We start from the raw sequence: 173,026 nt of genomic DNA, 5'->3' as shown, positions 1-173,026 counted from the left end.
GAAATAGGCCGATTAGACTGAGTCCGGCTAGTATAACTCCGCTGATTTCAAAGGAGTAAGATTTTGCTGTTTGTTTCTTCTTACGTGTCGTTTTTTTTGCACGAGACGTTTTTTTCTTTGTTTGATTTGTCAAATTTCCCACCCTATCCTCTTTCATATTCTAGAATTATAGCACAGAACGAGAAGATAATCTTCCAACTTTAGTACGAAATACGAAAATATGTTCTTATTTTTATGCTAAAATGATGCGTTTGGGACAAACTCCAGACGAGATAAAAAATCGCCCTACCCACTTTTGGGTAGGGCGAAAATTTTGCTTCATACAAACGCTTGTCGCCGATTTATCTAGGTTATGCCCCAATCGCATCTGTAAAAAGCATTATAGATGTGGCGTTTTTTTTATTCATCAGCTTCCCACCGCGAATCTCGGACATATTATTCCCGACTGCCAGAAATGCGCCAGGGTCGATATCGTCTAAAATAGAGATTAATTTAGGTTCCTCAAAGCGAGAGATAATAACGAAAACTACTTTTTTTATGTCACCAGAATATCCACCAGTAGCATCGATGTAAGTAACCCCTTTACCCAGCTGATCGATGATTTCCGCACCAATTTTTTCATAATGATGGCTTATAATAAAAGCACTTTTCGATTCATCTAGACCGCTAATAACAATATCGATAACTTTATAAGCTAAAAAATATGTGATCAAGGAATACATAGCCCGATCCCAGTTAAAAACAAGACCAGCGACCAAGAAAATAACGATATTGATGGCCATAATAATTTGCCCTGTTGAAAATGGTGATTTTCCATTAATAATAATCGAGACAATTTCTGTGCCGTCAAGCGCCCCACCATTCCGAATCACGATACCGACTCCTAAACCTAACGTTACACCGCCAAATACAGTTGCGAGCAACAGGTCATCTGTCACTGGTTCTAAATCGTGTAAAATGAGTGTTACTACAGACATTACAGCGATTCCATATAGCGTGAAGAGTGCGAAGCTCTTTCCAATTTTACGATAGCCAATAATGAAGAAAGGGAGATTTAAGACGAAAATAAGGACTCCAAGTGGTGCTGGTGTTAACTGTGAAATAATGATGGATACCCCTACGATACCTCCATCTAGAATGCGATTGTTTACTAGGAATAATTCTAGCCCGACTCCCATCAGGATAGCGCCTAGCGTTATGAATAGTATTTTATAAATAAGCCATTTTGTTTTATTGCGCTTTTTAACGAATACATCTTGTACAATTGTTTTTTCCAAAGTTGTTTCTCCTGATTGCAATACGAACCACTCCCATACGTTAATGTTCTCTTTTTTCACTAATATAAATTATATCATACAATGTTAACCGATTACATAATTATTTCATATTTTGAACTATTTTCATGGCAAATTACCGTGTTTCCTCTTGCATCCATAGCCCTAAATATAGTATCATAGACAATGCGCAAACTAGGAAATACACTTTTCCAATAAAATTTGATTAAGGGTGGTTAGAACATGAGCAGCTATCAAGTGTTGTTATATTACAAATACACAACGATTGATAATCCTGAACAATTCGCAGCCGAACATCTCGCTATGTGCAAGGAAATCGGTCTTAAGGGACGGATTTTAGTGGCAGAGGAAGGTATTAATGGCACGGTTTCAGGAACAATAGAGGAAACAGAAAAATATATCGAGGCGATGCATGCAGATACCCGCTTCGCTGATATGGTATTCAAAATTGATGCGGCAGACAAACATGCATTCAAAAAAATGCACGTACGTCCACGCCCAGAAATTGTTTCCCTTTCACTAGAAAATGATGTAAATCCTTTAGAGATTACAGGAAATTATATGGAGCCTAAAGAATTTCGTGAGGCTTTAAAAGATGAAAATACAGTGATTCTAGATGCTAGAAATGACTATGAATTTGATCTCGGTCATTTTCGTGGTGCGGTTCGTCCAGATATTGAAACATTCCGTGATTTGCCTGCTTGGGTGGAAGAAAATCGAGATATGTTTGAAGATAAAAAAGTCGTTACGTATTGTACGGGCGGTATTCGTTGCGAGAAGTTCTCTGGTTGGTTAAAGACAGCTGGTTTTGAAGACGTTTCTCAATTGCATGGTGGTATTGCGACATACGGTAAGGATGAAACGGTAAAAGGTGATCTTTGGGATGGCATGATGTATGTTTTTGATGAGCGTATTGCTGTTCCCATTAACCGTGTGGATCATACGATTGTTGGGAAGGATTACTTCGATGGGACGCCTTGTGAACGTTATATTAATTGTGCGAACCCATATTGTAACAAACAAATTCTCGCTTCTGTGGAGAATGAAGAGAAATATTTACGCAGCTGTTCTCACGAATGCCGGACACATCCTGCGAACTTATATGTAAAAAAACATGCGCTTAGTCCAGAAGATTTGGACGCGCGTTTAGCTGTACTTGAAACAGCAATGACTTCAAAATAATAGGAAAAGGAGCTGTCACCGAGTGGTCACAGCTCCTTTTTATGTGCGGTTGGCCAGATGGTCAATATTGATATGTCTAGTAACAGCAAAATCGCGTAGATTATCTTCGATGATTACTGACTTTCGTGCTAATTCAGGGATGGATTTTGCATTAAGTAGCGTCATGATGCCTTTTAGCTCATTTTTCCAATCGAGTAGTAGTTGGATGGTCTGGTCTGTATTTGTTTTTTTCAGTTGGTGGAGTACAATGCCTGCAATGCCAACCGATTTTGCGCCAAGCGCCAGACATTTTAAAATATCTAGAGGTGTTTTAATGCCACCAGATGCTAGTATTTCCGAAGCGTTATTTTGGCAATCAAGTAAAGATTCAACTGTTGATAAGCCCCAATCTTCTAAAAATTGATATGCTTCGTCTTGTCTTCGGTTTGTTTCGATTTTTGCAAAATTGGTACCGCCTTTTCCACCAATATCGATAGTTTGTGCCCCAATATTTTGTAATTGTTCCAGCAATTCTCGGCTCATTCCGAAACCGACCTCTTTCACAATGACTGGGAATTCTTCGATGGCAATAAGTTTTTCGATAGCCGTTAGCCAGTTGGAAAAATCACGGTCTCCCTCTTTCATAATAATTTCCTGAGCCACATTGATATGTATTTGTAAAGCGTTTGCACCAATCATATCTACGGCTCTTCGGGCATTATCCACCGAATTGTCCGCACTCAAATTCGCAAAGATAGGTCCATCAGGGTTTTCTGCTCGAACGATCTGGTATGAACCAATAAGGTTTGTATCACGTAATGCCGCTGATTGTGATCCGACAGCCATTGCAAGGCCTGTCTCGCGTGCAATAATGGCCAATTGCTGATTGATGAGTTTTGTTTTCGCGCTACCGCCAGTCATTGCATTAATGTAGAAAGGTGCGTCAAATGTTTGTCCCGCGAAATTAGTTTGTAGCGAAACCTCTTTTTTGTGAAAATTAGGCAATCCTTGCGGCATAAACCGAACATGCTGAAATGCCGTCTGGTTTGCATCAAATTGACCGTAAGCCAGTGTAACATGTTCGTCTTTACGTCGTGACCGTTGTTGCTCATCCATTTTTATATCCTCCTTCATCAAAAAGACACCTAAAAATCAGGCGTCCTTTGACAAATCTAGTCTTTTGTTAAAAGAAAAATAAGTTGCCAGCTCGTCTGGTGTTGGTTCATATACGCTTTCATCGACAAGTAATATCAGCCCATGAAATGTTTGAATGTCATCGTCGCACTCCTCGCAATACTGCGTCTCATCTTCTGACCAAGTCGCCAATAATACATTTTTTTTTTCACGGCACTATTCGGATAATTCTCCATTAATTCTGTTGCTAAAACTTGATATTGTGACATCGCATCGCTTTTTTCTGTATACGCAAATGACAATTCAATATCTTTTTTCCAGTCCTCAAAAAACCACCAAGGCTCATACTCGCCCTTCGTCACAATAACTTGAAATTTCGCCATCTTCCAACACCTTACTTTCATTCACTTCATATATGTAAAGCTATTATAGCATAGGGCATCAGAATCTCACTGTAACTTGCTTTGCCTATTGTTTTTTTTGAAAAATTTATCGAAAAAAGGTACACTGAGAGTATTAATAAAAAAGGATAGGTGATTAGACTTATGGCTCTTAAAACCGTTATTATGCGTGTAACTGGAATGGTACAAGGCGTTGGTTTTCGTTATACTACAAAGCATTTGGCCTACAAAATGAACATCAGTGGCATAGTTAAAAATTTACAAGATGGTTCCGTTGAAATTCAAGCAATTGCAGAAGAAGCTGATTTAGAAAAATTTATCGAAGCCGTCAAAAAAGGCCCTTCTCCTTCAGCTCGAATTGGCGAAGTGTATATTTATAAAGATGCTCCTGTTGAGGAACGCAAGACATTTGATATTGAATATTGATTAATATCTGCTTTTCAGATATAGTTAAGGCTGTACTTAATTTCAGTTGGAAGGAGTGACTGCGTGTGTTTGAAACTTTCATTCAAATGGCTTTTGGACCGGAGTATATTTCGTTATACGTTACCTTTTTCATGACGATGGCCGTGCTTAGATATTGGCCAGTTTTAGCTATGGTAAAGCCCACGATGATTTTGCATATGAAGCACCTGTGCATCACGCCACTTCCTGTTATTCCTTGGAAACCCGCAGAGGTGTATCGAGCTAATTTCATTATTGTATGGCTTGTCCAAGCAATCACCCGTTTTTCAAATACAGACGATGCGTATTCGCTGTCTTTTTCCTAGTAATTGATTGGATACGAACTTACTTTTAGGAGGAAATAAGACATTGGAAAAGAAAAATATATTATTACTCATTATGATTGCGACGCTATTCTTTGCGCTAGCAGGCTGTAGCATGGATCCTTCCCAAAATACGGATGGATTCTTCTATGTATACCTTATTAAGCCATTTACCACGGTTATTGAATGGATTGCTACGATATTCGGTGGAAATTATGGCATCGCGATTATCGTTACAACGCTAGCTATTCGCGCTTTTATCATGCCACTTAACTTACGAACTGCAAAAGCACAGATGGGCATGCAGTCTAAAATGGCTATTGCAAAACCAGAAATTGATGAGATTCAAGCGCGGCTAAAACGAGCAACATCTAAAGAGGAACAGCAAAAAATTCAGCAAGAAATGACGGCTATCTATTCCAAATACAACATTAATCCGTTACAAATGGGTTGCTTGCCGCTTCTGATTCAGATGCCTATTTTGATGGCGTTTTATTATGCTATTCGTGGTTCATCTGATATTGCGCATCATGAGTTTCTTTGGTTTAGCTTAGGTAGTCCAGATATGATGATGGCGGTGGTTGCCGGTGCTGTTTATCTATTACAATATTTTGTATCCTTAATCGGTTATACTCCTGAGCAAAAAAAACAGATGAGGGTTATGGGGCTTATCTCACCAATCATGATTCTCTTCGTCTCCTTCTCTGCACCAGCAGCCCTGGGGCTCTATTGGGCGGTTGGCGGATTATTCTTAGCGGGTCAGACACTCTTAACAAAAAAAACTGTACATGAAAAAACATCCAGAAGTTGAAATGATGGAAAAAGAGGAAAGAGCGATTGAGCAAATAGAGAATGAACAAAATAAAAAATAACAGAAAAAGAAAAGGACGTTACCTAATGCATCTTGTGATTATTAGGCAACGTCCTTTTCTATTCATCTTTTTTGGGTTCATCTTTTTGTTCGATTAGTGGCAGAGAGATTGTGATTGTTGTACTAACGCTATCCTCACTTTCCGCCTGGATCGTACCTAGATAGCCACTGACGAGTTCTTTAGCAATTGCAAGGCCGAGTCCATTTCCGCCAACTTCACGACTGCGCGCTTTATCGACACGATAGAAACGGTTGAAAATCTTGTCAATCTCATCTGGAGAAATTCCAACACCGTAATCTTTTATGGACACTTTAATTTGATTCGCCTCTTTATAAATGTGCATATCTACTTGCTTACCATCTCCAGAATATTTCACAGCATTATCTGCAATGATAATTAAAATCTGCTCTAAATGATTATGTTGAATCATTGCGTGGAGATTCTTATTATCCTCTGTCAATGTAAATGCGAAGTCTTCATGCATGACTTCGAAATTGCGTCTTACCTGCTCTAAAACATCATTCACACAAACAAGTTGAAGTTCTTTTGTCTGTGAAATCTGCTCAGCTCTCGATAAATCTAGCATTTCTTGCACTAATTTTTTCATGCGTTCTAATTCTGTTAGCGAGGCATTGAGTGATTCATCTAGGACATCTGGATCACTTTTGCCCCAACGGTTTAGTAGCTTTAGGTGTCCTTCCATAATCTGTACTGGTGTTCTTAGCTCATGAGAAGCATCTTCCACGAACTGTTTCTGTTGTTCAAAACTACGTTCGATTTGCGTCATCATATCATTGAAAACGAGCGTTAATTCACCGATTTCATCCTTTGTGATAACAGTAGGCTCGATTCGTTTTTGGAAACCATTGTTTCGAATATCGTTCATTGTTTTGGCCATTTTTGTTAGTGGATTTAAAAAGTTCTGGGCTAGTAAGTAGCCAAGCATACCGCTAATGAACAAAGCTACAGCACCGAGTAAGAACATCGTTGCCAGTAATTTACCCATCATACTGTTGTAAGATGTCATTGGATTTACAACTTGAATATAACCGATTATTGTCGCATTATCCTCGCTGCTCGTAATTGGCATCTCATACATGACCATTTGTTGACCTTGCACGGTGGGCTTAGATATCGTACCAGTTGGTTGTTTCACCAAATAGCTACTATAATCATATTTTGCATACGCATTATCGTTATATCGCCCAGCTGTGTATTGTTCAATCAGTTTCCCATCTTTATCGTAAAACACCAGAACTTGATCTTCTAGGCGTGATCGTAGCTCTAAATTTTGAGTTACAACAGGTCCGATATTTGTGTTCGTAATATCACTAGCTGAATTAGTCAAACCAGCGTTGCTAATCGCAACTGAGGCTGCTAATGCTGCTGATTTCACTGTTGAGTCTTTTTCATCTAAAAGCATGCTACCAATACCTTGATAAATGGCAAAAGAAAAGAGAAAAAACGTTAAAAAGATAGCCGCACTTGCTCCGAAAGTCCACTTAAATTTCAGAGAGCGACTTTTTAAAGAAAATGTGTTTGGTGTTGTCATGTACGCATCACATATCCCGTGCCGCGCACTGTCTGGATGTAGCTTTCATCGTCATCCTTATTATCGATTTTATTGCGTAAATAGCGTACATACACGTCTACAACGTTTGTCTCTACCTCTGTTTCATAACCCCATACTTTGTTTAAAAGTACTTCACGCGTCAATACGATATTGATATTTTCCATTAAGGTTAGCAATAATTCGTATTCACGTTTGGTTAAATCGATAATATCTTCCCCACGCTTCACGATGCGACTTTCTTTCTCAACAACGATATCACGGTATTCTAGCGTTGTTTGTTTTGTTTCGTTTTCGCTCGTTTCAATGCGACGAAGCAGGGCACGAAGACGCGCCAATAATTCTTCAATCGCGAACGGTTTTACGATATAATCATCAGCACCATGATCAAGGCCAGAAACACGATCAATAACAGAATCACGAGCAGTAATCATAATAATCGGTGTTTCTTTGACTTGGCGAACGCGCCGACATACTTCTACACCATTTAGTTGCGGCAACATTAAATCAAGTAGGATTGCATCCCATTCTTCGGTAATCGCAAGTTCAAGTCCTGCACGCCCATCGTTAGCTACCGCTGTTTCATATCCTTCATGTTGCAGTTCCAGTTCTATAAAGCGAGCTAAATTTTTTTCGTCTTCTACAATAAGTATTCTATTCATCAACTATCCCCACCTTCAAAAACCAGATATCTTCCTATTACTATTGTAACTAAAATTACGGCAAAAACAACTAATAACAGTCTATATAGGGAATTTATATATGTAAATTCATAAAAGGATGCATTTTCACATCATTTTGTTATGTTAAACCAAAAAGAACGATGGGTTATCTTCAGCTATGAAGACAAACTATCGTTCTTTTTGGTGCTAGATTTGACTGACACCCAAAAATCAAGCGTTTAGCTCTGATTTTCGAGTCCAACCAGCCGTTTAAGCACTTTTATTCATCAATTTCTGGCCATTCCGTATGGTACGTTCCGGCTTTGTCAACGCGTTCGTACGTATGTGCACCGAAGTAGTCGCGTTGGGCTTGGATTAAGTTTGCTGATAGTACTTCTGAACGATAGCTATCGTAATAACTAATCGCTGCAGTGAAGGTTGGTACTGGAATTCCCGCTTTTACAGATTCAGCAACAACTTCACGCAATGCATCTTGGTAGTTATGTGCGATATCTTTGAAATATGGATCTAACAATAAATTATTTAAGTTCTTATCGTTATTATACGCATCTGTGATTTTTTGTAGGAAACGAGCGCGAATAATACAACCAGCGCGGAAGATTTTAGCGATTTCGCCATATTGTAAATCCCATTCATATTCATCTGATGCTGCTTTCATTTGTGCAAAACCTTGTGCGTAGGATGCGATTTTACTGAAATATAGCGCACGGCGTACAGATTCTACAAAAGCTTTTTTTGTCACCGTTGAAAGAGTAATTGTTTGGACCACTTAAAACAGTGCTTGCATGAACGCGCTCGTCTTTCAATGCTGAAATGTAGCGTGCAAATACGGATTCTGTGATAAGAGAAAGCGGTACACCTAAGTCTAGTGCACTTTGACTTGTCCACTTACCTGTCCCTTTTTGCCCTGCTTTGTCAAGAATCACATCAACAATTGGCTTCCCTGTTTCAGGATCTTTTGTTTTCACAATATTTTTTGTGATTTGAATTAAGTAGCTGTCAAGTTCGCCATCATTCCATTCTGTGAATACATCAGCGAGCTCATCATTTGTCAAGCCACCAATTTGTTTAAGAATTGTGTAGGCCTCTGCAATCAATTGCATATCTCCATATTCAATCCCGTTATGCACCATTTTTACATAGTGTCCAGCACCATCAGGGCCGATATAAGTTACACAAGGCTCGCCATCCGCTACAGCTGCAATCTCTTGCAAAATTGGAGCGACTAAATCATAGGCTTTGCGTTGACCCCCAGGCATGATTGAAGGGCCTTTTAACGCGCCTTCTTCCCCACCAGAAACACCAGTTCCGATAAAATTAAAACCTTCTTCGCTAAGTGTTTTGTTGCGGCGAATTGTATCTTTAAAGAACGTATTTCCACCATCAATCAAAATATCACCTTCGCTCAGGAAAGGTTTGACTGCATCAATCATCATATCAGTCGCTGCACCTGCTTGTACCATTAAAAGAATACGACGAGGTACCTCAATGGAGTTAACAAACTCCTCTAAATTATACGTAGGAACCAATTTTTTGTCACTATGTGCTTCTGCGACTGTTTTCGTTTTCTCGCTAGAGCGATTAAAAATCGATACACTATAACCGCGACTTTCAATATTTAAGGCCAAGTTGCGACCCATTACGCCCATTCCGATAACGCCAATTTCTTGTTTTGCCATTTTTCACATTCGTCCCTTCTCATTCGAGTCATTCGTTATAATGAATGCTGCCATTTTCTCAACACTAATAACTATATCAAAACTTTGGTGCTACGGCAACGAAACAAACCCGAATTTAGCGAATTTATTGTTAGTTTGCCGTAATTTTTATAATTTCCAGAATAAGTTTGGTAAGCTTATCAAGTTCTGTACTGGCGATTCGCTCACTAGTCGTGTGTGGGTTTTCAAAACCAGCTGAAAGGACAATGAAGGGAATCCCACGATCATTAAAGACATTGGCGTCCGTTCCTCCCTCCAGTTTAAGCCTTTTTGGTGTGATTTCAAGGGCTTGCATAGCTTTGGAAGCGATTTTGTAGACATGGTTTTTTTCGGTAAGGCTGAAATAGTGATAGCTCATATGCGTCACATCTTGCACATCGGCCTTATATGTAACGCCAGTTTCAATGAATATTTGTTTGATCTGATCGACATATAGCAAACAGTTTTTAAGTGGGGAATCCGCGGAAAATTCAGAGAGAATCGTTACTTTCTCATTTCCATTCTCTAAGATTTCACCACCAAAATGATAAACTTGCCATGCTATTCCATCTCTAAATGCCAAGTTTTTGTGGATTTTTTTCATTGCATCACGTGCAATTTGAATGGCTGATTTTTCATGCGGCATTGCGACTTCAATCCAAAAATCAAGTTGCAAATGGGTTTTACTCGTATGAATTATGCCACCGACCGATCCAGGAGCGTCGAGGCAGTAGCCGAATGTGGCATCGACAAGGTCGAGATCGAATAATTTAGCACCAATTAAACCCTCTTCTTCTTTGGTAGTGAAAATAAATTCCACTTGACCATGTGGTTCAGCATTTTTTGAGAGATATTTAGCAACTGCTAGCATAGCGGCAACCCCAGCTTTGTCATCAGCTCCTAAAAGAGCGCGGTTTGCTGTTTCGATATAGCCGTTTGTAATAATTACTTCTGGTGGGTCGACTGATGTAGCTGTATCTAAGTGAGCTGAGAAGGCAATGACCGGAGTTTGTTCTAATTCTTGGTTTGTTGCTGGTATTGTTGCAACGAGACCAGCTTGCTGCTTACTAGTTTTCACTTCTATGCCGATTTTTTTGAAAAAGGTTTGGATATGTGCCATGATTTCCTGTTCTTGGCCGGATTTTGACGGAATCGCAACCAACTCTAGAAAAAGTTCTTGTACATGAGCTTGAGTCATGCTATTCACCTCCGTCTGTTTCCTTGAAAAATATTAGCTAAATCCTACTAATTTCACTTGAAATTCTAACATAAAGTAAGTATGATAAAGGTAACGTGATTTTATTTGGAAGGAGTCATCTTATTTTATGTCTAACAAAAAAGTTGCTAAAGTTATCGTTATTCTGATGCTTATTGCGATTGTAGCGTCTTCTGTTTTAACTGGGGTTTTGATGTTCCTATAATGTATGATTGAATATGCGTTTAGAAACCACATTTATATGTGGTTTTTTTTGTACGGTCACTGAAGTCTAGCTAAGTTATGTTAAGATACTGAGATTTTTTCAGATTAACTGTTAGTGCTTATATTGAAGATTCTAATTCAGCGAAGAACTCCAACAAAAAAGAGCGATAGCGTATTTAAACGTACCACTCAAGACATCTAGGGAGTTTAGGGGTATGGATCTAGATGTATTATTTTTATACCCGCTGGACATTTTGTTAAACCTTGGGTATTTTAGTTTGTTTTCCCCTATTCTCCCCTATTTATTTTCAGTAGATTGGTGTATTGTCTTTCGTGATGGCTTCAATATTTTCTTTCACTTTGCTAAGGAATCTACCGGCTACTAGGCCATCCAAAATGCGATGATCGATTGATAAACAGAGGTTTACCATGTTACGAATCGCAATCATATCATCAATGACAACTGGACGCTTGACGATGGATTCTACTTGCAAAATTGCAGCTTGTGGATGATTAATAATTCCCATGGATTGTACGGAACCAAACGATCCAGTACTATTGACGGTAAACGTTCCACCTGACATGTCATCTTGTGTCAGTTTTCCAGTGCGCGCTTTTGCTGCTAGTTCAGTGATTTCGCGAGCTATCCCTTTAATTGATTTCTCATCAGCGTTTTTGATGACTGGCACAAAAAGGTGATTATCAGTTGCAACGGCGATTGAAATATTGATATCTGCGCGTTCAATGATTGTATCACCAGCCCATGTACTGTTTAAAATTGGATATTCTTTCAAGGCCTGCGCGACCGCTTTCACGAAAAATGCAAAATAAGTCAACGAGAAGCCTTCTTCGGCTTTAAATTTATTTTTAAGTGCATCTCGATGGCGTACTAAACCTGTGGCATCTGCTTCTACCATCATCCAAGCATGAGGTATCTCGTGTTTGCTCGATACCATATGTTTAGCAATCGCTTTTCTGATACCATCTACTGGAATTTCACGGTCACCATTTCTACTTGTTGGTATTGGCGCAACAGATTGCTGTTTAGAGGCAATTTTTGGCTCTTCTGGAAGTGATTTAGGCGCGACTGGTGCACCATTTTCTACATAAGCAAGAACGTCTTTTCGTGTAATTCGCCCATCTCTTCCTGTACCACTAACATTGCTTAAATCAATACCATGCTCTGCGGCTAATGTTAACACAGCTGGTGAAAATCGACCTGTCGCTGGGCTTTTTTTTAGTAGTAGCTTTTTTCGGTTCACTTGGAGCTGATTCTGATTTGGTTGTTTCAACTGTTGCTGTAGCTTCCTGGGGCTCTGCATCGCCTGCTTCTGTCTCTAAAATACAAATAACGGCGCCAACATCAAGCGTCTCATCTTCTTGCGCAATCAATTCTTTAATTGTTCCAGTAAAGGATGACGGGATTTCGGCAGTCACTTTATCGGTCAGTACCTCTGCTAAGGCATCATATTTATTGACGTGATCTCCAGGGGCGACTAACCATTGACTAATCGTACCCTCTGTTACGCTTTCACCAAGCTGTGGCATTGTAATTTGTTCAAGTGCCATGTTTTTCACTCCTTTAAAATTCCGCTAAATCACGCATCGCTTTTTCTACTTTATCAGGGTTAATCATGAAATATTTCTCCATCGTTGGAGCAAAAGGCATTGCAGGTGTGTCTGGCCCAGCTAAGCGCTTGATTGGTGCATCTAAATCAAATAAACAGTGCTCTGCAATCGTTGCTGCGACTTCACCGATAATGCTTCCTTCTTTATTATCTTCTGTAACGAGGAGGACTTTCCCGGTTTTCTTGGCTGCTTCGATAATCGCCTCTTTATCTAAAGGATAAATTGTTCTTAAATCTAAAATTTCAGCTTCAATGCCATCGCTTGCCAATTTTTCAGCGGCTTGTTGGGCAAAGTGAACGGCTAATCCGTAAGTGATAACCGTCAAATCATCACCTTCGCGAACTATACTTGCTTTTCCAATCGGCACAGTGTAATCTGTCTCAGGTACCTCCCCTTTAATAAGCCGGTAAGCGCGTTTGTGCTCTAAAAATAAAACGGGGTCATTATCGCGAATTGCCGCTTTTAAAAGTCCTTTTGCATCATAAGGGCTTGATGGCATCACAATTTTTAGACCGGGTTGTCCTGAGAAAACTTTCTCGATTGACTGCGAGTGGTAAAGGGCACCATGTACGCCACCACCATAAGGCGCACGAAAAACAATCGGGCAACTCCAATCATTATTGGAACGATAGCGAATGCGTGATGCTTCGGAAATAATTTGATTTACAGCAGGCATAATAAAATCAGCGAATTGCATTTCTGCAACTGGACGCATACCGTACATCGCTGCACCAATTCCGACACCAGCAATTGCGGATTCAGCTAATGGTGTATCTAAAACGCGGTTTTCGCCAAATTGGTCATAAAGTCCAGCAGTAGCTTTAAATACACCGCCCTTTTTTCCAACATCTTCTCCTAAAATAAATACATTCTCATCGCGCTCCATCTCTTCACGAAGCGCAGCCGTAATGGCATCAATATATGAAATGACAGGCATTTTTATTCCTCCTAATTCGAAAGGGTCAATTGTTGCCCTAACGTAAATAAACCTCTTATTGTTCTTCGTAAACGTGTAGTAGTGCGGATTCGGGGTCTGCATAACTTGCAGCTTCTGCATAGTCCGTAGCTTCATTGACTTGTGCCATTACTTCTTTTTCGAAAACCTCTTTTTTCGCATCATCTAGCAATCCGAGCTCTTCTAATTCTTTCATGTAGATAAGGAGTGGATCGCGTTCTTTCGCTTTGTTTACTTCTTCTAGTGTCCGATAACTTCTGTCATCATCGTCTGAGGAATGAGGTGTAAAGCGGTATGTCATCGTTTCAATCAATGTGGGCCCTTCTCCTCGCCGCGCGCGATCGGCAGCTTCCTTGAATGCTAAATAAACCTCTGTCATATTTGTACCATCAACACGAACCCCAGGAATTCCATAACCAAGTGCGCGATCAGAAAGTTTTTCAGCTGCATATTGTTTCTCTACCGGAACAGAAATTGCGTATTGGTTATTATGAATCACGAAAACAACGGGTAATTTATGGACACTTGCAAAGTTGATACCTTCGTGAAAATCACCTTGGTTGGAAGATCCTTCACCAGTTGATGTGTAAGCTATGATTGGGTCTTTTTTCATTTTAGCTGCGAGTCCGATTCCTGCTGCATGCGGAAATTGTGTTGTTACTGGCGAACTTTGTGTTACGATTCGATTCGATTTTTGACCAAAGTGGGCGGGCATTTGACGTCCTCCAGAGTTTGGGTCTTCTGCTTTTGCAAAGGCGCTGAGCATGATATCGCGCGCCGTCATGCCAAATGAAAGGACAACAGCCAAGTCGCGATAATAAGGCAAACAATAATCTTTCTCTAAATCAAATGCAAAAGCAGCACCAATTTGAGCGATTTCTTGTCCTTGTCCGGATATTGTGAACGGTATTTTCCCGGAGCGATTGAGGAGCCATAAACGCTCATCAATCCGTCTAGTTAACAGTAATTTTTTGTACATTTCTAATAAGGTTTCATCTGATAACCCTGTTTCTCTTAATCCCATTTTCAAATTTCCTCCTTATTTGTTATCCATGAATTGCCAAGCCATCCACTGCTAGCGAGGCCTCTCCAAATGCTTCTGCAAGTGTTGGATGCGGATGAATCGTACTGCCAATTTCAAATGGTGTCGCATCTAATACGTGTGCTAGCGCGGCTTCGGAAATCATATCTGTAACATGTGGTCCAATCATGAAAACACCTAGTAAGTCGTTTGTTTTCTTATCCGCTACTACTTTGATAAACCCTTCTGACTCACCGTATACAAGCGCTTTTCCAATGCCTCGGAAGAAGAATTTCCCGGTCTTTACTTCAAAACCTTGTTCTTTTGCTTGCTCTTCTGTAATACCAACGCTTGCAATTTCTGGTGATGTATACGTACAGCGGGGCACATGGTTGTAATTAATTGCTGGCTGCGGATGGCCACTAATATCTTCGGCTGCAATAATTCCTTCTTCCATCGCGACATGAGCTAGTTGCATACCGCCAATACAATCTCCAACCGCATAAATATGACTTTCTTTCGTTTGGAAATTACTCGCGACTTGGATAACTCCGTTTTTGATAATGATATCCGTGTTCTCTAAGCCAATATTATTGATGTTTGCATCTCTGCCTACAGAAACAAATATTTTAGAAGCTGTGAAAGTTTGCTCCTTTCCTTTGACAAGCGCGGTTATTTCTAAGCCATCTGCTGTTTTTTTGTACGTATCTGCTTGGACCTCAGCACTCGTTATGATATTTATCTTTTTCTTTTTGTATAGTCGGTGTAATTCTTTTGAGATATCTTTATCTTCGGTTGGTAAAATGCGATCATTATATTCGATAACAGTAACTTCTACACCAAAATCATGTAGCATCGAAGCCCATTCCATTCCTATAACGCCACCACCAACGATGATAATAGATTCTGGTAGTGAATCTAATTGCAAAGCTCCATCAGAGGACAGCACGAACTCTTCATCAAATGCTAAGCCTTTAAGCGCTCGGGGTTTCGATCCAGTCGCGATAATCAAGTTTTTCGGGATAAGCATCTCATTTTCACTGCCATCTGCAAATTCTACAGAAATCGTTCCTGCGGTCGGCGAAAAAATGGATGGTCCAAGAATGGTACCCTTGCCTTCAAATAAATCAATCTTGCCTTTTTTGAAAAGCTGCTGAATGCCGCTTTCCAATTGGTCAACGATACTTTGCTTACGTTCTTGTGCTTTTATAAAGCTAAAAGTTGGTTCAGGAGTTTCAATGCCAAATTCCGCTGCTTTTCTTACTGTTTGCAATACTTCAGCTGAACGTAGTAGCGCTTTACTTGGGATGCAACCACGATGCAAACAAGTGCCGCCAAGCTTATCTTGTTCGACAACGGCTACAGTTAATCCTTTTTGCGCGGCACGAATCGCGGCAACATAACCACCCGTTCCACCTCCCAATACTACTACATCATACTCTTTTGCCATTTCTATTCCTCCCCTTGGTAAATTTTCGCTTTTTCTATTCCTTGTAAAATTCGCTGTGCCCCTTTGTTAAGGGCGGCCATTTCGTCCTCACCAGGCTCCGTCATAATCGGTGCTATCCAGTGAACATATTGGCTAATTTCTTTGATAAACTGGCTACTTCTTGCTAAACCACCAGTTAACACAATTGCAGCTATCTGGCCTTTTAGAACTGCAGCATGCGAACCAATTTCTTTTGCTACTTGATAGGCCATCGCTTTAAATAATTCTAGTGCTTCTTTGTCACCATCTTGTATTTGCCGCTCGATGTCACGCAAATCATTTGTTCCTTTATACGAAACGAGACCACCACGACCGACAATTTCGTTATGTAAGCTTGCTTTTGTGGTTTCTCCCGAAAATGCCCAATCAAGAAAACTCGCCATGGGGAGTGAACCAGATCGTTCGGGACTCATTGGACCGTCACCATCTAGCGCATTGTTGACATCGATAACACGTCCCATTTGATGAGAACCTACTGAGATGCCACCACCTAGATGTGCCACGATAAAGTTCGATTCTTCATACGGTTTGTTGAGCTTATTCGCGACATTTCGAGCCACTGCTTTATGATTCAACGCATGAAAAATACTTTGCCGCTCGATATGGGCGTTTCCGGAAATTCGTGCGACAGGCTCTAATTCATCGACAACAACTGGATCTACGATATACGCAGCAATTCCATAGTCATCCGCGATTTTGCGAGCTAGCAACCCACCTAAATTCGAAGCGTGCTGACCAGAGATACCAATCTCTAAGTCCCGCTCCATTGCTTCATTCACATTATATGTTCCACCAGCCATTGGTCGTAAAAGTCCACCACGGCCAACAACTGCTGCTAGTTCTGTAATATCTATTTTTGCAATTGTTTCTTTGATCAGTGTATAGCGAAACTCAAATTGTGCCATCACACTTTCAAATTGCGCAATCGTCTCCCTTGGATGTGATATTTCTTCTGCTAAAATCGCTGTTTCATCTCGAAATAAAGCGACCTTTGTCGATGTTGAGCCTGGATTAATTGCCAAAACCAGAAATGCCATGTTTTTACCCCCATGTGAATCATGATATCCTTCTCTGAACCATTGTAACACGGGCTTATCACAAACTTAAAAAGCTTTGCACCCCAATGCTTGAAATCGTTTTATTCAAAGTTTTGTATCATTTTCCGATCATTCCAACAGTTAGCATTAATGAAGCAAGTTTGTTATCAGCTGAATCGCTTCTAGATGCTATTATAATGGGGACTTTTACGCCAGCGATAATACCGCCAACTCTAGCCTCTGCAAAGTAAACGAGCGATTTATACAAAATATTTCCCGCTTCAATTGATGGTACAATTAAAATATCTGCATCTCCAGCCACATCACCAACGATGTTTTTGTGTAACGCAGCTGTTTTGGAAATAGCATTGTCAAACGCAAGCGGTCCTTCAACGGATGCACCACTATCAGGAAATGCTTTGAAATAAGCTGCAACTTGAGCTGCTTGCACAGAAGATTGCATTTTAGGGTTTTCTTTTTCCACAGCGCTCAATATTGCGACTTTTGGTTTTTCGATGCCAAGTTTGCGTGCTACTTCAATGGCATTATGTGTAATTTGAATTTGTTCTTTTTCGGTTGGAGCAATGTTCATCGCCACATCAGAAACGATTAATGGTTTGCCATACGCGGGAATTTCAAATACAGAAACGTGTGATAATAAGTCTTTCTCTCGCAACTGATATTCGCGCTTCAATACCGTTTTTAAAATAAGGGCTGTTGGCAAGTTTCCCTTCATGAGCACATCGGCTTCTTTATTTACTACAGCCTCAGCCGCTTTCTCAGCGGCTTCTTGCTCGGTTTTTGTCGCGATAATCCGAATGTTCGGCGACTGCAAGGGGATGAATTCCGCGCGGCCAAATAATAAAAAATCAGCAATACCGAGTTCTAGTGCTTGTTCTACTACGTCTAAAATAACCGAATCATCGGCACCAGCAATTGCAATGGTAACCTTTTCCTTAGGTTTTGCCGGATTGAATATAGATTTTTTTGTCATAAAAAGCCTCCTAATTTGCGATTTTTTACAGAAAAAAACCTACATCTCAAATTAGTAGTTGTTTTTATGACCAGGTAATAAAAACGCTACCTCATCATTGTAAGCAAATTTCTTTTGAGATGCAAGCTATTTCATTCATTTTTTAGATTATGCCTGCTTTTGCGATTTGATTTTCATCGCTTGTGTCAGCATTTCATTGGCATGTTGTTTTGTCACATCGGTTACTTCAATGCCAGCAATCATGCGACTAATTTCCTCGATTTTTTCATCACCAGAAAGCGGTGTAACGGATGTGACTGTTCGTTTTCCAGTTGTTGCTTTGGAAATGTAGAAATGGTTATCAGCCATCGCAGCAACTTGCGGTAAGTGAGAAATACAAAGTACTTGTGAACCAATCGCCACAGCATATATTTTCTCGGCAATTGCTTGGGCCACACGTCCACTAACTCCCGTATCAACCTCATCGAAAATAATCGAAGTAATGCCTTGATGGCGTGAAAAAATGGTTTTAAGTGCCAGCATCATACGCGAAAGTTCCCCACCAGATGCCACTTTGGAGAGGGCTTTTAGCGGTTCGCCTGGGTTGGTACTCATATAAAATGCGACTTTGTCAACACCATTTTCTGTGAATTCACTTGTTTGTGTTGTGAAATTGACTTGGAAAATCGCCTTTTCCATATACAGTTGGTTTAGTTCATTTTTGATTTGTTTTCCTAGTCGGATGGCTGCTTTTTGACGAATCGCGGTTAATTTGGAAGCAAGTACGCTCAGTCTATCTTTCGCACTTTCCAAATCTTGCTCAAGTTGGTCTAAATGAGTTTCTTGATCTGATAACTCCAGGATTTCCTGATCAATTTCCTCATTGTACTGAATAATTGCTTCAACAGTCTTGCCATATTTACGTTTTAGTTGGCTTAATTCATTAAGTCGCGTTTCGATTGTATCTAATTCATCTGGCTGGAATTCTAAATTATCTAACTCTTGCCTAATTTGCATTGCGCTTTCTTCAAGTAAATAAAAACTAGATGCTACGGATTCACTAAGCGATTTGTATTCTGATAAAATATCACTTGCCGTTGCCACATATCGCATTGCTTCTGAGATGAATTCTAGGCCACGCTCTTCACCTTGAAGCGCCGCATAAGCACTCTGCAGATTCTCGTTAATCTTCTCGAAATTTGCAAGGACATGCTTCTGTTCCATCAAGCCCTCTTCTTCGCCTAAACGCAGATTAGCACTTGTGATTTCATCTTGTTGAAAACGAAGCATATCGAGTCGCTGCGCTAGCTCTTGTTCATTTTTAGTCCAGTTCTGCCATTTTGATTTCATTTCTGTATAAGCAATGTATTCCGTTTGATAACGCACCAAAGTTGGCTCAATATCCTTCCAAGCAAATCGATCCAGCAACTGTAAATGAAACTCATCATTCATTAATTCCTGATGCTCGTGTTGGCTGTGGATATCAATAAGTCGCGAACCAATTTCACGTAAAACGACAGTTGTCGCAAGTTTCCCGTTAATTCGGCACGTATTTTTACCACTTTGAAAAAGAATACGTTCTAGAACAACCATGCCGTCACTTGCGTCAATACCATTATGTTCAAGCGCTTCAAGACAGCCTTTATTTTGTGAATTAACCGTAAATAGACCTTGAATTTCCAGCTTATCTTCTCCGTGTCTAATAAAATCAACGGAACCTCTGCCACCAACAAGAAGACCGAGCGCATCAATTATAATCGATTTCCCCGCGCCGGTCTCCCCAGTTAGAACAGTCATACCTTCTTGAAAAGATAGATTTAAAGATTCGATGATAGCAAAATTTCTAATTGTTAGTTCTTGTAACAAATCTGTTCACCTCAATTTAGAGCATCTCGATCAAGCGCTCTGATAATACTTTCGCGTCGGATTCACTTCGGCAAATAATCAAACAGGTATCATCTCCACACAAAGAGCCAACTTTTTCTTCCCAGTTCAAATTATCAATTAATGCTCCGATAGCATTGGCATTGCCCGGCATTACTTTTAAAATAAGCATGAACTGCACGGTTTCAACACTAATAAAAGCATCTACAAGTGATCGTTTCAACTTCTGATGTGGATTGAAGCGATTATCGGCAGGGAGGCTGTACTTATAATTGCCAGTTTGTGTCGGGACCTTCACAAGATGTAACTCTTTAATATCGCGGGAAATAGTGGCTTGGGTGACTTTGACATCTCTTTTTAGTAATAACTCAACAAGATCTTCTTGTGTCTCAATTTCATTTGACGTTACGAGTTCTCTAATAATAATATGACGATGACCTTTATTCATTAATCTCTCACCTCACGAACTTTTTTCTCTCTTACATCTTAGCCCAAAACGAGCGTAAAGTCACGGATTTAACTTGAAAAATGTTTCTAAAAACTCGTATGCATGTGAAAAAGGCCAAATAAGGGGATAAAAATACATAAAAGTGGCTTAAAATATAAAAACCGAGCTATCTTAAAAAGACAACTCGGCATGTATAATTATTCTAGTTCCGTATGTGCTTTTGTCACGATATCCGCCAAATCAGTCGCAGATAAATGATTTTTCGCCTTGTTATCCCATTTTAGATGCGCGATAAACTCGATGTTTCCTTCGCCACCAGTAATTGGAGAAAAATCTACCGCTAGCAAAGAATAACCTTCTGCTAACGCAAAATTCGTGATTTTCTTCAATACTTCCAAATGTATTTTCGGGTCACGGATAATCCCTTTTTTACCAACTTGTTCTTTACCCGCTTCAAATTGTGGTTTTATCAAGGTCATCACTTCACCGTCACTGACTAACACTGTTTTCAAGACGGGTAAAATTAACTGTAACGAAATGAATGAAACGTCAATTGTTGCGAAATCCGCTAAACCTTGCTCAAAATCAGCTGGGGTTACATATCTAAAATTCGTGCGTTCCATCACGGTAACACGAGCATCGTTGCGCAATTTCCAAGCGAGCTGGTTATAACCGACATCGAGTGCGTAGGAATGTTTAGCACCGTTCTGTAATGCACAATCCGTAAATCCGCCTGTTGAAGAGCCGATATCGAGTAGCAATTTATCTGCCACATCTAAATCAAATACTTCTAGCGCCTTCTCAAGCTTCAAGCCACCACGACTCACATATGGCATCACTTTTCCCTTCACTTGAAATACCGATTTTACAGGGAATTTCTCACCAGGTTTATCCACGCGTTCTTCTTTTAAATAGACCAAACCAGCCATCACAGACCGCTTCGCTTTTTCGCGTGTTTCAAATAAACCTTGCTCTACTAATAATACATCTACACGTTCTTTTTTTATCGCCATCTCTACGCCCTTATCTGTTTTTCTGGTAATATTTTTTGAATCGTATTTAAAATGCCAAGTGCTGAAATTCCATGCTCTGCCAAAATCATTTCCACGGAGCCATGACTAATAAAAGTATCCGGAAGCCCGATTCTACGAATAACTGCTTGATCATAGCCATGTTCCTCTGCAAACTCAAGCACCGCTGTACCAAAACCGCCTTTTAAAAGTGACTCCTCAACAGTAATAATTGGAATTTCTCGTTTCATCAAATCATGGAGCATCGCCTTGTCTAGTGGTTTAATGAAGCGTGCATTGATAACACCTGCTTGAATGCCTTGTCGCTTTAACTCCATTACTGCTTCGACAGCCATCGGAATGGTGGTTCCAAACGTGACAATCGCTACATCAACAGGGGTGCTAAGCATTTCCCACGAACCAATTGGCACAGCTTTCATCTCGGTATCAATGTTAACACCAAGCCCATTTCCACGAGGGTAACGAATTGCAATTGGTCCAGCATCGTAATCATATGCCGTCTTTACAAGATGTCTCGCCTCATTCTCATCTTTTGGCATCATAATTGTCATGTTTGGAATGCCACGCAAGAAGCCAATATCAAAAATTCCTTGATGCGTCTCACCATCAGCACCAACTAAACCGGCACGGTCAATGCCAATTATTACATTCAGTTCTTGTCGACAAATATCATGAACGACTTGATCATAAGCGCGTTGTAAAAACGTCGAATAAATGGCTAAAAAAGGTTTCATGTGAAGTGCAGCAAGTCCAGCTGCCATTGTTGTTGCATGTTGCTCAGCAATCCCAACATCAAAAAAACGGTCTGGAAAAGCTGTAGCGAATTTTTCTAATTTTGAGCCAACAGGCATCGCTGGCGTTATAGCGACCACACGTTCATCTGTTTGTGCAAGTTCCAAGACTGCCTCGCTAATCACAGCGCTCCAAGCAGGAGGCCCGCCAACAGGTTTGATGAAATCGCCTGTCTCAATTTTGTAAGGGCCAGTTCCATGCCAATTGCCAATACGATCAGATTCCGCAGGCTGATACCCTTTTCCTTTCGTCGTTACAACATGCATCAAAACAGGACCTTTCACTTTTTTAGCGAATTCCATATTTGTAATCAAATCATTGTAATCGTGTCCATTAACGGGGCCGAGATACGTATAGCCCATTTCTTCAAAAAAACGTACCTTGAACGAGTAGATATTTAATACTATCTTTAATACGCTCTGCAGCACCAGCAATCTTATCACCAGCTGTTGGGATTTTTTTTCATTGCGGCTTCAATATCTTTTTTAGCTCGTTTAAATTTGCCAGATGTGCGTAACTTTCCTAAAACATTATGCATCGCTCCAACATTAGGTGCAATCGACATATTGTTATCATTTAAAACCACTATTACGTTCTTTCTCATATCACCAATATGATTTAAAGCTTCAAGTGCCATACCGCCAGTTAATGCTCCATCGCCAATTATTGGCAAAACATGGTATTTTTCTTTACGAATATCTCGTGCAATCGCCATTCCAGCAGCTGCAGATAACGAAGTAGAACTATGACCAGTCTCCCAAACATCATGTTCTGATTCTTTACGCTTTGGAAAGCCATCTAATCCGTCATGCTGCCGTAATGTATCGAATCTATTTGCTCTACCAGTTAAAATCTTGTGTACGTAGGTTTGGTGCCCGACATCCCATAAAAACTTATCTTCTGGGCTATTAAAACAATGGTGTAGTGCTATTGTAAGCTCCACAACGCCAAGGTTCGGTCCAATATGTCCACCCGTTTTGGAAGTCGATTGAATTAGGAATTCGCGAATATCGGCACTGAGCGCTTCCATCTGCGCCACGTCCAGGTCTTTTACGAACGCAGGATTCTTAATTTCCAATAAATCCAAACAAAACAACTCACTTTCTAGGATTTCTCCATCAATATCAGTTGGCCCACGCATGCTCGCGCTACCATAAATGTTGCCATTGGTCTCATTATAAACCAGTTTCGCGGATTTTACTATAGAAATGAAAAAAAAGCACACCTTAGAAAAGGGCGCACTCTCTCAAAAACATATACAAATCTTTATTATTAAAAATCACGAACAGCTATTAAATCCGTTAAACCAAGTAATAAACTAGCATCGATGTTCATTGTATGGAGCGCTTTTTTTGCTGAATTTGTATGTTCAGCTAAGGCTTGTTTGGCCCCTTCCAGTGATAGTAATGCAGGATACGTACTTTTTTTGTAAATCAGCATCCGCCCCCGTTTTTTTGCCCATTTTTTCAGCATCACCAATGACATCTAGAATATCGTCGCAGATTTGAAAAGCGATGCCGATATGATGCGCAAATTTTTCCAATGCTAGTCGGTCGGCATCAGAAGCCTCTGCAATAATTGCCCCGCTAAGTACGGAAGCACTGAGAAGCGCCCCCGTTTTTCGCCGATGAATAGACTCTAAATCAGCGAGCGATAACGTTTGGTTTTCCCCGAGAATATCTGCTTGTTGTCCACCTACCATGCCACTTGCACCAGCACTTTTGGCAAAAAGTTGTATAAGATTTACTCTCACAGGCGTGGATAATTTTGTGTCACTCACAATCAGTTCAAAAGCTTTTGTAAGTAGCGCATCCCCAGCCAAAATAGCAGTAGCCTCGCCATAAACCTTGTGATTGGTCAGTTTACCACGTCTGAAATCATCATTATCCATCGCAGGCAAATCATCATGAATCAGACTATATGTATGAATCATTTCCATCGCTGCTGCCGTTCGGTATCCCAACTTCGGCTCGCAATCAAAAGCAATAAGTGTTGCTAAAACTAATAACGGACGAATTCGCTTGCCACCGGCTTCTAAAGAATACATCATGGACTGTTCCAACTTTTGATCAGATTCAGTTGCAATAATGGCTTGTTTCATACAATTTTCGATTTCTTGCTTATAATGTTGCATAAATTGATCAAATGTCATTATTTTTTACCTTCTTCTACCTGAAATGGTTCTTCCTCATCTGCTTCTGTGACTACTTTTGCTAGCTTATCTTCTGCTGCGGCCAATTTTTCTTGGCATAATTTAGTCAATTCAATACCGCGTTGATACATATCTAGTGAATCCTCTAAGGAAACATTACCTTCTTCTAACATTTGGACGATGCTCTCTAACTCTTTCATCGCGTCTTCGTAACTAATTTTTTTTCGTTGCCATGCTCATGTGCCCCCCTTTTCTGTTATTTTTGCCCGAATTTTCCCGTCTGCCATTGTGATTCCAATTTCATCACCAATAGTTACACTTGCACTCGATGCTAAAATTTCATCATCTTTGTAAACTACACTATAACCACGTTTTAGTAAACCGAGCGGGCTCAAAAGCTCCAATGCCTCAACTTTTTGCAAAAAATCGCGTCTCTTCATGATGATAAGTTGCTTCATCTGCTGTGTCAAATCTTTACTCACATTCGCTAAAAACTGCTGCTGTTGCATTATTTCGCGATCTAGGCCAGTGTGCGTTAAGCGAAAGGTCAACTGTTCGAAAGCATGCTGATTCAAAATAAGATGCTGTTTTAAACCACGTTCTAAACGCTCGATAAAATAATCCGTACGTTCTTGATATTGCTCGATTTGTCGCTTCGGTCCATGCATTAATAAGCGCTCTTGTTGACGTAAAATATTCTGCTTAGAAACATCGACCCGTTGTTTCATTGCTTGAATCAAACGGAAGCGACGCTCTGCAAGGCGTTCTAGTAAATCACGGTAATCTGGAACTGCTAATTCTGCTGCGGCTGTTGGGGTAGCAGCTCGAACATCTGCCACGTAATCTGTCAACGTTGTATCTGTCTCATGGCCAACAGCAGAAATAATAGGGATATCCGAATCGGCCACCGCACGAACGACTATTTCCTCATTAAATGCCCATAAATCCTCGATAGAACCACCACCACGCCCAATAATCAGTACATCAATATCGTTGCGAAAATTGGCACGTTCAATATTGCGAACGATATTTGGCGCTGCTGTATCTCCTTGAACAATTGTAGGAAATAGTAAGATCTCCGTTGATGGCATGCGACGCTTTATTGTTGTAATCATATCTCGAATTGCCGCTCCCGTTTTTGAAGTTACAATCCCGACTTTGGCAGGAAAAGAAGGAAGCGCCCGTTTGCGATTTTGCGCAAAAAGCCCTTCCAATTCTAGCTGTTTCTTTAACTGCTCCAATTTGATATAAAGACTACCAATCCCATCCGGTTCCATCCACTCTGCGTAAAGTTGATAGCGCCCGCCTTTACTGAACACACTGACACGCCCCGTAAGTAGAATCTGCATCCCATCTTCTGGTTTGAAACCTAGTTTTGCTGCTGATTTTTGGAACATAACGCAACGTAGCTCTGCGCCTTCATCTTTCAGCGTAAAATACATATGGCCGCTGATTGGCTGCTTAAAATTCGAAATTTCTCCTTTTACATAGATGTTCTTTAAGTAAGGATCTACTTCAAATTTCTTCTCAATATATTTTGTTAATGCCTCAACACTGAGGTATTTATCTTGTTCCATTGTACACACACCTTATCTTAAAAGAAAAATTATGCAGCAAAGCGACAAATACTTGTTGATGGATTGCTTTAAGTCTATGGATTACAATCTTAAGAAAAGCATCCTCTTTTTTATCTAGGGTAAAAGTACTTGTCGTCTAGCTACTTCATATCGTTCTATTTTGTTTGGAGTTGTGTGTCCCAAATACGCTTGGCTGCTTTTAGTGTATTAGCAAGTAGCATGGTGATTGTCATCGGACCAACGCCTCCTGGGACAGGTGTTATAAAGCCTGCTGTATCTTTTACATCGTCAAAATCGACATCGCCACATAGTTTATTGTTTTCATCGCGATCCATACCAACGTCAATAACTACCGCACCTGGTTTGATAGCATCTTTCTTAATGAATTTGGCTAGACCTGTTGCTACCACTAGAATATCCGCAGTGCGCGCAACTGCTGGTAAGTCTTTTGTGCGACTATGTGCGATAGTTACTGTTGCATTTTCTTGCAATAAGAGTTGAGCTACTGGTTTTCCAACAATGTTGCTACGACCGATAACCACTGCTTGTTTACCTTCAATAGAAACACCAGTCGATTTAATTAACTCGATAATACCTGCTGGTGTGCATGGAACAAAGGCCTCTTTACCAACATAGAGATTCCCAACGTTTATTGGGTGGAAGCCATCAACATCTTTTTCTGGAATAATCGTATCTATCACTTTATCCTCCGAAATATGTTTTGGTAATGGTAATTGCACTAAAATACCATGGATTGCTACATCATTATTTAGATTTTCTACAGTTTCTAGTAATTTTGCTTCTGAAATATCTTCTGGTAGTTCAATTAAAACAGACTTCATGCCGGCTTCTTCTGTGCGCTTTTGTTTATTCCTTACATATGTACGGCTAGCCTGATTATCACCTACAAGCACAACCGCAAGTCCTGGTTGTAAATTTTGCTTTGCAAGTTCGGCTACCTCACTTGTTACATTTTCTTGAATCTTTTTCGCCAGTTGTTTACCATCAATAATTTGTCCCATCAAAAAAGCCCCCTTAAAATTTATCTGAAACCTGTTTCGGGAGATATGAAACCTTCCGAAACAGGAAACATCACTCATTCGGTCGAAATTTTTGTGAATTAAACATGACACTGTACAAGATTAATTATTCTATCACATCGTCTTTTGCGATATTAGCTAATACGCCGTTTATAAACTTACTTGATTTTTCATCGCTGAAAATTTTGGCGATTTCAAGTGACTCGTTCAAGCTTACTCGGTCTGGAATATCTTCACAATATACCATTTCGAATACGCTCACTCGCAGAATAGCAAGGTCCACTTTGTTTAATCGATCCATACTCCAATTATCCAAGTTTTCGGCAATTAATTCGTCAATTGCTGTCTTATTGGCAACGACGCCCTCCACTAATTTATCAACATAGGCATCGCTTTGGTTTTCCATCACGTTGGCTATCGCTTGATCCAAATGCATCTCATTGAGCTCCATTTGAAACAATATTTGAAGAGCCTTCTCTCGCGCTTCTCGTCTTTTCATTAAAAGCTCTACTCCTTAGTTTCCGTGTTACCACGTTTTAAATTTCTAATTCATCAAATGACAGTGTTTCTTGTCGCTCAAATTGAACGCCGACAATGTGGATGTTCACTTCGGTGACTTCGAGGCCTGTCATGTTCAGAATGGTTTCGCGGATGCTATCTTGAATGTTCTGTGCTAAAAGAGGAATTGTTGCTCCAAATTGTATATAGCAGTAAACATCAATGATAATCCCCTCTTCAGTAAGATCGATTTTAACACCTTTGCTATGGTTTACTGCACCACCAAGTCTTTCACGCATTTCATTTGTGAAGGAACCTTGCATACCTGCCACATTTTCAACCTCAGCTGCTGCCAGCCCTGCAATTACGCCAATAACTTCTGGTGCGATTTCGATTTTACCAAGTGTTTCCTCGTTTTTTATTTTTTCGTTAGTGCCATGATTATCTCTCCTCACGATAGATTCATTACATCATACTTTTCAAGGAATTTTGTATTGAAGTCTCCTGATTGGAAAACTTCGTGATCTAAAACGCGTAAATGGAATGGAATTGTTGTTGGAATCCCTTCTACAGCAAATTCGCCTAGTGCGCGTTTCATTGTAGCAATTGCTTCATCACGCGTTTCACCGTAACAAATTACTTTTGCCACCATGGAATCGTAATATGGGGGGATTTTATAGTTTGGATAGGCTGCTGAATCAATACGAACGCCATTTCCACCTGGTGGGAGGTAAAACTTAATTTCTCCTGGCGCTGGCATGAAATTCTTTTCTGGATTTTCGGCATTGATACGGCATTCAATAGCCCAACCTGTTAATTTAACGTCCTCTTGCTTGATTGTCAAATGTTCTCCTGAAGCCACTAGAATTTGTTGTTTAACAATATCAATTCCTGTAATCCATTCGGTTACGGGATGCTCCACTTGAACGCGCGTATTCATTTCCATGAAATAAAACGTTTTTTTCGTGTGGAACATAAATAAATTCGATGGTTCCAGCACCAGAATATTTCACGGCTTTCGCAGCTTTTACGGCTGCTTTCCCCATTTTTTGACGCATTTTCTCGTCTAGAGCTGGGGACGGTGCTTCTTCAATCAACTTTTGTAGGCGTCTTTGAATGGAGCAATCGCGTTCTCCTAAGTGGATTGCATTACCATAATTATCAGCCATTATTTGAATCTCAACATGGCGGAAATCTTGAATAAATTTCTCGATGTACACGCCAGAATCACCGAATGCTGCCTCAGCTTCTTGTTGTGTGATTTGCAGGCCAGAAACAAGCTTTTCTTCATCTTCTGCTATACGAATTCCTTTACCACCACCACCAGCTGTTGCTTTAATGATGACCGGGTAACCGATTTTTTTTAGCTAACTTTTTGGCCTCTTCAACATCTTTAATAATTCCTGTAGAACCTGGAACAACGGGTACTCCGGCTTTTTTCATCGTTTCGCGGGCAACATCTTTCGTTCCCATTTGAGAAATGGCATCCGCGCTTGGTCCGATGAAAATGATATTGCAATCTTGACAAAGCTCAGCAAAATCTGCATTCTCTGCTAGGAAACCGTATCCTGGATGAATCGCATCACAATTCGTTAGAACAGCAACGCTAATTATATTGGACATGTTGAGATAACTTTCTTTTGAAGGTGCAGGTCCGACGCAATACGCTTCGTCTGCCAGTTGAATATGTAAACTCTCAGCGTCTGCTTCTGAATAGATGGCAACCGTTTCAATGTTCATCTCTTTTGCGGCGCGGATGATACGAACAGCGATTTCCCCGCGATTCGCTATCAATATTTTTTTTATCATGATTATTACCCCTTATTTCTTTCTAACTTTAAATAGTGGCTGACCGAATTCAACTAGTTCTCCATTAGAAGCAAGAATTTCAACAATTTCGCCAGTCACGTCTGCATCAACATCATTTAGTAACTTCATCGCTTCAATGATTGCGACAACTGTTTTTTCATGAACCATCGCGCCAACCTCCACAAATGCAGGGCTTTCTGGGTTTGGAGAACTATAAAATGTTCCGACCATTGGTGAAGTAATAACATGCAAGTCTTCTGTTGATGTGGTTGGTGTTGCGGTAACTTCTGTTGTTTCTAATTGAGGCGCTGGAAGAACAGCTTGTACTGTTGGTGCTGAAACGACTGGAGATGTTACATGCTCGCCTCCCTTTTTCATCTTTATTTTTCCTTTTTCTGTTTCGTATTCGAATTCAGTCAGTGAAGACTCATCTACTAATTTCACAAGTTGTTTCATCTCGCTAATTGATAACATTATTTATAACACTCCTCAATATTAATCTATACATGATATATAAGTTCAAATGCATTCGTCACGCATCCTAATTATTGTACCATACTTTTCATAGAAACTCGTAGTTTAACGCCGTTTTTTTGCAAAAAAATAGCCCAGAGCTGACTGGACTATCTTGTTCAATATTATTGGGCACGCGAAACGTATGATCCGCCTTCAGTTGTATTGACAACGAGTGTATCGTCCACATTGACGAAGAGTGGAACGTTGACAACAAGACCAGTTTCTAGTGTTGCAGGCTTAGATCCACCGGAAGATGTGTCACCTCTGATTCCTGGATCTGTAGCAACAACTTTTAACTCAACTGTATTTGGTAAATCAACACCTAATGTTTCTCCTTGATACATAATGATTTGAACTTCCATATTTTCACGCAAAAATTTCAATTCGTATTCGATTTGTTTTTCTGGAAGCTCAATTTGATCGTATGTTTCTGTATTCATGAAAACGTGTTGGTCACCACTTGCATATAAATATTGCATTTTGTTGTTGTCAATTTGCGCCTTGGCTACTTTTTCACCACCACGGAACGTTTTTTTTTTTCTTGAATAGCGCCAGTACGTAAGTTACGCAATTTTGAACGAACGAACGCAGCACCTTTTCCTGGCTTTACATGTTGGAAATCTAGCACGCGCCAGATACCATTATCTACTTCGATTGTTAAACCTGTTTTAAAATCATTTACTGAAATCATCTTTGTATCCTCCTACTTCAAAGTTGGGTTCATCCTTACTTATTTAACCACAAAACGAGTCATTATACAATTCTATAAAATAATTAGTTCCTTTGAAGAATGTGTTAAAACTTCATTTCCCGTTTCGGTAATTAAAATATCATCTTCAATCCTTACGCCACCAATGCCTGGAAGATAAATACCTGGTTCATCAGTTACAACATTCCCTGGCACGAGAATATTAGGGCTTTTCATCGAAAGATTAGGACCTTCATGGATTTCCAAACCAATACCGTGCCCTAGCGAATGCCCAAATGCGTCACCATAACCTTTAGACGCAATGTAATCACGAGCAATTGCATCTGCATCAATGCCTGTCATTCCTGGTTTTAGCGAGTCAATGACTTTAAGTTGTGCTTCTAATGTCACAGCGTAAATTTCTTTTAACTGAGCACTAGGTTCTCCAATTGCAATCGTCCGCGTCATATCAGAGCAATAACCGTTATAGTAACAACCATAATCCATCGTTACAAAGTCGCCTACTTCAATAATTTTGTCCGATGCAACACCATGTGGTAAGGCAGAACGGAGCCCTGAAGCTACAATCGTATCAAAAGAGGAACCAGACGCCCCATTTCTGCGCATGAAAAATTCTAGTTCATTGGATACTTCTAATTCTGTTAAACCTGGCTTTATAAAAGTCAAAATGTGCGTAAATGCAGCATCTGCAATTTCACAAGCCGCTCTAATTGCAGAAAGCTCAGACGCTGTCTTCACTTTGCGCATATCTTCAAGAAGATCGCTAAATGGTTCTAATTTTGCTGAGAAAAAGCTTTGCATCAACTTGTGCTCGGCTACTGTCACATATGTTTCCTCAAAATAAAGCGTTTGAAGACCTAATTCAGCAATGATGCCTTGAACTTCTTCAAAAAATTGGCCCTTTATTTTGACGTATTTCAAAGCCAGTTGCTTGTTTTGCCGCTTGCTCTGTGTAACGGAAATCCGTGATGAAAAAAGCATTGTTTGGCGTGATAAGCGCGATGCCAGTCGTTCCAGTGAAGTCCGCTACATAGCGACGGTTGTAGTAGCTCGTCACTAACACAGCTTCCATCTTCCTATCTGTTAATGTTGCTTGAATTTTTGCTAATTTAGTCATTCCACGATTCCTCCTATATCTTTCGTTATGTAATGTTTATTTTCGCTCGAATACAGCTATTCTAACACAAATGATGCGAAATAACTTTTTTTATGCGTTATAACTATACGAAATCATCAAATTAGCGTAGAATAACAGTTGTATACTAAATAAGGCTGGTGAAAGATTTTGAGTGAACAGACAAAAGGAATATATGGCGGTCAAGCCGTAGTTGAGGGCGTAATGTTTGGAGGCCATAGAGAGACTGTTACTGCTATCCGAAGAAAAGATGGCACGATTGAATACTTCTATTTAACAAAGAACCCTCCCGGTTGGGTGCAGACACTAAAACGAATTCCTTTTATTCGAGGCATTGTTGCTTTAATTGAATCAAGTGCAATCGGTTCTAAACACTTAACTTTTGCGACAGATCGCTACGATGAGGATCCGCTTGACGAACAGGAGAATCAAAAAATCGAGAAAAAGGAATCGAAACTTGCAATGTGGCTTGGCGTTGCAGTTGTTGGTGTTCTTTCCTTCATCTTCGCAAAATTTGTTATGACACTTATTCCTGTTTTTATCGCAAACCTATTTCGCCCTGTCGTATCTGGGGATATGGGGCAAATTATGCTAGAAACATTATTTAAATTGATACTTTTGCTTGGATATATCTTTACTGTTTCGCAAACCCCAATTATCAAGCGCGTATTCCAATATCATGGCGCAGAGCACAAAGTTATCAATTGTTACGAAGCAGATTTAGAGCTTACTGTCGCTAATGTTCAAAGCAGATCACGGCTCCACTATCGTTGTGGCTCTAGTTTTATACTGTTCACCGTGATTGTTGGTATGTTTATTTATATGCTCGTACCTACAGATCCGCTTTGGGTTCGCGTTGTTAACCGGATTTTACTCATTCCAGTTGTACTAGGTGTAGCATTTGAAGTTTTACAATTAACGAATAAATGCCGAAATATCCCAATTTTGAAATATCTTGGCGTTCCTGGTCTTTGGCTACAACTTTTAACGACTAAAGAGCCGCAAGATGATCAAGTAGAAGTAGCTATCGCATCATTTAATGAATTGCATCGGGTAGAACAGGATAAAAACGAAGAAGCACTACCCGAAAATCTAGAATTACTAGAATGAGGTGAAAAATATGCGTAAATTCCCTATTTGGTTTTATATTTTAGCTATTTTTGCCGTGATTGGCATTTTTTTCGTAGGTTTCAAAAGTATCATTAGTAGTCTCGTTGTCTCCATCATCCTGGTCCTCCTCATTTGGCTACTCTTTCGTTTTTTGGGAAACCGTCCAAAAAAAGGCGACAAATACCAAAGCGCGGTTAAACAATCGCAGAAATTACGTGCTCAAAAGCGACCACAAACAAAAAAAACGAAAAACTTCCTTGAAAGTCATTGATGGAAAGAAAAAATAAGTTATAATGGTAAGTGGAGATAAAGAAAAGAAAGGGGTATATCAGCTTGAATATTGACTGGAGTTGGGTTTTAGCAATTGCTATTTTGCTCGTATTGCTAGGCTATGAAGTGTATCAATATATAATGCGTAAGAAAGCGTTAACCATTTTAACAGAGGAAGAATTCAAAAAAGACTTCCGGAAAGCACAATTAATCGACGTTCGTGAGCCGAAAGAATTCGATGCTGGACACATTTTAGGAGCAAGAAACATTCCGATGTCCCAAATGAAAGCTCGTAAAGCAGAGATTCGTCAAGATTTGCCCGTTTACTTGTATTGCCAAGGCGCACAGCGAAGTAACCGTGCTGCAATAATGCTTTACAAAGCAGGATACAACAACGTATTCCAGCTAAAAGGCGGTTACAAAAGATGGACAGGCAAAACCAAATCAAAATAAGAATAAGCCACTGAGCTCAGATATCGCTTAGTGGTTTTTTCTAAGGAGGCGCTTTTACTATGTCAAAAAAAATACAAACACCTAAGATACCGGTACATTTGGAAACACTGGACTCAAATTGGTTGTCTGAAGAAGTGTATCTTCGTGAAGTTTTAATAGAAGATCGTGAATTCAATTTTGATCCAATGGAGCGAATTGTTCTCGATCAAGTGATTTTGCGAAACGTGAACTTTGTGACGCTAGAATTCCCTAATATTGAGCTAACAGATGTTATTTTTGAGAAATGTAATCTGTCAAATGTTATCTTTAATTCGGCTATTATCCACCGTTGTCAGTTCATCGACTGTAAGCTTACCGGCGCTGATTTCTCGGATTCACTCATACATAATACCCTTTTTCAAGATTGCGTGATGACGATGAGTTCGCTCGGTTTCTCGAAATTCAAGCATGTAGAATGGCGCGACTGTTCGCTTTTAAATACAGATTTTTATGAGAGTGAACTGAAACACTCCGAAATCATCAATTGTAAGTTGAATGAGGCTAACTTTTCGAATGTTCTGATGGAAAGCATTGATCTTAGCGTAAACCATTTTGATGGTATAACAGTTTCGCTGGATAAATTACGAGGTTGCCGCGTAACTTCTGAACAAGCGCTTAGTTTCGCCAGAGCTCTCGGCGTTGTCATCACTGAGGATGAATAGAAAGCCGTGTTTCCCAATCTTCAGCGGGAAACACGGCTTTTTTCATGTTGTTACTTCATCTTCTATCTTCTCTTGATAACGTAAAACGGGCTTTCTTGCTGCTTGTGTTTCGTCTAAACGCTTGACATATGTGTTGTAAGGCGCTTCTTGTACAATTTCAGGGTTATCTTCCGCCTCTTTTGCGATTTTAAGCATAACATCGATAAATCCGTCTAATGTCTCTTTTGACTCGGTTTCTGTCGGCTCAATCATGATTGCTTCCTCCACAATTAATGGGAAATATACAGTTGGTGGATGGAAGTTGTGATCCAATAGACGTTTAGCGATATCTAATGTACGAACACCTAGCTGTTTTTGACGTTTTCCAGAAAGGACAAATTCATGTTTACAAACTTGATTAAACGGCAAATCATAGGCTTCTTCTAAGCGACGCATCATGTAATTCGCATTTAATACCGCATATTCCGTCACTTTTTTCAGACCATCTGGCCCCATCGTACGAATATACGTATAAGCACGAACATTGATACCGAAGTTTCCATAATAAGGTTTTACACGACCGATAGACTGTGGATAGTTATAATCAAATGTATATTTATTCTCTTTTTTCGTTAAAACCGGTGTTGGTAAAAACGGAATCAAGTCCTTCTTAACGCCGATTGGTCCAGAACCAGGCCCTCCACCGCCATGAGGACCAGTGAATGTTTTGTGCAAATTCAAATGCACAGCATCAAAGCCCATATCACCAGGACGAACTTTCGCCATGATAGCATTCAAGTTGGCGCCGTCATAATACAATTTTCCACCCGCTTTATGCACGATATCCGCCATTTCAACAATATCTGCTTCAAAAAGCCCTAGTGTGTTTGGATTTGTTAACATAAGAGCCGCTGTATCATCACCAACAACACTTTTTAGGTCATCGATGTCTACAAGTCCTTTTTCATTGGATTTAACTGTAATGATATCAAAACCAGCCACAGAAGCCGACGCAGGATTGGTACCATGCGCAGAGTCAGGAATGATTACCTTCGTCCGGTGGTGATCACCATTTGCTTCATGAAAAGCGCGAATTAACATTAATGCTGTCCACTCACCATGGGCACCAGCTGCAGGCTGTAATGTCACTTCATCCATGCCGGTGATTTCTACTAAGCTTTCTTGAAGATCGTATAACAGTTCCATAGCGCCCTGCACTGATTCTTCTGGTTGATAGGGGTGAATATTAGCGAAACCGGGGAAACGCGCAACTTTTTCGTTAGTTTTCGGATTATATTTCATTGTACAAGAACCAAGCGGATAAAAGCCGGAATCCACGCCGAAATTATGGTTGGATAATGTTGTATAGTGACGCATTAATTCCAATTCGCTTAATTCTGGTAAAGCTGGGGGCGTTTCACGGACATAAGTGGCACCAAATAAACTCTCTAAATCGATTTCCGGCACATCTCGTTCTGGCAAACTATATCCAACTCGCCCTGGAACGGATCTTTCAAATACTAATGGCATTGTTTCGCTGTTATTCATTTTGCCCCCTCCAAACTTGTGACAAGCGTCTCGATTTCTTCTTTTGTACGCATTTCAGTCACTGCAACAAGCATGTGATTGGCGTACTTCTCTTCGTAGTTTCCTAAATCATATCCGCCGATAATCCCCTGATCCAGCAAACCTAGGTTCACTTCTTTAATAGGTTTCGACAACTTGACGACAAATTCATTGAAGAAAGCATCGCCAGAAACAACATTGAAGCCTTTTTCTTGGAATGTTTTCTTCGCGAAATGAGATTTATCAATGTTTTGTTTTGCCATTTCTGTGAGACCTTGTTTCCCGAGTGCACTCATTGCAACTGATGAAGCAAGCGCGTTTAGAGCCTGATTGGAGCAGATGTTAGATGTTGCTTTATCACGCCGAATATGTTGCTCCCGCGCCTGTAGTGTCAGCACATAGCCACGTTTTCCATTTTCATCTACAGTCTCTCCAACAAGACGTCCCGGAACTTTACGAGTCAATTTCGATGTAACTGCAAAATAACCACAGTGCGGACCTCCGAATGCCTCAGAAATTCCGAATACTTGTGTGTCACCAACGACGATATCGGCACCAAACTGTCCCGGTGGCGTTAAAGCTCCTAAAGCAAGCGGGTTGCTGGAAACAACAAAAAGCGCTTTATTATCATGTGCTAACGGTGCGATTTCTTGTAGCACCTCTACTTGACCGTAAAAGTTTGGATACTGAACAATAACCGCTGCCACCGTATCATCTATTTGTGACTCTAAAGCAGTTAAGTCTGTTACGCCATTCTTTTCATCAATTTCTACGACATCAATATGCTGCCCTTTTGCATATGTTTTAACAACATTTCGCGATTCTGGATGGACTGCTTTTGAGATCAAGATTTTTTTTGCGTTTTGTGTGGGCACTTGCAAGCATAGCTGCTTCGGCAAGAGAGGTTCCACCGTCATACATGGAAGAGTTCGCTAAATCCATACCAGTAATTTCGGCAATCATCGTTTGAAATTCAAAGATGGCTTGTAATTCCCCTTGCGAAATCTCTGGTTGATAAGGCGTGTAAGCAGTGTAAAATTCCGATCGAGAAATCACACTATCCACTACGGTTGGAATGTAATGATTATAAACGCCAGCTCCTAAAAAGGAGGCATATTCCACCGAATCCGCATTTTTTCCAGCTAATTTAGCCAGCTCTTTCAAAAGTGCTGGCTCTGATTTTGCCGGCTTCAAGTTATACTCACGGTTGAAACGAATCGACTCAGGTATATCTGTAAAAAGTTCATCAATAGAAGAAACGCCGATAGTATCCAACATATCCTTCTCGTCTTGCTCAGTCATTGGTAAAAAACGATGTTTGGCCATAATTTTATATCCTCCTCATTATTTCACACGTTTATAAAATGGGGTTTGAACAACTTTTGCTTTGAGTTTCTTATTACGAACTTCGACTTCAACCTCCGTATCAAGCGCCGTAAAAGCAATATCAATAAGTGCCAGCCCTAAATTCTTTCCAAGCGTTGGAGATTGAGTCCCGCTTGTTACAACTCCAATCTCCTGATTCCCAGCAAAAACTTTATAGTCATGTCTTGGTATCCCGCGATCAATTAACTCAATACCAACAGATTTACGTGTTAATCCAGCTTCTTTTTGCTCTATTAAAGCTTGTTTCCCAATAAAATCAGGCTCTTTTTGCAATTTTACCGCAAAACCAACACCTGCCTCAAGCGGAGAAATATCTTTTGTCAACTCCTGACCATATAGAGCTAAATTTGCTTCAAATCGCAAAGTATCTCGTGCACCAAGTCCGATTGGCAAGACATCTTTTTCTAAAATTGCCTCCCAAACACGTGGTGTATCAGCAGCTTTCGTATAGATTTCAAAACCATCTTCACCAGTGTAACCAGATCTTGAAATAAGCGCTGGAACGCCTGCAATTTCGACATTATCAACAAAGCCGAAGAATGTAAGAGAAGTTAAATTAGCCTCTGTCAGCGTTGCTAGAATATCTTGCGCGTTAGGTCCCTGTAAAGCTAATTGTCCATACTCTGCCGATACATTGGACACAGTAACCCCATCCGGAGCATGCTCTGCCAGCCATTCAAAGTCCTTCTGCGTATTTGATGCATTTACCACAAGAAGATAATCTTCATCAGCTCTCATATAAACAACCAAATCATCGACTACGCCACCTGATTCATAACACATAATATTATATTGCGCTTTCCCAATTTTTAATTTTGAAATATCGTTGGATAGTATATTCTGCAAAAATGCCAGGCTTTCTGGCCCATGTACCGCAACTTCCCCCATATGAGACACATCAAACAGCCCAGCATTTGTTCTTACAGCTTCATGCTCGGCTTTTATTCCTGAAAATTGCACAGGTAAATCCCATCCACCAAAATCAATTGTTTTTGCACCATACTTTTCATATAAAGGAAAAATAGGCGTTTTCTTTAAATCTGTCATGTGAATCCTCCTCTTTTTTTGCATACTAAAAGGACTTACTCGTTAAAATAAGTCTCTGTCGTACTCCAAAATTAAGGAATATGCCTCCAGAGTTGCGTCCCATAAACATCCTTTTGCCTGAGAGTTTCACATTCATATGCTTTCCCCGTCGGCGCCGCAAAATTTGCAGTCTCTCTGTCTATTTTCATCCGCTCTTTTATGTATTAGTTGCCTTTTCTATATGTTACCACGAGAACCTATCGTTCGGCAAATAATTAAATTTAAGAAGCTGAGTTTATTTTTTTTTAGTTTATCGTTCGGAATGAAAGGGCTTTATCGATAATCCATGTTTATATTATACGTATGTGAATAAATAAACAAACAAGAAGTTACAAAATATTTTTTTACCCCTAACTCCAAAGTTTATATACTTCTTTTTACTTATGAGATACTTTTTTTACGTCATTTTCCCACTTAAAAATCACAAAGTCATTTTTGCTTATGGAGAGGAATTTTATGAAGTCACGGCGAATACATTTAGCATAGACAAAAATAAGGAGTTTACGATATGATTCAGAATTTAGCCAACACTCTCTTAAACCAAGCAATCCTTCTCACAGCAAGCGATATACATCTCATACCAACTGAAAACCGTTACCGTATTCTTATGCGCATCAACGGGAGCCTGCAGTTCTTTACATTAATGTCCCTTGATAATGGAGAACGACTTTTAGCTCATCTAAAATATCGCGGATTTATGGATATAAGCGAAACAAGAAGGCCTCAAAGCGGCTCTTTTCAAACTACAATTCATGGATGCAAAATATCTGTCCGACTCGCCACTATTTCAAACTTCCGTTTTATCGAAAGCATGGTGATTCGTGTATTTCCAGAACAAGAAATACAGCCGTTTCAAAAAAGCAGCGTTTTCCGACAAATAACGAAACATATTCTGAAACTCGCAAAAAGCCAATCAGGCCTGTTACTGTTCTCAGGAGCAACAGGCAGCGGAAAAACATCAAGCATGTATAGCTTAGCCCATTCGCTAAATCTAAAATACCCTTTACAAATTATCACTATCGAAGACCCAGTTGAGCAACTTATGCCAACTTTTTTACAAGTACAAATAAATGAGAAGGCTGGCCTAGATTATGCAGATATTATCCGCGCTACACTTCGGCATGATCCAGATATTTTAATTGTTGGCGAGATTAGGGATACACACACAGCTAAGATGGTTATCCGAAGTGCATTAACAGGGCATCTTGTTCTCAGCACAGTCCATGCAGACAGCCCTTATGGTGTTCTATCACGTTTGCTTGAGCTTGGTGTAGATAAAGAAGAATTACGGCAATGTCTCATTGGTATTTCTTACCAACGATTGAAACATCTCTATTGTCTATTTTGCAATCAAAAATGCTATCCGCTGTGTAACCATCTGGTGCACAAAAGAACAGCGCTTTATGAATTTATAGAAAAACAGCAAATTAGTAAGTTCCTCACGACTACTATAGAGGCAGACATACCAAACAATATAGGTGAGCAATTTAAGAAAGGAGTCTGTTATGGCTTTTTCCCTTCGTAATAACTGGCGCGCTGATGGTGAGTTTCTCATACGTCTTGCTGATTTGTTAAGTAAAGGGTTCACCATGGAAGAAGCAATCTCTTTTCTCTCAATTACAGCGCCAAAAGATGCCCTCAGAAATGAAAAAATAATTGAAGTACTATCGTCAGGTGCTCCTTTTAGCGAAGCACTATCACAAGCTAATTTCCCAAGCTTTGTTTGTACCCAGCTACACTATGCAAGTAAGCATGGTTACTTTAGCGAAACCGTCCAAGAAACAGGTGACCACTTGATACGAAAAGCGGAACAACAAAAGGCATTACGTAAGGTTTTCCAATACCCTCTCATTCTTTTTATGACTGTAATTGTCGTATTTTTTCTCTTACGAATTTTCCTACTTCCTAAATTTGACACGCTATTTAGCCAATTAAAACATGGTGAAAATCAAACAACCAATTTCACCTATTTTATTTTAGAAAAATTACCGCTTATTTTTCTTGCATTTCTAGGATTTGTATTCATCATATGCACTTTTTTTCTAACAAAACAAAGAAAAAAGAATTCCTATGAGCGCGCGCAACTCTACTGTGCTTTGCCAGTTTTAAAAAAATTCATGCGCCTGCATTATTCTCAATTATTTGCCCGTGAATGTGGTTATTTATTAAAAAGCGGCCTATCTATCAATGATATGGTTCAAGTGTTTGCACTCCCCGATTCTCCTAGCTTGTTCAAACATATCAGTGAATTTGTTGAAAAAGCATTTTCTGATGGAACATTATTCACTAAATCGCTCGCTACCTTCACTATTTTCGAACCTGAGATGATTTATATTGTCCAACATGGTGAGAAAAACGGCCAATTAGCTGAAGAGCTCTTATTTTACTACAAGCTTTGTCATCAAAAGTCTGAAGAAAAAATAGAAAAAATATTTAGTTTTATACAACCTGCCGTTTTTATGATAATTGGCATACTTATTGTATCCATCTATTTATCCATTCTTTTTCCGATGTTCTCGATGGTGAACTCCATCTGAATAATAAAAATTAGGAGTGATTTCAATGTTAAAGAATTTCAATTGGAAAGACGAATCTGGGTTTACGTTGGTAGAAATGTTAATAGTCCTACTAGTAGTTAGTGTACTACTTCTACTGACCATACCTAATATTGTGAAACAAAGTAAATCTATCAACGACAAAGGATGCGACGCTTTTATAACTATGGTTCAAGGACAAGCTCAGGCATACCAACTAGAAAACAACAAAGTCCCTTCTCTACAAGATCTCTTGGCTGGTGGATACCTTAAAGGAGAACAAAAGAAATGTCCTAATGGAAAAGATGTGCAGATTGATAGTAGCGGAAAGGTGACAGAAGTTCGTTGAAGCAGAATGGATTTACTTTAATGGAAATGCTTCTGGTCCTCACTATCAGTTTTATTATTTTAAGTATCAGTATTTTTCCAGCAGGCAATCTAATGACTCACCTGTTAGAAAAACAAAGCTTGGATCAACTTAAGATAGATATAATGTATTTACAAGGAGAATCCATAACAAAAAATCAAAAAACTATGCTTCTATTGAATGGGAACAGTAATTCCTATTCAGGAAAATCAGATACATTAACACTAGAAAGGACCTTTACGCCGACACTTCGTTTCCAAGGGAAAAATAACCAAATATTCCGATTTTATCCACCCTTTGGGAATATCAGTAAGTTCAAAACAATTATTATCGAAGGACAGAATAAAAAATATGCGCTTATCTTTCAAATTGGAAAAGGGAGGTTTCGCATTGATGAGATCTAATGGCTTTTCTATGCTAGAATCACTTTTCGCTATCAGCCTACTTTCGCTGCTTGTCCTGTCATTACTACCAATGATGATGCAAATTAAGCAAAATTTACATTGGCAAAATCAAAAGACAATAGCACACCAACTACTATCAGAAGAAAGTTCATTTCATTTAAACAATAACTTTTCGTCAACCTACGATACCACAATTAAAAACCAAGAGTATCGAATCTCTTATAATCAGGAGGTGAAGCAACTTTGCGCTGTGTATGCTAAAGAAAACATTTGTTATGATATCAAATAAACAGGGATTCACCTTGCTAGAATCCCTGTTTTCTCTACTAATCGTTATTATTATAGCTTCTTTTATCCCACTTCTCTTCCAAAACTACGCATCTGTATTAAAAGTAATAGATATTGATAAAAATTATGAATGGCAACTTTTCATAAATCACACACGAAAAGAACTAAATACTGGCACACAAATAACCGTAACAGATCATAAAATTACTTTCTTTTCTCAATCTAAGTTAGTGACCTACGAAAACTATAGGAATTTAACACGTCGCTCTATTAATAATAAAGGCCATGAACCGATTTTAACAAATGTAAAACAAGACAGATGGTCTAAGAGATCTAATGAGGAGCTTTTGTACGAAGTCAAATTTGAAGATGGAACCGAACTATCTGCTCGTTTTCATATTCATTCAGAGAGGATTAAATAGCATGTACCAAAATGGATTTACCTATATTTTATGTCTTTATGTTACTTTAATTGGTATCATCACAATAGTTGGAGCTACTAACATCTATGTCTCCAAACTACAAATGGAAAAACAATTACAAAATCATTATCTGGCCACCACTCTAACTAACCTATCTATATCAAATAATATTTCTCGAATCAAGGCCGAACAAAAAACATTTACAGAAAAGCACAATAGCGCTGTTTTATGGTATAATTGGGCAGGTAGTACAGAAGATGATATTAGATATGAAACCTTCATCGAATTGAGTAATGGCTACACGCTTAAGCAAAATGTTTTTTGGGATATTAAATTACAAAAATTCGCATTCTACTAAATTAAATAACTTAAGGAGGACTTGTATGAATCAAATTGTGCTAACAGGATTTATGGGAGCTGGGAAATCGACAGTTGGGAAAATACTTGCTCAGGAATTAGTATTGCCACTCATTGATATCGATACAGAGATAGAAGTCAAACATCAAACATCAATTACAGAAATTTTTGCGAATTTGGGTGAATCTGTATTCCGAAACATAGAACATCAAATGCTGGTCAGCGCTTTGTCACGAGATGCAATTATATCAACTGGAGGAGGTATTATTTTATCCAAGGATAATCGAATACAGCTAGGAACTGCGAATTTTGTTGTCTACTTAAAAACAAGTCCCTCTACTTTTCTTAACCGATTAAAAGGAGATACAACGCGCCCACTCATTCAAGAAAAAAGCAAAGAAGAAATCACCGCTTTATTTGAGTCCCGAACAGAACTATATGAAGAAGTAGCTGACTTGATTTTAGAAACAGATAATTTAACACCTGTGGAGGTTGCAAAAATAATAAAACAAGATTTTCAAAAAAGAAGGGAGTAATTATGACACAACCAGTTCTAGAAATAAATCATTTAGTGAAGCAAATTGGTGCCAAACAGATTATTAAAGATATCTCTTTCTCTGTAAATGAAGGAGAAATATTTGGACTTCTCGGACCTAATGGTGCTGGGAAAACAACCATTATACGAAGCATTGTTAAACTTATTAATAAAACTAGCGGGAATATAAAGATTCTAGGAAAGGATATCGATGCTGACTATACAGATGCCATTCAACAAGTCGGGGCTATCGTTGAAAATCCAGAGTTTTACCCTTACATGACGGGTTTACAGAACTTAAAAGCATTCGCCTCTATGTCACGCAGTAAAATCTCCAATGACCGTATCAATGAGATTATACAACTTGTCCATTTGGAAAAGGCAATTAATAACAAAGTCAAAACATATTCTTTAGGAATGCGTCAAAGATTGGGTGTTGCTCAAGCACTTATTCATGAGCCAAAGCTACTAATTTTTGATGAGCCTACAAATGGTCTGGATCCAGAAGGTATGAAGGAATTTCGTCTACAAATGAAAGCATTAGCTAGTCAAGGTGTTAGTGTTCTGGTATCTTCACATCTGTTAACAGAGATGGAGCAATTATGTGATCGCTTTGCAATTATAGAACGTGGAGAATTAACCCATATTGCGGACATGCAACAAGAAAATATTGCCGAAGCTGAGCAATTGAAAACTTTCCATATGCATCTTGAGCCGCTTGAACTATCTAAAGAACTACTCACTAAGTGGAATATTGACTACATAGTTGCCGATAACGGAACATCACATTTCTTTATAAAAAGTAGTCCTTCGAATATTCCGTTGCTTGTGAAGAAATTAGTGAGTGAGGAAATTTCTATATTTACAATAGAGGTGCATACTAAGACATTGGAAGAGCGTTTCTTAGAACTCACAAAAAACAATGGAGGTAGTATGGAATGATGTCATTAATAGCAAATGAAACAAAGAAAATAGCACTACGATTTAGTACATGGCTATACCCACTTATTATTGTGGCCATCGTCATTGCTTTGTCCGCAAGTTATAAATCTTTTGTCCCAGATCTTGATAATGTTCAATTAATGCTTTCTATAAATAGCATCAGCATGTTTTTAGTTGCCCTATTTTCTATAGTATTAGCTAGCGCTGTTGTATCGTCAGAATTTAGTTATGGCACAATTAAGTTGCTATTGATTCGTCCCTATCAACGTTGGCAAATCTTGCTTTCCAAATATATTGTTGTTCTTATGTATGCCATTATTTTGACTCTGTTTACTGTTATAATGTCCTATATTATTGGTGGTATTCTTACTTCTTTTGGCAGTCTAACCCAAGATATCAGTATATCTAATCCAACTTTTTCAGAAAATGGAGATGTTACTAATGTTGGACAAACTGCTATTGATGCGTTAGGTTCGAGACTAGGTTACTTTACTATTCAGCTTATTTTCTCCTCATCCATTGCTTTTATGATTTCATCACTATTGAGAAGCCAAGCATTGGCTGTAGGAATTGGTCTGTTTCTTCTCTTTGTTAACAGTATTGCGGGGGGAATTATGCTTATGTTAGTAGAGCAATTCCAATGGTTTAAATATATTTTCTTGGCACCGTTGTATTATGTGAGCATGTATGCCGACGGGTTGGGAATGGATGTCAAAGGTCTTTCACCAGGACTGGCTATCTTTGTCTTAGCTGTATATTATGCTATTTTTATGGCTCTCTCTTTCCTCTTTTTCCAGAAACGCGATGTATCAGTTTAATTCGATATAATATAAAAAGCCGGGCAAACTATCGCTGTGTGCGGCCCCAAAAAGTTAGGTTTTGGTCTAACTTTTTTGAGGGGGCACATCGATGAGATAGTTCTTTCCTGGCTTTTTAATACATTTTATCACGATGTGGTATTAAATAGAATATGTTCTTTGTTTCTAAATCAATTATTTGATCGAATAAGTATCCGTATAAACAATATCTTCCATTTGGTGATGTCATAATAGGTTCATTATTGGTTAATTCTAGTATTGTCTCTGTTTTTTTATCTTTAGGATCTATCTTTACTAACTTAAACTCGCTACCATGATCTTTCAACTTCTTACTTTCATAGGGTTCAAAAGTAAGAAATGTTTCCTTCTCAACATTCAAATCGTAAAATGGAAAGAAAGTACCTAGCTCATCATATACTCTCGGAGCTTTGTATTTGTAGTAGGATTCAAAGCCGACCGTTCTAAAGTTATATATCATCGTCTTATCCTCTTTACTTGGTTCCATAGTTAGCAATGTGTTTGTAGAAACAGCAAATTGGTATACATCAGCTACTACAAGGCTCTTCACTGCTTTATCTCGCATATCTTCTAAATAAAGATCACCTCTGTCCTTTTGCGGAGACGATTTTTGGTTGAATACAAATAAATTATCGCTATACCAAGAAACAAATGGTGAACTTGTGTTTAGCTTTGTTATATTACCAGTTGGAATATCCCATCGAAATACTTGATAGTTCCAATTTGTATCAAATGTCGTAAGGAACATTTTATCTTGATCATCACGGTTCCAAGAAAATTCTATATTTTGAGGTTGCACTTCCTTTGTACTAAGAAGCGCACCAGACATCGAAATAACGTCTAATGCAGCTTTGTCTTTATTTTTTGCAGAATAGATAAGAAAGCGATCGCGATTAGGACTAATAATCACTTCTGAAATAACATGTGTTGTTTCATAAATCTGATGACGCTTTTCAGTAAAAACATTTAGCCGATCAAAAGTTACTTTACCCTCTTTTTTCAGCTGTATAAGGATGTTCTCATCATCAATCCAACCAACAACACGTTGAAATTCCAGAGGTTGAATATTCAGCGTCTTCACCTTGCTAGAAGCAGTATTTTTTTTCTTTGCTGACAGGTACCTCCTCATGTTGACAACCGTAGGAAATAAATAAAAGGCCTAGGATAGTAATGATGAAACTTATGCGAATTTTATACATCTTCCCTCTGCCTCCTCATGCTAATAAGATATTACTATTTTACCCTGACAACAAGAAAGTGAAACAAACTTCCAAAATAACAAAAAGAAAGCTAGAGAGACCATAAGCGTTATGTTGACGCCAATGATACAACCTAGCTAACATAAAACTATTCAGAGGGCAAAGCTAACCATGCTGCGCCTAAGACACCCGCATCATTTCCTAGTGTCGCGATTGAAATGGATGTTGATTCTCGAACAGCTGGGAAAACCATACCTTCAAAATAGTTTTGAATCGGTTTTAAAAGTGCATCGCCTGCAGCTGAAACACCACCACCGATAATGATTTTTTCAGGATTGAGCATATTACCAATGTGGCTACATGCCAAGCCTAGGTAGAAGCAAATATAATCAATCACTTGTTTTGCTAGCTTATCCCCCTCTGCGGCAAGGTCAAAAATCAATTTAGAGGTAACATCCTCTGTTCCTTCTTGAATAAAATCTTTTAGCTTTGACTCAGCTTCAAAAGATTTAGCTAAGTCTTTTGCTACGCGCACGATTCCTGTAGCAGAGGCAATTGTTTCTAAGCACCCCTTTTTCCCACAGGTGCAGTCATAGGCTTGTTTACTAGTGTCTACAGTAATATGACCAATTTCACCAGCCGCTCCTTTTGCACCGTGAAGGATTTTTCCTTCTGCAAATATCCCACCACCAACACCGGTTCCTAATGTTACAAAAAACACATTTGCTGAACCCTCTCCGGCGCCTTGCCACCTTTCTCCCACAGCTGCGATATTAGCATCGTTATCTAAATGAATATCAAGGCCGGTGATACTTTTAAGATTCTCCGCTACATTTTGCTCCTTCGCCCAATTGAGATTGTATGCACCTTTTACAGTCCCTGTTTCGTAGTTGATAGTTCCAGGTGTGCCCATTCCAATACCATAGAAAATGTCATTATCCAATTTTAAATCCGTTAATTTTTGGTTGATACTATCACCGATATTTCGAACTATGTGAGAACCCTCATCTGAAATATCCGTTTTGACAGACCACTTTTCCTCAATTTTCCCATCGGTTGTTAAAATTGCGATTTTTGCAGTTGTGCCACCAAGGTCAACGCCAATTAATTTCTTTTCCATTTTCACATGTCTCCTAATCTACTACTTTATTTTTTGCCTTCTCTTTATCTAATTCTACTTTAAGAATGGACCTTGCGCAGGCATAGACTTCACGATCAAGCAATTTATGTTTAAACAGTTCGGTCAGCTCGTATTCCATCATTTCGATATCCCATTGACGCTTGCCAAGATATACGATAATACCATATTTCTTCAGCAACTGAGCCACATCATAGACTGTTTTCATAATAATACCTCTTATCTTATTTGAATTTTGCTTTCTAAATATTTTTTTATACTGGGCGTATGTTTCTGTATTTTGCTGTTCGACTGCTATAGTGGCTTCTCTTAACGCTGCTTCAATATCCCCTTGCATTTCATAGCTACGAGCTAGTAAGAAGTGCGCATGCGGATTAAAGTTTTCTTGTGCAATGGCTTCTCTTGCAAAATTTGCTGCCTCTTGATTGTTCTCTTCAATCGTAGCAATGACTGCTAAATTTGTAAAAGTAAGGCCGTCTGCGCTACCAGAAACTTGAAGTTGCTGCAAGATTTTTTGTGCGGTTTCATAATCTTCATTTTGAATAAAAGCGCCTGCTACAGCATTCGCGTTTTGCGGATCATAAGGATGTTTCCCTTTGTCAAAGCCAAACCACAGGAAAAAAGCAGTGAGCAAAATAGCGGAAGCTCCGTAAAGAATTCGGCGCCAGTGGAAGTATTGATGAGGCATGGATAAAGCTCCTGCAACTAGGAATCCACCTACTAAACCACCAATATGACCTGCTAAATCGATACCTTGTGAGAACAAATCGACAACTAAATTGACGACAACTAGTCCTGCAATGCTTATTCCTAATGATTTTGCATAAATATGAGGTTTCAAAACGACTAAATATAGCAAAGCTCCAAAAATACCAAAGATTGCTGTACTTGCACCGGTAGCTACATTGATGTTGAAAACAAAGCTCGCCACGACCCCTGTAATTCCTGATAAGAAGTAAATCAAGGCATAGCGCCATTTGCCATAAAGCTTTTCTGCCATTGGACCTATGATATAGAGAACCACAGAGTTCATCAGCAAATGCAATAACCCGATATGGATAAACATAGGTGTGATAAAGCGCCACCATTCTCCTGCATATATGAGCGGATTAAATTTGGCTCCCCACCTGACGAGGTTGAATGTATTGCTGCTCGTGCCTCCTGTAAACGTCATAATTAAAAAGACGGCAATTTGAATCGCTAGTAAAATATAGGTTACATATGGCTTTTCTTTGCGTGCTTGTACTTGTTCGTCACTTACTTTTGTAGTGATATAATTAATAACTACACTACGTTCATTTGTGATACTACTTTCGTCTAATTCGGTAGGAACTTCGAAAGTATTGGCTGGTATACCTAGCTCTGTTTCCATTTGTTTTAGCTGGTCTGTAGCATTCTCTGAATCGATTAAAATGTTGTTCAGACTTATTTTCTCATTTTCTGATTGAAGTGGTTGATCGAACCATTCTGAAATGTTTCCAACTGGTTTGAAGGGGGTGATGTAAATATTGATTAATGGTAGTTTCAATCGTCCCATTTGTTTGCGCAAATCTTCGCAAACGCGCATTACGTGCTCAATGTCTCGCTCGACAACACTTGACCAACTGAGTTCTTTCATTTGAATTCGAATAACCGGTCGTTTCTTTTGGGTTGGATTATCTAGCCATAATTCCTGTTTTTTCTCATGGAGGTGGATGAGTCTGTATCCTTCCTCAATGAGAAAATAGCTAGTTAAGCGCCAAAAAATATACTGTTCTTGGAGGCTCAAAAAAATTCCCTGCTTTCTTTTAATATCCTGTTTATAAGTACTACTATACGCAAAAAAGCGAACATTGTAAATCAATCCCCGCCGATTTTCTGCTATTATTTCATATTATTTTCAATCACTAATTTTTGAACTGGTACATCGTGGGATTCTGGTATCAAATTAAGGGTTATTTGATTGGAGTAGCAGAGCGAAATTGTATTTCCTTGGTAGTCCGCTAAGTATCTGTCATAAAAACCAGCGCCAAATCCAATTCGGTAGCCATCTTCACGGAATAAGACACCTGGAACGACTAACAAATCAATCGTTGTTTTTGGTGCAATGATGGCGTGTTCTGTGGGTTCATATAACCCTAGCGCTTTCTTACAAAGCTCATCACCATCTTTATAAATCCGAAATTGCATATCTTTCGTTTTGTTATTTGTTTCTGGTATGGATACTGTTTTTCCATCTTGCCATGCACGTTCGATAATTGCTTGTGTTGCTATTTCTGGAAATCTAGCAATTGTAATGCCGATATTTTTTGCATTTTTCCATGTCTCTTCTTGAAATAATTGCTCTGCGATTGATTGTGAGCGCTGTTCGTATGTAATTTTATCCATTTCACTTAGTTCTTCTAGTATATGCTTGCGCAACATTTCTTTGGTTGCCATCCATTCTCCCCCTCTACGTATGTTTTGCTAATAAAAAAAGCAACAGGTGGAAATCCTGCTGCTTACTTAGTTTCGCGGTGTAAAGTAACACGGCGCAATCTTGGACAATATTTTTTTAATTCAATACGTTCCGGATTTTCACGTTTGTTTTTAGTAGTGATATAATTGCGATCGCCACACTCAGTGCATTCTAAAGTAATATTAACACGCATTCTATTTCCCTCCAAACTCTAATCAAACTGAATTATTTATCAGACCTGTATTATAATATCATTTTTAAGGGCTTTAGGCAAGGATTCCTAAGCTTTTCTTTTTATTTTGTTTACAATATTGATTTTTGACTATGTTTTTGGCTGAATTTATGCTATAAATAGAAGTAGAGTTTAGGGAAAAGAGGTGTTATTAACACAATGACTGTTCTAATCATAATTCTTCTTGCCTGTGCTGTCGTCCTATTCTTGCTTTCATTTATGCAAAAAGGAAATAGTAAACAGATAGAAAATGAGATGGAAGAAATCGCGTCTCAATTAATGCAAGAGAACTTCGAATTAAAAAAAAAACGTGTGTCTACTCTAGAAAATACATTAAAAATCGATGCTGACACGGTCACTCCTGTTCGCACATCAAGCAAAAAACTGCGTGACTTAAGAAAAAAACAAATTATTACTTTGTACACTTCTGGCGTCACAATAGAAGAAATTGTTACACAATCGGAACTTTCAGAAGAACAAGTAAATGAAATAATTGCTGAATATGTCGCTCATTAAATTTTAGATACTATATAGGGAGGAAATAAGAAAATGAAACAATCACTTCGCATGCTGGCGTTAGGATTCTTGATTTCAGCAGTGCTCTTACTTGTCTTCGATACATTCTTCTCGTCAAGCGCACAAGCAGAGAAATCAGCGGAACCAAAAACTACTACTACTGCTAAAACAGATGACAGCGAGAATTACAAGAAAAAATACGAAGACCTACTTGCATCTCAAGAATTAGCCAAATCACAAGCAGCTGAGGCACAAAAAGCAGTAGCAGCTAAGAAAAAAGCGGAACAAGAAAAAGCAAAACAAGTGAAGAAATTTACGCTTGTTATCAAAAAAGGAGATCCGTCTTCTAAAGCAGGAAATGAATTGCAATTCGCCGGTATCATTAAGTCTGGTGCTGAATTCGATAAATTCCTTCGTTCAAACAACTACGAAAAATATGTTCGTGATGGAAGCTACGCAGTAGACAGTAACATGACGGCAGATCAAATTGCAAAAATTATTACACATAAAAACTGATAACCACTGGAAAACAGGAAGGCTAATTTAGAGCTTTCCTGTTTTTTATTGTCTACAACACTGCCAATGTGCTATAATAAGACAGAATTCCCATTATGAAAGGATGATGAATTATGGATATTGTAAAAATTTTCGAACACTAACAACAATCACATTTTGGGAGCGTTTGATTTGATTTAATGCTCCCCTATTTATAAAGGAGCGAAAATATTGATTATTAATAATTATGGATTCACAGATTTTTTTTGAGGCGCAAACGATGCAGGAAGGACTTATTCCGGCACGTGTAACGGCTGTTTTTAAAGATTTTTTTAAAGTTGTATCAGATGACGGCGAGCATTTGGCCAAATTAAAATATGTTGCTTTTATGGGCGCAATGAACACGGAGCTTCCAGCTGTTGGTGACTTTGTGGCACTGGAAAGCCACCCGCAAGACACATCCCTCATTCATGGCGTAATGAATCGGAAGACAGTGTTCAAGCGAGCTGATCCGGGCGGTGGTGAACAATTGGTTGCAGCGAATTTTGATTATGTTTTTATCGTAAGTTCACTGAATCATGACTTTAACATCAATCGTTTAGAACGTTATTTAACAATTGCTTGGGATAGCGGTGCAAAACCTGTCGTGATCTTAACCAAAGCTGACCTCAGCGAAAATGTAGCACAAGTAGTGACAGAAATCGAGTTGATTGCTTACGGCGTACCGATTTTCGCAGTTGATAATCTATCAAGAAGCGGTTTTGATGAGATAGAAAGTTTTTTGAAACCTGGCGAAACGATTGTGTTACTAGGTTCGTCTGGTGTTGGTAAGTCTTCTTTTATCAATTCCCTCTCTGGGAAGTCACTAATGAAGACAAGCGGAATTCGAGAAGATGATTCAAAAGGGAAGCATACGACGACACATCGGGAATTGCATTTATTGCAGTCTGGACTACTGGTGATTGATACGCCAGGAATGCGTGAACTCGGGATTGGTCAAGCGAGCGATGGTCTTGGCGAAACTTTTCAGGATATTGAGCTACTGGCTCATGATTGCAAATTCCGCAACTGTCAGCACGGTAGCGAGCCCGGGTGCGCTGTACGAGACGCTTTAACGAATGGTAGCCTATCGGAAGTCCATTATGCTAACTGGATTAAATTAAAGCGAGAATTGGCTTATTTCGAGCGTAAAAATAACCCTGCTTTGCAACGCGCAGAGAAACAGAAATGGAAAGCTGTTCATAAAGCGTTGGAGACGCAGTACAAATCTAATTTAAAAGCGAGAAAAAAAATAGTAATAAGTCCTGCTGGAAACAGCGGGATTTTTTATTACATAAGAAACCACCTACCAGTAGTGGCAGATGGTTTCTTTTAATTATTTTTTGTCATTATTGTAAGGTTTCTTGTAGCCTTCTTTACGAGGTGCACGATTTGGTTGTTCTGTACTTCCTTCTTTTTTCTCAATCAAGGCTTTGCGAGATACGTTTACGCGACCGTGATCGTCAATTTCTGTAACTTTGACTTTCACAATATCACCCATTTTTAGAATGTCTTCTACTTTACCAACGCGTTCGTGTGCTAGTTCAGAAATGTGAATCAAGCCATCTTTGCCTTTGAATAATTCTACAAAAGCTCCAAATTTCTCAATTCTACGCACTTTACCATCATAGATTTCACCAACCTGTACTTCGCGAACGATCTCTTCAATCATTGCTTTGGCCTTTTCAATCATCGCGTCATCTTGAGATGCAATGAAAACTGTACCGTCTTGCTCGATATCAATTTTAACATCTGTTTCCTCGATGATTTGATTGATTTGTTTACCGCCAGGCCCGATAACATCTTTGATTTTGTCAGGTTTAATCGTGATTGTAACGATTTTAGGAGCATACTCTGACAAGGTTTCGCGAGGCGTGTTAATTGTTGCTTCGAGATGTTCTAGAATATGCAGGCGACCCGCTTTTGCTTGTGTTAAAGCTTCTTCTAAAATTTGACGGCTCAAGCCCTCGATTTTAATATCCATTTGGAGTGCAGTAATTCCATCACGTGTTCCAGCTACTTTGAAATCCATATCACCGAAATGATCTTCCATTCCTTGGATATCAGAAAGAATCGTATAATCATCACCAAGTTTTACAAGTCCCATCGCAATACCAGCAACAGGCGCTTTAATTGGCACACCTGCATCCATCATTGCAAGTGTTGAACCACAGATACTTGCTTGTGAGCTGGATCCATTCGATTCAAGTACTTCTGAGACTAGACGAATCGTATATGGGAAATCCTCTTCACTCGGAATAACTTGTTGTAATGCACGCTCACCTAATGCGCCGTGACCGATTTCACGACGACCTGGCGCGCGACGGGGTCCTGTTTCCCCAACACTAAATTGTGGGAAATTATAATGATGCATAAAGCGCTTGGAATCTTCTAGGCCAAGCCCATCAATGATTTGGTGTTCGCGAAGTGGTGCCAATGTACATACACTAAGCGCTTGCGTTTGACCACGTGTAAACAAACCTGAACCATGGACACGCGGTAAAATACCGACTTCCGATGATAACGGTCGGATTTCATCTACTTTACGACCATCTGGACGGATTTTATCTTGTGATATTAGACGACGCATTTCATTTTTCTCAAGCATCTCTAAAATATGTTTTACTTCTGGTAAAATTTTTTGCGGCGTCCTCTAGTTCTTTTGCTTCGTATTCAGCGATGACTGCTTCTTTTAGTATATTGATATTTTCTTCGCGTGCTAATTTTTCTTCGGTTTTAATCGCTGTTTTCATATCTGCTTCTGCACGAGCAGTTACCTCAGCTACAAGTTCTGCATTTGGTACGAATAGTTCGATTTCCATTTTCGCTTTGCCAACTGCTGCAACAATTTCTTCTTGGAATGCGATTAAGCGTTTTATTTCTTCATGACCAAACATGATTGCCTCTAACATTGCTTCCTCAGGTACTTCTTTTGCGCCTGCTTCTACCATATTAATAGCTTCTTTTGTTCCCGCAACCGTCAAGCTAATATCACTTAGCTCGTGTTGCTCAATACTCGGATTGATGATATATTCGCCGTTCACACGACCAACATCAACACCTGCAATCGGCCCTTCAAAAGGAATATCCGAAATACAAAGAGAAATCGATGAACCGAGCATCGCAGCCATTTCTGGAGAGCAATCTTGATCCACACTAAGCACAGTAGATGTAATTTGAACATCATTACGATACCCTTCAGCAAAAAGTGGACGAATCGGGCGGTCAATTAGACGAGCTGTCAATGTCGCACGGTCACTTGGGCGTCCTTCACGCTTTAAGAATCCACCAGGGACTTTACCTACTGCATACATTTTCTCTTCGTAGTTAACAGTTAGCGGGAAAAAGTCACCTGGTCTAGGCTTTCTTGAACCAACTGCTGCTGTTAAAACGACTGTATCGCCGTAACGGATTAACGCGGCTCCATTTGCTTGCTTTGCCATTTGACCAACTTCGATTGCTAGTTCCTTTCCTGCCCATGTGGATTTAAATACTTGTTTTTCAGTCATATTTTGATCTCCTTTTTATAGGAGCGTCCACTATCAAATCGAAACTTTACCATGCATTATTTCTTCACGCACGCCTGATTACAGACACGCATAAATCCAAAAACCTGCCTGCAAGTCAAGAAAACACTCGGTTACGCCATTGAAATCTGTGCTTCGATGCTCGGATTGCCCCTATGTATGGGTACGTAACGGCATTCTACTTCGTCTGGCATCTGAGCACTTCTTAGCTTGCTGTGTTTAGTATCTATGAACAGAATCTAGTTTTTCATTATGTACAGATGGCACGTTTTTGGATTCATGCGATAAAGTTTCTTCTACTTTCTTGGATAGTGGGCACTTCTTATTTATTTTTTTCAAAAAAAAAACGGGACAAAAATATCCCGTTTTCCTTGTTTTATCGACGTAAACCTAAACGTCCGATAAGTTCGCGGTAACGTGCAACATCTTTCTTACGTAGGTAAGTTAAAAGGTTACGACGGTGACCGACCATTTTCATCAAACCACGATAAGAATGGTGATCTTTCTTGTGCTCGCGAACGTGTTCATTCAAACTGTTGATTTCTGCAGTAAGAACAGCGATTTGAACTTCTGGTGAACCAGTGTCCGTATCATGTACACGATATTCAGCGATAATTTCATTTTTACGCTCTTGTGTCAATGCCATTTCTTACACACCTCCTTCTTTTCTAATCCCCACATACTGAGCCAAGCGTTGGTGACTCGCAAAAAGCCAAGTAAGGGTTCTTTTTCGTACAGAGTTAAAGATACACTATTTTGGGGCAAAAAGCAAGTGATAGCCTGACTTTTTATGCAAAATAGGCTCTTGTATCAGCTTCATCTTGCTTTAACTGCTCAATCAGTCCTTCAACGCCATTAAATTTTAATTCTGGTCGGAAATAATGGAACCATTCAATTTCTATTTCCTCTCCGTATATTTCTTGGTGGAAATCTAAAATATAGACTTCTATTGACATCGCTTGGTCATCCTTGAATGTAATATTATAGCCAATACTCGCCATTCCTAAATATGTTTGTCCAGATACCTTAAACTTGACGGCATAGACACCTAATTTAGGGATGAGAAAGCCTTCATCTACCGCAATGTTTGCAGTTGGGAAGCCGATTGTACGCCCTCGTTTATCACCGTGTATCACCGTTCCAGTAAGCGTATACGGGTAGCCTAGCAATTGATTTGCTTCATCTAATTTACCTTCTGAGATATATTTTCGAATATTTGTAGAGCTCACCTTATCATGTAAATCTTCTAATTTTTGAACAACTGTTACATCAAATTGGCCGTTCGCATAGTCGCTAAGTTCTTTCATTTTGCCAGCACCTTGACGACCATAAGAGTAATCGAAGCCAGCAACGACATGCTTTGCGTTCAAGCCAATCAAATAATTCGTTACAAAATCTTCTGGGCTCAAATTCGAAAATGCTGTTGTGAAACGAACAATGTATAAAATATCGACGCCTAAATCAGCCATTTTGCGTTTCTTTTCTTCAAGAGGTGTTAAATATTTAACCTGCTTTCGCATTTGGCTAAGTACAACGGATGGATGCGGATCGAATGTTAGTACTGCTGTTTTTATACCACGCTTTACAGCTTCTTTTTGAGCTGTGGCGATGACTTGTTGGTGTCCTCGGTGTAGCCCATCAAAGAACCCAAGCGCTATGACTTTCGGATCACGATTGATGTTTTCTGGCGGATGATGTAAAAAATATGTTTCCATGAAATCCCCTTCTCTCTGCACTATACTTTGCTACACGAATTCATCGGTAAGGTACAGTGCACAATCAATGCGGCGACGAGAAGCTAATTTTGAGATTTGTTCAAATAGTAGCTTGCCATTTGCCTTTTTTTAGTTTAACTTGCCCTCACGTAATTCAATCACTTTTTCTGGTTTCCAAAAATCGCGACGTTCTGGATGTTTAACATAGATTGCGGTCAGCTTATTTTTGTAAAGTAAGGCTACACGCCCCTTATTGCGTTCTTTGATGAATTGTTCCGGTAATACAACACCATTTAGCACTTTCTCATGAATTAGCTCAGAGATATGTTGCTGTGGCATATCAGATAAGCCGTCCTCTATAGGATACAAGAAGCTTGCCTCTTCTTCTTTTGCTCGCAACACTTCGATTTCATCTAAGGTAAAGCATTGTTCTTCCTTAAAAATACCACTTTGTGTCCTTTTTAATTCTGACATATGTGCCGGATAGCCCAGTTTCTCACCAATCATCACAGCCAATGTTCGAATATAAGTACCCTTTCCACATTTGATGCGTATGTTAAACGTATTATGCTCTGGACTTATTGAAACAAAAGGCTTCAGGAGCTCTATTGTATAAATATTCACCGTGCGTTTCGGACGTTCTACATCTATTCCTGCTCTTGCATATTCATACAATTTACGCCCATTTACTTTGACAGCAGAGTACATTGGTGGGATTTGCTCGATTTCTCCAACGAATGATTTTGCTACTTTTTCAATATCAATTGGTAAAATGGTTTCAGTGATTTCTTTCTCAGCAACTACTTCTCCGCTCGCATCCTCTGTTGTTGTTGCAGTGCCAATTGTAACAGTTGCTTCATAGGTTTTACCTTCATCAGTAATGTATTCGGCGAGCTTTGTAGCGCGCCCAATGCAGATTGGAAGAACTCCTTCGACATCTGGATCAAGCGTACCTGTATGACCGACTTTTTTTCGTTTGGAGAATTTTGCGTAGCTTGAACACGCAGTCATGGCTGGTCATTCCTTTTTCTTTCCATAAGGGGATAATTCCGTCCATTCTGTCAAATCACTCCTTTCCTACACAAAGAAGGATAGACGTCCGCAAAAACCGGCACCTACCCTTTCCCTGTTTCTTATTCGTTATCGTTTAGACCGCGTAATAAGTCATCGATATGGTTTCCGTAAGCCACAGAATGATCGATTTCAAAAAATAGTTCTGGGACTTTGCGCAAACGAATGCGAGTTCCTATTTCGGAGCGAATAAACCCGTGCGCTTTTTCGAGGGCTGCTAAGGCATCTTTTTGGCCTTTTTCTTCGCCTAGAACAGAGACGAACACAGTTGCTTGTTGCAAATCACCTGTTACGTCAACGCCTGTTACAGTAATAAAACCGATGCGAGGATCTCTTAATTTGCGGTTAAGGATATCGCCCAGCTCTTTTTTCATTTGCTCTGCTACACGATTAGCTCTAAGATTCATATTTTCACCTCATTTTACAAACTTTCCATTGTTGTTTTGCCTCGTTCCCATTCTGGAAATGAGTCGAGGAATGCTAGAACGGTACCTGCGACTTTCTCGGCTTGATTACAGGACTCGGAAACCACAGCAAATCCAATGAGGGATCGCTGCCATTTGTCTTGGAATCCAATTTCAGCAATGGAAATATTAAATTTTTGGCCAGCGCGTGTTAGAATACGCTTGATAATGGCTCGCTTTTCTTTTAATGTTTGTGGCGTTTGCAAAAACCACTCGGACTCGATGTAACGAATCATTTACGTTCAATTTCCTCCATGATGTATGCTTCAATTACATCATCTTCTTTAATATCGTTAAATTTATCGATAGTAATACCGCACTCGAAACCTTTGGCTACTTCTTTTGCGTCATCTTTAAAGCGTTTTAGCGTACCAATTTCGCCTTCAAACACAACGATACCGTCACGAATAACACGAACGCCACTATCGCGTGTGATTTTACCATCAGTAACGTAACAACCCGCGATTGTTCCGACTTTCGATACGTTAATTGTTTGACGTACTTGGGCTTGACCGATAATTTTTTCTTGGAATTCTGGATCAAGCATCCCTTTCATCGCAGCTTCGATTTCGTCGATTGCTTTGTAAATAACGCGATGTAAACGGATATCAACGCCTTCATTTTCAGCACCTTCACGCGCTTGTGTCGTTGGGCGAACGTTGAAACCGATGACAATGGCGTTTGATGCAGAGGCTAGTGTAATATCAGATTCATTAATAGCACCAACGGATGTATGGATAATTTTCACGTTAACGCCTTCTACATCGATTTTGCGTAGAGATGCCGCTAATGCTTCGACTGAGCCTTGTACGTCGGCTTTGATGATAACGTTAACTTCTTTCATTTCGCCAGCTTTCATGTGCTCAAATAGGTTTTCAAGACTCACACGGTTTGTTGCAGAACGTTGCGCAACAACAGCGCGGCTTGCACGGGCTTCACCAACACTACGAGCTGTTTTCTCATCTTCAAAGACTACAAAACGGTCGCCAGCTTGTGGCACATCGCTAAGCCCAGTGATTTCAACTGGTGTACTCGGTCCTACTTTTTTTACGCGACGTCCGATATCATTGACCATTGCACGAACACGTCCGAAAGTATTACCGACAACGATTGGATCCCCAACGTTTAGTGTACCGTCTTGAACTAGTAGAGTTGCGACAGAGCCACGACCTTTGTCTAGTTCTGCTTCGATAACACTACCGATAGCAAGACGATCTGGATTTGCTTTCAATTCTTCCACTTCGGAAACGAGTAGAATCATTTCAAGCAACGTATCTAAACCTTCCCCAAATTTTGCCGAGATTGGTACAAAAATCGTGTCACCACCCCACGCTTCAGGGACTAATTCGTATTCGGTTAGTTCTTGCATCACGCGATCTGCATTGGCCTGTGGCTTATCAATTTTGTTGACAGCAACAATGATTGGGACTTCCGCTGCTTTCGCATGGTTAATCGCTTCAATTGTTTGTGGCATAACACCATCATCCGCTGCGACAACGAGGATGGTGATATCAGTAATTTTAGCACCACGAGCACGCATTGTTGTAAAAGCTGCGTGACCAGGCGTATCTAGGAAGGTGATTTTTTTGTTGTGGACTTCTAGTTGATAGGCACCAATGTGTTGCGTGATTCCACCGGCTTCACCAAGAGTTACTTTCGTGTTGCGCAGGGAATCAAGTAGCGTTGTTTTACCATGGTCAACGTGACCCATAATTGTTACAACAGCTGGACGCTCGACTTCGTTACCTTTATCTTCTTCGGCTGCTTCTTCAAAATAAACATCTAAATCTGTGATATCGATTTTGATTTCTTCTTCTGCTTCTACGCCATACTCGCTACACACTAGTTCAATGGCATCTTTATCTAGGCTTTGATTAATTGTTGCTACAACACCTAGCAAGAAGAGCTTTTTGATAATTTCGGATGGCTCACGGTATAGTTTACGTGCTAATTCACCAACTGTAAGTGATTCTGAGAAAATGATTTTTTCTGGAAGCTCTTTTGGTTTCGGTGGTGTTGGTGGTACAGTACTGTGATTACGTTTTCCTTTATACTTGGTGTTGTTTTTGCGACCACGATTTTGATTGTTGCGATTGCCACCTTGGTTACGGTTTCCACCACCTTGTGCGTTCCCCCCTGGTCGGTTTTGCCCGCCACTGTTGTTTGGGCGATTTTGACCACCAGTTGTTTTATTGCCACTTGTAGCTGGTTTTGCTGTACCCTGTGATGTTGATTTATTTGTATTTGTTGGTTTGGATTGATTCGATTTATCATTCATATTTGGCTTATTAGACCCCTTACTTTGACCTGCTTCGTTTGATTCTTTTTGTTGGCTGCTTGGCGCGGCAGATTCTTTGTTCGGTCCAAGCAATGTTTTGTCGAGTTGTCGTAATGCATTTTCGTTAATGGTAGACATGTGATTAGCAACTTCAACGCCTAATCCTTGCAATGTCTCGATGACTTTTTTACTAGGTATTTGGTGTTCTTTTGCGTATTCATATACACGAACTTTACTCATGTGACACACCTCCGTTAAGATTTCACCCGAGTAGTTCCGTTAGTTTTGCCGCAAATCCTTTATCCATTACCGCGATAATGGCTCTTGCATCTTTGCCGATCGCACCGCCTAGTTGCTCACGGGTACCGGCTTTCACAAGCGGGACATCGTAATACTGGCATTTGTTACGGATTGTTTTCTCGGTTTTTTCTGATATATCTTCTGAAATGATGACGAGCCGTGCTTTTTGACGTCTCACTTCTTTTAAAACTAATTCTTCGCCAGTAACGAGTTTGCGAGCGCTATAAGCTATTCCAAGCAAGGAATAGGCTTTGTTATAATCCATGACTTGCTCCTTCGATTGTTTTTACGTAATCGATGAGTTGATCGTAAAAACCTTCTTGTTCTGGCATCTTCATTTGATGAAAAATACTGTTTTTCTTTTTAGCTTTTTCTGCAACCTTGCTATCTATTAAAATATAAAAGCCACGACCAGGCGCTTTTCCACTGGGGTCTATCGTAAGTACACCATCTTTGGAGTACGCAATACGTAAAAGTTCGCCTTTTGGTCTGCGTTCACCGGTTACAATACATTTTCTTAAGGGAATTTTTTTTATTACGCATCAGCTGGTCACTCCTCTATTCTTCATCGTCAGCTATTTCGTTAGCCATATCAATATCAACGCGTTCAATAATAGGTCCATCAGGGCGCGGATAAATACCGGCTTCTGTAGCGACAGTTTCGCTCTTAATATCAATTTTCCACCCAGTTAGCTTAGCAGCTAGACGAGCATTTTGGCCACGTTTACCGATAGCTAGGGAAAGCTGATAATCCGGCACGACAACGGTTGTTGCTTGCTCTTCTTCATTGACAATGACATCCAATACTTTAGATGGGCTTAATGCGTTTGCCACAAACGTAAACGGATCGGCAGACCATTCTACGATATCAATTTTTTCACCTTTTAGCTCGTTGACAATAGCTTGAACGCGGGCGCCCTTTGGACCTACGCAAGAACCAACTGGATCAACTTCTGGATTTTCTGTGTAGACAGAGATTTTAGAGCGATCTCCGGCTTCACGAGCAACGGATTTAATTTCTACGATACCTTCATAGATTTCTGGAACTTCCATTTCAAATAGTCGTTTTAGAAGACCTGGATGCGTGCGAGAAACATAAATTTGCGGACCTTTAGTCGTTTTCTCAACTTTTGTCAAGTATACTTTGATGCGGTCATGGGCGCGATATGTCTCATTTGGCATTTGCTCATTTTGAGATAGAATCGCTTCGATTTTACCTAAGTTTACATAGATAAAACGAGAATCTTGGCGCTCTACAATACCAGTCATAATATCATCTTCACGATCGATAAATTCGTCGTAAATGATACCTCGCTCTGCTTCACGAACACGTTGCGTCACAACTTGTTTTGCTGTTTGTGCTGCAATTCGGCCGAAATCTTTTGGCGTTACTTCTAACTCTACAATATCACCAACTTTGAAAGCTGCGTTAATTTTGTGAGCTTCTTCCACTGAAATTTCTAGGCGAGAATCAAATACTTGATCAACTACATCTTTGCGCGCTAACACGTGCATTGTGCCCTTATCTAAGTTTAAATCTACTCGTACATTTTGTGCTTGGTTGAAGTTTCGTTTGTATGCAGACACGAGTGCTGCCTCAATCGCTTCAATAATCACATCACGTGAAATTCCTTTATCATGTTCTAACACATGAAGAGCATCTAATAGTTCTGAGCTCATTCTTTTTTCAGCTCCTTTAATTTATCGCTTTTAAAATTTAATTGCTAATCTTGCTTTGGCTACTTTGTCTTTCGGAATTTCACAGACAATTTTACGTGTCTTGTCCAAAATTTCAACAGTTAGCGTGATGCCATCATATTTTGTAAGTGTTCCTTCCCACATTTTACGGTCTGCAATCGGTTCGTAGCTTGTAATGTAAACCCACTTACCGACAGCAGCTTCAAAATCTTTTTTCCTTTTTTTAGTGGTCGTTCTGCGCCTGGTGATGATACTTCCAGAAAGTAGTTTTGTGTGATTGGGTCATTTTTGTCCAAGATTTCACTTAGTCTCTCGCTAACCAAGGCGCATTCGTCAATATCAATGCCGTCCTCTTTATCTAAAAATACCCTCAAATACCAGTGCTTTCCTTCTTTTTCAAACGCTAAATCGACCAGTTCCAGTTGAAGCTCCGTTGCAATTGGCAACACGATTTCTTCAACTTGTTCAAGAACTTTACTCATTTTAGCCTCCTTTAGTATATCTGACAAAGCTAGTATTGCCAGTTGTTTACGACAATCTAACCATGCAAAGTTGCAAAAGGAAAGAGTGGGCATCGGCCCACTCTTGGTTGAGTTATCGTAATTTCATTATTAACTATAACACAAACATACACTCTTCGCAAACATTAGGCCCTTCACTGCCTGATATAGAGCCGATGTTTTTAGAATAAAGAAAGCTGATTTTGGTCGGGTAATCCATCTAGACAACCTTGATCATCCATATATTGAATGATTGTCTTCGATACTTTTCCGCGCTGCTGTAAGTCTTCTTTTGACAAGAATTCACCGTCTTCGCGTGCTGCAACAATAGATTTGGCAACGTTTGTACCTAAGCTGGGAATTGCATTGAATGGTGGAATTAGCTGATCCCCTTCAATAATAAATTCGTCAGCGCTTGACTTATATAAATCTACTTTTTGGAAGGAGAAGCCACGTGCAAGCATTTCATTGGCAATCTCAAGAACCGTTAACAAGCTCTTCTCTTTCATAGATGCTTCCAATCCTTTGGCGTTAATTTCCTGCATTTTTGCTTTCGTTGCTTCTTTCCCATTCACCATCGCTGTGAGATCAAAATCATCGGCGCGAACTGTAAAATAGGTGGCGTAAAAGAACAATGGGTGATGAACTTTGAAATAAGCAATCCGAACAGCCATGAGAACATATGCTGCAGCATGGGCTTTCGGGAACATGTATTTAATTTTTTTACACGAATCAATGTACCAATTTGGCACCTTATTCTCAATCATCGCAGCTTCCATTTCTTCACTAAGACCCTTCCCTTTACGCACTGACTCCATGATTTGGAAGGCAAGCGAGCTGTCAAGACCTTGGTAGATCAAGAAAACCATGATATCATCACGACAACCGATAACCTCAGCAAGTGAGCAAATATCGTTCTTTATGAGCTCCTCAGCATTTCCAAGCCATACATCTGTTCCATGGGAAAGTCCGGAAATTTGAACAAGTTCTGAGAATGTCGTTGGTTTAGTTTGTTCAAGCATTTGACGAACAAAACGTGTTCCGAATTCAGGAATGCCAAGTGTCCCTGTTTTGGAGTCGATATCTGCTGGTTTTACGCCAAGCGATTCCGTTGAACCAAATAGTTTCATCACTTCCTTGTCATCAGTCGGAATTGTTTTCGGGTCGATACCGCTTAGATCTTGAAGCATCCGAATTGCGGTTGGATCATCGTGTCCGAGTATGTCAAGTTTTAGAACATTATCATGAATCGAGTGGAAGTCAAAATGGGTTGTTTTCCACTCCGAGTCCGTCGCATCAGCCGGGAATTGGATTGGTGAGAAGTCATAGACATCCATATAATCTGGGATAACAATAATCCCCCCAGGATGCTGGCCAGTTGTTCTTTTTACGCCAGTACAACCTTGTACAAGACGATCAACCTCAGCCCCTCGGATTGTCATATTCATATCTCGCTCGTAATTTCGAACATAACCAAACGCCGTCTTCTCGGCAACCGTACCAATTGTTCCGGCACGATACACATAATCCTCACCGAAAAGCTCCTTCGTATAAGCGTGCGCAACCGGCTGGTATTCACCAGAAAAGTTCAAATCGATATCGGGTACTTTATCTCCTTTAAAGCCCAGGAAGGTTTCAAATGGGATATCTTGCCCTTCTTTTGTGAGCGCTGTGCCACATTCTGGACAATCTTTGTCTGGCAAATCAAATCCAGAACCAACAGAGCCATCATCAAAAAACTCGGACTGTTTGCAGTTGGGACAAATATAATGCGGTGGCAATGGATTTACTTCCGTAATTTCTGTCATGGTCGCGACTAAGGAAGAGCCAACAGAACCACGTGAACCTACGAGATATCCTTCGTTAAGCGATTTTTTCACAAGTTTATGCGAGATTAAATAAATAACTGCAAAACCGTGACCAATGATGCTTTTCAACTCTTTTTCAAGACGCGCCTCGACAATTTCAGGTAATGTTTCGCCATAGATGCTACGTGCCATCGTATAGCTCATATTGCGAACCTCATCTTCTGCCCCTTCAATTTTCGGTGTATAGAGATCGTCTTTGATTGGTTTTAAGTCATCCATCCAATCTGCTATAAGATTGGAGTTCGTGACAACAATTTCTTTTGCTTTTTCTTCCCCTAAAAAGGCAAATTCAGCAAGCATTTCATCCGTGGAGCGGAAATGAACATCTGGAAGTGTTGCACGATTAAGCGGGTTTGCCCCGCCTTGAGAATGAATCAAGATTTTACGATAGATTTTGTCATTTGGATTCAAATAGTGGACGTTCCCTGTTGCGACAACAGGCTTACCAATTTGTTCACCGACTTTTACCAAGTTACTAATAATTTCTTCGAGGGCTTTCTCATCACGGACTAATTCTCGTTCGATCAATGGTGCATAAACTGGTTTGGGCTGCACCTCAATGAAATCGTAAAAAGCCGCCACTCGTTCTGCATCCTCCATTCCTTTTTGCATCATTGCTTCAAAAATTTCACCTTGATTACAGGCTGAACCAACGATAAGCCCCTCTCTCAGTTTATTGAGCTCCGATCTTGGAATTCTAGGAATACGGAAAAAATAATTAATCTGTGACATCGATACGAGCTTGAATAAATTTTTCAGTCCGACATCGGTTTTGGCATAAATGGTCGCGTGAAATGGGCGAGCCCGCTTATATGCATCCCCTTCCCCCATGTAATTGTTAAACTGGTCATGGAAATCGATATCGCGCATTTCTTTCGCGTCTTTGATTAGCTTCCAGCCGAGATAAGCGGTTGCCTCTGCATCAAAAATAGCACGGTGATGTTGTTCTAAAATAATGTTGAATTTCTTCGTCAGCGTATTCAAACGGTGGTTTTTAAAATGGGGATAGAGAAAACGGGCTAGTTCTAGCGTATCGATAACCGAGTTCTCTGCTTTTTCAATGCCTACTTTCGTGTAAGCTGTATTGATGAATCCCATATCAAATGAAGCATTGTGCGCAATTAGAATCGCATCGCCAGACCAATCTTTGAAGTTCTGTAACACGACTTCAATTGGATCCGAGCCTTTAACCATGTCATCCGTAATCCCCGTCAAATTGATTGTTGTAGCTGATAATGGGTGACCTGGATCAATAAACGCTTCAAATTTATCGATAATTTCACCGTCTTTCATTTTGACACCGGCAAGCTCGATGATTGTGTCGTAAACTGCGGACAAACCGGTTGTCTCAACGTCAAATACGACATAGGTAGCATCTTTTAATCCAGTGTGACGCTCATTGTAAGCAATTGGTACACCGTCATCAATCAGGTTGGCCTCAATACCATACAAAATTTTGACACCATTTTTCTTCCCCGCCCCGTATGCTTCTGGAAACGATTGAGCCACGGCATGATCTGTAATCGCAATTGCCTTGTGCCCCCAGTCAGCAGCCTGCTTCACGAGATCCGCGACAGAGGACGTTGCATCCATTTGACTCATCGGTGTATGCAGATGTAGCTCTACGCGTTTCTCCTCCGCTGTATCCAAACGCTTCACACCAGCAATCTCATTTACATCTTGTGCCATCATAATCAAGTCACGAACGAACGTATCCATTTGAACGCTACCACGAACGCGGACCCACATTCCCTTTTTCATGTTCTGGAACATTGCAGCATCCTCATTATCTCGTGAAAACATTTTAATAATGATTGAGCTCGTATAATCAGTAATTTTAAATTGTAATAAACTACGGCCACTGCGCAACTCACGAATTTCTGTTGCAAACACATAACCTTCTACTGTAATCCGACGTTCTTCGTCATAAATATCGCCAAGCGCCTTGCGCTCCTCATCATCCTTGATTTTATATCCGATTTGGAATGGTCCAGACGGCGCAGCTCCACCTCCGCCATCGCCATTCGCTTGCTGCTCTGCCCTTTTTTGCATGACCTGTACAGCTTCTAATGCTTTTGCCTGATCCTCTTTCTCTTTGGCTTCTACAAAAGCTTTATAATGCTCCGTTTCCGATTGATCTAACAAATTCGTGCGCAACATCATCGTTGGGAAGCCTTTTTCACGTAAGCTCTCCGCAATTGCTGGTTGGAAACGCTGGGCAATCGTTGTTTGTTCCATCTCGTTATGTACCCGAACTTCCATCAAGTTTGGTGCTGTAAATGTAGGTTTTTGCTCAATCAACAGCTGGCCAATCATTGGTGATTGCTTTGCAAATGGCGTAATCGTATCATTCCAATAATCTTCCACCAAGCGCTCTGTCACCGTCTCATCCCGCACGTGAATCCGCATTGTTGTTTGTGCGATCTGTTGAAACGCCTGATTCATTCCCACACGCATCATTTGAAATAGTTCAAACGGCAAAATTTGTGCGACTTCCAGATGGAACTCCCAAACCTTGTTAGCTTTATCTACAACCAGTTTCTCGATTTTCCCACCTTGCGTAAAATCTTGAAATACGGCATCATTTCCTAATCCAATTTGCTGCAACAAAATTTGGAATCGTTCTTGTTTTTCTGCATCTGTAATAGACATCTCAACAACTCCCTTTCGTAACTTAACAAAAAAACGTCTTCCCAGTTTGAAATACAACACCTGACTGTATTTCACTCGTAAGACGGCTTCGTTTTCAACTCATTTTGCACGAAACAAATAGCTCTACACAAAATCAGGTGAATACGAACGCTTGTCGTCGATTCACCCAATTCATTTACTAAATACTATGCATTCTCGCCTAACAAAATCGGTAATGTGTTCATAAGTTCCTCTTTGCGAACTTCAATCATTTCACCTGTTTTACGGATCTTCACTTCAACAATGCCTTCTGCTGCCTTTTTACCAACAGTTACACGCATTGGTAGCCCAATCAAATCAGCATCAGCAAATTTTACACCAGCACGTTCTGGGCGGTCATCTAGCAAAACAGAATAACCCATTTCTTGTAAAGAAGCGTAAAGCTCTTCGGCAAAGGAAACTTGTTCTTCGCTCTTCATATTAACAGGTATTAAGTGCAAATCAAGCGGACTAATACTGCGGTCCCAAACGAGGCCAGAATCATCTGCTTGTTGTTCAGCAATTGCCGAAAGCAACCTCGAAACCCCAATGCCATAACAGCCCATAATAAACGGGTTGCTCCGACCGTTCTCATCCAAGAAAGTTGCATCCATCGCTTCACTGTATTTCGTTCCTAGTTTAAAGATATGACCAACTTCAATGCCTTCAGCAAATTTAATCACGCCATGTCCATCTGGAGACAAATCTCCTTCTTGAATCAATCGCAAATCAAAATACGTATGCACGTTAAAATCACGTTTTGGCTGTGCGTTAATCATATGATAGCCTTCTTCATTCGCACCAATCGCTGCATTTACTATATCTTGTACATCATTATCCGCAAAAATACGGACATGTGCCGGTACACCGATTGGGCCTAGCGAACCAAATCCGGAACCGAGTAATTCTACAGCTTGATCATTTGTTGCTAATTCAACCGTTGTAGCTGATAAAGCATTTTTGATTTTGATATCGTTCACTTCATGATCTCCGCGTACGAGCACCATAATTATTTCTTCTTCATCCAACATGTAAAGCATCGATTTCACTGTTTTTTCAACAGGAATATCTAAAAATGATACAATATCCGCAATTGTTTTTTGACCAGGTGTTTCAACTTTTTCGAGTTCACCTGCCTCTTCATGCGATTTCTTTTCCATATACATCACTGGAGCCATTTCAACGTTCGCTGCATAATCAGAAGCATCACTATAAGCAATCGTATCCTCGCCAATATCTGAAAGTACGATAAACTCTTTCGTCTCATTGCCACCGATGGAGCCTGAATCTGCAATAACTGCACGAAAATCTAATCCACAACGCGTGAAAATATTCGAATACGCTTGGTACATTTTATCATACGTTGCATCCAAACTTTCTTCCGTAGCATGGAAAGAGTATGCATCTTTCATAATAAACTCACGACCACGTAATAAGCCAAAGCGTGGGCGTAATTCATCACGAAACTTCGTCTGAATTTGATACATTGTCAATGGTAAGCGTTTATAAGACTTCACCTCATCACGTAAAAGCGACGTAATCACTTCTTCGTGTGTTGGGCCAAGCGCGAAATCACGTGAATTGCGATCCTTCAAACGCATCAATTCCGAGCCATAATCTTCCCAACGACCTGATTCCTGCCAAAGTTCTGCTGGTTGCAATGCTGGTAGTAATAATTCCACTGCATCGATTCGATTTAATTCTTCACGAATAATAGTTTCAATTTTTTGTAGTGTTAATTTGGCGAGTGGTAAATAACTGTAAATCCCGCTAGCCGTTTGTCGGATAAATCCTGCACGCAGTAACAATTGATGATTTTTTACCTCCGCATCAGCAGGCACTTCTTTCAATGTTGGAATAAAACTTAATGTTTGACGCATGTTAACACCCCTATTTTTTTTATCTTAAAAACCACATGAGCAATACGCTCTTTAATCTCCCTGTTTATCTTAGAAAAATGCTCGCTGAATATCATTCCAAGTTACGAGCAACATAAGCACCATCAATAATGCAAAACCAATGAAATGTACCATGCCTTCTTTTTTCGGGTCTAGTGGCTTCCCACGAACTAACTCGTATAAGAAGAACAGTAATCGTCCGCCGTCAAGCGCTGGCAACGGAAGTAAATTCACGATTCCTAAGTTGATGCTCAGAACAGCTGTCCAATTAAGTAATGTCAAGAAACCGTAGCTCACTACCTCTTGCGTAGACGTATAAATGCCAACCGGTCCATTCAACATGTTCAGCGAGAAGTCGCCGGTTACCATCTGTCCAAGCACATGGCCAATTTGCGTTATCCAGAACCAAGTCTGTGTGAAGCCATACGTGATTTTTGTCCAGAAAGAATCAGACCCTGGTTGTGCGACACCAATCTTGCCGACACTTGTACCATCTTGGGTTTTCTCGGCTTTTGGTGTGACCTCGATATCCTGTGTTTTACCGTCACGATCGACTTTGAAATCAAGTTCTTTGTTAGGGCTTTTTTCAACTGTAGAAAAAATATCTTGCCACGAATCCATTGCCTTACCATTAATTGAAATAACTTCGTCGCCCTGCTTCAAACCAGCCTCTTGTGCCGCACCGTTATCCATAACTTGTCCAATTTCAGGCTCATTCGAAGGAACGCTTCCTGAAACAAAAGCAAGAATTGTAAAGATTATAATAGCTAAAATAAAGTTGAATAACGGTCCTGCAAAAATAGTCATCGCACGTTTACCAAGGGATTTCGATTGAAAAACACGGTCATATGGCGCAATAATTGTCTCTATTTTGCCATCAATAACAACAGCATCACTTGCCACCTGATAACGAACAATTCTCTCTTCATCGTATTCTTCATAACCTTCAATAAAAAGCTCTTTTTCAAGATCACTTCCAGAAACCTCGAGCGGCTGCACATCTTGATATTGATCCTTTCCATTGATAATAATCTTTGTTACCATCTCATCGTCATTTAAAATCAAGCCAACACGATAGCCTGGTTTCAGTTCGACTACCTCTCCGTCCTCACCAGCCATTCGAACATAACCACCGATGGGAAGAAGTCTTAATGTGTACTGTGTTTCTTTTTTGCGGTAAGCAAATATTTTTGGACCAAAACCGATTGAAAAATCACGAACTAGAATACCAGATCTTTTGGCAAATAAGAAATGGCCGAGTTCATGAAAGAACACGATTAGACCAAAAACAAATATAAACGCAATAATAGTTGTCATTGTTTCACCTCTATAATAGTGTCTTCACGTATGCACGTGTTTCCTGATCTACTTGGAAAATTGTTTCCAAATCAGGATCTTGTATTACCTTATGGCGGTTCATTGCGTTTTCAACGAGCGCCTCAATATCTTGAAAAGCAACTTGACCATTTAAAAAGCCGGCAACAGCAATTTCATTCGCCGCATTTAAAACAGAAGGCATTGTTCCACCTATTTTACCAGCAGTATATGCTAATTTCAACGCTGGGAAACGATGTAAGTCCATTTTATCAAAATGAAGCGTGCCAAATTCCGTAATATCAAACGGTTTGTTGAATGAGATACTTGCACGTTCCGGGTATGTCAATGCATATTGAATTGGGACACGCATGTCCGGCAATCCGAGTTGTGCAATATGACTACCATCTTTAAATGCTACCATGGAATGAATGACACTTTCTCGGTGAATGACGACATCAATTTTATCGTAGTCTAAATCAAACAACCAGTGCGCCTCGATAACTTCTAGCCCCTTATTAAACATCGTCGCAGAATCAATTGTAATTTTATTCCCCATCGACCAGTTTGGATGCGCTAAAGCTTCTGCAACTGTCACATCCTTTAACTGATCTCGCGTTTTATCACGAAAACTTCCGCCAGAAGCTGTCACAATCAATTTATCAATATTTGCCGGATTTTCTCCCTGTAGACATTGAAAAATTGCAGAGTGCTCACTATCAACGGGAACTAAACGCACGCCTTTTTCTTTCGCTGCACGCATCACCAAATGTCCCGCTGTTACTAGCGTTTCTTTGTTAGCAATCGCAATCTCTTTCCCGGCTTCAATCGCATCTAATGTTGGCTGTAAACCAACACTTCCCATCACCGCATTAATCAATATATCGCCATGACTATATGTCGCAACTTCTTGCAATCCTATCGCGCCATAATATACCTTAATCTCAGGAAATTCCACCTTTAATTTATCATAATCTCGGCGATGTTCTACTGATACAATTTCTGGTTGAAACTCATTAATAACAGCCCTTCCTAGTTTCATATTGCGCCCAAACGAGAGCGCTACAACTTGGAATAATTCTGGATGTTCCCTAACAATCGCAAGTGTCTGGCTTCCAACCGAACCTGTTGCGCCTAATAAATTAATTTTTCTCATCAGTACACCTCTATTTTATAAAATTTGAAGTATATGTAGTAGTGGCAAAAGAAGCGGTAACACAAATAATAAATTGTCAAATCGATCTAGTATTCCGCCATGACCTGGTAATAACTTTCCAGAATCTTTCACACCGTAATAACGTTTAAGAGCCGATTCTACTAAATCTCCAAGTTGACCGAAAATAGATAGCACTATAATTAAGCCAGCAATAACAACTGGATTTCCACCTAACCCCATGTATAAATAGTACCCACCGGCAATCAACACTGCAAAAACAATACCACCAACAAAGCCTTCCACCGTCTTATTCGGACTTACATTTGGTGCCAATTTATGTTTCCCAATCGAGCGACCTACAAAATATGCCATCGTATCTGTCATCCATACAATCAACAGAGCAAAAATAACATACTCCAATCCAGCATTCCGCGTCTCCGCAAGATAGTGAAAACCAAGCCCCGTATAAAACGCTGCTAAAACGCCAATCCCGACTTGATCAAAATGATAACGATTCTTTGAAAATACTGTGTAGGATAACAATAATGCCATGCAGACAAATATGATTTCCATCTGGGTAATGCTATATTCCTCAAGCCAATCGATGAACCACGTCGGTGCCGCAATAATGAGTGTTAAAACGAGCGTGATAATCCCGTTCACCGAAAATAAATGTTGCTTTGTCATCACTAAAATTTCATATAAAGCAATTGCTGCCAACAGCATACTAAGTAGTTCAAATGGCAATTTCCCATAAATTACAAACGGCAGGAACACCGCTAAAGCTACGATTGCTGTAATAATTCTTGTTTTCACAATATATCCTCCCTATAAACCACCGAAGCGTCTCGAACGATTCTGATACTCCACAACCGCCTGCTTAAAATCGTCTTCCCTAAAATCTGGCCAATGCGTCTCCGTAAAATAAAACTCGCTATACGCAAGTTGCCATAACATAAAATTACTGAGTCTAAGCTCGCCGCTTGTTCGAATTAATAAATCTGGATCTGATAAGCCAGCACTCATCAAATGCTTTTCCAGACATTCCTCTGTCAAATCATTTGCAGTAAGTCCTGCATCCAATAACTCGCGCATCGCTGCTTGGGTTGCCGTCACAATCTCAGCTCGTGCTCCATAATTTAACGCAAAGTTCAAAACAAGGCCAGTATTCCCCTTCGTTGCCTCAATTGCTCTCTCTACTGCATCCAATGTGTGTTGTGGCAATTCTTCTTTATAACCCATCACATTGACACGAACATTTTCTTCCATTAGCTCTGGAATAAACGTATCAAAAAATTCACCCGGCAGCTTCATTAGAAAGTCCACTTCATCATTCGGTCGCTTCCAATTCTCCGTAGAAAAAGCGTACAATGTTAGTACATCGACACCAAGCGAATTCGCATAGCGCGTCATCCGCTTAACAACTTGCATTCCTTCGCGGTGCCCAGCAACTCGAGGCAAAAAACGTTTCTTCGCCCATCTTCCATTTCCATCCATAATAATTGCAACATGACTCGGCAAAGGAAGTTCTGCTGAAATTTCACTATTTATCTCATTCTCATCTTGACGAAATATTTTCTTAAACATGTTCTTTCCTCCAATAGAATTACCAAGAGTCGGCACGTCTATACTTATAATAACAAAAATAACAGCAATTATGTACTATAAACTTGCTCAAAATAAATAAGAAATCGATGAGAGAAGCTCTGATATGGTATTTTCAATCACTATTCTTACTAAGAAATAACCGCTTCATGCATATTGATAAGGCTAGTTAAGTGCCCTTGATATGCGTGAAGCGGTTGAAAATCATCGCTTACCAAAACTTAGAAAGCTTCAAAACGTACTGCATGTATAATCATACACTGCAGTTAAGCATCTCCAGATTTTTCATCAAGAGACAAGCATTCAAAATTTGCGAGCCTGCCACAAAAACAAGTGCTGGTTTTTATTATATTCCCTGCTAATTTTTTTATGGCATAGTGGGCTCTTTTCAGCTGTTCAGACTTCCATTATTTCTTCTTCTTTACTCTTCGCAATCTCATCAAGTTTCTTAATGCTTGCGTCAGTCAGTTTTTGCACGTCTTCTGTGAAATTACGTAAATCGTCTTCCGTAATGTCGCCAGCTTTCTCTAATTTCTTCAAATCATCATTCGCATCACGGCGCACGTTACGAATCGCAACTTTTGCATCCTCTGCTTCTTTTTTCACTTCTTTTACTAACTCTTTACGGCGTTCTTCCGTTAGTTGTGGAATCGCGATACGAATAACTTCACCGTCGTTATTTGGCATAATTCCAAGATCACCTTTTAAAATTGCTTTCTCGATATCGCCCAGTGCTGTTTTATCATATGGTGAAATCATCAATAAGCGTGCTTCTGGAACGCTTACGGCTGCTAATTGGTTGATTGGTGTTGGCGCACCGTAATAATCAACCGAAATGCGGTCAAGCAGGGATGCGTTGGCACGGCCTGCGCGGATTGATCCTAGTTGGTGTTGTAATGCCTGCTCTGATTTAGCCATTTTCTCTTTTGCTTGTGCTAATACTTCTTTACTCATCGTTATTTCCTCCCTCTTACTATTGTCCCTATTTTTTCGCCTAAAATAACACGTTTGATATTGTTATCTGTCTCTTCAAACGAGAAGACGATTAATGGAATATCATTATCCATACTTAGTGATGAGGCCGTTGTATCCATGACCTGTAAATCATCTTTAATCACATCTAGATACGATAATTCATCATATTTAACTGCGCTGTCATCCAATTTTGGATCAGCACTATAAACACCATCGACATTGTTTTTCGCCATCAAAATGACCTCAGCCTCGATTTCAGCTGCGCGCAATGCCGCTGTTGTATCCGTTGAGAAATAAGGGTTCCCAGTTCCCGCTGCAAAAATAACAACGCGCCCTTTTTCCAGATGCCGAATCGCTTTACGTCTAATATACGGTTCAGCAATCTGCCGCATATCAATGGAAGTTTGAACACGTGTAGCAACACCAACGTTCTCCAGTGAATCTTGTAAGGATAAAGAGTTCATGACCGTTGCAAGCATGCCCATGTAATCTGCTGCTGCGCGATCCATCCCCATCTCGCTTCCTAGCTTACCGCGCCAGATATTACCGCCACCGACGACAATAGCGACTTCCACGCCAAGTTCTACGACTTCTTTCACTTGTTGCGAGATGGAGTTTACGACGCGAGGGTTAATCCCAAATCCTTCCGTTCCTGCTAAAGCTTCACCACTAAGTTTCAATACTACTCGTTTATATTCTGGGGTATCCATATTGACCTCCATCTACTTTCTATTTGGCTCATTCCTAACACTCGGAATAATTCCATCATATTCTATAATACTAAAAAAACGCCTCAAGCAAAAGCATTTTCATACAAATTTCAAAAATAATCTTTTCATGCTACTAATTATTGTTAACTTATCGTATAATGAAAAACAGAAATAAGGGGGAGAAATTGAATGAACACAATCAAAATTTGGCAAACCTTGAGGACTTCTTTATTTTATACCCGTTTTAACTCATGGTACTACATAAAATTTGTATTTGTTTTACAAGCAATGATTCTTTTACTAGCTTTTCCATTTTTAGCTTTATTTTTCAGCTTTATGACGACATCGCTTGGCTATGATAGCATAACGGATCAGAATATTTTAGAATTTTTGCGAAATCCACTTGGTTTGCTATTTGCAATTATTTTTGGGTTACTGGCTCTGTTTTTTATTTACCTTGAATTATCTGTTTTGATACTTATAACCTATTATCACCAGCAACAAATCCCATTCACCATCCAAATGATTCTTCGCAAAATCATGCAACAATCCAAATATTTGCTATCTTATCAATTCGTCTTTTTTCTATTATATTTCGCATTGATTGTTCCGATTGCGGGAATGGGGCTACATTCTGAATTAACAGACGGAATTTATATTCCAAACTTTATTGTAAACGAACTACTAAAGTCTACTTCTGGCAGTATTTTATACTTTAGTTTTATTGCTATCGTGATTTACATTAATATCCGATTAGTTTTTTCGCTGGAGATTTTTTTTGACAAGAAAATGCACAATTTTTCAAGCGATGAAGCGGAGTTGGTCAATTACTCGCTGGCAAACATGGCGTATTGTAGCCATTTTCATAATTATGTCACTTGTCGCAGCTGGTCTGCTTTTTATCGCTTTTATGATTTTTCTCCTACCGACTATTTTAGCAGAACAGTTGTGGTCACCGGCAGCACCGGTTGTAGCTGGAATATCGCTGACGCTGAGCCAGATATTCTTTATTGTCGCCTTCACGATTACCCCTATTTACGTTGCGCATGCTGTTAATTTTATGTTTTTAACGCGTGAAAATAAAGTCATATCACACAAACAGATGCAAGTCGTGAAAAAGAAGCATCGCAAGTCCTTTTATGTCATTATTACCGCTTCAGTCCTTGCTCTGATAACGGTTAATGGTTTCTATTTGACCGAAATAACATATAGCGATAACACGCAAATCATCGCCCATCGCGGATTGAAAAGCGCCGGCGTTGAGAATTCACTTGAATCGCTTCATGGCGCTGCAAAGATTGGTGTAGACTTTGTTGAAATGGACGTACTTGAAACGAAAGACCATCAGTTTGTTGTGTTTCATGATACCAATCTAAGGAGAATGGCAGGCATAAATCGGAATATACGTGATATGACGTTAGCCGAGTTAGAGAAAGTAACAATTCGACAAGACGGCTTTACATCAACAATTCCATCACTAGAAACCTATATTGAACACGCAAAAAAATGGAATATAAATCTAAATATCGAAATTAAAACACACGGCGGTGAGTCCAAAGATTTCCTTGCTAATTTTGAAGAGATAGTGCAAAAACATGGTGTAGAACGCGATTATATTTACCAGTCGTTGAATCGAAATATTGTAGAAACAATTAAAGAACGTTATCCAACCATGCGTGTTGGTTTTATTGTACCACTTAACTTTGGAAACTTGGTGAATGTCAACGCAGATTTCATTGTTATTGAAGAATTTTCATTTAGCGCTAGCATACAGAGGCAAGCTCGTGAGCGCAATATGGATTTGCTGGTATGGACAATTACAACCCCTGAAGCTGCCCGAAAATACATGCTCGCAGACGTTGATGGGATTATTACAGAAATACCTGAGGAAGCTATGAAGGTGCAAGAGGATTTGAGAAATGATCAAGCAGTTAGCACAAAGTTAGCAGATGCAATTGATTTGTTGACTAGTAATTAGAAAGGAAGCAAGGCGTGGTAGATATATCATGCTTTGCTTTCTTTTCGATTTAAAATATATTAAAGAACCAATTCCGTGCGAGAATAGCGGTCAATTAAATTACTTAAAATAGAAACCGCCGATTGATACTGATTATATGCAAACTTTGATCCGAGTTTGACTTACTGTATACAACAAATTGTGCTTTCAATTTATATGTGAAGAGAAAGAAATGACACCACAAGATTCACATAAAAATAATAGCTGGCTTCTGAAAAACAGAAAAACCGCTATTCTCAACGAATAACGATTTTTCTAAAATCATATAAAGCCACCTAAAATGGTCTTATTTTTTCACTTGATTCATAACTTCTTCAACAAAGTTATCTTCTTTTTTCTCTAAACCTTCGCCGACTTCAAAGCGAACGAATGATTTGATTGTAGCACCTTTTTCTTTAACGAATTGACCTACAGTTACGTCTGGATTTTTAACAAACGGTTGATCTTCTAGGCTAATTTCGCTAAGATATTTTGTTAGGCGACCTTCGACCATTTTCTCAACGATATTGGCTGGTTTGCCTTCGTTAAGTGCTTGTTCTGTAAGGATTTTTCTTTCGTGCGCAATTTCGTCTTGGGAAACATCATTACGTGAAATGTATTTAGGGTTAATTGCAGCAACGTGCATTGCAACATCTTTTGCGACTGCGTCATCAGAAGTTCCTTCAAGAACAACTAATACCCCGATACGTCCACCCATGTGAATGTATTCGCCAAATGCATGATCTGCAACTTTTTCTTTAATTTCAAAACGACGAAGAGAGATTCTTTCACCGATTTTTTGGATTGCTTCGTTGATATAGTCTTGTAAAGTTTGGCCGTTTGGCATTTCTGTTTTCAACGCTTCATCCAAGTTGTCTGGACGAACAATTAGTAATTGGTTAGAAATGTCTTTTACTAACTGAATGAATTGATCGTTTTTAGCAACGAAATCTGTTTCCGCATTAATTTCAAGCACTGCAACGTGTTTATCATTACTAACAACACTTGTCATACCTTCTGTGGCGATACGATCTGATTTTTTTAGCAGCTTTTGCGATACCTTTTTCACGTAGGTAGTCAATTGCTAAATCCATATCTCCATCTACTTCTACTAATGCTTTCTTACAGTCCATCATACCTGCACCAGTTTTTTTCACGTAGTTCTTTTACCATTTGAGCTGTAACGTTAGCCATTTACAATTCCTCCTAATATAAAAATCTTTGAAAAAAGGTGATAAGAGATTGCCACTTATCACCTTGTTGGTTTTAGATCAGTTCTTATGCTTCTGTAGTTGGTTCTTCAGCTACTGGAGCTGGAGCCGCTGCAACTGCTTCTTCAACAACTGGCGCTTTTACTTCTTCTACAGGAACTTCTTGCTCTTCACCTTGGTTTACTTCGATGATAGCATCAGCCATTCTAGCAGTTAAAAGTTTAACCGCACGGATAGCATCGTCATTTGCAGGAATTACGTAATCAATTTCATCTGGATCACAGTTTGTATCAACAATACCGATAATCGGAATATTTAATTTACGAGCTTCTGCAACAGCAATACGTTCTTTACGAGGGTCAACGATGAACAAAGCATCAGGAAGACCTTTCATATCTTTAATACCGCCTAGGAATCTTTCAAGTTTTTCTTGCTCTTTTTTAAGAAGAACAACTTCTTTTTTAGGAAGGACTTCAAAAGTACCGTCTTCTTCCATTTTTTCGATTTTCTTAAGATGTTTAATACGTTTTTGGATTGTTTCAAAGTTTGTCAATGTTCCACCTAACCAACGATGGTTAACAAAATATTGACCTGAACGAATCGCTTCATCACGAACGGAATCTTGCGCTTGTTTTTTAGTTCCTACAAAAAGGATTGTTCCACCGTCAGCAGATACTTCTTTCATAAAATTGAAAGCTTCGTCTACTTTCTTAACAGTTTTTTGCAAATCGATAATGTAGATACCGTTTCTTTCTGTGAAGATGTATTTCTTCATTTTTGGGTTCCAGCGACGTGTTTGGTGGCCGAAATGTACCCCAGCTTCTAGCAATTGTTTCATTGAAATAACAGGCATGTTATTCCCTCCTATGGTTTTATTTTTGCGGATTTCTCCGCCCTCCACATGAATCAACCAACCAAAGACTTGAAATCAAGCACCCTTTGGACTGTCCTCATGTGTGTGTGATGTTTTAACACCGTTTACTATAATAGCACACAATACCGCCTATGACAAGTGTTTTGCTCTGTTTTTGAGATTATGGTTTATTCATGCGTGTGGCCTGAAAATGGCGTGTAAACATTATTATATTGAAGATGCATCATCATACCATTGGTGGCATGATCCAAGTTATGACAATGATCCATCCAAATACCAGGATTATCTGCTTTAAAAGCCACTTCGTACGTTTCTCCTGGTTTCACATTTAGCGTATCTGTCCACCAGGGGCTACCTGTTGTTGCCGCACCATTTCGCGTCAATACCAACATTTTATGCCCGTGTAAATGCATTGGATGGTGACTGTAACTACGATTTACAAAAGTTGTCTTCACTAAATCTCCCTCATTTACCATTAACATCGGTGTGTTTGGATATAACTCCCCGTTAATCGTCCACAAATGATGCACCATTCCATCAAAAAAAGCCAATTTGCTATCAAAAACCATCGTAAATAATCGGTCAAAGCCATCTGATGCATCCAGTGTTGTCGCTTTTTTCTCTCCGTATTTCTCCGGCTTGAAAACATTGTCTGGAATTTCTGTCGATGCTTTTGTGTTCTCCCCCGTAGACTGAAACACCCAACCACCAGTCGCATCTTTTGCATCAAATAAACAGACAGCATGATTTGGCATTGTGAACGTAATATCCATCCGACCACCAGCTGGAATTTGTAGATAGGTTTCTTTTAAATCTGTAGGCTTGTGAATCAAGTTCCCATCTATCGCTGCAATTTGAAATGTTGTACCGTTCAAAATTAGTTTTTGTGGCTTATTATGCGCATTTCCAAGACGTATTCGTACATTTGTACCCGGCTTGATATTTTTAGGCACCTTTCCATTCGCCGGAAGTAAGGCGCCAGATGAATCCACATATTTCGGTGCAACAAATCCTACAATTTCAAGCTCTTCTTTCACTTGCTTTTTCGGTTCTACAATAAATGAGCCAAATAAACCATGCCCTACTTGCTCCGATGATTGATTGTGTGAATGATACCAAAATGTTCCTGCAGTATCCGCCGTAAAGCGATACGTATAACTTTCGCCTACTGCTACTACTTTTTGTGAAATATCCGGCACACCATCCTCAGCATTGGGAACGTCATATCCGTGCCAATGAATTGTTATACCATCCTCGATATTTTTATTAGTCAGTGTTACTTCCACCACGTCTCCTTGCGTTACCCGAATCGCTGGCCCTGTCAGCTGACCATTAAAAAGCCACAGTTCCTTCTCTGAGCCATCAGGAACGCTCATGTTTTTTTTTTGCGGCAGTAAAATCGTATTGTTTCGTAACAGCCGTCGCATCAGGTCCCGTCAAAGTCGTTACATCAACAGACGGCTTTACACTAGTCACTTTTCCACCACCCCAATTCCCCTGCATCGCGTGTCCCTCATCCTGCATGGCCTTCGCATTCCACAACAATGAAATGAAAATAAAGCCCAAAATCATAAGCACACTCCCTATAACAATCCAGTGCCTATAAAAACGTCTGCCAAACCATTTATCCCAAGCATACAGTAGAATGAAAACGAGAATAGGTAGTCCAAAACATTCAAAATATGTCCATCCATCCGGGAAAGCAGGTATTTGGAATGTAATCATATAAACAGCAAACCATGACACAAAAACCGCATATCGTTTTACCAGTTGTCCCCATACACTCCGATCCCTAACAGTCACCAATAAAATAAACGGCGAAACCACCATCGGCGCTAACATTCCAAAAATCTGTCGTATAAATTCCCACCCGATGCTCCAAGTAGCTACCAACGCTAATCCAAGCCACGCGAGCAGAAAGAAAATATTCAGTAACGTGAGCCACCGCCTGCCTCTAAAAAAGAAAAAACTGACCATAATACTGCCATGCCAATCAGTAACAATACAGAGCTTCCAAAAAACATCATATACATAGCTATGTAATCCCCTTCTTCTATTATAGTGTTACTCCAAAATAAGTATACTATAAAATGCACAATCTTTCTTAGTAAACTCTAACTGAATTTTGATGAGTCGCTAAGAGCCAGGCTAAGGGAATCACCCCTTCTTAATTAAACTATATCCAATTTACTGCTACCCCCTTTTTAGTCATGTCTTTTTTACTATTTTAAAAATCAAGTGAATATATTCACAATAAATACTAGACAAAGAGTTTGTGAAGTGTTACACTTACTTTGTAAATAAGAAATCCAAGAAGATAACGGCGAGTCGACCGCCGCAATTTTTTTGAAATAACAGGGACGAAAAATGTCGCTAGAGGTCGTTTTTTGTCCCGATACTAATTGGAGGGTTCACAAATGGCAATGAAAGAAAAAGCTGTTAATGAAGAATTAGAGGTTCAAAAAGTAATTAATACACTTGCAAGCAATGGACAAAGCGCACTTAAAGCTTTTGCCGATTTTGACCAAGAAAAAATAGATTATATCGTCCATGCGATGGCGCTAGCTGGTCTTGATCAACATATGTCTCTTGCTAAAATGGCGATTGAAGAAACTGGTCGCGGAATCTACGAAGATAAATGTATTAAAAACATTTTCGCAACAGAATATATTTGGAATAGTATTAAAAATGATAAAACAGTTGGCATTATTAATGAAGACAAACAAACTGGTGTCGTTGAAATCGCTGAACCAGTTGGTGTCATTGCTGGTGTAACTCCTGTTACGAATCCAACATCTACTACACTTTTCAAAGCTATCATTGCAATCAAAACGCGCAACCCAATCATTTTCGCATTCCACCCAAGCGCTCAAAGATGTTCTTCTGAAGCCGCTCGTGTAGTGTACGAAGCAGCCGTTGCAGCAGGTGCTCCAAAACATTGCATCCAGTGGGTTGAAAAGCCTTCACTAGAGGCTACAAAACAATTGATGAACCATAAAGATGTGGCGCTCGTTCTTGCTACTGGTGGTGCTGCCATGGTTAAATCCGCGTATTCTACTGGTAAACCAGCACTTGGCGTTGGTCCTGGTAATGTTCCAGCTTATATCGACAAAACAGCGAAAATCAAACGTGCAGTCAACGATTTGATTTTATCTAAAACTTTTGACCATGGTATGATTTGTGCATCTGAACAAGCCGTAATCGTTGACAAAGAAGTCGCAAAAGCTGTAAAAGACGAAATGGAAGCGAACAAATGTTACTTCGTCAAAGGTGCTGAATTCAAAAAACTTGAAAGCTATGTTATCAATCCTGAGACACATGCGTTAAATCCAAACGTTGTAGGAAAATCTCCTGCTTGGATTGCGAACGAAGCTGGATTTAAAGTTCCAGAAGATACTAAAATGCTCGTAGCTGAGATTAAAGGTGTGGGCGATGCTTACCCACTGTCTCACGAAAAATTAAGCCCTGTTCTTGCTTTTATTGAAGCAAAAGACCAAGCAGAAGCTTTCAATCGTTGTGAAGAAATGCTTGTATACGGCGGTTTAGGTCACTCCGCAGTTATCCACTCTACAGATCGTGATGCGCAACTAGCATTCGGGTTACGAATGAAAGCTTGCCGTATCATTGTGAACGCACCATCTGCTCAAGGTGGAATCGGCGACCTTTACAACGGCTTCATCCCTTCCCTAACACTAGGTTGTGGATCTTATGGTAAAAACTCTGTATCACAAAACGTTAGCGCAACGAATCTTTTAAATGTGAAACGTGTCGCAGAACGGAGAAATAACATGCAATGGTTCAAACTTCCACCAAAAGTATTCTTTGAAAAATATTCGACTCAATATTTACAAAAAATGCCGAATATCGAACGCGTATTTATTGTAACAGACCCAGGAATGGTTCAATTCAAATATGTTGATGTTGTTATCGAACATTTGAAAAAACGTGGGAATGATGTTTCATATCAAGTTTTTGCAGATGTAGAGCCAGATCCGTCTGACGTAACCGTCTATAAAGGTGCTGAATTAATGAAAGACTTTAAACCAGATTGCATTATCGCGCTTGGTGGTGGTTCCGCAATGGATGCCGCTAAAGGTATGTGGTTATTTTATGAACACCCAGAGGCTTCATTTTTCGGTTTGAAACAAAAATTCTTGGATATCCGCAAACGTACATTTAAATATCCTAAACTAGGTGAAAAAGCACAATTTGTTGCCATCCCTACTACATCTGGTACAGGTTCTGAGGTTACTCCATTTGCAGTCATTACAGATAAAGAAAACAATATTAAATATCCATTAGCAGATTATGAATTGACACCAGACGTAGCAATTGTTGATGCTCAATATGTTATGACAGTCCCAGCTCACATCACAGCTGACACAGGTATGGACGTATTAACACATGCTATCGAGTCTTACGTATCGGTAATGGCAAGCGACTATACACGCGGCTTGTCTATGCGTGCTATCGAAATGGTCTTCGAATCATTACGTGCTTCTGTTCTTGATGCAGACGAAGATGCTCGTGAAAAAAATGCATAATGCTTCTGCAATGGCAGGTATGGCTTTTGCTAATGCTTTCCTAGGAATTAACCATAGTTTAGCACATAAAATTGGACCTGAATTCCATATCCCACATGGTCGTGCTAACGCTATACTTATGCCACATGTTATTCGGTATAATGCAACAAAGCCTAGAAAACATGCATTGTTCCCAAGATACGAATCATATCGTGCTGACCAAGATTACGCACAAATTGCTCGTGTCCTAGGATTGCCAGCTTCTACAACCGAAGAAGGCGTGATATCACTTGTTAATGCGATTATCAGCTTGGGCAAAGATTGTGGTATTGAAATGAGTCTGAAAGGTCAAAACGTTGATAAGAAATCATTTGATATGGTAGTTGATACACTAGCAGACCGCGCCTTCATGGATCAATGTACGACAGCGAATCCAGTTCAACCGCTTGTTTCCGAGTTGAAAGACATCTATCTGAACGCCTATAAAGGGGTTTAAGTTATAAATAGTTGCAAAGAACAGCCCTGCCCTCGGGGTTGGTTCTTTTTCTTTTCAAAATTAGTTTACATAATAATATTATTGTTAATATCTATTTACGAAAGCCATTCATTGCGAAAATGAACCATTTAAACTATAATGTTAACTTATCACATAGTAGAGGATGCGATAGACATGGAAGAAAACGTTTTTGAAGCAATCGCCAAGAAATATGATAGTACAGAGCGAATCGAGCTCGCCAATATCATTTCTCATAAAGTCAGAGAAGAGTTAGTCCAAGCGAAAGACAAGACCTTGATCGACTATGGAAGCGGTACAGGCCTGATTGGTTTGCAAATTGCAAGTTCTGTTAAAACTGCTCTATTTGTAGACTCCTCCAAAAATATGGTCGAAATAATAAACAATAAAATAGCGGCAAATAAGTTACAAAATACCCTAACATTCGTTGCTGATTTCACCAAGGAAACGCTCGATATAAAAGCAGATATAATACTTGTATCTCTCGTTCTTTTACACATTCCTGATACCAAAAATATTTTAGAAAAATTTTATGAAACGCTCCATACAGACGGTAAACTGATTATCATTGATTTCGATAAAAACCCTAACGTCTATCATCCAAAAGTTCACAGCGGTTTTGCTACAGATGAATTAGAGGAGTTACTAACCAGCGTAGGATTTAAATCAACTTCTATCCAACCATTTCACCATGGCGAGAAAATATTTATGAAACAGGATGCAACGCTTTTTATCGCTGTTAGTAAGAAATAAAATTTGTATATTAGTAGATTTCTACATTTATTTACACTATACTAGCTCTATCACCTTGCGTGAAAAACGTTTTAGGAGGAAATAATATGCCCAATACGATACCTTATCTACAGTTCAACGGGAATGCAAGAGAAGCATTAGATTTTTATGGTGAAGCTTTCGGAGCTACTCCCAAAATGGTGCAAACATATAGCGAAATGGGAGATTCTCGCGGCGACGAAGCATTGGCTAACCGCCTTGTGCATGCACGCTTAGAAAAAGATGGTGTCGAGTTGCTTTACTTCTCTGATTCTTATGTTGATGAAGCTTTAGTAGCAGGTAACATACTTTCTGTTGCCTATTTATTTGATGATGAAACTTCACTAAGGAACACCTATGAGCTATTGAAAAATGGTGGACAGGTTTCTATCGAACTTCAAGAAATGCCATGGGGTGGTCTTTACGCAAAGGTAACTGATAAGCTTGGCATTGAATGGCAACTTAACTGGCAAAAAAATTAATTTGAACCAACATAAAACCACTGAATGACAAATTCTCTATTTTATATAGAAAATTGCCATTCAGTGGTTTTTCCTTCTAGTCCATGCCCTACCTTAATCAAAAAATGATTTCTTGAAAATCACTTTAAATGTTGTCATAGACTCATTTGAAACTAAAACCTCGCCACCAAGTTTCTTTATAATTTCTTTACTCAAAAATAACCCCATTCCAGTCGACTTCCCAAACTCTCTCGTCCTACCAGTATAGCCCCGTTCAAAAATTCTCGGTAAATCGCTACTCGAAATTGGGTTCCCAGTATTTTTAATTTCAACCCCAGCAACCGTTTCAGTTTCAAAGGTCGTAATAAAGATACATTTACCCTCCCCAGCATATTTCAACGCATTTGATATAATTTGCTCTATCACGAAAGAGGCCCAAAGTTTATCCGTTAAAATGGTTCCCATATCTGCAAATTTCAAATCCACTACTAATTTCTGACTTATAAATAAATTAGCATACTGTTTCAAAAGCTTTTCAATCAGCATCCTCAGCTCTACTTTTTCCAAATGAAGATCCTCATAAAAGCTTGTATATTTCGTATAAAAAAGCATTTGATTAATTTTACTCTCTATTTGCACTACCTGCTGTTTTTGCTTGCTGTCAACTGAAAGAGCTAGGACAGTCAAAGGAGTCTTAATATCATGAACCCAACTCGTCATAAAATCTATAAATTGCTGATTATTAAGCTCTTGACTCAATATTTTTTCTCGATACATTATTTGTTCGTCCTCGAGTCGGCCCTTAAATCGTTCTGCTTGCATGCTTACTGGTACATCACCTTTTTCGCGAAAAAAGCGGTACACTAAATATGCACCAAAGAGTATCATTGGAAGAACCATGGCATATAAAAAATCTAGACTGAATGCTGTTCCTAACAAAAGCCAAATTACGCCTATTTCTATTGTGATGCACAACATAAAAACAGTGATGAGTCCAAGCTGTTTCCGCATGAAATTCATAACCTATAACCCATGCCACGCACTGATTCAATATATAGCTCCCCTGTTAAATCTCCTAGTTTTTTTTCGTAGACGACTCACGTTTTGCGTCAGTGTATTTTCACTAATAAATGCAGCATTTTCCCACAAAACTTCCATAAGTTGGTCACGCGAATGAATTTTTTCTGGTGCCTGCATGAAAGTTCTTAAAAGTAATCCCTCGTTCTTAGTCAGGGCTTCCATCTTTTCATTGCATGTGACGGCCCAATTATCTATGTCTAGAGTAACATTTTTGTATACAAGATTAGTTTGTCCATTATAGTCGTAACTTCTTCTTAGTAAAGCTTGGACATTCGACACTAGAACATCAAGGTTAAATGGCTTCTCTATAAATAAGTCCCCGCCCACTGTAACGCTCGTAATCTTACTCATTGGCTCATTTTGCGAACTCAGAAACAAAATTGGTATCTTCGAAAATTTCCTAATCTCTTGAGCCCAGTAAAATCCATCGTATGCCGGCAATTTAATATCTAAAATGATTAAATCAGGTATATTCTCCTTCACTTGGCTCGCAATTGCTGTATAGTCATCATATGTAATTGCTTCATATTGCCATGTTTCAAGCTTCTCTGCTATTTTTTCAGCAATTGCTGTTTCGTCTTCCACAATGCCTACCTTAAATTTCTTCATTATTTCAAATCCTTCAATTCTTTTTTTTCATTATACCATGGGAGGTGACAAATTTGTCATATAAAAGTCATCTCTTTTGGTTTCTTCATTGGATTGGAAGAGCTATGATTAATCTATAAATAACTAATAAAGGAGCTAAACAATGATTACAGTACAGAATTTACAAAAATCCTACAATAGTCAACTTATTTTACGCAATTTGTCCTTTCAAGTTAAAACAGGGGAATTCATTGCTATTATGGGTCCAAGTGGTTCAGGTAAAACCACCTTACTTAATACGATGTCTACATTGGATACGTTTAATGCAGGGAAAGTCTTAATTGATGGATCCGATATTACCGTCATGAAGCAAGCAGAACGCCGACTTTTACGGCGGGACAAAATTGCTTTTATTTTCCAACATTATAATCTACTGGATACATTTACAGTAAAAGAAAATATTTACCTTCCCTTCACATTAGCTGGTAAAGTAACACCTGAGTTAGATGAGCGTTTCCAAAAACTGGCGGAGAAATTAAAAATTGCACCATTAATCGATAAATTTCCCGCTGAGCTTTCCGGCGGTGAAAAACAACGCATAGCAGCTACACGAGCTTTCTTGGGAAACCCAAAAGTTCTTTTCGCAGATGAACCTACTGGCGCACTTGACACAAGAAGTGCCACTGCAATGTTGGAAATTCTTGCGGAGCTCAACCAGGTAATGGGAACCACCTTACTGATGGTGACACATGACGGGCGCGCAGCAAGCTTTGCTAATCGGGTCATCTTTATGGTAGATGGCGTCATTGTCAATGAGTTCTATCGCGGTGATAAACAACAAAGTGATTTTTTTGATGAAATTGCAGAAGTGTCACATCGTTTAGGTGCGATAGAAAGCGCAGGTATCTCATGAACTTGTTGAAGCTAGCTTGGAAAAGTATCTTGAGAAAACCTATAAACCACTCTATCTATGCGATTTCCCTGCTAATAACCGCATTTATTAGCAACACATACTGGTCAATTCAGACAAATAAATCAGTAAATGAGGTAATCCAAAGCAAGGAATCGTTCGCAGCAGCTCTAACAATTGGTGGAATTATCGTCTTCATTTTCTTAATTATACTAGTCCTCTACACCAATCGCTTTTATATTACTGTGCGTCAAAATGAACTAGGAACGTACCTTCTATTCGGAGAAAGCAATTTTTCACTGCTTAAATTGCTTTTTACAGAACAATTACTCTTTGTTTTCACTGCCGGAGTGGTCGGAAATTTATTGGGAACACTTTTTTCCAAACTTTTCGGAACTATCCTTGTCCGGATGATGGGGTACGAGAATCAAGTAGCCATTAACGTATCATGGGAGCCAGTTTTAGTCAGTTTCGCATTGCTTATTATCGCTGCTGTTTTCGTTACGCTATTTAACATTCGTCGCTTCTCTAAAATATCGTTAGTCTCTCTTTTCACCGGTAACTCTGACGTACCAAAAATACGAAAAGGCAATGCTTTTTTAGCATTTTTAGGTATATTTTTAATTATTGGCTCTCTCCTATACTCAACTCAGACATCTTTGGATTCCACCATCCTGATTTTATTTGTTTCATTTACACTTGGTGTTATTCTCTTCATAAACCAGACTCTGACATGGTATATCAACTACAAAACAAGGCATAGGAGGTATTTTATCAAAACAGATATGATTTCGACTGCTTCTTTACGTAGTAAGTTACCTAGAAACACGTTCCAACTGACAATGATTACGCTTTTATCTAGCGTGACATTATTTTTTGTAACCTTTTCTTTGCTTAACTTGGAAACGCAAAAAGTAGTTCCTCGGACTCATTTGCCAGATGATTTCCTGTATAGTTATGTAGATCAGGTAACTGAAAACAAAATACATCAAACTTTTAAAGGGGAGATAAAGAGCCATAAGCAGTTTGAAGCAATCGCAATAACAGCTAAATCTCCAATTAAATCAGCCTTCACTAATTCCTTGCAATTCGGAAATGACGGTTATATTATGAGTTTATCTGCATACAACAAATTGCGTCAGTTTCGTGGCGAGAAAAAATTAGCTACTTCGCTTCAAGATAATGAAGCTCTGTCATTCTCTAGAGGTTCTGACACAGTAGATTTAGATGTCCAGTTTCAGTTTCAAATTGGTACAACACCAAAAACATTGCACGTTATTAAGCGATTAGATGCGACTATGATTGGTTGGCGAAGTGACATCGTACAAATTGATGGAGAGAAACCTCCCACATTTGTTGTAAGTGATGTTTATTATTCGAATGCAAAGTCTTATGGTAACATTCAGAAATTCTCAACCTTTCTATTAAAAGAACCGACAAAACAAATTGGCACATGTAAAAACTGCTGTTTCACACTTACCAGAGAACACATATTACTCGGCATATGTTATTCCATATACTATTAATGTAGAAAGCGGGGCCCTGCTTCTTTTCGTATCCACATTCTTTGCTATTATTTCATTTATGGCTTTGGGAGCAACAATTTACTTCAAGCAACTACAAGAAGCATACGCTGATAAGCCGCGTTTTAAACTATTGAAAGAACTAGGAGCAGATGAAAAAATACTCCATAAAAACATTCGAAAACAACTAGCTATTCTTTTTATAGCACCTAGTCTATTAGGTACAGCAGAAGCTTTTGCACTAACTGTTCCGATAATAAATGAAGTTGATTCTATCAATGCATTTAGCTTCGTTTCTAGTCTAATCGGTGTCTTCCTACTCATCTATCTTTTATTTTACCTTAGTAGTGTTGCAATATACAGACGTATTACATCTTGATGAAATAGAAAAGTTTGGAGTATTGTTGGGGCTGTTCGAAATGAAATGAGTTACAGCCCCAATATACATGAGAGTAAAACGAACATGTAATCCTTCCCAGGCTGTTCGAAATGAAATGAGCTACAGCCCCAATATACATGAGAGTAAAACGAACATGTAATCCTTCTCAGTGCTTCAAAACCCATGGTTAGCAAACCAATATCACCATCAGCTCATGAACAGGGGAATTTTGGATACAGATACGTTACGGTTTTACTACAAAAGAATAGCCTCACTTAACTAAACATCCTTAGCCACCACACAGTCGAATATACTTAACTCTTTGATCCCATCCCCAAATACGGGCGTTTTCTATCTATTTATGTAAGCAAGATTAACGTTTTATCCAAAAACAGGGTTCGTAATCTCTTGCTTATTTTTATGTTAAATGAGTTGGACTTTCCCTCCCAAGTTTATCTATTTTCTGTATGGTACGGGCAAGTAACCACATGATCGTCAATCATCCCAATTGCTTGCAAATAGGAATAAATAATGACAGGCCCGACGAAAATAAATCCACGCTTCTTCAAATCTTTACTAATCTGTTCTGATAATGCATTTTTAGTCGGCATTTGTGACATATCTGTCCAATGATTAATAATCGGTTTGCCGTCTGCATATCCCCAAATATAATTGGCAAAAGAGCCAAATTCTTCCTGCACTTTCAAAAAAGCAATGGCATTCTTACGTACTCCTCCAATTTTAAGCTTGTTCTTAACGATTGCAGCTGTTTCACGTATATGTTCCAACTCTTTATCTGTCATCATTGCACATTTATCAGGATCAAATTTATGAAATGCATCTTTATAAGCTGCTCGTTTATTCAAAATAAGACGCCACGAAAGACCAGCCTGTGCGCCTTCCAAATTAAGCATTTCAAACAAGTAATGCTCATCACGACTTGGCACACCCCATTCATTATCATGATAGGCCTGCTCTACAGCATCGTTCATTGCCCATCCACATCTTTCTAGTTGCATCCTAATCCCTCTCCCTATCGCTTATTTAAACAACGCACGGACTTGCATTACTTCTTCATGCGTCAAGGTGACCTGTAATGTCTTCATATTAGCTCGAACTTGTTCAGGACTTTTAGCTCCTGGAATTACAACGTCCACTCCATTGATAGTAATCGTTGTTGCCAAGACAATATTCGCGATAGAAGTACTATGCTGATTTGCCAAATTTTGAAGGCTATCAACTTTCGCAGTGATGTCAATATATGTCTGTCCTTGGAAATGCGGTCGCTCTTTTCGAAAATCTTGTGGCGGATTGCTTGCGGCGAACTTCCCCGTCAATAAACCACTGGCAAGCGGCGTGTATGGTATAAAAGATATTCCTTGTTCTACACAATAAGGGATCATATCTTCTTCTAATCCAGGATAAACAAGTGAATATTTATCCTGTACAACGTCCACATAGCCATCTTTATTAGCTAATTTTAAAGCATCCATACTAAAATTAGACAAACCTATCGCGCGAATTTTCCCTGCTTCTTTCAAACGCTGTAAAGCACCTACCGCCTCATCTGGTGGCGTAACGCCATCTGGAAAATGGATATAAAACAAGTCAATATAATCCGTTTCGAGGCGCTTCAACGCTTTATCTACTGATTCGGTTAAAAAAGTTGGTGCATTATCTAATGTAACGTTACTACCAGTCACAACATGAGCGGCTTTCGTTGCCAGAACAACATCAGAACGACGACCAGTCTCTGCCAAAACTTCGCCAATAAGCTCTTCTGAACGCCCTAAACCATACATAAACGCACTATCAAAGAAATCGACGCCTTCCGCTAACGCCACGCGTAACGTTTCACGACTCACATCTTCATCAATATTTTGAAACAAATTATGCGCACCAATCGTATTAGCACCAAATCCAATGGGCGCGACCTGAAGCCCTGTTTTCCCTATCTCTACATGCTTTTCCATCTTATTGATAACCTCCTGATTCTCCATACACTTCATGATAACATAAAAAACATCGAACGCACGTTCTGGTTCGATGTTTTTTCCATTTAATTTATTTCTTGAGTTTCCCACGTAAAACCATTGGTAAAATGCCACCATGACGATAATAATCAATCTCGACATCCGAGTCAAAGCGAACGAGTACCTCAAATGTTTTGTGCGATCCGTCCTCAGCAACCGCTGTCACTGTTACGTAATCTAGTGGGGAAACTGTCTCATCAATCGCCACACTAATTGTTTCTCGACCAGTCAGACCAAGTGAATCTGCACTTTCACCAGCTTTAAATTGCAACGGTAATACACCCATCATCGCGAGGTTGGAGCGATGAATCCGCTCATAGCTTTTGGCAATAACTGTTTTAATGCCGAGTAGATTGGTTCCTTTTGCAGCCCAGTCACGAGAAGAACCCATACCGTAATCATCACCTGTTAAAACAACGAGCCCCGTTCCTGACTCTTGATATTTCATCGATGCATCGTAAATTGGCATCACTTCCTCTGTTGGCCAGTAAGTTGTATATCCGCCTTCTGTTCCTGGCGCAACTTGATTTCTAATCCGAATGTTAGCAAACGTTCCACGCATCATCACATCATGATGACCACGACGTGAACCGTACGAATTAAAATCGCGAATAGCTACACCGTGAGCTTGTAAATACTTCCCAGCCGGCGTATCTTTTCCAATTGCCCCAGCAGGAGAAATATGGTCCGTTGTGACAGAATCCCCGAATTTGCCGATTACCCGAAGACCATGAAGCGCCTCAACTGTGCCTGCTTCTGGTGATAAATTCTCAAAAAATGGAGGGTTGGCAATATATGTCGAATCAGCATCCCAATCATAAAGTGCCTGTTCCGATGTCGCAATAGCGTTCCACTCCTCATTTTGGCTGAAGACATGGGCATATTCTTCGCGGAACAATTCTGGCGTCACCGTTCTTTCCACGAGTGCCTTCACCTCTTCTTGCGCCGGCCAAATATCGCTTAAGAATACATTTTGGCCATGTTCCCCTTTTCCAATTGGTTCATGCAACATATCGATATTCGTCGTCCCAGCGAGCGCATAAGCAACGACAAGTGGCGGCGAAGCCAAGAAGTTTGCTTTAACTAACGCGTGAATTCGACCTTCAAAATTACGATTCCCACTAAGCACAGCAGAAACAAGCAAGTCATTGTCTACAATCGCCTCTTCAATCTCATCTTTTAGTGGTCCTGAGTTACCGATACACGTCGTACAACCATAACCGACAAGGTCAAATCCCAACTTCTCAAGATATGGCAAAAGTCCTGCATCTTCCAAATACCCCGTCACGACTTTTGAACCCGGTGCAAGTGATGTTTTCACAAATTTTGGCACTTCAAGACCTAGCTCTACCGCTTTTTTTGCGAGAAGGCCAGCGCTCAGCATCACGTAAGGATTCGACGTATTCGTACAACTCGTGATCGCTGCAATTGCAACAGAGCCAGTTTTCATTGTCGATTGATCACCATTTCCAAATGTCACTTTTGCTTCTTTATGCAAGTCTTTTTTCGATAATCCAAAACCTTGATTACCATTTGGTGCGCTAATCGATGCTTGGAAGCTTTCTTTCATTTTTGATAGTGGAATCAAATCTTGTGGACGCTTCGGACCTGCCAAGTTAGGCTCAATCAAGCTTAAATCTAGTTCTACAACTGACGTATAGTCTGGCTCCACGTTTTCTGGCGTGAAAAATAACTCATTATTTTGCAAATATTTCTTCACAAGTGCAACCTGCTTCTCCTCACGTCCAGTTAATCGCAAGTACGTCAATGACTCCTCATCCACTGGGAAAAAGCCACATGTTGCGCCATATTCTGGTGCCATATTCGCAATTGTTGCGCGATCGGCAAGTGGTAATGTCGCAACGCCTTGACCAAAGAACTCGACAAATTTACCTACCACTTTCTTTTCGCGAAGTACTTGCGTTACTTTTAAAGCTAAATCGGTTGCTGTTGCACCATTTGGTAAAGCATTGATTAATTTAACACCGATAACTTCTGGGATTGGAAAGTAGGAAGGCTGACCGAGCATTCCTGCCTCTGCTTCAATTCCACCAACACCCCAGCCAAGTACACCGATTCCATTAATCATCGTTGTATGCGAGTCTGTTCCGACTAAGCTGTCTGGAAACGCTGTATACTCATTTTCAGCGACTTGATTTGCGATTACAACGCTTGCCAAATACTCCAAATTCACCTGATGAACAATCCCTGTTGCAGGAGGTACCGCACGATAATTATCGAACGATTTCTGCGCCCAGTTTAAAAATTGGTAACGCTCCATATTACGCTCAAACTCAAGCTTCATGTTGACTTCTAGCGCTTCTGGATTCGCATAACTATCAACTTGTACTGAGTGATCGACAACAAGATCAACGGGTATTTCTGGATTAATGTCTTCTGGGTTCCCGCCTAAATCTGCCATCGCTTTGCGTAGAGAAGCCAAGTCCACAACTGCTGGCACTCCTGTGAAATCTTGCAAAATAACACGTGCCGGTTTGAAAGGAACTTCCCCATCATTTTTCTTCGTTGCATCCCAATGTGCTAAATCTTCAATATGCTTATCCGTGATGATGCGTCCATCCGCTTGACGCAATACTGATTCAAGTAGTACACGGATTGAGTAAGGCAGTTTTTTTTATAGATGTTTGACCATCCGCCTCAAGCGTTTTTAATTGATAATAATGATACGTGTCGTCGCCAATTTGAAACGACTGCTTTGCTTTTTCATTCCAATTTTTCATCATTTTTCCTCCCACTTGTGTTCCCTTTCACTCTCGTTGCATTCTTTCACCCCTCTATTGTACGAAAAAAAGCGTGATAAGTAAACTAAGTTAAATCGATGTTTTTCGATAAGTAAAAATTATTGATGGTTTCACGAAAAAAGCCGAACATTTTCGTCCGACTCAGAATCTAGAAAAACTGCCTTATATTTTTTTCGAAAAAATCTCGGCGTGTTGATAACTGCTTATTTTGAAGCTAGATCTTTCTGCCACGCCTTTTTAAACTGGTCACGATAGAACAAAATATCCTTTACATAAATATCACTATGATTATATTTGAAAATCGCCTGTTTTTCCTTGCCATCTTTGGCGCCATTATCCGCTAAGAAATTCGCTGTCGAGAAAACCGCATCCTCCAAATCCCATGGATCCGCCTTGCCATCATGATTTGCGTCCACACCATAACCGCCGTATACTTTAATCACACTCGGATCAACGAGATCACCGTCCGTAAAATTTCCAACACCGCCCGTAGCTGGACAACCATCCGCTCCCCATCCTACAAACGTACACGGCATAAATTGCATCGGACCAATCGCACCTACATTTGAAATCATTGGTTCCACCGTCGAAAATTTGGTTTCCACGCGATGCACAGCGGCAAGTAAAAACCAGTCAATTCCGTATTCCTTTCCAGCTGCTTGATAAATCGAAACAAATTGTTCCGGAATGTCTTGCGTGTAAGGTTTGGGCTTTTCGCCTGCACGGAATTGCATCAAAACGACGAGCGCCAAGCCTAACACGAACAAAGTTAAAATCGCCAAAAACATGCTGCGTCTCTGTCTGTTTTTACGTAACTGCGCCTTTGTCGGCTTTTTCTTGACCAATTTATCTTGCCAAAATCAAAATTTGACCGCTATGAAGAGCACGAACAAATTCATCAATCTGAGCATCATCTAAGTCAAAATCATTCAGCAAACGTTTCACCGATTTATCGCTTGTATTCGAAAACCATTTCGCAAAAGGACCAGCTGCATAAAGAGCACCATATTTCGGATTATATACTTGCGGGATCATCAAACCGCCACTGAGAGACTGCAAAACCCCAGAAATAACACCAAATGCCTCTTTATTCACAGGATGCTCTTCTTCTACATTGGTAGTTTCAATAATTTCTTTTACTTCATCTTCTTGGTCAGACTTAGCTAAGACAGAGATTTTCTCTTTTTTATAGCCTCTAACTTCAAGTTCTGTAATTTTATCTACCGCTTCTTTTTCATTTCCTGCAATAAAAACTTCCCAATTATCCATAAAACTCGCGTCCCTTCTACCTAGTAATCAACTCACTGTTAAAATCTCTTTTATCTCTTCTGTTGTTAAACGATGTAGCATCTGCTCTCCAGGCTGGATTAATGCATCCATCAACGCCTGTTTTTTCTTCTGTAGATTGTAGATTTTCTCCTCAATTGTGCCTTTTGTAATCATCCTAATGACCTGCACGACATTCTTTTGTCCAATTCGATGTGCTCGACTCGCCGCCTGTTCTTCACTGCGGGATTCCACCATAAATCATACAATATAACCGTATCTGCACCAGTCAAATTCAGCCCAGTTCCGCCAGCCTTCAGCGAAATAAAGAACAAATCTGCTTCCCCTGCATTAAAATCATTCACAAGGTCCATACGACTCTTTGAAGGCGTACCACCATCCATGTAAAAATACCGGTAGCCAGCTTCTTCCGCCTGAGCTTTCATTATTTGTAACATTGATGTGAATTGAGAAAAAATCAAAATTCGCTTGCCACTTTCACGTGCTGTCTGTATTGTATCAAACAATTGTGCCAGCTTACCAGAACCACCATCATAATTTTCAACAAAAAGCGCTGGATCACAACAAATTTGGCGTAATCGCGTCAAGCCTGCTAACAGTTTAATACGATCTTCCTGCTCATTTCCATCATTAGCCGCCAACTCTTGCTGTATTTTCTCCAAATAAGCTAGATAAATCGTCTTTTGCTGTTCCGTCAGTTCTGAATACAAATTCGTCTCAATTTTATCTGGCAATTCTTTCACAACATCGCGCTTCAAACGGCGCATCAAAAATGGTCTAATCATCTGTGCAACACGCTCATGCGGCAATTCTTTAAATTTGCGAAGCGATGGAAAAAAGCCTGGCATAATCGTCTGGAACATCGTCCACAACTCATCAATGCTATTTTCTAAAGGCGTTCCACTAAGCGCGAAAACATTCGTCGCCTTGAGCGCTCGCACAGCTTGTGAAGCCTTCGTATTATAGTTTTTAATCGCCTGTGCCTCATCCAAAATAATTGTTTGAAACCGCGTCGTTAAAAATTCTTGTTCATCTTGGCGCAAGGATGGATACGATATTAAATACACATTCCCTGGTGTAATATTCTGGATAACCTCCAACCGCATTTGTGATGTACCATGAATGACAGTTACAGGGATTTCAGGAGCGAATTTCTCAAACTCACTTGACCAGTTATACAAGAGAGAAGCAGGTGTAACAATTAAAACAGGCCTCATATCTGCATTTTCCTCGAATGTAGAAGCGATATACGTTATAGCCTGTAATGTCTTTCCAAGCCCCATATCATCGGCTAAAACCCCTCCTAAATGGTATTTACCAAGCGATTTCATCCATTCAAAACCAGTCACCTGATAATCGCGAAGCTCCGCATTCAAACTCATCGGTAGCGGATAAGACATGTCCTCTTGGTTCACAATTTCATGCAATAAATCGCGGAAAGTCCGACTGAATTTATTATGCTCATTCTGCGCACTGCCCATCGCCTCATAGATTTGCATACCGCGATAAAGTGGCACTGCCATTTGTTTTCCGACTTCTTTTTTGCGAACATCTAAAATATCGAATATTGCTTCCATTTGCTGATAGCTCTCATCCTCAAGCGACAAGAAACGCCCGTTATTTAAACGGTGATATTTCCGTTTTTCTCGTAACGATTGTAACACTTCCTGGATTTCACTATCATCAATCCCTTGAAAATCAAAGGCTACCGACAAATAATCATTATCATGCGCCACATCAATGGTCGTTGTGGGCTTCACATGCTCTTCCACCATCTCTTCCAAGCCATCTTCTAAATAAATAGCCACATCCGCTGCCAAACTCGGAACAACCCGATAATAAAACTCATAAAGGCTGGCCTCATCTGAATTAACAACCATTTGAGTTTCTGAAAAATGAACAGGTGCTGCCTCAATCCGATGCATAATTTTCGCTTCTGTTTCCATATCTCGGATCATAATACGCCCATCTGGATCCACACTTTCTGTCAGCGCAAACGGGTCAAAAACTTGTGAGCCATAATGATATTCTAGTTTTAACACATGTTCGCTGCTTTTTTGTGAAATCCACATCTTTGAAACGAGTGGTTGCTGGATAACCCGATCCTCAATTGATGGATCAATTTGCACATGTCCACTTTTTTGCAGCGATGGTAACACGTAGGACATAACTTCACTCAACTGCGATTCTGAAAACTGTACCACTTCATTTTCCGTCACATTATGAAAATGAATAAGCGGTGTCAATTGCTCCCAAACTGCATCACTCGGCCGGTAAAATACACCATTCAAAAACAGTAACTGATAGCTCTCCAAATAACTTGCCTGTTGCAATTCCTCCATCACTAGTTGGTACATATCTCCATTATCATTTTTGCGAAATACGAAGGAAAACGGTAGTGTCCCCTTTTTAAACTGCAAGCCACTATATTTAATATCATCATGAATACAAATCGTATTTTGTCCCATCAAATCAGCTAACATGCTCTCCGCTAGACTCGGCGGAATGATAAGCACCTTTTCTTCCGCATAGGACTTGTTCCAATAAAAACTATCCGTATCATACATTTTCGCGATTTCATTAATTTTCATCAATTCATTGAAAATAGCGATATCACGCTCGTCAAAATAATGTTCATTCGGATCAAAACTAAAGTTTTTCGTGAAAAAATAACTCGTATGTTGCTTTATTGCTTGCAAAAAGTCACCAATATTTTTCACGACATACGTACGATCTTGCCCGACTTTCAAATCGAGTGTTAATATATTTTTATCACGATTTTCCTGCATTCGCAAAATATATTCTACTTTTAGGAAGACTTTTGCTGCGATGTCATACGTGTCGAATTGCCGATCCATGTTCTCTTGAAATAATGAAAGTAGTGTTGTAGCTTCCTGCGCCAAAATTCGTTGCTTGAAATTAGCTTTCTCGATTTTAGTCTGACGTGCTTCATGCTCCAGCTCGACCGCATAAATATGTGCACAAATGCTATTTTCTTGGTAATAAATGCAGTCACATTGGTAGTTCCCATTAGCCACATGTTTCACTTCATAGGAAACCCGCTCATCGACTACAACAGAACGAGAAGTATTTGCGTACATCGTTTTCTCTTCAAAAACCGTAATCGCCCCTTCTTCCAGCAACTCACGTCCTCTTTTTTTTATCGACACAGGAATCATTGTGTTTTTTGGATCTGTTAACAATTCACTCAACTCCTGACATTTTGGGTCATATGATAATAATCATGACCAGATAAAACCAAATCATACTCTGATTCGTAGCCTAATTTTTTATACAAATTTAGTGCGCCTTCATTCGCCTTTTCCACATTTAATGCGATAATTTCGCAATTTTTTGCAACTGCCAATTCTTTAAACACATGCAGTAATTCTTTCCCAATACCTTGACCACGGTATGCCGAATCAACCACAAGGGAATCGAGATAGTATTCGCCCATCCACGTTTCTTGCTCTGTAAACAATGGCATTTTTTTTGACAATACCGAACATGTCTTGAATACCATCCCATTCATCGTCCATATTTTCTGCATGTTCCCCTTGATAGCTCACAAGAAGTCCCGCAACTTGGCCATCAATTTCTTTCACCATTACATTTTCCATACTGAATCGATAATCTGGCCGCAAGAAGCTCGCTTCAATCATTTCCAGCATCATTTCTTTACTGACGCCTTCCAAAAACGGCAATTCCATATCCTCCAAAATTATATAAATAAGTGGCGCAACTTGTACTGCATCCTCCGCTTTCGCTTGTCGTATCATAGCAATTCCTCCATTCATCTAAACAGGAAATTTTTTCGAACAGTTCATTATACCATAGAGCCCTGTGAGCCGCACCTCCATTTCAAATATTTATAACCCTTGCACGAAAAATTTCGTCGTACTTCCATGGTTTGTAGCCGTTACCTCTAAACGCGAGGAGATTCGCTCTTTTAGTTCTGGTACATGCGAAATAATTCCGACTAACCGCCCAGATTCCTGTGTTTCAAGCAAGCACTCCACCGCCACTTCCAGTGATTCAGGATCAAGCGTACCGAACCCCTCATCAATAAACATCGTCTCAAGCGATATACCACCCGACATCTCCTGCACAACTTCGGCTAAAGCCAGCGCCAAAGCAAGCGATGTTTTGAAGCTCTCCCCACCAGATAACGTTTTGACATGTCGCTCCAAGCCTGTGTATTCGTCATAAACCTCAAGCTCCAAACCACTTTGCACGTTTCCTTTAGACTTTTCCTTTTTGCGGTTCAGTTGAAACCTGCCATTCGTCATTTTTTTTTAAACGCCCATTCGCCCGAAGTAAAATCGTATCGAGGAAGGTCGCTAAAACAAACCGCTCAAACGTTAAGCGTCGATTATTTTTCCCGCGTGCCATATCTGCTAAATACCCAATATCTGCATACCCTTTCTCCGCCTCACTTGTTTCATTCAAATACTTCATAAACTGCTCCGACAAATCGGAAAGCTTACGTACCGTCTCCTTTTGCCTCATATATTGCTCTGCCTTTTCATGATACGACCGCTTAGCCTCAACATCTAATTGCCGTAAGGCTATCAAATCAGGCTGTTCCGATTCGTTAAGTTTACCCTCCATCTCTTTCAAACGTTCTGACACAAAATGGTACTGTTGCTCGTAGTCACGAACAAATCGCTCCTTTTCCGCCAAAATTTCTTCACTTAAAATAGCTCGTTGATAGGATACATAGTCCACAAAACCGTTCGCCACCATAATATCTTTAAATATCGTGCGTTGTGCCGCCAATGCACTATCCGCTTTTAAAACAGCTTTTTCCGCTGCTTCACGCGCTGAAACTGCTTTAAGGTGGCCTTCTTTTGATTCATTGTACACCGACTCCACGCTTTCTTTTCTAAGCTCAAAGGCACTAATTTGCTCCGTCAAATTTTTTTTGTTGCTCATAAAAAACCGCTAAATTGCGAAATTCCTCTGGTACGCCCTCTAAAAGAAGCGAATATGTCGTTTGAGTAGTATCCACGGCTTGACGAACTTTTTCATACGCTTGTTGTGTTTTTTATTTTTTTGTGCTACCACCTCGCTCGTCTCCTGCTTATTCAAGGCAACTTGCTCTTCCAACTTATTTTCTTCTGTCAAAAATGCTTCTAACCGTGCTTGCTCCTGCTCTATTTTCGCCAGTTCCTTAGCACATACGTCTTGCTGTTCCTTCAAAGCTTGGAAAGGTTCCTCCGATACGTATTCGATTTGCTCGATTTGCCATTTTTTCTGCTCGATTTTTGTAGCTATTTCTTTTGCTACGTCATTTTTCTCAAGCTGATCTTTTCTCGTTGCTTCGACTTCTGCTTTTACTACACCTGATGTTTCTATTGCCAAATGAGGGTGCTCTAGTGAACCACAAACCGGGCATGCATCGCCTTCTACAAGTTTTAATGCCAACGACGCGACCTGCTCCTGTTGCCATTTTTCATCCAGCGCCACATATCTAGCCTCAGCTCCTTAAACTGCCTTTCCGCGATGCTAAAATGCCTTTCGAGTATCACTAATTCTGTTTGCCATGCTTGTTTTTGTTCCCATTTCTTTATTTCAGTTGCAATTTGGGCTTCTTTTTGACTTATTTCCATCATGAGCTGCTTGGCTTCTACCTGTCTTAGCTTCGATTCTTGAACAAACCGACTCCTATCAGTCAATTTTTCTGACTGCTCTAAAAGCGTATGCTCTTTTTTGATCAGTCGCTCCAATATATGTGTTAACCTCTGATGATCCTCACTCTTTTGCGTTAATTCCTGCTGTAAAGCCAAAGCCCTTGTCACCTTTACTTCCATCGATTGGAGCAATTCTTGTTTTTTTATCCATGCCATATATTCTTGCTCCATCTCTTTCAATTTCTCTATCTCCAAAACAGCATTCTCTAGTGCCTCTTCCTTATTTTCCAAAGCCCCCAGCACTTGTTTTTCTTCCAAACGCAGCTCGTCCAATTGTTGCTTCAATTGCAAACATAATGCGTCCTGATCCATAATTGCCCCAGCTTTGCGTGCTAAATTTATGGCTTGCTGATCTTGATCACATTTCTCCGCTAACTTATCTAATTCTATTTTTTCTACCCGTAATTTCGTCAATTGCTCCCATTCCGCTATTTTTTCCTCTGCCAATGTCACATTCTTAGCTGTAATTTCTGCTTTTTGTTTGGCAAACTCCACCTGTTCCTGTAGCCCATTCATCATCTCCTGCTCCAAGTTCAGCCGTTCTCCAAACATCAACTCAATATCATGTGCTGTTTTCCCAGCCAGCGCCTCCTCGTCAAAAGCCTCCTGCGTAATCCCAGCTACCTTTGCGCGCAATAACCGGACCTGCTGCTCTTGCTCCTTCTGCTGATTCCATAGCTGGTTTTCAATAAGCTGATAAAAATGCGTATGCGCCAATCGTTGCAAAATTGCTTCCTTCTCCCTACTTTCCGCTACAAGTAGCTCACGAAATTCCCCCTGTGGAATCATTAAAATTTGACGAAATTGATCGACATTCAACTGAATAACTTCTTCCATTTTTGCACCAACATCACGAACCGAGCTTGCAAGCAACCTCTCTTCGCTCCCGTCCAGTTCATAGAGCTCCGCCTTTGCAGTAACTGTTGTCATCCCTTCTCCACGCTTTTTGGGCACATCTTGTTGCGGTATGCGACGAACCAAATAACGCACATCTCGAAGCAAGAACTCAAGCGATACTTCCGTCAAATCCTCTGCACTTGCATAATGACTCCTTAGCGAGAAACCTTCCCGCTCATTCGTATTTGCCCTCCCAAAAATCGCAAAGCTAATCGCATCAAAAATTGTTGACTTCCCAGCTCCTGTTTTCCCAGAAATCACAAAAATTCGCTCCTGTCCAAGTTCTGTAAAATCAATCGTTTCCGATTTAGCATATGCACCAAACGCCTGCATCGTCAATTTCAAAGGTCTCATTGTTCCATGGCTCCCTTCACACGATTCATCGCTTCACGCATTAATGCCACTTGCCGTTCCGATATTGCCTTCCCGCTCACATATTCAAAAAATTGTCCAAATAGCTCCAAATCATCTTTTTTAACAACATCTTCAAATCGCTCAAATTGTCCCTCTGTCAGTTTCTCCTGCATCCGCTCCAAATGCAACACATTCGGATAAAACGCTCGCAATTGCCCGATAGGATCAATCAGCGCACCTTCATCCAACAAGTTAATTTGCAAAAAATCCTCGTTTCCAGGAACAACTGAACTCACCAAATCTGCCAAATAACCCTCAATAATACGTAAATCATGTAGCGGCTCCAAAAGATGTTCGCGAACTTCCACAAGCTTTTTACCATTCATTCTCACAATCCTAACGCTCTTCTTGTCCTTTGCTTCCGAAAACGAGTATTTCAAAGGGGAACCAGCATAAAAAATAGACGGATGATGAATCGCATGAGGATGATGCAAATGCCCCAATGCCACATAATCAAAGCCATCAAAACAATTTGTGGACACACGATCCACATTTCCAATCGCTAATTGTCGCTCTGAATCACTTGGAATTCCTCCTGCAACAAACGCATGCCCAACTAGAATTTGTGCCTTATCTGAGTCCCACTCTGTCCTAATTTTTGCCGTTACCGCTTGCATTGCATCTTCAAACGACCTTACTGACTTGTCTTCCAAAGCAGCTCGGACTTGTGCCGGCTCATGATATGGCACCAACCAAACCTGTGCCCCGTTCCACTCTATCGGAGAGAAAATCGCATCAATTGTTCCTTGAATATGTAGTCCATTTTTTTCATACCAAGCCGAGCCAAAATTCACCCGCTCTGCACTATCATGGTTCCCACTAATCGCAAAAACCGCCTTACCAAACGTCACATTCAGTTCCAGTAGCGCATCATTTAAAAGTGTCACCGCATCCGCCGGCGGTACCGAACGATCATACAAATCACCCGCAATTATAATTCCATCCACCTGCTCCTCCTTTGCAATCTGTGCTATCTGCTTCAAAATATATTGCTGCTCTACAAGCATCGAAACCCCATTAACAACCTTCCCTAAATGCCAATCCGCTGTATGTAAAAATTTCATCCTAACACCCCATTATTCATTTTTGCTGTTATCCTCAGTATACTATATTTTCATAGCAACGCATAAGCACTAGACGTTTCCCAAACTTTTCAGTATACTAAAAACAAGACTAAAAAAGAAAAAAATAGGAGTGAAACAACTTGTTCTACACGTTTGCGAGAAATTTCGTTCAGGTGATTATGACAATCATCGGTGGGCGTTTCCAAGTACAAAATAAAGAGAAAATTCCAGAAGCACCATTCGTCGTCGTTTCCACACACACATCTTGGATGGAAATTCTCTACCTTGGATTTGCCATTAAGCCGCTTCAAATTCACTACATGGCAAAACAAGAACTATTTAAGACTAAACTACTAAATTGGCTGATGCGCCATCTCAATGCTTTTCCAGTCAATCGTGAAAATCCAGGTCCAAGCGCAATCAAACTACCTATCCGCATCCTAAAAGACGGAAAAGTAGTTGGTATTTTCCCGAGTGGTACTAGAAAATCAGCAGGCCTCCATTTAAAACGAGGTGCCGTAACAGTCGCATTAAAAGGAAAAGTCCCAATCCTCCCCGCCGTGTACGATGGTCCAAAAACAGTTGGAGAACTTTTCAAGCGTAAAAAAGTTATTATTCGATTCGGGGATCCCATTACGTTTAATGACAAAGATATTGATCAAAAAGAACTACTAGAACTGAAATCCGAAGAGGTATTAATGGCATTTGAAAAATTGCAAACAGAAATAAATGGAACAAAAGCAAAATAAAAAAAATCTTGATTTCCAATCAGTACACTTCTGATTATAGGAAATCAAGATTTTTTTATGTTCAGCCCGTAATATCATTCACGATATTGGAACCTGCCAAACCAATTTTTTCAAATAATCTGACAATCCATCTGAAGCCTTTTGTATCGCTGCATCTGCTTTTTCTGCCGCCTTTGTATCGCCAGGATTCGCTTTAATAGCCGTGGCTTTCTCTGCAAATGCGTCACTTAATTCTTGAATCGATGCTTTAAAATCATCTGTACGTTTTCCTAAATCAGGAATTTTTACATTAGCTAATGTTTCAGACACTTTTTCTGCAGAGGCGCTCGCTTTCTTTGCTAACTCATCTAATGCTTCCCCTTTTGATGGTGCATCAATTGTAATATCCGTCATATAAGCATCGTAAGCTACGTCTTTTTCATTCACTTTAGCCACTAAATCCGTGTAAAAATCCATCGCCTGTGTGTGCAGTTTTTCTTTTACCGTTGTTACTTTTGATTTCACATTCTCTTTAACAGCATTCGCTTTATCCTTCATTTCATCACTTGTGTTTCCGCAAGCCGCTAGACTAGGTACTAGTATTGCCACAAAAAAAAAACTAACTAACAACTTCTTCAAATGAAAGCTCTCCTTCAACATGTTCGTTCTCTGTATTAGATTATTTACAAATCTAAATGTACAAAAAGCGTTGCAAACATGTAATGATTACAACGCCTTTTATTTACTTCATCTCTTAAGCTGCCGTATCGTTCATAATGCTAGATGGTGCTAAATCAACATCTTTTAGTGCTTTACCTAGAGTATCTGAAGCTTTTTGCATCGCTTCATCTGCTGATTTCGTATCAATTGGAGAAGACTTCAAACCTTTAGCTTCTGCTGCATATGCATCACTTAAATCTTTGACAGCTGATTTAAAGACACCTGTCGCTGTACCTAAATTTGGGACCTTTACATCAGCTAATACTTGCGATACTTTATCTGCTGAAGCACTTGCTGCTGTGGCAAGCGTTGTAAGCTCTGCCCCTGTTGGTGGTGTATCACTGCCAATTGCCGCTTGGTACGCATCATAATCTGCGTCATTGTCGTTAATTTTTGCAACTAAATCCATGTAGAAACTCATTGCATCTGCAGTAACATCTTTTTTCTCTGTTGCTTTTTCTTCTTTTGCATCATTGCCACAAGCCGCTAAGCTAAAAACAAGTACAAGTGAAAATAAAGCTACTAACCATTTTTTCAAACAAAAAACCTCCTCTTTCTGCATGTTGTCCTGTTTAGACAACCCACTCATTATATCGATGTTCTTGTCATAATTCAACCGTTTTCATAGAGGAAATCCTCCCAATTTTTCAAATCATGTTTCTTCCGTTTGTGCTAATTTTGCCACAACATTCTTATATTGAAAATACATCGCAATGCGCCATGGAACAATCATCGCAAATGCTAAAATCCAGAACATACCTGATAGCTCACCAACATCAACTGAACCGCTAATCCAATACTTAATTCCAAGTCTAATCAATAATAAACTGAGCAGAATGACCGGAAACGATTTTGTCCGTCTAATAAAGACATATTGGTGCCTAATCTCAAAACGCGTCGTCCAAATTAAAATTAGCGAAAAGGCTAATCCCATTAAAACTGCTTCTAAAATTCCTGCTGGTGAAACTCTGAAATATGGAATGACAAACATTAGTGCCCCAGTACTCATCATAATTGGCGGAATAATGATTTTCTTGACAGTCGCTGGCTCTTTTGACGCTTTCATCCGAATCAGGATAACACCAACACCAAAAATAAGCGTAATAATAATTGATAAAATAAATGACACGTTACTTCCTCCTAATCGGCATATTTACTTGCCCCATTATAAACTTTTTTAGAAGAAAAACAACCTTTACGCCCTATTAACCAAGCTCCTCTAAATCCATTCCGCTGTTTTGTAATTGATACATCGAATGATACACACCGCCATGTTCTAGTAATTCTTCGTGTGTTCCTCGCTCAATAATACTCCCTTTTCGAAGCACCAGAATGAGGTCAGCGTCTTTTATTGTAGAAAGTCGATGCGCAATCGCAATCGTCGTCCGACCCTGTCGCATATTTCGCAGTCCTGTTTGAATCAAACTTTCTGTTTCCGTATCAATATTTGCCGTCGCCTCATCCAAAACAAGAATTTGTGGATTTGTCACGACCGTTCTTGCAAAAGAGATTAACTGCCTCTGCCCACTAGAAAATGAAGCCCCACGCTCAATCACCTTATGATCATATTTATCAGCCAGTGTGTTAATAAACCGGTCCGCTTGTACAAACTGCGCAGCCTCCAGAATTTCTCGATCTGTTATTAGCTTATTATGCAAACGAATATTATCCTTGATAGTACCATAAAACATAAAACTATCCTGTAAAACTAACCCAGTTTTGGCACGCAATTCCTCCATTGGATAGCGTTTAATCGATTTCCCGTCAATCAGAATTTCCCCTTGATTAAACTCATAAAAGCGCATCATCAAATTGATAATAGAGCTTTTTCCGCTTCCTGTGTGACCGACAAGCGCAACTGTTTGTCCAGATTCCGCTGTGAAGCTAATATCCTTCAAAACATCTTTTTTCCCATCGTAAGAAAACGTGACATTTTTAAACTCAATCTTTGCTTTTGAAATGAGCAGATCATCCTCATCATCTTGCTCTGGCGCCAAATCTGTGCCATCCATAATCCGGAATACACGTGAAGCTGCTGTAATCGCCTCTTGGTACATTGCCAAACGCTCCATAATATTGTAAATTGCCTCTAAAAACCGATCAAAGTACGTAATAAAAGCGTAAATCGTCCCAATTGCAACCGGACTAGAAAAGGATTGAATCCCAAAGAAACTAAGAATCAGTACAACCGCTAGTGAATAAATCAAATCAATCGCTGGTCCAAGAAGCAACGCGTTAAATTTAATATTTTTCATACCTACATCGTAATAATCTTTATTAATCTCTTCAAATTCGCCAATCAAACGCTTTTCTTGATTAAACTGTTGCACAATGGACATACCGGAAATCGATTCTGCAATTTTTGCATTTAACTGACTCAATTTTTCTCGACGTGCCCGATAAAATTGAGAACTATATTTGCGATAGATGATAATTATTAACAATGTCAACGGAAAAACGAGCAAACTATATGCGGCCAATTTTGCATCCATAATAAACATCGCTGTATAAATCCCCACAAGCATGAAGACACTCTGAATTGCTGTTCCGAGTACGTTAATAAACATATCTTTAATTGCTTCCGTATCATTGGTCACACGTGAAACAAGGCTACCTGCGGGTGTCTGGTCAAAATAACGCATCCCCATATTTTGTAATTTACTAAAAATATCAATCCTAATACGTTGTACAATTCGCAATGCAATTTTTTGAAATAGAACCAATTGAAAATACCAAACCACAGATCTACCAATTGCTAAGCCCATGTAACCCGATGCCAAAAATAGAATCGGCCCAGCCACAAAATGAAGCGGCGTCAAGTAATTATCTAGAAATAGTTTAATTAAGATTGGCAAAAACACATCTGCCAGTGTAACTAGCAACACTAGGAAAATCGTTAAAATAAGTGCTGGAACATGATACTTCGTGTAGCTAAATAAGCGTTTTAGTACTGCACGATGCTCTTGGCCACTCATCGTTAACATTTCTTCGTTATTCGGCTCCATTCGTATCACCCCCGCCCTCAATTAGCTCTTCCAATTGCTGATTCCGGAACATTTCCGCATACCAACCATCTAAGGCAACAAGCTCAGCGTGCGTCCCACGCTCCACAATTCGTCCTTTATCAATTACGATAATAAGGTTCGCATGTTCCACCGAACTAAGCCGATGTGCGCTAATAATCGTCGTCTTATCCGTACGGTTACTTTTAAGATTCTGCAAAATTTTCTCCTCTGTTTTTGCATCCACAGCTGATAGCGCATCATCTAAAATCAACAATTCAGGATTCATAATCAATGCCCTAGCAATCGCCAGCCTTTGCTTCTGCCCACCAGAAAGCGATACACCACGCTCACCTACGACCGTATCATACCCATCCGTGAACTCTGTAATATCCTCATGCACTGAAACCATTTCTGCAACCTGCTCCACATCCGCCTGCGATAACTCTGGATTTCCAAAGCGAATATTTTCCCGAACAGTCGTCGAAAATAGGAACTGATCCTGTGGCACATATCCAATCGCATTGCGCAGTCCACGCACCGTATAATTTTGAATCGGCTTGCCATTAAATAAGATCGACCCCTTGTAGTCATCATATTCCCGCATCAACAATTTTAAAAGTGTCGTCTTCCCAGAACCTGTTCGCCCAACGATTCCGAGCGTCCCACCCGATTTCAATTGAAAAACGATATCTTGTAGAACAGGCGCTTTCTCATCCGGATACGTAAATACCTCCAATGCAAAATCAATGTCTCCACGTGGCAAAACATTGATAGCTCCAAAATCATCCTTCACGTCCTCAGGCTCACTCAATAACTTATTCAGTCGATCATAGGAAGCATTTCCCCGTTGAATCACATTAAACAAAAACCCAAACGCCAACATCGGCCAAATCAGCAAGAATAAATAGTTCACAAACGCAATTACCTGACCAATCGTAAGCGTTCCTTCCATCACAAATTTTGCCCCAAAAGCAAGTGAAAGTATAAACGAAACACTAACAATGATTGAAATCATCGGATCAAACATCGCATCAAGTTTTGCGACCTTTACGTTGACACCAACAACTTCTTCTGTTTGACGCCTAAAATCCTCGATATCCTCCTGCTCCTGGCCAAATGTTTTCGTAACCTTAATTCCTGACAAACTCTCCTGCGTCTTATCATTCAGCTTCGAAAACTCCGCCTGCGCACTATGAAATCGATCATGCAATTTCCGACCAAGCACCGAGCTTCCCCACACCATCAGTGGCATTGGCAACAGCGCAATCAAAGTTAAACGCCAATCAATTGTAATCGCCATCGTCGCGATAACGGTACTCCCTGTTAAAATCGAATCACACAACGTCAACACACCAAAACCAGCTACTTGCTGAATTGCTGAAATATCATTCGTCGCATGCGCCATCAAATCCCCCGTCCGGTAGCGCTGAAAAAAGAACGGCGACATTTTAGATAAATGCTCAAATAGCCGTAGCCTTAATTGTCGCTGTAGCCTATTATCAGATCCAAAAATCAACATCCGCCAAAAATAGCGGCCAACATAGGCCACGACAGCCGCGCCGAGCAAAATTCCCATCCACATATACAAATGATTCTTCGTCAGCGAATCCTTGCTAACCGCATCCACCGTCAATCCAAGTATTTTAGGCGGTACCAGTTGGAGCAACGTTATCATAAAAAGTAGTGAAACCCCAATAATATACGACTTTCGTTGCTCTTTAAAAAACCATCCCAACTCCTTATAAATTTTCATTCCTAACCCCTCTTCATTAAACAATATATTTTCCTATTTTTGGACATAAAAAAATAACGGACATATCTTACTTTGTCCATTACTGTGTTTGGAAATATATATCGAATTTATTACATAAAAATGCACATAATAGCCCTTTAAATAGCTTATGCCACTTTCTCGATATAACGGACGCCGAATTTAGGCTATCTCCTACAATAATGGTTAAATTACCGAATCCAATTATCTTTTTCATCGTCCTTACCTCCTTCTCAAATTTGTTTACAGGAACTAGTGTAACCGATTTCTTCTAAAGATTCAAGTATATTTATAATTTTTTTTATTTAACAGACAGAAAGCCCATTATTCAGGGCCCTCTGTCAAATAAGTATATGCATACTGCGCGTAAAGTTCTGCACCATAAGCAAGTGCTTCCTCATCTACATTGAACCTGCCATGATGATGCGCCCATTCCGTATCTTTTTCAGAGTTACCAGCTCCAACAAGCGCAAAACAACCCGGAGCTTCTTGTAAGTAATAACTAAAATCCTCTCCCGCCATTGTTGGCCGATCCGAGTATAATATCCCATCGCCAAAACTATTAGTAATCACATTTCGTGCCAATGCAGCACTTGCTTCCTCATTGATAACAGCATGCGTCCCATAACGGTAGTCCACTTTTACGGTTGCACCATAAGTAGCTGCAACCTGTTCTGCATAACGCCGAATTGCGCGCTCCATTTTTTCACGAACTCGTGGATGGAACGATCGAACTGTCCCTTCCAAAATCGCATTTTCCGCAATCACGTTGTAACGCGTCCCAGCCTCCATCCGTCCAATCGTAAAAACAGCAGGTTCAAGCGGATCAGTTTCCCGTGATACAATCGCTTGCACTCCCATCACAAAAGCTGAAGCAACAAGAGCTGCATCAATACACGCATCAGGCATTGCTCCATGACCACCACGCCCCGTAAATTTAACCACAACAACATCTGCAGACGCAAAAACAGGTCCCGTATTACAAGAAATAGTATGCGTCGACATTTGCGACCAAATATGAATCCCAAATACATTATCCACGCCTTGCATCGCCCCCTGCTGGATCATCACTTCTGCGCCTTCGGTAATCTCCTCAGCAGGCTGGAAAATAAAACGCACCGTACCAGCCAACTCATCCTTAACCGCAACAAGTGCCTCCGCTGCGCTAAGTAGCATTGCTGTATGCGCATCGTGACCACACGCATGCATCTTCCCCTCACTTTTTGATTTATAAGGCAAATCCGAATTCAATTCGGCAACAGGTAATGCATCCATGTCAGCCCGAAGCGCCACCACCTTCCCATTTAACTCACCAATAAGATCTGCCACAACCCCAGTTGGCTCCATGCGTCGATACGGAATCCCCATCCGCTCCAACTCTTCAATAACTCGATTTGTTGTCTCGACCTCCTGCCATGACAACTCCGGATTCCTATGTAAGCCTCTTCGAAATGCAATCATCTTCCCTTCATTTTGCTTAACCACAAGTTTTATCTTTTCATTCATTATCAATGCCCCCATTCGATATATCTCATTTTACCATTCTCGGTCTATCATTACTCTAAAAAAGCTCGAAATATTCTGCAAATAAACTAAAAATGCCTCTCAAAATAACACATTCATCATTATTTCGAAGTATTTGTATTTTTTTGCAACTTTTGTATATATAATTGCAAAAGAGAATCTGAAACAAATTTTGACGCCAGCTTTCGCTGACACCAATCACAATGAAAAAGACTCATCGACTTACAACTATTTTTCTATCATAATACAGACAGAGAAATAAGTTGAAGGTCGATGAGTTTTTGGAGCTATCCAAAATTTCTCAGGATAAATTGAACCATCATACTTTCAAAATGTGTATAAAAATTTTTTTCGGAGTAGTTATCTAGGTTTCAAGGTGTAACTAATTCCATTAATTGAAACCTTTATAGAATCCGGCCATGCTTTCTGATCCCACTTAGCATCATCCCCTTGTTTTTTTATTTGGTCTGCGGCTAATTTATAGAATTTAGTTTGATTTTTATTGTACCATGGATCATCATGAGGGTTTGGCGAAAATTGATAGACATGATTCCCAGGGTTAAAAGTCATACCGCGATTCTTGCTCCAAGATGTTTCCGCCCATTTATAGCTGACCCCATTTATCTCTACCTTACCACTAATACCAGCTGCTTCCGCTACGACTGCACCTAGATTTTTATCGAAACTTATATGTCCTGAATTCACCAAATTTACACCAATAATAACAGAGGAAAGTACACAACCTAAAACAATAGAAAGACTACCAATTCTTTTCTTCATATGCATAAAATCTCCTACTTTCTCTTATTTTTTATTAGGAATACTATTCCTAATATTTTAAGAGCATAGCATATGATTGTTACATTTATGTGGCAGTAATTTGGAATACGAAAATTCTATTACGAGAAACGTAGCGCTTAGCCGAACTCAAACTTACCAGGCTCCTAATCCACTTTTGCAATTAATTCTCGATTTAGCAGTTCAAGAAAAAGTTGACTATAATCTTTAATCAACATCAAAAAACACGCTCCTACCATGTGTTAATATCACACAATAATAGAACGTGTTGTAATGTTGAAAATGCATCCAAAAATAAATGCAGGGAAAGGTTAATCAAAAGAGGCAAAATCGTGAGTGAGACGTTTTCACCGCGTTAGCAGAAATGTGAGCTCGAACTCGCCACACAGGAATGGGCGTAACAGAATCTCCAGCTAATTCAAACTAGCTAACTTATTTTTTCTTCTTCGTTTTACTTTCTTTTTCTTGTTGTTTCCCCATTGCATTCATCATTTGGTTAATTTTCTTCTGTGACGGTTTCATTCCCATTTGGGCCATCATCATTTGTAACATTTGCTCATTAATTGGTGGATTTTTCTTCAGATACGTCATCATGTATCTTCTTGCAATGAAAAATCCTAACGCTAGACCTGCAACTAAGCAAAGTATACCGATAAGTATATACCACAACATATTCTCTTTCTCCTCCTCGAAACAATATACCCCTCTTATTGTACTTGATTTATCAGGTCAAAACAATAGTTTTTGATATCCTACAGCAATAAAAGTTCGCTATCATTAAAAAATCACAACTGCCTCATTATACCATCAACACCGCGTTTATACAACATATTATCATAAAAAGGGGCGTAAAATGATTAAGCTAAAGCCTACATCATTTCACGCCCCACGCACATTGCTTATAAAGACTTCACAGTTTGAACAACATTCTCCACAGTGAAACCATAATTTTTAATAATCGTATCACCAGGTGCCGAAGCCCCAAACTTATCAATTCCGATTGCTTTGCCATCTAATCCAACGTAGCGCTCCCACCCAAGTGTCGAGCCCATTTCGATAGACACACGTTTGCGGACAGCATTTGGTAGCACACTCTCCTTATATTCCGCTGATTGTTGCTCAAACAAATCAAATGATGGAATACTAACCACTGACGCATCAATACCATCTTTTGCAAGTTCTGTTTGCGCTTGTACAGCTAAATTAACTTCGGAACCTGTTGCTAAAAGAATCACATCTGCAACCTCTTTCTTCGCTGGCGATAATACATAGGCGCCTTTAGCCACGCCTTCTTCCGCTAATTTATCGGAATTTGGTAATGTTGGCAGGTTTTGGCGCGTTAGGACAAGTGCAGTTGGTCGATTGGTTGACCGAATAGCGATTTTCCATGCTGCAACCACCTCGTTACCATCAGCTGGGCGCAATAATGTAAGACCAGGCATCGCCCGAAGCGAAGCAATTTGCTCTACAGGCTCATGTGTTGGACCATCTTCCCCAACTGCAATACTATCATGTGTCAATACATAATTAACTGGTAAGTGCTGAATAGCGGATAGACGAATTGCTGCCCGTAAATAATCAGAGAACACAAAGAATGTTCCGCCGTATACTTTAAGTCCGGAATGCAATGCCATTCCATTTAAAGCCGCACCCATCGCAAACTCACGAACACCAAACCAAATATTACGTTCAGCAGGTGTAGTTTTTGTGAATTCACCATCTGTTGCAATATTTGTATTATTAGAACCTGCTAAATCAGCAGATCCGCCAAATAGTTGTGGCAATTTCGCAGCTAAGGCATTAATAACCTCACCACTTGACGCGCGACTAGCAAGCGATTTATCCTCACCATATACAGGCAAATCTTTATCCCAACCTTCTGGGAGCTCTTCTTTTAAACTAAGCTCCAATTGAGCCGCAAGTTCAGGGAATTTTTCTTTATAAGCAACAAACATCTCGTTCCACGCTTGCTCCTCTTGTGCACCACGCTTTGCAATTGTTTCCTTAAAACGATCATAGACTTCACTAGGAACAAAGAAATCTTCTTCATAATCCCATCCATACGCCGCTTTTGCAGCTTTGATTCCATCGGCACCAAGCGGAGCACCATGCACTTTGCTAGTTCCTTCATTTGGAGCGCCAAAGCCAATAACTGTTTTCACTTCAATCATCGTTGGCTGCGACGTATTTTGTTTTGCTTTTTCAATTGCTGCTAGAATTTCAGTCGTATCGTTGCCATCTTTAACAAGTAAATGCTCCCAACCATATGACTCAAAGCGTTGTTTTACACTTTCAGAAAATGATTTATCTAAATCTCCATCCAATGAAATATCATTAGAATCATATAAAAGTACCAAACGACCAAGCTGTTGATGTCCAGCAAGTGAAGCCGCTTCTGATGCCACACCTTCCATTAAGTCTCCATCACCACATAACGCATATGTATAGTGATCCACAACTGGGAATCCATCTTTATTATACATCGCTTCTAGGTGTCTTTCAGCCATCGCCATACCAACAGCCATCGCAATTCCTTGACCAAGAGGCCCAGTCGTAGCATCTACACCATCTGTATGATGTACCTCAGGGTGACCAGGTGTTTTACTATCCCATTGCCGAAATTGTTTTAAATCCTCTAAACTTAATTTATAACCACTAAGGTGCAGTAAGCTGTAAAGTAGCATTGAACCATGTCCTGCCGAAAGCACAAAGCGATCACGGTTAAACCAATGCGAATTCGCTGGATTTGCTTTTAGTATTTTTGACCATAAAGCATACGCCATTGGAGCTGCTCCCATTGGTAATCCTGGGTGACCAGAGTTGGCTTTCTGAATTGCGTCGATCGATAATGTTCGAATAGTATTAATTGCTAATTGATCCGTGTTATCAAACAAATGAAACATCCTCTCTTGTTTTAGTTACTACTATACATCATAAGCTTTTCTCAAATATTTCTCAACTAAAATACACTTAAATGTTCGATAATGTATTTAAATGATTATTAATGTTCGATTAAAAATAAACAAAAGGAGAGATGTACCTATCTCCCCCATTTTCTTCATAGTTTTTTTCTCTCATCACGTATACGTTTTATTTTATCAGGCGTAACATCGTCGCCATTTGGATCAATAAAAGTAGTATGTTCAATCGTACTGCGCACTTGATTCCGGAACGATTTAATATATTCTTGACGCAAAACTTCTTGTTCTAATTTCTCATCCACGGTTATTGTGCCTGCTTTTTTCTTATGTGATAATTCATTAATACGGTCTATTTTAGCCTTTTCTAACATTATTCTCCTCCATTTATATTATTCCGATAATCCAGTCTCTCCATTTTGAGATAAATCCGATGTACATTGTGAACATTTCTTGGCTTTCTCTGGGATAGCCGACAAACAATAAGGGCATTCTTTCGTAGCAGGTTTCTTTGGTTCCAGTGGTATGTACTTGGTCACCATCTTAATAATTAGAAACACCGAGAAAGCAATAATAAAAAAACTAATAATATTATTGATAAATAACCCATAATTAATGGTTGGGGCTCCTGCTGCTTGCGCGGCTTTTAAAGTGTCATAATGCACTCCATTTAAACTGACAAACAAGTTAGCAAAATCAACATTCCCAATTAGCAAGCCTAGTGGAGGCATAATAATATCATTCACAAGCGAGTTAACAATACTTGTAAATGCAGCACCAATGACAATCCCAATTGCCATGCCTAATGCATTACCTTTCGAAATAAATACTTTAAAATCTTTCAACATCGAAAAACCTCTTTCATTCTTAATCAACGCCTATTCTACAATAAAACAAGAGATTTTTAAAGTATTGTGCCCTATTATTCATTCGCTAACTGAATAGAACGATCTATATTCTCAGTACCTTTTTTTATTGGAATCGTAATTGTCTCACCAGCAATCAGCTTCCCATTTATAATTTGATTCTCTTTCTCTACCCACGATACAAAATCCTGCTTACTCATCTTGTAGTCACCAGCATACTCCTCTGCTAGACTCCAAATAGAATCCCCGCTTGCAACGCTCACCTCATTGTATTCTGAACTTGCTTGATTCACTGTCACTACCATTAACACTAATCCCAAAATAAAACATGTAATAATAAATATAATTGCAATGTAATATCGATCCCAAATAGTTTTCAAAGTCATCTTTATCCCTCCCAAAGAATATATGTTCGCTTTTTTATTATTATAGAACACTCGTTCTGATGTGTCAATAAAAAAACGAACAATTGTTTGCATATCCAAAAAATCTTTGATATACTGGGTTTAATAAAGAAGTAATGAAAGAGTGAACGGGGTGAAACAAATGAAACTATCAAAACGACAACAAGATATTTATGACTTCATTAAGTCTGAAGTAAAAGATAAGGGATATCCACCTTCCGTGCGTGAAATCGGTGAAGCAGTTGGTTTAGCCTCTAGCTCTACAGTCCATGGACACCTAGCACGACTCGAAGGAAAAGGACTCATTCGCAGAGACCCTACAAAACCTAGAGCTATCGAAATCCTATCGTTAGAAGACGAGATGGTAGCTCCAAACGTTATCAATATTCCTATTATCGGTAAAGTAACTGCGGGTGTACCTATTACAGCCGTTGAGAATATCGATGAATATTTTCCTTTACCTGAATATATGGCTAATGGCGAAACAGAAATTTTCATGTTAGAAATTGATGGCGAGAGTATGATTAACGCTGGTATTTTGAACGGCGACAAAGTGATTGTAAGACAACAAAATTCCGCTAATAACGGAGATATCGTTGTAGCAATGACAGATGACAATGAAGCTACTTGTAAAAGATTTTTTAGAGAAGCTAGCCATTTCCGTCTGCAACCAGAAAACGATGCTTTAGAGCCTATTCGCCTAAGAAATGTTTCTATTTTAGGCAAAGTTATCGGCCTGTATCGTGATATTCGTTAGCCATAGAAGTAACAGAAACAAGGATTTCAAAAATAAAATAAGCAGGGATCTTGTATATGCCATCTTCATAAATGGCTCTATACAAGATTCCTGCTTTTCTATATCTTACAGAATTTTAGTCTCTTTATTGGAGTAGAAATATTTAGTATATTTCCATGTACTGATCTCGTTCCCATTGGTGAACTGCGGTTCTAAACATGTCGCATTCGATTGTTTTCGCTTCTACGAAATGCTCCAAAATATGCTCACCCAAACCATCGACAATAATATCATCATTTGTAAGTTCTCTCAGTGCAAGCGCTAAGCTCTCCGGAAGATCGTAAATACCATGTGCATGGCGCTCCTCTTCATTCATGCCATAAATATTGCGATCCACTGGTTTTGGTGGCGTTAGCTCATTCTTGATACCATCTAGTCCGGCGCGAAGTAGCACAGCCATTGCTAAGTATGGGTTTGCCGCTGGATCAACGCTGCGTAGTTCTAACCGTGTACTCAAACCACGCGAGCTCGGAACTCGAACAAGTGGGCTACGGTTTTTACCAGACCAAGCAATGTAGCACGGCGCTTCGTATCCAGGGACTAGGCGCTTATAAGAATTCACAGTCGGATTTGTTACCGCTGTATAACCTTTTGCATGTTTTATCATACCAGCTAAGAAGTGATATGCCGTCTGACTCAGTTGCTCCTCTCCATCTGCATCAAAGAACGCATTCCCGTCTTTATTAAATAGCGACATATTGAAATGCATTCCCGACCCATTAACACCAAATAACGGTTTTGGCATAAACGTAGCATGTAAGCCATGTTTACGAGCAATTGTTTTTACGACTAATTTGAATGTTTGGATATTATCACACGCTGTGACTGCATCCTCGTATTTGAAATCAATTTCATGCTGACCAGGTGCTACTTCATGATGACTGGCTTCAATTTCAAAGCCCATCTCTTCCAACTCTAAAACAATATCACGACGACAATTTTCGCCTAAATCAGTTGGTGCTAAATCAAAATAGCCTGCATTATCGTTTAGTTCTAGTGTAGGCTTTCCTTTTTCATCTAATTTGAAAAGGAAAAATTCGGGTTCTGGTCCTAAGTTAAAATCTGTAAATCCTAAGTCATGCATTTCAGCTAATACACGTTTTAAGTTAGCACGAGGATCCCCCGCAAAAATTGTTCCATCTGGATTGTAAATATCGCAAATCAATCTCGCAACTTTCCCTTTTTCAGCTGTCCAAGGAAAGACAACCCACGTATCAAGATCCGGAAATAAATACATATCAGACTCTTCAATACGCACAAAACCTTCAATGGAGGAGCCATCAAACATCATTTTATTATCCAAAGCTTTGGCTAGCTGGCTTACCGGAATTTCCACGTTCTTAATGATTCCTAGGATATCCGTGAATTGCAAGCGGATGAATTTCACATTTTGTTCGTCTGCGAAGCGAAAAATATCTTCTTTAGTATACGATGTCATAATTAAATCCTCCCAATAATTGATATTATATAAACTTTTTAAAAGTAAATATCTTGTTCAAAACCTTGGCAATTGTTGCTTTCCGGAAGCATCTTGTTTCACGAACCTACCAGCTTGTTGCATTTCTTTTCGTAAAATTTTGCGTACGTCTTCATCTGTAAGTGGAGTCTTCTGCTCATCCTGTTTCATTTGGTACATTTTTTTAATTCCCGCAATATTCAGACCGTCGTTCAAATAGTCTTTAATCTCAAGTAATACATCGATGTCTTGTAGTGAATACAGCCGATGATTCCCTTGATTCCTCGCAGGATGAATCAAACCTTGATCCTCATAATAACGAATTTGTCGCGCAGTAAGATCTGTTAGTTTCATGACAGGACCTATCGGGAAAAGAGGCATCGATCTTCTAATTTCTTTTTCACTCACGACAATTTACCCCTTCCAAAACGCTTTATTTTTCATATGTTAGTTGCATTATAATGTATGGTATATCTTTTGTCAAATATATGTCATATAATCTAACATTTTCAAAAACCTTATATATCAACGACTTTGAGCTAAATTCAAAAAAACAGCAAAAATATTTTCGCTGTTTTTTGAATTTATTCACATCTCGATGTTATTTCTGATAGCATTAAAAGATTCTGATCTATAAGGCGCTTTATCGCTACTAGAACCGCTATTCTTATATGTTCGTAAGTGAGCCCTCCTTGCACATACAGTTGGTAAGGCTCCCTAATAGGACCATCCGCTGTCAACTCGAGGCTCGCACCTTGAATAAAAGTTCCAGCTGCCATGATAACGTCATTTTCATATCCTGGCATATATGCCCCTTCTGGAACAACATGTGCATTAATTGGAGAGGCCGCCTGAATTGCCTGCGCAAAGGCAACCATTCTTTCCTTATCATGAAATGAAACACTTTGAATCAAGTCAGTCCGAGGCGCATTCCAAGCGGGGTCAGTTTCGATTTGAAAAGCATCCAGTATACCCGCAGTAAAGCGCGCTCCTTTTACTGCCTGGGAGACAACATGCGGAGCCAAGAAAAAACCTTGATACATTTCCAGCAAACTATACAAGGAAGCTCCCGCCTCTGCACCAATCCCTGGAGTGGTTAACCGATAAGCGCATAACTCCACCAATTCAGCCTTCCCAGCGATGTATCCACCCGTTTTAGCCAAGCCACCGCCTGGATTTTTTATCAATGAACCCGCAATTAAATCCGCACCTACTTCAATTGGCTCTAAAATCTCCACGAACTCTCCATAACAATTATCGACAAAAATAAGAATGTCTGACTTTATTTCACGAATAAAGGCAATCATCTCTTTTATTTTCGCAATCGAAAATGAAGGGCGGTCTGCATAACCTCGAGAACGTTGAATCCCAATCATTTTTGTCGCAGGTGTTATTTTAGCACGTATCAATTCAAAATCAACGGAACCATCTGTTTTTAATGGTACCTTGTCATAACCAATCTGAAACTCTTTAAGCGAGCCTTTTCCGGAGCCACGAATACCAACAATCTCTTCCAGTGTGTCATATGGTGCTCCAGTAATGTATAACAAATCATCTCCTGGTCGTAACACACCAAACAAAGCTGTTGAAATGGCATGCGTGCCTGAAATAATTTGAGGGCGAACAAGCGCCGCCTCTGCTTTAAATACGTCTGCATAGACCCGCTCTAGCGTGTCGCGGCCATCATCATCATACCCGTAACCTGTCGATGGGGTGAAATGGAAATCACTCACTCGATTTTTCTGAAAAGCTTGCATAACCTTCCATTGGTTTTCTTCCGCAATATTTTCTGTTTCCTGTTGCAAAGAACGCAACTCGTCCTCCACAACATTGGCTAATTTGCGTAATTCTGCTGGTATTTGCTCAAAAAATGCTGTCATCTTATTTTTCCTTTCGTGCTTGATAGCCTTTTAATTGATAGCTTTCTGCTTTTTCATCAAATATTTCCTCAATGACGACCGTTTCCCGCTTATATTTATGTAACATTCTTCCGTCACTCGCTGGGATACTAGCCACATAAGGTTGCCACAGTTGCTTAATTTCCCACAACATTTTCTCCATCAAAAAGTACTGCGAATATTCTTCCAAAGCACTCACTTCGACATAATTCGGCTGTGTGGGTATAAAATAAGGTAACTGCTGATCTTTTTTATTATATACTGTCAAAATTGGAATATGCTGCATATCCAATTCCTCCAACAATTTCAAAACCGTTTTTTCATGCTGCACATAATCCGGATTAGAGCTGTCAACCACATGCAAAAGAACATCCACATTCGCCGTTTCCTCAAGCGTCGAACGAAATGCTGCGATAACCGTTGTAGGTAAGTCTTGTATGAAACCAACTGTATCTGTCAAAAGAGCTGTATATCCTTCTGAAAAAACCAACTTTCTCGTTGTCGGATCAAGCGTCGCAAACAACTGGTTCTCTTCTAGCGTCTTAGCATCACTCAACCGATTAAAAAGGGTCGATTTTCCTGCATTCGTATAGCCAATCAAACCGAATCTAAAAATAGCTTGATCATTCCGCCTTGCCGTCATCCGTTCACGATGCTTCACTACTGTATCCAACTGTTCCTTAATATCCACCATCTTCTGCCTGATATGACGCCGATCCATCTCTAGTTTCGTTTCTCCCGGCCCACGTGTTCCAATGCCTCCACCAAGGCGTGACAACGAAGCCCCTTGTCCACTTAACCTTGGTAACAAATATTGGTATTGCGCAAACGCTACCTGTAATTTCCCTTCTCGAGTTTTTGCACGCATTGCAAAAATGTCTAAAATTAATTGCGTCCGATCAAGTATCCGCGCATCGACAATTTTAGAAATATTCCGAACCTGTGTCGCACTTAACTCACTATTAAACAACACTATGTCGACTTCCATTTCTGCGACAAAAGCTGCAATCTCTTCTATTTTCCCAGACCCAACAAAAGTAGCTGGATGCACCCGTTCTCGTTTTTGAGTTACTTCTCCGACAACTTCTGCTTGCGCTGTTTTCGCTAAACTACCCAATTCTAACATGGAGTAGTAAAAATGTTCCTCTGTCTGTTTCGGTAATTCACAGCCAACTAAGATCGCTCTTTCTACCATCATCTGCACTCCCATCGTTTCTCCAAAGTCAATCGTAGCATAAATAGCGCTACAAAGAAAGTTGGTAAGCCACGAAAAAACCGAATGCTTGCACCGCGTATTTGGCACAAAACATTCGGCTTTCGCTTTTAAAACACAAGTTACCTATTCATCATCCGATTTCAAAGCCACATTCTTTTGTGGAGAAAACGTAGAAATCGCATGTTTAAATACAAGTTGTTGCTTACCATCTACATCTAACAAAACCGTGAAGTTATCAAAACTAATAACCCGGCCACGTAGCTGGAATCCATTTGTTAAAAAGACAGTTGCCAAAATTTTCTCTTTCCTCAATTGATTTAAATAATGATCCTGTAACCCTTGCCCACCTTGTTTCATATCGAATCGCTCCTATTCTCTATCTTTTTCAGTTATCTTCATTCTATACGAAATGTACAAAAACTACAAATGACATTCCAAAAAGAAGAATGTTTTTCTCTGCTAATTTCAAATACCCTTTTTATAAGGAATTAAAACACACGATTCGCCTTTAGAAACTGCTTAATCTCATGCACGATTTTATTCTCTAGCCCCGCTTCGTCCGCATTATACCATTGGACATCTAAACGATTGCGAAACCAGGTCAATTGTCGCTTAGCAAAACGCCTAGAATTGCGCTTAAGTAGTTCTACAGACTCATCTAATGACATATCTCCATCAAAATATGTAAACAGCTCTTTGTAACCAATCCCTCGAGCTGCCGGTACATCACGCACACCCGAATCGTAAAAAGTACGCGCTTCCTCCAATAAGCCTTGTTTTATCATGATGTCCACCCGCAAATTTATTCGTTCGTAAAGTTCCGCGCGTTCCCTATCCAAGCCAATTAGCAGTGGATTAAATTCACTTGCTTGTTGCTCTTGATTTTGCAACTCAGAAAATTTTTTGCCCGACAAATGGTTTACTTCTAATGCTCGGATAATGCGTCGCGGGTTGTTTGCATGTAATTTCATAGCACTCTCGGGATCTACTTTGCGAAGTTCCTCCAACAGTGACTCTCCTGACTCCCCAGCTAAAGAATCACGATAAGCTTCGTCACTAGCTACTTCTGAAAAAGCATAATTGTAGAGAACCGACTGTATATAAAGCCCCGTCCCACCAACAATAAACGGTAACTTTCCCGCTTTCCAGATTTGGCGTATTAATCTATGTGTTTCATTTTTAAATTCAGACGCATCATACGGCTCGGCAGGCTCACGAATATCGATCAAATAATGCGGAATACCAGCCATTTCCTCATTCGTCACTTTTGCCGTGCCAATATCGAGCCCCCGATAAACTTGCATGGAATCGCCGCTGATAATCTCGCCCTTAAATTTTTGCGCCACGTCAATGCCGAGCGCTGTTTTCCCTACCGCAGTAGGGCCAACAATCACAATTACGGGAATTTTGCTCAAAAAAATCTCCCCTTCCATATCTCCATTGTACCATCAAACTGTCTCAGCGGTCACTATTTAGGAACATCAACTGCATAACCAAGCGATGTTTTTTCATTCCCTTTAGCGAATAACTTCTTTTGATGTGTAACCAGCAAAAAGTTCACCTAATGAAGTGGCTTCGTATTCTCGGAATTTTAGTAGTATATCAAAAATCTCTTCTTCTGTACAAATGAGCGTTCGCTTCTTGTAATGGATAATTAGAAACTCATTAATCGCCCTGTAAAAACTCATATGATTTGTAAGAGCATCCTTGAAACTCGTTCGCATATCAAACCTGTCCTCACCCATATTTTTGGCATTAGGAGCGATACTACTTTCGTTCATTAGAGCTTGCTTCAAGAGCGCAATTGTTTCATGCCGATGCGCTTCCATGTAACTAGGATCATGTCTCCTTAATTGGTATTCATCAGAATTCACATAATAGGTGCTGATCCAATAATTCACAACTTCCTCTGCATGTTCATTTATAAACGTCACAACAGTTGGCATGTAAACATCTCCTTCAATAAGCATCGACTTTTGGTTGCAATGCTATGTATAATAAATTACTTCATCATTTTACTACTTTTTAAACAGCTTTCCTATATAAACAGTCATTTTAGATTCAAACATAACAAAAAACCTCCTGAAAACTACCTCAAGAGGTTCAGCTTAATAAAATTAATGCCAATCTGCTGGTTCACGTGCATCGTCAATTTGTGTTTGTAATTCCTTAACCAATTGCTCTTTTGTCTGGGCATCCCACTGGAATAGATAATCCATATCTGCTATGACTTCATCTTTCCACTCTAGCAAGTACGGCATATCAAATAATAAATACCCCGTGCGACGTAACAAGAAATCAACCGGATGAATAACCGCTTCATGATAAATAGCATAATGAAGTTGCGCATACAAACTATTCGGTAATGCTAGCATTCCTTTCTCCTTATGTTCCTGCGCGTAAGTAAACACCAAATCAATATTGGAACCGTAACGTTTTGCTAACTCTCGGCCTTCTTCTAATGACCAGCCAAACCGATTATTCCCTTCTTTAGCTTTCTTCTCAATGAAAGCATCAATATTTTTCGAGCCGCCAACATCCCCACCCGAAATTGGTAAATGATGCGTCTGCACAGATTTGAATTTTTTTTTCAGTTTCTTTCGAGAGTGCTTTGGAAACTTCATCTAATAACTTCTCAGCCATTTTGCGGTAACCTGTCAATTTCCCACCAGCCATTGTAATCAAGCCACTTTCAGAGAACCACACTTCGTCCTTACGTGAAATTTCAGATGGGTCCTTCCCTTCTTCATAAATTAACGGACGCACACCAGCCCAGCTTGACTCAATATCATTTTCACTAATATGAACATCTGGAAACATATAATTAATCGCCTTAATTACATATTTATGATCCTCTTCATTCGCTTTTGGATTGATAACCATTTCATCATACACCGTATCTGTAGTACCAACATATACCTTTTTGTCACGAGGAATCGCAAAAACCATACGACCATCAGGGGTATCAAAATAAACTGCTTGTTCCATCGGGAATTTCTTTTTATCGATGACAAGATGAATACCTTTCGTTAGGCGAAGATGTTTATTATTCACTGTATAATCCATTTTGCGCACCTTATCAACCCAAGGGCCTGCTGCATTAATCACTCGATGCCCTTTAATATCAAAGACTTTACCTGTAATACAATCACGTGCTACAACACCGCTAACCTGCTTTTTCGCATCATATAAAAAACTCTCAGCTTGCGTATAGTTAATCACCTTTGCACCAAGCTCTACCGCTTTTTTCATAACCTCAATCGTTAAACGTGCGTCATCCGTGCGGTATTCCACATAGTAACCAGAACCTTTCAAACCTTCTTTCTTCACAAAGGGATTTTTAGCGAGTGTTTCTTTGGCTGATAAAATTTTACGACGTTCATCTTTTTTCACTCCTGCTAAATAATCGTAAAGGCGAATTCCAAATGAAGCGCTCAATTTTCCCATGTTACCACCTTTATGAAAAGGTAACATCATCCATTCTGGCGTTGTCACATGTGGTCCGTTTTCATACACAATTGCACGTTCTTTTCCTAAGTCAGCAACCTCTTTTATCTCAAATTGCTGCAAATAACGCAAGCCACCATGGACAAGTTTTGTCGACCTACTTGAAGTTCCAGCAGCAAAGTCTTGCATTTCTATTAGTGCTACACTCATGCCACGTGAAACGGCGTCTAGCGCAATTCCCGCACCCGTAATTCCGCCTCCTACAATAACTAAATCAAATGCTTCCTCCGCCATCTTCGTTTGAATTGTTTCTCTGTCAAAAGCTGAAAATAATTGTACCATCTTTTTTCCCCCTCTAGGACCTGATTGAAGTCTATCTATCACCATCTATTTTCCACTTTTCAGCAGATTTAAAACGCTACAAAAAAAAAGAGAGACTACAAAACAAGCGATTGCGCTCGCTATTTGTAGTCTCTCCATATCTCAGACAATGATTAATATTAACTTGTCTCCAATTATAGTACAGTCGTTCCTAAAATGTAAAGCTATTTGTTTCGCTTTCCTCTCAATTCTACAGCCTTTTCTGGAAAATCAGTCATAAAACCTCGAACATTTTCATCAAAAAGTGTCTCCATCTGACTAACCTTATTCGCAGTCCAACAACGCGTAGCAACATTTCCAAGTACTTCTTGATTACGAATAGAGTACGGTGGATTAATGCTATCTAACTGCAAGCTAGCAAACTGTGCTAATGCATCTTCTACATCCAGCTTCGTAATTGCAGAAAGCTTAATTGTGGCATCCAGCTCTCGTAAGCGCGTTAACGTTTCTAAATTAAATGAACAAAATAAAAAAGTAAGCCGCCCTGCTCTTTTCCTACAAAGTTCTAGCACTTTCTCTTCAATTCCCGCGTAATCATATGTATCCGTCTTCAACTCAACGTTTAAAATTAATGGATAACGCCCCAGCACAACCAAGACCTCTTCTAAAGTAGGTACTTTCGTTTTCTTAAACAATGCCCGAAATCGCTTTTTATAACCTTGATGCGCATCCAATTTTTGTAGCTCTCGTAGCGTAAAATCCTTTACTAATCCGGAGCCATTCGTTGTTCGATTTACCGTTTCATCATGAATCACAACTGGAACGCCATCTTTCGTTAACTGTACATCAAGCTCAATACCATCTGCACCAGCTTTAACCGCAGCAAGAAAAGCTGGTATCGTATTCTCAGGATGTGTTCCCTTACTACCTCTATGGGCAAATATTTCCGTCAAATTTCTTACCTCATTTCTGTGACATATTGTTCTTTTTATTATACATAAATAAGACCATTGTCTCAAATTTATTAAATTCCTGTTTTTTTGTCGCCTATCGAATTACAGCACCAAGAACATGTGTTATGATAGGTCAAGTAGAGAATGAGTGGATATAAGCAACATCGTTTCAGTAGCAACCTTTTATTCCTACTACTTATTATGAGCAATTAAAATTAGGAAACTTTCTTTCCTTATGTATTTGCGGTTAGGAGAGATTATATGGAGAGATCCGCTCGATATAAAAGAAAATATGTACCTAGTATCGATGGACTTCGAGCACTGGCAGTTATCGCTGTCATTGCCTATCACCTCAGTTTCGGATGGGCTTCTGGTGGTTTTTTAGGAGTTGACATCTTTTTTGTTTTATCAGGCTATTTAATCACCAACATTTTACTATCACAATGGGAAAAAAATGAACGTATTGATTTGAAACAATTTTGGATAGGTCGTTTCAGGCGCCTTATCCCGGCTGTATACTTAATGATTGTTATTGTCGTTGTATTTGCTGTTATTTTTAATCGACCACTTCTTGCAACATTACGAGGGGATGCTACCGCCTCCTTCCTTTACTTGAGCAACTGGTGGTTCATTTTTCACAACGTATCTTATTTTGATTCATTCGGAACAGCATCTCCCATCAAAAATTTATGGTCTTTAGCTATTGAAGAGCAGTTCTATATTATTTGGCCCGTCTTTTTTATACGGCGCTTTAAAGTTCATCAAAAAACCAACGATTATTTTACGTATCATCGTGATTGCAGCGATTCTTTCCGCTATTTTAATGGCAGTTCTCTATTCCCCAGATGGTGATCCAAGTCGTGTTTATTACGGAACAGATACACGAGCTTTTGGTTTACTGCTTGGTGGAGCACTTGCTTTCGTATGGCCATTCACACGCTTGTCACCACACATACCAACATCTGCAAAAGTCGCTGTTAATTTTGCAGGAACAGCTAGTGTTGCCATCTTTTTGTTTTGTATCGCAACAGTAAACGAATACGATTCCTTTTTGTACCGTGGAGGCATGTTTTTAATCGCCATTAATGCAGTTGTCATGATTGCAACAATTGCTCACCCCGCCTCTTATCTAAGTAAATTATTTAGTTTTAAACCATTGCGATGGGTTGGCACTCGTTCCTACGGTATTTATTTGTGGCACTATCCGATTATTACCCTTACAACACCTATTACCGAGGTTGGGACTCCAAACATAGTACGTGCGGCACTTCAAGTAGTAGCAACATTGATTATTGCAGAACTATCTTACCGCTTTGTAGAAACACCAATTCGCAAAAAGGGCTTTATCGCGTATATCAAATCCTTCCATTTTAAAGGATTACTGCATTGGCGAGGCTATCCTGTTGGCAAATGGGCCTTCATTAGTAGTCTCATTCTCATCCTCGGATTCTTCGCACTTGGTATGAGCAATTTAATCACTGTAAAAACGAACGCAGAAGGCACACAGAAAACTCATGTAAAAACAGTTACCGAGGTAAAAACACCACAAAAAGAAACGCCCACACCTCCAGCTACACCTAAAAAACCATCGACACAAACACAAAAAAAGAATGCTGCAAAAGCACCTGTCACACCTGATCAAATCAAATATGAACAAACATTGGCGATTGGTGACTCACTTATGATTGATATTCAACCCGTCCTGGAAGAATCGGTTCCAAATATCGCGATTGATGGTTTGGTGGGACGCCAAATGGCTGATGCACTAAACACCGCTACTCAGTATCAGAAATATAATGCCAAAGGAAGCGCAGTGATTCTGGAACTTGGTACAAATGGTCCTTTTGCTCTCAAAAAAATGGAGGAACTCGTGCAGATGTTCGATCAAGCAAGCATCTACCTTGTAAACACCCGCGTACCACGCCAATGGGAATCCGAGGTCAATGAATCGATTGAAAAAATCGATGCCGAATACGATAATGTTACTCGCGTTGACTGGTACAGCCTTGCTATCGATCATCCGGAGTACTTCGGTCGCGATGGTGTTCATCTAACAAAAAAAAGGTGTATCTGCCTATGTTGGTTTATTGACGAATAAAATGGTACATTGATAAATCCATCGAATCCTTTATTCACAGCGGATTCGATGGATTCTTTACTTATTTATAGAAAAACAAGGCGTTCTTGCTCATTAAACAGCACCTTTATCTCATTAGCTTGAAACAATGCATCTTGCTCTTGATAGAATAAATACAACATCAATACTCTGTCGAAAGCAAGACTAACAGCAATGCTCTTCGGCCGAACCAACGTTTCACGGTGATGCTTACCTGTTAAATCAATATAGAAACTTCGACCATAATCAAAATCGGTTTCAAGATTGATTGAATCTGGTTTTTGTTCATTTTCTAGACTATATAAATGCCTCGGTATATGTAATTTTGATAAAATCGCTAAAGCTCGTTCCACAGTGGCAACATCTGGACTAATGTCATATTTTGTATTACGCAAATACTCGTGAATTTTCCATATGTATTTTTGCCGGTAATGGCGACGCATTGTCCATAAATAAAATATTCTTGCACCTTCACGCTCATCGGTATAACTCGCTAAATGTTCTCTTTCCACAACGTTTTCGTACTTACTACGCACATAAAAATAATGCCACTGCTCCCTCTCGCGTTCTAATCGGTAGTAATCCTCTCCTCATCGCGCTCATGAAACGTCTCAATGCTATTACCCTTCACGATAATTTGCTTTCCACGTTGCCTCAACAATCGACAAATACGTTCTAACTCCATATATAATATTCCTTTCTAACACCATTACTCCTCTATTTTTAAATACCCGTAATCAATTAAATTCTTAATTGATGCAATAATCCATAGCTCTTTTTCAACATGTACACGCCCTTTTAAGTATTTACCAAATTTATAATCAATCGCATCATTAAATTTGCGTAATTTCATGTCCATTTCATTTTGATGCATAAATGACATGTTATCCATCATTATCTTCCTTTCCACAAACTGCTTGATATATGCAAGTGTTTCCGCTTTCAAATTGCTATTAAAAAAGGCCACATCAAAGGGACCTTCATCATCGTGCATATATATACAATTTAACACATTCTCACTTGCGTGTAAATGATTTTACAAGCTATTCTCCAAAAACATGAGGCCATTCTTTCTTTTTATCCAAGAAGTTTTTAGCTAGTTCTTTAGCACCTTCTAAACTATGACTAGCAGCCCAGCCGCATTGCACTTCGTTACAAGCCGGAACCTCGTTAGCATCTAACACATCCACCAATGTTTTTTCTAAAATAGCAAGTACGTCTTCATAGTCATCATGATTGATAACCGACAAATAAAAGCCAGTCTGACAACCCATCGGACTAATATCTACAATTTTATCCGAATGATTTCGCGACAGTTCTGCCATTAAGTGCTCCAACGAGTGAAGTGCCGGCATTTCCATATGCTCCTTGTTCGGTTGCATAAAGCGAATATCATATTTATAAATTTCATCACCATGCTCCCCCTTTTTTTGCCCGGCAAGACGCACGTAAGGCGCCTTCACTAAGGTATGATCCAAGTTAAAACTCTCTACATTCATTTTTTCAGTCACTATAATCCATCCCTTCTAAAAAATCCCTAGGCTAGCGCTTCAATCTTGCCTACCTAGGAATCTATATAATAAATTATTCTACCGCACCTTCAGTAATCGGTGCAAGTGCGAGCCAAGTTTCTACTGGTACACCTTCCAACTGCTCATCCATGATGAAAGAACCATTGGAATAACGATCGGTTACACGTAAATTAGAAACATTCAGGTCAACCACAACGTCTTTATTTGTCGCGACATGAATAATATCACTATCATTAGCTAAATCTAAACTAATAAAACGGTGCGGGCTATTTTTCAGCTCACGTAGCATTAATAAGCCTCTTTTTGCTCTAGAAATTGGTTCAAACTCAGCTAATCTCATTCGTTTAGCCGAACCTCGCTGTGTTAACAAGACAAGGTCACGTTTCTCGCTAGGGGCAATGACGTTAGCTCCAGCAATAAAGTCCCCGTCTTTTAGGTTCATTGCTTTCACACCGGCTGTCCTAGCGCCAGATAATGGCACTTCACTAATAGAATAGCGTAAACCATACCCATTATAACTCGCCAAAAATACATCTTCATTCCCAATAACCGTTTCTACCGAAATCAAACTGTCATCGCCTTTCAAATTCATCGCCATCAATGTTTTCGAGTAGCGCTGTGGCTTGTAGTTCAGTACCGCGGACGCTTTTATCATCCCATGCTTCGTTACGAACAAGAAATAATCGGTTTCCAGGAATTCTTTCATCGCAATTGCTGCAACTACTTCTTCATCCCCAGACGTATCTGAAACGAGATGGCTAACATGCTCGCCCAAGCTCTTCCATTTGATATCCGGCAACTCATGCACTGGACGATAAATATAATTTCCCTTATTCGTGAAAAGTAATAGCGAATCCATTGTATTCATCGTCTGAATAAAGATAGCATGATCTGTTTCTTTCATCGATAAATCTTCTCCATTAGAAGCGGTATAAGAACGCATTGCCGTACGTTTTACATAGCCTTCTTTCGTCACCGAAACAACAACATCTTCGCTTGCCACTAGAACCTCAGTATCAATTTTTATCTCAGAAATTTCGTTTTCAACAACAGTCAATCGCGGTGTTTTATATTTTTTCTTAATCTCGTTCAATTCTGCTTTTAAGCATGCGATTAAGTTTTTTTCGTCGCCTAGAATCGCTTCTAGAGCTGAAATTTGTTTTGCTAGCTCTTCTGCTTCTTGCTGCAATTGCGTAATATCTGTATTCGTTAAACGATATAGCTGCAAAGAAACGATTGCCTCTGCCTGCTTCTCACTAAAATCATAGGTAGTTTGCAAATTCAATTTGGCATCACGTTTATCTTTAGAAGCACGAATCATTTGAATCACTTCATCCAAAATTGATAAGGCCTTCATTAAGCCATCAATAATGTGTTGGCGGGCCTTGGCACGTCTAATATCGAATTCCGAGCGTTTCGTAATAACCTCTTTTTGATGAGCAATATACGCATCCAACATCGAAATAATCCCCATTAATTGCGGGCGCTTATTAAATATCGCAACCATATTAAAATTATAGGAAATTTGCAAATCTGTATTTTTGAAAAGGTAATTCAGCACACCATCTGCATTCGCATCTTTCTTCAACTCAATCACAATACGGAGTCCTGAGCGATCTGTTTCATCACGCACTTCTGAAATACCCTCAATCTTCTTATCAATTCGTAAATCATCCATCCGTTTTACAAGATTTGCTTTGTTAATTTCATACGGAATCTCGGTAATTACAATTTGCTGACGCCCACCACGCATATCCTCAATTGCCGTCTTTGAGCGCACAACCACGCGCCCTTTTCCGGTTTCATACGCTTTACGAATCCCATCAATGCCTTGAATAATACCACCTGTTGGAAAATCTGGACCTTTTATCAATTTCATAATATCCATCGTCGTGCAATCGGGCTTATCGAGACGCTTGATAACCCCTTCGATTACTTCTGTCAAATTATGAGGAGGAATATCGGTCGCGTAACCAGCTGAAATCCCTGTCGAACCATTGACTAATAAATTCGGAAAACGGCTAGGTAAAACAGTCGGCTCGCTTGCCGTATCATCAAAGTTTGATACAAAATCAACAGTTTCCTTATCCAAATCACGCAATAACTCCGATGAAATTTTGGAAATTCGAGCTTCTGTATAACGCATCGCAGCCGGTGGATCACCATCGACACTACCATTATTTCCATGCATCTCAATCAAGGTATTCCGAACTTTCCAATCTTGGCTCATCCGTACCATCGCTTCATACACAGACGAATCACCATGTGGATGGTAGTTACCAATTACATTTCCGACTGTCTTCGCAGACTTACGGAATCCTTTTTCGGCGGTATTACCTTCCACATGCATCGCAAATAAAATCCGACGCTGCACAGGCTTCAAACCATCGCGCGCATCTGGTAATGCACGTTCCTGAATAATATACTTACTATAGCGACCAAACCGATCCCCTAAAACTTCTTCCAAGGCTAAGTCTTGAATTTTTTCATCTGGAGTACTCACTCGCCTGCCTCCTCAATAATCATGTTTTCATTCTCTAAAATGCTTTGATCTTCTTCTAGCGAGAATTCCACGTTTTTTTCAATCCAATGCCGTCTTGGTTCTACTTTATCCCCCATTAATGTCGCCACACGTCGTTCAGCCCGAGCGATATCATCAATCCGTACGCGAATCAGCGTTCGCGAATCAGGATTCATTGTCGTATCCCACAATTGATCAGCATTCATCTCACCTAAACCTTTGTAACGCTGGATAATGTAGCCTTTGCCAATTTTTTTTGATGGCTAAATCAAGCTCCTCATCTGTCCACGCGTAAGCCATCACTTCTTTTTTTCCAACACCCTTACTTACTTTATAGAGCGGTGGTAATGCAATATATACTTTGCCGGCTTCCACTAGCGGGCGCATGTAGCGGTAAAAAAAATGTTAGGAGCAATACTTGAATATGCGCGCCATCCGTATCTGCATCAGTCATAATCACGACCTTATCATAATTACAATCTTCCACTTCAAAATCAGCACCAACACCAGCGCCAACTGTATGGATTATCGTACTAATCTCTTCATTTTTCATAATATCCACTAATTTTGCTTTTTCGGTATTTATAACTTTACCTCGCAATGGCAATATAGCTTGAAAGCGGCGATCACGACCTTGCTTAGCTGAGCCACCCGCCGAGTCTCCTTCGACAAGGTATAACTCATTTTTTTGCGGGTTACGCGATTGTGCCGGTGTTAATTTACCAGAAAGTGATGTTTCTGAGCGCTTGCGTTTTTTTTTCCATTCCGAGTCTCTTCACGCGCTTTTCGAGCTGCCTCACGTGCTTCACGCGCCTTCACAGCCTTCTTAACGAGCAAAGCGCTCACTTCTGGATTTTCCGCCAAATAATAGCCTAGATGCTCTGCTACAACAGCATCAACTGCAGGTCTAGCTTCTTGCGTTCCGAGTTTTTCTTTCGTTTGTCCTTCAAATTGCAACAAATTCTCTGGAATCCGAACAGAAAGCACCGCTGAGAGCCCTTCACGGATATCGCTGCCCTCTAAATTCTTCTCTTTTTCCTTTAAAATGCCGACGCGACGAGCATATTCATTGAACACACGCGTCATCGCGGCCTTCATTCCAGCCTCATGTGCACCAGCCCCACGCGTACGTACATTATTAACAAAGCTCAAAATATTCTCTGCATACCCGTCATTGAATTGAAAAGCCGTCGCAATTTCAATCGTATTGTTATCTCCTTCAAAAGATACAACAGGGTGTAGCACATCTTTACCTTCATTAATATATTCCACAAAATTCTTCACACCATCTTCAAAATGGAATTTCTCTTCCATTCCGACACGCTCATCTATAAGCTCAATCTCCATCCCCTTCAATAGGAATGCTGATTCACGCAGACGTTCCGATAATGTCTCATAATTATAAGAAGTCACTGGGAAAATCGCTTTATCTGGTTTAAAACGTATCGTTGTCCCTCTTTTATTCGTTTTACCCAGCTTACGCAGTGTTCCGACTGGCTTTCCACCATTTACAAAATCCATTTCATACGTAAAACCATCACGGTAAATAGTTACTTTGAGCGATTCTGACAAGGCATTCACGACCGAAGATCCTACACCGTGCAAGCCTCCGCTCGTTTTATAACCACCCTGACCAAATTTACCACCAGCATGAAGCACCGTTAAAATAACTTCGACAGTCGGCTTTCCTGTTTTATGCATTCCCACAGGCATACCACGTCCCTCATCTGAAACGCTAACACTATCATCTGCGTGTAAAACAACTTTTATTTTATGACCATATCCAGCCAATGCTTCATCCACGGAATTATCCACGATTTCATAGACTAAGTGATGCAATCCGCGCGTATCTGTCGAACCGATATACATCGCTGGGCGTTTACGTACTGCCTCAAGTCCTTCTAGCACCTGAATCGAATCATCATTATACTCATTTTTTGAACGACTCATTTTATTTTTCTCCTTCCAATTTTGCTTATATACCTTGCTGTTTACCCATTTTAATCTGTTATCCAAACATATGTTGGCAACAACTACTTTAACAGAATAGCACTTAACATCCAAATAATAAACCCATCTCACCTTTCTTGCGACTAAGGAACTAAGTATTTCTAGGCTACATGTGATTTCTTTTATGAAATCCACGCGGGTTTATAGTCAATTAGGATTGATTGGTTAAGCAACTTTATGTAATTTTTTGCAAGCCAAAAGCCCCTTTTAATAGAGGCTTTCTTTACAAGCTATTTGTATAGTCTAACACTATCCTTTGTTAGAAAGCAAATACTCAACCATAATACAACGATCCATAATAACTGTATGGCCTCTTTCTTTCAAGAAATCATAAACATCTTCGCTTGATATACCAGATTGGGTCCAAAAGACATCAGCATCAATTTTGTCGAACGCCTTGGCTAACTCGGGTAGGTATTCGGATCTTCGGAAAATGTCCACGATATCAATATGGCCTTCAATTTCAGCTAGGCTTGCCATGGCTTTCTCGCCAAGTACTTCATCTACATGAGGGTTTACAGGAATAATCGTGTAGCCTTCTTGCTGCATCCGTTCTGATATCTGATAGGATGTACGCTCTGGATTATCGCTAAGTCCAACCACTGCAATCCGCTTTGCTCGCTTTAAAATCTGATGGATATCGCTTCTTTCAGGATTCAAAATTGCCATCTAAATCCCCTCCTATACGTCCATCATATCGGATTAGAGGCCGAAATAGCAAGCGATAACGGTGAATTATTTTTCTATCTATCCGCTTTTTCTCGAAACAAGAAAAACTGCTCTAAAAACATAGCAAAAACACTTCCAACAATAAGTCCGTTATTTAGAACAGCGATGACTGCTGCTGGCAATCCTTTTGTAGCAGAAGGAGACAAGAACATCACACCCACACCAACCATCATTGATATTCCAATAACAAGATAAGCATTTTCCTCTCCAACTGTGATTTTTTTTTAGTTCCTTCAAAGCCATAACTACCATATTAGAAAAAATTACAAATGTAACAGCGTAGCCAACCGGCGCCGGCAATGCGCTCATAATATTCATAACTGGTGGGAATAAGGTAATTCCAATGACAAGCAAGCAACCTAGCAAAAATGGTTTAATTGATTTCTGCCCTGTTTGTGTAACAAATCCAGCTGCTCCTGAAATTGGAACGGGGCCAATTGCTGAAAAACCGCCACCTAATAACTGATTAACACCTGATATCAAGCCACCACGTTTATATTTTTTAGGATCGCTTGGTCTATTCCCAGCTACAATCCCCTCCATTAAACGCACTGATGCAACTAAATTTGTAATTAATAACAAGGTAATAAAAATAGCAGTTGTAATCACACCAGAATCAAACGTTGGCATTCCAAATACAAAAAGCTCCGGCAAGCTGAACCAAGAATGCGCCTCTCCAATGCTTGGTGCTTTTCCAGCTATTAAAAACAACCCCCAACCAAGAATTAAGCTGAAAATCACCGAATACTGACGAAGCCACATCATTTTCGAACGCCCAAAAGCATAGGCTGCGATAACAACAATCATACTTAGCAACGCCATCCAAGGATCCATTAGCAGATGGTCTGCTGAAATTCCAAACATCCCTTGTATAAAAGAACCACTCAGTTGTAGCACGAGTAACATCAAATAGACAAATGTCACAGTTGGTGTAAATAATTTGGCCAAAACCCCAATAAACCCAGTTACAGCCAAAATAATAAAGAATGCACCGCTTACGAGCAATCCACCTGATAGAGCTTGCAAGGCATCAATATTTGACGTGTATAAAACCCCAATAAATCCGGCATAAATCGTGAACACACTCCACCATAAACCCGCTGGTCCTTCATGAATTGGCAAGCGATGTCCAAGCAAACCCTGTAACAAACCCGCAGCCCCCAAAACAAAGATCGTTCGTTGCATAAAACCTGCCGTCTCTACTGGACTTAATTGATACAAATCGGCAATTGCAATCGGTGCAACAATACCGGCGGCTATCATGAAAATCATCCATTGCAAGCCTGCAATACCCATTTTCATATACAAAACCACTCCTTTTTGTGTTATTTTCTAATTATTCAAACCAAAAATAAAAGCTACCCAATTTTTTATTTTACGCCAGTTTATCAAAAAAGTCCATGAAATAAATAAGCAATTACGGTATTCCGTGTTCCTTTTTTGTGCTATAATGACGAAAGATACCTAGTTCGAAATAAAGGAGTTTCTCAACTAATGGAAATGATCATTTTAATTTGTCTCATCGCCTATATTCTTGGCTCGATTCCATCAGGCTTATGGATCGGAAAAATTTTCTATAAAAAAGATATACGCAATTTTGGAAGCGGTAATTTAGGTGCAACGAATTCTTTTCGCGTTCTCGGTGTTAAGCCCGGCATCATTGTGACATTGATGGATATTTTAAAAGGGACTGTCGCTACACTATTACCATTCTTTTTCCAACTAGATATCAATCATCATTTTTGGTTATTAACAGGGGTTTTCGCAATTATCGGTCACAGCTTTCCTCTTTTCGCAAAATTCAAAGGTGGGAAGGCCGTCGCAACATCAGCAGGAGTCGTGCTAGCCTATGCACCTTGGTTGTTTTTAGCGGCGTTGGTTATCTTTGTCCTATCTCTAAAAATCAGCAAGTATGTCTCTCTTAGCTCGATGATAGCTGCTGGAAGTGCCCTAATTATCTCGCTCTTCTTCCAAGACTGGATTCTAGTTGGTATTATAGCTGCCATCGCCATTTTCATTATTTACCGCCATATACCCAATATAAAACGCATCAAAAAAGGCGAAGAACCAAAAATAAGCTGGATGTAATATAAAAAGTAGAAGTTGGGCGCACCAACTTCTACTTTTTATATTATCCAATTGTAATCGTATATTCACTTGAGAAATCAGCACCAATATCCAATGCTTCTATTCCTCGTTTATCTTTTAATTCCACAGACTCGCCTGCTGCATCCGCAATACCAAACCATGGCTCGATACATAAGAATGGTGTACCAGGCTTAGGGGTCCAAATGCCAACATATTTAAAACCTGGGAATGCAACCTTCACAAAATGGCGATTTTTCCGTGAACGAATTGTCACCTCATTTTTCGTCAATCCCTCAAAAATCAATGCATCATTTCCAAACAACTCATAGTTCAGCGCTACTTTTTTTCCGTCCACAATTTTCTTCTTCTCTCCTGATAAATACGGACCTGCAAGCGTCAAGGTTTCCAGTTTCTCCTCTGCGCCGAATTCCAGATAATAATCCTCAAACACCTCACCTGGTACAAATGGCACATTAAAAGCCGGATGCGCGCCGATTGAGAAATACATCGTCTTATCATCCAAATTTTCTACATGATAGCCAACATGGATTGTCCCGCCCTCAATACGATAAGAAATCTCTAAAGCGAATTGGAATGGATAAATCGCAAGTGAATCCGCATCCGACTCAAGACGTAATGTAATCGACTGCTCTTCTTGTTGCGTAACATGAAATAAACGATCACGTGCAAATCCATGCTGCCCTAAACGAAACGGCTTGCCATCAACTAAATACGTATCCTCCACTAACCGGCCTACTGTTGGAAAAAGCACAGGGGAATGTCTCGCCCAAAAAGCACCATCTGCATGCCATAAGAAGTCTTTTTGTGAGTTCTTATCAAATATTCTTGTTAATTCCGCACCGTCTTCTTTTAACTCTACTAATATTGCATCATTTTCTAATCTTAACATCATTCATCACCATTCAAATGAAACCGCTCTATTTGGTCCCATCTGCCCTCTTTTTTTAATGCTGTTCTTTGTATATCTCCAAATAAATCATAATGAGGATAGACCCCGTGGCGCCTATCAATCCATTCCGGTTTAAGCCCGTATGCCGCCCCCCATGCCTCGAGTTTTACTAAATCTGCACAAGCAACCTTTGTTACTGTTTTTGAATCAGGAAAGCGCTCATCTAACCAATAATGTGTCAAAAAGGCTATTTCGCCACTATCCGCTCTTTTTTTCCACGCTTCAAGCTCTGCACGCTTCACTCCAAAAGCCATTATTCCCACCTACCATTACAATTTCATTGCTTTTAAATAAGCCTCATGCCATGAAGGAAAAGCTCGTCTTGTACTCACTGGCTTAAAATCAGATTTGCGCACAGCAATATGTTCTGTTTCACCTGAAATATGTATTTCCTCGCTGCCTTCTTGCCTAATTTCATAGCCATACACGATTCGAAAACCATCATAAGAGTTAATCCACGTCTTCACTACCGCTTTTTGCCCATATTTCATTGCCTGTTTATACGAAATATGCACGTCCAGAACAGGTGAGATGTAACCTTCTTGCTCCATGTCAAAATAGCGCAGTCCAATGCTTTCCAGAAAATCTGTGCGACCAATCTCCATCCAAACCAAATAATTCGCATGATAGACGATACCCATCTGATCCGTTTCTGCATATCTGACAACAATTGTCGACTCATGATACTTCATACAATTCCCTCCTCACTTCACAATACTCATTCTACCACGACAAAAAAACTTCCACAATTATAATAATCGCGGAAGTTTTTCGAATGTATTACTTTAATCAATGATTTTTTAATTTTTCCAATTCTACTAAGAATTTATCATTTAAGACACGAATAAACGTACCTTTCATACCTAGAGAACGAGAATCGATAACGCCTGCACTTTCTAATTTACGAAGCGCATTAACGATAACAGAACGTGTAATCCCCACGCGATCAGCAATTTTAGATGCAACAAGAAGTCCTTCTTTACCATTTAATTCATCAAAGATATGCTCAATTGCTTCTAATTCACTATAAGAAAGTGAGCTAATTGCCATTTGAACAACCGCACGACTACGAGCTTCTTCTTCAATTTCTTCTGCTTTTTCGTGTAAAATTTCCATACCAACAACTGTTCCTCCATACTCAGCAAGCAACAAGTCGTCATCTGTGAAATCATTCTCCAAACGAGAAAGAATCAATGTGCCAAGGCGTTCTCCACCACCAACAATAGGAACAATCGTTGTTAAGCCTTTTACGAAGAGATCACTGTTCTCAATTGGAAAAGCAGTATATTGACTAGAAACTTCTAAGTTAGAAGAAGTTTCATTCACATTGAAAAGACTGTTCGTGTATTCTTCTGGAAATTGGCGCTCTACTAGCATTTGCTTCATACGTGCATTTTCAATTGGCAAAACTTCGGAATAACCAAGAAGCTTCCCTTTACGGCTTACGACATACGTATTAGCTTCAATTACCTCGGCTAATGTATCCGCCATTTCTTTGAAGTTAACCGTTTTACCTGCTGCATTTTGTAGCATTGCATTAATTTTTCGTGTTTTTGCTAATAAGTTCATTATTAGTCCTCCTAAAATTTTTATAAGATAAATTGCGTTAAATCTTTATCCATCATAATAGTAGCTAATTTGTCGTTCACATAACTTTCCGTTACCGTGACAGTTTCTAGTGTAATCTCTGGCGCTTCAAAAAGCAAGTCCTCTAGTAGTTTTTCTAGAATAGTATGCAGCCGTCTAGCACCGATATTATCTGTTTCCTGATTGACATGAAAGGCGATTTCAGCCAACCTCTCCACAGCTTCCTTTGTAAAAATAAGTTCAATATCTTCTGTTTTCAGTAATGCTTTATATTGCTTAATTAGCGCATTATCTGGTTCCGTTAAAATTTTTACGAAATCCTCTTGGGATAATTTATCTAATTCAATCCTGATTGGAAAGCGTCCCTGTAATTCTGGTATTAAATCAGACGGCTTCGACATGTGGAATGCTCCTGCAGCAATAAAGAGGATATACTCCGTGTTCACCGTACCATATTTGGTCGTGATTTGCGAGCCCTCTACAATCGGCAAAATATCTCGTTGCACACCTTCACGTGACACTTGTGCATTGCCACCACCTTGGCCACCGCTTGCAATCTTATCTATTTCATCGATGAAAATAATACCCATTTGCTCTGCACGTAGGATGGCTTCTGAGGACACTTCCTCTTGATCAATCAGCTTGGATGCTTCATCCTCAAAAATAATTTTACGTGCTTCTTTTACAGTCACTTTGCGTTTTTTCATTTTTGATGGGAACAGACCTGAAAAAGCGTCCTGTATACCACTCATTTGATCCATTCCAGTCCCCCGGAACATATCTGCCATAGGGTTTTGTTGCTCCTTCACCTCAACAGTCACATAATCATTATCAAGGTCGCCGCTTTTTAGCTTCCATTCGATTTGACTACGTTTAGAGCGCACAGTTTCGTCCTCAGGCTCCACCTCTTCTTCTTGCTGCTGATTCCCACCACCAAAAAGCATCTCTAACGGATTCTGTGATGACTGTTTTTGTTTTTTCTTAGACGGAGCAAGCAACTTTACCAATCGTTTCTCCGCATTTTCTTCCGCTTTCACACGAACAAGTTGCATCTTTTCCTCTTTCACGAGTCGAACGGAAACCTCCACAAGATCACGAACCATCGACTCTACATCACGTCCAACATATCCAACTTCCGTGAATTTCGTTGCTTCGACTTTGGAAAATGGTGCACGAACGATTTTAGCAATACGACGCGCAATTTCTGTTTTTCCGACACCAGTTGGACCAATCATCAGAATATTTTTAGGAATGACTTCATCTCGTATCTCATCTGACATCAGCGAGCGGCGATAACGATTTCTAAGCGCAACAGCGACCGATTTCTTCGCACCTGTTTGCCCAATAATATATTGATCTAGCTTCTCTACAATCTGGCGCGGCGTTAAATTAATAGTTGACAAATCTAGCCCCTCCTCACACTTGTTCTACAATAATATTATCATTCGTAAATACACAAATTTCAGATGCAATATCTAGCGCGTTTTTCGCAATTTCCTTTGCTTCCAGTCGCTCACCATCGAAACGCTTCATAGCTCGCCCAGCAGCCAATGCGTAATTTCCACCAGAACCGATAGCAAGAATTCCGTCGTCAGGCTCAATAACTTCACCCGTTCCCGAAACCAATAACAGCTTCTCATCGTTCATGACAATTAACATCGCCTCTAGTTTGCGCAAAACATTATCACTACGCCACTGCTTCGCTAATTCAACTGCAGCTCGCTCTAAATTGCCATTATATTCATTTAGCTTCCCTTCAAACTTTTCAAAAAGCGTAAAAGCATCTGCAACAGAACCAGCAAACCCAGCAACCACTCTATCATGAAAAAGGCGTCTTACCTTCTTAGCCGTATGCTTCATCACTACAGAATTTCCTAATGTTACTTGTCCGTCCCCAGCCATAGCAGATTTGCCATTGTGACGAATTGCAAAAATCGTTGTCAATTTCGATACGCCTCCATTTCTTAAAAATTAAGCTCTTGGATGATGCTTCATATACGTTTCCTTCAAATGCTCCTTCGTAATATGTGTATAAATCTGCGTTGAGGAAAGACTAGCATGTCCCAACAATTCTTGTACTGTTCGCATATCAGCACCGTTGTTTAACAAGTCCGTCGCAAATGTATGGCGTAACATATGAGGATGAATCTTTCTTGTAAGAGAAGCTTTCTCGATTACTTTGCTCAAACAATAACGAATACCCCTCGCTGTCAACGGATCGCCGTAATGATTAATTAGTAGCGCTTGGTGTTCTTTCGCATGATGTTCCATTAATATATCACGCCCACCTTTTGTATAATCATTCACAGCGTCTAACGCAAAAGCCCCAAACGGAACATACCGCTCCTTATTCCCTTTTCCTCGTATCAAAATAGTTTGATAGGTTTGATCGATGTCAGGCAATAAAATCCCAGCACACTCACTCACCCGAATTCCAGTAGCGTATAACAATTCAAGCAAAGCACGATCTCGCAAAATCAATGGATTATTATTCGCGTAAACGACATCAAATAGCGCCTCCATTTCTTTAGAATAAAAAAATTTCGGCAATCGCAACTGTTTCTTCGCATGCGAAACAAACGCAAACGGATTATCAGTCATCCCTTTCTCTCTTACTAAAAAAGCATAGAAACTGCGCAAACTTGAAATTTTTCGAGCTACTGTTGAACGGGCAAATTCCAGCTTGCGTAAGTATGTGAGATATAATCTGACCTCCGTGTATGTTACATCTGTAAAATGATTAATGGCTTCTTCTACCATAAATGAACGAAAGTCGCGAATATCATGAAGATAATTAATATTAGTATGTTCTGAATAATTGCGCTCAGCACTTAAATAATTGCTAAAATCCTGCTCCCAATTTCGCCCAGTCACCACATTTATACACCTCTCAAACAAGTCCATCGTATCACACATGGTATGATGTTGCAATAATTTTATACATTTTTCGCAACCTTTCGAATTGAACCGAGAAAGTGTAAATTAAAGGATGAAACTAGTTCTAATGCGATAAAAAAAATAATACTTTTTTTTATTTTGTTTATATTCTATCAGAAATATTTTCCTTTTATATTTTAAAGCAAGACAATACGGCTCCGTTTCACCAAAGCCGTACCGCTTCATTTTTTTATAGTTTTGGAATTACTTCCTTCACAGCTTCAATTGCTCGATTCGCATGTTGCTCATTTCGTTCTTGTTTATTTCGAATTCTTGTTGGCAAGTCTGGGAATAATCCAAAGTTCACATTCATCGGTTGGAACGTTTTTGTATTCGTGTTCGTAATGTAATATGCCATACTCCCAATCGCCGTTTCAGGGGGAAACACTACTAACTCCTCTCCTAAAACGAGGCGCGCTGCATTAATCCCTGCAGCCAAACCGCTAGCCGCTGACTCAACATACCCCTCTACACCTGTCATTTGCCCAGCAAAAAATAGTTCCGGACGAGCTTTTAATTGATAGGTTGGTAACAAAACTTTTGGTGAGTTAATGAAAGTATTGCGATGCATCACGCCATAGCGAACGATTTCTGCATTTTCTAAACCTGGAATCATTTGAAATACACGTTTTTGATCGCCCCATTTCAGGTGTGTTTGGAAGCCTACCATGTTGTATAGCGTTCCCGCCGCATCGTCTTGACGCAACTGCAATACGGCATATGGGCGCTTACCAGTCTTTGGATCTTCTAATCCAACTGGCTTCATCGGACCGAATAACATTGTTTTAATGCCACGCTTTGCCATGACTTCAATTGGCATACAACCCTCAAAGAAAATTTCTTTTTCGAACTCTTTTAATTCGGCCGTTTCCGCGGTTACCAATGCTTCATGGAATGCATTAAACTCTTCTTCTGTCATCGGGCAGTTTAAATAAGCAGCTTCTCCTTTGTCGTATCTAGATTTCAAGTACACTTTATCCATATCAATACTATCTTGTTCAATAATTGGAGCAGCAGCATCATAAAAATATAAATACTCTTCGCCTGTAAGCTCTTTAATTTTACCAGCTAATGCTTCACTTGTAAGTGGCCCAGTTGCAATAATTGTTGGGCCATCAGGTATCTCTGTTATTTCTTCATGGTACACTGTTACATTCGGATGCTCTTTCACTTTTTCTGTCACGTAATTTGAGAATTCATGGCGGTCAACAGCAAGAGCTCCACCAGCTGGTACAGATGCTTGATCTGCTGCTTCGATAATAATCGAGTCAAGCAATCGCATCTCCTCTTTAATAACACCAACTGCATTCGTCATCGTGTTCGCACGTAGTGAATTACTACAAACCAGCTCTGCAAATTTATCTGTATGATGTGCTGGTGTTTGCTTTACAGGACGCATTTCGTATAAATCTACTTTAATACCACGTTTTGCAAGTTGCCAAGCCGCTTCACTTCCTGCTAAACCAGCACCAATTACATTTACTTTCTTATCCATTTTCATCCTCCAATTCAGAACAATAGCAACGCGCGATTAATCGCTTGTTGCTATTGTGTCTAGCTATTTTATAACTCATTCTATTGTTGTGGTTGTTCTTTATAATCACAGTTCGTACATTGAATCTGCACGCCTTTTTTAAGTTTCTTCTCAACAAGTGCCTTTTCATTACATTTCGGACACGGCCGTGCAATTGGTTTATCCCAAGAAACATAATCGCATGCGGGATACCGATCGCAACCATAGAAAATCCGTTTCTTTTTACTCTTACGTTCAATTACCTGACCTTCATTACATTTTGGACAAGTCACACCAATTTCTTTAACAATGGGCTTTGTATTGCGGCAATCTGGGAAGCGACTACAAGCCAAAAATTTGCCGTACTTACCCATTTTGAAAACCATTGGCGCCCCGCACAGGTCACAGTCGATTCCTGCTGGCTCATCTTTAATTTCAATTTTTTCCATCTCTTTATCCGCACGTTCCACGTTCTTCTCAAAACCTTGATAAAACTGGTCGATAACTTTTACCCATTGTATTGCTCCATGCTCGACTTCATCCAATTCTGCTTCCATGTTAGCCGTAAACTGGACATCTAGTATTTCAGGGAAGTAATCTCGAATCAATTCATGCACAATCTCACCTAACTCTGTTGGGACGAAGCGTTTATTGTCCAACGATACGTAATTACGACGCTGAATTGTATCAAGTGTAGGCGAATAAGTTGATGGCCTTCCTATCCCTACCTCTTCCAACGTTTTTACCAACCTTGCCTCTGTAAAACGTGGCGGTGGCTGCGTGAAATGTTGGCGTTGCTCGAGCGATTGGGACTCTACTTTATCCCCCTTTTTCAGGTCGGGCAAGATATTTTCTTTCTCCTCTTTATTGTCATCGTTACTTTCCACATATACTTTCATAAATCCAGCAAATTTTATTTTCGAACCATTCGCTCGAAACATCACACTATTATTATCTAAATCAACGCGCATCGTATCCAAAACTGCTGGAGCCATTTGACTCGCTATAAAACGTTCCCAAATTAAACGATATAGGCGTAATTGATCACGACTCAGATACTCTTTCACATCTTGTGGTGAACGCATAGCGCTTGTTGGCCGGATAGCTTCATGCGCATCTTGGGACGCTTTAGCTTTCTTATCATTCCTCTTTTGGATTCGCCCAAATTCTTTACCGTATGTTTCTGTAATGAATGTAGATGCCTCTTGAATAGCTGTATCTGAAATACGTGTAGAGTCTGTACGCATATACGTAATCAAACCGACCGTTCCTTGACGTCCTAGAGCAATCCCTTCATAAAGCTGTTGTGCTAACATCATTGTTTTACGTGTGCGGAAGTTAAGTTTGCGTGCCGCTTCCTGTTGTAACGAAGATGTTGTGAATGGGGCTGCCGGGTTTCGTAGTCGTTCTTTCTTTACTACATCTATGACTTCGAACTGTTTGCCTTTAATTGTAGACATGACTTCTTTCACATCATCCACTGTGGATAGTTTCTTTTTCTTCCCATTTATACCATAAAAATTAGCTTGAAACTCTTTTTTACCTTTTTTGAAATTGCCATCAATTGTCCAATATTCTTCTGGCACAAAGGCTTTAATTTCGTTCTCACGATCGATAACAAGTTTAAGCGCAACGGATTGAACACGACCAGCACTCAAACCTTTTTTCACTTTCTTCCATAGAATCGGGCTAATATTGTATCCTACTAATCGATCTAAAATGCGACGCGCTTGTTGTGCATCTACTAAATCCATATCAATCTTACGCGGATGTTTAAATGATTCTTTCACAGCATCTTTCGTGATTTCATTGAAAACAACCCGTAAATCATCTGTTTGGTCTAAACCAAGGCTTGTCGCAAGGTGCCAAGCGATTGCTTCACCCTCGCGATCCGGATCGGCTGCAAGATAGACTTTTTTCGCTTTTTTTGCAGCTTGCTTTAATTCTTTTAAAATAGGTCCCTTACCACGAATCGTGATGTAGCGCGGTTCAAAATTATTTTCCGTATCTACTCCCATTTGGCTCTTTGGTAAATCCCGAAGATGTCCCATGGAGGCTTTTACTTTATATTTCTTGCCAAGGTACTTTTCAATTGTCTTCGCTTTTGCGGGTGATTCTACTATTACTAAATAATCAGCCATTGTTCATTCCTCCCTAATTTGGGATACGCATTTAAGACGGCGGAGCGCGCCAGAGTATTTTTCTGACAATCAGCTTCCGATTTTAAATAGTCTCCAACTCTAATTACATAACGAAACTTGTAATCAGTAGTAAATGTTATCCTTAGTTGTGCTATTTGTCAATTCATTTTATTCCAATTACTTTTTTGCACATGTGGAATAACGATGATTCTCTAGCCAACTTATATCAAATACACGAGAAATGCAAGTCTAATCACTTAAAATGTAGAATTTTATCCTAATTAGCACAATTCTTCCATTATATCAGAAGCTTCCATTACTAACTTTGCTCCTTCTTGAATCAATTTATTCGTCCCAGCAGAACTAGGCTGAAAAACACTTCCAGGAACTGCAAATACTTCTCGGTTTTGATTCAAGGTAGCATCTGCTGTGATAAGAGAGCCACTTCTTTTTTCTGCTTGTACAATTAATGTCCCCAAAGATAAACCGCTAATAATTCGATTTCGTTCTGGAAAATGCCATTTGCGTGCCGTAATATGTGGAGCATACTCGCTCAATACAAGGTCATTCCTTACTATTTTTTCAAATAACAGCTTATTTTCAAGAGGGTAGAATTGTAAAAAGCCACTACCAATTACCGCAATTGTTCTTCCTCCAACGCGCAAAGCTTCACGGTGTGACTCAGCATCAATCCCCACTGCTAATCCGCTAACAATTGTCAACGATTCTTGACACAGTGGCGCAACAAGTTGATTAATTATCTGCTTCCCATAATCCGTCATCTTTCGTGTTCCTACAATGGCTAACTTTTCTGACGCTAGCAAAGATGTGTCACCTTTAGCGAACAAAAGTAGTGGTGGATCATATATTTCTTGTAGCAATTCAGGGTAGAGCAAGTCTTCAATAGAGACTAGCTGAATTTTATAATGCTCCAGCTCTACTAATACGTCTGATAAGCAGAATTCAAAAAATTCCCGTTTAAACCGCTCGCTTTGTTGCGCAGGCAACGCTAAATATTCTGCTATTTCCACTGCTTCCATTCTTTTCAATTGTTCTTTAGGAAGCTCTCGCCATAACTTGCCTAATTGTTTAACAGACACCACTGAACAATATTTCATCTGCAGTAACCAATTTTTCATGCTCTGTCCTCTCCTTTGCGTTTCTCCTATCTTATTCCTCCTTTGCGTTTTTGTAAATTGTGTTAACAATGGAAAAAAGCAGTTTCAAACAGCAAAATCATCTCTCCTTATTTGAAAAGATAATCTTAGCTATTCCACTGCTTTTTCAACTACCCTTTATGGGCTAAAAAAATATTTTTCACTGGTGCAAAAGTTAAACGATGAATAGGACAAACTCCTTGCTTAGCAAGCCCTTCTAAGTGCACTTTCGTTCCGTACCCCATATTATTTACAAAACCGTAACCAGGAAATTCTGAATCAAACGCCACCATCATTCTATCGCGTGTGACTTTGGCAATGATTGAGGCCGCTGCAATTGATACGCTTTTACTATCTCCTTTTATTAAGGAAAGCTCGTGTTTACAATGATTTAAAGGCATCGCATCTATCAAACAAAAATCAGGTACCAGCCCTAGCGAATCAATCGCATCAACCATCGCTAACTTTGTCGCTTCGTAAATATTCACCGCATCAATAATTTCATGAGACTTAACACCTATTCCAATAGCTAATGCCTTAGCCAAAATATCCTCAAATAATTGCTCACGTTTCGCCTCGTTCAACTGTTTGGAATCATTGACCCCAATAACATCAAAATCAGCTGGTAAAATGACTGCAGCAGCGACCACTGGTCCAGCGAGTGGACCACGACCAACTTCATCAACCCCAGCTATTACCTTAAACCCCTTAGCTCTCGCTTCTTTTTCATAGTACTTCATGTCCTCCAGCTGCGTCAGTAGTGCCTCTTTTTTCATCTGTTCCCGCCTGAACGAAGAAACTAATTTCGCTACCCCTTTTCGCTCATCCAAAAGGCAGGATTGAAAAAATGGATCTGACTCGGATGTCACTGATTTCAATCGTTCTTTAATTATCGCTATTTTCTCGGCCATTCGCATCGTCCTCCGCTATCAAATCACTTGGAAAATCAAAGGAAACACGCCCCATTTTCTCTTGTCGCATCTCTCTAACTAATAGTTCAGCTGCCCGCGAATAATCCGGGTCACGATATCGATCAAAAATACCTCGACGCTCAGCAATCATTGCAAGTACTTCTGTTGTTTCCTCTGGTAAAACCTCGATTTGTAGCCAATTATGTAGCTTTTCTGGATAATTCTCTTCTAAAAACCGCAAACCAAATCCAGCAACTTCCTCCATATGCAACAAATCATCTTTAATTGCACCTGTCAAAGCCAGCTTATAGCCCACACGCTGATCTTCAAATTTTGGCCATAAAATCCCAGGCGTATCGAGTAATTCCAACGTTTTTCCGACTTTAATCCATTGCTGCGCTTTCGTTACACCAGGTTTATTTCCTGTTTTTGCGATATTTTTCTTTACTAGGCGATTAATCAACGTCGATTTTCCGACATTTGGAATACCTAAAATCATCGCTCGAATCGCTCTTGGTTTCATGCCACGGCTACGCTGACGTTCAAATTTTTCCGCCATCAAAGCCTCAGCAGCTCGCTCGATTTTATGCATTCCTTTACCTTCTTGCGCATTCACTGCAACTGCTGGCAACCCACGCTCAGCAAAATGATCAATCCATTCCTGTGTCACTTTCTCATCAGCCGTATCTGCTTTATTCAATATGATTACGCGCTTCTTCTGGTGAATAATCTCTTCTAGCATTGGGTTAGACGAAGAATAAGGAATTCTTGCATCCACCAGTTCAAAAATTACATCCACTAATTTCAATTTCTCTGTTACTTCACGACGGGCCTTTGCCATATGACCCGGAAACCATTGTATTGTCATAATAAACTCCTTTTTATCGTATAAACTTCGCATGCTCCAGCGGCCAATAGCAGATTGGGGTAGTCCCAAGTATTTTCGACTCAGGAATTGGCCCCATAATACGGCTATCCTTACTAGCACGCCGGTTGTCCCCCAAAACAAATACTGTTCCTTTTGGCACAACACCACCAGGAAGCACGCCTTCTGTACTAAAATCATCCGTCAATAAAGCATTGCCCAATTGCTTCTTATACTCGTCTAGGTAGGGCTCTTCCTGCTTTTCCCCGTTGATAAATAACTCGTCATTCTTATACGTTATCTTATCTCCTGGCACTCCAATAACTCGCTTCACATATTCACGGTCATCCTCTTTAAAAATAACTACATCAAAGCGATTCACATTCCCGAAGCGGTTAATAATGACACGGTCGCCATCATGCAACGTTGGCATCATTGACGAACCATCAACCATCACAGGCACAAAAAAGTAAAAACGGATTAGTACCGTTAAAAATACACCTAATACAATCGCCCAAGTCCAGCTCCATACTAATTTTAAAGTCTTTTCACTCAAATTGCCATCTCCCCTAAACCACTTGCTAGACTTATCATTTTCTTAATTCTCGTAGTTCTAAGTATACACTAAACAAATAAAAAAAAGCTTGCACATACTGCACAAACTTTTTTCAAAAAACTGATATAAATCCGTATTCCTTATTTTTGTAACGATTTTCCAAATGAAATGACTTTTCCTAACACTTTATCTTCGTCAATAAAGCCGATATAGCGACTATCCTTACTTATTGGACGATTATCACCCAGCACGAATAATTTACCTTCTGGTACCTTTGTCGCTCCACCACACGCTGGAATAGTTCCTAACGAGAAGTTTGGATTACCTTGTGCACCATCATTTAGTGTTGTTAAATAACCATTCGTCAAATCTTTCTTTGCCTCATCTAAATAAGGTTCGTCGTATTTTTTTACCATTGATATACAGTTGATCTTCTTTATATTCTACTGTGTCTCCTGGCAAACCAATCACACGCTTAATATATTCTGTGTCCTTCTCATCAGGAGCTGGAAAAACGATGATATCAAATCGATCAGGCCCCGTTACTTTATTAATAAATAAGTGCTCTCCATCATGCAACGTTGGGTACATAGAATCTCCAAAAACTGTAACTGGTGAAATCACAAAATAGCGAAGTGCCATAGAAAGAATTACAGCCACAAGGATTACTTGAACCCATCCCCATATTGCCTTACCTTTGCCACGACCAGTTTTTTTTAGTCTCATTAGTCTCACTATCCATATCCTCTAGTTCCTCTCTACAATTACTACTAAACACAAGTTAAAGTATAGCATGAAACACTTTAAAAAAAAACAGCAAAATATACCGTGCTCGAGTAATTCTAATCTATTTCTAATATACTAACTCTATCTTACCTACTGTTTACCCAATTCCTAAAAAGAAAAACGCTAAAATCCACAATCTGGACTTAGCGTTTTCAACTCCATCAAGCTGATGTTTTAATTGGTATAATAGAACCATCTTCTAATTGTAGCTGCGGCTCAGCGTCACCGGTAACCGCTTCTTTCGTAATGATACATTTCTTGATATCATCACGAGAAGGAATCTCAAACATAACTTCCAGCATAATATGCTCAATAATTGAGCGAAGTCCGCGTGCTCCAGTCTTACGAGCAATCGCTTCTTTGGAAATCTCAGATAAAGCTTCGTCTGTAAACTCAAGCTCTACATCGTCAAGTTCCAGCATTTTTTGATACTGCTTCACAAGAGCGTTTTTTGGCTGTGTTAAAATCGAGATTAGAGTCTCTTCATCCAATTGCTCAAGCGTTGCAATAACAGGTAAGCGACCAATAAATTCAGGAATAAGACCGAATTTCAATAAATCTTCAGGCACAACTTTGGAAAGATACGTTTCATTCTCTTTCAACTGCTCATTCTCTGTGCCAAAACCGATAACCTTTTCACCAAGGCGATTCTTAACAATTTGCTCCACGCCATCAAAAGCACCACCAACGATGAACAGAATATTCCCTGTATCAATTTGAATGAATTCCTGATGTGGGTGCTTACGTCCGCCTTGTGGGGGAACACTTGCAACCGTTCCTTCTAAAATTTTTAGTAATGCTTGTTGTACACCTTCACCAGAAACATCACGCGTAATGGATGGATTCTCTGATTTGCGTGCTACTTTATCGATTTCATCAATGTAAATAATACCTTTTTCAGCGCGTTCTACATCAAAATCAGCCGCTTGTATCAATTTTAACAGAATATTCTCGACATCTTCGCCGACATACCCTGCCTCTGTCAAACTCGTAGCATCTGCAATTGCAAACGGTACATTCAGAAGTCTAGCAAGTGTCTGTGCTAGCAATGTTTTACCACTACCAGTTGGGCCGATGAGACAAATATTACTTTTAGATAACTCTACTGCATCATCTGATTTTTCGTTAGAGTTAATACGCTTATAGTGATTATACACCGCAACTGCCAATGCTTTTTTGGCACGATCTTGACCGATGACGTAATCGCTTAAAATGCGGCGAATCTCTTGAGGTTTCGGCACATCGCCAAAGTCTACAAATTCAGACACATTTAATTCTTCTTCAATTATTTCGTTACATAATTCGATGCACTCGTCACAAATATACACGCCCGGTCCTGCAACTAATTTGCGAACTTGGTCTTGTGTTTTGCCACAAAAAGAGCATTTCAACGTTCCTTTTTCGTCATTAAATTTGAACAAGGTTTTCACCCCTTCTAATTAAGTGTTTTCATAAGCTCTATGTCTTATAAAACAAGCCTATGTCCGTTTATCATATCACTAGTTTGTGAGAAATGCTATTAAGAAACATTGAGCGGATTGCATACTTGCCATGTTTTCGTGTATGTTGTGGAGCTAATCAGCACAATTCGCTTCGTAAGAGTCTATTGAGGGTTACATGCTCTCTTCGTTCTCATGCATATTGCGACTCTATCTCAGCACAATTCGCTTCGTAAGAGTCGCAACAAAACAAAGGGCACAAGTCGAAACTCATGCCCCTTCTCAAACATACTAGCGAATTGTCTTGTTTCTTAAAATTACTCCGCTGCTTCCACTTCTTTTGCATTTTCTACTAAAAGATCAATCGCTTTACGGATTTTAAGGTCAGATTTCAATTCGTTCATATCGCCTAATGCTGCACGAACTGCTTCTACTTCCATGCTGTATTTGTCAGCAAGCGTTTTTACTTCTTCCTCAATGTCTGCCTCTGCTGGCGTAATGCCTTCAGCTTCAGCAATAGCTTCAAGAACAAGATTTGTTTTTACGCGTTTTTCAGCGTCTGTTTCCATTTGTGCATGCATCGCTTCTTCTGTTTGACCAGTGAATTGATAGTAAAGCTCAGGAGTTAGGCCTTGTGCTTGTAAATCTTGCGCAAAATGGTTCATCATGTGATCTGCTTCATGATGAATCATTGCGTGCGGAATTTCCACTTCTGCATTTTCTACAGCTTTTGCAATTGCATCATTTTGTTTCGCTTGTTTTACGCTCTCTTCTTTTGCTTCCTGTAGGCGTTTTGTTACTTTTTCTTTTAATTCAACGAGTGTTTCCACTTCTTCGTCAATGTCTTTTGCAAGCTCATCATCAAGTTCTGGAACTTCTTTTGTTTTTACTTCATGCACTTTGATTTTAAATACAACGTCTTGACCAGCAAGGTCTTCTGCATGATATTCTTCTGGGAACGTTAATTCGATATCTTTTTCTTCACCAGCTTTTAAGCCTACTACCTGCTCCTCAAACCCAGGGATGAATGATCCTGAACCCAGCTCTAATGAGTGATTGTCTGCTTGTCCACCTTCAAAAGCAACACCATCTTTAAATCCTTCAAAATCAAGAACAACTGTATCGCCATCTTCAGCAGGTGCATCTTCACGAACAACTAATTCCGCTTGACGTTCTTGCATGCTCTTAAGTTCAGCATCCACTTCTTCGTCTGTTAATTTCGCGTCTCGTGCTTCGACTTCGACACCTTTATAGTCGCCTAATTTCACTTCAGGTTTCACAGTTACTTCTGCTGTCAATACCCAAGCTGCATCTTTTTCCATAGATTCTACATTGATTTGCGGGTTGTCTACTGGATCAATTCCAGATTCTTCGACAGCTGCTGCATAAATCTCTGGCAACATGATATCTAGAGCATCTTGATACAATGCTTCTTCTCCAAAACGTTGATTGAAAATTTGACGCGGCACTTTTCCTTTACGAAAGCCTGGTACATTTAGATTTTTACGAACTTTCTGGAATGCTTTATCCATCCCTACTTTAATTTGATCTTGGTTGATTTCGAAAGTTAATGTACCAACATTACCTTCTTTTTTTTCCCACTTTACTGACATGGTATTCCCTCCATACATCTATTTACTGGTTATTAGTCTTGATTCCTCAATACTTATTTCAGTCACACTCACCATAATAACATAAAACTTATCTACTTGAAAACTACTATCCACTAGTTAAAGCAGATAATTTTGCTGTGCTTGCTCTATTTTCTCAATAAATTTGATTGCTTCTATTAGCTCTTGCTGATTTATATCAGGGTTATCACGCCAAAATTCGCCGTACATCTGTGACAACCACTTGCTATACGCTTCGCTCCAAAGCTCGGTATCAGTAATCGGAAATTGAAACGGGTACATGAGAAAAAGGTGTTGTTGCACAATCGCTTGTAGCTGTTCTAAAAGGCTTGGGTTGGAATGCTCCCAACGACATACTAACTTTTCGATTAGTTCTTTAATAAAAGCTCCATCACCCAGAAGCGAGGTGTCACTCGGATTTACCTGCTCTTCCATTCCGACCTTCTTCACTAAAAAACTCTTATCCACTTTTTTTTCCTGCAGTAGTTCAAAAACCATTGATTTTACGTACGGTGAGGTTGTAGCATCTTTTAAAAATAAAGCGAAAGACTCTACGTAAGGTTCAACATCATGAAAACGAGCCTGTTGAAGAAATTCCAATTGCTCCGATGTCCCCCACTCAAAAAAAAATTCGTAATACTTCGTCTCGGCTTGATTTTTTTGGGAAACGGAATAACATTACTTTCTTCTTGCATTCCATTTGTTTCAAAATCATTCAATTGTGCCTCTTTTTCTAGATGCTGTTTCACCAAACTAAAGTACGTGTCCATTTCGTTTACAGCTAAATAAGTAGCCGACAGTTCTCCTAGTATAGACTTATTACAGCCATCCATCATTAAGAAAGCCTGCCCCACCTCTTTTGCTTCTTCAAAAGCTTGTTTAGCATTGTAAAATTTAATAAGTGCATAGACTACTTCTTCATTGCACGGTTGCTCCACATATGCCTGTTCTAAAAATTTCTGTACTGTGTATTCCTCATCTTCACTCAGAATCCGGATGCCATTCTTTAGAAACTGCCTTACAATAGTAGGGAAAATAATATCTGACTCTTTCATAACATAAAAACCCCTCACGGAATAAGTCCATTTTTATAATGCATAACGCTTTAATCTATTTAAACATTCCTTTTCGCGTCTTCATTTGACTCTATTTTACACGATTTTTTGTCTAGTTGAAATTCTTTTTTTTGTTTTATTTTTTTGGACACAAAAAAAAAAACGTGACAACTCGTCACGCCCAGATATCGACAAACATTCGTATGCTTCGTGCTGGTACTTACTTTCGCCTAAAAGCTAATCATTTATTGCACGTTGGAATTCTGTGGGACACCATGTAAGTAGCTTTCCTACAGTCTGAGCGTAACAAATTGTGACGATTTGACGGGGACTATTTGAAAAAATCTTCTTGCTTACAGCGTAAAATCTCTGCTAGAACTGCCGCTTTCTCCGCCGTTAATCGAACCATTCCCTTCTCGAGATTAGAGTATCCAGAACTGTACTTATAGCCAAGCTTCCTTGAAATAAACGCTTGCGAAATACCTAGAGATTCTCTTCTCTTTCTTACTTTCGCCCAATTGATTTTCTTGTCTGCAATTGCTTTCATATGAATCGCTCCATTCTACTCAATTTGTGTTTATAAAATAATAATATCAACTCTAATGGTTTATGTCAAACTCATATAATTCATTTTGTGTAACAAAATAGCTGTATTGTGTAAGTTATGATATAATAACTTCTAAAAGGAGTGATTAAGATGCCAAAGTTAAACCATCGATTAACCATTTTAAGAGAGCAAAAAGGCTGGTCAAAAGCAGAGACCGCAAGGCGGCTCGGTCTAAATGCAACATCAACATACGGTAATTGGGAATACGGCATTCGCGAGCCTGACATTGACATGTTGCGCCATATTTCTATGCTATTTGATGTTTCTGTTGATTATCTTGTTGGTCAAAAAGATGATTCTGATTACAAGCCGAGTGAAATTGAAAAGCATCCAGATATCGCAAAAAAGCTCGAACAAATTAGACAACACCTTCGTTTTGAAGACAGCATAGAACTAGATGGTAAGCTTCTGAATCCCGAAGTTATTAAATTTATTAATGATACGATTTTATTTCTGTTGAAGCAGTCGAAAACCCTCAACAAAGCGTTTCAGCAAAATCATTAATCTTCGTTTTTTCTATATATATTAAGTTTCAATCTATTCATTTTGTGGAATGAAGGTAGGAGACTATAATATAAATAAAGGGAGGCGATCCATTTGTCTCATTGGTATTTCAAAAAAAATGACAAGACAATTGGTCCATTAACAGATTATGAACTTAGAACACTTTACAAAAGAAAGGAAATAACTGCCGAGACAAAGATGCGTCAAGAAAAAGACGGAGCATGGTTGTTATTAAAAGATACACCTGTCTTTCGAACTATTCACGATGCAACAAAAGAACCTAAACAAGCGACAAATCAAAACCACCATTCGTACAAAAAAACAGGCGCACAGCATTTAGGTTTAGGTGACATTTTTGCTGATGTTTTTAAAAAGCATCCAAAATCGGACAGTGAGAAAGTCTTTATTGCAGGAACCACTTATACGACACCGAACGAAGCAGATATAGCATCTTCATGGACGAGACCATTTCTATTTTCTCGTGTGTTTTTCGCACTAGCTATTACTTATTTACTTTTATTTGCTTGTACTTACATCTTTTCAAACTCGAATACGATTCCTGGTCTAATGGTAATCGGATCGTTCACAATGCCCTTTTCAGTGCTCGTTCTATTTTTCGAAATCAATGCTCCGCGGAATATTAGTTTTTTTGATGTACTGAAAATGTTCTTTATTGGTGGGGTTGCAGCGCTTGTTGCTACGCTTATCTTGTATGATTTGATTCCAGTTGGCAAACTTAACTATTTTAACGCCTTCTTAGTTGGAATCATTGAAGAAACTGGAAAAATGCTCATTGTCGCCCTCTTCATCGTAGCATTAAAACCGAAATACATTTTAAATGGCTTGCTAATCGGGGCAGCTGTAGGAGCTGGCTTTGCCGCTTTTGAATCGCTTGGCTATGCGTTTAACTACAGTATTGAAGCCGCAGCCGTTTTCAAAAACCTCCAATTTGCAGGTGATACAATGTTAAATATTATCTTCTCTCGTGGATGGCAGTCAGTTGGTGGTCATGTCGTTTGGGCCGCTATTTCTGGAGCAGCATTAATGATTGCAAAAGGAGCCAATCCAAAACTTCAAATGCGCCATATATTCACCGGTTCATTTCTTAGCCTATTCATCATTCCAATTGGTCTACATTTCATTTGGGATTGCCCTTGGAACCCGCTGCCACAAATCGCTTTCAAGCAAATTTTACTTATCGTGGTGGCTTGGGTTGTTATCTTCTCACTTATCAACAAAGGTTTACGTCAAATTTCAGAAAAAAAACTTACAAAAGCATAAATTCGCGACCTGTTCTATCTTTTTTGATAGAATGGGTTTTTTTGTACGCTAAAATAGTGTACAATGAATGGAATATAATTTGACTTAAAAAGGAGATTATTATATGCGTACAACTTTAAAGAACTGCCAACGCATTGTGATAAAAGTCGGAACTAGTACGCTCATGTACCCGAATGGAAATGTAAATTTACGAACTATTGAAAAATTAGCTATGGTTCTCAGCGACCTGTGTAATGAAGGGAAAGAAGTTGTGCTCGTTTCTTCTGGCGCCATCGGTGTTGGCTGTCACAAACTACAACTGGCAACCCGCCCTACTACGATTCCTGAACAACAAGCGATTGCAGCGGTTGGTCAAAGCGAATTGATGCATATTTATAGTAAATTTTTTGGAGAGTACGGCCATACAGTTGGTCAAGTTTTGCTGACCCGCGATGTCATTGATTATCCTGTCAGTCGCAAAAATGTTATTAATACGTTCAACAAGCTGTTAGAAAATGAGATTGTCCCGATTGTCAATGAGAATGATACGGTTGCAATTGAAGAAATCGAACATCTCACAAAATTTGGCGACAATGATCGTTTGTCTGCAATTGTTGCTGAAGTTATCCAAGCTGATTTGTTGATTATGTTGTCTGACATCGATGGTTTTTATGATAGTAATCCTAATGAAAACCCAGATTCTACAATGTTCACAGAAGTGAATCAAATCACACCGGAATTGTTGGCTTTAGCTGGTGGAAAAGGCTCTGAGTTTGGAACTGGTGGCATGTTAACTAAGCTCAATGCCGCCGAAAGAATTTTGAAAAATGGCGGGAAAATGGTACTAACAAACGGGAATAATCCTAGCACTATTTTTGATATTATGAATGGCGACTTGATTGGAACATTGTTTGCCACGAAAAATCTCGTGAAGGAGGAAAATACACGATGAGTGAACTAACTTTAAAAGGGCAACAAGCAAAAGCAGCAGCATTGGTCTTGTCACAAGCAAAAGCGAAAGTAAAAAACGAGGCTCTTCAGGCGCTATCTGTTTCTCTAATCGCTAACACAACGATGATTTTAGAAGCCAATGAGAAAGATTTAGCTACTGCTGCTGAGAACGGTATTCGTGATGCAATGCTCGATCGATTGCGCTTGACACCTGAACGAATTGTAGATATTGCAGAAGGCGTGAAACAAGTAGCGACTCTTGCTGACCCGATTGGTGAAGTGACACATATGTGGAAGAACGAAGCTGAGTTGACAATCGGAAAGCAACGTGTCCCACTGGGGGTCATCGGTATTATTTATGAATCTCGTCCAAACGTCACAGTGGATGCTGCTGTTCTTTGCTTTAAAACAGGTAATGCGACGATTCTCCGCGGGGGAAGTGAGGCCTTTCATTCAAACCTTGCCCTTGTGCGCGTGATTCGCGATTCCTTAGCAAGTTCTGGCTTCCCTGCAGATGCTGTACAGATTGTAGAAGATACGTCACGAGAGACAGCACAACAGTTGATGAAACTAAATGCTTATCTCGATGTGCTCATTCCGCGTGGGAGCGCCCGTTTAATCCAAACTGTCCTGGAAAAAGCCACCGTCCCTGTAATCGAAACGGGAACAGGTAATTGTCATGTATACATTGATAGTGAAGCGCGACAGGACATGGCTACAAAGATCATCGTAAACGCAAAAGCAAGTCGTCCATCTGTTTGCAACGCTGCTGAAACGCTACTCATCCACGAAGCTGTAGCTCACGAATTTTTACCATCAATTATTGCCCAACTGCGTGCAGAGAATGTCGAAATTCGTGGCGATGAGCTTGTTGCTTCCATCGTTTCTGATGTAATTCTAGCGACTGAACTAGATTGGGAAACAGAATATGCCGATTATATTTTAGCGATTAAGGTCGTTTCTGGCACAGATGCTGCGATTGCTCACATTAACAAATACGGCACCAAGCATTCCGAAGCTATTGTTACGGATAACTATTTCACGAGTCAAAAATTCTTACAGCAGGTCGATGCTGCTGCTGTATATGTCAACGCCTCCACTCGCTTCACCGATGGCTTTGAATTCGGCTTCGGTGCAGAAATAGGTATTAGCACCCAAAAATTACATGCTCGCGGTCCGATGGGATTAAACGAGTTGACATCTACAAAATATATTATTTACGGAGAAGGCCAAATCCGGGAATAGGAAAAACAGCGAATCAACACGCGATACCAGTTGATTTGCTGTTTTCTATTATCTAAACATATTTTCTATACCAAAAAGCAACATCTTCAAAAACTTGCTCTTTATTAATCTCATTCGTTAATTCATGCCGCGCATCCTCATAAATTTTTAACGTTACATCTTCCACATCAGCTTTTTCAAATTTCACTGCTAGTTTAGGTACATCTTTTCCAAGGTGACCTACCGGATCTTTACTTCCTGAAATAAGTAGTAGTGGTAGATTTTTTGGCGTTTTCGAGATAGTGACTGGATTTTGTGATTGTTCTATGCCTAAAAGTAAACTATGATAAAACCCGAGAGAGCCAACGACTTGCCCACCGAACGGGTCTTCCATATATGCTTCGTGCACTGCTTTATCTCTGGAAAGCCAGCTAAATGGATGTTTTTCTGCAATGAACTCCCGATTAAAACCATAAAACGATAATTTATGCAGAATTTTGCTACGTTTAGTTTCATTTTTTTTTTGCGCGAAGCTTAGCGTAAAACAGTCCGGATTTCAACAGGGGATCTGGTTGCAAGCCGCTACCTGCTAAAACCGCTGCATCTACTTTGTACTGTGTGATAAGAACACGCGTGACAAAGCTTCCCATACTATGGCCAAAAAGGAGATGCGGCAAATTGGGGTATCGTGCTTTGATGAATGTTGCGACTGTCTCTTCGTCCGACACCATCGCTTCGAAGCCATCTGGAAAAGGCAAATGACCAAGCTTAGAGGAATCTTCTGCACTCTTACCGAAGCCGCGATGATCATCTGCTACCACTATGAACCCTTGCTTATTTAAATACGTCGCAAATTGGCTGTATCTCGCACCATGTTCTGCCATTCCATGAATAATTTGAACAATACCAGCTGGTGCGGTCACTTGCTCCCAAATATGTACGTGCAGCGCTAATTGGTCGTGTGTTTCTATTTTTACCTCTGTATGCATTGTATCCCTCCTATTATCACATAATTCCATTATACATGAGACTTTATCTAATTCCTAAATATGCTACCTATTTCGCTTAATTTTTAACACTCTTAAACTTGCTCACATAATCACAATATGGTAAAATAAAAACACGAAGGAGATGTTGACATGACAAAAGAAATCGCGCATTTACAAATGTTTGATTATGTTTTGAAGAAATATGCTAACAAGGAGCTTTTTGCTAATACACGCATGGTCGTGGAGATGGACGGAAAGCTTTGGACCGGTGATTTTCTAATTTTAGATGATTGTCATATTCTTGAGATTGACTGGGAAGATAATGGTTATACGCAAATTGAGCTGACTCGCGAATCCATTAATAGTACGTTTGATGAAGCTATTAAAGTTTCAAATGTGAATGTCAGTCAGAATCGGATTGACGCCAAAATTGCGTCATTGAAGCAGCCTGAAATATTGTATCAAGAGATTAATCACTTTATTAATACGGTTGAGAATACAAACACCAATCTAAAACCACTCCTATATAATGCATATTGTCTTGATATACGTGTAAAATTGCCTTTCTTAGATATTTCAAATAAAGATATGCTTTTGGTATCATTAACAACATAATAAGTACGAGCGGTGGTTTTTTATTGCTACTGCTTTTTTATTACAATTTTGTCACTTCAAGAACCTATTTTGTCATCTGAATCGATGGTTTGGAGTTATTTCGATTGGTAAGCTTATTCTAGGATAGGAGTGATTCCATTGATGAAATGGTGTAGATTTTTTCTAGTTTTGTATGTTATGTATATTTTTTTTGTTTTGGATGGCTATTATTTTTTAGTACTGAATATTTCATTAGCCTACATCCCTTTTGAATTAGCAGCTTTGGTTTATCAAAAAGAAAGGAAACCGTATGTTTTTTGGCCAATTGCATTCGTATGGTTGCTATTCTTCCCAAATTCCCCGTATTTGTTAACGGATTTTTTTCACTTAGAGAATTTGCACATTAACGCAGCAGAGGTTGGCGTATTTTCTAATAACCCCTATATTTGGGAGCGATTCACCGTGATGACAGTAGGCGTTTGTTTTGGTTTGTATACGGGGTTTGTCTCGTTAAAATGGATGTTGGACGAGTGGTTGATTCGTTTTAAAACGACCAATAATGTGTTTTATTGGGCTACATTTGTGTGTATTTCCGTATTATCTGGGTACGCGATTTACTTGGGACGCTTTGCACGACTGCATTCTGTTCATCTGTTCACCGATCCGCTTCATTCCATACAGCAGATGCTAGCTGTGTTTTCATATCAGATGGTATATTTTATTGCTTGTTTCATGGTAATTCAGACACTTGTCTATCTTATATTTTTAAAATTCCCTGACAAAAAAGATTAGCGAAGTGACTTCGCTAATCTTTTTAATTAATCATCGGGTGTGGATTTGCACCACACAAACTCTTATTTAAAGCTTATCTTGTTTAAATGTACTTTATTAATGTTGCTTTGCTTCGAAGTTCTTTGCAACTAAATGCGTCTACCTATTCCGCCACCGATAATGTTGTTTTGAATAACGATATTAATGATAGCACAAACTTGGTAATAATGCAAGGTTTAAATGATGATTTCTCAAAAAATGAGGCGAAGCAATGCCATCATCACCACACCAAGAATCACGGTCCAAAGCAAACTTCGTGTGAGAAGTGAAATGATTAGAGTACCTATAACCGCGAGTAGTTCTAGCCAGTGAACTTGAAATCCTTGGACACTATTTGATATGAAACTTTCGATAACTAGTGCACTGAAAATACATAGTGGGATGTAGCTTAACCATTTGAGAACTGGCTCAGAAATCCGCATATTCCGCATAACGAGGAATGGTAGCATTCTAGGAATTGCTGTTACGAGGCAACAACCTATCAGTATGAGAATAAATCCATAACTAATGCTCAACGGTCAGTCACCACCCCAATAGTAGCAACAATTAGCGTTGATAAAACAACAGCAACATTTGTGGAAACAAAAAAAAGATAAGCCTATCATAAAAATAATCATATACAAAATTAAGAATAAAATATGACGTAGCTTTGATTTTGGTACGCTTTGCAATTGAAATACAAAGAGTGCGACGAACATCGCTGTGAGTGCAAAATCAAGACCAAATACAGTTGGGTTTGGTATCATTTTACCAATGAGACCACCTAATGCGCAGGAGGAAATCCAAACTAGGTAAGCTGTTATGTTTAAGCCATTCATCCAGGATGCATAAATGGGCTCTTTTTTCGCAAGTTTCATCGCAGCAACGCCAAAAGATTCATCTGTAATGAGGAGGCTAATTCCGATATTTTTGAGCATGGAATCTTTCTGAAAATGTGGTGCCAACGTCGCACCTAATAAAAAATGGCGAAAGTTAACGATAAAAGTGGTAACAATAATCGCTAGCGTCGTGCTGTTCGTTAAAAGCATCGCACAGATAATGAACTGTGCTGCTCCTGCATATATAAAGATGGCTAGCAGTGTAACCTCTAGCACACTTAAATCGGCTGCCACACCAGCAACACCCGCTGCAATACCAATGCTTATGTATCCTAGTAATGTTGGAATACAATCTTTTACGCCTTGTCTAAAGGTAATATTCCTCACTTGTTCTGACATGTGTTTCCCCCCTTTTCTTCTTCAATTATCATCCTATCAAAATTTAGTACCTATGGCTAGATACTCTTGACATTTTAGTAATCTCGTTTTATACTTTCAAAAAATGACTTTGAAGTCAAATTATGACTCAGTGTTTAAAGGTGGCCTCTAAATGAATTGGAAGGAAAAACAAAAGTACGACCGAGAACAACTTGTTCTGGCGCAGGCTGAAAGCATGTTGGTTCAAAATGTGGATAGTCAACTAAATATGGATGAACTCGCGCTTGCTGTGGGTATTTCGAAGGGAACACTTTATAATCATTTTACGAATAAAGATGCGATTATCGCGCGGATCATGGAAAGGAATGCACAATATTTTTTGCAGATGATGCGGGAAACGATGATTAATGTGGATGATAGCATGATGAAATTGAAAACATTGATTCGCAAGATTATTCAAAATCCCTATTTCACCTTTGTTTTACAGAATAAACCTAATATGACCGAAACAACAGAACTTGTAAAAATTTTTTGAGCAGATAACGGAGGAGCTCGGTGTTCTATTTACGCATTTACAGGAGCAGGAATTACTCCATGCTGTTTACCCTACCCCTTTTTTAGTTGCGTATTTTATTCATTTATTTGATCCTGCTATCATTGCTCATTTATTGAAAGAAGGCGTCCTAGAAGATCAAATCGTTACTTTAACCGAGCGATTTTTCTTCCAAGGAGTCCAAAAGGAGATGTAACGAATGAACGCTTTTATAACAAATGCAAATTATCATTTTATTTTAAAACAAGCTACAAATGCTTTCTACGGTGCACAAAATACAAACGATGAAGGTGTTAAGAATGCACTACGTTTTTCGTGTATCGATAAGGCTCAGGCGATTTTTGAAGAACTGGAGGTGGAGCAGGGACAACTGATCGGTAAAATATTCCATATTCATTCAGAGGAAGAACTCGAAGCTTTTGGTGCGAAATTACAAGAATTCCTGATTCCCTTCCCTCTTGTGACTGATGCTACAATTAAAAAACTGTTTCCGAAAGTGAAAAAAACTGAAGCTCCCTACCCTGTCTGATGAAGAAATAAAACAACTTGTGTTTCTTGGATGGAACGACACTAGCGCTCAGAAAAAATTTATTATCGCTAAACATGATGGAAAATTAACTGGCATTCAAGGCAATTTCACCCCTACTTCTAAAAAAGGAATCTGTGCATTTTGCCATCAAAATGAGCGTGTAGGCTTGTTTAAAGCAGATATTAAAACAAAAGGAAGCACAGATAATTTTCGCGCGATTGGCCAGTATATTTGTGCAGATAGCCTCACTTGTAGTAGTAATGTTCAGAGCACGAACCGCCTAGACGCTTTTATTCATGAATTGAAATCTTGATTTTCGGGTATATTAATAGGTGTAAATCAATATACAAGGAGGTATAGAATATGACCGTCCAACCAAATATGCTGTTTGTCAATTTGGCAGTTAAGGATTTAGATAAGTCTATCGAATTCTTTACGGCACTTGGATTCAAGTTCAACCCGCAATTCGCCAATGAAGATGCTACATGTATGATTATTAATGAGGGTGCATTTCTGATGTTACTAACCGAGAAATTTTTCCAAGGTTTTACTAAGAAAAAAAATTGCTAATCCACATACAACAACAGAAGCAATCACCTCAATTTCAGTCAATAGCCGCGAAGAAGTGGACCAATTCGTAAAAAAAGCGCTCGCTGCAGGTGGAACTGAGTCGAATGAGTTTATGGATGAAGGGTTTATGTATAGTTGGAGCTTCCAAGACCTAGACGGACATTTGTGGGAAGTGTTTTATATGGCTCCAAGCAACGATTAATAGTTGAACAAAAAGATAGCGCCTGAGCATAATCCGGCGCTATCTTCTTCGTACCTATTCCTTTGCATAATCGCTATAACCCTGCAGAATAAACGGCATGATTATATCGTGAAATGTCTTTAGTTCGTTTAAATAATAGTTAATTTCTTGATTAGTAACTTCCATGGCACCTTCTTGTTTTCGTTTCATTAAAAAGGCCTCCATTGCCGCCTCAAAGGAATCACGATTTCGCAACGCATCTTCCTTCTTGAGCCCATTTTGCGCTTCGGCTTTCCCAAGATTATAGTAGTCTAGTTGAGAATAACCACCACCGCTAATGGCCCTTAAGCCGTTCGAGACAGTTCTGACAATGGCAGTCCGATATAGTTGTATAAATTCCGGGTGCTCTTGCAAAACTTGATCGTTCATGTCTGTGCTGTAATAATTATCAAACCAAAATTCGGCAAAACGAAAAATTTCCTTCGAAAAAAGCCTTGTAATCTCATTAGATATCAATTTTTCTTGCATTTATAGTCCACCTTCTGGTTATAAGACATACTATAATTGTACGTTTAATTTTAATCAGATGCAACATTTTTTGTAATATATATTATTAAAATAAGTCTATTATGTGAACTGATAAACTTTCCGCAATTGTACTACTTACCAATGTATGCTTCTAAAAAAATATTTATGCATATTTTTTAATTTAGGTATTGGCAAACGAAAAAAATCATGATACAATAAGTCTTGTGTTTACGGAGGAATACCCAAGTTTGGCTGAAGGGATCGGTCTTGAAAACCGACAGGCGGGTAAGACCGCGCGGGGGTTCGAATCCCTCTTCCTCCTTCAATGAAAAAGATTCGAGTCTCATTGACTCGAATCTTTTTTTTGTCTACATAGTTCGACTGATGGAAACAAATTGCACCTGTATGACTTCTGCTAAAGCTTGCGGATTCAACCCGACTTGAAACCCTCTTTTACCAGCTGATATTAGAATTCTTTCTTGTGATTCAGCTACATCCGCGATAAAAGTAGGAAATTGTTTCTTCATACCGATTGGCGAGCAACCACCGCGTATGTAACCTGTGACGCTTTCTAAATCCTTTATTGGTAGCATTTCCATTTTTTTTATTTTGGCTTACCTTGGCTAATAACTTCAAATCAAGTTCTTGATTTCCTGGAATACATGCCACGACAACACCAGTTTTGTCTCCTTTTGTCACGAGGGTTTTATAGATTATTTCCGGTGGTAAACCTAAATCTATCGCCACTGTAACTGCATCAATATGTTTATCTTGGAATGGAATTTGATAGAGTTTATATTTTATTTTCCGCTGATCTAAGATTCTGCCAACGTTTGTTTTTTGTATTCCCATCTCTTAATTCCTCCATAAAAAATCGATATCATTCTGACTAGGATAAAACCGAGGTTGAGACATAACCCAGACAAATCGGCTCTCAAGCGCTCGCATTGTTGGGACTGTTCGAAATGAAATGAGTTACAGTCCCAATATGCATGCGAGCAAAGCGAGCATGTAATCCTTCCCGACTGTTCGAAATGAAATGAGCTAGAGCCCCAATATGCCTATGAGCATCGCGAATAGGCGACCCTTTTTACGGTTCTCCTACGCTGACGCTTCGCATAACTTCTTACATGGTCGGGGATAAGACTCCCTCCCTGTTTTCAGTCATCATGTACAGTCGTACACTCCGCTTTGTTGTGGTTCTTTGAAGCAAAGCGAATTAGAACCTCAATATGCAAAGGAATGGAATGAGTTTACCATCCTCATTTCCCCTTGAATAACAAACGCTTTCGCTCGATTTGTATGAAGCAAAATTTTCGTCCTACCCAAGAAGTGGTAGAGCGATTTTTATCTCGCCTAGAGTTTTATCCCAAACTCCATTCGCCAAACTCCATTCGCCAAACTCTGATGCATTTACTAATTGTACGCGTTCTCGATACTGCGAACTAAACTGCGCACCCAATTCTAGCTCTAAGTTCACCACTTCGGCAAGCGATGCACCATTTTTCTGCGTCGCGCTTTTTGAAACATAGCGTTCCATAACTAATACCTCCAATAAAAACTCAAATCAACTTAGCAATAAAAGCATTCGTCCCTAAATAAACGCTACCAAAAATAATCATCAACGCAATAGACCAGCCATCTGTCGTAAAATAAAGCACCGCCAATACCACAAATGTCAAAAACTGCACGATAACAGCTAGCTTCATTTTAAATAAACTCGTAGCATCCACCGTCTCTTCTCGCAGAAACGCTTTCGTTTTCTTTAGAAAAATGACATCGTCAATCTTTGCTGGTTTCCCTTTCACACAAAAATAAGCCACCATACTTAAATAATATCCAAATATTAATGTAAAGAAGGCAATAATCGCCCATAAAATCATGTCCATTTACCTCATTCTCCTATCCCTTTTAATGCCTATTCCAAACAAACTGCAACCTGGCCATCCATCACTAATACGATGCATTTACCGTCCTCATTCAATTCAAACACCGGATAGTAATAAGATGTCAACAACTTATTCCAAAAACTTTGATTCTGCTTTTTCTCATACGTAACAGTTGGCTCACTACCATAAAACAAATACGATATATCCGTCAAACTTTCATTATGGCACTTTGATAACACCGCTTCCCGTTTAGCTTTTGGAATTGCACCAGACACAAGCCAACCGTTCTGCTTTTCAAATGGAATCTTCTCTTTTTTAAAGAAGTCATCTAAATCTTCTGTTACAATAACTTGTACCAATTCCTCATCATGAATAGCGTCAATTTCAACACGGGCCCGTGATGCTTTCACAATCGATGGATCTGATAATAATTGCCCCGTTACCTGATTAAATTGAGACGACGGTGGTAATTTAAAATCTGAAAGTAATTCCTCTGGTATTTCTAGCATCGGCGCTTCTTCAATCTCATCAATGAGCGGTACTCGTTCCCCTGCCATGCGCTTCCTCAAAACAGCATTAAAATCCTCTGCAACCGCATCATTTTGCGCACAAACTAACGCTACACGCTGATCATCCATTAAAAATAACGCAACGGCATCATCTTGCAAATAAAACGCTAGATTCCACTCATGCTTCTTTTTCAACTGCACTTTATCCAGTTTCGGCTGGCATTCCTTCATCAAAAACACTGTCATATATTCCACGCCTTTATTCACATAAAAACCTTCTATCAAAAAGGTAGCATCACGTAAACTAGGAAAGGGAACGAAAATTTGGTGCCCATAAACATGATATAACGTTCCTCTTTCCTTAAGCACAGCCTCCAAATGCTTATCAAAATCCATAATAATCGTTGCTACATCATTTCCACAAATAGCTAATAAATCCTCAGGTCCGTCTTCACTATACGCCCAATCAAACGTAACTTCATACACCGACTTCGCATTCGGAATTAAATCAAACTCCAACTCATCTGTCATCTTAACAATGCCTTCAATTTTCCCCATATGTCTCTCCTTTTAAATGTTCTTACTCCCCATCATACCGAGTTTTCCAAATATGTTCAATAGTAAAAAAAGTTTTCCATCATACAGGTAGGGTAGACATTAATTGTATGAATAATTAAGACGAAGGAGGACAAAACAAATGTCAAAAATCAAAGCAAGTACAGCACTCGTGAACACATTAAAAAATTGGGATATTAATCATGTCTATGGAATTCCAGGTGATTCGATTGATACGGTTGTCGATGCGCTCCGTGCCGAACAAGAAACCATCCAGTTCATCCACGTTCGGCACGAAGAAGTTGCCACGCTTGCTGCTTCCTCATACAGCAAACTCACTGGAAAAATCGGGGTTGCCCTGTCTATTGGCGGTCCTGGAGCGATTCACATGCTAAACGGTATGTATGATGCCAAAATGGATAGCGTACCAATGCTCGTTCTAGGCGGCCAAGTCCCAACCAGCGTCGCCAATACAAAATATTTCCAAGAAGTCGATTTGCCGACCTTATTTGCCGATGTCGCCGTTTATAACAAACTCATCGAAGACGCCGAAACCTTGCCTGATCTTGTAGATGAGGCCATTCGCACCGCCTACGAGAAAAAAGGAGTTGCTGTGCTAACAATTCCAAACAATATCCCACTGATGGAAATTAAAAATACCGTGAAACCAAAACAAAAAGTTTTCCATCAAACGAATCCGGAAATCGCAACGGAAACCATTGCTCGCGCAGCCCAACTTATTAATGATGCCAAGAATCCAATTATCTTAGCAGGTGTTGGCACAAAACACGCCAAAGAGACCCTCATCCAATTTTCCGAGCATACAAAAATGCCTGTCATTATCTCACTCCCAGCAAAAGGAATCATGCCTGATGTGCATCCGAACTTCCTTGGCAACCTTGGTAAAATCGGTACGAAGCCCGCATATGAGGCTATGCAAGAAGCAGATTTACTGCTCATGATTGGTAATGATTATCCCTATACCGATTATTTACCACAACATGACGTCACCTGCATCCAAATCGATATTGATGCAGCTAAAATTGGGCATCGTTTCCCGGCCACAGTTGGCATTATCGGCGACGCGAAAGAAGCATTAACCGCTCTAATCGAAACAACAGATTACATAGCGAAGCGCGAGTTTCTCGAAGCATCTCAGGAAAACATGGCAAACTGGTGGAAATGGCTTCGCGAAGATCAAGCAAAAACAAGCACACCGATTGCACCAGAAGCCGTTATGGCCAATATCCAAAAAATTGCCGAAAAAGATGCGATATTTTCCATCGACGTGGGTACCTCAACTGTCTGGAGCACGCGTTATTTACAATTAGATCATCATAACGATTTTCTTATCTCCGCTTGGCTTGGCACGATGGGATGCGCGCTTCCGGGCGCCATTGCTGCAAAACAAGCCTTTCCAAATCGCCAAGTTATTGCACTTGCAGGGGACGGCGGTTTTTCGATGGTCATGCAAGATTTCGTTACTGCTGTACATTACAAACTGCCAATGATTATCGTTGTGCTGAACAATAAAGAATTATCCTTCATCAAATACGAACAACAATCTGCCGGCGAATTAAATTATGCGATTGATCTCCCCGATATCAACTACGCCGAGTTCGCTAAAAGCTGCGGTGGTCTTGGCTTCCGGGTAGAGGACTTCTCCGAGCTTGATATTGCTTTTGAAGCCGCTCGAAAAGCTGACCGTCCCGTCATCATCGACGTAGTAGTAGACAAAAATGCTGCGCCCCTTCCCGGAAAAATCGTGATGGATGAAGCGCTTGGCTACACAAAATTCGAAATCAGATCTGTCTTAGAAGATCATCGTTTTAGCAAAATGCCACCATTAAAAACAATTATTCGCCGATTCTTCTAACAACAATGACCGCCTACTCTGCATCACGATTAGGCGGTCATTCTAAAAATGGGCACCCGTTCTCTTCAATAAACGACACTAATTCCGCGCCAACAACGGTCACTGTATTTCGCCATGGATGCCCCAACCATGCTAAACTCATATCCATATTCAAAAAGAAATAATAATCCCCATCCGGCAAAAACGGCACACACCATTCTCCAAATTCCCCGCGCGAATACTCGGAATCCACAAGAAACCGGTAAGATACATGATACCAGTCAAGCGCGTACATCTCCTCCCCGAAAAACCGCAAAAACAAGTCTTTCGTCCAATTCTCACCGTCCAAATAAGCCTGTGTAAGTCCATCATTTTCCTCAAAGGTTAGCATCTTTCGAATCTTATATTCTTTAAAAACAACCGCTTTATCTCGAGGCTTAATCGCTTTTGCAAAAATCGAAGGGGATGGTTTAAACTTATATCTCGCGTGGAATTTGTCATCCACCGCACGATAGTGCTCTATCTCATACCATCGCATCATCCAAATACATACGTCACAACAACGCTTGCCCCAATCAAAATCACCGCGCTAGCAAAAAGACTTCCAAAAATATAATGTTTCGCCTTCAAATTGGAAACCGAAATCGCTAAGAAGCACATGCCAAGAACGACTTGAATCCAAACCGGGAATGCCAGCCCAGTCTCCATTTGCACCATATAAAAGATAATGTTAAGTAAAATAACTAAATAAACCATAGCAACCAGACCAACGATTACTTTGCCAACACTCATCTTAATCTCCTCCTCACATAAAAAGACCTTTTACCTCACAGTATACAGGAGGCAAAAGGTTTTTCCAATCTATTATTTGGTTAGTGGTCCCCAGTTATTGGCTGTAAATGCTCGAACAGTAATTTTTGTGTTTGCATCAAGCACTGCTCCTGCTTCGTATTTCGTAGCTACATTTGACATAGCACCATTGGCACCCATTGGATCGCTACCATCTGTTGTGTAATAAATATCTGTCCCCTCGTTCGGGTTTTCTAACACGACTCCGCCATCACTTGCCACGACTTTCACAGCTTGCAATGTGTGCGCCATGCCGTATTTTGCCCACATCTCCAGCGAATATCGTACACGATCGGTCATTTGGTTTTGTACTTTGACTTGCACGTTTAACCAGTCCTTATACATCGTGCTTCTCGCACCCATATAGGCCGCATCCAATTTATACGCAGCATCGATTTCCTGCTGATTACTTGCAATCAATTTTTTCACGTTTGCAACTGATAAAGGCGCTCCGTCTGCACCAGCGAAATCACCGCTCGCTGGACCAATTTGTGCTAAAACTTGATCTTTTACAAGCGTTTTAAATTCTAGATTCCCAGCCGTTGCTGTTTGGCCATCTCCAGAGAAACTACCAAAGAAATCACCTGCGCCACGTCTTGAAATCGAATCAATCCACTTGAAGCGATACGTGCCACCGCCACCAGCAAGCGCTGAATAACTCGTTCCAGTACCACCGTTATTGTAAAAAGCGCCGTCTGTATCATTGATATTGAATGTCATCTTCACACCATTTCCATTCAAAATATCATTGGAAACAACCGCATCGACTTCACGCTCCGTGTCCACAAACATGAATAGAATGTGCATCTTAATCATGTCTTCCACATCGACATAGTTCTTGAATTCTTGGAAGTTTTTCGCTGCGGCAACTGCTTTTACTTTTGTCAAAATAGCTGTATCACCATCCCCTGCTTCAACAATTCCTGGCACAAAATAGCCATCTTGAAAACGGATTTTAGTATAATCGTCATCATTTCCACCAAAATATTCTTCAAACATATTCTGGCCAAAGGCTTCACGCATCGTTTTCACACCCATGTATTTTCCGTTATAGAAATAATGTACGTAGCGCGCGTGTAGAGAAATTTTGTTCATTTGTTGTGCCAGTGTATTCGTTACTTTTTCATCGTAGCGATTATAGCCTAAGTTGTAAATATCATTTTGTGGACCATCTTGTCCTTCTTTTAGCTCTAGCTTACTAAATTTGTTTACGACTGGAAAAGCTTCAGCAGGTGTTGCTTCAAAGAAATTGTATTTTGCCTTTTTCGAACCATAGTCGCGGTGAAACTTAGCCGCTACACCTGAATTAAGTTGACTAGCACTGACTTGTCCGAATTTTTTCGCACCTGCATAGCTGAAATAGTTTGTACCGCCTTTATTCATATGTGTATCTAAATACTCAAACGTCCCTGGTACATACGTTGTCGGATTCAAATCCGTAGCGTTACCTGTTTCTGATACAATCGGGAAATCATCGATAGCTTCTGCATACTCATCACTTGTGATTGTATTCTTAAATTGCCATTGGTAACCTGATGTGACTTCATTTTTGTAGTTGTCGCGCAGAACGTAGGTACTTGAAATAACGCCACTATTTCCATTTGCATCATACGCATATACTTTAACAACAGTTGTTTTGCCAATCGTAATGGGTCCAGTATATATCGTTCCTTTTGTCGCGCTTGGATCTGTAATACCGTCCACTGTATATTTAATCGTTGTTCCTTCCTTCGATGACAAAGTTAAGTCAAAACCGGTGTCATAAACGCCG

Annotated in this window: 151 protein-coding genes, 1 tRNA gene, 28 pseudogenes and 1 riboswitch (1 of these 181 only partly in view); of the genes and pseudogenes, 44 read left to right on the top strand and 136 right to left on the bottom strand. The window is 39.7% G+C overall.

Annotated features, from left to right (window positions below; translation table 11 throughout):
* Nucleotides 1-379: 379 nt before the first annotated feature.
* Nucleotides 380-1,277: pseudogene (locus PROCOU_RS03465) on the bottom strand (YitT family protein).
* A 240-nt stretch (nt 1,278-1,517) separates the two neighbouring features.
* Between PROCOU_RS03465 and trhO the strand changes: the two are divergent.
* Nucleotides 1,518-2,477: an oxygen-dependent tRNA uridine(34) hydroxylase TrhO gene (gene trhO, locus PROCOU_RS03460; RefSeq protein ID WP_036069629.1), complete on the top strand. Its 960-nt coding sequence runs from the start codon at nt 1,518-1,520 to the stop codon at nt 2,475-2,477.
* Between the two features lie 39 nt (nt 2,478-2,516).
* Here trhO and fni read toward each other — a convergent pair whose 3' ends face one another.
* Genes fni through PROCOU_RS03450 form a run of 3 tightly spaced genes read right to left on the bottom strand, consistent with a single transcriptional unit; the run spans nt 2,517 to nt 3,973 of the window.
* Nucleotides 2,517-3,572: a type 2 isopentenyl-diphosphate Delta-isomerase gene (fni, locus tag PROCOU_RS03455; protein ID WP_036069628.1), complete on the bottom strand. Its 1,056-nt coding sequence runs from the start codon at nt 3,570-3,572 to the stop codon at nt 2,517-2,519.
* 36 nt (nt 3,573-3,608) lie between these two features.
* Nucleotides 3,609-3,782: a DUF1033 family protein gene (locus tag PROCOU_RS18770; protein WP_279625163.1), complete on the bottom strand. Its 174-nt coding sequence runs from the start codon at nt 3,780-3,782 to the stop codon at nt 3,609-3,611.
* Complete coding sequence (locus PROCOU_RS03450) at nt 3,707-3,973, bottom strand: DUF1033 family protein (protein WP_279625162.1); 267 nt, start codon at nt 3,971-3,973, stop codon at nt 3,707-3,709. The genes PROCOU_RS18770 and PROCOU_RS03450 overlap by 76 nt, the downstream gene beginning before the upstream one ends.
* Before the next feature lie 162 nt (nt 3,974-4,135).
* Between PROCOU_RS03450 and PROCOU_RS03445 the strand changes: the two genes are divergently transcribed.
* The 3 genes and pseudogenes from PROCOU_RS03445 (at nt 4,136) to yidC (ending at nt 5,630) form a co-directional block, all read left to right on the top strand.
* Nucleotides 4,136-4,417, top strand: a complete 282-nt coding sequence (locus PROCOU_RS03445; RefSeq protein ID WP_036069626.1) for an acylphosphatase — start codon at nt 4,136-4,138, stop codon at nt 4,415-4,417.
* Between the two features lie 65 nt (nt 4,418-4,482).
* Nucleotides 4,483-4,761, top strand: a complete 279-nt coding sequence (locus tag PROCOU_RS03440; RefSeq protein ID WP_036069625.1) for a hypothetical protein — start codon at nt 4,483-4,485, stop codon at nt 4,759-4,761.
* Nucleotides 4,762-4,804: 43 nt separating this feature from the next.
* Nucleotides 4,805-5,630: pseudogene (gene yidC, locus PROCOU_RS03435) on the top strand (membrane protein insertase YidC).
* A 58-nt stretch (nt 5,631-5,688) separates the two neighbouring features.
* Here the strand turns inward: yidC and PROCOU_RS03430 are convergent.
* The 4 genes and pseudogenes from PROCOU_RS03430 to PROCOU_RS03415 all read right to left on the bottom strand — a co-directional run bounded on the left by PROCOU_RS03430 (nt 5,689) and on the right by PROCOU_RS03415 (nt 10,778).
* Nucleotides 5,689-7,182: a HAMP domain-containing sensor histidine kinase gene (locus PROCOU_RS03430; protein WP_036069624.1), complete on the bottom strand. Its 1,494-nt coding sequence runs from the start codon at nt 7,180-7,182 to the stop codon at nt 5,689-5,691.
* Nucleotides 7,179-7,862 carry a response regulator transcription factor gene (locus PROCOU_RS03425; RefSeq protein WP_036069623.1) on the bottom strand — a complete coding sequence of 228 codons (684 nt, stop codon included), beginning with the start codon at nt 7,860-7,862 and terminating at the stop codon, nt 7,179-7,181. The genes PROCOU_RS03430 and PROCOU_RS03425 overlap by 4 nt, the downstream gene beginning before the upstream one ends.
* Nucleotides 7,863-8,142: 280 nt before the next feature.
* Nucleotides 8,143-9,562 (bottom strand): annotated as a pseudogene (gene gndA, locus PROCOU_RS03420) (NADP-dependent phosphogluconate dehydrogenase).
* A 130-nt stretch (nt 9,563-9,692) separates the two neighbouring features.
* Nucleotides 9,693-10,778, bottom strand: a complete 1,086-nt coding sequence (locus tag PROCOU_RS03415) for a M20/M25/M40 family metallo-hydrolase (RefSeq protein WP_036069621.1) — start codon at nt 10,776-10,778, stop codon at nt 9,693-9,695.
* A gap of 127 nt (nt 10,779-10,905) precedes the next feature.
* Here PROCOU_RS03415 and prli42 point away from each other — a divergent pair, with 127 nt between their 5' ends.
* Entirely contained in the window at nt 10,906-11,001 is a 96-nt protein-coding gene (gene prli42 / locus PROCOU_RS17405) for a stressosome-associated protein Prli42 (RefSeq protein WP_133620245.1), read from the top strand.
* Nucleotides 11,002-11,308: 307 nt separating this feature from the next.
* On the opposite strand, the pseudogene PROCOU_RS03410 reads toward prli42, so the two are convergent.
* From PROCOU_RS03410 to PROCOU_RS03315, 20 genes and pseudogenes are all read right to left on the bottom strand, one after another.
* A pseudogene (locus tag PROCOU_RS03410) lies at nt 11,309-12,569 on the bottom strand (dihydrolipoamide acetyltransferase family protein).
* 13 nt (nt 12,570-12,582) lie between these two features.
* Entirely contained in the window at nt 12,583-13,566 is a 984-nt protein-coding gene (locus tag PROCOU_RS03405) for an alpha-ketoacid dehydrogenase subunit beta (RefSeq protein WP_036069619.1), read from the bottom strand.
* Nucleotides 13,567-13,621: 55 nt separating this feature from the next.
* Entirely contained in the window at nt 13,622-14,608 is a 987-nt protein-coding gene (locus PROCOU_RS03400; RefSeq protein WP_036069617.1) for a thiamine pyrophosphate-dependent dehydrogenase E1 component subunit alpha, read from the bottom strand.
* 22 nt (nt 14,609-14,630) lie between these two features.
* Nucleotides 14,631-16,055 carry a dihydrolipoyl dehydrogenase gene (gene lpdA, locus PROCOU_RS03395; protein ID WP_036069616.1) on the bottom strand — a complete coding sequence of 475 codons (1,425 nt, stop codon included), beginning with the start codon at nt 16,053-16,055 and terminating at the stop codon, nt 14,631-14,633.
* Between the two features lie 2 nt (nt 16,056-16,057).
* Nucleotides 16,058-17,131 (bottom strand): butyrate kinase, encoded by a 1,074-nt coding sequence (buk, locus tag PROCOU_RS03390; RefSeq protein ID WP_036069615.1) that lies wholly within the window; start codon nt 17,129-17,131, stop codon nt 16,058-16,060.
* A gap of 118 nt (nt 17,132-17,249) precedes the next feature.
* Nucleotides 17,250-18,125, bottom strand: coding sequence for a phosphate acyltransferase (locus tag PROCOU_RS03385; protein WP_036069614.1), 876 nt, complete (start codon nt 18,123-18,125; stop codon nt 17,250-17,252).
* 147 nt (nt 18,126-18,272) lie between these two features.
* Nucleotides 18,273-19,970 (bottom strand): DNA repair protein RecN, encoded by a 1,698-nt coding sequence (gene recN, locus PROCOU_RS03380; RefSeq protein WP_036069613.1) that lies wholly within the window; start codon nt 19,968-19,970, stop codon nt 18,273-18,275.
* Nucleotides 19,971-19,986: 16 nt separating this feature from the next.
* On the bottom strand, nt 19,987-20,436 hold the full coding sequence (ahrC, locus tag PROCOU_RS03375; RefSeq protein ID WP_036069612.1) for a transcriptional regulator AhrC/ArgR: 450 nt from the start codon (nt 20,434-20,436) through the stop codon (nt 19,987-19,989).
* Nucleotides 20,437-20,633: 197 nt separating this feature from the next.
* On the bottom strand, nt 20,634-21,449 hold the full coding sequence (locus PROCOU_RS03370) for a TlyA family RNA methyltransferase (protein WP_036069610.1): 816 nt from the start codon (nt 21,447-21,449) through the stop codon (nt 20,634-20,636).
* Nucleotides 21,450-21,451: 2 nt separating this feature from the next.
* Nucleotides 21,452-23,346: pseudogene (dxs, locus tag PROCOU_RS03365) on the bottom strand (1-deoxy-D-xylulose-5-phosphate synthase).
* Nucleotides 23,347-23,531: 185 nt separating this feature from the next.
* A pseudogene (locus PROCOU_RS03360) lies at nt 23,532-24,411 on the bottom strand (polyprenyl synthetase family protein).
* Nucleotides 24,411-24,611, bottom strand: a complete 201-nt coding sequence (xseB, locus tag PROCOU_RS03355; protein WP_036069608.1) for an exodeoxyribonuclease VII small subunit — start codon at nt 24,609-24,611, stop codon at nt 24,411-24,413. Before xseB ends, PROCOU_RS03360 begins: the two are co-directional and overlap by 1 nt.
* A gap of 36 nt (nt 24,612-24,647) precedes the next feature.
* A complete protein-coding gene (gene xseA, locus PROCOU_RS03350) occupies nt 24,648-25,988 on the bottom strand; it encodes an exodeoxyribonuclease VII large subunit (protein ID WP_036069606.1) in 1,341 nt (446 codons plus the stop codon).
* Nucleotides 25,989-26,143: 155 nt separating this feature from the next.
* Complete coding sequence (gene folD, locus PROCOU_RS03345; protein WP_036069605.1) at nt 26,144-27,010, bottom strand: bifunctional methylenetetrahydrofolate dehydrogenase/methenyltetrahydrofolate cyclohydrolase FolD; 867 nt, start codon at nt 27,008-27,010, stop codon at nt 26,144-26,146.
* A 124-nt stretch (nt 27,011-27,134) separates the two neighbouring features.
* The gene (gene nusB, locus PROCOU_RS03340; RefSeq protein ID WP_036069604.1) at nt 27,135-27,527 is read right to left on the bottom strand and encodes a transcription antitermination factor NusB; all 393 of its coding nucleotides are present in this window, start codon (nt 27,525-27,527) and stop codon (nt 27,135-27,137) included.
* Between the two features lie 37 nt (nt 27,528-27,564).
* Nucleotides 27,565-27,981: an Asp23/Gls24 family envelope stress response protein gene (locus PROCOU_RS03335; RefSeq protein WP_051994165.1), complete on the bottom strand. Its 417-nt coding sequence runs from the start codon at nt 27,979-27,981 to the stop codon at nt 27,565-27,567.
* A pseudogene (gene accC / locus PROCOU_RS03330) lies at nt 27,978-29,335 on the bottom strand (acetyl-CoA carboxylase biotin carboxylase subunit). Before accC ends, PROCOU_RS03335 begins: the two are co-directional and overlap by 4 nt.
* Nucleotides 29,336-29,347: 12 nt before the next feature.
* Entirely contained in the window at nt 29,348-29,809 is a 462-nt protein-coding gene (gene accB, locus PROCOU_RS03325) for an acetyl-CoA carboxylase biotin carboxyl carrier protein (protein WP_036069602.1), read from the bottom strand.
* A gap of 164 nt (nt 29,810-29,973) precedes the next feature.
* Nucleotides 29,974-30,542, bottom strand: a pseudogene (gene efp / locus PROCOU_RS03320) (elongation factor P).
* 72 nt (nt 30,543-30,614) lie between these two features.
* A pseudogene (locus PROCOU_RS03315) lies at nt 30,615-31,677 on the bottom strand (M24 family metallopeptidase).
* Between the two features lie 222 nt (nt 31,678-31,899).
* On the opposite strand from PROCOU_RS03315, the gene PROCOU_RS03310 reads away from it, so the two are divergent.
* The 3 genes from PROCOU_RS03310 (at nt 31,900) to PROCOU_RS03295 (ending at nt 34,229) form a co-directional block, all read left to right on the top strand.
* Entirely contained in the window at nt 31,900-32,805 is a 906-nt protein-coding gene (locus PROCOU_RS03310) for a DUF1385 domain-containing protein (protein ID WP_077913311.1), read from the top strand.
* Between the two features lie 339 nt (nt 32,806-33,144).
* A complete protein-coding gene (locus tag PROCOU_RS03300; protein WP_036069664.1) occupies nt 33,145-33,528 on the top strand; it encodes a rhodanese-like domain-containing protein in 384 nt (127 codons plus the stop codon).
* 59 nt (nt 33,529-33,587) lie between these two features.
* On the top strand, nt 33,588-34,229 hold the full coding sequence (locus PROCOU_RS03295) for a pentapeptide repeat-containing protein (protein ID WP_036069600.1): 642 nt from the start codon (nt 33,588-33,590) through the stop codon (nt 34,227-34,229).
* A gap of 42 nt (nt 34,230-34,271) precedes the next feature.
* Here PROCOU_RS03295 and gcvPB read toward each other — a convergent pair whose 3' ends face one another.
* From gcvPB to gcvT, 3 genes and pseudogenes are all read right to left on the bottom strand, one after another.
* On the bottom strand, nt 34,272-35,756 hold the full coding sequence (gcvPB, locus tag PROCOU_RS03290; protein ID WP_036069599.1) for an aminomethyl-transferring glycine dehydrogenase subunit GcvPB: 1,485 nt from the start codon (nt 35,754-35,756) through the stop codon (nt 34,272-34,274).
* Nucleotides 35,753-37,052: pseudogene (gcvPA, locus tag PROCOU_RS03285) on the bottom strand (aminomethyl-transferring glycine dehydrogenase subunit GcvPA). Before gcvPA ends, gcvPB begins: the two are co-directional and overlap by 4 nt.
* Nucleotides 37,053-37,118: 66 nt before the next feature.
* Nucleotides 37,119-38,207: a glycine cleavage system aminomethyltransferase GcvT gene (gcvT, locus tag PROCOU_RS03280; RefSeq protein ID WP_036069598.1), complete on the bottom strand. Its 1,089-nt coding sequence runs from the start codon at nt 38,205-38,207 to the stop codon at nt 37,119-37,121.
* A 95-nt stretch (nt 38,208-38,302) separates the two neighbouring features.
* Nucleotides 38,303-38,395, bottom strand: a riboswitch (glycine riboswitch).
* 359 nt (nt 38,396-38,754) lie between these two features.
* Between gcvT and comGA the strand changes: the two genes are divergently transcribed.
* Genes comGA through PROCOU_RS03230 form a run of 10 tightly spaced genes read left to right on the top strand, consistent with a single transcriptional unit; the run spans nt 38,755 to nt 44,913 of the window.
* Nucleotides 38,755-39,771, top strand: a complete 1,017-nt coding sequence (comGA, locus tag PROCOU_RS03275; RefSeq protein WP_036069596.1) for a competence type IV pilus ATPase ComGA — start codon at nt 38,755-38,757, stop codon at nt 39,769-39,771.
* Nucleotides 39,752-40,783, top strand: a complete 1,032-nt coding sequence (comGB, locus tag PROCOU_RS03270) for a competence type IV pilus assembly protein ComGB (RefSeq protein WP_036069594.1) — start codon at nt 39,752-39,754, stop codon at nt 40,781-40,783. Before comGA ends, comGB begins: the two co-directional genes overlap by 20 nt.
* Before the next feature lie 25 nt (nt 40,784-40,808).
* Nucleotides 40,809-41,129 carry a competence type IV pilus major pilin ComGC gene (comGC, locus tag PROCOU_RS03265; protein WP_036069593.1) on the top strand — a complete coding sequence of 107 codons (321 nt, stop codon included), beginning with the start codon at nt 40,809-40,811 and terminating at the stop codon, nt 41,127-41,129.
* The gene (comGD, locus tag PROCOU_RS03260) at nt 41,126-41,551 is read left to right on the top strand and encodes a competence type IV pilus minor pilin ComGD (protein ID WP_036069592.1); all 426 of its coding nucleotides are present in this window, start codon (nt 41,126-41,128) and stop codon (nt 41,549-41,551) included. Before comGC ends, comGD begins: the two co-directional genes overlap by 4 nt.
* Nucleotides 41,541-41,840 (top strand): competence type IV pilus minor pilin ComGE, encoded by a 300-nt coding sequence (gene comGE / locus PROCOU_RS17685; RefSeq protein WP_036069591.1) that lies wholly within the window; start codon nt 41,541-41,543, stop codon nt 41,838-41,840. Before comGD ends, comGE begins: the two co-directional genes overlap by 11 nt.
* Nucleotides 41,827-42,261, top strand: a complete 435-nt coding sequence (comGF, locus tag PROCOU_RS03250; RefSeq protein WP_159101181.1) for a competence type IV pilus minor pilin ComGF — start codon at nt 41,827-41,829, stop codon at nt 42,259-42,261. The genes comGE and comGF overlap by 14 nt, the downstream gene beginning before the upstream one ends.
* A gap of 1 nt (nt 42,262) precedes the next feature.
* Complete coding sequence (locus tag PROCOU_RS03245; RefSeq protein ID WP_036069590.1) at nt 42,263-42,619, top strand: hypothetical protein; 357 nt, start codon at nt 42,263-42,265, stop codon at nt 42,617-42,619.
* A 25-nt stretch (nt 42,620-42,644) separates the two neighbouring features.
* Nucleotides 42,645-43,154: a shikimate kinase gene (locus tag PROCOU_RS03240; protein ID WP_133620222.1), complete on the top strand. Its 510-nt coding sequence runs from the start codon at nt 42,645-42,647 to the stop codon at nt 43,152-43,154.
* A 2-nt stretch (nt 43,155-43,156) separates the two neighbouring features.
* Nucleotides 43,157-44,095 (top strand): ABC transporter ATP-binding protein, encoded by a 939-nt coding sequence (locus PROCOU_RS03235; protein WP_036069589.1) that lies wholly within the window; start codon nt 43,157-43,159, stop codon nt 44,093-44,095.
* The gene (locus PROCOU_RS03230) at nt 44,092-44,913 is read left to right on the top strand and encodes an ABC transporter permease subunit (RefSeq protein WP_036069588.1); all 822 of its coding nucleotides are present in this window, start codon (nt 44,092-44,094) and stop codon (nt 44,911-44,913) included. The genes PROCOU_RS03235 and PROCOU_RS03230 overlap by 4 nt, the downstream gene beginning before the upstream one ends.
* 115 nt (nt 44,914-45,028) lie before the next feature.
* Here the strand turns inward: PROCOU_RS03230 and PROCOU_RS03225 are convergent, their stop codons facing one another.
* The 6 genes and pseudogenes from PROCOU_RS03225 to rpmG all read right to left on the bottom strand — a co-directional run bounded on the left by PROCOU_RS03225 (nt 45,029) and on the right by rpmG (nt 49,898).
* Nucleotides 45,029-46,060: a YqgU-like beta propeller domain-containing protein gene (locus PROCOU_RS03225; protein WP_149023613.1), complete on the bottom strand. Its 1,032-nt coding sequence runs from the start codon at nt 46,058-46,060 to the stop codon at nt 45,029-45,031.
* A gap of 218 nt (nt 46,061-46,278) precedes the next feature.
* Nucleotides 46,279-47,250 carry an ROK family glucokinase gene (locus PROCOU_RS03220; protein ID WP_036069587.1) on the bottom strand — a complete coding sequence of 324 codons (972 nt, stop codon included), beginning with the start codon at nt 47,248-47,250 and terminating at the stop codon, nt 46,279-46,281.
* A gap of 13 nt (nt 47,251-47,263) precedes the next feature.
* Nucleotides 47,264-47,476: a YqgQ family protein gene (locus PROCOU_RS17970; protein WP_133620218.1), complete on the bottom strand. Its 213-nt coding sequence runs from the start codon at nt 47,474-47,476 to the stop codon at nt 47,264-47,266.
* Between the two features lie 21 nt (nt 47,477-47,497).
* A pseudogene (locus PROCOU_RS19460) lies at nt 47,498-49,036 on the bottom strand (rhomboid family intramembrane serine protease); the annotation flags it as partial.
* Nucleotides 49,037-49,131: 95 nt separating this feature from the next.
* Nucleotides 49,132-49,686 (bottom strand): 5-formyltetrahydrofolate cyclo-ligase, encoded by a 555-nt coding sequence (locus tag PROCOU_RS03210; protein WP_036069585.1) that lies wholly within the window; start codon nt 49,684-49,686, stop codon nt 49,132-49,134.
* Between the two features lie 62 nt (nt 49,687-49,748).
* Nucleotides 49,749-49,898: a 50S ribosomal protein L33 gene (rpmG, locus tag PROCOU_RS03205; protein WP_003719608.1), complete on the bottom strand. Its 150-nt coding sequence runs from the start codon at nt 49,896-49,898 to the stop codon at nt 49,749-49,751.
* A gap of 198 nt (nt 49,899-50,096) precedes the next feature.
* Here rpmG and PROCOU_RS03200 point away from each other — a divergent pair, with 198 nt between their 5' ends.
* The 3 genes and pseudogenes from PROCOU_RS03200 to rsgA all read left to right on the top strand — a co-directional run.
* Nucleotides 50,097-50,453, top strand: coding sequence for a hypothetical protein (locus PROCOU_RS03200; RefSeq protein WP_036069583.1), 357 nt, complete (start codon nt 50,097-50,099; stop codon nt 50,451-50,453).
* Between the two features lie 33 nt (nt 50,454-50,486).
* On the top strand, nt 50,487-50,969 hold the full coding sequence (locus PROCOU_RS03195; RefSeq protein ID WP_036069582.1) for an MltG/YceG/YrrL family protein: 483 nt from the start codon (nt 50,487-50,489) through the stop codon (nt 50,967-50,969).
* 210 nt (nt 50,970-51,179) lie between these two features.
* Nucleotides 51,180-52,227: pseudogene (gene rsgA, locus PROCOU_RS03190) on the top strand (ribosome small subunit-dependent GTPase A); the annotation flags it as partial.
* Nucleotides 52,228-52,323: 96 nt separating this feature from the next.
* Here rsgA and pnp read toward each other — a convergent pair.
* The 19 genes and pseudogenes from pnp to pyrH form a co-directional block, all read right to left on the bottom strand.
* Nucleotides 52,324-54,496, bottom strand: a pseudogene (gene pnp, locus PROCOU_RS03185) (polyribonucleotide nucleotidyltransferase).
* A gap of 394 nt (nt 54,497-54,890) precedes the next feature.
* Entirely contained in the window at nt 54,891-55,160 is a 270-nt protein-coding gene (rpsO, locus tag PROCOU_RS03180) for a 30S ribosomal protein S15 (RefSeq protein WP_036062005.1), read from the bottom strand.
* A gap of 142 nt (nt 55,161-55,302) precedes the next feature.
* The gene (locus tag PROCOU_RS03175) at nt 55,303-56,229 is read right to left on the bottom strand and encodes a bifunctional riboflavin kinase/FAD synthetase (RefSeq protein ID WP_036069581.1); all 927 of its coding nucleotides are present in this window, start codon (nt 56,227-56,229) and stop codon (nt 55,303-55,305) included.
* 129 nt (nt 56,230-56,358) lie between these two features.
* Nucleotides 56,359-57,286: pseudogene (truB, locus tag PROCOU_RS03170) on the bottom strand (tRNA pseudouridine(55) synthase TruB).
* 76 nt (nt 57,287-57,362) lie between these two features.
* Complete coding sequence (rbfA, locus tag PROCOU_RS03165) at nt 57,363-57,707, bottom strand: 30S ribosome-binding factor RbfA (RefSeq protein WP_036069580.1); 345 nt, start codon at nt 57,705-57,707, stop codon at nt 57,363-57,365.
* A 14-nt stretch (nt 57,708-57,721) separates the two neighbouring features.
* Complete coding sequence (locus PROCOU_RS03160) at nt 57,722-58,000, bottom strand: DUF503 domain-containing protein (RefSeq protein ID WP_036069579.1); 279 nt, start codon at nt 57,998-58,000, stop codon at nt 57,722-57,724.
* Nucleotides 57,997-60,282 (bottom strand): translation initiation factor IF-2, encoded by a 2,286-nt coding sequence (gene infB / locus PROCOU_RS03155; RefSeq protein WP_036069578.1) that lies wholly within the window; start codon nt 60,280-60,282, stop codon nt 57,997-57,999. Before infB ends, PROCOU_RS03160 begins: the two co-directional genes overlap by 4 nt.
* 22 nt (nt 60,283-60,304) lie before the next feature.
* Complete coding sequence (locus tag PROCOU_RS03150) at nt 60,305-60,607, bottom strand: YlxQ family RNA-binding protein (protein ID WP_036069577.1); 303 nt, start codon at nt 60,605-60,607, stop codon at nt 60,305-60,307.
* Complete coding sequence (gene rnpM, locus PROCOU_RS17020) at nt 60,597-60,878, bottom strand: RNase P modulator RnpM (protein WP_077913308.1); 282 nt, start codon at nt 60,876-60,878, stop codon at nt 60,597-60,599. Before rnpM ends, PROCOU_RS03150 begins: the two co-directional genes overlap by 11 nt.
* 22 nt (nt 60,879-60,900) lie before the next feature.
* Nucleotides 60,901-62,022 (bottom strand): transcription termination factor NusA, encoded by a 1,122-nt coding sequence (gene nusA, locus PROCOU_RS03145; protein WP_036069576.1) that lies wholly within the window; start codon nt 62,020-62,022, stop codon nt 60,901-60,903.
* Between the two features lie 30 nt (nt 62,023-62,052).
* Nucleotides 62,053-62,522 (bottom strand): annotated as a pseudogene (gene rimP, locus PROCOU_RS03140) (ribosome maturation factor RimP).
* Between the two features lie 200 nt (nt 62,523-62,722).
* Complete coding sequence (locus PROCOU_RS03135; RefSeq protein ID WP_036069575.1) at nt 62,723-67,060, bottom strand: PolC-type DNA polymerase III; 4,338 nt, start codon at nt 67,058-67,060, stop codon at nt 62,723-62,725.
* Nucleotides 67,061-67,245: 185 nt separating this feature from the next.
* A complete protein-coding gene (locus PROCOU_RS03130) occupies nt 67,246-68,958 on the bottom strand; it encodes a proline--tRNA ligase (RefSeq protein WP_036069573.1) in 1,713 nt (570 codons plus the stop codon).
* A gap of 69 nt (nt 68,959-69,027) precedes the next feature.
* Nucleotides 69,028-70,293: an RIP metalloprotease RseP gene (rseP, locus tag PROCOU_RS03125; protein WP_036069572.1), complete on the bottom strand. Its 1,266-nt coding sequence runs from the start codon at nt 70,291-70,293 to the stop codon at nt 69,028-69,030.
* A gap of 10 nt (nt 70,294-70,303) precedes the next feature.
* Complete coding sequence (locus PROCOU_RS03120) at nt 70,304-71,446, bottom strand: 1-deoxy-D-xylulose-5-phosphate reductoisomerase (protein WP_036069571.1); 1,143 nt, start codon at nt 71,444-71,446, stop codon at nt 70,304-70,306.
* A 15-nt stretch (nt 71,447-71,461) separates the two neighbouring features.
* Complete coding sequence (locus tag PROCOU_RS03115) at nt 71,462-72,262, bottom strand: phosphatidate cytidylyltransferase (protein WP_036069570.1); 801 nt, start codon at nt 72,260-72,262, stop codon at nt 71,462-71,464.
* Nucleotides 72,263-72,274: 12 nt separating this feature from the next.
* Nucleotides 72,275-73,033, bottom strand: a complete 759-nt coding sequence (locus tag PROCOU_RS03110) for an isoprenyl transferase (RefSeq protein ID WP_036069569.1) — start codon at nt 73,031-73,033, stop codon at nt 72,275-72,277.
* A 414-nt stretch (nt 73,034-73,447) separates the two neighbouring features.
* Nucleotides 73,448-74,005 (bottom strand): ribosome recycling factor, encoded by a 558-nt coding sequence (frr, locus tag PROCOU_RS03105; RefSeq protein ID WP_036069568.1) that lies wholly within the window; start codon nt 74,003-74,005, stop codon nt 73,448-73,450.
* Between the two features lie 2 nt (nt 74,006-74,007).
* On the bottom strand, nt 74,008-74,736 hold the full coding sequence (pyrH, locus tag PROCOU_RS03100) for a UMP kinase (protein ID WP_036069567.1): 729 nt from the start codon (nt 74,734-74,736) through the stop codon (nt 74,008-74,010).
* Between the two features lie 189 nt (nt 74,737-74,925).
* On the opposite strand from pyrH, the pseudogene PROCOU_RS18765 reads away from it, so the two are divergent.
* Nucleotides 74,926-75,504 (top strand): annotated as a pseudogene (locus tag PROCOU_RS18765) (glycerophosphoryl diester phosphodiesterase membrane domain-containing protein); the annotation flags it as partial.
* A gap of 40 nt (nt 75,505-75,544) precedes the next feature.
* Nucleotides 75,545-76,714, top strand: coding sequence for a glycerophosphodiester phosphodiesterase family protein (locus PROCOU_RS03090; protein WP_077913307.1), 1,170 nt, complete (start codon nt 75,545-75,547; stop codon nt 76,712-76,714).
* A 325-nt stretch (nt 76,715-77,039) separates the two neighbouring features.
* Here the strand turns inward: PROCOU_RS03090 and tsf are convergent.
* The 5 genes and pseudogenes from tsf to PROCOU_RS17680 form a co-directional block, all read right to left on the bottom strand.
* Nucleotides 77,040-77,926: pseudogene (gene tsf, locus PROCOU_RS03085) on the bottom strand (translation elongation factor Ts).
* Nucleotides 77,927-78,010: 84 nt separating this feature from the next.
* Nucleotides 78,011-78,796 (bottom strand): 30S ribosomal protein S2, encoded by a 786-nt coding sequence (gene rpsB, locus PROCOU_RS03080; RefSeq protein WP_036069564.1) that lies wholly within the window; start codon nt 78,794-78,796, stop codon nt 78,011-78,013.
* 188 nt (nt 78,797-78,984) lie between these two features.
* On the bottom strand, nt 78,985-80,193 hold the full coding sequence (locus tag PROCOU_RS03075; protein ID WP_051994157.1) for a multicopper oxidase family protein: 1,209 nt from the start codon (nt 80,191-80,193) through the stop codon (nt 78,985-78,987).
* Nucleotides 80,180-80,389, bottom strand: a complete 210-nt coding sequence (locus PROCOU_RS17400) for a hypothetical protein (protein WP_149023612.1) — start codon at nt 80,387-80,389, stop codon at nt 80,180-80,182. Before PROCOU_RS17400 ends, PROCOU_RS03075 begins: the two co-directional genes overlap by 14 nt.
* A 220-nt stretch (nt 80,390-80,609) precedes the next feature.
* Nucleotides 80,610-80,762, bottom strand: a complete 153-nt coding sequence (locus PROCOU_RS17680; protein ID WP_159101178.1) for a hypothetical protein — start codon at nt 80,760-80,762, stop codon at nt 80,610-80,612.
* Between the two features lie 472 nt (nt 80,763-81,234).
* On the opposite strand from PROCOU_RS17680, the pseudogene adhE reads away from it, so the two are divergent.
* The 3 genes and pseudogenes from adhE (at nt 81,235) to PROCOU_RS03060 (ending at nt 85,107) form a co-directional block, all read left to right on the top strand.
* Nucleotides 81,235-83,836, top strand: a pseudogene (gene adhE, locus PROCOU_RS03070) (bifunctional acetaldehyde-CoA/alcohol dehydrogenase).
* A 174-nt stretch (nt 83,837-84,010) separates the two neighbouring features.
* Nucleotides 84,011-84,607 carry a class I SAM-dependent DNA methyltransferase gene (locus tag PROCOU_RS03065; protein ID WP_036069562.1) on the top strand — a complete coding sequence of 199 codons (597 nt, stop codon included), beginning with the start codon at nt 84,011-84,013 and terminating at the stop codon, nt 84,605-84,607.
* A gap of 86 nt (nt 84,608-84,693) precedes the next feature.
* Nucleotides 84,694-85,107, top strand: coding sequence for a VOC family protein (locus PROCOU_RS03060; RefSeq protein WP_036069561.1), 414 nt, complete (start codon nt 84,694-84,696; stop codon nt 85,105-85,107).
* 93 nt (nt 85,108-85,200) lie between these two features.
* Here PROCOU_RS03060 and PROCOU_RS03055 read toward each other — a convergent pair whose 3' ends face one another.
* A complete protein-coding gene (locus PROCOU_RS03055) occupies nt 85,201-86,106 on the bottom strand; it encodes a sensor histidine kinase (RefSeq protein ID WP_036069559.1) in 906 nt (301 codons plus the stop codon).
* A 27-nt stretch (nt 86,107-86,133) separates the two neighbouring features.
* Nucleotides 86,134-86,775, bottom strand: coding sequence for a response regulator transcription factor (locus PROCOU_RS03050; protein ID WP_036069557.1), 642 nt, complete (start codon nt 86,773-86,775; stop codon nt 86,134-86,136).
* A 142-nt stretch (nt 86,776-86,917) separates the two neighbouring features.
* Here PROCOU_RS03050 and PROCOU_RS03045 point away from each other — a divergent pair, with 142 nt between their 5' ends.
* Together PROCOU_RS03045 and PROCOU_RS03040 are read left to right on the top strand one after the other, a co-directional pair.
* Nucleotides 86,918-87,667 (top strand): ABC transporter ATP-binding protein, encoded by a 750-nt coding sequence (locus PROCOU_RS03045; RefSeq protein ID WP_036069556.1) that lies wholly within the window; start codon nt 86,918-86,920, stop codon nt 87,665-87,667.
* A 29-nt stretch (nt 87,668-87,696) separates the two neighbouring features.
* The gene (locus tag PROCOU_RS03040) at nt 87,697-89,190 is read left to right on the top strand and encodes an FtsX-like permease family protein (protein WP_159101177.1); all 1,494 of its coding nucleotides are present in this window, start codon (nt 87,697-87,699) and stop codon (nt 89,188-89,190) included.
* 828 nt (nt 89,191-90,018) lie between these two features.
* Here PROCOU_RS03040 and PROCOU_RS03030 read toward each other — a convergent pair.
* From PROCOU_RS03030 to PROCOU_RS02990, 13 genes and pseudogenes are all read right to left on the bottom strand, one after another.
* Nucleotides 90,019-90,585 carry a DNA-3-methyladenine glycosylase I gene (locus PROCOU_RS03030; RefSeq protein WP_036069552.1) on the bottom strand — a complete coding sequence of 189 codons (567 nt, stop codon included), beginning with the start codon at nt 90,583-90,585 and terminating at the stop codon, nt 90,019-90,021.
* Between the two features lie 21 nt (nt 90,586-90,606).
* Complete coding sequence (locus tag PROCOU_RS03025; RefSeq protein ID WP_036069658.1) at nt 90,607-91,539, bottom strand: aldo/keto reductase; 933 nt, start codon at nt 91,537-91,539, stop codon at nt 90,607-90,609.
* A 91-nt stretch (nt 91,540-91,630) separates the two neighbouring features.
* A pseudogene (gene acnA, locus PROCOU_RS03020) lies at nt 91,631-94,340 on the bottom strand (aconitate hydratase AcnA).
* A gap of 224 nt (nt 94,341-94,564) precedes the next feature.
* On the bottom strand, nt 94,565-95,149 hold the full coding sequence (locus PROCOU_RS03015; protein ID WP_051994153.1) for a lytic transglycosylase domain-containing protein: 585 nt from the start codon (nt 95,147-95,149) through the stop codon (nt 94,565-94,567).
* Nucleotides 95,150-95,207: 58 nt separating this feature from the next.
* Nucleotides 95,208-95,630 carry a general stress protein gene (locus PROCOU_RS03010; RefSeq protein ID WP_036069548.1) on the bottom strand — a complete coding sequence of 141 codons (423 nt, stop codon included), beginning with the start codon at nt 95,628-95,630 and terminating at the stop codon, nt 95,208-95,210.
* Nucleotides 95,631-95,657: 27 nt separating this feature from the next.
* A pseudogene (locus PROCOU_RS03005) lies at nt 95,658-98,827 on the bottom strand (DEAD/DEAH box helicase).
* A 29-nt stretch (nt 98,828-98,856) separates the two neighbouring features.
* Nucleotides 98,857-99,105: a GNAT family N-acetyltransferase gene (locus PROCOU_RS17015; protein WP_159101176.1), complete on the bottom strand. Its 249-nt coding sequence runs from the start codon at nt 99,103-99,105 to the stop codon at nt 98,857-98,859.
* Nucleotides 99,071-99,427, bottom strand: coding sequence for a hypothetical protein (locus PROCOU_RS17675; RefSeq protein ID WP_051994149.1), 357 nt, complete (start codon nt 99,425-99,427; stop codon nt 99,071-99,073). The genes PROCOU_RS17015 and PROCOU_RS17675 overlap by 35 nt, the downstream gene beginning before the upstream one ends.
* A gap of 90 nt (nt 99,428-99,517) precedes the next feature.
* Nucleotides 99,518-99,895: pseudogene (locus PROCOU_RS16340) on the bottom strand (SbcC/MukB-like Walker B domain-containing protein); the annotation flags it as partial.
* On the bottom strand, nt 99,891-100,583 hold the full coding sequence (locus PROCOU_RS19455) for a hypothetical protein (RefSeq protein ID WP_051994147.1): 693 nt from the start codon (nt 100,581-100,583) through the stop codon (nt 99,891-99,893). The pseudogene PROCOU_RS16340 and the gene PROCOU_RS19455, both read right to left, overlap by 5 nt.
* Before the next feature lie 39 nt (nt 100,584-100,622).
* Nucleotides 100,623-101,075 carry a hypothetical protein gene (locus PROCOU_RS16330; protein ID WP_051994146.1) on the bottom strand — a complete coding sequence of 151 codons (453 nt, stop codon included), beginning with the start codon at nt 101,073-101,075 and terminating at the stop codon, nt 100,623-100,625.
* Nucleotides 101,066-102,592, bottom strand: a complete 1,527-nt coding sequence (locus PROCOU_RS16325) for an AAA family ATPase (RefSeq protein ID WP_051994145.1) — start codon at nt 102,590-102,592, stop codon at nt 101,066-101,068. Before PROCOU_RS16325 ends, PROCOU_RS16330 begins: the two co-directional genes overlap by 10 nt.
* Nucleotides 102,589-103,716: an exonuclease SbcCD subunit D gene (locus PROCOU_RS02990; protein WP_036069547.1), complete on the bottom strand. Its 1,128-nt coding sequence runs from the start codon at nt 103,714-103,716 to the stop codon at nt 102,589-102,591. Before PROCOU_RS02990 ends, PROCOU_RS16325 begins: the two co-directional genes overlap by 4 nt.
* Before the next feature lie 140 nt (nt 103,717-103,856).
* Between PROCOU_RS02990 and PROCOU_RS02985 the strand changes: the two genes are divergently transcribed.
* Entirely contained in the window at nt 103,857-104,465 is a 609-nt protein-coding gene (locus PROCOU_RS02985) for a lysophospholipid acyltransferase family protein (RefSeq protein ID WP_036069546.1), read from the top strand.
* 78 nt (nt 104,466-104,543) lie between these two features.
* Here the strand turns inward: PROCOU_RS02985 and PROCOU_RS02980 are convergent, their stop codons facing one another.
* From PROCOU_RS02980 to yneA, 12 genes are all read right to left on the bottom strand, one after another.
* Nucleotides 104,544-105,083: a hypothetical protein gene (locus PROCOU_RS02980; RefSeq protein WP_051994144.1), complete on the bottom strand. Its 540-nt coding sequence runs from the start codon at nt 105,081-105,083 to the stop codon at nt 104,544-104,546.
* Between the two features lie 115 nt (nt 105,084-105,198).
* On the bottom strand, nt 105,199-105,702 hold the full coding sequence (locus PROCOU_RS02975) for a hypothetical protein (protein WP_036069545.1): 504 nt from the start codon (nt 105,700-105,702) through the stop codon (nt 105,199-105,201).
* A 114-nt stretch (nt 105,703-105,816) separates the two neighbouring features.
* Entirely contained in the window at nt 105,817-106,293 is a 477-nt protein-coding gene (locus tag PROCOU_RS02970; protein WP_036069544.1) for a CcdC family protein, read from the bottom strand.
* A 76-nt stretch (nt 106,294-106,369) separates the two neighbouring features.
* Nucleotides 106,370-108,169, bottom strand: coding sequence for an ABC transporter ATP-binding protein (locus PROCOU_RS02965; RefSeq protein ID WP_036069542.1), 1,800 nt, complete (start codon nt 108,167-108,169; stop codon nt 106,370-106,372).
* On the bottom strand, nt 108,156-109,922 hold the full coding sequence (locus PROCOU_RS02960) for an ABC transporter ATP-binding protein (protein WP_036069540.1): 1,767 nt from the start codon (nt 109,920-109,922) through the stop codon (nt 108,156-108,158). The genes PROCOU_RS02965 and PROCOU_RS02960 overlap by 14 nt, the downstream gene beginning before the upstream one ends.
* Nucleotides 109,923-110,264: 342 nt before the next feature.
* Entirely contained in the window at nt 110,265-111,446 is a 1,182-nt protein-coding gene (locus PROCOU_RS02955) for an amidohydrolase (RefSeq protein ID WP_036069538.1), read from the bottom strand.
* Nucleotides 111,447-111,824: 378 nt separating this feature from the next.
* Complete coding sequence (locus tag PROCOU_RS02950) at nt 111,825-112,244, bottom strand: hypothetical protein (RefSeq protein WP_036069537.1); 420 nt, start codon at nt 112,242-112,244, stop codon at nt 111,825-111,827.
* 450 nt (nt 112,245-112,694) lie between these two features.
* A complete protein-coding gene (locus PROCOU_RS02945) occupies nt 112,695-112,931 on the bottom strand; it encodes a YneF family protein (RefSeq protein ID WP_036069656.1) in 237 nt (78 codons plus the stop codon).
* A gap of 230 nt (nt 112,932-113,161) precedes the next feature.
* Nucleotides 113,162-115,156: a transketolase gene (gene tkt / locus PROCOU_RS02940; RefSeq protein WP_036069535.1), complete on the bottom strand. Its 1,995-nt coding sequence runs from the start codon at nt 115,154-115,156 to the stop codon at nt 113,162-113,164.
* A gap of 164 nt (nt 115,157-115,320) precedes the next feature.
* On the bottom strand, nt 115,321-115,554 hold the full coding sequence (locus PROCOU_RS02935; protein WP_036069533.1) for a DUF896 domain-containing protein: 234 nt from the start codon (nt 115,552-115,554) through the stop codon (nt 115,321-115,323).
* Nucleotides 115,555-115,572: 18 nt separating this feature from the next.
* Nucleotides 115,573-116,028 carry a large conductance mechanosensitive channel protein MscL gene (gene mscL / locus PROCOU_RS02930; protein WP_036069531.1) on the bottom strand — a complete coding sequence of 152 codons (456 nt, stop codon included), beginning with the start codon at nt 116,026-116,028 and terminating at the stop codon, nt 115,573-115,575.
* 74 nt (nt 116,029-116,102) lie between these two features.
* The gene (gene yneA / locus PROCOU_RS02925) at nt 116,103-116,432 is read right to left on the bottom strand and encodes a cell division suppressor protein YneA (RefSeq protein ID WP_036069530.1); all 330 of its coding nucleotides are present in this window, start codon (nt 116,430-116,432) and stop codon (nt 116,103-116,105) included.
* Nucleotides 116,433-116,592: 160 nt separating this feature from the next.
* Here yneA and lexA point away from each other — a divergent pair, with 160 nt between their 5' ends.
* The gene (gene lexA / locus PROCOU_RS02920; RefSeq protein WP_036069654.1) at nt 116,593-117,207 is read left to right on the top strand and encodes a transcriptional repressor LexA; all 615 of its coding nucleotides are present in this window, start codon (nt 116,593-116,595) and stop codon (nt 117,205-117,207) included.
* Between the two features lie 142 nt (nt 117,208-117,349).
* Here lexA and glnA read toward each other — a convergent pair whose 3' ends face one another.
* The 9 genes and pseudogenes from glnA to PROCOU_RS02875 all read right to left on the bottom strand — a co-directional run bounded on the left by glnA (nt 117,350) and on the right by PROCOU_RS02875 (nt 126,537).
* A complete protein-coding gene (gene glnA, locus PROCOU_RS02915) occupies nt 117,350-118,684 on the bottom strand; it encodes a type I glutamate--ammonia ligase (RefSeq protein ID WP_036069529.1) in 1,335 nt (444 codons plus the stop codon).
* A gap of 57 nt (nt 118,685-118,741) precedes the next feature.
* Entirely contained in the window at nt 118,742-119,110 is a 369-nt protein-coding gene (locus tag PROCOU_RS02910) for a MerR family transcriptional regulator (RefSeq protein WP_036069525.1), read from the bottom strand.
* Between the two features lie 176 nt (nt 119,111-119,286).
* Nucleotides 119,287-120,582 carry a methionine gamma-lyase family protein gene (locus tag PROCOU_RS02905; protein ID WP_036069523.1) on the bottom strand — a complete coding sequence of 432 codons (1,296 nt, stop codon included), beginning with the start codon at nt 120,580-120,582 and terminating at the stop codon, nt 119,287-119,289.
* Nucleotide 120,583: 1 nt separating this feature from the next.
* The gene (gene hflX / locus PROCOU_RS02900; protein WP_036069653.1) at nt 120,584-121,798 is read right to left on the bottom strand and encodes a GTPase HflX; all 1,215 of its coding nucleotides are present in this window, start codon (nt 121,796-121,798) and stop codon (nt 120,584-120,586) included.
* A 141-nt stretch (nt 121,799-121,939) separates the two neighbouring features.
* A complete protein-coding gene (gene hfq, locus PROCOU_RS02895; protein WP_036064844.1) occupies nt 121,940-122,173 on the bottom strand; it encodes an RNA chaperone Hfq in 234 nt (77 codons plus the stop codon).
* 131 nt (nt 122,174-122,304) lie between these two features.
* A complete protein-coding gene (gene miaA, locus PROCOU_RS02890) occupies nt 122,305-123,231 on the bottom strand; it encodes a tRNA (adenosine(37)-N6)-dimethylallyltransferase MiaA (RefSeq protein WP_036069651.1) in 927 nt (308 codons plus the stop codon).
* Between the two features lie 102 nt (nt 123,232-123,333).
* Nucleotides 123,334-123,762: a hypothetical protein gene (locus PROCOU_RS02885; RefSeq protein WP_036069521.1), complete on the bottom strand. Its 429-nt coding sequence runs from the start codon at nt 123,760-123,762 to the stop codon at nt 123,334-123,336.
* 171 nt (nt 123,763-123,933) lie between these two features.
* Nucleotides 123,934-125,605, bottom strand: a pseudogene (locus PROCOU_RS02880) (glycerol-3-phosphate dehydrogenase/oxidase).
* A gap of 203 nt (nt 125,606-125,808) precedes the next feature.
* Nucleotides 125,809-126,537, bottom strand: a complete 729-nt coding sequence (locus PROCOU_RS02875) for a glycerophosphodiester phosphodiesterase (RefSeq protein ID WP_036069520.1) — start codon at nt 126,535-126,537, stop codon at nt 125,809-125,811.
* Between the two features lie 261 nt (nt 126,538-126,798).
* On the opposite strand from PROCOU_RS02875, the pseudogene PROCOU_RS02870 reads away from it, so the two are divergent.
* Nucleotides 126,799-128,648 (top strand): annotated as a pseudogene (locus tag PROCOU_RS02870) (acyltransferase family protein).
* A 52-nt stretch (nt 128,649-128,700) separates the two neighbouring features.
* On the opposite strand, the gene PROCOU_RS02865 reads toward PROCOU_RS02870, so the two are convergent.
* From PROCOU_RS02865 to PROCOU_RS02835, 8 genes and pseudogenes are all read right to left on the bottom strand, one after another.
* Entirely contained in the window at nt 128,701-129,165 is a 465-nt protein-coding gene (locus PROCOU_RS02865) for a hypothetical protein (protein ID WP_133620184.1), read from the bottom strand.
* A gap of 197 nt (nt 129,166-129,362) precedes the next feature.
* Nucleotides 129,363-129,620 (bottom strand): hypothetical protein, encoded by a 258-nt coding sequence (locus PROCOU_RS02860; RefSeq protein WP_149023610.1) that lies wholly within the window; start codon nt 129,618-129,620, stop codon nt 129,363-129,365.
* Between the two features lie 76 nt (nt 129,621-129,696).
* Nucleotides 129,697-130,164: an S-ribosylhomocysteine lyase gene (locus tag PROCOU_RS02855; protein WP_036069517.1), complete on the bottom strand. Its 468-nt coding sequence runs from the start codon at nt 130,162-130,164 to the stop codon at nt 129,697-129,699.
* 73 nt (nt 130,165-130,237) lie between these two features.
* Nucleotides 130,238-132,688 (bottom strand): DNA topoisomerase IV subunit A, encoded by a 2,451-nt coding sequence (gene parC / locus PROCOU_RS02850; protein ID WP_036069516.1) that lies wholly within the window; start codon nt 132,686-132,688, stop codon nt 130,238-130,240.
* Nucleotides 132,685-134,656, bottom strand: a pseudogene (gene parE, locus PROCOU_RS02845) (DNA topoisomerase IV subunit B). The gene parC and the pseudogene parE overlap by 4 nt, the downstream one beginning before the upstream one ends.
* A 309-nt stretch (nt 134,657-134,965) precedes the next feature.
* Nucleotides 134,966-135,385 (bottom strand): CoA-binding protein, encoded by a 420-nt coding sequence (locus PROCOU_RS02840; RefSeq protein ID WP_036069515.1) that lies wholly within the window; start codon nt 135,383-135,385, stop codon nt 134,966-134,968.
* Nucleotides 135,386-135,459: 74 nt separating this feature from the next.
* Nucleotides 135,460-135,597: a hypothetical protein gene (locus tag PROCOU_RS18760; RefSeq protein WP_279625161.1), complete on the bottom strand. Its 138-nt coding sequence runs from the start codon at nt 135,595-135,597 to the stop codon at nt 135,460-135,462.
* Nucleotides 135,536-136,747, bottom strand: coding sequence for a purine/pyrimidine permease (locus tag PROCOU_RS02835; protein ID WP_279625160.1), 1,212 nt, complete (start codon nt 136,745-136,747; stop codon nt 135,536-135,538). Before PROCOU_RS02835 ends, PROCOU_RS18760 begins: the two co-directional genes overlap by 62 nt.
* Nucleotides 136,748-136,939: 192 nt before the next feature.
* Between PROCOU_RS02835 and plsY the strand changes: the two genes are divergently transcribed.
* Complete coding sequence (plsY, locus tag PROCOU_RS02830) at nt 136,940-137,533, top strand: glycerol-3-phosphate 1-O-acyltransferase PlsY (protein WP_036069513.1); 594 nt, start codon at nt 136,940-136,942, stop codon at nt 137,531-137,533.
* 43 nt (nt 137,534-137,576) lie between these two features.
* On the opposite strand, the gene PROCOU_RS02825 is transcribed toward plsY, so the two are convergent.
* From PROCOU_RS02825 to PROCOU_RS02740, 19 genes and pseudogenes are all read right to left on the bottom strand, one after another.
* Nucleotides 137,577-138,443: an aldose 1-epimerase family protein gene (locus tag PROCOU_RS02825; protein ID WP_051994142.1), complete on the bottom strand. Its 867-nt coding sequence runs from the start codon at nt 138,441-138,443 to the stop codon at nt 137,577-137,579.
* On the bottom strand, nt 138,443-138,757 hold the full coding sequence (locus PROCOU_RS02820) for a hypothetical protein (protein ID WP_036069511.1): 315 nt from the start codon (nt 138,755-138,757) through the stop codon (nt 138,443-138,445). Before PROCOU_RS02820 ends, PROCOU_RS02825 begins: the two co-directional genes overlap by 1 nt.
* 15 nt (nt 138,758-138,772) lie before the next feature.
* Nucleotides 138,773-139,195, bottom strand: coding sequence for an acyl-CoA thioesterase (locus PROCOU_RS02815; RefSeq protein ID WP_036069510.1), 423 nt, complete (start codon nt 139,193-139,195; stop codon nt 138,773-138,775).
* Nucleotides 139,196-139,292: 97 nt separating this feature from the next.
* On the bottom strand, nt 139,293-140,072 hold the full coding sequence (codY, locus tag PROCOU_RS02810) for a GTP-sensing pleiotropic transcriptional regulator CodY (protein WP_036069509.1): 780 nt from the start codon (nt 140,070-140,072) through the stop codon (nt 139,293-139,295).
* A 20-nt stretch (nt 140,073-140,092) separates the two neighbouring features.
* The gene (gene hslU, locus PROCOU_RS02805) at nt 140,093-141,493 is read right to left on the bottom strand and encodes an ATP-dependent protease ATPase subunit HslU (protein WP_036069507.1); all 1,401 of its coding nucleotides are present in this window, start codon (nt 141,491-141,493) and stop codon (nt 140,093-140,095) included.
* A 13-nt stretch (nt 141,494-141,506) separates the two neighbouring features.
* Nucleotides 141,507-142,034: an HslVU peptidase proteolytic subunit gene (gene hslV / locus PROCOU_RS02800; protein ID WP_036069505.1), complete on the bottom strand. Its 528-nt coding sequence runs from the start codon at nt 142,032-142,034 to the stop codon at nt 141,507-141,509.
* Between the two features lie 27 nt (nt 142,035-142,061).
* Nucleotides 142,062-142,967: a tyrosine recombinase XerC gene (gene xerC, locus PROCOU_RS02795; protein WP_424960706.1), complete on the bottom strand. Its 906-nt coding sequence runs from the start codon at nt 142,965-142,967 to the stop codon at nt 142,062-142,064.
* Nucleotides 142,968-143,217: 250 nt separating this feature from the next.
* On the bottom strand, nt 143,218-144,522 hold the full coding sequence (gene trmFO / locus PROCOU_RS02790) for an FADH(2)-oxidizing methylenetetrahydrofolate--tRNA-(uracil(54)-C(5))-methyltransferase TrmFO (protein ID WP_036069503.1): 1,305 nt from the start codon (nt 144,520-144,522) through the stop codon (nt 143,218-143,220).
* An 80-nt stretch (nt 144,523-144,602) separates the two neighbouring features.
* Complete coding sequence (topA, locus tag PROCOU_RS02785) at nt 144,603-146,681, bottom strand: type I DNA topoisomerase (protein WP_036069502.1); 2,079 nt, start codon at nt 146,679-146,681, stop codon at nt 144,603-144,605.
* Nucleotides 146,682-146,962: 281 nt separating this feature from the next.
* Nucleotides 146,963-147,820 (bottom strand): DNA-processing protein DprA, encoded by an 858-nt coding sequence (gene dprA / locus PROCOU_RS02780; protein ID WP_036069501.1) that lies wholly within the window; start codon nt 147,818-147,820, stop codon nt 146,963-146,965.
* 149 nt (nt 147,821-147,969) lie between these two features.
* Nucleotides 147,970-148,749 carry a ribonuclease HII gene (locus tag PROCOU_RS02775; RefSeq protein ID WP_036069499.1) on the bottom strand — a complete coding sequence of 260 codons (780 nt, stop codon included), beginning with the start codon at nt 148,747-148,749 and terminating at the stop codon, nt 147,970-147,972.
* Entirely contained in the window at nt 148,724-149,617 is an 894-nt protein-coding gene (gene ylqF / locus PROCOU_RS02770; RefSeq protein ID WP_036069498.1) for a ribosome biogenesis GTPase YlqF, read from the bottom strand. The genes PROCOU_RS02775 and ylqF overlap by 26 nt, the downstream gene beginning before the upstream one ends.
* A gap of 13 nt (nt 149,618-149,630) precedes the next feature.
* The gene (gene sipZ, locus PROCOU_RS02765; RefSeq protein WP_036069497.1) at nt 149,631-150,170 is read right to left on the bottom strand and encodes a type I signal peptidase SipZ; all 540 of its coding nucleotides are present in this window, start codon (nt 150,168-150,170) and stop codon (nt 149,631-149,633) included.
* 140 nt (nt 150,171-150,310) lie between these two features.
* A pseudogene (gene sipX / locus PROCOU_RS02760) lies at nt 150,311-150,896 on the bottom strand (type I signal peptidase SipX).
* A gap of 221 nt (nt 150,897-151,117) precedes the next feature.
* Nucleotides 151,118-152,377 (bottom strand): ATP-dependent protease ATP-binding subunit ClpX, encoded by a 1,260-nt coding sequence (gene clpX, locus PROCOU_RS02755; RefSeq protein WP_036069496.1) that lies wholly within the window; start codon nt 152,375-152,377, stop codon nt 151,118-151,120.
* A 335-nt stretch (nt 152,378-152,712) separates the two neighbouring features.
* Nucleotides 152,713-154,008, bottom strand: coding sequence for a trigger factor (tig, locus tag PROCOU_RS02750; RefSeq protein ID WP_036069495.1), 1,296 nt, complete (start codon nt 154,006-154,008; stop codon nt 152,713-152,715).
* A 117-nt stretch (nt 154,009-154,125) separates the two neighbouring features.
* Nucleotides 154,126-154,494 carry a hypothetical protein gene (locus tag PROCOU_RS16320; protein ID WP_149023609.1) on the bottom strand — a complete coding sequence of 123 codons (369 nt, stop codon included), beginning with the start codon at nt 154,492-154,494 and terminating at the stop codon, nt 154,126-154,128.
* An 83-nt stretch (nt 154,495-154,577) separates the two neighbouring features.
* Entirely contained in the window at nt 154,578-155,081 is a 504-nt protein-coding gene (locus PROCOU_RS16315; protein WP_051994138.1) for a hypothetical protein, read from the bottom strand.
* 331 nt (nt 155,082-155,412) lie between these two features.
* Nucleotides 155,413-155,628 (bottom strand): helix-turn-helix domain-containing protein, encoded by a 216-nt coding sequence (locus PROCOU_RS02740; RefSeq protein ID WP_036069493.1) that lies wholly within the window; start codon nt 155,626-155,628, stop codon nt 155,413-155,415.
* Between the two features lie 150 nt (nt 155,629-155,778).
* Between PROCOU_RS02740 and PROCOU_RS02735 the strand changes: the two genes are divergently transcribed.
* The 4 genes from PROCOU_RS02735 to PROCOU_RS02720 all read left to right on the top strand — a co-directional run bounded on the left by PROCOU_RS02735 (nt 155,779) and on the right by PROCOU_RS02720 (nt 159,648).
* The gene (locus tag PROCOU_RS02735; RefSeq protein WP_036069492.1) at nt 155,779-156,192 is read left to right on the top strand and encodes a helix-turn-helix domain-containing protein; all 414 of its coding nucleotides are present in this window, start codon (nt 155,779-155,781) and stop codon (nt 156,190-156,192) included.
* Between the two features lie 93 nt (nt 156,193-156,285).
* Complete coding sequence (locus PROCOU_RS02730; protein ID WP_036069491.1) at nt 156,286-157,473, top strand: PrsW family glutamic-type intramembrane protease; 1,188 nt, start codon at nt 156,286-156,288, stop codon at nt 157,471-157,473.
* Nucleotides 157,474-157,576: 103 nt separating this feature from the next.
* The gene (gene proB, locus PROCOU_RS02725) at nt 157,577-158,404 is read left to right on the top strand and encodes a glutamate 5-kinase (RefSeq protein WP_036069490.1); all 828 of its coding nucleotides are present in this window, start codon (nt 157,577-157,579) and stop codon (nt 158,402-158,404) included.
* Nucleotides 158,401-159,648 (top strand): glutamate-5-semialdehyde dehydrogenase, encoded by a 1,248-nt coding sequence (locus PROCOU_RS02720; RefSeq protein WP_036069489.1) that lies wholly within the window; start codon nt 158,401-158,403, stop codon nt 159,646-159,648. Before proB ends, PROCOU_RS02720 begins: the two co-directional genes overlap by 4 nt.
* Nucleotides 159,649-159,700: 52 nt before the next feature.
* Here PROCOU_RS02720 and PROCOU_RS02715 read toward each other — a convergent pair.
* Nucleotides 159,701-160,616, bottom strand: a pseudogene (locus PROCOU_RS02715) (alpha/beta fold hydrolase).
* Between the two features lie 150 nt (nt 160,617-160,766).
* Between PROCOU_RS02715 and PROCOU_RS02710 the strand changes: the two are divergent.
* Nucleotides 160,767-161,231: a hypothetical protein gene (locus PROCOU_RS02710; protein WP_036069488.1), complete on the top strand. Its 465-nt coding sequence runs from the start codon at nt 160,767-160,769 to the stop codon at nt 161,229-161,231.
* Nucleotides 161,232-161,372: 141 nt separating this feature from the next.
* Nucleotides 161,373-162,002, top strand: a complete 630-nt coding sequence (locus PROCOU_RS02705; RefSeq protein ID WP_036069487.1) for a DUF1361 domain-containing protein — start codon at nt 161,373-161,375, stop codon at nt 162,000-162,002.
* 230 nt (nt 162,003-162,232) lie between these two features.
* Here the strand turns inward: PROCOU_RS02705 and PROCOU_RS02700 are convergent, their stop codons facing one another.
* Nucleotides 162,233-162,556 carry an AzlD domain-containing protein gene (locus PROCOU_RS02700; RefSeq protein WP_036069486.1) on the bottom strand — a complete coding sequence of 108 codons (324 nt, stop codon included), beginning with the start codon at nt 162,554-162,556 and terminating at the stop codon, nt 162,233-162,235.
* Nucleotides 162,553-163,258: pseudogene (locus tag PROCOU_RS02695) on the bottom strand (AzlC family ABC transporter permease). The gene PROCOU_RS02700 and the pseudogene PROCOU_RS02695 overlap by 4 nt, the downstream one beginning before the upstream one ends.
* 151 nt (nt 163,259-163,409) lie before the next feature.
* Here PROCOU_RS02695 and PROCOU_RS02690 point away from each other — a divergent pair.
* From PROCOU_RS02690 to PROCOU_RS02680, 4 genes and pseudogenes are all read left to right on the top strand, one after another.
* Nucleotides 163,410-163,772 carry a TetR/AcrR family transcriptional regulator gene (locus PROCOU_RS02690; RefSeq protein WP_036069485.1) on the top strand — a complete coding sequence of 121 codons (363 nt, stop codon included), beginning with the start codon at nt 163,410-163,412 and terminating at the stop codon, nt 163,770-163,772.
* Between the two features lie 217 nt (nt 163,773-163,989).
* Nucleotides 163,990-164,319 (top strand): elongation factor G-binding protein, encoded by a 330-nt coding sequence (locus PROCOU_RS16310; RefSeq protein ID WP_051994137.1) that lies wholly within the window; start codon nt 163,990-163,992, stop codon nt 164,317-164,319.
* Between the two features lie 19 nt (nt 164,320-164,338).
* Nucleotides 164,339-164,632, top strand: a complete 294-nt coding sequence (locus PROCOU_RS16305) for an elongation factor G-binding protein (protein WP_051994134.1) — start codon at nt 164,339-164,341, stop codon at nt 164,630-164,632.
* 50 nt (nt 164,633-164,682) lie between these two features.
* Nucleotides 164,683-165,091 (top strand): annotated as a pseudogene (locus tag PROCOU_RS02680) (VOC family protein).
* A 54-nt stretch (nt 165,092-165,145) separates the two neighbouring features.
* Here the strand turns inward: PROCOU_RS02680 and PROCOU_RS02675 are convergent.
* Nucleotides 165,146-165,598: a hypothetical protein gene (locus tag PROCOU_RS02675; RefSeq protein ID WP_036069484.1), complete on the bottom strand. Its 453-nt coding sequence runs from the start codon at nt 165,596-165,598 to the stop codon at nt 165,146-165,148.
* Nucleotides 165,599-165,830: 232 nt separating this feature from the next.
* On the opposite strand from PROCOU_RS02675, the gene PROCOU_RS02670 reads away from it, so the two are divergent.
* Nucleotides 165,831-165,920 (top strand) — tRNA-Ser (locus PROCOU_RS02670).
* Between the two features lie 46 nt (nt 165,921-165,966).
* Here PROCOU_RS02670 and PROCOU_RS19220 read toward each other — a convergent pair.
* The 5 genes from PROCOU_RS19220 to PROCOU_RS02650 all read right to left on the bottom strand — a co-directional run bounded on the left by PROCOU_RS19220 (nt 165,967) and on the right by PROCOU_RS02650 (nt 168,554).
* Nucleotides 165,967-166,191: a YbaK/EbsC family protein gene (locus tag PROCOU_RS19220; protein WP_425268382.1), complete on the bottom strand. Its 225-nt coding sequence runs from the start codon at nt 166,189-166,191 to the stop codon at nt 165,967-165,969.
* Nucleotides 166,085-166,450 carry a YbaK/EbsC family protein gene (locus PROCOU_RS02665; RefSeq protein ID WP_425268381.1) on the bottom strand — a complete coding sequence of 122 codons (366 nt, stop codon included), beginning with the start codon at nt 166,448-166,450 and terminating at the stop codon, nt 166,085-166,087. The genes PROCOU_RS19220 and PROCOU_RS02665 overlap by 107 nt, the downstream gene beginning before the upstream one ends.
* Nucleotides 166,451-166,919: 469 nt before the next feature.
* Nucleotides 166,920-167,138: a hypothetical protein gene (locus tag PROCOU_RS02660; RefSeq protein WP_036069482.1), complete on the bottom strand. Its 219-nt coding sequence runs from the start codon at nt 167,136-167,138 to the stop codon at nt 166,920-166,922.
* 22 nt (nt 167,139-167,160) lie between these two features.
* A complete protein-coding gene (locus tag PROCOU_RS02655; RefSeq protein ID WP_036069480.1) occupies nt 167,161-167,487 on the bottom strand; it encodes a hypothetical protein in 327 nt (108 codons plus the stop codon).
* A 29-nt stretch (nt 167,488-167,516) separates the two neighbouring features.
* Nucleotides 167,517-168,554 carry a hypothetical protein gene (locus PROCOU_RS02650; RefSeq protein ID WP_036069479.1) on the bottom strand — a complete coding sequence of 346 codons (1,038 nt, stop codon included), beginning with the start codon at nt 168,552-168,554 and terminating at the stop codon, nt 167,517-167,519.
* A 139-nt stretch (nt 168,555-168,693) separates the two neighbouring features.
* Here PROCOU_RS02650 and PROCOU_RS02645 point away from each other — a divergent pair, with 139 nt between their 5' ends.
* Nucleotides 168,694-170,427 carry a pyruvate oxidase gene (locus PROCOU_RS02645; RefSeq protein WP_036069477.1) on the top strand — a complete coding sequence of 578 codons (1,734 nt, stop codon included), beginning with the start codon at nt 168,694-168,696 and terminating at the stop codon, nt 170,425-170,427.
* Between the two features lie 37 nt (nt 170,428-170,464).
* On the opposite strand, the gene PROCOU_RS16300 is transcribed toward PROCOU_RS02645, so the two are convergent.
* The 3 genes from PROCOU_RS16300 to PROCOU_RS02630 all read right to left on the bottom strand — a co-directional run.
* The gene (locus PROCOU_RS16300; protein WP_051994132.1) at nt 170,465-170,947 is read right to left on the bottom strand and encodes a DUF2716 domain-containing protein; all 483 of its coding nucleotides are present in this window, start codon (nt 170,945-170,947) and stop codon (nt 170,465-170,467) included.
* Nucleotides 170,944-171,198 carry a hypothetical protein gene (locus PROCOU_RS02635; protein ID WP_036069476.1) on the bottom strand — a complete coding sequence of 85 codons (255 nt, stop codon included), beginning with the start codon at nt 171,196-171,198 and terminating at the stop codon, nt 170,944-170,946. The genes PROCOU_RS16300 and PROCOU_RS02635 overlap by 4 nt, the downstream gene beginning before the upstream one ends.
* Nucleotides 171,199-171,270: 72 nt before the next feature.
* On the bottom strand, nt 171,271-173,026 hold the 3' portion of the coding sequence (locus PROCOU_RS02630) for an FN3 associated domain-containing protein (protein ID WP_036069475.1). Its footprint extends 3,503 nt past the window's final position; the window shows 1,756 of its 5,259 coding nt (coding positions 3,504-5,259); the start codon falls outside the window, past its right edge; it ends in the stop codon at nt 171,271-171,273.

The sequence above is a fragment of the Listeria rocourtiae FSL F6-920 genome (assembly GCF_000525975.1).
Taxonomy (GTDB): Bacteria; Bacillota; Bacilli; order Lactobacillales; family Listeriaceae; genus Listeria_A; species Listeria_A rocourtiae.
This window is presented reverse-complemented; position numbering and strand designations above follow the sequence as displayed.

Excerpts from the sequence above, each read along its gene's own strand:
- trhO (WP_036069629.1), top strand. The coding sequence starts at position 1,518 with ATGAGCAGCTATCAAGTGTTGTTATATTACAAATACACAACGATTGAT.
- fni (WP_036069628.1), bottom strand. The coding sequence starts at position 3,572 with ATGGATGAGCAACAACGGTCACGACGTAAAGACGAACATGTTACACTG.
- PROCOU_RS03450 (WP_279625162.1), bottom strand. The coding sequence starts at position 3,973 with ATGGCGAAATTTCAAGTTATTGTGACGAAGGGCGAGTATGAGCCTTGG.
- PROCOU_RS03445 (WP_036069626.1), top strand. The coding sequence starts at position 4,136 with ATGGCTCTTAAAACCGTTATTATGCGTGTAACTGGAATGGTACAAGGC.
- PROCOU_RS03430 (WP_036069624.1), bottom strand. The coding sequence starts at position 7,182 with ATGACAACACCAAACACATTTTCTTTAAAAAGTCGCTCTCTGAAATTT.
- PROCOU_RS03425 (WP_036069623.1), bottom strand. The coding sequence starts at position 7,862 with ATGAATAGAATACTTATTGTAGAAGACGAAAAAAATTTAGCTCGCTTT.
- PROCOU_RS03415 (WP_036069621.1), bottom strand. The coding sequence starts at position 10,778 with ATGACTCAAGCTCATGTACAAGAACTTTTTCTAGAGTTGGTTGCGATT.
- prli42 (WP_133620245.1), top strand. The coding sequence starts at position 10,906 with ATGTCTAACAAAAAAGTTGCTAAAGTTATCGTTATTCTGATGCTTATT.
- PROCOU_RS03405 (WP_036069619.1), bottom strand. The coding sequence starts at position 13,566 with ATGCCTGTCATTTCATATATTGATGCCATTACGGCTGCGCTTCGTGAA.
- PROCOU_RS03400 (WP_036069617.1), bottom strand. The coding sequence starts at position 14,608 with ATGGGATTAAGAGAAACAGGGTTATCAGATGAAACCTTATTAGAAATG.
- lpdA (WP_036069616.1), bottom strand. The coding sequence starts at position 16,055 with ATGGCAAAAGAGTATGATGTAGTAGTATTGGGAGGTGGAACGGGTGGT.
- buk (WP_036069615.1), bottom strand. The coding sequence starts at position 17,131 with ATGGCATTTCTGGTTTTGGCAATTAATCCAGGCTCAACATCGACAAAG.
- PROCOU_RS03385 (WP_036069614.1), bottom strand. The coding sequence starts at position 18,125 with ATGACAAAAAAATCTATATTCAATCCGGCAAAACCTAAGGAAAAGGTT.
- ahrC (WP_036069612.1), bottom strand. The coding sequence starts at position 20,436 with ATGAATAAAGGTCATCGTCATATTATTATTAGAGAACTCGTAACGTCA.
- PROCOU_RS03370 (WP_036069610.1), bottom strand. The coding sequence starts at position 21,449 with ATGGCGATAAAAAAAGAACGTGTAGATGTATTATTAGTAGAGCAAGGT.
- xseB (WP_036069608.1), bottom strand. The coding sequence starts at position 24,611 with ATGAAAGAGTTAGAGAGCATCGTCCAAATGTTAGAAGAAGGTAATGTT.
- xseA (WP_036069606.1), bottom strand. The coding sequence starts at position 25,988 with ATGGAACAAGATAAATACCTCAGTGTTGAGGCATTAACAAAATATATT.
- folD (WP_036069605.1), bottom strand. The coding sequence starts at position 27,010 with ATGGGACAAATTATTGATGGTAAACAACTGGCGAAAAAGATTCAAGAA.
- nusB (WP_036069604.1), bottom strand. The coding sequence starts at position 27,527 with ATGAAAAGACGAGAAGCGCGAGAGAAGGCTCTTCAAATATTGTTTCAA.
- accB (WP_036069602.1), bottom strand. The coding sequence starts at position 29,809 with ATGTTATCAATTAGCGAGATGAAACAACTTGTGAAATTAGTAGATGAG.
- PROCOU_RS03310 (WP_077913311.1), top strand. The coding sequence starts at position 31,900 with ATGTTTGGAGGCCATAGAGAGACTGTTACTGCTATCCGAAGAAAAGAT.
- PROCOU_RS03295 (WP_036069600.1), top strand. The coding sequence starts at position 33,588 with ATGTCAAAAAAAATACAAACACCTAAGATACCGGTACATTTGGAAACA.
- gcvPB (WP_036069599.1), bottom strand. The coding sequence starts at position 35,756 with ATGAATAACAGCGAAACAATGCCATTAGTATTTGAAAGATCCGTTCCA.
- gcvT (WP_036069598.1), bottom strand. The coding sequence starts at position 38,207 with ATGACAGATTTAAAGAAAACGCCTATTTTTCCTTTATATGAAAAGTAT.
- comGA (WP_036069596.1), top strand. The coding sequence starts at position 38,755 with ATGATTCAGAATTTAGCCAACACTCTCTTAAACCAAGCAATCCTTCTC.
- comGB (WP_036069594.1), top strand. The coding sequence starts at position 39,752 with ATGGCTTTTTCCCTTCGTAATAACTGGCGCGCTGATGGTGAGTTTCTC.
- comGC (WP_036069593.1), top strand. The coding sequence starts at position 40,809 with ATGTTAAAGAATTTCAATTGGAAAGACGAATCTGGGTTTACGTTGGTA.
- comGE (WP_036069591.1), top strand. The coding sequence starts at position 41,541 with ATGAGATCTAATGGCTTTTCTATGCTAGAATCACTTTTCGCTATCAGC.
- comGF (WP_159101181.1), top strand. The coding sequence starts at position 41,827 with ATGATATCAAATAAACAGGGATTCACCTTGCTAGAATCCCTGTTTTCT.
- PROCOU_RS03245 (WP_036069590.1), top strand. The coding sequence starts at position 42,263 with ATGTACCAAAATGGATTTACCTATATTTTATGTCTTTATGTTACTTTA.
- PROCOU_RS03240 (WP_133620222.1), top strand. The coding sequence starts at position 42,645 with ATGAATCAAATTGTGCTAACAGGATTTATGGGAGCTGGGAAATCGACA.
- PROCOU_RS03235 (WP_036069589.1), top strand. The coding sequence starts at position 43,157 with ATGACACAACCAGTTCTAGAAATAAATCATTTAGTGAAGCAAATTGGT.
- PROCOU_RS03230 (WP_036069588.1), top strand. The coding sequence starts at position 44,092 with ATGATGTCATTAATAGCAAATGAAACAAAGAAAATAGCACTACGATTT.
- PROCOU_RS03225 (WP_149023613.1), bottom strand. The coding sequence starts at position 46,060 with ATGAGGAGGTACCTGTCAGCAAAGAAAAAAAATACTGCTTCTAGCAAG.
- PROCOU_RS03220 (WP_036069587.1), bottom strand. The coding sequence starts at position 47,250 with ATGGAAAAGAAATTAATTGGCGTTGACCTTGGTGGCACAACTGCAAAA.
- PROCOU_RS17970 (WP_133620218.1), bottom strand. The coding sequence starts at position 47,476 with ATGAAAACAGTCTATGATGTGGCTCAGTTGCTGAAGAAATATGGTATT.
- PROCOU_RS03210 (WP_036069585.1), bottom strand. The coding sequence starts at position 49,686 with ATGGCAACCAAAGAAATGTTGCGCAAGCATATACTAGAAGAACTAAGT.
- rpmG (WP_003719608.1), bottom strand. The coding sequence starts at position 49,898 with ATGCGTGTTAATATTACTTTAGAATGCACTGAGTGTGGCGATCGCAAT.
- PROCOU_RS03200 (WP_036069583.1), top strand. The coding sequence starts at position 50,097 with ATGACTGTTCTAATCATAATTCTTCTTGCCTGTGCTGTCGTCCTATTC.
- PROCOU_RS03195 (WP_036069582.1), top strand. The coding sequence starts at position 50,487 with ATGAAACAATCACTTCGCATGCTGGCGTTAGGATTCTTGATTTCAGCA.
- rpsO (WP_036062005.1), bottom strand. The coding sequence starts at position 55,160 with ATGGCATTGACACAAGAGCGTAAAAATGAAATTATCGCTGAATATCGT.
- PROCOU_RS03175 (WP_036069581.1), bottom strand. The coding sequence starts at position 56,229 with ATGGAAACATATTTTTTACATCATCCGCCAGAAAACATCAATCGTGAT.
- rbfA (WP_036069580.1), bottom strand. The coding sequence starts at position 57,707 with ATGAATCTTAGAGCTAATCGTGTAGCAGAGCAAATGAAAAAAGAGCTG.
- PROCOU_RS03160 (WP_036069579.1), bottom strand. The coding sequence starts at position 58,000 with ATGATTCGTTACATCGAGTCCGAGTGGTTTTTGCAAACGCCACAAACA.
- infB (WP_036069578.1), bottom strand. The coding sequence starts at position 60,282 with ATGAGTAAAGTTCGTGTATATGAATACGCAAAAGAACACCAAATACCT.
- PROCOU_RS03150 (WP_036069577.1), bottom strand. The coding sequence starts at position 60,607 with ATGGATTATAACAAAGCCTATTCCTTGCTTGGAATAGCTTATAGCGCT.
- nusA (WP_036069576.1), bottom strand. The coding sequence starts at position 62,022 with ATGAGCTCAGAACTATTAGATGCTCTTCATGTGTTAGAACATGATAAA.
- PROCOU_RS03135 (WP_036069575.1), bottom strand. The coding sequence starts at position 67,060 with ATGTCTATTACAGATGCAGAAAAACAAGAACGATTCCAAATTTTGTTG.
- PROCOU_RS03130 (WP_036069573.1), bottom strand. The coding sequence starts at position 68,958 with ATGCGTCAAACATTAAGTTTTATTCCAACATTGAAAGAAGTGCCTGCT.
- rseP (WP_036069572.1), bottom strand. The coding sequence starts at position 70,293 with ATGACAACTATTATTGCGTTTATATTTGTTTTTGGTCTAATCGTGTTC.
- PROCOU_RS03120 (WP_036069571.1), bottom strand. The coding sequence starts at position 71,446 with ATGAGAAAAATTAATTTATTAGGCGCAACAGGTTCGGTTGGAAGCCAG.
- PROCOU_RS03110 (WP_036069569.1), bottom strand. The coding sequence starts at position 73,033 with ATGTTTAAGAAAATATTTCGTCAAGATGAGAATGAGATAAATAGTGAA.
- frr (WP_036069568.1), bottom strand. The coding sequence starts at position 74,005 with ATGAGTAAAGAAGTATTAGCACAAGCAAAAGAGAAAATGGCTAAATCA.
- pyrH (WP_036069567.1), bottom strand. The coding sequence starts at position 74,736 with ATGGATACCCCAGAATATAAACGAGTAGTATTGAAACTTAGTGGTGAA.
- PROCOU_RS03090 (WP_077913307.1), top strand. The coding sequence starts at position 75,545 with ATGAAGCGGAGTTGGTCAATTACTCGCTGGCAAACATGGCGTATTGTA.
- rpsB (WP_036069564.1), bottom strand. The coding sequence starts at position 78,796 with ATGCCTGTTATTTCAATGAAACAATTGCTAGAAGCTGGGGTACATTTC.
- PROCOU_RS03075 (WP_051994157.1), bottom strand. The coding sequence starts at position 80,193 with ATGAGCGTTCCTGATGGCTCAGAGAAGGAACTGTGGCTTTTTAATGGT.
- PROCOU_RS17400 (WP_149023612.1), bottom strand. The coding sequence starts at position 80,389 with ATGATTTTGGGCTTTATTTTCATTTCATTGTTGTGGAATGCGAAGGCC.
- PROCOU_RS03065 (WP_036069562.1), top strand. The coding sequence starts at position 84,011 with ATGGAAGAAAACGTTTTTGAAGCAATCGCCAAGAAATATGATAGTACA.
- PROCOU_RS03060 (WP_036069561.1), top strand. The coding sequence starts at position 84,694 with ATGCCCAATACGATACCTTATCTACAGTTCAACGGGAATGCAAGAGAA.
- PROCOU_RS03055 (WP_036069559.1), bottom strand. The coding sequence starts at position 86,106 with ATGAATTTCATGCGGAAACAGCTTGGACTCATCACTGTTTTTATGTTG.
- PROCOU_RS03050 (WP_036069557.1), bottom strand. The coding sequence starts at position 86,775 with ATGAAGAAATTTAAGGTAGGCATTGTGGAAGACGAAACAGCAATTGCT.
- PROCOU_RS03045 (WP_036069556.1), top strand. The coding sequence starts at position 86,918 with ATGATTACAGTACAGAATTTACAAAAATCCTACAATAGTCAACTTATT.
- PROCOU_RS03030 (WP_036069552.1), bottom strand. The coding sequence starts at position 90,585 with ATGCAACTAGAAAGATGTGGATGGGCAATGAACGATGCTGTAGAGCAG.
- PROCOU_RS03025 (WP_036069658.1), bottom strand. The coding sequence starts at position 91,539 with ATGGAAAAGCATGTAGAGATAGGGAAAACAGGGCTTCAGGTCGCGCCC.
- PROCOU_RS03015 (WP_051994153.1), bottom strand. The coding sequence starts at position 95,149 with ATGTTTTTGGCGATTTTAACTTTGTTCGTGTTAGGCTTGGCGCTCGTC.
- PROCOU_RS03010 (WP_036069548.1), bottom strand. The coding sequence starts at position 95,630 with ATGGATAATTGGGAAGTTTTTATTGCAGGAAATGAAAAAGAAGCGGTA.
- PROCOU_RS17015 (WP_159101176.1), bottom strand. The coding sequence starts at position 99,105 with ATGGGCGAATACTATCTCGATTCCCTTGTGGTTGATTCGGCATACCGT.
- PROCOU_RS17675 (WP_051994149.1), bottom strand. The coding sequence starts at position 99,427 with ATGATACGACAAGCGAAAGCGGAGGATGCAGTACAAGTTGCGCCACTT.
- PROCOU_RS19455 (WP_051994147.1), bottom strand. The coding sequence starts at position 100,583 with ATGAGCAACAAAAAAAATTTGACGGAGCAAATTAGTGCCTTTGAGCTT.
- PROCOU_RS16325 (WP_051994145.1), bottom strand. The coding sequence starts at position 102,592 with ATGAGACCTTTGAAATTGACGATGCAGGCGTTTGGTGCATATGCTAAA.
- PROCOU_RS02990 (WP_036069547.1), bottom strand. The coding sequence starts at position 103,716 with ATGAAATTTTTACATACAGCGGATTGGCATTTAGGGAAGGTTGTTAAT.
- PROCOU_RS02965 (WP_036069542.1), bottom strand. The coding sequence starts at position 108,169 with ATGGAGCCGAATAACGAAGAAATGTTAACGATGAGTGGCCAAGAGCAT.
- PROCOU_RS02960 (WP_036069540.1), bottom strand. The coding sequence starts at position 109,922 with ATGAAAATTTATAAGGAGTTGGGATGGTTTTTTAAAGAGCAACGAAAG.
- PROCOU_RS02955 (WP_036069538.1), bottom strand. The coding sequence starts at position 111,446 with ATGAATGAAAAGATAAAACTTGTGGTTAAGCAAAATGAAGGGAAGATG.
- PROCOU_RS02950 (WP_036069537.1), bottom strand. The coding sequence starts at position 112,244 with ATGAAGAAAAGAATTGGTAGTCTTTCTATTGTTTTAGGTTGTGTACTT.
- PROCOU_RS02935 (WP_036069533.1), bottom strand. The coding sequence starts at position 115,554 with ATGTTAGAAAAGGCTAAAATAGACCGTATTAATGAATTATCACATAAG.
- mscL (WP_036069531.1), bottom strand. The coding sequence starts at position 116,028 with ATGTTGAAAGATTTTAAAGTATTTATTTCGAAAGGTAATGCATTAGGC.
- yneA (WP_036069530.1), bottom strand. The coding sequence starts at position 116,432 with ATGACTTTGAAAACTATTTGGGATCGATATTACATTGCAATTATATTT.
- lexA (WP_036069654.1), top strand. The coding sequence starts at position 116,593 with ATGAAACTATCAAAACGACAACAAGATATTTATGACTTCATTAAGTCT.
- glnA (WP_036069529.1), bottom strand. The coding sequence starts at position 118,684 with ATGACATCGTATACTAAAGAAGATATTTTTCGCTTCGCAGACGAACAA.
- PROCOU_RS02905 (WP_036069523.1), bottom strand. The coding sequence starts at position 120,582 with ATGACAGCATTTTTTGAGCAAATACCAGCAGAATTACGCAAATTAGCC.
- hflX (WP_036069653.1), bottom strand. The coding sequence starts at position 121,798 with ATGATGGTAGAAAGAGCGATCTTAGTTGGCTGTGAATTACCGAAACAG.
- hfq (WP_036064844.1), bottom strand. The coding sequence starts at position 122,173 with ATGAAACAAGGTGGGCAAGGGTTACAGGATCATTATTTAAATCAATTG.
- PROCOU_RS02885 (WP_036069521.1), bottom strand. The coding sequence starts at position 123,762 with ATGCCAACTGTTGTGACGTTTATAAATGAACATGCAGAGGAAGTTGTG.
- PROCOU_RS02840 (WP_036069515.1), bottom strand. The coding sequence starts at position 135,385 with ATGGCAATTTTGAATCCTGAAAGAAGCGATATCCATCAGATTTTAAAG.
- PROCOU_RS18760 (WP_279625161.1), bottom strand. The coding sequence starts at position 135,597 with ATGTTCTTGTCTCCTTCTGCTACAAAAGGATTGCCAGCAGCAGTCATC.
- PROCOU_RS02835 (WP_279625160.1), bottom strand. The coding sequence starts at position 136,747 with ATGAAAATGGGTATTGCAGGCTTGCAATGGATGATTTTCATGATAGCC.
- plsY (WP_036069513.1), top strand. The coding sequence starts at position 136,940 with ATGGAAATGATCATTTTAATTTGTCTCATCGCCTATATTCTTGGCTCG.
- PROCOU_RS02825 (WP_051994142.1), bottom strand. The coding sequence starts at position 138,443 with ATGTTAAGATTAGAAAATGATGCAATATTAGTAGAGTTAAAAGAAGAC.
- PROCOU_RS02820 (WP_036069511.1), bottom strand. The coding sequence starts at position 138,757 with ATGGCTTTTGGAGTGAAGCGTGCAGAGCTTGAAGCGTGGAAAAAAAGA.
- PROCOU_RS02815 (WP_036069510.1), bottom strand. The coding sequence starts at position 139,195 with ATGAAGTATCATGAGTCGACAATTGTTGTCAGATATGCAGAAACGGAT.
- codY (WP_036069509.1), bottom strand. The coding sequence starts at position 140,072 with ATGAACTTATTAGCAAAAACACGAAAAATTAATGCAATGCTACAAAAT.
- trmFO (WP_036069503.1), bottom strand. The coding sequence starts at position 144,522 with ATGGATAAGAAAGTAAATGTAATTGGTGCTGGTTTAGCAGGAAGTGAA.
- topA (WP_036069502.1), bottom strand. The coding sequence starts at position 146,681 with ATGGCTGATTATTTAGTAATAGTAGAATCACCCGCAAAAGCGAAGACA.
- dprA (WP_036069501.1), bottom strand. The coding sequence starts at position 147,820 with ATGAAAAATTGGTTACTGCAGATGAAATATTGTTCAGTGGTGTCTGTT.
- PROCOU_RS02775 (WP_036069499.1), bottom strand. The coding sequence starts at position 148,749 with ATGGCCGAGAAAATAGCGATAATTAAAGAACGATTGAAATCAGTGACA.
- ylqF (WP_036069498.1), bottom strand. The coding sequence starts at position 149,617 with ATGACAATACAATGGTTTCCGGGTCATATGGCAAAGGCCCGTCGTGAA.
- tig (WP_036069495.1), bottom strand. The coding sequence starts at position 154,008 with ATGTCAGTAAAGTGGGAAAAAAAAGAAGGTAATGTTGGTACATTAACT.
- PROCOU_RS16315 (WP_051994138.1), bottom strand. The coding sequence starts at position 155,081 with ATGAAAGAGTCAGATATTATTTTCCCTACTATTGTAAGGCAGTTTCTA.
- PROCOU_RS02740 (WP_036069493.1), bottom strand. The coding sequence starts at position 155,628 with ATGAAAGCAATTGCAGACAAGAAAATCAATTGGGCGAAAGTAAGAAAG.
- PROCOU_RS02735 (WP_036069492.1), top strand. The coding sequence starts at position 155,779 with ATGCCAAAGTTAAACCATCGATTAACCATTTTAAGAGAGCAAAAAGGC.
- proB (WP_036069490.1), top strand. The coding sequence starts at position 157,577 with ATGCGTACAACTTTAAAGAACTGCCAACGCATTGTGATAAAAGTCGGA.
- PROCOU_RS02720 (WP_036069489.1), top strand. The coding sequence starts at position 158,401 with ATGAGTGAACTAACTTTAAAAGGGCAACAAGCAAAAGCAGCAGCATTG.
- PROCOU_RS02710 (WP_036069488.1), top strand. The coding sequence starts at position 160,767 with ATGACAAAAGAAATCGCGCATTTACAAATGTTTGATTATGTTTTGAAG.
- PROCOU_RS02705 (WP_036069487.1), top strand. The coding sequence starts at position 161,373 with ATGAAATGGTGTAGATTTTTTCTAGTTTTGTATGTTATGTATATTTTT.
- PROCOU_RS02690 (WP_036069485.1), top strand. The coding sequence starts at position 163,410 with ATGAATTGGAAGGAAAAACAAAAGTACGACCGAGAACAACTTGTTCTG.
- PROCOU_RS16310 (WP_051994137.1), top strand. The coding sequence starts at position 163,990 with ATGAACGCTTTTATAACAAATGCAAATTATCATTTTATTTTAAAACAA.
- PROCOU_RS02675 (WP_036069484.1), bottom strand. The coding sequence starts at position 165,598 with ATGCAAGAAAAATTGATATCTAATGAGATTACAAGGCTTTTTTCGAAG.
- PROCOU_RS19220 (WP_425268382.1), bottom strand. The coding sequence starts at position 166,191 with ATGCTACCAATAAAGGATTTAGAAAGCGTCACAGGTTACATACGCGGT.
- PROCOU_RS02665 (WP_425268381.1), bottom strand. The coding sequence starts at position 166,450 with ATGGGAATACAAAAAACAAACGTTGGCAGAATCTTAGATCAGCGGAAA.
- PROCOU_RS02660 (WP_036069482.1), bottom strand. The coding sequence starts at position 167,138 with ATGGAACGCTATGTTTCAAAAAGCGCGACGCAGAAAAATGGTGCATCG.
- PROCOU_RS02655 (WP_036069480.1), bottom strand. The coding sequence starts at position 167,487 with ATGGACATGATTTTATGGGCGATTATTGCCTTCTTTACATTAATATTT.
- PROCOU_RS02650 (WP_036069479.1), bottom strand. The coding sequence starts at position 168,554 with ATGGGGAAAATTGAAGGCATTGTTAAGATGACAGATGAGTTGGAGTTT.
- PROCOU_RS02645 (WP_036069477.1), top strand. The coding sequence starts at position 168,694 with ATGTCAAAAATCAAAGCAAGTACAGCACTCGTGAACACATTAAAAAAT.
- PROCOU_RS16300 (WP_051994132.1), bottom strand. The coding sequence starts at position 170,947 with ATGATGCGATGGTATGAGATAGAGCACTATCGTGCGGTGGATGACAAA.
- PROCOU_RS02635 (WP_036069476.1), bottom strand. The coding sequence starts at position 171,198 with ATGAGTGTTGGCAAAGTAATCGTTGGTCTGGTTGCTATGGTTTATTTA.